The organism is Sporosarcina sp. FA15 (assembly GCF_051550195.1).
Classification (GTDB): domain Bacteria; phylum Bacillota; class Bacilli; order Bacillales_A; family Planococcaceae; genus Sporosarcina; species Sporosarcina psychrophila.
Map to the genome: position 1 here is coordinate 4,320,001 of NZ_CP188818.1, position 230,686 is coordinate 4,550,686.

Below are 230,686 nucleotides of genomic sequence, written 5' to 3' on the forward strand. Positions count from 1 at the left end.
AGGAGAGAATCCTAAGGTGATCGAGAGAACTCTCGTTAAGGAACTCGGCAAAATGACCCCGTAACTTCGGGAGAAGGGGTGCTCTGGTAGGGTGTTAAAGCCCGAGAGAGCCGCAGTGAATAGGCCCAGGCGACTGTTTAGCAAAAACACAGGTCTCTGCAAAACCGCAAGGTGAAGTATAGGGGCTGACGCCTGCCCGGTGCTGGAAGGTTAAGAGGAGAGGTCAGCGCAAGCGAAGCTTCGAATTGAAGCCCCAGTAAACGGCGGCCGTAACTATAACGGTCCTAAGGTAGCGAAATTCCTTGTCGGGTAAGTTCCGACCCGCACGAAAGGCGTAACGATCTGGGCACTGTCTCAACGAGAGACTCGGTGAAATTATAATACCTGTGAAGATGCAGGTTACCCGCGACAGGACGGAAAGACCCCGTGGAGCTTTACTGTAACCTGATATTGAATTCCGGTGCAGCCTGTACAGGATAGGTAGGAGCCTTGGATTCCGGAGCGCTAGCTTCGGATGAGGCGTTGGTGGGATACTACCCTGGCTGTATTGGACTTCTAACCCATGCCCCTTATCGGGGCAGGAGACAGTGTCAGGCGGGCAGTTTGACTGGGGCGGTCGCCTCCTAAAGAGTAACGGAGGCGCCCAAAGGTTCCCTCAGAATGGTTGGACATCATTCGTAGAGTGCAAAGGCATAAGGGAGCTTGACTGCGAGACCTACAAGTCGAGCAGGGTCGAAAGACGGGCTTAGTGATCCGGTGGTTCCGCATGGAAGGGCCATCGCTCAACGGATAAAAGCTACCCCGGGGATAACAGGCTTATCTCCCCCAAGAGTCCACATCGACGGGGAGGTTTGGCACCTCGATGTCGGCTCATCGCATCCTGGGGCTGTAGTCGGTCCCAAGGGTTGGGCTGTTCGCCCATTAAAGCGGTACGCGAGCTGGGTTCAGAACGTCGTGAGACAGTTCGGTCCCTATCCGTCGCGGGCGCAGGAAATTTGAGAGGAGCTGTCCTTAGTACGAGAGGACCGGGATGGACATACCTCTGGTGTACCAGTTGTCTTGCCAAAGGCATCGCTGGGTAGCTATGTATGGACGGGATAAATGCTGAAAGCATCTAAGCATGAAGCCCCCCTCGAGATGAGATTTCCCATTACGCAAGTAAGTAAGATCCCTCAAAGAAGATGAGGTTGATAGGTCTGGGGTGGAAGCACGGCGACGTGTGGAGCTGACGGATACTAATCGATCGAGGACTTAACCAATTTTGAAAAGGGCTTGATTACCCTGATTCTGTGTAGCACAATGTCTGTTTTATTCAGTTTTGAGCGAACAAAATTAATTATTTTGTAAAAACGCTTGCAAGTAACAACAAGACATGATATAATTAATCTTGTCTTGTGGAAAATAGTTCAGTGACGATTGCGAAGAGGTCACACCCGTTCCCATACCGAACACGGAAGTTAAGCTCTTCAGCGCCGATGGTAGTTGGGGGTTTCCCCCTGTGAGAGTAGGACGTCGCTGGTCTGTTAGTCCAAAAGAAGATACTTAATGTATGTTCTTAATATTATTCCGCAGTAGCTCAGTGGTAGAGCAATCGGCTGTTAACCGATCGGTCGTAGGTTCGAGTCCTACCTGCGGAGCCATTTAGGAGAGCTGTCCGAGTGGCCGAAGGAGCATGATTGGAAATCATGTAAGCGGCTAACGCTGTTTCAAGGGTTCAAATCCCTTGCTCTCCGCCAGATTCATATAAATGATAAATTAAGGCCCCTTGGTCAAGCGGTTAAGACACCGCCCTTTCACGGCGGTATCACGGGTTCGAATCCCGTAGGGGTCACCATAACTTTTTAGAAATTCATCATTAAGCACGTAGACTTTAATTCAGTAATTCGAGCATAGCACACTCTCGTTAAAATTGGGAGAAGGAAGGAGCGTACATTAGTACGTGACTGACTGAGCGAATGAAGCTGACAAAGAGATGCGCCGCTTATCGCAATTTTACCCAGGAGGATTAGCTCAGCTGGGAGAGCACCTGCCTTACAAGCAGGGGGTCGGCGGTTCGAGCCCGTCATCCTCCACCATTAAGTTTTTTAAGCAGATTCACCGCTTAAAGAAACTTACATATATTTAATTATATAAATACTATTGTCGCGGGGTGGAGAAGTGGTATCTCGTCGGGCTCATAACCCGAAGGTCGCAGGTTCAAATCCTGCCCCCGCAACCAAATTTTATCATGATACAGCAGATCATATAGCTGACATGTAAATCATTAGCTCTTTATCAAATGAATACATTATATTGTTGTCGCGGGGTGGAGAAGTGGTATCTCGTCGGGCTCATAACCCGAAGGTCGCAGGTTCAAATCCTGCCCCCGCAACCAAATGGTCCCGTGGTGTAGCGGTTAACATGCCTGCCTGTCACGCAGGAGATCGCCGGTTCGATCCCGGTCGGGACCGCCATTTTTATTTTTCTTATAAGGTTTAGAATAAGCTAATATCTTAATGTAAACCAAATATGTGGCTCAGTAGCTCAGTCGGTAGAGCAAAGGACTGAAAATCCTTGTGTCGGCGGTTCGATTCCGTCCTGAGCCACCATTTTAATATTTGTGCCGGAGTAGCTCAACTGGTAGAGCAACTGACTTGTAATCAGTAGGTTGAGGGTTCAAGTCCTTTCTCCGGCACCATTTACACCTATATGGTGGGGTAGCGAAGTGGCTAAACGCGGCGGACTGTAAATCCGCTCCCTACGGGTTCGGCGGTTCGAATCCGCCCCCCACCACCAGTTTTAGGGGCATAGTTTAACGGTAGAATAGAGGTCTCCAAAACCTTTGATGTGGGTTCGATTCCTACTGCCCCTGCCATTTTTTTTAGTATAATCTAATATTATGGCGATTGTGGTGAAGTGGTTAACACATCGGATTGTGGTTCCGACACTCGAGGGTTCGATTCCCTTCAGTCGCCCCATTTATCTATCCAATTAAAACAAACTTATATATCATGGCGATTGTGGTGAAGTGGTTAACACATCGGATTGTGGTTCCGACATTCGAGGGTTCGATTCCCTTCAGTCGCCCCATTTTATATTCAATTAAAACAAACTAGATATCATGGCGATTGTGGTGAAGTGGTTAACACATCGGATTGTGGTTCCGACACTCGAGGGTTCGATTCCCTTCAGTCGCCCCATTTATCTTTTTGGGGTATAGCCAAGCGGTAAGGCAACGGACTTTGACTCCGTCACTCGTTGGTTCGAATCCAGCTACCCCAGTTTCGCGGAAGTAGTTCAGTGGTAGAATACGACCTTGCCAAGGTCGGGGTCGCGGGTTCGAATCCCGTCTTCCGCTCCATCATCTACGGCGGCATAGCCAAGCGGTAAGGCATGGGTCTGCAACACCCTTACCACCGGTTCGATTCCGGTTGCCGCCTCCAATTTTCTTATGTATCGTTGTTCGTAAACTAAATAGTGTTATGCCCGAGTGGTGGAATGGCAGACACGTCGCACTCAAAATGCGATGCCGTAAGGCGTGCCGGTTCAAGTCCGGCCTCGGGTATCAGATGAAAAACACAACTTCGGTTGTGTTTTTTTGTGTTTAATTTCTACTATATAAGTTGACTTAACTGAGTGAACGTGGGCTTTGGCTACCCCTAGCACTTTAAAGAATTCAATGTAATTTAATTCTTTATTTCAATATATATTTAGATAAAAGAATAGAGAGTAGGGGAAACATTATGCCATTAATTGAACACCAGGAGTTCATTCAAGCCTCGGTAGAACGTTGCTTTGATCTTGCCCGAGACGTGGATATTCATACCCGTACAACAGAGGGGACGAAAGAGAAGGCTGTCGGTGGGGTGACAACAGGTTTATTGCTGGCCGGGGATATTGTTACATGGGAGGCCGTTCATTTCGGTATAAGACAAAGACTAACTGCCAAAGTAACGGTGATGGATATACCGTATATGTTTGAAGACATAATGGTGAAAGGAGCATTCCAATCTTTTCACCATATTCATGAGTTTATTGAGAAGGATAATGGCACTCTGATGATTGACAGATTTCAATATAGATCACCCTGTGGAGTGATTGGTGTTATTGCGGATAAGTTGTTTTTGGAAAGCTATATGAGAAACTTTATTGTGAGTCGAGCAAGAGCTCTGAAGCATATTGCAGAAAATGAGTAAGAGGCATTTCATCAGGAAAAGTCGACTTGATAAACTTGGTGGCACAAGTTTTCTAGAGAGTGGAACCTGGACGTTACTAATAGATGGTGAGAAAACACAGCGGTTCAAAAATGGGTAGTAAACAAAATCGCTCCTTACCGCCGAAGCGTAAGGAGCGATTTTCATAGAGGGGATCCGATGACACTAGTTTGGGTTGTCCATTGCAATTGCCTTGGTTGGTCATTGGGGATTGGTCACAAAGTAAATGGTGACAGGTTATTGGTTTGCCTGCAATTTAAATTGGATTGATCCCTACTCTATGCCCTGGAGAGGAGTCTCACCTTTCCAAGGGCATTAAAAGTACTTCGTATCATCAAATTTCAAGACAATCGAATAGTTTTTTGCATTAATAGAATTAGATAACTTATGTGCATCCTTTTCTGCTTGCAATGATTTCACCCGATAATCCTCAGGATCGAATAAAGCAACACGGTATACGACCGTACCTTCAGAGTAGCCGTATTGAATCTCTTCTTTTTCTGCCATAGAGAGTTCTTTGTAAAAGCGGGCTTTTGCACGTAATTGTATGGCAAGTTCAATCGCTTCGACAATCGCAAGTTGTTGCCCTTGGAACTCGATTTCATTATCGATATTGGCACGATACATGAGACGGTCGAGCACTCGACTATCTAAACGGACTTCATCCAATTCTGTTTCTACGATTTTAAGGCTACGTGGTCCTTGATCAGGGGTGTTGCCTTTTTCTACATTCGTAAAGGCTACGCGTCTCATTTCATCTTCAAGCTCATGAATTCGTTTTGTTAAAACACTTTTTAATTTTACAGCTTCAGCGAGTGTTATGTTGCTCACTTGTTCATTCCCCCCATTTAGAAACATTGTCAGTCAACTATAATGGAAGTTTGTCCCTCGTGCAAAACATATGAACGAACATCTCCACCACTAAGACTAGTAAACATGTTCCCACATGCTGTTGTCAGTTCAAACGCTTCAGTAGCATCCATGGACGGGCGTAGGAAGAAGATATGTAACGCGTCTGTCGTATCTTCTGTTACAGCGCTACGTATAGAATCGACATATGGACTACCGAATGGGCTATAATCATCTTTTAACAGTAGAATGTTTTGTAATGAATTAAAACGACCATTCAATCCATCATATCCATCCTCTTCTGTCCCTGAAGTAACGACTATATCGCCGACAATTTTTTCGAGGTCATAGATGCCTACTGGAATTTCGTGCTGCAAGGAAAAGAAGTTATTCAAGTCGACAGCATTGTGGAATGGATCGATGTAGTTTTGCTTCTTAATCCGGCGCATAAGTGCTTCTGTAGAATGACGGTATCGATTAGGGTCTGCGCCAAGTGCTTTCCACACAGTACGCCATTCTTTAATGCCAGGGAATTCGGGGACGGACTTGTTCTCCAGCTCAAAGAAAAGTTGCTCTTGGAATAATTGCAATTTTCCTTTTAGCATTTGAGGCGATTCTGACACTGTAATTTTGGTATAATGATTAATGCCCAATTTTAATCCGGGTACGGCACCTAAAAGCTTCATATCCATTTCAATAATCAATGACTTCACCCTTTATATAGTTTAATTCAATAGTAGCATAGTGGAGGCGATACAGTGTGAATGCTGTTCAGTTGCAACAGTCAGTGAGGGACTATGCGGAGTCAATCGGCATCGACAAAATTGGTTTTACAACAGCTGCACCATTTCGTGAGTTGAAAAACCGCTTGAAGCGGCAGCAAGAACTAGGCTATCAGTCGGGTTTTGAAGAAAAGGATTTAGATAAACGGACAGAACCTGCTCTTTTGCTTGATCAAGCAGAAAGCATTATTGCAATTGCTGTAGCTTATCCATCCAAAATGGCAGATTCTCCGAGAGGAAAAAAAGGTGAGCGACGGGGCATTTTTTGTCGTGCATCGTGGGGGACAGATTATCATACGGTCCTTCGTGAGAAGCTGAGACTGCTTGAGGAATTTATACTAGAACATGCACCTGAGGCAAAGGTTCGCTCGATGGTAGATACGGGTGAGCTTGCAGACCGCGCTGTTGCAGAACGGGCGGGGATTGGATGGTCGGCAAAAAACTGTTCAATAATTACGCCGGAATTCGGTTCGTATGTGTACCTGGGTGAAATGATTACCAATATCCCTTTTGCGCCGGACGTTCCAATGGAAGATGAATGTGGGGATTGCACACTTTGTCTTGACGTATGTCCAACTGGTGCATTGATTCAGGGAGGCCAATTAAATGCGCAGCGTTGTATTGCTTTCCTTACACAGTCGAAAAAGCCAATTCCGGAAGAATTTCGTGCGGAGTTTGGTAATCGAATATACGGGTGTGATACATGTCAAACGGTATGTCCGAAAAATAAAGGAAAGCATAATTTGCATCAGCAAGCATTCCAAGCAGACCCTGAACTGGCGAAGCCGCTTCTTCAACCAGTGCTCAGGCTGTCGAATCGAGAATTTAAAGAGAAATTTGGACATGTATCAGGATCTTGGCGCGGAAAAAATCCGATTCAGCGAAATGCAATTATTGCACTCGCACATTTCAAGGAGGAGTCTGCGGTACCAGAATTGATCAGTATGTTAGAGAACGATCCGAGACCCGTCATTCGTGGTACGATTGCATGGGCACTTGGTCGAATTGGTTTGGATGAAGGATATGTAGCGATTAAGGAAGCATTATCGAAAGAGGAAGATCCGGAAGTGCGTGCTGAATTAGAAAAGGCAGCGGATACTTATATACTGAAGAAATGAATGCCTATATAAACTAAACGAAGGCTCCTTACAAGAGGCAGCAGAAGTAAATTCAATGGGGTTCTATATTTCAACAAATCTATAGTAAGAAAAAGTTTAATTGGAGGAATCACTGAGATGGCCATACACGTAGCGTTATTTGAACCACAAATCCCTGCAAACACAGGGAACATTGCAAGGACATGCGCAGGAACAGGAGCGAAACTTCATCTTGTGAAACCGCTTGGGTTTTCGACGGACGACAAAATGTTGAAACGTGCGGGGCTCGATTACTGGGAGCACGTCGATATTACATATCATGAAGGAATTCGTGAGCTATTCGCGGCGAATCCCGATGCTGTTTTTTACTTTTTGACAAAACACGGTGAAAGGACTCATACTGCATTCGATTATTCTGATGGTGCAACAGATATATTTTTCGTCTTCGGTAAAGAGACGAGCGGACTTCCTGAAGATATTTTAGAGGAGAATAAAGAACGGTGCCTTCGAATCCCGATGAACGACAACATTCGGTCGCTTAATTTATCGAACACGGCGGCGATACTTATATATGAAGCACTTAGGCAACAATCTTATCCAGGATTGGTATAAAAAAAAACGGGGCAGCCTGAAGGCATGTCCCGTTTTACTTATTGTTATTTTTTTAGGCCAGGTATCTTAACCTTGCCCGGTTTATCATCGTATCCGCCTGTGAAAATTGCAGATAGGAATGCAAAGCAAACACCTATAATTAGAATTACTGTCATGATAGGTACCTCCTGTAAATTCATTAGTAGCTTCGTTAAGTATACCCTATTTTAAATGGAATTGAAACGACCGTCAGGAAAAATTGTGACAGAGCCAAGAAAAATGAAACTTTTTGTCGGCTTATCCGTATATAACATAACGACTTAAATAATATGGAGGTAGAATATAGTATGAAAAATTACTCGACAGGAATGAAATGGATCACGGCAATTGCAGAAGGTTTTCTTGCAATTCCAATCATTGGAGGAGTTTTTGTTATAAGCTCCGGATATTCAGTGCTGGGTGTCATGTTCGTTTTACATGCCATTACGTTACTGCTTTCAATTCGGGACATGCAGGGTAAGGCAGCACCCATCCTAGGTCTCGTAACGAGCATAGTGAGTGCTATTCCGTTCATTGGCTGGTTCATGCACCTACTAACTGCAGGAGCGCTCGTAATGTCAGCTATCACTTCTAGACGGTAAATCAATATGTAAGAAATACCCTTCCGAATACTAACGGAAGGGTATTTTTTAATGTGGTAAATAGAGCAGCTGATAGGTGAACAGTACTGCGAAAATATATAACAGGATAGGAACTTGTTTTCCTTTCCCTTTCACAACTTTCAATAGCGGGTATGTGATGAAACCAAGAGCGATTCCTGTCGCAATGCTCGATGTGAGTGGCATTGTTAGAATAACGAGGAATGCTGGGAATGCTTCATCGAATGAATCCCAATCAATATCTTTCACTGCGCCAATCATCAAGCTTCCGACGATAATCAAAGCAGGAGCTGTGATTGCAGATACACCAGACAATGTACTGACGAGTGGACCGAAAAATGCCGCGACAAGGAAGAGGATAGAGACAGTCAGTGATGTCAATCCTGTCCGGCCACCTACTGCAACACCAGATGAAGATTCGATGTACGCCGTTGTTGGGCTCGTACCGAACATCGATCCGAATGTTGTTGCAACAGAATCTGCAAGTAATGCATGACGTGCACGTGGCAGCTTATTGCCTTTCATAAGGCCAGCCTGTTTTGCAACGCCAATCATCGTGCCGGTGGTATCGAACAAGGTAACGATGAGAAAGGCAAAAACCACCCCATACAAACCATGTGAAATGACGTCACCGAATGCAGTAATCGGATTCCAAACAAGAATCCCTTCCGGCAATTGAGGCATTTTCCATAAGGCACCTTCAAATTTGAGCTGACCCGTAAAGACTGCGACAATTCCGGTTAGAACCATTCCAATGAAAATCGAACCATAGATATTCAAAGTCATAAGAATAACCGTCACGAGAAGGCCGAACAAAGCGAGTAGAACGGGCGGAGACGTAAGGTCGCCAAGCTTAACAAGGTTCGCCTCATGTGGAGCGACGAGTCCAGAAAGACGCAAGCCGATAAAGGCGATGAATAACCCTATCCCAGCTGTAATCCCGAGCTTCAGACTCTCAGGAATTGATTCAATTAATTTTTCACGGAAAGAAGTCAAGGACAACAGAACAAATATTAATCCAGCTATGAATACTGCAGAAAAAGCAGTCATGTAGTCGAGTTGACCATCAGATGCGAGAACAACCGATGTAAAATAAGCATTCAATCCCATTCCTGGTGCAATTGCAATTGGATAATTGGCGAAAAGTGCCATCCAAAGTGTACCGATAACCGCAGCGATAATTGTCGCAATGAATACTTGCTCGAATGGTACGCCGGCGTCAGCAAGAATAATCGGATTGACGATGACAATATAGGCCATTGTCAAAAAAGTTGTCATACCGGCCAATACTTCCGTTTTCACAGTGGTATTATGTTTTTTTAAATGAAACAATGTAAATCTCCTTTCAGAATACGAACGAAATGAAGTACATTTACAATAATATTCGTTTTTACGGTAAAATTCAACTCTGAAATGCAATCAGGTAATTCGTAATATTCGAATGCCGCTTGTACAATTAAAGAATAAGTTTCGAAAGGGGAAATTCAAATGACAAAACGATTCAACGGAACACTTGAGCTAGCAAATGGTGTGAAAATGCCACAATTAGGACTTGGAGTCTATAAGATGACGGATCCGGGTCAGACTGTCGAAGCAATTACATACGCACTAGAAACAGGATATCGCGCAATTGACACAGCGGCAATCTATGAGAATGAAAGGGAAACGGGGGAAGCGATCCGTCACTCTGGTGTTCCAAGGGAAGAGCTGTTCATCACATCGAAGGTATGGAATACTGATCAGGGCTATGACGGGACACTCCGCGCATTCGAGACTTCATTGAAGAAATTAGGCTTAGAATATTTGGATCTATATTTGACACATTGGCCCGTGTCAGAAAAATATGTCGACACTTATAAAGCGATTGAACGGTTGTATGACGAAAAACTAATCCGTACTACTGGTGTCTCCAATCATCATGCCCATCATCTTGAAAAAATCCTTGTAAAAGCAAATGTTGCGCCTATGGTGAACCAGATTGAACTCCATCCGTATCTAACACAGGAACCGCTCCGTGCGTTTTGCGAAGAGAATGGAATTGCTGTGACGTCTTGGTCACCGCTTGCACGTGGGAAGCTACTTGCAGAACCAACGCTTCTTACTATCGGCGAACAGTACGGTAAAACACCTGCGCAAGTTATTATCAGATGGCATTTGCAAAATAATCTCATCGTTATTCCAAAGTCGGTGACACCTGAACGTATAAGTGAAAATAATGAAGTTGCCGATTTTGAACTGTCATCTGAAGAAATGGCATCGATTAACGCACTTAATCGCGATGAGCGGACGGGAACCAATCCGGATTCATACTAATTTCATCAGCGTACATGATATGTGTCATAAGTCTTAATGCTATTCATAGTATTGCAACTTTTAGCACAAATACTACATTCAAAATGAGGTATTTTATGGTATGATGAAAAAAAGGGTGTAGGAGGAATTGATTACCATGTTCAGAAGCAAGAAAAAGGGTATCGAGGATGATCGTCTTCAACTAGAAATTGACCGTTTGAAGTTGGCGTATTCGGATAAAGAACAACAGGATCAAGGACGTTTAACTGACTTAAAAAGCGAGCTGAATGCTGCTGTTAATCAGCATGAAAAAGTAAACGCGCAACATAACGTATTAGGTGAAGCAGTTAGTCAGATTGAGACAAGGTTTGAAAACGTAGGTGAACTAAGCGAAAGAACTTCGAAAAAGTCACAGGACTTGTTTGAAAAAGGTCGTTCACTTGAAGAACAATCTCATAGCATGGTTAAAGAAGCATCAGAAGGAACGAAAGAGGTAAAGGCGACAGCCGATGTAATCAAAGATTTGGGAATCCAAATTCAAGCTTCCGAACAGAACATGACGAACTTAAGCGCTAGATCAGTTGAGATACAGTCAATTGTCGGCGTCATTGAAGATATTGCAGCGCAGACAAATTTGCTTGCATTGAATGCGTCAATCGAGGCGGCACGGGCTGGAGAATCCGGAAAAGGGTTCGCGGTCGTTGCCCAAGAAGTAAGGAAACTTGCAGAAAGCACGTCGGATAGTACGGCAAACATCCAAACATTAACTTCTTCACTTCGCAATGAAATCGAGCAAGCGCTTGCCGCTACAAGGAAAAGTGCTGAGCTCGTTGAAAAAGGAGTCGAAGTAAGTTTGGCAACTGCATTAAAAATTGAAAGCATCCTAAGCACGATTGAGGTAAGCCAAGGTGACATTGGTGCTATTCAAGAAATGATTGAAGAACAGAAAAAACTGTCCGAAGAAGTGAAACATGAACTTCACGGTGCGAAAAGTTTATTCTCACAAGCGCATAATCTAATTGTGGAACATATTGAAGATGCAAAAGAAGTTGATGAGCGTCTTGAGAATGGAATCCGTCAACTAGCGTTTTAATTTGATTCAGTAGGAGCGAACTTAGGAGTACCTAGACTAAAAATGCCGCGTTCTGAGGATGTCACAAACTAAGTGCAATTTATTAAAAAAATGCCATGGAGAAATACTCTCCATGGCATTTTTTAGATATTTTTCATTTCAATAAGCGTCTGTTCTTCTGTAAATGGATGGATGAACGATAACGCAGTTGCAGTTAACCGATAATGACCGTCTTCCGTTTCACTGCCGTCATATAGTGTATCGCCTGTAACTGGGTATCCAATATGTGATAAATGTACGCGGATTTGGTGTGTCCGACCGGTTTCAAGATCAGCCTCTACAATGGAAGTCTCTTCTTTACGTTCAATAAGTCGGAAGTTTGTAACAGCGGCTTGTCCAGACATTGAAACAATTCGTTTGGCTGGATGATGGCGGTCTTTTCCAATCGGAAGTCTAATGGAACCTTTAGGTCGTTTCAAGTAACCGTCAACTTCTGCAGTGTATTTCCGTGAGATGTCATTATTCTCAATCATACGGTCGAAGAGTGCCTTCGCAATTGGATGCTTCGCAACGAGAACAACACCGGAAGTTCCTTTATCAAGACGATGGATATGCTCGGCATAATCCCCGCCATTGTTTTTAACATATGCCATGACAGCATTCAACAGTGTACCTTTGTCCCTTGGACCATCGGGATGTGTTGTCATACCAGCAGGTTTAACAGCTGCCAGGATATGCTCGTCTTCAAAAAGTACGGTAAGTTCAACTTGTTCATCAGCAATATACGTGGAAGCTGCATCAGGGAAAGTAAACACCAATTCTGTACCTTTCGCGAGAGGTAAGCGCCAGTCGTCTACGGGTTCGCCGTTCGAATCTAGTACACTCTTGGCCATACGCATAAGGTGGACCGTCTTTTTACCGCCTTGCCATTTATCTTTGAGCAAGTATTCAACCGTCATATTGTCTTCTTGTGTTTTATAATGAAATAAAGCCATTTAAATCATTCCTTCCAGTCGTGGGCCTACAGGATGTAGGTCATGAAGCGTGAGGGATTGTACTTCATCCCTCCTAGTTGCCGCAGGACGCAGCGAACTTAGACTTCGTTCCATATTATTTGCCTTCGAATTCATTGAAAAATGCACGGATATTTTCCTCGGGTTGTGCACCGAGCATACGTCCGACTTCTTTACCATCTTTGTAGTGGACGAGGGCTGGCCAACGTTCAATTTTATAGTCTGTATCCATTCCGGCTTTATCACCAAATTCCATCATGTTATATTGCAGTACGTTGACATCCATCTCTTTTGCAATTGGCATCATGACAGGCGTCATTTCCATGCAAAATTGACATTCAGGGTGGAAATAATAGGCCGTTACTGATTCACCGGCCTCGATTTTTTTGAACAGAGTATCTGGCAAGACGATGTTGCTGTAGTTTTCATTGCCTATCAAATCGATTGTTGGTTTTTCAAGATTATCCGTTCCATATGGATTGTCTTTCATTTTTGCTTGGTCCGCTTTGTTCGATAATACGACAATGAGGATGAAGACCGCGACAATAGCACCGCCAATGATTAATAATTTTTTCAAGTTACTTCGACTCCTTCTGCCATTTCATCATGAAAAGGCTTGTAATAAAGATGATTAAAAATGCCAAAAGCGCCAAGAATGGAATGGTGATGAATCCGAGATAGTTGATGTATTGTCCTGTACAAGACACGTTTCCACAAGTAGGTGCACTATTGCTCAAAAAAGTCAGCTTTTGAATTCCATAATGATAGAGGGAGATACTTCCACCAACAATCGAGAAAACAGCTAGAGTCAAGGCAATTCGTGCGTTTTTTTGGAACAGGGCGACACCTGAAATGAGTACGATTGGATACATCAGAATCCGCTGGTACCAACAGAGCGTACAGGGCTCATATCCGCGTACTTCCGAAAAGTATAACGAACCGAGCGTTGCGACAAATGAAACTGTCCAAATAATAATGAGACTGTTTTCTAGTCGTTTTTGCATACAATCATCTCCTGCTTGGTAAACTACATACACATTTGATTATAGGGTGTCGTATTAAACAAGTAAAACATTATTAACTGTAGGGGCAACTGCGGTATAATGGAGAGATACAGGTTGGGAAGAGGTGTTTCGGATGAGTGAAGAATTTGATTTGTCTGAGTTTGAAATAAGTATGGTTATTCGTCAGATGAAATTTGAGGATATAACGAGGCTTTTAAGTATGCAGGAATTATGTTTCCCTGGTATGGAACCGTGGGAAGAGGGGCATCTAAAGAGTCATTTAGAAAATTTTCCGGAAGGACAGATGGTTGCTGAATTGGATGGGGAAATCATCGGTTCATGCTCCAGTCTAATCATCAATTTCGATGAGTATGACGACCGCCATACATGGGATGATGTCACTGATGAAGGTTACATAACAAACCATAATCCCGACGGTTATAATATGTACGGCATCGAAGTTATGGTGCATCCTGGCTACCGCCGTATGAAGGTCGGACAGCGTTTGTATGAAGCACGTAAAGAACTTGCGAGAGAGCTCAATTTGAAGTCGATTATCCTAGGTGGTCGGATCCCGAACTACCATAAATTTGCCGAAGAAATGTCGCCGCGTGAATATGTAGATTCTGTGTCGCGCCATAAAATCTATGATCCTGTACTGACGTTCCAACTGATGAATGACTTTACGTTGATGAGGGTTAATCCAAACTATCTACCGGACGATAAAGCATCGAAGAAATATGCAACACTTATGGAATGGAATAACGTTGATTATAAACCGCTGACGAAGCGTCATTTCAAGACAAGTTATCCAGTACGTATTTGCGTTGTCCAATACTTGATGCGCAAGATTTCATCATTCGACGACATGGCTCATCAGTGTGAATATTTCGTTGACGTCGCGTCTGATGCCAACTCCGATTTCGTCGTCTTCCCGGAAATATTCACGACTCAGCTTATGTCATTTATGGATGAAATATCGCCGAGCCAAGCAGTACGTAAAATGACTGAATATACGCCGCAATATATTGAGATGTTCATGAATCTTGCAGTCCGTTATAACGTGAATATCATTGGTGGATCTCACTTTGTCGAGGAAGAGGATGAAGAAATCTACAATATTTCGTATTTGTTCCGTCGTGATGGGTCAATCGAAAAACAATATAAGATTCACATTACGCCAAATGAACGAAAATGGTGGGGAATTAGTGCAGGAGATGCGGTTCGCGTCTTCGATACAGACTGTGGGAAAATCGCCATCCAAATTTGTTATGATATCGAATTCCCCGAATTGGCACGTATTGCAACAGATATGGGTGCCAATATTATCTTCACACCATTTTGTACAGAAGATAGACAAGGGTATCTGCGCGTCCGTTATTGTGCCCAAGCCCGAGCGATTGAAAATCAGATTTACACTGTTATTTCTGGCACGGTCGGAAACTTGCCACAGACGGCAAATATGGATATCCAATATGCACAATCAGCTATATTCGCTCCATCCGATTTCGAGTTTGCTCGGGATGGCATCGTAGGAGAAACGAATGCAAATTTAGAAATGGTACTTATTGGAGACGTCGACCTCGAGATATTACGTCGCCAGCGTCAGGATGGTACCGTGAAGCAACTAAAAGATCGTCGTCATGATGTGTACCATATCGAGTATAAGAAGGATTGAAAGCAAAAATGCCACGCATACCGGTAAACTCGGTGTACGTGGCTGTTTTTTGTAAAGCAAAAAGTAGTTTCCGACTTACTAGGAATTCCATGGCGGTGATAAACTCGTTTAAGACGGTGATAAACGGGTCCATGGCGGTGATAAACCTCCCGATGACGGTGATAAAGCAATTCAACGCGGTGATAACAATCAATATACATATCAAAAAAAGGGCTGTTCTTGTTAGTCGATAATTTATCGACTAACAGATCAGCCCTTCTCATATAGTGACTCTTTACTTATTTCTTCTTCGAAGGATGATTGCGCATACTTTTTGTTATCTTTTTCCACTTATTCCGTTCTTCGGATCGAGCGGCGGCATCCATTTTTCGTTCAAGGAATGCCAACTCTTTTTGGAGTTTCAGATAGCTCGCATAGCGGTCTTCAGGTAAAGCACCTGTAGCAAGTGCTTCCTGTACTGCACATCCGGGTTCATTGTTATGCTGACAGTCATTGAACTTGCATGAATTGGTGAATGCTTCCACGTCTTTAAAACCTGAATCCAGGCTCTCGCTGTTGTCCCACAGCTGAAACTCTCTCATCCCTGGCGTATCAATCAATACACCGCCGCCAGGAATCTTAACGAGTTCACGATGGGTCGTCGTATGCCGGCCCTTATCGTCATCATCACGGATATCTTGAACGAACATCGTTTCACCGCCGTAAATGGCGTTTGTAAGAGAGGATTTCCCTACACCTGAAGAACCTAATAAGGCCGCTGTTTTTCCACCATCTAACAGTGCGGTCAATTCGTCAATTCCTTCACCGGTAACATTGCTCACGGCGAAAACATCAGCGCCCATAGCTATATTCCGTGCTTCTTCAATGTAGTGGGAAGGGTCATCACATACGTCTTTCTTTGTTAATACGACGACGGGACTTGCGCCTGAATCATAGGCGGCAACCAGATAACGCTCGAGTCGTCTAGCATTAAAGTCTTTATTCATCGACATGACCAAGAAAACGATATCGATATTTACTGCGATAATTTGTTCGGAAATCATTGTGCCAGCGGATTTTCTGGAGAACAGAGATGTTCTCGGTAATATGTCATGGATAATACCACGTTCTTCACCAGGCATTTTTTCCACTGCGACCCAATCACCAACAGCTGGAAAGTCTCGTCGTTCATCGGCTTCGTACTGCATCGCACCCGAACAGACAGATAGCCATTCACCTTCAGCTGTGACAACACGATACATTCTTTTATGCTCGAGTGTGACACGCCCAGGCGTACATTTTTTCATTTTTAATCCGTCTTTTATATCATCCCAGTTCGTTTCATGGGATAAATTCCAACCGTACTCGTTTAAATTAATCAATTTATATTCCTCCTGTTATGTGCGTACTAGAAAAGCGCAAGGCGCCTGTAGCTAGACAATAAAAAAGCCGTGGGTCCTTTGATCGGACACCACGGCTTTCACGCGCATAACAGAATAAACATGCTTATTATAAAAGCACGGCAGGTGAAAGTATGGGTCCGATCAAATTAGCAATAGGTACAATGATAATAGCCATAAAACTTCACCTGCTTTCTGTAAGTTGAATTAATAATAACAAGACGCAAGAAGAAAGTCAATACAGACTTTTCAGGTCATTTGAAATATAGCTGAGAAGGTGGGGAGTGTAACGTATCGGACAAAAAAAGCGTCCTCCATAGGGAAGACGCTTTTAGTTAGGATTCCATTGACAATTCTGAAGTGCTGTCAGTGGAGTCCTGTTCATATTTGATGACTTCTAGGTAGAGAATATGATGACCATCCACATCTTTCACCATGAATTCAAACCCTTGTTCAATAATTTTTTCACCTTGGATTGCTTCGAAGCGTTGGGTCATAATCCAGCCGCCGATTGTATCGATGTCCTCTTCGTTAATGGAAATACCGAGAATGTCATTTACATTTTCGATGCGCATCTTCGCGTCTAAAATGTAGTGGTTTTCCCCGAGAATTTGAATTTCTGGTACTTCATTCATATCGAATTCGTCTTGAATATCACCGACGATTTCTTCTAAAATATCTTCGATAGTTACAAGGCCTGAAGTTCCACCATATTCATCCATTAGAATCGCCATATGAATGCGTTCTCGTTGGATTTTGAGTAGAAGGTCGGCGATTGGTATCGATTCGATGACATGTATAATCGGTTGCATATAATTAACAATTGGTTGATGGCCAGCTGTGTCTGGTTCCTTAATGAATGCTGTCAATAGGTTTTTCATGTTGACCAGACCAATAATATGGTCTTTATCGCCATCCGTGACAGGGTAGCGTGTATATTGTTCAACACCCATCACATCGAATACTTCACGTAATGTCATATCTTTTTCGATTGATATCATTTCTGTCCGAGGGGCCATGATTTCATTGGCAATCCGGTCATCAAATTCGAAAATCTTATTGACATATTTATATTCGGCTTGGTTAATCTCGCCGCTTTTTAAACTATCTGATAAAATCATTCGAAGTTCTTCTTCTGTATGAGCGACTTCTGATTCAGAAATCGATTTATAGCCAAGCAGTCCAACGAAGAAACGTGCAGAACCATTCATACCTTTAATAACAGGGTACATGAGGCGATAAAATAAAATAAGCGGTTTTGCAAATAACAATGTAATGGCTTCCGCTTTTTGAATCGCGATCGTTTTAGGAGCCAATTCACCTATAACAACATGCAAAAATGTTACCGATGTGAATGCGATAATGAATGAAAGAATACTGGAAGTACTAGCTGTTAAATCGAAATAAGAGAAAATCGGTTTTAACATTAGTTTTACAGTTGGTTCCCCGAGCATCCCGAGTCCGAGAGCAGTTATCGTAATCCCCAATTGGCAAGCGGACAAATATTCGTCCAGATTACTAATTACCTTTCTCGCAATTACGGCACGCTGGTTACCCTCCGCAACCAGTTGGTCAATCCGTGTTGATCTAATCTTCACAATTGCAAATTCACTCGCAACAAAAAATGCGGTGAGAGCGATCAAGACAGCAAATGCTGTCAATCGTATGGCAATATCCAAATAATTACTTTGTTCCGAACCCAAATGAGGGGGAGAACAAAGTGTACACCTCCTATAGTGGTAAAATCCTTAGTTAACTCTATGATAATTTATTTTCAAGAAAAAAACAAATAGATACTCTTGTCTTACGTATATTTGCTGGTAAGGCGGTATAGCAGGACTTCTGAAAAAGGATAAGAAAAAGTTCATAGAAGTTGTTCAAGCCTCAATGAAATTCGGGGTGTGGATTGTAGAACGCCTGGCGCTTTGTGGATGTCTTACGGCTTCGGCGAACCCTTTGCCGCGCCTGCACTAGGTTATTCATTATCGAGAGCAATGTGATTTTGGGATGTATATAGAGAAATTGTAAGGTGATTACTAGTTGCTACTATAAAAATTGAAATAAAGAATACCATTAAACCGCTACGACCGTCGAAGCGGTATTGGTAGGAGTTCTATTTCATTCCAAGTATTGGGCTTTTTCAGTGGCCAACCAAAAGCCCTTGTAAAGCGCTTACGCCGTATTCATTTGTTCAACATATAATAGTAGCTGTTATTCATTACGTATTTCTCTGTTGGTGTCATATTCAATTTAACTCATTCATATATTTATCCAATATTAACGAACAGTAAGATTCTCACTGACTTGAGGATTACATCATAGAAAATGGTTGAAGTAATTCTGTTTTCGAAAAGTATTGACAACTCTGAAATGGAAATGATAACCTACAAGTAGTTAGTTACTCGAAATAGAAAGGGAGGTACGCAAAATGAAAAAAGTATACGTGTTCCAAAACAACAACAATAAAATGAAACCGTACCTATCCGTGTTTTAGTTTTTAACACTAAATAAACCCGGACCGGCGCGCTTTGCCGTTCCTTTTATGAGCACACGCTTATCTTAAGAAGCGTGTGCTCTTTTTTTGTTTTAATCTAAAGAGAAATTGGTGTTTCCACGCATTGCGTGTTGCATAAAGTTGGACCAACTAATAGGAAAAGGAGTGTTGACGATGTTAATCATCAAACAACAAAGGAAACTATTGAAAAAGGAATCTCTCGAAAGCGGATAGCTGTAAGAGAATAGGGAAGAAGGTTGATTGAATTATGTTTTCAGTGCTATTTAAATTAAAATGGTTTTTTAAAGAAAATCGTAAGAGGTACACAGTTGCGCTTATTCTGCTGATGGTGACGAATATTCTTGTTGTTATTCCACCTTGGCTAATCGGGCAGGCAATTGACTCGATCTATACACAGACGTTGACAGCAAGATTACTTGTTATATTTATTGGTTCTATGTTTTTAATTATGCTTTTCAATTATGCAAGTAACTATGTTTGGCAATACCAATTATTTGGCGGGGCTTATGTAATCGAACGGCAATTACGGGGAAAGCTTATGCATCATTTTCTGAAAATGACCCCCACGTTTTATGAGAAAAATAAAACAGGCGATCTGATGGCCCGTTCTACAAATGACTTACGGGCAATATCTGAGACGGCAGGTTTCGGCATTATGACGCTTGTCGATTCGACGCTCTATTTACTGACGCTAGTCTTGACGATGGGCTTTCTCGTGTCGTGGAAATTGACGCTTGTGGCGATTTTACCGCTTCCGATTTTGGCGTTTATCATGCAGGTTTTAGGAAAGAAAATTCACGAAAGATATATGACGGCACAGCAGGCGTTCGGTGATTTGAATGATAACGTCTTGGAAGCGGTCGCGGGTGTAAGGGTTGTTCGTGCATACGTTCAGGAACGTGCATCTGAAAAAGGGTTTGCTGATATGACGGAAGATGTCTATCAGAAAAACATGCACGTCGAGAAGATTGACGCGCTGTTCATGCCAATTTCGAAAGTACTGACAGGGCTGACGTATATGATTGGGCTCGGTTACGGGGCCTACCTTGTATCCATTGGTGATATGACGCTAGGGAATCTCGTTACCTTTAATGTCTATCTTGGGATGATTGTTTGGCCGATGTTTGCAATCGGTGAATTGATTAACGTTTTACAACGCGGAAATGCGTCACTCGACCGGGTGACAGAGACGCTTGATTATGAGGAAGATGTGAAGGATCCTAAACATCCCGTGAATGTTGAACAACCTGATAGTGTAGGTTTCCAGAATGTTACTTTCACATATCCGACGTCGCATTCGGTCAACTTGGATGCTATTAAGCTCCATTTGAAACGCGGCAATACACTTGGGATAGTTGGGAAAACCGGTAGTGGAAAGACGACATTTGTCAAACAGCTACTGCGTGAATATCCATCCGGAGAAGGGGAAATCGTCTTCTCGGGAGTACCAATGCAGTCAATGACAAAAGATCAGGTAAGGGATTGGATTGGTTACGTCCCTCAAGATCACGTGCTGTTTTCACGGTCAGTCAGGGATAATATCTTATTCGGACGACCCGATGCAACAGAAGCGGACATTGCGGAAACGATTCGTCTGTCCTATTTTGAAAAAGATCTTGAAATGCTTCCTGAAGGACTTGAAACACTCGTCGGAGAGAAGGGTGTTGCATTATCCGGAGGACAGAAACAGCGAATATCCATTGCACGAGCACTGGTGAAAAATCCGGAGATTCTTATTTTAGATGACTCGCTTTCTGCGGTCGATGCGAAAACGGAAGCGAAAATCATAGAGAATATTCAAACGGAACGTTCTGGAAAAACGACAATTATTACAACACACCGACTGTCCGCTATTCAGCATGCAGACTGGATTATCGTACTTGACGATGGGCGTGTTATTGAAGAGGGAACACATGAGGGCTTACTTGGAATGAACGGCTGGTACAAAGAACAATTCGACCGCCAACAGATTGGGGAGGTTGAATAATATGGGTACCGGTAGACGCTTACTCCATTACGCACTTGACTATAAAAAATTATTACTGACAGGTATTATTCTTCTCGCGTTCGCAGTCGCTGCGGATCTAATGGGCCCAATGATTGCCAAGAAAATCATTGATGACCACATTGCAGGGGCTACTGACGGGGGCATGGATTTCGCTCCGATTGCCAAGCTGCTTGCCATCTTTTTCGGGCTCGCCGTGGTCACTGCGATACTGAGGTATTTCCAGTATTTATTGATGCAACAGGCGGCAAATCGTATCATACAGAAAATGCGTAATGATCTGTACGAACATATTCAGACATTGCCAATCCGCTATTTTGATAATTTGCCTGCTGGGAAAGTTGTTGCAAGAATTACAAATGACACGGAAGCGATCCGTAACTTATATGTGACGGTCGTTTCACAGTTCGCAATTAGCGGAATGTACATTACAGGAATCTTCATTGCAATGTTCATTTTGGATCCTAAAATGGGTGCTATCACGTTATTTGTCTTACCAATACTTTATATTTGGATGAAGGCATACAGAAAATTCGCTTCGAAGGTTAACCATATCATCCGCGGAAAAGTGAGTGACATGAATGCGATGATTAATGAATCAATCAATGGCATGACAATCATTCAAGCATTTCGTCGTGAAAAGCAGATGGAAGAGGAATTCCGTGACTTGAATGATGAACACTTCCGCTATCAGAACAAACTGCTAAAAGTGGAGGCGGCGACTTCACATAACCTTGTCGACGTAATCCGGTCATTGACCTTTGTGTTCTTTATCTGGTATTTTGGCGGTGCTTCGATCTCCACAGAAAGTTTCATTTCAGTTGGGATGCTCTATGCTTTCGTAGACTATATTACACGGTTGTTCAACCCGGTGACGGGCATTGTAAACCAGTTCGCACGTCTCGAGCATTCACTTGTGGCGGCAGAGCGTGTCTTCAAATTATTGGACCGTGAAGGGGAGCCGGTAAGCGACGACAAAATCGCCCGTTACCAGGGAAATGTCCGCTTTGAGAATGTCTGGTTCGCTTATAAGGATGAAGAATATGTCTTAAAGGATCTTTCATTCGGAGCAAAGCAGGGAGAAACGGTCGCACTTGTCGGCCATACTGGATCGGGAAAAAGTTCAATCATGAATTTACTGTTCCGCTTCTATGACGCTTCGAAAGGGAAGATTACGATTGACGGACTAAACATCAGTGACATGCCACGTCAGACGATTCGTGATCATATGGGTATTGTTCTGCAAGACCCTTACTTGTTTAGTGGGACAGTCGAGTCGAACATTAGCTTAGGTGACTCACGCATTACACGCGAAAAAGTGCAACATTCGCTAGATGCAGTCGGTGGGGAACTGGTATTGAAACATTTGCCAGGCGGAATTGACGAGCCAGTTGTGGAAAAAGGGAGTACGCTCTCTTCTGGACAGCGCCAGCTTATTTCATTCGCACGGGCGCTTGCGTTCGATCCTGCCATTCTTATTCTGGATGAAGCGACGTCCAACATCGACACGGAAACAGAGGAAATCATCCAACATGCGATGGACGTACTGAAAAAAGGGCGTACAACGTTCATCATTGCCCATAGACTCTCTACTATTAAGAACGCGGATCGTATTTTAGTGTTAGATCGCGGGGAGATTGTTGAACAAGGCTCACATGATGAGTTGCTTATGCTTGGTGGGCAATATGCTCAAATGTATAAATTGCAGGCGGGAACTTCTGGTACTCCGAAAGTTGAATGACAAGGATATGACGAAGGGGACTTCCGTGTAAGTGGGAAGTTCCTTTTTTCTTTGGCGTGGACGCTCCAAGTGAAATACTTTTCATTAATGTAAATTAAGCGAAGGCGCCTTACTGGGGTAGCCAAAGCGGGTTGATTGGGATTTTATTTGTGCATTTTTATTGTTGAAAAACTATTCTGAAAGACGTATCTTTAGAGTGACGAAGTATCTCGTATGGAAAGTTGGAGTAGCATGGGGAAATGGTTTGCGGATTGGAAGTTGAAAATATCTTCATTCAATAAAAACGTCAGGCTATTCATGCTAGCGAATGTGCTCATCCAGATCGGCATGGGTGTATTCATGGTCATGTATAATCTCTATATAAAAGAGCTAGGAATGCCTGAAACTATCAATGGAAAAGTTATTTCTATGACGGCGTTGGCATCGGCAATTATGCTCGTTCCGGCCGGATTTCTAAGTGATAAATTCGGTCGGAAATGGATGATTGTTGGCGGTGCAATTTTCGGAGGAATGACATTGTTTTACCGAAGTGTTGCAGTTGCCGAAACACCGATAATTTACGCAGCGTTTCTGACGGGGTTATTCATGGCATTCGTGCAAGTTTCGGGTGTCCCATTTCTCGCCGAAAACTCAAAGCCCGCCGAACGGGTCCATATGTTTAGTATCCACTTCGCCCTCATGACGGTTGCGAATGTTATCGGCAGTTTGCTTGGGGGCGTTATCGCTGACGTACTAGAAGTCCTCTTGGCTCTCGATGCAGCTGATGCGATTCGCTGGGCGCTTCTGACGGGGGCAACCATTTTTATAATTGGTTTACTTCCCTTATTTAAACTTCAAAACAAGCCGCCTGAACCGGTGCAAGTGAAGAAAACGTCCGTTGAAGCTGTGGAAGAAGAGATTGAGAAAGTCGATAGCAGCTTCAGACGGAATATCATTCTGATTTTCCATTTCTCATTTGCGAGTTTGCTGATTGGTTTTGGTTCAGGTCTTGTTGTGCCGTACTTGAATTTATATTTCTCAAACCGATTTGATGCCTCAAATGCATACATTGGTCTTATTTTATCACTTGGATCTGCGATGACGGCGGTAGCTATGCTTATTGGTCCGGCATTAGTGAAAAAGGTTGGGAAAGTGAAAGCACTTATCCTATTCCAAATGCTGTCTATTCCATTTTTACTATTAACAGCCTATACGACATCCCTGTTGTTAGCATCACTCGGATTCCTTATGCGCCAGGCACTCATGAATGCAGGGAATCCGATTCAAAGTGCTATTGCAATGGAAATTGTTGCGGATAAATACAAAGGGCTTGCTAACTCAGTGAACCAAACTGTATTTAATATTGGATGGGCAGCGATGGGGCCTGTAGCAGCGGGGCTTGTTATTGCAAGTGGTTCGTATTGGGGCTATGCCTATGCATTCACAATCACAGCAGGACTCTATGTTGTTTCCTCGACGTACTATTACTTCATTTTTGGCAGAAGAAATTTGTCGCAGGAATAGGGTGTCAGAAAAATCTGGTTAATTAGTGGTATAATAAATAAAAAGGGGTGTTCTTATGGGCATTACCATTATAGCTGTTGTTGCCATTGTATTGGGACTCGGAGGTATGGTGTTGATTGGTTTTGCAATCTACAAGACACTTTTTAATAAGAAGAAGTCAGGAAATATGTTTACGCCTTTTACGCCTTATGACGATATGACGAGGGGAACAAATGACACGAACAGTAATAAGTACTTGGAAGAAGATACAAGGCACGCGGTTGGCATAGAGGAAACGAGAAATGTAGAATAACAAAACTCCCTGCATACAATATGCAGGGAGTTTTGTTATTCACCGCGTCTGGCTTGTGTTTCTTTCCAGGCATTTTGTTCTTCTGGTACTCGACTCTTATCTTCAAAGACATTTTCAGTTTTCTGATCTTGTACTTTTAACTGTTCCTTTTCTTTACGCAACTCTTCAGGGGATTTTTCTTTATTCATACTGCGCCTCCTTAATACGTCATGGAGGACAGTATTCCCGAAGTTTTCACGAATCAATCATAGACGTGAAAAATCATCAATTCATGAATCATTTTTTTCAAATTGTCTTCTTCAGGCGGCGTTTCTCCTGTCCAAACAATGACACCCTCAGGTAAATAGTCACCGGTATACCTCGTATTGCGGAAGAAAAATGAGAATGTCCAACCCGGTAATTGTGTATTGTCAAACATCGGTTTAAAACTGAAATGTTGTAGCATGTAAATAACTCCTCTCATAAGACGCTACCCGACCGCATAATATCAAGAAAAGAAAGCGAAAGGGTGCTGACTTGTTTGTTGATAAATTAAAGCAGGCCATCGAGGATGAGTACAAAGATTATTATTTTTATAAATCAATGCACGACATGACCAATGATCCGCTTTGGCAAGACTTCCTCAGACATATGTATGAAGATGAAAAAAGCCATTATGAAATGTTTCAACAGCTCTATTATATGATGACGGGGACATTTGTACCAAATCCAAAGAGACCGTTGCCTTGTTATAACTTAAAAGAGTGTGTTCAGCGGGCGTTGGTGAGTGAGCTTGAAGCGGTTGAAATGTATAAGGAAATGCTACTAACCGTTCCTTTTCAGCAGGCCTACAATCCATTTTTTATCGCAATGCATGATGAAATGGAACACGCTATTCGCATGTCGACAATGTACAACGCACTAAGATAAGTCTTTGAATTTTTCCGTTCGGTTTAGTTCTGCTATAATTAGGACTTAACGATACGGAAAAAGGTGAAGCATTTGGGTATTTTATGGACATTGTTATTCATGGCTTTTATTGGTGCATTAATCGGGGGACTTACAAATCATCTGGCGATTAAAATGCTGTTCAGGCCACATGAAGCGAAATATATTGGGAAATGGCGTTTGCCATTCACGCCGGGATTGATACCGAAACGGCGCGATGAACTGGCAGTGCAACTCGGTAAGACGGTGACGAATTATTTATTAACACCGGAAACGTTCAGAAAGAAATTATTGACGCCTGACATGGAGAAGAAAGCAGAGGATTTCCTCCAACAAAAACTTGAGCAGCATATCCTTCTCTCTGATAAAACATTGAATGACTGGCTTAATACTGCCGGCGCGATGAATGTTGCAGAGAAAGCAGAGCGGAAAGTGTTGGAAGTACTCGATGCCCAGCTTAACGCCGTTCGTGTAAAAATGACGACGGGATCGGTAGAAGAGGTGCTACCGCAAAAGTGGCGGGTAGAAGCTGCAGGGCGCATTCCAGCCATAACAACCTATATTCTAGGCAGGTCGGAAACCTACTTCGAATCAGATGAAGGAAAAGCAATGTTCCATAAAATGATTGATGATTTCCTAGCATCAAAAGGTACACTTGGAAGTATGGTAAATATGTTTTTTGGAGAATCAGAATCGCTTGTTGTAAAAGTACAGCGTGAAGCACTGAAGTTTGTCGCAGCACAAGGGACGTATGATCTTGTGAACACAATTATACTTAATGAATGGGAAAAGCTTCAAAAACGTCCCGTTGAGGAACTTCTCTCAGGGTTTGATTGGGATGGGTTGTTCAATTCAGTCCGATCTTATGCAGAAAAAGAACTTGTACTGGAAGCTCGCTTGAATAAGACGATACAGGATTATTGGCCTGCAGGGGCGGAATGGACAGCTGTTAATCTGACGCCGGCGCTGACTAGCTTTGCATTCGAACAGGCAGAAAAACAAATGGAGATATCGCTCCACAAACTTAAATTAGATGATATGGTTAGAGAGCAAGTCGATGCGTTTCCAGTTGCAATACTGGAAGATCTAGTGCTCGGAATTTCAAGACGCGAATTCAAGATGATCACCGTACTTGGAGCATTTCTCGGCGGTTTGATTGGAATCGTTCAAGGCCTTATTGTCTTGGCAACAAATTTATCATAGGGGGAACAATACATGACAGTGAATATTTACGATGATTTAAACAAATTGGAAGCAACATTCCGAAAAACTGCAGAGTTTTTAGAAGTACAGCAAGCGGTAGAAGAAGTGAAGGTGGATGACGATGCACTAGCGTTGTTCAAAAACTTCCGTAAAATCCAATTGAGCCTTCAGGAAAAACAGATGCAAGGTGAAGAACCAGTAGCTGAAGAGCTTGAGTATGCTCAAAAGACTGCACAACTTGCGCAGCAAAATCCTAAGATTATGAAAATGCTTGAAGCAGAAATGAAATTGAGTGGCTTGATTGAAGAAGTAAACCGTGTACTGATGAAACCAGTACAACAATTATACGAATCCATCTAAAAACCGGCCTAGGCCGGTTTTTCTTCTTTCACTCCGTAAATTTGCTATAATGATTTTATGTTTATCTAGAGAAAAAACTTCGGTTTTATAAATAGAAAGTTGGGTACTTACAATGCAAAAAATCATCATGAAAGAAAACTACGAACAGGGTTGGATTAGGATGTTTACGCATCTAGCAAACCTTTTCTTTGAACAATCGAAAATAGTCGATGAAGATGAAGAGGGTGCGATACTGGCAAATTTGACGTTGGAGCGGACGCTTGATGGACAACTTGTCGGAAAGGCAATCCTTACATGGGACGGTGTGGAATATTCTGCTGAGTTTTCTGAGATAGAAGAGACGGACGATGATAAAGCGATTACCCGCCAGTTAAAGCGGATTTATTCACACGTTTTCCTTGAAACGCTTGAACAAGCAACAGGGATGCATCAATCGTGGGGAATTCTGACAGGGATTCGCCCGATGAAACTGTACCATAAATATCGCCACGAAGGACACAGTACGGAAGAGGCCCAGCAATTGTTAATGAATCGCCATCGGCTCTCGAGCGAAAAAAGCGAACTTCTAGCAAAAATAGCGAATGTGCAGTTGCGAACGGTGCCTGATTTACACGAATTAAAAAATGAAGTAAGTATTTATATAGGCATTCCATTTTGTCCGACGAAATGTGCGTATTGCACATTCCCAGCCTATGCGATTAATCGAAAAAATGGACGAGTCGAAACATTCTTAGACGGATTGCATGAAGAAATCCGAGAAATGGGAAAATGGCTGACAGAGCGAGACATGGCCATTACGACGATTTACTTCGGTGGAGGAACTCCGACATCTATAGAAGCGGAAGAAATGGATGCGCTATATGAAACGATGTATGCTTCATTCCCTAATATGGATAAAGTCAGAGAAGTAACGGTAGAGGCAGGTCGTCCTGATACGATTACGCCCGCTAAAATCGAAGTTCTGAAAAAATGGGGTATTGACCGGATAAGCGTCAATCCGCAATCCTATACAGATGAGACACTAAAAGCAATCGGTCGTCACCATACTGTTCAAGAAACAGTCGATAAGTTCTGGTTGTCACGCGATATGGGCATGAAGAATATTAATATGGATCTCATCATCGGTTTGCCAAATGAAGGAATGGAAGAATTCAAGCATTCACTTGCAGAGACTGAAAAAATGCAACCTGAATCGCTGACAGTTCATACATTGTCATTCAAACGGGCATCTGAAATGACTCGTAATAAAGACAAATACAAAGTTGCTAATCGTGAAACAGTCGAGCAGATGATGAAACTCGGAGAAGAGTGGAACGCTGCAAATGGCTATGAACCGTACTATTTATACCGTCAAAAGAACATTTTAGGCAACTTGGAAAACGTCGGGTACGCAAAGCCTGGTGAAGAAAGTATCTATAACATCGTTATTATGGAAGAGGTACAGACGATCATTGGAGTAGGTTGTGGGGCTTCAAGTAAGTTCATTGACCCTGAAACGGGGAAAATTACGCAGTTCTATAATCCGAAAGATCCGGCAGCTTATATTCTGACGTATGAGGATTCAATCGTGAAGAAGCTCGCTCATCTTGACGCGATTTTTCCAGAGATGGTTAAGTAGAAAAGCGCAAGTGCCTTGATAGACCCTACTCTAGGTAGAAAAACGTATACTTTCTTAGCTCTTAAATAAAGGGTTTACTGAAAAAACACCGAATCTAAGAAGTGAATGGTAATTCATTTCTTACGAAGGGGTGTTTTTTTATGTATACAACTGTCGAATTAAAAAAAGAGGGACGCCTTGCGCATCTTACGTTGAATAGGCCTGCGTCGATGAACGCGATGGATAGTGTCATGATGAAGGAACTAGCAGATGTTTTCGAGGAATTGAAAAGCGATGTGTCAGTTCAAGTTTTGGTAATCCAAGGGGCCGGTCGTGCATTTTCTGCGGGTGGGGATATTAAAGCGATGTTAAATCCGGATAGCCCAATGGATATTGGTAGCGTAATGGTAGACGTGTCACGTCTTGCGAAGGCACTTTATACATTACCGCAAGTTACGATTGCGGTCGTCCATGGTGCGGCGGCAGGACTTGGATTTAGCCTTGTACTTGGCTGCGATTATATTATTGCGGAAGAGGATAGTAAACTTGCGATGAACTTTATCGGCATTGGTCTAATTCCGGACGGAGCAGGTCATTTCTTCTTGAAAGAACGCGTAGGTGTGCCTCAAGCGAAAAGCCTTATTTGGTCAGGTAAAGTGATGAATGGTCAAGAAGCACTTGAAAAAGGGCTAATCGATGAAGTGACTGCGCAAGGTACTGGTGCTGAACGCGGCGAAGCGTTTGCTCATAAACTGCTTGCGTCGCCGATTGCAGCAATGATTGCATCGAAAAATATTCTGCACGCGCAAAAAACGAAAGAACTTGAAAGCGTATTGGCAATGGAAAGCGAAGCACAAGTGGCAATGCGGAAAACAGCAGATCACCTAGAAGGTATTCAGGCATTTGTAGGGAAACGTAAGCCAGAATTTATAGGAAAATGATTTTTATGTAATATGGACACTGTTTTAGGGGTGAGTTTTTACGCCATCCTGAATCAGTGTCTTTTCTTGTACTAGACATTTTGTGCGATTAACATGTGGCGGTCATAACACGGCTGATGCCGGTCATAATGGAAGTCGTGGCGAGCATAACAGTGCTCATGGCGGTCATAACTGCACCTATGGCGAGCATAACAAGCTCCATGGCGGTCATAAGGAAGAAAGGAAATCAACAATTTGATCCAGCGCTTGCAGTCTGAATCAGCCTGCGTAATTAAAAAAGTACCAAGCATGCATCCGTTGAATAAAAGGATCAGTGCTTGGTACTTTTTATTTTATTTTGAAATGAACTTACTTATATTTATCAAGCATTTCACGCCACGAAAAGTACCCTTTTTCAACAGCGCGAAGTAACAGCTCAGCCGTTGCAATATTCGTAGCGAGTGGGATGCCATAGACATCACAAAGGCGTAATAACGCACTGACGTCGGGTTCATGTGGTTGAGCAGTTAGTGGGTCACGGAAAAACAAGATTAAGTCCAGCTCGCCAGTTGCAATCATTGCACCAATTTGCTGATCACCACCCAAAGGTCCCGAATTAAGTCGGGTTACAGATAAATTGGTTTCGTCCATAATTCTTTTTCCCGTTGTACCGGTAGCAAATAATGTGTATTGCGAAAAGATATATTCGTAGGCAATTGTGAAATTTACCATTTCATTTTTCTTTTCGTCATGGGCAATTAATGCGATTTTCATTTCTCAACACCCTGTCTATTTGTATGATGGAAATGCTTTGTTTCTGTTTAGGATTACATAATAAGTGAAGGGAAGTAAACATCTGAAGTGCAATTTTATTTAGGAATGGAACAATATTAACTTACCTGCCGGAGATGCAAGGCGATGTGTCTTTTCAAGAAGACCCTTATCCTCAAGCATTACTTGGCCTTTTTCTTTTGCTGCTTCGTCCGTTTCAGCTGTGAATGTATCTTCTGTAATTAATTCCCCCGTTGGTTCAAAAGCTGTTAGTTTATATGTTCTCACATAATTCACCCTTTCCACTCTATTTCATTCATTATACTATGAAAAATTCTAAAAGGAAATTTGTAAAGGTTACTTGACATCTTGAGTATGGTAAAGTAACCTTTACGTAAAGCAACCTTTACAATAGTCGGTGTCTAGACTCCGGGTGCCCTGCGCTTTTCGTATGAAAGGGGAGCATTGAAATGAATAACTTGATAAAGGAAATGCGGACTGCGATGGGGCTAACGCAAGATGATCTGTCGGAGAAACTGGAAGTTTCGAGACAGACGATTATTTCTCTCGAAAAAGGTAGATATAACCCATCACTGACATTAGCGTTCAAACTTGCGAAGTTATTCAATTGTCGCATTGAAGATATTTTTACACCAGAGGAGGATTGAAAATGTACGAAGGGTTTAATATATGGGTATTTCTTGCAGGGCTGCCGCTTGCTGTAGTCATTATTTTCATTACTATGTTAATAAATCGGAAAAGGGGAAAGAAAGAACGATGGTTTGACGAACGATATAGAACGATTCATCAACATGCCCGTTCAATTTCGTGGTGTGCGACAACCGTTGCGATACTCATTGCTTGGGCAGTTATCATTATTGTTGAAGGACCGCAACTTGCATTTTTCATTCTAACGGGAATTTGGGTAGTGCACATGGCGTCGTATGCGATTGGTACAGCAATCGCCAGTAGTAAAAACTGAAAAACAAAAAAAGTGAAACTTCAGAGTGCTAGATACGTATAGTTAATATTGGGTAAAACGAAAGGGGTAATCAAATGTCATTGCTACTTGAAAATGTAACGAAACGATTTGGAGATTTCACGGCGGTTGATGATTTGACGCTGTCTGTAGGTAAAGGCACGATGTACGGTTTTCTTGGAGCGAACGGTGCAGGTAAGACGACGACATTTCGGATGATTCTTGGTCTATTAAATGCGAATGAAGGACGGATTACGTGGAATGGGAAACCGATTTCTTACGCAACAAGTCCTGAGATTGGTTATTTACCGGAGGAACGCGGCCTTTATCCGAAAATGAAGGTGGAAGAGCAACTGATTTTTCTAGCACAATTACGTGGTATGACAAAGTCTGATGCCAAGACAGCTATGAATAAATGGCTGGAACGAATGGAAATCACTCACTATGCCAATAAAAAAGTTGAAGAACTATCAAAAGGAAATCAACAAAAAATCCAAGTAATTGCATCTCTCATGCATAATCCTCAACTGTTAATTCTAGATGAGCCATTTTCAGGGTTGGACCCGGTAAACGTTGAGATGTTGAAAGAGGCGATAATTCAATTTCGTAATGATGGTGCAACTATCGTATTCTCGAGCCACCGCATGGATCATGTCGAAGAATTGTGTGAGCAACTTAGTATCATCGATAAAGGTAAGCAAATCGTTAGCGGGACACTCCGCGATGTGAAGCGGTCATATGGCAAGCAGAACGTACGCATAAATTCAGACAATGATTTAGCACATCTGAATGCGATTGCAGGTGTTACATCTGTCCATAAGTCGGTTGAAGGGGCACTTTACCAGGTCGAATCTGAACAAGTTGCCAATGATTTGTTGACGGCAGCATTAAAGTCGGGCCCGATTCGTCATTTTGGGATTGAGGAACCTTCGCTACAAGACATTTTCATCGAAAAGGTGGGGAAACAGCATGCGTGAATTCATGATCATTTTTAAACAGGCATTTACGACGAAAGCGAAAACGAAATCGTTCATTATAACAACATCCATCATGATTGCGGCGGTTTTCCTTTTTGCTAACATGGAAAAAATCATTGATACCGTTAAAGGTGCCACGGGCGGAGATAAAGATTCGGCGGAAGTGCTGCAAGTACTCGATGAAAGCGGTGTTCTTGCGGAGCGGTTGAAAATGCAACTAGAGTCAAATGAATCAGGTATTAAGGTAGAACTGTCCAGTAAATCGGAAAATGCGCTTACAGAACAAGTGAAAGAGGGAGAAATCGATTCGTTCGTGACGCTTGGACTTGATGACACAAATACAATTCAAGCGAACTACATCTCGATGAGTGCCATGGACTTTTCTCTTCCAATGATGCTAGAAGAAGCACTTAAGTCGATTCAAACGGAAATGAAAGCGGAGGAGCTCTCACTGTCTGGTGAGCAAGTACAGACACTATTCGCACCTATCCAATTTGAACAGCAATCTGTATCTCCGTCAGCGAAATCACAAGAAGAATTGAGCCAGGCACGTGGTCTCGTCTATGTACTCATGTTTCTTATTTACTTTGCAGTCATCGTATATTCAAGTATGATCGCGACAGAAGTTGCGGCGGAAAAATCATCGCGTGTGATGGAAATTCTTATCTCAAGCGTATCACCTGTTAAACATATGTTTGCAAAAGTACTTGGCATTGGATCGCTTGGTCTTTTGCAAATGGTATTATTGGGTCTGGCAGGATATATTGCATTGAAAACAACAGGTTCTGAAATGGCAGATGGCTTCTTTTCTGTCTTCGGCTTTTCGAATATGAATGTGGGAACGCTTGTCTATGCGCTAGTTTTCTTCCTGTTGGGCTATTTCCTCTTCGCGACGCTGGCAGCTCTTCTTGGCTCACTTGTCAGCCGCACGGAAGATGTACAGCAGATTATCATGCCAATGACGTTGCTAATCGTGGCAGGGTTCATGATTGCGGCAACTGGGCTAGGAAATCCTGAAATGGCCTATATAAAATATGCTTCGTTTTTCCCGTTCTTTGCGCCACTCGTCATGTTCTTGCGCGTTGGTATGTTGGAGTTACCAGTATGGGAACCGCTATTGTCAATTGCGATTATGCTTGTGACAATTTTCCTTTTGGGCTTCTTCGGAGCACGTGTTTACCGCGGCGGTGTGCTCATGTACGGACCGTCTCGTTCGCTGAAAGATATTAAAAAAGCAATCCAGCTCGGAAAAGAATAAGTGAGATATAGAAAGACTCTGATTAATTCGTAACGGGTTCGGTACATGGGTGAAAACGTTAAAAATCATGGCATATGGGGACGCAATTCGCACATGAATTGGTGTCCCCATTTTTGTTGTTGTATCAACGTTTAAGGAGGATATCGATAGTAAATCGCATTAAAATTGGTTGGTGGAATTGTTTCCTTGGAAACAATTTTGAAATAATTGTAAACGTCGAAGAGAACAAGGTATTTTGTGCTAAAATAGATTATAAGAGGACGGCTTATTAGACAAACGAGCCAAAATAATGATTGTTTTATTAAAATTATTTGAAGGGATTGTGAAAAGTTGAGAAGACTTTTAGTCCCAATCTTAGTGATTGGTAGCATTTCGTCTGGGTGTAGTAATGATGAAGTATCTTTTTCAGAAGTAAGTATAGATAAAGTGAAAAAGGATGTAAAAGATTTTATTTTGCATATAGAAACTTCCGAAAGTAATAAGGGTAATGGCATTTATATGTTCAATGATTCAGAAAAAAATCACTATCTGTATCTTAATCAAGACTTTTTGGAAAGCAAAAATGGTTTTGGGAGTTTGGATATCAAGGTCGATGATAATTCTTGGAACTTATATTTAAGCGAAGGTTCTGAAGTAACGGAGTTAGTAGACGAATATAAATTATACAAAATAAAGTTGAATGAGGAATATGAATACATGAAAGTATTTAAAAATGGTGAGGAAACATATTTTCAGACAATAGGTGCATAAAAGAATTAAAGCAACTCTTGTACTAAACTAGACACGATTCTAGCATAAAGGCACTGCTCGTATTCAATAAATGGGTGCGATTGTGAAACAAGTGATATGAAATTTATATTAGGAAATACGGTAAGTAAAAAACGCACAGGCTTAATAGTCTGAGCGTTTTCTTTTGCTTTTTCTATTGTTAATTCATATTTATAACATATGCTAAATCGGTTGTTATTTGACTTGTTATTGTCGATTTTCTCCCCATCAACCGAACCCGTTAATTAAATCGCAGAGTCTTTTTATTTATGCTAAAATAAGAACAAGTATTCGTTTAGTGAAGGAGGGACTAACTTGTCAACAATCCGATTTATCCACACAGCCGATTTGCATCTCGACAGCCCGTTCAAAGGCATGACTGGCTTACCAACAGATCGCCTGAATAATTTACGTGACAGTACCTTTGCAGCATTTACTAAGTTGATTGAGCACGCAGTCAAAACGAAACCGGATTTCATGTTAATCGCGGGTGATATTTACGATGGGGAAGATCGGAGTTTACGTACGCAGATGAAGTTTCGGGAAGGGATGGTGCAGTTGGATGCGGCCGGCATTCCGGTATTCATTTCACACGGCAATCACGATCATCTTAGTGGAAGGTGGACTCGATTTGACTTGCCGTCGAATGTATATGTTTTCGATGAGCATGTTGAAACAGTGCGTCTGACCGTGGATGGTCAAGAAGTGTTGATTTCTGGGTTTAGTTATAAGGAAAGGCATATCCGTGATAAAGTGATTGACCGTTATCCTGTAGCTGAAGATCAGGATGCGATACATATTGGGATGTTGCACGGTAGCTTAGCGGGTGATGAAACACATGCCGTTTATGCGCCATTCACTAAAAATGAGTTGCTAGCTAAGCGGTATGATTACTGGGCGCTCGGGCATATCCATGTGAGGCAACAGCTGCATGAATCTCCACCAATCGTTTATCCGGGAAATTTACAGGGGCGTCATCGCAATGAGCGTGGTACAAAGGGGTTCTATGAAGTTGAACTCTCGAAAACAACAGCATCTCTTCATTTCATCCCGGCATCAGCAATTGTCTTTGATAGACTCGAATTGCCCTGTGCAGGAATGAGTCATGCGAATGAGTGGCTGACGGCATGTTCGGAAGTGCTAGAGTTATTTAAAGAGCACAATGGTGCGGGAATTGTGGAGCTGTTGCTGACTGATATCGATCGTGAAGCTGCGAATCTATTCAGTCAATCGCCGGAGGGAGAATGGTTGGAGGTCCTGCGTGATTATGTGGATGAAAGCGAACCCTATGTCTGGGTGCAGAAGATTACATTTGCGAGTCAGTTGAATCCATCTATGGCATCAAGTGCACTGATGCAATCAGTTGCTGGGATGATTGATGGTTGGACGACGGAAGACTGGAAGGATGTTTTAAAAGATGTTTACCAGCATGCGCGTGGCGTCAAATATCTGGATGTTTTGACTGCAGATGAAATAGATGAAGTGAAAGCCGGAGCAACAGCATTGTTGGCGGCGGAAATGTCAGGAATGGAATGAGGTGTTTACATGAAAATTGAAAAACTAAACATTTATGGATTTGGAAAACATGAAAATGTCACGGTGGATTTTGGACAAGGGATCTCTGTAGTTTATGGATTGAATGAAGCTGGGAAAACGACTATTCAGCAGTTCATTCTGCATATCTTATTTGGATTTCCACCAAAAAATAATGCGCATTTACGCTACGAACCGAAATCGGGCGGCAAGTACGGTGGGCAAGTTCATCTTATAGATGAAACATATGGGAAATGCATCGTTGAACGGATCCGTGGAAAATCTGCTGGTGATGTTACTGTCTATTTCGAAGATGGAACGAAGGGCGGAGAAGAGCAATTGAACACGCTACTTCGCCAGTATGACCGTGCTTCATTCGAATCCATTTTTTCATTCTCTTTGTTACAGTTGCAGGGATTTGAAAAAATGGATGAAGACGAATTAAGCAGGACACTTCTTGCTTCGGGGACTACTGGTGTTGACTCTTTGTTGCAGCTAGGAAATCGAATGGAAAAAGAACTGGGGGATTTGTTCAAAAAGTCGGGAAGAATTCCGGAGATGAACGTCAAGATCATGGAACTTCGGGAATTGGAAATAGAGTTGAAAGAAGAGCAGGAAAAAGTGGGAGAATATGCACCCTCGATTGAACGAATACGGGAAATCGATGACTTGCTTACAGAGTTGCGAGGACAGGAAACGGAACTTATGCAAGAATCACAGAAGCTCGCTCTCGTGCGACAGCTACTCCCCCTTCATCAAAAGAAACAAGCATTGGATGCAAGACTATCGCAATTAAGTGGAATAACCTTTCCAGCAGATGGTATCAGGCGCTATGAAATGCTTGCGGGGAAGTTAACGGAAGCCGAAGCTACTAAACGACGATTGGAAGAGGAATTAGCAGAGCTAATGACACGAATGCCTGAACAGCACGAATTTGAACGCATTGCTGAACTTGAAATTTTACTGGCGAAAGAAACAGAGTGGCATAGATGGCAAACAGCGGTTACTTTTGAAGAAGAAAACGTGAGTCAGCAAACTAGTTCAAAGAGACGTCTGCTCGATAGACTTGGTGTCAAAGGGCTTGAAGCGGAAAATACTATTTTGGATGCAGATGTTTCAATCCAAAAGGAAGAACAGATGCACAAAATTATTCAAGAACTTACTGAAGGCGATCAGCAAATTGGCTTTGTGAATCGCCAACTCATCCAAGTGGAAAATGAGTTAGCTGATACGGAAACTGAAATTGGTGGAATTGAACGCACTGCACCTGCCGTAGAGGAATTAGAACGTGTACAGCAGTGGCCTAAAATTCGTCAGCAACTTGCTGAAGCGAAAGCCTATATTTCACTAAGCAGAAGACCGGTTGAACAGAAATCACTGATGATACCTGCACTTCTTGTCGTACTTGCTGTCGCGTTCATCGTTTTCGGTTTCATCCAAAAAGAATGGTTCATAATTATAGCTGGTGTTATTGTTATAGGATTAGGTATTCTAATTTATTCGAAAAAACAGCATCAAACGCCGGATTCAGCAAAACTGAAGCAGATGGAAAAAATCATTGCCGCATATGATGGAAATGAGCATCAAATGGAAGAACTGACAGACCGAATTGGCATGTATAAGCGCAAGAAAGAAGATTTACAAGAAGCGTTTATGGTACTTGAAAGGAAATTTCAATCGTTGACATCCGAGCTTGAAAATACCTATAGCAATAGACGGAAAATCGAATTGGAACTGGTCGATTTTTTAGGACTTTATGGTTTCGATGAAATACCTTCAACCGGGATTATCCCGGAATTATTCCGTATGATTCGAGAAGTTCAGGAAGTTACTAGAGAGTTGAATGATGCCTTGTTACGGCGACAAACGATTCAACAACAGATTGCTGTGAGGTTAGCAGAAGCTGAAAAAATAGTGCGGAAATTTGCACCACAAGAAACAGTTTATGAGATGCTGAGAAGGGAATTCATTCACCTAAATGAACAGGCAGAAACAATCAGGTCATTGACAGTTGCTTTGGAACGCAAAGAATCAGCGCTGAAAGAGACATCCAGCCTTGTAAACTCGTTGCTGGAAAAAGTGCAGGCTCTGCTTGCTGAAGCAGCAGTAGAAACGGAAGAGGCCTTTTACGCCGCATACAATAGCCACCAGGAAGCGTTTCGTTTAAAGGGGCAACTTGAGGATGTCAATGCTCAATTAGCATCATATGGCCCTCTTGAATTGCCTGATGGCGTTGTGGATGAAGAGTTGCGAAAAAAAGTGAATGATATTAGCGGAACACTATCGTCGATTAGCGAGAGGCTAAATGTCTTAATCAATGACAAGGCGGCGCTTGTTAACAAAACGGAACGACTACTGACAGATGAAAATTACGGTCGTAAACTGCAACACTTCGAAATGAAAAAATCGGAGCTCGCAGAACTCGTAAAAAAATGGTCTGAGCGCAAAGCGATTACTGAAGCAATCAGACGAACGATGTCGGAGTTGAAAGAAAAGAAATTGCCAGAAGTACTTGAAGCGGCAGAAAAAATGTTCTGTGAACTGACGGGTGGGAATTATGAATCACTGAGTGTAACGGAGACGGGTCATTTCGAAGTAGTAGCGAAAAATGGAATGCGTTATCCCATTGTAGAGCTGAGCCAGGCTACAAAAGAGCAAGCCTATATTTCACTTAGATTGGCGCTTGCGGCATCTATAATGAATACGGCACCTTTTCCATTAATGTTGGACGATCCATTCGTTCACTTTGACGAAGAGCGACTTTCGCGTATGATTGAACTACTAGACAATCTACAAAACAAGCATCAGTTCATTTATTTTACATGCCACGAAGCGATGAAGGATAAATGGCAGGGGGCAACAATACTAAACGTTTCCGATATCGGAAGCGAACAGGGAGCGATGGTCTTATGAAGAAAATTGCAGAATATAATGCAGGTGAGCCGTTTGATCTTTTCTTGCTAATTAAGCAATCAACAAAAGGAGTTACCACACAAGGTAAACCGTTTATGACGCTTATTTTGCAGGATAAAAGTGGGGATATTGAAGCGAAGTTATGGGATACAACAGATGAACACGCGAAAACATATGCCGCAGCATCGATTGTCAAAGTTGGCGGGGAAGTACATGAATACCGTGGGAAAAATCAGTTGCGCATTAAAAGTATACGTCCCGTAAAAGAGGATGAAGGGGTGGCGATTGCCGACCTAGTTCCGTCATCGGCAACAAGTAAAGAAGTGCTATACGAAGAGCTGATGCAGTATTTCTTTGAAATGCAAAATCCACAAATCCAACGAATTACGCGTCATTTATTGAAAAAGCATCAGACAGCTTTCATGACGTACCCTGCTGCGACAAGAAATCACCATGATTATGTATCGGGTCTTATTGATCATGTTGTTTCCATGCTGAAACTTGGAAAATCGTTAGCGGATCTGTATCCATCACTCAATAAGGATTTATTGTACGCGGGAATTATCTTGCATGATGTTGGGAAAGTAATTGAACTTTCAGGTCCAATTGCAACTCAATACACGATTGAGGGGAATCTGCTAGGTCATATTACGATTATGGTCAATGAAATTTCAAAAGCGGCTGACGAACTTGAAATTACAGGTGAAGAAGTTATGCTGTTGCAACATATGGTTTTATCTCACCACGGTAAGGAAGAATGGGGAAGCCCGAAACGTCCAATGCTGAAAGAAGCGGAAATTCTTCATTACATCGATAACATTGATGCGAAGATGAATATGTTGGATCGTGCACTTGGCAAGACGGCTCCTGGTGAGTTCACTGAAAGAATTTTCCCGCTGGATAACAGGTCATTTTATAAACCATCAATTGACTAACCAGTAAATAACGTAATCAACCACAAGGCGCTCCAAGTACAGTTGTTTTAGATCGCTTTGGATTGAACGATTTCTACACCATTACCGTGATATCTTAATCTATAGGGATGCGACTTTGTCGTATCCCTATAGATTTTTTCGGTAATCGAATGGTGGTCATTCATCCGTCGCCCTTCTAAGACACAAGTACACGAAGTGCTAAAGCTTTTTGGGATGAAAGAATAGTTGGTTCTTATCTGGGTAAAGGCCGCCAAAGATACAATTTTGGCGGCTCACTCCTTCTTTATGGTTTTTTCTTTTTTATTGTCTAGAAGGTTATAAAATCTCGTACCCTGGATGAGTTAGAACATTGAGATTTTACGTCTAGACACTAGTACTTTAGATCTTTTAAGGAAGTGTCAATTTCTACAGGATATCACATGTTGCCAAGCCTGATTTTGCTAAGAGTAAGTAAGGAACGCATTGTAGAAAATGCAAGCGTGCCCGAAATTGTATCTTCGGGCACTTATACCTTCTGTGAAAAGTTATCTATTCTTATTTTCCGAACAATTGCAATTTTTACTAGAACGTTGTAGGTACGAGACAGGCAACTAATGGCAACAGAATTATCGAAAAGGGGGTGGCTAGAAGTGACGAAGTCACTTCTAGCCACCCTTGTCCCACGATAAAAATGTAGTGATTAGTTTAGCCGAAAGCGAGCCGGAAACGTACTAGTCCAAATGAAGACTTTTGCACCTACCTTACCAGTATCTTATGCAAGAAAATGGTTAATCAACAGACGTGGAATAACATATATTGAACTAGCAAACACCTCCGAAGGTCAGGCGTCTTTCGGAGGTGTTTGTTTGTACGTTTAAATACCCCAATAAAAAAAGACCCCTGAAAAGGAGTCTTGAATTGTTATTAGTATTACTTAGTTTCTTTTTCTGTTTCTGCTTCTTTTTCTACTTTAGGTTCTTCCAAGAATACATCAAGTGCTGATTTCAAATCTTTATCTTCAACTTTTACATCAGCATCTTTCATTAGCTTAGATACTTTCGGGATAATTGTACTTGGATCTGCTTTCTCAAGTTGTATTTCTTTAGTGAGTTTTTCTTTCTCTTCTTTAGTCATTTCCTTAGCTTCGATGTCACGTTTTTCTGTAACTTTAATAATGTGGAACCCGTGTTCCGATTGGACCGGCTCACTGATTGTGTTCACTTCAAGTGCATATGCAGCATCCCAGAATTCTTTGACCATTTTACCGTAGCCAAACCACCCAAGATCCCCACCGGATTCTTTTGCAGCCGGTTCAGTCGAATTCTTTTTCGCTACTTCAGCAAAATCAGCTCCGCCTTCAAGTTCCTTTTTGACTTTAAGTGCAGTCTCTTCATCCGCAACTAGGACGTGTTTGGCATTCAATTCTGTAGCCATCATTTTAACGCGCTCTTCGATTTCCTTATCTGTTACTTCAACGCCATCAGTAAGAGCCGCTTCTTGTAACATGTTGATACGAAGGATTTTTTTCAAGCTCTTCTCAGTGTGACCTTGTTGAGCGATATAAGCATCGAAACCTTCACCTAATTGTTCTTTCATTTCATTGATTGCTGTATCAACTTGCTTATCAGAGATTTTATATTTTGCATCTAATACTTTTTCAAGGACGAGTAGTTGTAATGTTTGTTCACCTTGAGCATCCTTCATTTCGTTATAAAGTTCACTTTGTGTTACATTTCCGGCTTTTGATTTGACAAGAACTTCATCACCGGCATTCTTGTCGCTGCACGCTGAAAGTGCAAGTACAGATGCGGCCATTGTAAGTGCTAAAATAGTTTTTTTCATTTTGAAATCTCCCCTAACTTTTATGTGCAACAGTAGACACTATACCATAAAAACGTATCTAAAACAAAAAGGTTCCCCTAGAATATACTGCCTACAACGAGCCAATTGTTTTGCATAGGATACATAGAGAGAGGGGGTGCTCCTATGAGCGGATATGACCAAGGTTCCCATGGTACTTCGGGATTTGCGTTGATTGTTGTTTTGTTCATTTTATTAATCATTGTCGGTGCAGCCTTCCTGAATTAATTCCAGAAAAGCTCAAGGCGTTAGGCGCTGAGGGTATCGATAATGGAAAAAGTCCATTTCCCGTAAAAAAGGGAATGGACTTTTTTATACTTGTAACAGAATCTCGACGTAAAATGACACGATTAAAATGGTTACAAGAACGTTAACGGTTGTGTATATTTTCTGTTGCTTCTCTTCAGGGATTTCCTTAGATTCGCATAGTGCATACGTCATTTTATTGATTTGAAACAGATATAATAACGAGAACAGAATTGTAATAATAAGGATCAAATCTATTCCTCCTCTTTAACTTCCCAAGGCAATCATAGCAGAAGTCCTTCTAAAATGAAATTAATTTTCCTCTGCGCTAAATACTGGGTTTTTAAGTTCTTCGTTACTTTTCGTATGATTAATAGCCATCATTTCACCGGTGGAGTCATCATATGATTCTTTGATTTTCTCAAAGCCGCGCTCAAATATTTCCATAAAATCTTCCCCATAAATATTTCGGACAACGGACATTACTTCGAGAAATTCTGGGAACTTTCCGTAAAGGTCTTTAATAGGGAGTGATCCCTCTAAAATATCATGTTTAGAATCATAGTAGTTCATGTTCATCTCGAGTATCAGTTTTTCCCCTTCTTCTGTAACTTCAACATATGTATTTCTTCTGTCATCATCTTTTTTATAAAACCGTAAATAATTACGTTCTTCTAGCTTCTTCGAAAAGTTGAAAGCTGTCGAAACATGCATGACTCCAAATTTAGCGATGTCAGAAATGGTTGCGCCTTGAAGATGGTAAGAAATCCATAAAATATGATGCTCATTAATATTCAAGTCATAAGGTTTTATCCACTGCTGCCAATCTTTTTCTACTGCTTTCCAAAGAGCTTTAGACATCTGTGCAACCCTTTGACTGAAAATCATTGCTTCTTTCGGAGAGTACTTTTGCTCTGACATTGGAAACACCTTCTTTCTATATTTTCCCGCTTCTTTTATTATAGCAGGAAAGCAAAGAAGAGAAAAGTAAAAATTGTGAAAAAGCTTTCGATTCAATAATAATATTTGGGGAAATGGGTATGAAAATAAGGAATGCGGCCGTATCCACTAGTTAAAACCTATATAATGTAGGTCTCTCGTGGAGGGTTGACTGCATTCCTTACTGGTGGATAGTATTTACTTTTAACTTTTTACTTGAATTAGCATTCAACCCCAGCTTTTATAAGTGGGAACAAATTCCCTGCTGGTCCAAGCCTCCGAGGGATATTACAAATTTTGGACGCAATTACGCCTAGGCATAATTGACATTACTTTTGCTGTTTTGCGAAGTTCTGCTCAAGCTCTTCAATAGCGGTTTGGATTGCTGCAATTTCTTTTTCCATGCGTTCCCGATTAGATTCCGTTGATTGTTGCCACTGATCTACTGAACCTTTAATTCCATCAATTGCTGTTGGAACTGTTTCTTTTGCTTCTTTCGTAAGGTGGGAAATGGACTCTTTTAAATCATCGACTTTTACTTTTACATCTTTGAACAAAAATTTCATGTCGCTTGAAGCATCCCTGACGGATGTCCGAAGTTGACTTCCCGATTGGGGAGTCGAATACAATACCGTAACAGCAGCTGCAACTGAACCTGCTGCGAGTCCGATGAAAAATGTAGATGCTTTCATTGTATAATACACTCCTTCCTGTTATGAATAGTATTCCTTACTCTAGTTTTATTAAAACATTTAAAAAGTGCCTGAGCAATAAAAACAAGCGCAAGTGACCTGTTTAGACGCTACTTTATATTTTAAACTACATGTGTTGAGTAACCAGTAAATGACTGCTTACTCCTTTTCTATAGCATTTCCTTTTCGAATTAGGGGCAGTGTCACTTTCAATATAGCGTAGCACTGTTACTTGTATGATCTTTTCTTTAGTAAAAGCGGAGGGGTGCCCGAAATTTCATCTTCGGGTATATTATACAGGCGACAAAAAAAGCTCTCCTCGTGGAGACGGAAAGCTTTCGCTAAAATTTCAATTGGAAAATGCAGTTTTAAACGAGGAGCGTTTGACCAAGCCCTTAACAATCGGGTATATCAAGAAAAATGCAATTCCGTTCATCGCAACAGCTGGAAGTACAACCCCCAAGAACAAACCACCGAACGGTAAATCTACTCCAAGAATGAAAATGGCGATTGAAAGGAAGATGCTTCCTGACAATACAGTTCCAATACCTGCGACAACAGTGGAAGCAATCAAGTTACCTGTAACTTTTTTTAGTGAGATAATAATAGCGTAGATTACGAATGCGGTAATGAACTTATCAATTACATTGGGGATGAATCCGCCAGGGAAATTTGAAAAAATACCTGATATAATACCTGTTGTTCCAGCAAGTAACAAAACATTGCGTACTTCAGGGAACAGGAATATGCTGATAAACATCATTGTCAGCATGAAATCCGGTTTCATTCCTCCAGCAATCGGGGGAATAATCAGGTAAAGTGCAGCACCTACAGCAGTCAATAAAGACATTAACACAAGACTTTTCGTTTTCATTTCTAATCTCTCCTCGGCTCATCTAGTATTTTGTGTTTTTCCTGTCGTATCCTCATGATCGACAGCGAAAAACTTATTATGAATCATACACGGTATTCAGATAATTCACAAGCTTATTTTTGTAATTTCATTCGAATTCCAGCTGCAACTTCCTGAATTCGTTCCATACTTGTTTCAGATTCCTTCGTTTCAAACGTAAGTTGGAAGCCGTCAGTTTCATCATAGCGAGGGATGAGGTGTAGGTGTGAATGAAAAACGGCTTGTCCCGCATATGCGCCATTGTTTTGTAGTAAATTCATTCCAGCTGGTTTGAATTCATCTTTTATGGCATTGGCGATTTTGGGTACGACGGAAAATAGTTGTGCCGCTTCTTCAGCAGTTAAATCATAGATATTTTCACGATGTGTTTTCGGGATGAGAAGGACATGCCCTTTCGTTACAGGTACAATATCCATGAAGGCAAGAACGTGCTCATCTTCATAAACTTTAACGCTAGGGATCGTACCTTCAATGATTTTACAAAAAATACATTCAGTCATTTTCAACACTCCTGTTCATATTTTCATGAATGGGACAAGTGTAGCATAATTTTAGATATAGGTTGAAATATTGAATACGGTAAACTAGCGTAGGAGCCTTACAGGGGGAGACGAAGGCAGTCTAAGTTCGCGACGTCGTGTCGCAACAAGGAGGGATGTAGGTCAATCCCTCCCCACTGCATGACCTGCATCCTACAGGTCCAAGCTTTATTCGATGCAATCATTCAATCTATATCGGTTGTATGAAGGAAAAAGCTTTTTGTAGCGTTTTTTGCTAAAATGAATGAAAGAATGGAGGATGGATATGGAAATTCTTGAATTACAAGACGTAACAGGCGGTTATACACGTAAACCTGTTCTGTATGATTTGTCATTTAACATCGGACAAGGTGAATTAGTAGGTTTGATTGGACTAAATGGGGCGGGAAAAAGTACAACCATTAAACATATCATTGGATTAATGAATCCTCATAAAGGTGAAATTCGTGTCAACGGGGTGACATTCAGTGAGGATCCCGAAAAGTATAGAAAAGCGTTCACTTATATACCGGAAACGCCGATACTCTACGAAGAATTGACGCTTAGGGAACATCTTGAACTAACAGCAATGGCATACGACCTTGATAAAGAAGTGTTTGAAGCACGGTCTGATGAGTTACTCCGGGAATTCCGGATGGAGAAACGTCTAAACTGGTTCCCAGCGCATTTTTCAAAAGGGATGCGTCAAAAAGTAATGATCATGTGTGCTTTCCTCGTTAATCCATCTTTATATATTATTGATGAACCATTTGTGGGTCTCGATCCAATCGGCATCAAATCACTTTTAGAGCAGATGACGCAGAGAACAGAAAATGGGGCTTCCATTCTCATGTCAACGCATGTATTGGCAACTGCGGAAAAATATTGCGACAGGATCATCTTGCTGCACGAAGGACGGGTGCGAGCAGAAGGAACGATGGATGACTTGAGAAATGCATTCGGACGTCCTGGCGCGTCACTGGACGACTTGTATATCGCGATGACAGAGGAAACCGACAATGAACAATTTGCGTGAAATATGGGGATCTCGGTTCGTCCATTATATAACCGAGCTCCAAAAGTATTTGAAGTATGTATTTACAGGCCATTTGGCAATTGTCCTTGTCTTCACAATTGGGGCGGGGGGCTTTACGTATAGCGAATGGTTGAAGGAAGTGCCAGCGGAATTCCCTGCAGCGTTGCTTACGGCTCTCATCCTTGGATTAGCGCTCACCTTTTCGCCGCCAGTGACGCTATTGAAACCTGCTGACACGGTTTATTTCCTACCACTGGAACAAAAGCTTATTACGTATATGAAACGGGCTTTGAGTTGGAGCTTCTATTCCCAATTGCCATTACCATTTATTTTATATATTGTGGCGTTGCCGTTACTTTCAGCTACAGGGACCGGTTCAAAGATGGAATACATCGTTATCGCAGTTTTGATACTAGTTATTAAGCGAGTATTCATTGAGTCGGAATATAATTTCAGACATGTTTTGGATGGAAAAGGGATCTGGCTAGATAGGGCCGTCCGGTTTTTATTGGCGGGAACCATAATTTATGCAGGTCTTGAAGGAAGTCTAATTATACTTCTGATTATTGGTGTACTCATTGTACTGTACAACTTCTATTGGCGAAAAAAGAGAATGCTAAAACCATTCCCTTACGATCATTTCATATCACTCGAACAGAATCGGATGATGCGTTTTTACCGTTTTGCCAATTACTTCACAGACGTCCCGCATTTGAAAGGATCCATTAGTAGAAGAGCATGGCTCGGTTTTGCGATGGGATCCCCGAATTTCGGTAAGTCTGTAGCACAACCGTATTTAATCAGACGTACGTTTATACGCACGGATGATATTTTTTGGCTATGGGTAAGGCTCACTGCTTTATCAGCGCTTGGAGCGATTTTCATCCCGTTTCCGATTGTCGTTTTTATTTTCGCAGGAGCGCTTGCATTTGCCTCTGCTGTACAACTTATCCACGCATTGCGGGCAGGGGACGATTTTCGGATGGATATGCTATTTCCTGAAAAGGAAGACACCCGCCCGGATGCTATTAAAAGAATCGTTCGTACAGTCCAATGGATTCAGGCGGCAGTAGTCACATGCGCTGCACTGTATCTTTATGGGGTTTCTGTAACACCTCTTCTTGTAGGGGCTGTCATTCTCATCATCTCTGAGGCTACTATCAGATTGACTGTAGAGAAAAAAGAATATGACTAAGAAAAGTCGCCCTGTTTGCAATCATTTGCAGACGGGGCGTTTGTTTGTAGAAAAGGAAGTATGAATTTCTCGTCATGGAACAGTGTCTAGACTCGGGGGGGCTTAACGGCGCCTTACGCTTTTCTTTGATAAATTATGACTAAATATAAAAATAGAATATTCCAATAAACCTTGCAACTTATCTCTGAAATTAGATATACTAAATAAAAGGCATCAGGGGTGATAGGGATGGAGAACAATTATTCATATGCCGAGTTTTTAAAAGCTGTAGGGAAAAACAGTACTTCGCTCCAAGCGGAAAAACTGCTGAATGAAATTTATTTAGATCTTTTTTTGAAACATATACACAGAGAGCAGACAAAGAGTAGGTTCATGGGATTGATTGACCTTGCGCTTGACAGTAGGGATGAAAGCGCATTCCTACTGTATTCCAAAAGACTGGGGAAACTTGAAGAGAATGATTGAAAAATGCAAGGACGCTACATGTTGAGTAGACATGCAGCGTTTTTTTTTTGTGTGTTTATAAAAGTGAAAATTAGTGAAAAAACGTACGTTCGCTTTTTACTCGTCAAAAGATGGGTAAAGTGATAAGATAGATGTAACTGATAGAGGAGGTTTTTCCGATGGTCGGAAAATTCAATTTGCAAGCCCCTTATACACCACAAGGCGATCAGCCGTCTGCAATCGCACAACTATTAGAAGGACATAACCGAGGTGAGAAGCACCAAACTTTGCTCGGTGCAACCGGGACTGGAAAAACATTTACCGTGTCGAATGTCTTGACGGAGATTAACAAACCGACTCTCGTTATCGCTCACAACAAAACGTTAGCGGGTCAATTATATAGTGAATTTAAAGAGTTTTTTCCTGACAATGCAGTCGAATACTTTGTCAGTTTCTATGATTATTATCAGCCAGAAGCGTATATCGCGCATACTGACACCTTCATTGAAAAAGACTCAAGCATCAATGATGAAATTGATAAATTACGTCACTCTGCAACATCTTCCTTATTTGAAAGGAATGACGTACTCATTGTTGCATCTGTCTCTTGCATTTATGGTCTAGGTTCCCCAGAAGAATACAGCGCACATGTTGTTTCTCTTCGTCCAGGTATGGAAATCGGACGCAATGAACTGCTTCGCAGATTTGTAGATATTCAATACGAACGCAATGACGTAAGTTTCACTCGAGGTACGTTCCGGGTACGCGGCGATGTTGTTGAACTTTTGCCAGCATCCCAGGATGAACATTGCTTACGTATCGAGTTTTTCGGTGATGAAATCGAACGAATTCGCGAAGTGGATTCACTGACAGGCGAAATCCTCGGTGAACGTGAACACGTTGCCATATTCCCCGCATCTCACTTTGTTACTGGTGAAGAAAAAATGGTGAAAGCAATTGAAAACATTGAAATTGAACTGGAAGAACGTTTGAAAGAGTTTCGTGCCCAGGACAAATTATTGGAAGCGCAACGTCTTGAACAACGGACACGCTATGATCTTGAAATGATGCGAGAAATGGGCTTCTGTTCGGGTATTGAAAACTATTCCCGTCATTTAACACTCCGTCCTGCAGGAGCGATACCGTATACATTGCTTGACTATTTCCCAGATGATTTCCTCATTATTGTAGATGAAAGTCATGTCTCATTGCCACAAATCCGTGGTATGTATAACGGTGACCAGGCACGGAAAAATGTCCTTGTTGACCATGGTTTCCGTTTGCCTTCAGCACTCGACAACAGACCGCTTACATTCCAAGAATTCGAAAACCATGTCCACGAGGCGATTTATGTTTCTGCGACACCAGGCCCTTACGAAATTGAGCATACTCCTGAGATGATTCAACAGATTATCCGCCCGACTGGTCTACTAGATCCGACGATTGAAATCCGTCCGATTGAAGGACAGATTGATGATTTGATAGGTCAAATAAGAGAACGGACGAAAAACAATGAACGTGTTCTAATTACGACGTTAACAAAGAAAATGTCCGAAGATTTGACCGATTACTTGAAGGAAATTGGTATAAAAGTTCAATACCTTCATTCTGACATTAAAACACTTGAACGAATTGAAACGTTAAGAGAACTGCGAATAGGCACATATGATGTCCTTGTGGGTATTAACCTCTTAAGAGAAGGGATAGACATTCCTGAAGTATCGCTTGTTGTAATCTTGGATGCTGATAAAGAAGGGTTTCTACGTTCTGAGCGAGCACTTATTCAGACGATGGGTCGTGCTGCCCGTAATTCCAATGGACATGTCATTTTATATGCAGATAGAATGACGGACTCCATGGCGAAAGCAATTGGGGAAACGGAGCGACGTCGGGACATTCAACGAAAATATAATGAAAAACATGGCATAACACCGACGACAATCAAAAAGGAAATCCGTGATGTGATTCGTGCAACAGCAGTATCAGAAGAAGCTATTTCCTATTTAGAAAAAGTAACACAAGGCAAGAAGTTGACAAAAGACGAAAAAACAAAGCTGCTTGTAACTTTGGAAAAAGAGATGAAAGAGGCAGCGAAAGCACTCGACTTCGAACGTGCTGCTGAACTAAGGGATACAATCATGGAATTGAAGGCTGAAAGGTAGGGTTTTTATGAAGAATAAAGAAATCATCATACAAGGCGCACGAGCGAATAATTTGAAAAATATTAACATAAATATCCCTCGTGACAAATTGGTCGTCATGACAGGTCTTTCGGGGTCAGGGAAGTCCTCCCTCGCTTTCGATACAATTTACGCGGAAGGGCAGCGAAGGTACGTTGAATCATTATCTTCTTATGCGCGACAGTTTTTAGGTCAGATGGACAAGCCGGATGTGGATGTCATTGAAGGGCTATCACCGGCAATTTCAATTGATCAAAAGACGACGAGCCGCAATCCCCGCTCGACCGTAGGAACTGCAACGGAAATATACGACTATCTACGTCTTCTTTATGCACGTGTTGGCAAACCAATCTGCCCGATTCACGGAACGGAAATTTCGTCCCAAACGATTGAGCAAATGGTTGACCGCCTTATGAAATTACCAGAACGTGCGCGTATTCAAGTTCTGGCACCGATTGTTTCAGGTCGTAAAGGAACACATGTGAAATTAATCGAAGATATTAAGAAGCAAGGGTATGTACGAATTCGAGTCAACGGTGAAATTATAGATCTTGACGACAATATTGAATTGAACAAAAACAAGAAGCATACGATTGAGGTTGTCATCGACCGGATTGTTATGAAGGAAGACATTGCGCCACGTCTGAGCGACTCTCTTGAATCGGCTCTACGTCTCGCGGATGGTACTGTTTTGGTTGACGTCATGGACGGGGAAGAAATCCTGTTCAGTGAACACCATGCTTGTCCATTATGCGGTTTTTCAATTGGCGAACTTGAACCAAGAATGTTTTCGTTCAACAGTCCGTTTGGCGCTTGTCAGGAATGTGATGGACTGGGGACAAAGCAAGAAGTCGACCCGGAATTAATCGTGCCAGATCCAACGCTGTCGTTAAAAGATCATGCAATTGCGCCATGGGAGCCGACAAGCTCTCAATACTATCCGGAACTTTTAAAAACTGTCGCGAATCATTTTGGCATATCAATGGATGTACCGGTAAATGAATTGCCAGACGATGAACTTGATAAAATATTAAATGGCTCGAAAGATGAAAAAATTCGATTCCGTTACACAAATGAATTTGGTGGAACGCGGGATAGCAATATTTACTTTGAAGGTGTTTTGGCAAATGTAGAGCGCCGCTTTAAAGAAACTTCTTCAGATTATATCCGTGAACAGATGGAGAAGTATATGTCACAGCGGCCATGTCCTACTTGCGCTGGCTACCGGTTGAAGGAAGAGTCACTTGCGGTAAAAGTGAATGGCGTCCATATCGGAAAAGTGACGGAATTGTCCATTACTGAAGCAGACCAGTTTTTCAAAAACCTTGTTCTATCTGAAAAAGATACACAAATTGCGAAGCTTATATTGCGTGAAATTGAAGAACGTCTCGGATTCCTAATTAATGTTGGACTCGATTATTTGTCGTTATCGAGGGCGGCAGGAACGCTATCCGGCGGAGAAGCTCAGCGAATTCGATTGGCAACGCAAATTGGTTCAAGGCTGACTGGCGTTCTTTATATTTTAGATGAACCATCAATTGGACTTCATCAGCGTGATAACGATCGTTTAATTGGTACGCTGAAAAGTATGCGCGACATCGGCAATACACTGATTGTTGTTGAGCATGATGAAGATACGATGATGGCTGCCGATTATTTAATTGATATCGGACCTGGTGCTGGTGTTGCAGGGGGAGAAATCGTTTCTGCAGGAACACCTGAAAAAGTTATGAATGACCCTAACTCACTGACAGGTCAATATTTGAGTGGTAAGAAATTTATCCCGCTCCCATTGGAAAGACGTAAACTGGACGGACGAAAAATCGTCATTAAAGGTGCATCTGAAAATAACTTGAAAAATGTAAATGTAGATATTCCGCTCGGACAATTCATCGCCGTAACGGGTGTTTCAGGATCAGGGAAAAGTACGCTAATCAATCAAGTTCTTTACAAAGTACTCGCACAGAAATTGAATCGTTCCAAGCAGAAACCGGGACAATATAAAACTGCTATAGGTCTTGAAGAGCTTGAAAAGGTCATTGAAATCGACCAGTCTCCAATTGGACGGACGCCTAGATCCAATCCTGCTACTTATACAGGCATGTTTGATGATGTACGGGATATGTTTGCATCTACGAACGAAGCTAAAGTCCGCGGTTATAAAAAAGGTCGTTTCAGCTTTAACGTTAAGGGTGGTCGTTGTGAAGCCTGCCGTGGCGATGGAATCATTAAAATCGAAATGCACTTCTTACCGGACGTCTATGTACCTTGTGAAGTTTGTCATGGGAAACGATATAATAGAGAGACACTGGAAGTTACCTATAAAGGGAAAAACATTGCGGACGTACTTGCTATGACAGTCGATGATGCACTCGTGTTTTTTGAAAATATACCGAAAATTAGCCGTAAGCTTCAGACGATTGTTGATGTGGGACTAGGTTATATTAATCTAGGCCAGCCGGCAACAACATTATCAGGCGGGGAAGCACAACGGGTGAAACTTGCTTCTGAGCTGCACAAACGCTCCAATGGAAAGTCGTTTTATATTCTTGACGAACCGACGACGGGTCTTCATGTCCACGATATTGCCAAACTACTTATCGTATTGCAGCGCCTTGTCGATACAGGAAATACGGTACTCGTTATCGAACATAACCTGGATGTCATTAAAACCGTCGATTACATTATCGACATAGGGCCTGAGGGTGGTGATAAAGGCGGTAAAATTATTGCGACAGGTACTCCGGAAAAAGTAGCGGAATCGACAGTATCCTATACAGGTTATTATTTAAAACCGGTACTTGAGCGAGAACGAAAACGAATGGACATGATGATTGAAGATGCAGAAAAGGTTTCGAAATGAAACCTTTTCCACATCCATTCGTATATATAGTATGTTGAACAAATGAATACCTATATAAACTGAGCGAAGGCGCCTTATAAGGGGAGCAGTAGCGAATTTAATGGGATTCTTTATTTCAACCTTTAATAGTTAGTCATAAAATAACGGAGAAATCCGGAACACCACAATACTAGGAGGCGTAATGATGCAAAATGAACGGAAACGGATTTTAGCAATGCTGGAAAACGGTACGATCACGACCGAGGAAGCATTGACACTTCTAGAAACATTAGGGAAAACTGGTCAAGTGGAAAAAAGCCCAGAAGCTAAACAGACCACTGTAAAGGCACAAGAATTGGAAAAACAATATAGTGAACCAAAACAGCAAGAAAAAGTAGATCCATTCGAAAAGGCTGAGCCTATTATCGAAGACAAGGATCAAGATCAGCCTTCTATGGATGAATTCCTTGAAGATTTGACTAAAGATTTTACCAACGTCGGGGATAGATTCATGCAATTCATGCAGAGCGCTGTTCAAAAAGTGAAATCGTTCGAATTTGATTCTCCATTTGGTAATACGGTTACGTTTGACCATACAATAACTAAGCCGGCAACCGAAATCGACGAAGTTATCATTGATATCGACAACGGAAAAGTGACAATCCATACTGGTGAAACAGAAGAAATACGGGCAGATTTCACGGTGAAAACCTACAATAGTGAGTCAGAAGAAAAAGCGAAAAAAGATTTTCTTGAAAAGTTATTGTTTGTTAATGACGAAGGGAAAATAAGAATTTCAAGCGATTTGAAAATGGTTCAAGTAAATGTTGAATTATTCATTCCGAAAAAGGATTACGCGAGAATTTCCGCACGTTTGCTGAACGGCTCATTTAAAATGAAAGATGCCACTGCTGAAAAGGTAAAAGTGAAGACTGCAAACGGGAAAATCGAGATTGCTGGCTTGACGTTCAAAAATGGTGAATTTGAAACTGTGAATGGCTCAATCGGTCTAAACGATGTGACTGCTACTACAATTGAAGCAGAAACACTCAACGGCCGTGTGTACATCGATGGCGCTGTGAAAGATGTGGAGGCACAATCTTTAAACGGACATGTCGTGGTTACAACGACAGATCTTGCAGCTGAGAAAATCGAAGCAAAAACAATGAGCGGTACAGTTGAAATTTACATTCCAACAGGAGTCGCTCTGTCAGGTGAAATTGCGTCCAATATGGGCCGATTGGACTTAAAACTTGAAGATGTCGATCGGACTGTCGAGCAGGAACAATTGCTACATCGGACAATTCGTTTTAAAAAGGACGTAGAAGGAAATCCATCTCCGTTACACATTTTTGGTGAAGCGAAAACGGGTTCTGTTCTCGTTTGTTATAACGCGAAAAAAGTATAAAGAAATAAAAAGGACTGTTGCTACACCGAAATCGGTGTAGCAACAGTCCTTTTTAATTGAAATGAAATTGCCGATTATATATTCGGTACTACCTATTTGGAGTTAACTAGGTGGTATACCTCAATAGTATAATGAACAAATCTAGCGAAGGAGCGACAAGCGTGAGGCCATCATCAAGCGATAAAGCGGTATTGGAAGAACATTCTATTTGATAAGTGCTGATTATAGAGCCATTAAATCGGGAAAAGAGCTCTGTCGGTTTTGATAGTTACCACGACAATTGCTTACTCCCTATCAAAAAATATTTATTCTCTTGATAAATCTAAGTTGATAGTGCGTGAGCAATTGCCCTTGCACACTGAAGTCTATATGCTTTCTTCATTAATAACACGGCTTCTTCTCAATTTGTCATGAATCCGCACTCAATAAGTATCGCAGGCGTCGGGGTTTCACGTAGGACAGCGTAGTTCGCTTTCTTCACGCCGCGGTCTGTTCGATTATAAGCTGTTAAAAGCTGAATTCCCGCAATAGTCCATCTGTTTAGTGTGTTCCCGCTGTCTTGGGACCGTGCCCTGCATCAATCATTATTGTCGTCAAAATCTTCCCCTCCTTATCCTCTATATAGGGAAAAAGAGTTTAGAGGTGGACAGTTTCGGCACTAAATCATTTCATTTGAAAAAGAGCATGGTAAAATAGGCTATAGACGTTTGGAATATATAGAAAAGGGGCGAGTTAATGTCTTATGTAACAGTAAAGGACGCACAAGAAAAACTTTTTCTTGAACTATGCGCAGGCGAAGCCGGCATCGAGCGTGAGATACATACGAGTGATATTTCAAGACCAGGCCTTGAAATGGCTGGTTATTTCAATTACTACCTAGCGGATCGTGTTCAACTATTGGGCAAGACAGAGCTATCATTTTTCGCGAACTTAACCGAAGTAGAACGGATAGATCGGATGAAAAGACTCTGTTCAGAAACTACGCCGGCCATCATTGTGGCGCATGAAATGGAAGTGCCGGTTGAATTGATTGAGGCTGCTGAAAATCAAGGCATTCCTGTCTTGAAAACGGATGTTCCAACGACGCGATTTTCGGGTATGCTGACGAATTATCTAAGTGGCAGACTTGCACCAATGACAGCCATTCATGGAGTGCTTGTAGATGTTTATGGAATAGGGATACTGATCACGGGTAAGAGTGGTGTAGGTAAAAGTGAAACAGCGCTTGAACTTGTGAAAAGGGGCCATCGACTTGTGGCTGATGACCTTGTGGAAATTAGACAGGTAGCAAAAAATGTGTTGATTGGAAATGCACCAAAACTACTTGAACATATGCTTGAAATCCGTGGAGTCGGGATTGTAGATATGATGACATTGTTCGGAGCCAGCGCCGTGAAGAGCGATAAACGAATTTTAATTATCGTCGATCTTGAATTTTGGGATCAGGACAAGATTTATGACCGGCTTGGTATTGATGAAGAAAAGATGAAAATTATGGATTCAGAATTGACGAAGCTGACTGTGCCGGTAAGACCTGGGCGTAACTTGTCCGTTATTATTGAAGTTGCGGCAATGGATTATCGAATGAAAAAACTTGGAGTCAATGCAGCAGAGGAGTTTACGAAAAAACTTGCTGATGAAATTAAAGTGAATCGAAAGTAAATGATTGATAGAGAAAGGATAGGTTAATACATGTTTAATGTACTGGCAATAAACCCGATTGCATTTTCGCTAGGTTCGCTTGAAGTCAGGTGGTATGGGATTTTAATTGCGCTGGGGATTGTCCTCGCATTCATTGTTGTTCAAAAGGAAATGGTTAAGCGCGGGATGCATCCGGACTTTTTGACGGATCTGCTCATTTGGGCCGTTCCAATCGCGATTGTTAGTGCGCGAATCTACTATGTTATTTTCTCGTGGGATTATTATAAAGACAATCCGGGACAAATTATTCAAATTTGGCAAGGCGGAATCGCTATCCATGGTGCATTAATTGGTGCCTTCATTACGACATACTTCTTCACGAAAAAGAGAGGTATTTCATTCTGGAAAGTGGTCGATATCGCAGCTGCTGGACTGCTGATTGGTCAAATTATCGGTCGTTGGGGCAATTTCATGAATCAGGAAGCGCACGGAGGTCCTGTTTCAGAAAAGTTCCTTGAAACAACGATTATTCCCGATTGGATTATGAACCAAATGACGATTGAAGGCGTGACATATCATCCGACATTCCTTTATGAATCTATGTGGAATATTGTGGGACTTATCATCATTATCTTGTTGCGCAAGGTGAATTTGAAGCGCGGCGAAATGTTTCTATTTTACCTTGTCTGGTATTCTGCTGGACGCTTCTTCATTGAGGGGATGCGAACAGACAGCTTATATGTCATAGGTGAACTTCGGGCGGCGCAGCTAGTATCGGTTATCACAATCATTGTTGCTATCGCGGTATTCATAGTAAGAAGATACGTTCAAAAAGTAAATGTGAAGTATCAAGATAAATAAGAAGGAGTTTGGGGAATGGGGACGCTTCAAAATGGATTAAAGGCAGGACTTCGGACAACGTGGACGCTGGGGAAAATCATCTTTCCAATCACAGTACTCGTCGTCATTTTACAGCATACACCCGTGTTACCGTGGCTTATTAAACTTGTTGCACCGTTTATGGGGATATTCGGTCTTAGTGGAGAAGCTGCAATCCCGTTAGTGCTTGGTAATGCACTCAATTTATATGCGGGAATTGCAGGGATTTTATCGTTGGAAATGACTGTGAAGGAAGTATTCATCATCGCCATCATGTTGTCATTTTCACATAATCTATTCATTGAAACAGGCGTTGCACTGAAAGTCGGCGTGAAGTTATGGATTGTGCTCGTGGTACGTTTTGGGCTTGCAGCGATGTCAGGTATTATCATTAACTTGATGTGGCAAGGCGGAGGAGAGACAGCACGTTACGGAATGACTCCGAAAGTTACGGATATACCAGATGGTTGGTTAGAAATTGGACTGTTAGGTGTTCAGAAAGCGTCATTTGGAGTTCTTCAGCTTGCCATAATTGTTATTCCACTTATGATTATTGTTCAGTTCTTGAAAGATCGTAATTATTTGCAGAAATTTTCGGAGAAACTGGCACCCTTCACGAAAGTAATTGGCGTACAATCCAATGCGTCGATGACACTTGTTGCCGGTTTGGTTATCGGTCTCGCTTATGGTGCTGGCGTTATGATACAGGCCGTACAAGAGGATGGTGTGAGCAAGAAGGACGCAACACTGGCATTCATCTTTCTAGTTGCCTGTCATGCAGTTATAGAAGATACACTGATTTTTATCCCACTAGGCATTCCGATTCTGCCATTACTGATTATCCGGGTCGTAACAGCTTTCGTGTTGACGATCATTGTCGCATATGTCTGGAAACGGGCTGAACAACAGAAAAAAAAGGAGGTTCCGGTTGCAGATGGCTAAACCAATTACTACACTACTATTTGATTTTGACGGAACATTACTGGATACGAATGAATTGATCATCCAGACATTCCAATATGTCCTTGGTAATCATTACCCGGGGAAATATGAACGAATCGATATACTACCGTTTTTAGGGCCAACATTGTATGAATCATTCGATTCGGTTGAACCTGAAAAGACGGAGCAACTGATTGAAGAATATAGAGCATGGAATAAATCAATGCATGACGAACTTTCAATTGAGTTTGACGGTGTTTCTGAAACGATGAGGTTGTTGAAGGCAGCGGGCATGAAAATGGCGATTGTCTCGACCAAGAGAAAAGATATGATTATGAGAGGGTTAGAACTCCTTGATGTGGAAGGGGTTTTTGACGAAGTCATTGCAATGGATGATGTAACGAAAACGAAGCCTGATCCAGAACCGATTTTACTAGCACTCGAACGATTGGGAGCCAACGCGGATGAAGCCCTTATGATCGGGGATAACTACCATGACATAGTTGGTGGGCAAAATGCAGGGGTCCGTACAGCGGGTGTCGCATGGTCGGCAAAAGGGGAAGCCTTTTTACAAACATTCAACCCAGATTACATGTTGCAGCATATTTCGGAACTACTCCAATTGGTTAAAGGCGAAAAAGATTGAGACGTACTGAAAGGTATCCCGCACGAGAGGGAGCAAATTCACTTTGGCATATTTACAAGACGGTTCCTTTTTTCAAAGTTGCAAAAAACTTTGCTGTTATCCAATTATCGAGGTACACACCTTTCATCCCGATGAAGAACTTTTTGTTCCGCACGTTTTTGAAAATGGAAGTCGGGAATAAGACATCTTTCGCCCTTATGGTGATGCCTGATGTCATGTTCCCTGAGAGGATAAAAGTCGGTGACAATTCAATTATTGGCTTCAATACGACAATCCTTGCACATGAATACTTAATAAATGAGTATCGTATAGGAGATGTCATTATTGGAAAGAACGTATTAATTGGAGCAAATACGACAATTCTTCCCGGAGTGGAAATTGGAGATGGGGCAATTATTTCTGCTGCTTCTCTCGTAAACCGTGATATCCCACCAGGTGTGTTTGCTGGTGGCAATCCGGTTAAGATCATCTTTACACTGGAGCAGATGATTGAGCGACAACAAAAAAATGAAAACGGATAGTGCCGATGTATCTTATGGTATAATGGGGGACAATACGAGAAGGAACGTGCTTTGCGTTCCTTCTTATTTTTTCGGGGGAATATGATTGGATAAACTACGTAACAAGCATGATAAAAAAATTATTTCGTTCATTCCAGACGGTGAATTTTATTATAATAAAGCGATTCAGGCGATGCAACGCGATCGTTTTGAAGATGCACAGCGGTATTTGAAAAGAGCATCAGAGCTAAGTCCTGAAGATTGGAAAATCCTCATGGAATATGGCGTGCTCGTCATGGAAGAGGGACGTTTTGAGGAAGCTCATGAACTGCTAATGACTGCAAACTCATTCGCACCTTCGGAAGAGGAAATTATATTCTATTTGGCAGAAGTGCATGCTCATCTTGGTATGCTGCGGGATGCAAAAATGTATGCGGAAAAATATATATTAATTGATCCTGATGGTCCATTTGCTGATGATTCAATGGAAATTATTGATTTCGCAGAACAGGAAGAGTCATTTAATGATGATGAGATGCCGGACGGTGAAGTATTCTTTTTACAGGAAAAGGCACGCCGACTTATGGAGTCAGGTGAATTCAAGGCGGCCGTGGAATTACTTGAGTCGATTATTGTCGATTATCCGGAGTTTTGGGCCGCTTATAATAATTTAGCTCTGGCTTATTTTTATATCGGGGAAAACGAGCGAGCTAGTAAGTTACTTCATGATGTTTTAAATCGTAATAAAGGAAATATCCATGCACTTTGTAATCTGGCGGTCTTTTATTATTACGAAAAGAAGGAAGAGGAATTGGAGTCTCTACTTGCTTTGCTTGTGAAAATTAAACCGTATCAATTTGAAAATCGCTATAAACTCGGCGCGACGTTTGCGCTTATTGGCAGACATAAAGAAGCTTATAATTGGCTCAGAAGTCTACAAAAGAGAGGGTTTGAAGGGGACACAGGCTACTACTTCTGGCTGTCCCATTCCGCTTATTTCTCTGGACATGAAAAAGTGGCGCGAGAAGCATATGCAAAGCTGATTGAACTGGATCCATCGAAGGCGGGTTACGAGCCGTGGAATGGTGTCCAAGAGATTATCACGTCAGATTCACTTGAGCAGGATAGGGAATTTTTACTAAGTAAAATTGCCAACACCTACAGAAGTGAAAGGATGTTTGGTTTTTATCTTCTTGGAAAGTCAGGTCACAAGCAGGAAATTATCTCACATCCATCTTATATTGAAATGGAAAAACTGAGTGACTACGAGCGGCTTTTTCTGGCAAGTGGTCTCGATTATGAATTCATGCCGGAAACCAACTTTGATAAGTCATTTATGCGAGCGCTTGAAACGACCGACTTACTTTACAACAAATATTGTCCGCTCGATAAACAAGCATCTCATCTGTTTCAAATGTGGTTCACACTTTGCGAAACTGCATTAAGTCGATCTTATTTGTTTAGAAACCCGGCGGCACTTGCAGCCGCAGCAGATTATATGTTCCAGTCATCCCGTTATCCGGATGTAACAAAAACAGCGATTGCAAAGGAATTCGGTATCTCAGTTCCGACACTGACAAAGTATGTCGGAGAATTGATTGAGTATTTACCACAATTTGATGCCTAAGGTCCTACGCTTGTCTTATTATATATGTTGACATAAAGAATCCTCTCAACAACGCTCGGCTACCCCTATGAGGCGCCTTCGCTGGAGATTATATAGAATCATTAGTTCGACATATATTGGTAAGAGAGTATACGTTTTTTGACTTAGAATAGTGTCTAGCTCCAGGCGCCTAGACCCTCGAGTCGCTTCAGTCCTTAAGTTAAAGGCAAAGAGCGCCTTTATCTTAAGGCCCTCCAGCGCTTTTCGGGTCTACCAAGGCGCTTGCGCTTTTCTTGGTGTCTAGCTCCAGGCGCCAACCCCTCGGGTCATAAGCCATTTTGCTGTGGGGGCTGAAGTACGCCTCCTCGCAAAACGTCTTATGCCTGTCGGGGCTGGACGGCGCCTTGCGCTTTTCTTTGTAAGCAGAAAAGTTGAATGGAACTTAGGTATCCTATACGATTTGGTGTGTAAATGTTGTAGAGGAGGAAATTCACATGACAACTGAAAAAATCTATGATGTCATTATTATTGGTGCCGGCCCTGCGGGGATGACGGCTGCTGTCTATACATCTCGTGGGAACCTTTCAACGTTAATGCTTGAACGGGGAATTCCAGGCGGTCAAATGGCTAATACGGAAGAAATTGAAAACTACCCAGGATTCGAACATATACTAGGTCCGGACCTTTCTACAAAAATGTTTGATCACGCGCGTAAGTTTGGTGCTGAATATGCATATGGCGATGTTACAGATGTTATTGATGGAGAAAGTTACAAGACGATAGTCGTCGGGGATAAAGAGTATAAAGCCCGTGCGATTATTATTACGACAGGTGCTGAATACAAAAAAATGGGTATTCCCGGAGAAGCTGAACTTACAGGCCGTGGCGTAAGCTATTGTGCGGTTTGTGATGGAGCATTCTTCCGTAAGAAAGAGCTCGTTGTTGTAGGCGGTGGCGATTCTGCCGTAGAAGAGGGAACTTATTTGACACGGTTTGCAGATAAGGTGACGATTGTTCATCGCCGCGGTGAATTACGTGCACAAAAAATTCTTCAAGACCGTGCATTTGCAAACGACAAGATTGAATTCATCTGGAATTCATCTGTGAAAGAAGTAAATGCTAGAGAAGGAAAAGTTGGTTCCGTTACACTTGTTTCAACTGTTGATGGTTCTGAAAGGGTATTTGAAGCGGATGGCATGTTCGTCTACATCGGAATGGACCCGTTAACTGCTCCATTTGCTAAACTTGGTATTCTTGACGAAAATGGTTACGTTGCAACAAACGAAATCATGGAAACATCTGTACCTGGTATTTATGCTGCAGGGGATGTTCGTGAAAAATTATTGCGTCAAGTTGTAACGGCTACTGGAGACGGTAGTATTGCTGCGCAGGCTGTCCAGAAATACGTTGAGGAATTGATGGAGAAATTAGGCGCAAAAGCTTAATGTAACCTTAATGTAGCTGTAACAGAAATGCAATGTCTAAAGGGTATAGTAAAAGTATCAATTGACCCCCCTTTTGATAAAGTAAATTTTGAAAGGCAATTTATCGGTTTATCCGATGGGTTGCCTTTTTTTTGTCGTTTTACAACGGTTCGATGTATAATGATACTATGCGTTTATAAAAAGTGGGGTTAGACAAATGCAGAGAATCGTAAATTTACTTGTAGTAAAAGATAATCATGTATTACTGTTAAAAAAACCTCGTCGCGGGTGGTATGTAGCCCCTGGTGGAAAGATGGATCCGGGTGAATCGGTTTACGAAACAGCCGTCAGAGAATTCACGGAAGAAACCGGTGCTGTACCGATTAGTCCATTGTTAAAAGGCGTCTACACAATGATGATTACAGATGAAACTGGGGAGACTGTGAAAAACGAATGGATGCTCCACACATTCATTGCTTTTGACTTAGTAGGTAAACCGTTTGAAACGACAATTGAAGGAGTATTGGAATGGCATCCTGTTGAAAGCTTAGAGACACTTCCGATGGCAGAAGGGGATCGAACCAATTTACTGTTTGCAGTATCTCAGAGTGGGATACAGTATGGAACGTTCTTTTATACCGAAGAATTTAAACTCTTGAAAGAGGAAATCCAAAATTCTGTGGAAGGTGATGGACAATGACTGAAATAGGGAAGCCAAGCAGCGATATTGAAATAGTTATTATTACGGGGATGTCGGGTGCAGGTAAGACGGTTGCAGTGCAGAGCTTTGAAGATCTTGGATTTTATTGCATCGATAATTTGCCTCCAGAGCTATTAGTTATGTTTCTGAATTTGATGATGAAATCGGAAAATCAAATGAAACGGATAGCCGCTGTAATGGATACGCGTGGAGGTGACCTATTTGATTCGCTCATTGGTGCTCTGGATGACCTTTTGGAAATGCAGGGTGTATCATCACGAATATTATTCCTTGATGCAGACGATGAGACGCTTGTTCGACGCTATAAGGAATCGAGAAGGTCACATCCATTATCGGCAGGCGGATTGCCTCTAGCAGGTATAAAGAAAGAGCGCCTGCTGTTGTCTGAGATGAAAGGCCGTGCACGCTCGATTTTCAACACATCAAGTTTAAAACCAAGGGCATTGAGAGAAAAAATAATGGCTGAGTTCTCCTCTAAGGATGATCTTGGTTTTACACTAAACTTCCTCTCTTTCGGTTTTAAGCATGGCATGCCAATTGATGCAGATGTCGTGTTTGACGTGCGTTTCCTACCCAATCCTTTCTATATTGAGGATTTGAAACCGAAGACGGGACTCGAGAAAGAAGTCTATGACTATGTACTGAAATGGAAAGATACTCAAATCCTTATTGAAAAACTCACGGACTTATTCAAGTTCTTAATTCCACAATATAAAAATGAAGGAAAATCACAAGTTGTGATTGCATTCGGCTGTACAGGAGGTCAACACCGCTCTGTAACACTCGCTGAATTTTTCGGAAGCCGGTTCAAAGACGAGTACCGGACACTCATCACCCATAGGGATATTGAAAAAAGAAAGGATTGACGCTATGCTGAAATCCGGGAACTTGAAGAAAGTCGTTGTGTTAGGCGGCGGAACTGGTTTATCCACTTTGCTACGCGGATTGAAAAATTACCCTGTCGATTTGACTGCGGTCGTTACAGTAGCTGATGATGGCGGCAGTTCGGGCAGACTTCTTGACGAATATGACATACCACCTCCGGGTGATATTCGTAAAGTGATGGCAGCGCTTTCAGATGTTGAGCCATTAATCGAAGAAATGTTTGAATACCGCTTTGCTACTTCAGAGGATTTGAAAGGTCATTCACTCGGCAATCTTATGCTGGCTGCTATGACGGATATCACAGGTGATTTCGCACGAGCAGTCGAACAAATGAGCAGGGTACTAAACATAAAAGGGAAAGTATTACCAGCCGCTAATCAGCGGATCACATTGCACGCAGAACTCGAAGACGGTACAATCGTGACGGGTGAATCGAAAATACCGGTTTACGAACGTAAAATTCGCAAAGTGTATTTATCACCACAAGAAGTTGAACCGTTACCTGAAACAATAGAGGCAATAAATTCTGCTGACCTGATCATTATTGGCCCAGGCAGCCTATATACAAGCATCTTGCCCGCACTGCTTGTCCAATCAATTCGTAAAGCGGTCTTGTCATGTAAGGCAAAAAAGGTGTATATTAACAACTTGACGACGCAAGCAGGAGAAACACACCGCTATACAGCTTCGGAGCATGTGCAGGCATTGTATGATCATGCGGGTGAACCTTTCATCGACACGGTTTTGTTGAACGGCACAGAATTTTCTACGTTGCAGGGTGGAAAAGAATGGACGGGGCCTCCCTGGCCTGTCGAAAACGATTTGGAAACGCTTCAACAACTTGTACCAAATATCGTAGTAAAAGACATTTGCTTATTATTAAATGGAACAATCATACATGATTCCGAAAAAGTAGCTAAATGGCTTATAGAATATATGGAAAATGGGATCGAAACGGAACAGACGTGATCGTCGCCGAGAAAGGGGAAGAATCATGTCTTTTGCTTCAGAAACAAAAAAGGAAATGACACAGATAGAAGCGGATGACTGTTGTATAAAGGCGGAAGTAGCGGCGTTCATAAGGATGAATGGTGCACTTTCCTTTTCTAATAAACAGTTAAGTTTGGACGTACAAACTGAAAATGCAGCGATTGCCAGACGCCTGTATACGAATTTAAAACGGTTGTATCCTTATAAAGTAGAGTTGCTTGTTCGAAAAAAGATGCGCTTGAAAAAGAATAACGTTTACATTTGCCGAATTCGAGGTGGAGCAAAAGCTCTTTTGGAAGAACTTCTAATCCTGACGGGAACATTTCAATTTAAAAATGAAATCTCAAAGGAATTGGTTAAAAAGAGATGCTGTCAACGCGCTTATCTACGGGGGGCTTTTCTGGCAGGGGGTTCCGTGAATAACCCGGAAACATCTTCCTATCACCTTGAAATATTTTCGATATATAAAGAACATAGTGAAGACTTAGTCGATTTGATGAACAAATACCATTTGAATGCGAAGTCGATTGAACGGAAAAAAGGGTATATTGCTTATTTGAAAGAAGCTGAAAAAATATCGGATTTCCTTAGTATTGTCGGCGCGCACGTGAGCTTAATGAAGTTTGAAGATGTACGAATTATACGCGATATGCGAAATAGTGTGAACAGGCTTGTGAATTGTGAAACCGCGAATATGAATAAAACAATTGGTGCAGCACAGCGCCAAGTTGAAAATATAAAGTTTATTGAAAGTACGATTGGACTTGCTGAATTACCAGATAGATTACAAGAAATCGCAAGGCTTCGGGTCGACAATCAGGATATTACGTTGAAGGAACTTGGAGAACTGGTTTCGGGTGGAATGGTAAGTAAATCAGGTGTGAACCATCGCTTAAGAAAAATCGAAGAAATTGCGGAAAATCTTCGCAATGGGGGAATCGGTAGTCGGTAAATCCGCTGTCGAACCAAGAGAGGAGCTGGCGCTGTCATGGCAGAACGAATAGTTGAAGTGAAGTTGAAATCAGGATTGCAAGCAAGGCAAGCAGCACTTTTTGTCCAAGAGGCAAATAGGTTTTTGTCCGATGTATTTTTGAAAAAAGAAGAACGCCAAGTAAATGCTAAAAGTATAATGGGGATCATGAGCCTAGCCATCGCGCGTGGCACGACTGTTACGTTGATTGCAGAAGGAATTGACGAAGAACAGGCTCTAGAATCACTCGCAGTTCTTGTTGAAAATGGCAATTAAATAAAACGATCACCGTTAGCGCTGTCAAACGACAAGTGGTAACGGTTTTTTTATGGAGACTGGATTGTATTAGTCATGAGGATACGACTTGAAGTCATGGTAGCTTGGTGAATTGTAAGGGGAAGGTCGGGAACTATCATGGCATCCCGGTAAACTGTAAGGGCAAAGTCGGCAACTGTCATGGCATCGCGGTAAACTGTGAGGGCAAGGTCGAACTGTCATGGCATTACTTCAAACTGTAAGGGCAAAGTCGACAACTGTCATGGCAACACGGTAAACTGCGAGGGCAAGATCGAACTGTCATGACAACCCATCAAACTGTGAGGGCAAAGTCGGCAACTGTCATAGCATCCTGACAAACTGCGAGGGCAAGATCGAACTGTCACTGCACCCCATCAAATAGAAATTGACTATTCCATTTAATTATGCTAAATTATTTTCAATCAATATATAATGTACGGCTATGAAGAGAAGAGTAATTTTGATTAATTATTTTCAGAGAGCTCCGGTAGGTGGGAAGGAGTAATAATGATCTTAATGAAAAAAAGTCTTGGAGCTTCGCACGGATCTAAGAGCATTCTTAGTGATACTGCGACGGGATCTCCCGTTAAAGAGATAGGGTATAATCAATTGTTAGAAAATTGACGTACTCGAAGAGGTTGATATGGCGACATATCAATAAACTGAGGTGGTACCGCGGAGCTATAAACTCCCGTCCTCAAGACAAATGTCTTGGGGGTGGGAGTTTTTTTGTTGTTTGGAAATTTAAATCCATAACATAAAAAGCCTTATAAACAAACTAAAAGAATGGAGTGAAAAGAATGAGCAATGAACAAATAGCTTTAAGAATAGAGAAATTAGAGACTTTAAAATCGCAAGGGATTTCAGTATATCCTGAAAGGTTTTCTACAAATAATGAAATTTATGCAGCTGCTCAACTCGAAGACGGAACTTCTGGGGTCCGAGTTGCTGGAAGAATAATGAGCATTAGAAATTTCAGTAAATTAAGTTTCATTACTATTTCAAACATACAAGGAAGCTTACAACTTCTGTTGAAAAAGGATGAGATTGGTGAGGAACCTTATAATCAGTTTCACAATTTATTGGATATGGGAGATTTTATCGGTGTGGAAGGATGTATGTATACGACTAAAACGAATGAGAAAACACTTCGTATCGAAAGTTATGTGTTTCTTGGGAAGGCGTTACGGACTCTTCCAGAAAAATGGCACGGTTTAAGCAATGTTGAACTTCGATATAGACAGCGTTATTTAGATTTAATGGTGACAAAAGACACACAAAGTCGCTTACTAGCTAGAACCAAAATGGTACGTGCCATTCGCAGGTTCTTTGAGGACCAGGAATTTTTAGAAGTAGAAACACCAGTTTTACAGCATACTTCCTCGGGGGCGTTAGCTAAGCCTTTTAGGACCTATCATAACTCTTTAGATACAGAACTAAATTTACGTATTGCACCGGAAACCTATTTAAAAAGGTTAATTGTAGGTGGATTTACCAAAGTTTTTGAATTTGCAAAGTGTTTTAGGAACGAGGGGATTAGTCCTCAACATCTTCAAGAATTTACAATGGTTGAAGGGTATGCGGCATATTGGAATTATGAGGATACAATGAAATTAATGCGTAATATGGTTCTGTTTGTCCTGGATCAAATCTTTAATACGACTACCATTACCATCCGGGGTCAAACAATAAATTTTTCACTTGAATGGGATATTGTCTCTTTCAGGGATTTAATCTTAAAAGACACAGGGATTGATATAGATCTTTATCCTGATGTTGAGGATTTATATCAAGCAACATTGAGGGTTAATATGGACTTGGAACATACTGATATTGAATCTTTAGGGAGAGGTAATTTTATTGATCTTCTTTACAAAAAAATGTGTCGGCCACAACTAGTTAAACCGACATTTCTAATCCGACATCCTATTGACTTGTCCCCACTAGCTAGGGCCAATGATCAAAACCCTGCTCTTACAGAACGGTTCCAATTAGTGGTGAATGGTGCGGAAATTATTAATGCCTATTCAGAGTTGGTTGACCCACTTGAACAAAGAAGAAGACTGGAGGCTCAAGCTCTTCTTAAAAGTAATGGAGATTTGGAGGCTATGGAGATGGATGAAGATTATCTAACAGCTATGGAATATGGAATGCCACCCATTTCTGGTTGGGGATTTGGAATTGAACGATTATTAATGGTACTAACGGATAGTGATACGATTAAAGACTGTGTTTTATTTCCATTAAATAAAAAACTATAGTCGATCCTTAATAATATTGAACAATAAAGTTATTAAGATACAGTTCCTTGTTTCACTAACTGGCACTTTACTTGAAGATCATTGAGCTGATAAAAAGGTATATTTGGAAGGATGCAGAAATAGTTACCGTAAGGGGAGGTAGCTGGGATGAAGAATATTTCTAAGTGCATTTTTATCATCTGTTTAATGTTGATGTTAGTTTCTTGTGAAAACAGTAGTGGTCTTATATTCAAAGGTGAAGGTGTAAATTGGAGTGGCGAACTAATTACTGAATATAGTTTTTGGGGAAAAGAGATTCAGAGTATAAGGATTACCTATAAAGGTGAAAATCCTGAACAGCTAAGCACACCTAATTTTAATGTAGAAAGTACTGATTTCTTGGGTTGGGGTATAGGCGATATAAAATTAGATGGAAAAGGGATTTATTATAGTGGGGATGTTATCGAACTGGAAACTAAAACTCCTTCTTCGTCTAAGATAATATTAACTTTAGAAGGCGAAGAGTTTGAAACTATAACATTAAGTTCAAGTTCATAAAACATAGTTCTATTTTATTGAGTAATGGAGTCAAGCACTTCCGTGAAGTGACGTTATTTTAACCTGGTGTGTACAGCATATACAAGCCGACTAATGAAAGGATTTTTTATATGAGACGATGGGGGAAATATATAACTTTAGCTTTTTTGGTATTTCTTTTCAGTTATCTTAGAAGTGTTTTTGAATTACCTAAAAATATTTATTTTATTTTTGGAGTTCCTCTACTTTTTGGAGGGGTATTATTAACCCTTTATTTGTTTGAAAAAGGTAATAAAAACAAACAATGATTTTTGTTCAACTAACGATCCAGGATAATTGAACAATAAGCTGATAATTATGTTTTACTTGAAATATTAAATATCATTTGTTTAACGGATAGAATCGGAAGGGATACTTAGTATTTATTTAAGAAATGGAGAAATAATGGAGACATTAACTAATAGAATTAAAAAGATAGATAATATGATAAATGATATTATGGGAGAACATACAGTAGGCATGAGTGTGTCAATCGTAAAAGAAGATAGAGTGATCTTTTCCAAAGGATTTGGTTATTCTCAACTTGAACCAGTTAAAAAGCCGATTGATGAGGACACCATCATGAGTATACAGAGTGTAACAAAGAACTTTGTTGCAACCTGTATCTTGCAACTGGCTGAAAAAGGATTAATTAATCTTGATGTACCACTTGTTGTTTACTTACCATATTTTAGAACACAAGACAAACAATTGAGTGACCAAATCACAGTAAAACATATACTAAGTCATACGGCTGGATTTCCGTCCGATTTAGGCATTGCAAATTTAATTGCTCCCAATGTGATGGAAGTTTATTCAGACACCCCAACTGAGTGGAGTGAAGCTTTAGCTCATTACAATTTGTCAGAACAGGAGATAGCAAGCATACAATCTAGAGAGGATATCACTCGGTGGTTTCGTAAAGTAGACCTAGAATATCTTCCAGGAGAGGGTTGGAATTATTGTACCGACGCCTTTGTTATTCTTGGTGATCTAATCGAAAAAGTGACCGGGGAAAATTGGGAGCTTCATCTGAGGAATAATGTACTAACACCGTTGCATATGAAGCGGACTACATGGGATTCCCAAGCCGTTATTGAGGATAGCAACTATGCTAAATATTATTTAGGGTTTGAAAAAAATGAAACTCCCTATCCAATGAACCCGGTTGCGGCACCCATAGGTTTTCTATATTCAACAGCAAATGAATTAGCTTCATATATGTTGTTTCACTTGAACTTTTCATCACCTGCTAATCTAGAGCTGTACAGTAAAAAACAAATGCAAAAACCAGTAAGTCTCGTATCAAAACCTTGGAATAATGAAGATAATACGATTTATTATGGAATAGGCTGGTTTATAGAAAAATACAAGGGACAAACAATTATAGAACATGGGGGAGGTCAATTAGCAGTACGAGCGTTACTTTCGTTAGTACCGGAAGAAAGAATGGGTGTAGCTGTATTGTTAAACTTTGATAGTACTATCCATCGTCTAGTTAGTCGTAGAATTATCGATATCCTGTTAGATATATAGTAAGGATGATTTTACAAGTATCAAAGGTGGATTTGAATATGATTATAATACAAATCAGCTGCCTTTACTTGGCAGCTATTCTTATTGAGTAATGGAGTTTATTACTTCCATGAACGGGTGTTATGTCTACTGAGGTGCATGTAGCATACACCCTTGCTTATTTATTTTATTCAAGATAGGAAAGAACGATTTTTCGCTTCACTCAAAACCGGAGAAAAACCAAAAAAAGAGCATTTGAGTTTTATTAAAGGTCAAGAGTTAAAGTGAAAACTTATAAATGACAATATCTCTATAGAATGTGCAACGTTACATAGAAAATGAAGCGGACCATTTGTTTGTAATTAAAGACAACGAGAAAGTTAATTTAGTTATTCGAAAAATTGTTCATATTGCTGAAAGTTATTAAACTAATGGATTCGTTAGGCGAAGAAGAATACTTCAAAAAAGGACCGTAAATGGTCTTTCTTATTAATGAATCATCAACAATATTATTTAACTTCTATATCACAATTATGCTTCCATGTGAAAAATTATGCGGATGAATACTTTTTTTCTTTTGGCTAGTCGTTCTTCATACTGTTTGCTTCCGTACATTTGTTTACCCCACGCTCGCATTGCATAAGATGAAATTGTCCATTCCGACAAACCTTTCGCCATGTTGAATCGGTGGAATTCGTCAATGGCTGATTGGGTCGATAGAATTGTTTGCGGCTTGGCTTGATTGGTAACCCTTAGAATGTCGTTTAATAGCGCTGAATCAATTTGGTTTCGTTTTTTCATATTCTCATCACCCCGTCAATTCTTTCTGCGGATGACTGTAACCGGTGCGTTTTGAATTCGTGGTAGTATGACGTGGTGATTGGGAATAGAAAATACCCGCCATTGAATGAACAATGACGGGTAAAATTGTTGTAATCATATGCCCTCGGCGAGAATCGAACTCACATCTTAAGCTTCGGAGGCTCACGTGCTATCCGTTGCACCACGAGGGCGTTACAAATCGGCTAACTTTTGCAGCAGACTAGATTTATTATACTGGTGTAGCTCAATGAATGCAATGCTTATTTTGAAAGCGTTATATTTGACCTTCGTTGACCATACTATGTATGATAAAGTTACAGTTGAAACGAAGTTATGTTTCAATAGGTAGACAACACTATCCAGCTTGAAGGAGGAAATAGAATGAATCTAATACCTACAGTAATTGAACAGACTAGCCGCGGTGAGCGTGCTTACGACATCTATTCACGTCTATTGAAAGACCGTATTATCATGCTTGGAAGTGGAATCGATGACAACGTTGCGAACTCTATCGTTGCTCAACTCCTATTTTTAGAAGCAGAAGATCCGGATAAAGATATTTCCATCTACATTAATAGCCCCGGGGGAAGCGTCACTGCTGGTATGGCGATTTTTGACACAATGCAATTCATCAAACCTGACATCCAAACAATTTGTATGGGGATGGCTGCATCTATGGGATCGTTCCTACTAGCGGCGGGTACTAAAGGGAAACGTTATGCGCTTCCTAACGCAGAAGTAATGATTCACCAACCATTAGGTGGAGCACAAGGGCAAGCAACAGAAATTGAAATTGCTGCAAAACATATCCTTTTCACTCGTGAAAAACTAAACTTGATTCTTGCTGAGCGTACTGGCCAATCGGTTGAAGTAATTGCGAGAGATACGGACCGCGACAACTTCATGACAGCTGAACGTGCGAAAGAATACGGTTTAATTGACCATATTATTACACGCAGTGACATGAAAGACGGAGCTAAAACTAAACCTGAATCTAAATAAGTTCTACAAAAGGCGGCTTTCCATTATGGGAAGCCGTTTTTTTGTGGCTAAAAAAACGTTGCCGTAGAATAAATGAAACCTTTTCAATCGTCATACTGTATATACTACTGTAGTAAAAGTTTCGACACGGTGTTCGAGAGGGTAAATGAAAGTAACTAACTCGTGAGGAGTGTTAACATGAAAAAAGTTTTAGGACCAATTGCGGTAATCGTAATCATACTTGCAGTTTTGGCTATGATTCTGGTTCCAAGTTATAACAAATTCGTTAATTTAGAAGAAGATGTGGACCAGGCGTATGCACAAGTTGAAAATCAACTACAACGGAGGCTCGATCTGATACCGAACTTGGTAAGCACGGTTAAAGGTTTCGCGAGCCATGAAAAAGAGATTATCAGTGACATTGCAGATTCCCGTGCAAGACTTGCCGGAGCAAATGGGCCCGTAGAACAAGCGGATGCAAACGCTGACTTATCGGGTGCGCTTAGTCGTCTCCTTGTCGTCGTCGAGAATTATCCTGATTTAAAAGCAAATGAAAATTTCACTAAGTTGATGGATGAACTGGCCGGAACTGAAAACCGTCTGGGCGTTGCGCGTAAGGATTATAACGACGTAGTCGCCAATTACAATAGGCAAGTGAAAAGATTCCCCGGAAAAATCGTTGCATCCATTTTCGGATATGATGAAAAGGAATACTTTAAAGCCGATGCAGCTGCAAATGAAGCGCCGAATGTCGATTTTGGAGATGACAAGGAATGATTAGAAAAGCTGTCCGCATACTGGTGACGGCATGTCTGATTATTTTTACATCGTTAAACTCAGCAGTGTTTTCGGCTGATGCTGCTGTTCCGGTCGTTCAAGATACTGCGAATGTGTTGTCCACTGAACAGAAAGCGGAACTTGAGCAATATGGGATTCAATTAAATAATGCTACGACAGCGGAACTTGCGGTATTGATCCTCCCGAGCATAGGCGATAAGCCAGTTGAGGAATATGCAGTAGAGAAGCTTAGGGAATTTAAATTAGGCAATAAGGAAAAAAATAACGGAGCTTTGCTAGTTGTTACAACAGAGAAAAATTCCGATGGTAAACGACATTTCGAACTATCGGTCGGGTATGGATTAGAGGGTGCCCTTCCGGACGGAAAAGTCGGAAGTATAATGGATGAAGTAGCTGTTCCTTATTTGAATAAGCAACAGCCTGACATGGCGATCATGGAAGCATATAAATCATTCTACAATGAAATCGCAGCTGAATATGGCTGGGATGGCGCGGATGTGCCCGTCACAACTATAGATTCCGACTCAAGTGATGGGGGATTCGGTATTCCATTCCCCGTCATCCTTTTCATCATTATTTACATTGTCTTCCGTGTTATCAGTAATAGAGGAGGCCGAGGAGGCGGAGGCGGTTCGGGCGGACGGCGTAGCGGAGGGCCAATTTTCTTCCCTGGTTCTATTGGGGGCAGAAGTGGTGGCGGTAATTCCGGCGGCGGCTTTGGTGGTTTCGGTGGCGGTGGTTCCGGCGGTGGTGGCGGAGCAGGCCGAAGCTGGTAAAAAAATAACGGGTGACATGCACAGGCAATATCCTGTGCATGCCGCCCATTATTCTTTTATAATGAGGGTATTATAGAGGTAGTGAGGTGCATTAGAGTGCATGTGAAATTTTACACAAAACCAGGTTGTCACCTTTGTGATGAAGCTGAATTAATGATGAAACTTGTCCAAGAGGATTTCCCGCTGACGTGGACGAAAGTAGATATAGAAACTGATGATGAAAGTCATGAGAAATATATGTTTTTGATTCCTGTCATTGAAAAAGATGGCGATGTGATGCTTTACGGGTCAATTGGCTACGCTGATATCATTGATTTATTCTGATAATTAATGCTGTATTGTTTGTAAAGTCGAATGAAAAGAGCTATAATGAAGTTAGAAATATTTTTTTGCTTTATGTGGGACGCTATTCAGTATGTAGGGTCGTTAAATGTCCCTATGGTAAAGAGGAGGGCAGCCATTGGACGTTTTGATGGATGCACAGAGTAAACTCGTACCAGAAATGATGGAGTTAATGCAGCAAAGATATCGGATATTAAAGCTTGTAAAAATGGCTGGTCCAATTGGAAGGCGTCCACTCGGTCAGATGGCTGGTTTATCGGAGCGGGAAACGCGAACCATGATGGATACGCTAAGGGGTCAAAATCTGATTACTATTGCAAAAGACGGAGCTTCAATCACCACTGAAGGATTGACTGTCTTACTTGCTCTTGAGTCTTCAATGGAAGACTGGTCGGGACGTACGTCTATTGCAAAGAGACTAATGGAATTCCTTGGCATTCAATCAGTCAAAGTTGTTGCAGGTAACTGCGATACCGATACCGCTTCGAAAAGCTTACTTGGTATGGAGGCAGCGAAACAATTTTCTTCTAAAATTGACGAGGGCAAAGTAGTCGCCGTCACTGGAGGAAGTACAATTGCATCGATTCCACTTCATATCGAAAAGTTTAGCGGTACCAATAATCTGCTATTCATCGCTGCAAGAGGCGGTGTAGGAGATGATATTGGATTGCAAGCGAATGTCATTGCGGCCTCATTCGCCTCGGCATGTGGAGGTACGTATAGTACATTTTATTATCCAGAGTCGTTAAGCGAAGAAGCCCATGAAGCGTTCCGAAAAGAACCTTCCGTCTTGAAAATGCTTGAACTTTATGACACAACAGATTGTGTTCTGCATGGAGTAGGCGACGCGCAAACAATGGCAATTATGCGTAATTCGCCTACAGAAGAGCGAGATATGATCCAAGACAATGGAGCTAAAGGCGAAGCATTCGGTTATTATTTTGACCAGGATGGTAACGTTGTCCACAGATTACGGACAATCGGTATCCAAACTGGCCATCTCGAGAAGATTCCGCTTATCATTTCAGTCGCAGGCGGCAGCAGTAAAGCTGAAGCTATCTTGGCTTATATGGCAAGTGCGCCTAAACAAACGATTTTAGTAACTGATGAAGGTGCAGCAACTGAAATGCTGAAAATACTCGTCAATAAATAAACGCATAAATGACTAAGACGGGTATTTTCAGGGAATAGGTTTAGATGGGCTTTGTGTAAATGTAGCTATAAGAAATTTTTTAACTATAAACTAAAAAACAACATGGAGGAATATATTATGACTTTGAAACTTGCGATTAACGGATTTGGACGGATTGGACGTAAAGTATTCCGCGAAGCTTTGAAACAAGAGGAAATTGAAATTGTAGCAGTGAACGATTTGACGGATGCAGCAATGCTTGCACATCTTTTGAAGTATGACTCTGTACATGGCGTATTTGACGCGGAAGTCAGTTTTGATAATGACACGCTTATTGTCGATGGCAAAAGAGTGAAAGTATATGCAGAAAAAGATCCAGCAGCGCTACCATGGGGCAAACTTGGGGTTGACGTTGTCGTTGATTCGACAGGCGTATTTACAGACAGAGCTGGACTGAACAAACACCTTGAAGCGGGTGCGAAAAAAGTTATCTTGTCATCACCGGCAAAAGGCGATATCACGACACTTGTAATGGGTGTTAACCACGAGTCATACGATCCGGCAAATGATAACATCGTATCGAATGCATCATGTACGACAAACTGTCTTGCTCCAGTTGTAAAAGTACTTCACAACGAATTCGGTATAAAACGCGGTCTAATGACAACAATTCACTCGTACACAAATGACCAACGCATTTTGGATTTACCGCATTCGGATTACAGACGTGCTCGTGCAGCTGCAGAAAACATGATTCCAACTACGACAGGCGCAGCTTCAGCTGTAACAAAAGTTATTCCTGAATTGAAAGGTAAACTTGACGGTATGGCTGTCCGCGTTCCAACACCAAACGTTTCACTCGTTGACTTTGTCGCTGAACTTGAGAAAGATGTGACAATTGCTGATGTGAACAATGCATTGAAAAACGCGTCTGAAAATGAGCTAAAAGGTTTCTTGGCTTATAATGAACTCCCACTAGTTTCTAAAGATTATAACGGAAATACTTCATCATCTACTGTAGATGGTCTTTCAACGATGGTCCTTGAAGACAACATGGTGAAAGTAATTACTTGGTATGACAATGAATCAGCTTATTCTGCACGTTGTGTGGACTTGGCACTTTATATGTTTGGTAAAGGTCTATAATTCAGTTAAATATAGCCATAAACAATAAAACCCCTTATAATGTAGTTGGGTAAGAGGAGCGGGGGGTTACCCCGTTCCTCATTTTTTTTTAAGATAAAGTATTAGTTTTTTCTACTTGGGTCGTTGTCTAGACTCCAGGCGCCAGCCGCTCGGGTCATAAGCAATCCAGCAATGTGGCAAAGAGCGCCACGTCGCTGGATCGACTTATGCCTGTCGCGTCTAAGCAGGCGCCTTGCACTTTTCTAAATTATAAATGGAGGTGGGCGTTTTCATGGTGTCGAAAAAGACGATGAAAGATATGCAGCTTGAAGGGAAACGCGTTTTTTGCCGGGTAGATTTCAATGTACCTATGGAAGATGGGAATGTAACGGATGATACAAGGATCCGTGCAGCAATTCCGACCATCAATTATATGGTAGCTCAGGGTGCGAAAGTTATTCTCGCGAGTCATTTAGGACGTCCAAAAGGCGAAGTGAATGAAGACATGCGGCTTACTGCTGCAGGCGAAAAACTTGCGGAATTGATTGGCAAGCCGGTAACAAAGCTCGATTCATCCATTGGGAAAGAAGTGGAAGAAACCATTTCGACAATGAAAAACGGCGATATCATTCTGCTTGAAAATGTTAGGTTCCATGCTGGGGAAGAAAAGAATGATGCAGGACTAGCGAAGCAATTTGCGGAACTCGCTGATGTTTTCGTCAATGATGCATTCGGTGCTGCACACCGTGCACATGCTTCTACTGCGGGCATAGCGCAACATATTCCGGCTGTATCTGGCCTCCTTCTTGAAAAAGAATTGGATATTCTCAGTAAGGCATTATCAGAGCCTGACCGTCCGTTCACAGCAATTATTGGCGGAGCCAAAGTGAAAGACAAAATTGGCGTCATCGATCATCTATTAGACAAAGTGGATAATTTGATTATCGGCGGCGGATTATCATATACGTTTGCAAAAGCACAAGGCCATGAAATAGGAGATTCGCTCCTTGAGGAAGATAAAATCGACCTGGCGAACTCATTTATTCAAAAAGCCAAAGAAAAAGGCGTTAATTTATACTTACCAATCGACGTTGTCATAGCAGATGCGTTTTCAAAAGATGCAGAGACAAAAAACGTGAATATCGATTCCATACCAGAAGGATGGATGGGTCTGGATATTGGACCAAAAACAGCTGAACTTTACGCGGACGTTATTAAAGAGTCGAAATTGATCATTTGGAACGGGCCTATGGGTGTGTTTGAAATGGAGCCGTTCGCGGGTGGCACACAACGAGTTGCAAAAGCGATGGCTGAAACAAAAGCATATACAGTTATTGGTGGGGGCGATTCAGCCGCTGCTGTCGAAAAGTTCGGCGTAGGAGATAAAATGGATCACATTTCAACTGGTGGAGGCGCTTCTCTTGAATTCATGGAGGGAAAAGACCTACCGGGCCTCACTGCACTGAACGATAAATGATCGGGGGGAAACATTTTGCGAAAACGAATAATTGCGGGTAACTGGAAAATGTACAAGTCTCTTGAAGAAGCGAAAAGTTTCGCGATAGAAGTGCAAGAAAAAGCAGCAGCTTCAGAAAAATTGGAAGCGGTTATCTGTCCACCCGCTTTATACCTTTCAGAACTTGTACAAATTACAAAAGGTTCAGCGGTAGGTATTGGTGCACAAACGATGCATGACGTAAAAGAAGGTGCTTTCACGGGCGAAATCAGTCCAGCGATGCTGTCAGAAATCGGCGTTGGCTATGTTGTCCTGGGTCATTCTGAGCGTCGTCAATACTTCAACGAAACAGATGAATCCGTCAACAAGAAAGTCCATGCTGCATTTGACTACAAGCTTACGCCAATCGTCTGTGTGGGAGAATCACTTGAAGATCGGGAAAGTGGACAAACAGTTGAATTAGTAGCAGGACAAGTGAAAAAAGCATTCGAAGGCGTCAGCGCTGATTTAGCGGCACAAGCAGTCATAGCTTATGAGCCAATCTGGGCTATCGGTACAGGTAAAACAGCAACTGCACAAGATGCCAATGAAGTATGTGGAGCAATCCGTACGACAATCGGCGAATTATATAATGAAACAGTTGCAGACCAAATTCGTATTCAATATGGCGGTAGCGTTAAACCGGACAATATTGAAGAACTTCTCACAATGGAACATATCGATGGCGCACTTGTCGGCGGCGCAAGTTTGGATCCTGCATCATTCTTGAAATTGCTAGAGGCTGGAGCACATGAGTAAAAGTCCGGTAGCGCTTATCATTTTGGATGGCTTTGGCCTTCGTGATGACAAGCTAGGAAATGCAGTTGCACAGGCGAACAAGCCGAATTACGATCTATTATGGAACAACTTCCCGCATTCAACGCTGACAGCTTGTGGGGAGGCGGTAGGTCTTCCTGAAGGACAGATGGGTAACTCTGAAGTAGGGCATCTGAATATTGGAGCTGGTCGCGTCGTCTATCAAAGTTTGACTCGTATTAATAAGTCAATCAGGGAAGCTGACTTTTTCGATAACGAAACGCTTTTGAGAGCAGTTACACACGCGAAGGAAAACGGCTCTGCACTCCATCTGATGGGGTTACTATCCGACGGTGGTGTACATAGCCATTATGAGCATCTATTCGCGCTTCTTCGCCTAGCGAAGTTGAATGGACTTGATAAAGTATTTGTCCATGCCTTCCTGGATGGCCGTGATGTGAGCCCACAATCTTCTCTTGATTACATTGAAAAGACTGAAACATTCATGCAAGAGTTGGGTGTTGGCAAGTTTGCAAGTATTTCAGGACGGTATTATGCGATGGATCGTGATAAGCGCTGGGAGCGTTTGGAAAAGGTCTACCGTGCAATTGTTGAGGGCGCTGCTTTAACGGCAGCTACGCCGACTGCAGGCGTACTAGCGTCGTATAAGCAAGGCGTTCATGATGAATTCGTTGTACCTTTCCTTATTGAAGAACTTGGTAAACCGGTTGCGACGGTTGAAGATGGGGATGCGGTTGTATTCTTTAATTTCCGTCCGGACCGTGCCATTCAGCTTTCACGCGCCTTAACAGATTCTACTTTTGATGAATTTGAAACAGGAACGAAAAGATATAAAGATTTGAAGTTTGTGACGTTCACACATTATAGTGACGACATTGTTGCAGATGTCGCTTATAGTAGTGACAACTTGGAAAACACTCTTGGAGAAGTTATCGCCCGCAACGGTTTGACACAACTGCGCATTGCGGAAACCGAGAAATTTCCACATGTCACTTTTTTCATGAGTGGCGGACGAGAAGACAAGTTCATAGGTGAAGAACGAATCTTGATAGCTTCACCGAAAGTTGCAACGTATGACTTGCAACCGGAGATGAGTGCTTACCAAGTGACGGAATCGCTTATTGAAGGAATTGAGGCGAATCGTTTTGATGCAATTATTCTCAATTTCGCAAATCCCGACATGGTCGGGCATAGTGGAATGCTGGAACCAACCATCAAAGCGATTGAAACGGTTGATATATGCCTTGGCAAAATTATCGACGCAATCCATGCTAAAGGCGGTACGGCAATCGTAACGGCTGATCATGGAAATGCTGATGAAGTAACTACGCAAGACGGGGCTCCGATGACGGCGCACACAACGAATCCGGTTCCGGTTATCGTTACGAAGGCGGGAATTAGTTTGCGCGAAGGCGGTAAACTCGCAGACTTGGCACCAACAATGCTAAAATTGTTACAAGTAGAACAACCGGTAGAAATGACCGGCACACCATTATTTTAAAAAGGGGAGAATGACATGCCAATCATTACACTTATCCAAGCGAGAGAAGTACTTGATTCACGTGGAAATCCAACAGTAGAGGTTGAAGTATTTACGGAAAGCGGTGCATTTGGTCGGGCAATCGTTCCATCTGGCGCTTCAACAGGCGAATATGAAGCAGTAGAACTACGTGACGGTGATCCGGATCGCTACTTGGGCAAGGGTGTTCTTCAAGCGGTTGACCATGTTAATGAAGTTATTTCGGCGGAATTGGAAGATGCGTTTTCAGTTCTTGATCAAGTGACGATTGACAAAGCGTTGATTGAAATTGATGGTACTGCCAACAAAGGTAAATTGGGCGCAAATGCAATTCTTGGCGTATCGATAGCTGTCGCACATGCTGCTTCTGATTATCTTGATATTCCCCTTTATCAATATCTAGGCGGCATTAACGCAAAACAATTGCCAGTGCCAATGATGAACATTCTAAACGGTGGCGAGCATGCGGACAACAACGTGGATATTCAAGAGTTTATGGTAATGCCAGTCGGCGCTACTTCATTCCACGAAGGTCTTCGTATGGGCGCGGAAATTTTCCATACCCTTAAGACTGTTCTACAGGCAAAAGGCATGAATACATCAGTGGGTGATGAAGGCGGATTTGCTCCGAACTTATCTTCCAATGAAGAAGCTTTGTCTATTATCCTTGAAGCAATCGAAAAAGCAGGCTACAAACCAGGCGAGGAAGTTCTCCTTGCAATGGACGTTGCAGCATCTGAGTTTTTCAATAAAGAAGATGGTACGTACAATCTTGCTGGCGAAGGTATCGTAAAAACATCGGCAGAAATGGTTGATTGGTATGAAGAGCTTTGCAGTAAGTATCCAATCATCTCTATCGAAGATGGTTTGGATGAAAATGACTGGGCGGGTCATAAACTATTGACGGACCGCTTAGGCAAAAAAATTCAACTTGTCGGAGATGACTTGTTCGTGACGAACACAGAAAAACTGGCACGAGGAATTGAAGAAGGTATTGGTAACTCAATCCTTATCAAAGTGAACCAAATCGGTACATTGACGGAAACGTTTGATGCGATTGAAATGGCGAAGCGCGCTGGCTATACGGCAGTTATTTCCCACCGTTCAGGTGAATCAGAAGATACGACAATTGCTGATATCGCAGTTGCAACAAACGCTGGACAAATCAAAACGGGTGCACCATCTCGTACGGACCGCGTTGCGAAATACAACCAATTGCTTCGTATTGAAGATCAGCTAGATGATACTGCTGAATATCTTGGTGTTAAAACGTTTTATAACTTGAAAAAATAATGATTGATAAAAACCCGCTTCGGCGGGTTTTTCTTTGGTTTTTAATAGATTGAGTGGAAACTCACTGAGTGACTATGAGAACTTCTGTCTTAAAATTAGAACAATAGGTTGTAACACCAGTCTGTTTTTGGTAAAATAGAACTGTTGTGAAGTTCGAATCGGGAGGTGGAACAAAATGCATACTTTGCTGATGACACTGCTCGTAATCGTAGCACTATCATTGATCGTAGTCGTATTATTGCAATCTGGGAAAAGCGCAGGTCTATCAGGAGCCATCTCTGGCGGAGCCGAACAACTTTTCGGGAAACAAAAAGCACGGGGACTTGACCTTGTACTTCAACGGGTCACTGTTGTACTTGCCGTTTTGTTTATCGTATTGGCAATCGTCATTATGAAAGTATAATCTTAAATAGACCATTATCGCCTGACCTTCCGACTGGTCGGGCGTTTTTTATTAAAAGTAGGGAAGTATAAGTTTTCTACTGGGGTCGTTGTCTAGACTCCAGGCGCCAACTCCTCGGGACATAAGTCAGTCAGGCTATTCGGCAAAGAACGCCGCTTAGCCCGCCCGTCTTATGCCTATCGGAGCTGAACGGCGCCTTACGCTTTTCTTAGTGTCTAGACTCCAGGCGCCAGCCGCTTGGTCATAAGCAATCCAGCTATGTGGCAAAGAGCGCCACGTCGCTGGATCGACTTATGCCTGTCGCGTCTAGCGGGCGCCTTGCGCTTTTCTTAGTGTCCAGACTCCAGGCGCCTAGCCCCTCGAGTCGCTTCAGTCCTTAAGTTAAAGGCAAAGAGCGCCTTTATCTTAAGGCCCTCCAGCGCTTTTCGGGTCTACCGAGGCGCCTTGCACTTTTCTTAGTGTCTAGCTCCAGGCGCCAACTCCTCGGGACATAAGTCAGTCAGACTATTCGGCAAAGAACGCCGCTTAGCCCGCCCGTCTTATGCCTGTCGGAGCTGAACGGCGCCTTGCACTTTTCTTAGAAAGGATGATCTAAATGAGAATTGCACAACCGAAACCATTCTTTTTCGAAAGAGGGAAGCGTGCAGTTTTACTGCTACATGGATTTACAGGTACCTCAGCGGACGTACGGATGTTGGGACGGTTTCTTGAAAAGGAAGGCTACACCTCGCTTGCACCCCATTACAAAGGCCACGGTGTTCCCCCAGAAGAATTGATCCACACAGGTCCCGAAGAGTGGTGGGAAGATGTTCTTACGGGTTATAATCAATTAAAGGAAGCTGGATACGATGAGATTGCAGTTGCTGGATTGTCATTAGGAGGCGTATTTTCGCTCAAATTAGGGTATAACAAGCCAGTGAAGGGTATTGTTACAATGTGCGCGCCAATGTCGATGAGAACAACTGACATTATGTATGAAGGTGTCCTTAAATATGCACGGGAGTATAAGAAGTTTGAAGGGAAAGCCGAAGAAGACATCGAAAGAGATATAGAGGCATTACGTGCGCAAAATATGCCTTCTCTCGAAGAACTTCGTGCACTTGTCTATGATGTACGAGATCATATCGATCACATCTATGCACCGCTATTTGTTGTGCAGGCCACAAACGATGATGTTATCGATACCGATTCCGCAAACGTTATTTATGACAATACCGAATCAGACATAAAAAATATTAAATGGTATGAACAATCGGGACATGTCATTACACTCGGACCCGAAAAAGTGAAACTTCATGAAGATATTTTGAAATTCTTGGAATCATTGGACTGGAATGAGTGAAAGATAAGACCAATGACCATACTATAGACTTATAAGGAGTGATGCAATTGGATAGCTTAGAACAAGACATACAGCAAAAATTGCTGTCTCTAATGAAAGAAGAATCGTATAAGCCGCTAACCGTACAGGAAATTCAGGAAGTATTGGGATTTGAACAGGCGGCGGAGTTTAAGGAACTAGTGAAAATGCTTGTTGACCTTGAACAAAAAGGGCAAATTATTCGCTCGAAATCGAACCGTTATGGCGTGCCAGAAGGCATGAATCTCCTTCGTGGAAAATTCATCGGGCATGCAAAAGGATTTGGTTTTGTGGCACCGGATGTAGAAGGAATGGATGATGTATTCATACCACCACATGAAGTAAATGGCGCGATGAACGGAGATACTGTCCTCATACGTGTCGTTAATGCCACATCAGGCGGTAGACGTGAAGGGGCAATTACACGTGTCGTGGAACGCAAAACAACAAAGGTAGTGGGCATGTACCAGAACAATAAAGGCTTCGGTTTCGTTGTTCCTGATGATAAAAAATTACCAATGGACGTTTTCATCGGTAAAGGAGATTCACTTGATGCGGTTGACGGTCACAAAGTCGTTGTTGAAATAACAGACTGGCCTGTAGACGGGAAATCAGCAACAGGTATGGTGACACAAATCCTTGGTCACAGAAATGATCCTGGCGTGGACATCTTGTCTATTATTCATAAGCATGGAATTGAAGTTGACTTTCCGCAAGCAGTACTAGACCAGGCAAATAAAATACCTGAAGAAGTTCAAGAAGAAGATTTGTTCAAACGTCGTGATCTCCGTGAAGAACTTTCGATTACAATTGATGGCGCGGATGCCAAAGACCTTGACGATGCCATTTCAGTTGTGAAAAACGACAATGGTAGCTATATATTATCTGTTCATATTTCGGATGTCAGTTATTATGTGACGGAGAATTCTGCAATGGGTGATGACGCTTATGACCGTGGAACAAGCGTGTACTTGACGGATAGAGTTATCCCAATGTTACCGCATAGATTATCGAACGGAATCTGTTCATTGAATCCAGGTGTCGATAGGCTTACGTTATCTTGTACAATGACGATAGATCGCAACGGGAAAGTCGTCGAGCACGAAATATTTGAGAGTGTTATTCGCTCGAAAGAACGTATGACTTATAATGAAGTTTATAAAATCATCGAAGAAAAAGACGAAGAACTTTCAGAGAAATATGCACATGTTGTTCCTATGATTAACCATATGGCAGACCTCGCGGCTATTTTGAAACAGAAGCGAGAAGATCGTGGAGCCATTGATTTCAATTTCAAGGAATCGAAAATCCTTGTTGATGAAAAAGGATGGCCAACGGATGTTGTCATTATGGAGCGTACTGTATCAGAACGCCTGATAGAAGAATTCATGCTTGCTGCGAACGAAACAATCGCGGAACATTTCCACTGGCTTAAAGTACCGTTCATTTACCGAATTCACGAAGATCCGAAAGCTGAGAAATTACAACGTTTCTTCGAATTTCTAACGAACTTTGGTGTTGTTGTAAAAGGAACGGGTAATAAGGTCCATCCAAAAGCGTTGCAGGAAATCGTAGAATCAATTGAGGGACTACCTGAAGAAACAGTTATTTCGACAATGCTCCTGCGTTCAATGCAACAGGCGAAGTATTTAGATCAAAGTCTGGGTCACTTTGGTTTATCCACAGAATTCTATACTCATTTCACGGCACCAATCCGCCGCTTCCCAGATTTGATTGTCCACCGTTTGATCCGGACATATCTAATTGAAAAAGACATGTCGACACAGACACTTGCGCATTGGAGTGCGATATTAGCTGATATTGCAGAGCATACATCTGAACGGGAACGTCGTGCAGTTGAAGCAGAACGTGATACAGAGTCACTGAAAAAAGCTCAATTTATGCTCGACAAAATTGGCGAAGAATTCGAAGGCGTTATTTCATCGGTTACAAACTTTGGTTTGTTTGTCGAACTGGAAAACACAATCGAAGGACTTGTTCACGTTAGTCATATGACAGATGATTATTATCGATTTGACGACAGACAAATGATGATGATTGGTGAACGTTCTGGCAAACAATACAGACTCGGCGACGAAGTAACCGTGAAAGTGATTGCTGTGAAGCCTGAAGAATCGACAATCGATTTTGAAATCGTTGGCATGAAACAAGACTTCCGTCGTACACGTAAAGAAACTCCGAAAGTCATCCATGCAAAGAAAAAGGATGGCGACAATAAATCCGGAGATAAATCAAAAGATAAAAAGAAAACAGGCACATATAGTAAAAAGAAAAAGTTCTATGAAGGCGCAGCGAAAAAAGCGGGTACTAAACCTAAGCCTAAAAAGAAAAAGTAAAGAAGGAGCGGTCTAGGCCGCTCCGCAGTTTTGCTTCCGGCTGTATTGTCACAAACTTTGAAAGGTTGCTTACCTGCGTCCAGCAGGCACAAGCGCTATTCAAAATTTGTATGCAATTACGCCGGGGCGTAATTGATTAAGGGGTGAAAGAAATGGCGAAAGGCCAGGGGAAGGTAGTCGCCGTTAATAAAAAGGCGAATCATGATTTTGCAATCGAAGAAACAATTGAGGCAGGTATTGTTCTACAAGGTACTGAAATCAAAGCAATCCGTACTAGTAAAGTTCAACTGCGAGATGCGTTTATAAGAATCCGCAATAACGAAGCGTGGATTACCAATATGCACATTAGCCCATATGACCACGGGAATCAGTTCAATCATGATCCGGTGCGTTCTAGAAAGTTACTTCTTCATAAAAAACAGATTAGCAAATTGATTGGACAAACGAAAGAACAGGGATCTGCGATTGTACCGATTAAGATGTATTTAAAAGACGGCTTTGCAAAAGTGTTAATTGGTGTTGGGAAAGGTAAGAAAGATTACGACAAACGCCAAGATCTGAAGAAAAAAGATGCGAAACGTGAAATCGATCGTGCACTTAGAGATAGACAGAAATATTGAAGTTTTGATGGAAATGTGGTATACTAATTAATGTTCAAGTAGTTCAGAAGCCTTTAAATAGGTTCTCCTGACATCCCTTTGGGGACGTTACGGATTCGACAGGGGTCGTCTTAGCTTGAGTTGCGCGTCGGAGGGCTCGGCTCCGTCAGAAACGGCACCTTATAATAACAGGCAAAACTAACAACAACCTAGCATTCGCAGCGTAAGCTGTTGAATCTGCCTTACATTTCCATCGCCCATGTGGCATTTGTAGGGCTCAACCTTTAGTGGGATACGACGACTGTTGCCTCTTGAGGCAGTCGGAAGAGACTTCCAAGATAGCGTACATGACGCCCTGATTGCCGGCATAATGCCACGCGAATCCAAATAGACAATCTACACGCGTAGATGCTTAAGTGTTAGAGCCTCTGGACGCGGGTTCGACTCCCGCCGTCTCCATATCTAAAATCCATTGAGTTCTATATGGTGCTAAAACCCTTGTGTATCAAGGGTTTTTTCTTTTACTCATACCGCCAAACCACACCTACTTAGGACGAACCGATGTTAAATCCGTTGTTAGCATCGGGAGTAAAGCATCCCTCAAATACCCATGAAGCTGTCGAATTTATTAATGGCTTCTACTTTCGCTTTTTGGGAAACGTGCGCGTAGATATTCATGGTCGTATGGACATCGCTATGACCTAATCGATCTTGGACATCTTTTAAGCTTGCGCCCGCTTCAAATAATAAAGTGCAATGCGTATGACGCAACCCGTGAGTTGAAATCTTCTTTAGCAGATATTTGTTTTGAACATGCACAATCCATTTCCGTGTTTTCGTAGGCTGAAGAAATCCATTGTGTTCATTGCTGAATACTAGTTGTTTTGGCTGTAATGTATTGAAGCCAATCATTAAATAAACTTGTTTCTGTGTTTTCTTCCAATCTTTTAGTACAGTCATTGTTTTAGCGTCAATTGTAATTGTACGGGCTACGCCTGTTTTCGTAGATTTCACATAAAGTTGATTTTCTCTTCCGCGTGAAATAGCTTTGTTGATCCGGATTTCATTTGTACTGAAGTTGATGTCGTTCCAGGTAAGAGCCAGGGCTTCACCTTTACGCATTCCACTGTAAGAAAGCAAGCGAAAAAAAGTATAAGCTTTATAATTATTTTCTTTTTCCATGCATGATAAAAACTCTATAAGCTGTTCTCTAGAATAGAAATTCTTAAATCCATCTTCGTCTATAGTGGCCTTGTTCTTAGAAGCGGCAGGCATATCCACATATGCAAAAGGATTCGTCTGTATGAAGTTTCGCCTGATTGCAAAATCTAATACCTTCGCAGCGTATGATTTTACCATACGATAATTTTTCAATTTATTTGCCCATTCATACACATGCTTTTGACAAATATCCACATGAATTTTCTCGATTCTATAAGCGCCCATAGCAGGAAGAATGTGGTTTTTGAATATCCCAGTTGTTTTTACAAACGTACTTGCTTCTACTGTATTCTCATAGGAAACGACCCATAAATCGTATATTTCTTGATAAGTCTCCGCACGTTGCTTGCGAAACGTCCCTTTTTCGATTTCTACTCTAATTCTTGCAAGCGCAAGTTCTGCTTGTTTTATTGTTCTGAAGCCGCTTCGTGTGGTTCGTATTTCTTTTCCAGTCAATGGATCAATACCTACATAAATTTTAAAGCGGTAGCATTTCTCACCGTTTTCTAATAAATAACTTTCAATTGAAGTTGTTTTTTTCTTTGCCAATACTTACTCCCCCGTTCCTTATTTGGAGGCAAGGTTGGGGTGAATCGATTTGCCAAAGTATGATCTTGGCAATACACATATACCATACTTTGACTATTAATTACAATTCCTTTCGATGCCTCCTAGAATTTTTAATAGCTGTTTGTTTCTAGGAAGCTATTGATTTCTTTTTTAGACACACGCTTAACCCCATCGATTTCACAGACTTTCAAGCCCATAGTTCTGAACTTCATAAACGTTGTGTAAGAAACTCCAGCATAAAGGGCGCCTTCCTTCAGACTCATCCAATTTTTAGTTAACTGTGAATTCTTATGCTGCTCAATCGCCTCTTTCATACTTGTCAGCATTAATTCCTTAAGCTGTATTTCCAATCCTTGAGGCATGTCTAGTTCAATACGCATTTTCTCGATCTCCATTTTTTTCTCTATAGAATTTTCATCTTTTAGTGGGAGTTGTTGATTTTTAGAGTAGTTGTCTCGTGTTTTTGAGGAAACAAAAACAACCAATGGATATCCCATAAGAAAAATGAAAACACCAATACTAGAATGCGTCAGGAAGTTTCCCCGACGCACCCTGGTATTTTTCTTATGCGCTATCTTTGGTTGCGCGTTTATCTTTTGTGTGGTTGGAATGGCGTGTGATTACTTGGTGCCTTCCTATAGATTATATCCTAAGTCATAGAAGTGGGAATTGTCAAATGAAAATAATAATCATGCATAATTATTATTTCGTGAATGAAAAGAGAAGTGTTGCAAATCGGAATAGTTGTGTTGTATCATGAAAGCACACATAGGCAACTTTGTATGTTGCAACGATAAAAATGATTTATAAAGACACTCACAGATAAGCGCGTTGTTAGCGAAAAATTGAAGACGAATAAACCCTTCCTGAATTAGAGTAAGGGATTCGTCTGCCAATTTTAGCTAGCAGGGGGCTATTTTTTTATTCAAAATAATATACGAGGAGAATGACAATGAAAAATGTTGCAAATGAAAGAGAAGCTACATGGAAAAGTAAGGGCGCTGCATTAAGGAAACTAAGGGAAGATAAAGAAATCTCGAGAGCAGAAATTGCACGCCAAATGAACATTAGCGTTGGAAGATTAGCTAGATTAGAAGGTGGACATGGTGTTAGGGATGCCAATATATTGTCGAAGTTCTATGAGCTAATAATTAAACACCATGAATTGACGGAAAGTGTTGAGCAGAACAGCAACATCGAAAAAAGGGTACATTATCAGCAAAAAACGATAAATACCAGGTTCAACTCGCGAAACATCATCTGATATCAAAAACGAGCAAAACGTGATGGAATCAAGGTTTCTCCTTCTAACTAAAAACCCTATCTACTAGGGTCCTTGTGGCTATTGAACCCTTGCTGAAGAGTACCTTTAATTCCGTGTAGTATGTACAATAACCACGAATAGATAGGTAATGTATTAGAATTATCCATAATCATGCGAAAAATGCAATGGGCTATTGTGTTTATAGTGTCATTTTAGCGTAATAATTCTTTGAAAGATTTTACGATAGGAGGATCATATTATGCAGATGAATCATTACAAACTTAAGGCAGCTCGTTGTCTAAAGGGATACAGCGTAGAGGAGATGGCTAGACGCACAGGAATTGACTTACATGCTTATTGGCGTATCGAGAGTGGTAAAACGCAGTTGAAGGTACAGCACTTTCTAAAGATGGCCACTATATTGGAACAGCCACTCAGTTACTTTGTAGAAGAAAACATTCTATCTACAGACGTGGCAAATCGTGTGACAGAACTACGCGTATTGCTGGGACGATTGGATGAGCAAGGGAAAGAGCTTTATTCAACATTAATACAATCGTTAGATGCTGTTTGTGTAACGTAATGATAAAAATTGTTATAAAACTTTGCGGTAATTGTTAATAAACGACTTTTTTACGGGTAAGTTTAAAAGAAGCGAGAAACAAGACGGCAAAGAATTGGGGTAAGGGAGGAGAAGGAGTTATGATTGATACGTTTGAGATTACATTAATAGCAGGACACACGGTTGTAGATTTAATGGGTGAAGGTTTAGCAAAGGAGATTAGGTTTAAAGACAACTTTTGCAAGCTTACTAATCCACTTAGACAGCCTGGAGTAAGAGCGATCAACATCACAAGGCAGAAGAACAGCAATAAGTACAGTATCAGTGTTGAGATCAATCCTACGGAGCTTATAGAAGAAGCAGCAAGTATTGAGCTATTCCAATGCAGCAAGGAGAACGTGGAAGCTCTAAAGCAGGCATTAAACAAAGTACTTATATCCATTCATGCCAATTTCTCATTAAAACAGCGAAGCTGGCAATTATCACGCGTTGACTATGCGTTGCAGTTCTACACTCCACATGTGGAGTTGTATACAGTGCTTGAAAGTAAGGGTTCGATTCCATATCGCTTTGAAGGTCTTCAGAAGCCAGGAAGTACCTATAATAAGTGTAAGAGTTCCCGATTCAATGCCTATAATAAAGGTGATCAGCTTTCTAAAACAAATTGCCCTGAATCATTAAAAAAGATGGCAAAAAACTTATATCGATGTGAGTACCAATGCTTTAATCCTAAATACTTAAGTAAGAAGTACAATGTTGATCAATTCGGCTTGTTTAGGGAGGATATCGCAATATCTGTTTTAGAGTCACAGCATGGGCGACACATTAAGGGAGGCGACTACTACACATATGATGAAGCCGCGAAGCGGATAAATGAAATGAAAGGCAAACAGCAACAAACGAAAGAACAGATGATTGAAGTCCTTAAATTTATTAAAGCTGTTGGTTCACTTTCTAATTCCTTGCAAGCGATTCAAAATGATACTGAAATTGTGCCAGAACGATTCAGGGGAGCACAAAGCGGATCTAACTACGATAGACTTAAAGATACGTTCAACGAGTTCATTAGAGAGCATCTGTGCAAGGAAGGAATCAATCCAGTGTTACTGCCAAGTGACTCAGACATTAATTTATTGCAGAATACTTCATCTAGGCTATTTACAGCCTAGTTTCATATAGAAAGCCCCAATGGTAGCTAAATGGCTAGCCCGGGGCTCTTTTTTTCATTAAATAGCATATATACTTAGACTAAGTACCCTTGAAAAAATTTTTTATTATTTATTGTTAAAACTTGGATTTACAAATTGTGAAAAAAGCTAATTGATGTCTGTACATTAAATTGGGCGGGGGCATTCAACATCATGCTTTGTGTGATTACTTAATATCTGAAATAAATAGTTTTAAATATTGTGGTAGGTATTCTTGGCATATTGATTTTCTAACAAAGGCATTCCCATCTGATTTAAGATAGGTGCTCACGTCATTTATGTTATTAATAATTAATGGTGGTCCGTGCAATTCTTTACAAAGCTTAAAAGCCTTCTCGGGTATTATGGGACGGAGAGCCCTTTCCTCTTTACCATCTGAAGTAATGCCAACCCACTGAGTATGTCCACCGAAATCATTCTCATTTTTAAAAATCCAAAAGTAATCTTCGTCATAGAAAATTGGATTATGAATGTTGAAAGGGTCATGCAAATCATTTTTATGACTACTAATTCCTAGTAAGTAGTCAGTTGAAACATCAAAAAATTGAGCTGTATTTATTAATATATGTGAATCCATTTTATTTTGATTGTTTTCATAACGATAAATAGACTGCTTAGTACACTGCAATTCTTCAGATAATTCATCTTGTGTTAGATTCAATGCATTTCTAAGGGTTTTAATTCTCTCGCCTGGTGATGGCATACTCATTCACTCCTTTAAATTTGATAAAACAATTAGAATTCTTAACGTTTTGCTTTGTATATTGGCAAGTACTGTTACATCCTTTACATTATAGAAAATAATGAGTGAACAAGAAAGTAACAATACTGTTTATTGACATTTTAAATGAAGAAAAAAGTTCTACGCTGCCCAATTAGACAGAAATAAAGTATGGCGGGGGCTCCTTTTTCTACGTAAAAGACATAAATGCGGAACGTTGATTTGTGATCATATAAGCGATATATCCACAATCCTATTGTCTGACTAGACTACTTGAGCAATCGCGGTTCATCTAGTTTATAAATGTCAACCTAAGTATGTACTCTTTCGCTTGTTTAAAGATGTACAGAAATCACTCCACTTTTTTTTTAGTTGTTCTATTATTCTGTAGGAGCGCCCCACGATACTAACGACTGTTGTGTGCTGAAGGGCACTGTATATATTAATGTCTCTTAATAATGCAACATCAATTAATTTATAGCTATGAAGTGGTGACGGTTCTAGTGCATTAATAATTAATTGGTAGTTAAAAGTGTCGTAGGTGAAACCTTTCATTTGCTGTAATCTCTTTTCGTTGTACAACAATGCAATATCAGTGTCATGCCAAGTTTAGCTTTTATTTGGTATCTGTTTTAGAAGTTGGTTTAGTAGAGTTACTTTTTTTAATATCTATTTTACCGAAGAATTCAGACATCGGGATAGATAAAGTTGCTAGAAGGTGTTCTAGTGTATCCAATTTAATTAAACTGTTTCCATTTTCTATATTAGAATATGCGTTCAAAGAGATTCCAGCTTGACTTGCAAAATCTACTCTGGAAAAACCTTCCTCATTTCTTAGCTCGAACAAGCAAAGTCCTATTATCTGTTTTATTTCCATATGAATCATCCTTCCTCTAACGAATACCAAGTACACTTGGTATTCAATCTCTGCTTTGTGTGGTAAATTATAGTTACCAACATTATACAAGGAGGAGAATATAATGACAACTGAATTAATTATTGATCTAGACGTTAGTGGTTTTAGAAAAATGCCAAGTCCGTATTTACAGAAAGATGAAAATGGTGATGTAGAGACAATTATTTTGTATATGGATGTAACTAAAGTGCCTGATAACATTCCGTTAGATCCGAATCCGCGATATCAAAATATGAGAACGAAGGTTGCTAAGCGTATTGAAGAAGGCTTATTAGATTCTAATAATGCTTTTCATATTTTAAATCGCGGATTATTAATATCTGCCAAATCTTTTAAATTTGATGCTAAGAATAGCATTGTTTCAATTGATTTGGGTGATCGTTCTATTGAAGATGAAGTTGCGGTGTATGGAATTGTAGACGGAGGTCATACGTATAGAACTGTGTTAAAAAACAAAGAGAAAATGCTAGATGCATTTAACGAGAAGGGTTCTAGTCAATACGTAAAGATTGAAATTTTAACGGGAATTGAAGATATTTTTCAAGATGTGGCAGATTCCCGTAATACTTCTGTACCGGTAAGTGAGAAAGCGATCACAGAATTAAAGGATCGTTTCGAGAGTATTGTGAAGAGTGTGATTGAAAATGAACCGTATTCCAACAAAATAGCGTATAAAGAAAATTCCACAGAGCCTATTGATGTGTTGGATATTATATCAATAATGTTTATGTATAACGTTTATAGGTTCCCTGATAAAGAAGTACAACCTGTTCAGGCTTATAGTTCAAAAGCAATGACCTTAAAAGATTATAACCTGATGTACGATAAGTATGAGAATGATTTACCAAGTAATCCTTACATTAAAATGAAACCTATTTTGATAGATATTATTAAGCTGGCTGATTTAATTGAACTAGAAATGGCTAAGAAGTACCGAGAGAAAGTTCATAATGGGGCTTTTGGTAAGATTCGTGGAGTAGAAAATGCTAAAGATAAAACTGTGTTTCGTACCAAGTTTTACAATGTGGAAACGAATTACAGGATATCGAAAGGCTTAATATACCCAATCATTGGTGCTTTTAGATCGCTTGTTGATGAAAGGGATGGGGAGTATTATTGGCGCTCAAATCCATTTGAGGTTTGGAATAAGGTGGGTGCCGGCCTGGTTGAAGATACAATTGATCGTAGTCGTTCTTTTAATAATAATCCTCAATCAGCAGGGAAAGATTCTGGTTTATGGAAACAAAATTATCAAACAGTATTCACTCAATTTTTAGAAGACTTATTCAACTCCTAGAAATAGGGAGTGCAACTCGGTAAAAATGATCTTTTGAATTAATTAAGATGAAAATATCATTTCGTTACTTTGGACCAATTAGAATAATCCTATTGGAAGTAATGTTTTTTATATTAAAAAGGGGGATATAAGAATGGTCGGATATCTTATAGAGAAAGTCTCATCAAAAGAATTGTTTTTTAAAATAATGAAAGCGGATTTAGAAGCTGAAGTGACGGAAATTATTAATGAGTACGATATGCATAATACTTTGGATTGGCAAGCATTTGGCGGGAATTGGAGTAACTATAGCGTTATTGGTAACCAATCAAGTACATCTGAGGGAGCGTTAGCAGAGAAGTTAACTAATGCTGTAGATGCATTAGTAGTTAGGAAGTGTATGGAATTAGGCATTGACCCTAAGGGGCCAGATGCTCCAAAGAATTTTAAGGAAGCGTTACAAAAGTTTTGGGGGATTGTAGATGGTGATCCCAGAAAGTTATCTAAGGATTCAGAACGTGATATTCTAGATAGTTTAGTAGTAATGGCAACTACTAAAGATTTAAAAACATGGAAGACATTGGCTGCTAAGGAGAAGGAACTAAGCTTAGCTGTTTATGATAATGGTGAAGGACAAAGTCCGAATAGATTACCGGAAACAATATTATCCTTATTGAAGGGGAATAAGCATGATATTCCTTTTACACAAGGAAATCATAATCAAGGTGGATCAAGCACACTAATGCATGGTGGAAAGTATTCATATACATTAATTATTAGTAAGCGAAATATTAACATCGTAGGAGAATTTGATGCGAGGGATGATGATTCGCTTAATGAGTGGGGTTGGACATTAGTAAGACAAGAATTAAGAGTTGGTGAGTCATCTCCTGTATTTACCTATTATGCACCAAATGGAAAAATACCTCGTTTTGAGGCAGATGAATTACCATTATTACCGAGGATAATTAAAGGGCAAGAAGCCAAAGATTACTTAAATTACGATAAGTCATGTACTGCAGGGGTTCCGTTTGAAAAAGACGTAAATAGCGGAACACTTATTAAAATGTTCAATTACAATATTAAAAATAAAGGCCCACTTGTATCGCATTTTAAATACGAAATGGGTAAACGCTTGTATGATACAGGGTTACCGTTTAATTTAATTGATTGTAGAAAAAACAAATTCAATAATGATACGATCTTTAGAGGGATGAAAAAAATTCTTGAGGATGACGAGGGTGCTAAAGGAGAACGCAAGTTAGTCGCTGATGGTTTCCCAATTAGTGCAGATTTCTCCGTTCCGTTCATAGATCCTTTTAATAATAACCTAAACTTAAGTCAACGTGTAAATGTTGTAGTGTATGCATTTAATGAACGAGATAGTAGCAAAAAAGATGAAAATTCGATCTTGGGAGACAAACCTGTCTTATTTACATTAGGACAGCAAATACAGGGCGGTCTTGATGGACGTTTTTTATCAAGTTTAGGATTATCAAGTGTTAGGAATTCTCTAATGATCGTTCTAGACTTTCCAGATATTCATCCCTCATTTAAGAAAGACTTATTTATGACAGACCGTGAACGCTTACTTGATAAGGAACCTTTAAAGCTTATAAAAAATTATTTGAAAGCATATTTAGAAGGTTCTGATGAACTTCATGAATTTAAAAATAAGCGTATTGAAGATGGTTTGAAAAATACCCTATCTAATGATTCAGAAGATTTGAAAGAATTGATGAATAAGTGGGTGAGTAAAAATCCGTCTTTATTAAAAGGTTTAATGACTGGACAATTAGTGGTTGGTGGAGGAACTGAAAAATCACCCAGGTCGAGAGGTCCAAAAACAAAAACTCCGAAGGTTCCAATAATATTGAAAGAAGAACCTACCCATTTTACTTTGAAGATGAAAAAAAATGAAGGTTTATATCAAAAGAAGGTGACGCAGAATACGAATTTTACAATTAACTTTACAACTGATGCACCAGAGAATTATTTTGATCGTACTGAAAATCCAGTAGACTTGAAAATTAGTTTTGAGGGGAAAGAGATTGATTCCAACTTTGTGAAAAGTATGAAGCCTGGAGTTTTTTCAATTACTTTTACAAAAGACTTTTCGCGGAAATTGAAAGAATGTCAAGTCAAAGTTTTTATATCATGTGATACTACAGGCTTTGACTTTAATAATGAATTTACTTTGATTATTACTAAGAAAGAAGATGGACCGCATCCAGGAAATAATAAAATGGGACTTCCAGATTATCGGGAGATTAGTTTAAGCACTGGATATGATGGTGTCACAGAAGAAACGGCAGCAATGCTAGATGGTGAATTGGTATTGATTAATGTTGACAACAAATATCTCAAAGCTCATTTACAGGGATTAAAGGATAGCGAAAGTGATGGCATGTTTGCGAAAGCATTGTATGTATACTCAATGTTATTTAGTACAATATCTGCAAAAGCATCGTTTAATAGCAAGGATACTATTATTGATGCTGATAATGCTGAAGACGATGTATATGAAGTCATAATACGAGACACAATGGCCGTGGCTCGTACATTGTTTGTTACAGAAAATTTAATCGTTAATTTAAAAAAAGGTCTTTAATAGTAAAGAGTACCTAAAGAAGCAAACACTATATTTCGCTGCACTGGCACTTAAATTTAAAGTTCAATAAATTAAAGTTGGTCGATAATGACGTTCTAAAGCTCTTAGTAGAGTTAATCAAACTTTGCTGGAGCGAGAATGTTTTCATTGTCTTTACTCATGGCCTCAGAACAATGGAAGACCAAGCAGAGATTTACGGAAAAGGGCGTGCAAGTTATATCTACGACGGAAAGCAGTACGGCAATCCAAAAGCAAATGTCGTTTCTAAAGCGATGCCAGGTTCGAGCCTTCACAACTATGCATTAGCACTAGACTTCGTTACGTGCGATGGTCTAGGAAAGAATGTAGACTGGGTGGTCGGTCCAAAGTGGCGACATGCAGCAGCAAACGCAAAAGAGTTAGGCTTCACTTGGGGTGGCGAATGGAAGCCATTCATAGACTATCCGCACTTCCAATACGACGGAGGTTTGAGTGTAAGCAAAATAAAGCAAGGGAAATTCCCAATATTCAAATCAATACCTGTTAGAGCATCCCCTTCTCAGAAGCCCCCAGTTTCAAACCAACAGGCTAGTAATCAGATTGGTGTCGTAAAGATTCTTGTAGACGTTCTCAAAGTGCGTGAAGAGGCAATTTTCACAGCTAAGGTTGTAAAGGCTGTTAGAAAAGGGCAGACATACAAAACATACGAGAAGAAGAGCGGTATGTATAATGTAGGCGGTAAGCAATGGGTTTCAGTAGGCGCAGCATACACAAAATTCACTACTACTTAAGTTGAACTTACTTATAGATTATGAATACTTTAATATAAAAACACATTGTTATTACACAAAGAGACCACCTAATCATATGAATTAGTGGTCTCTTTGTACTCTATATATCAGTATTGTCAGTAAGCATAACGGCAAACTCTGACAAGGTATAAACCTTCTGATTCTTCCAATCACAAATTAATATTGAGAGATTCATACCAACATTTCTTCCAGGTTCGATTTTACCTAAATTTATATTAAAAGTGTACGCTTCTCCATAAAAGCTAACAATCGCAATCAAATTGCATTCTGTTTGCATAATTACAATATAATGCGCTCGATCTGGTAAAAATGGTATCAGTTGTTTTTCCTGCTCTTTATCTTTAGGAATCATATCAACAAATGATTCGCCTTCATTTGTTCCTGTCCATATCCAATTGCGAATTGGATCAAAGTTGGCTTCTAATGCAAACTCAATACCTTTTTCATAAGCTAAGTAGTTTAACGCCATTTTTGCTATAACTCGACCGTCTGTGTCTAAATTCATACGGTAGCTTTGATGCACTGTTACTTGATTAGAATTTTTCTTAGAGTTTTTCACATCAAAGTCTTTTGAAATTTGGACCCTTTCGATGTACTCTTCTGCAATTGTAACTGCTTTTTCATCTCTTACAGCCAAAAACCATTTATTATCAGATTCGCCGAAAAGTGCTAAATTGTCTGGTAGTGTTTCTGAAGTTATGAGAATGTATTCATTGGATTTTTTTGCTTTCTCAATAAATTTATTTAACAGTTGCTCCTGGGTTAAATCTTTTTTAATTAATTTCGGGTCTAGTGAAATATTAATATCCTCTTTACCGAAGGAAAAAATAAAGTGGTTAATAACATATGGTTCTCCTAATTTAATATATCCAAGTGAATACTTTTCTTTGTCCGCTGTTTCTTCATTAGATATCACACAAATATTTGATTTAGATGCCTTGTTATCATGTAGCTTACCTCTTTTTCCGGGACCTTCAAACTGACGGATTATTGAAATAAGTGAATCTCTCGAAAAATGCTTTTCGAATTTAGAGAAATAATTGTTTGCTTCATGAGATACATAAGTCTTAGGCAGCTTTTTTTACCACCAATTGCTGCTAAGAAAATATGATCTCCAGATGTCATAGCGGAATCATCATGTGGCTGCTTCGTGTATAAGCATATTTTATCAGAAGTCATATTTTTTCTCTCCTTTATAAATAGTACTAGATATATTGTACTACATTATAGAGAGCGTTACTGTGTAAAAAACATTGAAGTTGTATTATACTCTTTACGAATTGAATTATTGTCTTAGAATAAGTCATGATAATGATCAGGTTTCATGGTAAAATCCCTTGCCTCCAAAGTAGTAATTTAAGTCAACCGATGTTAAACCCGATGTTAAGGAAATCTATTAATGTCTCTAAATGCATATAAACACTGACGTGAAGCGAACTGTGGAATAAACGGGTTCGACTCCCGCCGTCTCCATAGAGATATGGCTGATAATGTAGTCGTATTAACGGTTTTAGAGAGTAGGGATATTGAACGGGAGGTAAACTCCTGTGCAATATCCCTATTTTTATTGCTTAGGAAAAGAAACACATTTTGTGGCACGTTAATTTGTTAATAATAAACTGGTTGACAAAGTTGAATGGGGCAACTCTGACATAATGGGTATGAAGGCTTCGGGGCATTAATTAATGTGTTTTATGTAACGAGTTATGAAGCTTAGCTTGTTGAAAAATGGAGGGCGTGAAATGTATTTAAAGAAAAGAAGGTTCGCGCTATTGATGGTTATTACTACTGCGTTGTTTTTAACAGCTTGTGGAGGCGGAGACGTGAAGCACTGAAAATACAACGAAAACAGACACTACAAAAGTAAATGAAGCTGGAGAAAATGAATTTATACTGTTAAGTAAGGGTTTTGAAAAGTATCCAGTTTGGTTCATAGCGAATCAAGATCTAACAAGAGATAGTCGTATTGATGAAGTGTTTGTTTTTAAAGATGGGGATGTAACAACATACTCTGGCTACACAACGCTAACAATTGAAGAAATGAACGAACTAAAAGATGAAGAAATCATTCAACATGCAAGTGAGGGTGCTACTTCAATAGTGAATCGTAACTATTCTCTGAATATCATTCTAGACGGTTATGGTCATGACACTAAAGAAGTAGAACTTCTTGTAAAGGATGATTCTATAGTGCAGAAGTTTTGAAATAACCCTACGGTGAATTTTAAGTAGACCTGCCATCAGAGCATTTGTGGTAGTTTTTTTATGGTTGTAATTTAACGTCTGTTTGATATGGTGGTGGAAGGATGGTTATGGAGGAAATTATGACAAACATCAAAGAATTAGCTGGGCTTCTAGTTTTAGGCTTATTTTTCAGCCTTTTCACTTGGGTAATGATCGATTCTTATCTGGATGAGTACGATTTAGCTTCAATTCGATCAGCAGAAGCGACAGTCATTGAAAAAATAGCAAGCAAAGGGTTATTCACCCCTCCTACCTATTTTGTTTGGGTCGAATTTGCTGGCGGAGAAGAGATTAAATATCGCAACCGTGTTTCCAAAAGTCAGATAGAGAACATTGAAATTGGCGATACGATTAATGGTTATTTGACAGGTGCTACAACCTTTTCGACACTGCGCGATATACTCATTGATGGCCTCTATTACTTGATTGCTATTTTTGTTTTTGCGTTTATAGCTTTCTGTTTACTCGTGGCCTTTTTCTTATCCATTCCTGCATTGGAGCGCTTAGAAGAGAAGATATCTTCTGAGCGATTTAAAAAAAGGAAAAGAATGAGGAAAAAGAAACGAAAGAAAAAAGTAGATTCGAGACAAAGGGCTTGGAGAAATGCAGGTATTGTCATTGCAATTTTTCTTTTCATTGCCCAAAGTTTTGTAGTGAACCTGATTCGAACAGTGCAGCCATTCGGAAAGACAAAAACGGAAGCTACAGTCGTTGACCGATTCGAGTATACGACTTATCGGAAATACGAAGACTCAATTCGGGATTTAACCATCTCTTATAAAGATCATACGGGCAGAACTTTTGAAATGGCCAAAGACGTAACGCGACACACCTATCGGCAATATGGCATAGGAGACAAACTACCAATTAGCTATCGAAATGCCGATCCGTATGATGTGTTTGTTCGAGGGAATTCTATATGGGATTACCTTCTGTTATTTACATACTGGGAATTGTCTGTTTATATTGGTTTGATTGCTGTGAGTGCATTCTCTATTTGGGCTTTTCTTGATGATCATAAAGGGAAAAAAAGGTTTTGGCAAAAGTTTAATAGGAAGATCGATAAAAAGTAAGATAGGCAAATGGATAGGATGCGGATATGCTGGTTTAGCCATTCATTTCTTTTTTGAATATTGCATATCTGTGCAAGAAACTTTTATGAGAGTTTTTTAAAAATACGATTTGATTTTAGCGTAGTGGATAGTCAACATTTGCAAGTATATTTACTTAAATATGTAAGTCTTTAGAGGCAGGTTCGACTCCCGCTGTCTACATATTTGATGTCACAGCAACGTTTAAGCGATGTGTGGCATTATTATGGCAACAACATATATAACAAAGACGATTTCATCTTTTGATGTGGTCGTTTTTTGTTTTGGAAATTTTGCGGTACCTGGCACTCGTTTTGTTTCCCGTTTTGAAATGCGACAAATTCTTATATACCATTCACTCGATACGCCATTTTACTAATGCTTGTTAAGCCTGCTGCCGTGTCTTCAACGGATGTATGGAAATCTTCATCAATCCATTTCGTTAAGTACCCGATTGTTCCGAATGCTGTAAAGGTTGAAAGTGCTTCATTTTTAAAGCTTACTTGGAGCGTCTCGTATAAATGTTTATACAAGCGAGTTATAAATAATCTATCAAGGATTCTTCCCTTATAAAAATCTGGATTCTGATGAATATGCTCACAAATTCAGTGAGTGCTGCCTGTGCACTGTTAAATTCAGACACGATTCAGAATTAATTCGAATTGTGTGATACACAGGCAGACAAAACTTTACATCAATGGACAAGCCAAAATGTTAACTGATAATAGAGATAAATATTGACGAAATACTCTGTTTCCGTCTACGCTTTTCATATGGAAGCTCCTTTCTGTAGAGTAGATAACTGATTAGTCGTCAGTTTCATTTTACAGAAGGAGCCCTTTTTTCGTATTAATTTAACTTTATTTCTGATTCCAATCCTTTTTTACGTTATTTTACTGCTTTGCAACGCTAGTGGGCAACTGGTACTCTTGTAGAAGGGGAGTCAATCCGCAACTCTTTTCCCACCAAACAATAAAAGAACATTTCATTTAAAAATGAGAGGATGAGTAAAAATGGATAATTCACAAGAGAGAATCTGTAAGTTTCTAACTCAAAACAAGTTAAAATTCATCAGTGAAGATCAAGTAGCTAAAAAGTTCGGATACAAGAACATACTGACTTTTTACATTGGGAAAGAAGGATGGTCAGCCTATGGTATTGATGGAAGAGACTTTAAAGGTCGAAACCATCAAACATCTAAAGTTGGATTTCTTATTACTGAGTATAAAGAATATGAGGATGGTGTATATTAAAAAGCTGAATTTTTGGGAAGGGAAAGAGTTATCTAATAGAAAATAAAAGCAACATTTTATAGCGCTAATAGCACTTTGTGACACCCGTTTAACCCCTATAATGGGCTTTAGCAAGTTCATATATTGGGGTAGGCGGTACGGGGCTATTCCCCTTGCAATTATTCCTGAACCATTGGCATATTGAGTAAGTGCTGCCTGTGTACGTTGCAATAATATAGTTAGTGGTAGAAGTGGAAGGAATTTAGAATGGAGTTGATTTTAAATGGGGTACCCTGGAATGCCACCCGGGTTTTGGATAGAACTTATTAAAATACTATCAGTTGTTATTTTACTGGTTGGCGTTATTCCAGCTGTTTTTCGTTATAGAATGGGTGCAAGTAAAAAGAAATGGTTTTCATATAATCATATAAATGAATTTCATAAAAAAGTCGATTGGACACTCCGTATAGTCTTTGCGATTTCTCTTATAATTAGTGGAATCCTTTTTATTAGTCAGCCCTTTATAACATATATAGTACTTGGGTTTTTCACACTAACTCAAATCGGTGTTCAAGCATATATAGAATGGAGATTTTCGGATAACAAAAAAGACTTTCAGGTATCATTAATCCAGCTTACCTTAACTTTTATTACCTTATTTGGATTCATCTTCTGGTTAGAATATTTTTCATAGGAACAATTAGTTTAAGTAGATTTAATAAAGCAAATGAGCGCGATTGTTGGCTAAATACTTTTTTGAAAGGGGAGCTTTGGCTACTCTTTTTTTGTGTTGTTTGCGGTTTTCCCTTAGTTAGTGCTGCCTGTGCATCACACGATTCAGAATTAATTCGAATTGTGTGATGCACAGGCAGACCAAACTTGGAGTTTAATTTATTCTATGTTTTTTCTTATTCTTTACTAATCGTTCTAGAAATGATATTCTAAAAGAAGTTAAATTAGTTGCAGTTAAATGTCCTATAATTAGAATGTTCATTCTTGTTAAGGTGCTCGTATTTAGGGAGGAATTATGGCTAGAAGTAAAGAGTTTGATGTAAATCAAGTATTAAGAAAAGCCATGGAGCTTTTTTGGCAACAAGGGTATGAAAAAACATCTATGCAAGAGCTAGTAGACTATATGGGCATTCATCGCAGAAGCATCTACGATACGTTTGGCGACAAACGTACATTGTTTTTGAGTGCCTTATCTCACTATGAAGAGTTAATTACTAGTGAAACGAAGAAGAGAGTAGGTTCAAAATTACTGGTAAAACAAGGGATACGAGAAGTGTTTAACATGATAATTTATCCAAATCTTAATTTGCCAAAAGGATGTTTGTCTGTAAATGCAGCTGTTGAATTATCTTTGCTTGACGAGGAAATTGCAACAAAGATTGCAGAAATGTTTACAAAGACAGAAGCTCTCTTTTATGAGCTGCTGAAACATGGGCAGAAAAACGGAGAAATATCTAAGAATCATAATCCTGAAGTATTGTCTCTTTTTCTTCATAATTCACTTGTAGGGTTACGCGTATTAGTGAAGATTGAGGCTGATAAAAAGAAATTAGAAAGCATTGTTGACATGACACTTTCAGTGTTAGACTAACTTTCTTTTTTTTTACCTTTCTAGAACGAACATTCTAGAAATGCAGATGAAATTGCAATTAATTTATAATTTATCAAATCAATCCGAACTCACCGTTCGAAAGGGGAAAAATGATGTCAAAATTTACAATTCCAACTGAATCAAGTTATATCGAAGCTGGAGGGATCCGATTTGCCTATAGAAAGTTCGGCCAAGAAACAGGAATTCCGCTAGTTTTCTTCATTCACTTCCGCGGAACAATGGAAAATTGGGATCCTAATATGATTGGTGTTTTAGCTGAAAGTCGACCTATTATTCTTTTTGATAATGCTGGTGTCGGTGAATCCAGTGGTGAAACTCCGACTACTGTAGCTGAGATGGCAAAGGATGCAGCGACTTTCATTAAAGCACTTGGCTTAGAGAGAGTCGATATCCTTGGTTTTTCAATTGGCGGATTTGTTGCACAGGAGTTAGTATTGCAGCAGCCAAATATGGTACGACGCATCGTCTTGGCGGGAACTGGTCCACAATCTGGTGTCAATGATCCTAGAAAAGACGTGTATGAAGCGATGACTCAAGTTGGTGGAGATGAAAATGATGCTCTGGAGAATTTCTTGCTCCTATTTTACGGTCCGACCGATACGAGTCGGACGGCTGGAATATCTTCATTAAAACGAATCTTGAGCCAGAAAAAAGTGGAAAGTTCACCTCAAGTGCTCGATGCGCAATTACAGGCAATCTCCCAATGGACTGAGCGGGATCCTGAACAGAAATACGACTGGTTGCAGAAGATTACGCAAGCGGTACTCGTGACTAATGGGGTTAAAGACGTCATGGTTCCGACCGAAAACAGTTATATTCTTACGGAAAACTTACCTAATGCCCAACTCATTATTTATCCAGACTCCGGACATGGACATCTATTCCAGTACCCAGAACAGTTTGCTGGACATGTAAAGCTATTTCTTGATTCTAAGTAATTAAGGGGGTAGAAGACAATTAGTCATAGATAATCAATTATTACTAACCACTTTATGCTTAGAGTGTATGACAACAAAAAAGGAGAATGAAAATGAAAAAATTATTTGAAGAGGTTCGTATTGGAGAAGTTATATTGAAAAATCGTCTAGGTATGTCACCAATGACGAGAAATAGAGCTTTAACTGATGGTACCCCAGGAGAGTTAGCGGCTGAATATTATGGCCAACGTGCTTCTTTTGGTTTAATCATAAGTGAAGGTACACAACCTTCAAATGATGGTCAAGGGTACTTAAATACACCTGGGATTTATACACCATCTCACATAGAAGGTTGGAAGAAAATAACGAGTCGTGTACACAATGAAGGTGGCCGCATATTCATTCAGCTCATGCATGTAGGGCGTGTTTCACATCCTGACAATACACCACATCATCGACAAGCAGTTGCACCTTCTGCTATTGCACCTGGCACAGAAATGTTTACAGCTGAGGGGATGAAAGATATCCCGACACCTAGGGAATTAGGTCAAAATGAGCTAAAAGAAGTCATTCAAGAATTTCGTACAGCCGCAGCCGCAGCAATTGAAGCTGGAGCTGATGGAGTCGAAATTCACGGGGCAAATGGGTATCTAATTCAACAGTTCCTTAGTGAGAACTCAAATCATCGTCAAGATGCCTATGGTGGTTCAATTGAAAACCGGGCTCGATTTGCAATTGAAGTGACTAAAGCAGTCATTGATGAAATTGGTGCAGAAAAAACGGGGATTCGGTTCTCTCCTCAAGGGACATTGAACGGAATTGAGGAAGGTGATACAAATATTGAGATGTATCGATATTTAATAGGGGAATTAAATAAGCTTGATTTGGCTTATCTTCATATTATGCACTTTGGCAATGAACCCTTATTACAAGAAATACGTCAATTGTGGACACAACCACTAGTGGTAAATAGAGCGGGACGTCCACTTGAACAACTTACTGTGGACTTGGATAATGGTCTAGCAGATGTCGCAACAGTAGGGATTTGGGCACTAGCTAATCCGGACTTCATTGAGCGTATAAAGAAAAACGCTCCCCTAAATGAACCGGATGTAACTAAGCTCTATGCTGGTGGTGCACAGGGTTATACAGATTATCCTAAAATGGAAGAATAAAAATCTCAATAGAAGTAAGAATAAGTGAAATGATGAATGGCGTACAACTAAAAATTGTACGCCATTAGATTTTTAAGTGGAAAGGAAGCTAGAAAAGTATGAAAGCTGCTCAAATGCAGAAATACTCAAAAGGAATTCAAGTGGAAATAAATAATGTGGAAATACCGGAAATCGATAATAACGAGGTGCTTGTTAAAGTAAAAGCAGCAGGTGTAAATCCATTAGATATTCTGATTTTGAATGGCAGTGTCCGAATGATTGCTGATTATGAGTTTCCACTAACATTAGGCAATGAACTATCTGGTGTTATAGAGGCGGTTGGTAAAGATGTTGTTGATTTTCAGGTTGGCGACAAAATTTATTCGAGATTGCCGGTGAATAAAATAGGAGCTTTTGCTGAATATGTGGCGGTCAAAGATGATGCTATAGCTAAAATGCCTGAAAATCTATCCTTTATAGAAGCGGCTGCGGTCCCCCTTACTGCTTTAACAGCTTATCAAGCATTGAAGGATGTACTCCATGTTCAGCCTAATACAAAGCTATTTATTCCTGGAGGAACCGGTGGCTTTGGTGCTATGGCAATTCCCATTGCTAAATCAATGGGGTTATATGTGATTACAAGTGGCAGTGAAAGAGGTCGATCACGTACACTGTCGATTGGGGCAGGTCAATTTATAAATTATAAGGAAGAAAACTATGCTGAGGTTCTATCCAATATAGATTATGTGATAGACACCTTAGGTGCAAATGAAATAAAAACGGAACTTAGTATTTTAAAACCTAAAGGGAAATTAGTATCATTGAAGGCTGCACCCAATTATCGCTTTGCCGTTGAAAATAACCTTCCAATGTGGAAAAGAATGTTATTTGGTTTAGTGGGTGCTCGTTTAGACCGTTTAGCAGCAAAAGATAAAAAAGAATATCACTTTTTATTTGTGCAAGCCAATGGAAGACAGTTACAAGAGATTACTAGTCTTATTGAAAATGAGGATATTACGGCTTCAATTGATTCAACTTATAAATTTGACGACATTAATCAGGCATTACATAAAGTTTCTACTGGCCACTCGCAAGGGAAAGTTATTGTAACTTTCTAAGGGAAGGGGCGAATTTGATATCTATCAGCTCATCATTTACCCAGACGATGGACATCTTCACCTGCGTCGTTGAAAAATACGCTTAAAAATTTAAAATTTATTATTTAGGAGACGTGGAAAATGAATCACTTAGAAAACTTAAAGAAAATGATGACGGGTGAAATACCTGAACCCCCAGTTGCACAAGTACTTGGTTTTAAGGTGGTAGATGTTGAAGAAGGTAGAGTTGTTATAGAAATAGAAGCTTCTGAAAGATTGCATAATCCGATGGGCACGCTGCATGGTGGGATACTTTGTGATATAGCTGATGCTGCGATGGGATATGCTTTTGCTAGTACGCTTGCTGAAGATGAACTTTTTACAACAATGGAAATTAAATTAAATTTCCTTAAACCTATTTATGAATCGAAACTTCGAGCTGAGGGGAAATTAATTAAAAAAGGCGCCACAGTTGGACTATTGGAATGTCATGTATATGATGAAAAAGGAAGTCTTGTTGCTCATTCAACTAGTACGTGTATGATTTTAAAAGGAAATTCTAAACAAAAAAGAGTGAAGAAATGAAGTTTTGAATGAATAGAGAATTTAACTCTTTTTTCACGAATCGTTTATGTATACAAATAAAACGAAGATTAAATTCACGAAGGGATCTGGTGAAGAAAATGAATAATTTTCTAGCAATGGTAGTAGATAAAGTAAATGATCAAACAAAGTTAGAATTCAAACAATTAAGTATGGATGATCTTCCAGAAGGGGAAGTAACCTGGATTTCAGGATTTGATCAGTAATTTACCCATAAAAAGTTAAATTAGATGTGGTAGTAAAGGAAGCCATTACTGTATACATCACAATAAATACGTAAAACTTCGTATAGTTATCCGACTAATATCCGATGACCGTTTCTGTAAAACGAAAAAGTTAAAAGGCGTTTGGGAATAAGCGCATTCCCAAATGCCTTTTACATTTATTTGTTCTATAAGATTGTGTTTCTTATTGCAGGAAATCCTCAGTCGAAGTTACAGCGCAATACATACCGTTAAGTGCGCCGACAAATGCATAATGAACCTGTTCTGCTGGAACGGCCATACCTTCATAAGATAAGTCCCTTGTCGCACATGCATCTTCAATAAGAGTTGTTTCATAGCCTAAATCCACTGCAGCTCTAACTGTTGCATCAATACACATATGAGTCATCATACCGACAACCACTACCTTTGTTATTCCTTTTTCTTTTAATTTGTTTTCCAAATCAGTCTTTAAAAAACTATTAGGGAAATGTTTGATAATAATGCTTTCGTTTTCCAAAGGTTGAACAGTTTCATGTATTTCAGCACCTTCCGTATCTGGAAGGAAGAATCCTAATGCTGGATCAGCTGCGATATGCTGAACATGGAAAATGTTTTCATTGTTGTTCTGTCTAAACGATTCAAGAACTTTCGCAGCATTAGCGGCCGCTTTATCTGGATTAACTAATTCCATCTTTCCATTTGGGAAATAGTCATTTTGAATATCTACAATAATTAGAGCTGTGCTCATTATTCTCCACCTCATTTACAGTATTTTGATACACTATAATCATAACTCGTATATTGATTTGTATCGATAAGTTGATGAAACACTTTTGTCTCAAAAAATTTCACGGTGAAAGGAATGTATTATGGAACTTGATAACATTGATTTTCAGATCCTTCAGTTATTATCCAATAATTCACGTATTCAATGGAAAGACTTAGGTGAACAAATTCATATGACGGGACAAGCAGTGGGGAATCGTATTAAAAAACTTGAGGAAAGTGGTGTAATTAAAGCTTACACTCTACTAGTTGATGAAATGAAATTAGGATTTTCTTATACTGGGTTTGTAATTATTTATATGAAATCAGCAAACCATGATTCATTTATACGTTTTATTAATAATCAAAATGTGGTAGTTGAAGCTCACCGAGTATCGGGAGAAGGCTGTTACCATTTAAAAGTAAAGGTAGATTTACATGAAACGTTAAATGCATTTTTAGATAAAATTTTAGAATTTGGGAACTATAAACTATATCTTTCAATTAATGAAATCAAGCATACGCATCCAATCAATGCTAAATAAGTTGGTTATTTATCTCGGATAGGGCCGTAGTAAACTTTCACAATTTCTAGTGGTGAGCTTCGTTTTATTTTATCTAAGGACTCATGCAGTTGAAAAAAGCAACTGAGAGTAACGGATTACTCAAGGTTGCTTACAACTTACTTGTTATTAGATTCGAAGCGTTTATAAGGGAGTATAGCGACAATGCCCAAAATAGGTCCAATCGCTAAGAGTGTAACTACCCATTCCCAGCTAAAGATTTTTTGGGAAATAGGCATTAGTTTAATTGAGTTGAGGCTTCTTTAATTTTGTACTTGAAATAACAAACGCGATGACAAGCACAACTGCGGCAAATGCATACGGCATATCGATGTTGATATCAAATAAAATACCGCCAATAATCGGTCCTATTATGATGCCTAAGCTAGTGTAAGCAGAGTTCATTCCCGCAATATACCCCTGGTTTTCCCCAGCGATTTTTGATAAAAAGGATGTCACAGCAGGGCGTAAAATGTCACCAGAGAAAAACACAATGCTCGTAATGACAATCATCGTCCAGTAACCGTCTATTAAAATCGTAATAAAGATAAAAATAGCGGAAGATAGTAAGGTTAAATTAATCAGCATTCGTTCACCAATTACATTGACCATCTTATCAAAGAATAAAATTTGAGCGACAACTCCAGCGATTGAGCCGACTGTAATAATGATCGAAATATCACGGACCGTAAAGCCAAGCTTTTCGTCGACGAATAAGCTAAACATCATTTCATAAACGGCAAGTCCAAACGCTAGTACGAACACGACCAGTAGTGGTGTGAAGTACTGTGGCTGAAAAGATTTTTTAAACTCCTGAATAAACGCTGGTCGTACAGCGGATGCCCGATTTTTTTGTAGCTGCTCTGTTGAAATCGAATCGTCTAATACAAGGGAAATAACAATGGCAGTAATCAATGAAATGGCAGCAGCAAAGAAGAACGGTGCGCGTATCCCAAACTCTGCAATAAATCCGCCAATTCCTGGTCCAATTATAAATCCTAAACTAATCGCAGCCGATTGATAACCTAACGCTTTTGCACGATTTGCTAGCGTCGTTTTATCGGCAATATACGTAACAACGGCGGGCATAATAAAGGCGGCACCTACACCGCCAAGTAGACGGCTCACAAATAATAGCCACGTTTCATTTGAAAAGCCAAACAGTGCCTCTGAAAATGAAAATAACAAAAGACCGATGACCATCATTTTTTTACGGCCGATTGAATCGACCCATGCACCTGTAAAAGGGGAAGCCAGAAACTGCGCAAGGGCCATCGCGGCGAACAAGTAACCGACAACGGAACCACTTAATCTTAGGTCCTTCGCAATCGATGGCATAACTGGTGCGGCAAGTCCCATCCCCACAAAAGCAATAAATAAACTAGATAATGCAAGTGCAATAGACACTTTCTCTTTTCGATTCATAATTGATTACCTCTATTTAATGGTCAAACAATTCACGGTCCTATTTGTTGGAGGATGAAATGGATGCATTCACTTTCTTCATTGTTTGTAATACATTTTGCAATTGTTCTAAATCGATGTCAGCGAAGTGCTCTGTCATAAATTCTTTATCTGCTTCTTCGCTTAATGCCTGATAAGCGAGACCTTCTTTTGCTAATACGATGAAAAACTCGCGATGATTATTTGGATTGGCCTCACGTTTGATAAAATTTCGTGCCTCGAGCTTCGATAATACTTGGCTCACAGCACTTTTAGAAATCGCGAATTTCTTGGCGATTTCATTTGCTGTGATACGTGGATTGTCCTTCACAAAAAATAAAATCGTATCTTGCTGTGTTGTTAAATTGTAAGCATTGAACTTTTGCGCGTTTTTATTGTATAAAAGATAATTTAAGTAATATTCACTCAAAACGACAGTAAGGTCTTTTAACATTATTTGATAATTTGCAAGCATAATATCCTCCTTTTACTTCGGTTAAGTAAACTGAACTTAACTGACGAAATGTATCATATATGTTAAAGAACTTTTTGTCAATAATTTTTTCATTCCACATAAAACGTATAGAAGGTTCATTTGGTTATATGAAAAATATAAGAATAGCTTGTAATAAACCAAAAACGAAAGATAAATGCCAAGCACTACTTACGGGAATGGAATTCACCAAAAGTCAGTGGAAATAATCCAAATAAAAATGGTTCCAATCATCAAATACTGATGATTGGAACCATTTTTTCTTTGACTCTTCAGGATTAACCTTGCAATATACCAGGGATTTCACGCTCTTATATTTCCTTATTATGATCTCCCCATTGGCACATCGTCTGGATAATAGGCCAAAGCGTTTGCCCCTTTTCAGTCAGGCTATACTCAACCTTTGGAGGAATTTGTGGATATTCCTCACGATGGACTATACCATCAGCTACCATATCCTTAAGTGTAGAACTGAGCGTTTTATAAGTTATTTTCCCCATCATACGCTGAAGTTCATTATAACGAACTGGACCATTTTTTGATAAATTGTAAATAATTAGCAGCTTCCATTTTCCGTTAATAATAGAAAGTGTGTAGCCGAAAGAGGTTTCTTCGTTGTCAGCAACAATCATTTTAGAATTATTCATATCTACACTATCCTCCTGGATAGTATGCGTCATAAAAGTGCATACTTGTTTGTTGGTTCATATCAACTATATAATATATTTAGATTCAAGTAAAGGAATGCTTTACAGGCAAAACATGTATTGAACCTCTCGCACTTTAAATTTGTTTTTGAGGGAAAGCTATATATGCGTGAATGTCTACAAAGAAAAATTAATAGGAGGACAAAAAATATGTTAGCACAACAATACCAAAACAACATAGACACATTACTAAACAAAATCCAAGAAGCTGAGGCAATTGTGGTAGGTGGCGCTGCTGGAATGTCTGAGGCTATCGGACACAGTTTTTATCATACTGATGAAAATTTTCTGAAGCATTTTGGGGAATTTGCAGATAAGTATGGTATTAAAAACCTTTTTGAGGGCTTTTATTACCGTTTTTCTACAAGTGAGGAACGCTGGGCTTTTCTTGCTACTGAAATCAAGTTTTTACATGATGCCGAAGCTGGTCGACCTTACCTTGATTTAGTGCAACTCCTTCAAGGAAAAAACTATTTCGTTGTTACAACGAATCAAGACGCACAGTTTTCCAAGACTTTCCCCGATGAGAAAGTTTCCCCAATTCAAGGGGATATGCGTTATTTTCAATGTGGCTCCCGTTGTCATGATCAGGTTTATTTTAATAAAGAGCAGGTTGAGAACATGTATGCAAACATAGATGGAACCAGAATCCCAACAGAGTTAATTCCAGTATGTCCAAAATGCGGACAGGAAATGGAACCATGGGTGCGCTCTTATGTATTTCTTGAAGGAAGCTCTTACCAAAGTGAATTAAGAAAATACAATGAGTTTCTTATAAAAAACAAAGATAAAAAGATTCTCTTTCTGGAATTAGGCGTTGGAACAATGACACCAATGTTTATTAAAGAGCCGTTTTGGAACATGACTTACAGTTTTCCGGATGCCTACTATATTACAATAAATCCTAAAGATGCGGTCGTTCCTCAAGAGTTAAGTGAAAAAGGACTTGCCATTAAAGAAGATATTGCACGTGTCTTACAAGATGCTTTGAGCGGGAAGGAAAAAAGAGATTCGGCTATTTGATAAGTAGGGAGCAATTCGACTACGCATTACACGAATTCATTAAGTAAAATAGATTCATCAAAATTTTATATAAATGGAGGATCATATGAAAGAGAACTATCAAGACGTTTTAAGCAAAATCAAGAATGCGGACAGTGTTCTAATTGGCGCAAGTAACGGCCTCGCCATTTCTGGAGGTACTAATATTTTTGCTGAGGATTCGTCCTTCATAGAACATTTTGGCGATTTTCGTAAGAAATATGGTTTTCGTAGCATCCTACAGGGAGCTTTTTATCCATATCCTTCCGAGGAAGAGAAGTGGGCATTTTTCAGCCGTATGTACGCCTACTTTTTAAACAACAAGGAAGCTAGTCCTGTTATGAAGGACCTTTATGAACTGGTAAAGGATAAAAATTATCTTGTGGTTACCTCTAATACAGATTCTCATTTTACACTGACAGGTTTTCAAAAGGAACGCATTTTCGAACTAGAGGGCAATAGTCGGTATTTGCAATGTTCCCATGGTTGCCATAATCAAATTTACCAAGGCGACGAAGTATTGAGTGAAATGGCCCGAAACCAAGAAAATGGAAAAGTTCCTTCAAACCTTATTCCTAAATGTCCAGAATGTGATGGCCCAATGCAAGTCCATGTCGAAGTCGATCAGAATTTTCTAAGAGGTGAGGCATGGCAAGCAAGCTTTCAGGCTTATCAGGATTTTATCGATAATGCTCATGGCAAAAAAATAGTCTTACTGGAATTAGGTGTAGGTGCAAGAAATCAATTGATTAAAGCTCCATTTATGAATTTAGCTAACTCAGAGATAGACGCTACCTATATTACCTTTAATAAGGGGAGTGAGCTTTATATTCCAGATGTCATTGCTGATAAATCCATTGGTATCGACGGCGATATCGCGGATGTGTTAGAGCAATTAGTACAGCTTAAATAAGCTGATTTGCCTTAGTAGAAAACTAGGGGGAATGACTAATTTTTCTGTCAACTATTCTGGATAAACCTGTCTGCCAGCTCATCAAAGAGCCTTATGAACGATGGTATACATTCATGGAGCAAGAAGTTTAGGCGTAGAGAAGGTCCATACTGTTGGGGTAACGACGGATATTTGTGACTTTTTAACAGTTGCAGGAGCAGACGCAGAAGGATTCAAAACAGTCATTCATAAAAGAGGGGTAGCAACATTTACTGATCTGGGAGAAATAATGGTAAACCATATAAAATGTTGCTTCCATACTCAAATTATTGAATAACTACAAATTCAATTAGGACGGTGAAAAAACATGTTGGACTTGTTACCACGAATTAATGAATTAGCGAAAAAGCAGCGTGAAGAAGGGTTAACAAATGCAGAAAAAGCCGAGCAGCAAGTGCTTCGTGAAGATTATTTAGGTGCTATACGCGGGCAAGTTCTCCATACTTTCTCAGGAATGAAGATAGTGGATTCGCTTTTAAATGATGTAACGCCTGAAAAAATTCGTAAATTAAAAACAAAAGATTAAAAGTGTATGGAAAGGAATGGGTAACTTTCTGGATAATGAAGTGTTAGATGAATTTTTGCAGGACTTAATTGAGCACGCGAATTATAAATTGTCGATTGTCATTAAGCTGTACCTGTTAAGTGCAATTTTTTCCCTAGTTCTTTCATGGTAATACGGCTATTTTTGGATAGCTCATTTTAAATTTGAAAGTCTGTTGTATCCATTAACTTTCAATCCTTTCATTAATAAAGTTAAACACTAAATATACTTTATTTATGTTGTGTATTTATTTTTTACACAGATGCAAAATTGACGTAACCAATTAAAAGGAGAGATTCTACTATGAATATTCATCAGATTCGCAATGCAACATTAGTCATAGAATACGGAGGGAAAAAATTTTTAATTGATCCATTTCTTGCAGATAAGGGCACATACCCAGCTTTTCCAGGTTCAGCAAGAGAGGAATACAATCCTTTGTTTGATTTACCTGTTTCAATTGACTACCTCATTGATGTAGATGCTGTCATTGTTACTCATCTACATTTAGACCACTGGGATGACGTAGCAAAAGAGGTTTTACCAAAAGATATTAAACTATTTACGCAAAATAAGGAAGATGCGGAAGAAATTAAGAGCGCTGGATTTGTAAATGTGGAAGTTTTAAAAGATAGCACCACCTTTTTTGAAGGGATACAGCTGATAAAAACAAAAGGAGAACACGGTCGAGGTAAAACTCGGGAACTTATGGGCAACGTAATTGGTCTAGTTTTCAAAAATGAAAAAGAAAAAACCTTATATCTAGCAGGGGATACAGTGTGGTGTACACCTGTTCAAGAAGCAATTGAAACGCACAATCCTGAAGTCGTTATTTTAAATGCTGGAGATAACAAGTTCTTCGAATTAGGCTCACTTATTATGGGGAAAGAGGATGTCTACGAAGTACACAAAGCTATACCAAGCGCTAAAATCATAGCTAGCCATATGGAAGCTGTCAACCACTGGGGATTATCCAGGAAAGAGCTGAGGAAATATGCGGTTGAAAAAGGTTTTTCTTCCCAATTACTTATACCAGAAGATGGCGAATGCAACGACTTCTTAATAAAGAAGTAATTATTAAACACGGGAAGGGGTTTTTATATTGAGCCAAGCAAATTCAAAGTTATGGACTAAAGATTTTATTATTCTTTCTTTAGTCAATTTCTTTTTGGTCCTAATATACATGTTGTTAAATGTAATAATTGCGCTTTATGCTGTAAACGAATTTAATGCATCTACTGGACAAGCCGGCGTAGTAGTCGGCATCTTTATCATTGGAGCATTAATAGGTCGACTGGTTACTGCAAAAATTATTAACAGAGTTGAATACAAACGAATATTAATTATTGGGCTTATCTTTTTTACAATAACAATACTGCTTTACTTTATAGATTATGGTCTCCCCTTATTAATTGTTAGCCGGTTTTTAAATGGACTAGCTATGGGAATAGCAACTACAGTAATTGGTACAATAGTTGTTCTTGCCATACCGCAGTCAAGAAGAGGGGAAGGTATTAGTTACTTTGCTGTTAGTACAGCATTAGCTACAGGACTGGGACCTTTTTTAGGTCTATATATGACTCAACATACTGAATTTAATATCATTTTTCTTTTCTCCCTTTTACTTGGAGTCGCTAGTATGATAATCGGCTTCTTAGTTAACGTACCCATGGCTCCGAAAACAACAGAGGAAAAACGCGGAGGATTTAAGATTTCGAATTACATTGAACCAAAAGTTGTACCAATAGGTATTATTGTTCTTTTAATGACTTTCAGCTTTTCAAGTGTACTTTCTTATATAAACCTTTATGCTATTGAATTGGATTTGGTTAGTGCTGCTAGCTTTTTCTTCAGCATTTACACCGTCAGTGTATTGGTATCTAGACCATTTACTGGAAAAATGGTGGATCGTAGAGGAGCAAATTATATTATGTATCCGGCTTTTTTACTTTTTGGAGCCGGATTGCTTCTTCTTAGTACAGTGGATAATTCGTTAACCCTATTATTAGCGGGAGGGTTAATTGGTCTGGGTTTTGGAAATATTTCTTCTATCAGTCAGACTGTAGCCACCTTGAAAGTAACACCTGAACGCATAGGATATGCTACCGCTACTTTCTTCATCTTTTTTGATATAGGGAATGGAATAGGTCCGTTTATTTTAGGAGTTATAATTCCTTTCACAGGGTATTCAACTATGTATGCGATTCTAGGAATTATGGTCTTTGCTGTATCCTTTCTTTATTATTTTTTACACGGGAAGATGGAAAGAGAAAATCGAATGCTCTCATTAAAAGACAAAGATCATTAATGAATTCAGTTTTTATAGGAAAAGGAGTCATACTTGGCTCCATGCTAAAGGGAGAAGAAAAACTGTCCATAAAATGAATGGCGGCGGATTAATTGGGACCATCCTGGTTGATGAAATACCAAGGGTGAAGTGAGTGGGTATGTTTCAAATCCCCATGCATATGCAGGGCTGTTGGCCAGGTTTCCATTGTAACGGGGGAAAATAGTGAGGGTTTTGCCTCTTATCTACTGCATTCAGAACAAATCGCCCCTCTGTTACTGTAGGTGTACTAGTAAATCCGGACTTGACGATTCAAGTTGTTGGTGGTTTTATTATTCGGCCGATGCCGAACACAAAAGACGAGACAATTTGTTTCATTACAATTGGGCAGAGGCATGGATTGGGGATTGGTGGAAATGGTGAACCTTGGTTTGTAATTGGTAAGGATCTTGAAAAGAATGTACTATATGTTGGACAAGGCTTCCACCATGAAATGTTATATTCAGACAGCATCATTACTGATAATGTTAGCTGGATTTCAAAGGGATCTATACCTGATACATTTGAATGTACTGCCAAATTCCGCTATCGTCAGCCGGATAATAAAGTAACGGTAGAACGGTTGGATGAATCCAAAGTTAAAGTCACTTTCCACGAACCGATTCGTGCCATAACGCCTGGACAAGCAGTTGTCTTCTATCAAGGAGAAGAATGCCTCGGTGGAGGAACCATTAACCAAGTATATCGTGACGACAAACAACTAACATATGTTGGCTAAAAAGGGCACTGAAAAAGTTCTTTTTTATAGTAAGAACTAGTTGATTGTAGTGAAGAGCGGCGACTCCAGCGGGAACAGCGCGAGCTGAAGACCCCGCAGGAACGCAGTGACGAGGAGGCTGAAGCCGTGCCCGCGGAAAGCGTCCGCTCGGAACGGAAATCAACGAGATTGAAGGAAATCGGTCTTTTTCAGTGCCTTCGGCTAAAATGGAGGGATCGTTGATGGCGGACATTTCTATTTTACTTGCATTCGGTGCAGGTGCACTAACTTTCATATCGCCTTGTGTATTTCCACTTTATCCTGCATTTTTATCGTACATTACAGGAATGAGTGTAGCTGAAATACAACTGGGTGAATTAAAAGGACAGCACAAAGCAATTTTGCATACAATTTTCTTCTTATGTGGATTTTCAATCATTTATTTAGTATTTGGTTTTGGAACAGTAGGAAGTGCAACTCTCTTAGAGACGTGGTATTTTCAATATGGAGATGTAATTCGACAAATTGGTGCTATTTTAATGGTGCTCTTTGGATTGATTACGATTGGGTTACTCCAACCAAAATTTTTGATGAAGGAACATAAACTGCATATTCAAAACAAACCAGCTGGTTATTTAGGTTCAGTCGTAATTGGATTTGCTTTTGCAGTAGGATGGACACCTTGTATGGGTCCAATTTTAGCAGCTACATTAGCACTTGTAGGTGCAAATCCATCACAGGGTCTATGGTATATGGCAGCTTATGTGTTAGGTTTTAGTATTCCTTTTCTTTTAATGGCATTCTTCATTACTAAATTTACTTGGGTAAAAAAATACAGTGGCCCTGTAATGAAAATTGGCGGAGGAATTATGATAGGTATGGGAATTATTCTGTTTTTTGATAAACTTACACTTATCAATTCATTAGTAGAACCGATATTCGGAGATTTTCAAGGATTTTAACCTATCGAGAAATAAAAGTGTGTTAATTGAATGGAAGCGTCAAATAAAGTCCAACTGTTAACCCGGGGCATGGGCTAAATCGTGCGGGAATGAGCTATTGAAACATGAAATGATTAAATTCACAACAGGGTTTGTAAAATCACTGGCATAAAATTAGCATACTATATGATATAAAACGAATATTTTTTGCAATCTTGAAGTCGTGCTCCATCGTGAGTACGGCTTCTTTTCCTGTGGACGGATAGAGGTTAGAATACGTGTAGAGATCGTTGCTACGTCGATATGCTACCATAGATATGATGATCCCTTTTAATTGACGCTGTGCAATAAACAATAATGAACAACTCACCAAATTGTATAAAAGTATAGGAAGATTAGATATTGATGTAAAATCCTAATCCACTCCTTATAAATATGTAATTGTAGTGAATTGCCGTAATAGTATCGTGTACAGTGGTCGACCCCCTTAAAATTAAATCGCTACAATACAGTATTCTTTTGCCTTTTCTTCTCGCGTTAGACGGTTCCAATGACTTCCGTTCTTCCCCTGAATATGATTACATGATAGTGTAACCATTGTTTTCAGCTCCTCCTATTTGGTGGGGATCGTATATCGGGAGTTCTGTGATTGGCACTTCTCCGATACCCTGAAAACAATGGTTTTTTCATTCGCCAACTAGCTAGTAACATAATAGGTACGCGAAATTCAAACATGTAGCTGTTTTGTTATCAATCTTCGTTTAGTCCAAATCAATGTAAATATCAAAATTAGCTCAAATGCGTTCGTCACTGCTCCACTATCTATATTTATAGGTATAGCACTTCCAATAGTCATAACAACGGCACCTATAAAGAAAACTGGCCATTTCGTTTTTTTCCATAAGATCGCACTTGCCACAATGAGCATTAGTGTAACTAATAACACCATAATAGGAGGGCCTGTCGCTTCTTCTACATTTGAATAGCTGATGGCTCCGTATTCTTTCACTACTTCAAGTTCCAACCCCATCACTTCTATCGAAAATTCTAATACGATTAAGCCAACTGTATAAAGAATACCTAAGATGACTAGCCACTTTTTCTTTGCCCATTCAATTCCACTTTCCCGTAACGTACCAATCGAATACATAACGAGTAAGGGTGTTAGTAAAGCATGTAAGCAAAAACGAGAGAAGTTTAAGCTTTCTAGTAACTCTCCTTCACCAATCCACTTACCTGTTGGCAGTAGCAAGTTATCATAAATAAGCGGCAATATTACTATATAAATAACACTAGTCCATCTTGCTAAATCTTGTTTTCTAATGCCGTATAATCCCCTAATCAATAATATCGCATATAAAGCAGCATAAAGAAAATATAAAAACGTGTCCATTTAATCCACCTCCTTTCTAATCCATTCCCAAAGTCCAATAGTTATAACCAGCAAATTTAATAAGGGTACCCTACCCACAAGCGTTTCGTAAGCTATGGGCCGTGCCGAAAAAGAAGAAAGCGATATGATGGCCGTATTACTTGCACATACACCCTTACGTCGAGAAGGCGAAGCTGAAGAAATCGTTAAAGTTGTAGGTTTCTTAACAAGTGATGCGGCATCTTACGTAACAGGTATCGATAAATCAAAAAGCAGGCATGCCAGCGCATGTCTGCTTTTTACGATGTAAGAGATCCGTCCGGATGAACTTCCATGGCGGCCGGTATATACTACTGAAATCAATAAAGCAGCTCTGGCTCAGACTAAGAGAGGGGATGCAGATTTTGGGGTACACGTTACTCATTCAATCAAAGATAAAAAAGCCTAATCCCTCCGTATCTTAGACGAGGAATTAGGCTTATCATTTTCAACAATAGCACCCGATGATTGAATAAGTATGTTCATCACCTATTTTCTTTTTTGTCCCTATTGGTGAAAAATGTAGACATCAAAACTATAAAAACAGGCAATATACTCCATAAAAAGAATCCCCAATTATGTGTAATTAAAGATAATACTAAGAAAAAAGCAAGTGCTACAATTGAAATGTAAACCGTACGTTCTTGATATTTATTCAACATACACACCCCTTTTTGAGTATTGGAAATATTTTTCGTGAAATATAACATACATTCTCCATTAAATGGTCCTATTACTGCACAAATTTATTTCGTTATCGTGCACGTTTTTGAGAAACTCCTGCGTTATTCAACAAAATGACTCTATTACTAATTCGGTGCAGTACCTCATTCTAGAAAAGAGCCTATTTATCGAACAAGTTGAAACTTACTTTTTAGGCATAGCGTATGTCGCAGAAATACCATTGATTTCCTCGATTTTCTTAAATATTTCATTAAGAACTTCTAATGCTCTTTCATTTGATTCATACTTCCCTAAATCTTTACTCCATTCGTCTAAAGACGAACCGCTAACAAAACCTTTTATTTTTTTCCCGTTTACAGTAACTTCTTTTACATTTATCAAACTGTGCTTATCTTGTGTAGAAATCCATAACATAGAAAAACTCATCCCCTTCGTTCGAATTTATCCGAATTATACCACAATTTAGCCCGATTATTGAAGACAGTTCTTCTTGAAATTCAATCAAACGAGTACAATAAGTATGTAAGCGCCTATTTGACGCTTACGGGACAAGTCACTCATTCAATCATGAAAGTTCACACAAACTTGTTTGTTCCATTAATGATCGCGTGAATCCGCTTTGAATAGATATGAACAATAACTCCATCTTTTTTAAACGCTTAATGAGGCAATGCCTATGAAAATATTGAATGTAGATTTATTTCAGGATGGGCTACAGCGCAACATTACTATGTTGGACAGGCTAAGCAGTGAAATGGAAGCGATCCACCATGCAGTGGAGGGTCTAGTTCAGATGGAGGAACAATTTAAAGGAGCCGGGGGTAATGCCATCCGTTCCTTTTACCAGGAATGTCATTTACCATTTTTTCATTTTTTTCAGTTGTTTTCCGAACAGTTCAAACAAGTGCTTCAGCAGATGGAGGCAGCACTTCATTCACTCGAACCTGATTCATCTGGGTACATAGTAGAACAATTCCTTGAGGGAGAGCTAGAACAGGGCCTTACGCTTATTGGTCATCTCACGGATAGTTTGACGGATGAGGCAAACAGTATCATGGATCAGGTGAGTGATATTGTCGGACTGCCCCACTTAGATGATAGCGGAGTGCAGGAGGGAGTCATTCGTTCTAAGAGAAAACGTGATGATACCAACTCACAACTGTATGAATTTGATGCAACTCAGACTACTGCACTACATCCCATTGAACAAGATTTGCAGACGATGAACACGTGGCTTACGGATATGGAGGGACTGTTCCAAGCAGGAGTAAAGGACATCAGCTTCGTCCCGAGCCAATGGAATGTTCTGACATTTAGAAGTGAAATTAGAACAGAACTGTTCCCAAAAGTGTACTTAAATCCAAATGACTTATGGGTAAAGGAACATCAACAGCTGATTGGTACGATGATTACTCCAGCGACTTTTCAAACCCTTGAAGGGAAAAAAGTGAACACTGTCGAAGAGAATCTGGATGAAAATATAAAATACCATATGTATGAAAATGGTTTACTCATTAAAGAGTATGTTGTTGGCCAAACAGTTTACTATGAAGTTGTTTCCCAAGTTGACTATAAGGAAGAAGAGACCGTTAAAGTCGATAAACCGAAAGAAAACAAATTACTTGATTCTTTTCAGTTTGGGTTAGATTTAGCAGGGCTTATACCTGTTGTTGGTGAAGTAGCAGATGGCGTAAATGGTGTTATCTATACGGCAAGAGGGGATGCATTAAATGCGGCCCTTTCTTTTGGAGCGATGATTCCAGTTGCTGGCTGGGCAAGTACGGGTGGGAAATTAGCCTTAAAAGGAAACGATTTAAATCAAGTAAGAAAAGTGGTAAGTACAGAGAAGGTGGCGTCCATCTATTCCCCAATCTACCAAGATGTCGTCAACAGTCCATTAGGAAAAACTCAAAATCAACTAGATATCTTAACTAATACTCATTACCAATTGGGTAAGCCAAATGCCCTTGCATTCAATATGCCATTTCCAAAAACAGATATTCCTACGAGTATCAAAGGTGGAGATGTCGATGTTAAGGTTGAAGTGAAGAATGTGGATGTTGGGGCTAAGGGTACGGATAAAAACATTACGCAAGGTGCAAGATATGGGGAAAGGAAAATTTCCGATGAGACATATGCTAAATTAAGAAGAGCATCGCCATCTTCTAAAATACAAAAAGAAGTTAATAAAAATATTGATGATATTATTGGAACTGAGGATTTTGCTTTACCCGGAAAAATAATTGAAAAAAAACTGCATGCAGATCATATTGTTTCTCTAGAGAAAATAGCTCGTTTGGAAGGTTTTGAGACATTGACTTACCAACAACAGAAGGAAATTGCCAATTTTGTAGAGAATTTTAAAGGTCTTAGTGAAGCAGCTAATACATCTAAAGGTTCAAAATCATTTGCAGATTGGAACATCTACAAAAAAGAAAACATTTTGGTGAATCCTGTATTTAGGGAAAAAATGATATTAAAAGAAAAAGAACTAGAAATTGAGATACAAAAGATGACAGATGAATTTAATAGGATAAATAAAAAGGAGTGAATTCGGGTGGATAAGTTATCTTCATTAAAACAATACAGAAAAAGTATAGAGTTTGTATCTAACAAAAACTTACTCAATATAGAAAAGGAAAATATGCCTGAAAAATGGATAGAGATATTTAAAGAAACAGATAAAGCTAGAAAGAAAGATAAATTAATAGCTTTATGGAATGATGTGTGTGAAAAAGAATTGAGCAATACTATATCATACTTGATAGAGAATTTATTAGAATTTGAACTAATTGTAGATAATGGACAATATGCAGTACTATACAGCGTAAAGAGTGAAAATGACGAAATTCTTTATTACGAAGGTGGTATACCGACCAGTTCTATTTATATTTCAGAAATGCAACAAGATTGGTCAAATGTTCCAGAATCTATTAAGAGGTTCTATGAAAAGTTACACAATGGGTTTTATTATCTGCCAAGTAGAGCTATGGGACTAGTACCAGTGGAAAGCAGTACTCATTTTGAGGATTATGAATGGGGAATACTTGAAGAATTAGATGAACCATTAGGAATTAATATGGCTACAACATATGGTTTTTTTGAAAACGGCATGGGAGGATATGTTGCTATAGATTTAAACAACTGTATCGATGATGTAGCGACATTATGGTTTACCAATGATAAGCCTGAATATAATGTGGATTTCTGGGATATTGTAGATGAATGGATTGTAATAGGGCTTCAAGATAATTAAAAAAACATGCAAATAATTAGAAATAGCAATATTCTATTAGTCTACCACTCACAAAGTAATCTTACTGAGGTTAGTCAAAATCTATAACTCATGTAGATTGTACCAAAGAATACTTGGGTTATGAAAAATAAATATGATAACTGGCGATATGACATTTGAAACATACGAAATATTGTTGCAGGGAACTAGCCAAAAACTTACGTAATTAAACAAGCTCGTGGGTTTACAGATAGAATTAGTAATGAATTACTTTATATAGCTAACCATAAAGCACCTGATTGCCTTTTAGGCAACAGGTGTTGTTTTTTGTGAGCAATTTAAGGATAAAACAATGAATGAGACCAGCTTGAAATTCAGAACCCATGAAGGGTACTGTTAATGGTAACTGAACAAAAAGTTGAGGGACCAATAATTGAGATGCCTAGTAGATACCATGATCTAGGAAACAAAAGACAGCATCCATTTGGAAATAAGGGAGGAGTTGGCGGCGGAGAAGCTAGGCAGGAATTCAATAAATGGCGTAAAGAATATTGGAAAGTAAGATATGCCAATGAAATGATTAAAAGGGGGATAATTGAATGAAAATAGAATTGTTAAATGCGATTGATGAAGAGTTTGAAATGTGCCCTGAAGCCTTTGGTGGGCCCGTTAATATAGAGGAAGTAATACAAGCTGAAGATGAACTCAAAGTAAAATCACCAGAGGATTTTAAAATGTTTCTTTTGAGATATGGTTCGGAAGCAGTTGGTGAAGCAATTGTTTTAGGATTGAGAGAGGCGGAATTTTTTGCTACACCATCATTTGTAGAGAAATCTCTACAGTTTAGAAATATTCTTCCCGAAGGGCATGAGAGTTTTATTGTTATTGGAATAGACGGTGTAGGAAATTCGGTAGGTTTTAATTCTTCTAATACAGAAATTATTACATTTGACTTTGATTTTGGTGGAAAAGAAATAATAGCAAGAAGTTTTGAAGAATATTTAGAAAAAGCGATTCGAGAAGATTTGAATATACATTTTTAATCAAGAGTTTATAAAAATGTTCTATTGGAAAGTATTATGAAAAAATAAATTGTGCGGATGAAAGCAATAAATTAAGTGAGATGACATTTTTAACATACGAATTATTATTACTGGTAACAAGACAAAAATTTACGAAATTAAATAGGCTTGTTGGTTTAATAATGAATTACTTTATATAGCCAACTTTAAAACACTTGATTGCCTTTTAGGCAACATGTGTTTTTGTTTTTTTGTGAGAAGTTTAAACTTTGGACGGCATGGATGATGCTTTACTGAAATTCATAGCACATGAAGGTTGTACCATTATGAAGTAGTGTTGTAATACTTAGGCATTTCGAAAAGTACGATAATTAGACGAGATGACATTTTACATATCCAATATCGATGTAGATTTAATAGTGCGACAACTGAATTTTCATGCCAGGACTCGAATTAGATTTCCCAATCGTTTCTTTGGGTGAAGATTTAGCAAGGAAGGACGAAGAATGGTCGTCTGAAAATTAGTGAAATCCAAAAGCGAAGGATGTGCATCTCCTTCAAATCAATAGTTACCGCGTACTTTTGACGAGGGGAGGGACGGTATGATAATTTATATACCGCAAGATCCGCAATAGGATGAGACATATACGCTTTTTGAAATGATTGGCTTAGAAGTGATGTGAACTACTTTGTAGCAGTTGGGTGTTAGAAATGCCAAGGTAACTATGTAAGGGAAAACTTGATTGTTCGAACTTTCATGTTTGTTTGACGCACAGGCACCTCGATTTAAAGCTCGTAGTCTATAATCATCTTTTGCAACATGATCCAATAAGATTTTTTCAATAAATCTTTTAAACCATAGTTCAGATTCAGATGATAGTTCTTCTGAGTAACAGATTTTTACTACTCGATATTGTTCGTTCATTTAGTTCCCTCCAGTCTTATTTTTGTATTCATCTTTGACTGGAAGGGAACAAGTGCAAGAGGGAGTCATTCGTTTTAAGAGGAAACGTGATGATACCATCTCTCAACTTTATGAATTTGATGAAACTCAGACTACCGCACTACATCCCATTGAACAAGATTTGCAGACGATGAACACGTGGCTTACGGATATGGAAGGACTGTTCCAAGCAGGAGTAAAGGACATAAACTTCGTCCCGAGCCAATGGAATCTTCTGACGTTTAGAAGTGAAATTAGAACGGAACTGTTCCCAAAAGTGTACTTAAATCCAAATGACTTATGGGTAAAGGAACATCAACAGCTTATTGGTACGATGATTACTACAGCGACTTTTCAAACCCTTGAAGGGGAAAAAGTGAACACTGTCGAAGAGAATCTGGATGAAAATATAAAATACCATATGTATGAAAATGGTTTACTCATTAAAGAGTATGTTGTAGGCCAAACAGTTTTCTATGAAGTTGTTTCCAAAGTTGACTATAAGGAAGAAGAGACCGTTAAAGTCGACAAACCCAAAGAAAACAAATTACTTGATTCTTTCCAGTTTGGATTAGATTTAGCAGGGCTTATACCTGTTGTTGGTGAAGTCGCAGATGGCGTAAATGGTGTTATCTATACGGCAAGAGGGGATGCATTAAATGCGGCCCTTTCTTTTGGAGCGATGATTCTAGTTGCTGGCTGGGCAAGTACGGGTGGGAAATTAGCCTTAAAAGGAAACGATTTAAATCAAGTAAGAAAAGTGGTAAGTACAGAGAAGATGGCGTCCATCTATTCGCCAATTTACCAAGATGTCGTCAACAGTCCATTAGGAAAAACTCAAAATCAACTAGATCTCTTAACTAATACTCATTACCAATTGGGTACGCCAAATGCCCTTGCATTCAATATGCAATTCCCAAAAACAGATATTCCTACGAGTATCAAAGTTGGAGATGTTAAGGTTGAAGTGAAGAATGTGGATGTTGGGGCTAAGGGTACGGGAAAAGGTATAGTCAACGAAGTTAAAGAAATTGACTTCGGAAAGCACATAATAAAAGGTGAAAATGGTAAGAAACAACTACTCCCAAATACTAAGTATGTAACCAATAATAACTACAAATATACTACTGATGAACTTGGAAGTATAGTAAATGTAAATGCTCCTGAACTTGTATTGAAAAAGGCTGATAGAAATAAATATGCCCAGGCAAATGTAGGGGGAAAAGACAGATTACCAGATGATGATGGCGGACATTTAATAGGAGCACAATTTAATGGTCCTCCTGATATTGATAATCTTGTACCACAAAATAGTCAAATTAATAGGAGGGGTGGAGTTTGGTACGAAATGGAGACTGAGTGGGCCAATGCATTGAAAGAGATACCACCGAAGAAAGTTTCTATTAGCATTGATCCAATCTATTCTAATAATTCAATGCGACCTGATTCCTTTATGGTCGAATATGAAATTGAAGGACAATTCCCAGTGATTCGTGAGATTGCAAATAAATCAGGAGGCTGATATTGATGAGTTTTGAAATAGAATTAAACAAGTTATATAATAAAATTGCACAACAGGTTAATGATATGATTCCAACTGAATGGGATAATTTCTATTTTAATGGTGAAGTTAAGGAGAGAGAAGGAGGAGTTTTCTTCTTTTTTACACCCCAAGGTGAGGAGCAACACGTTTATTCACATTATATTCCAAAATTATATAGTATAGATAAGAGGGCTTATAATAAAGAACTACATAAATTATTGCAACTAACTGTTGAACTTCAAAAAGTTTTTATTGATAACGACCAAGAACCTTGGTTTTCAGTGACATTATTAATAAATGATACAGGAAAATTAAATGTACATTTTGATTATACAAATTGGCATGAAAGTGAATTTGGCCCAACAGCTAGAATTAAGTATTTTGAATATAAATATGTAAGCCAAAACAAAGAACAGCCAGATTTAGATTTAATAGAGAGAATGAAGGAATTTGAAAAAAAGTAAACAATAAAGCACTTGATTGCCTTTTAATAGGCGACAAGTGCTTCTTTATATTTTTATACTTATTGTAATTAAGTGGGCGTTAATCCGAGACCTAGTACTTTTCACAGCTCTATAATAAATTCGTCTTCTACTGAAAGTGACTTCTTACTCCAAGGAAAACAAAGTACTAGATACTTTTCAGTTTGTCTTAGATATTGCCGGGCTTGTGTGAAGTAGCAGATGGCGTAAATGGAGTTATCTATGCTGCGAGAGGGGATACATTAAATGCAACCCATTCTTTGGGAGCGATGATTCCCTTCGCTGACTGGGCAAGTGCGGGTGTGAAATTAACCGGAAAAGCACAAGATCTAAATCAAGTAAGTAAAGTGGTAAGTACAGAGAAGATGGAGTCCATCTATTCTCCAATTTACAAAGATGTCGTCAACAGTCCGCTGGGCAAAACTCAAAATCAACTAGATCTCTTAACTAATACTCATTACCAATTGGGTACGCCAAATGCCTTTACATTCAATACGCCATTCGCAAAAACGGATATTCCTACGAGTATCAAAAATGGAGCTACCGATGTTAAGGTTGAAGTAAAGAATGTGGATATCGTGACTAAGGGTACGGGTAAAGAAACTTATCAATATCTAAAGGACTATAAGAATAATAAATATTTTACTCGAAGTGTAGAGTATAATGCAGGTAAAGATGGCACAGGGTTTACTTATAAGGTATATCAAAGAGGAGATATTAATTGGGATATGGTCCGAACACAAGGTGCTAAAAAAGGTCGCGGATTAACAAATGCTGAAGCATCTGCGAAATACGGACTTGCTCCTATTCTTGATGATGCAAGTAGTGTTGCAACGTTACATCATTCACAACAAAAAGGTATTGGGCCATTATATGAAGCTTCAACTAGGTACCATAATATCAGTAATGCTAAAAGAGCTCCACTACATCCTTATAAAGGAAAGTTAAACCCATTTTATCCAATGGATGAGACAACTAGAGGAGCATTTCAAAAAGTAGATTCTATTAATTATTTGAAAATACGAGGAGAAGAGACACTAGGAGGAAAATAATATGAGTTTGCCTGAGAGACTAGATGAAGTTCTAGGAGAAGAAATATATAAACGTGAAGATAGCAATCTAGTACAAGATGCTTTAATAAGGCTAGGTGTAAACGTATCAGATACTTTCCAAGAATTTTATATCCAGTATGCAGGATCTTTTTGGGAAGAGCATGTACCCTTTGAATTATTAGATATAGCAGATGAAGAAAATAATATTGAATCATACACACTCATTTCTAGAAAAGAACATGGTTTTCCGAAGCAGTATCTGGTTTTAAGTGAAATGTCAGCAAATGCTGTATTAGTGCTGGATACTGTAACAGATAAAATTTATATAGTTAATTTTGAGGGCGGAGATGAACTGCTTTTAAAAGGAGAGCTAAAGGAAACTTGGTCATCGTTTTTTGATTTCTTGAAGGCATATTTTAATTGTTAATTGTGGATCAATAAAAGATACTGAAATTGTAGGTTTTTAAAACGGAGAGGTGATAATTGCCTATAGTGCAACTGGATTTAGTTATTCAATTGGAACAAAGATGGGTCTAGGAACCTCAGTATCAGGTTTATTGTTTTCGGCAGTAGGTTGTTTTAACAACGATAGCAAGTGTTTTAGAAAGGGAAAAGTGTTGGTGAAGAGTTGACGAACATAAAAATTAGAAGTGCGACAAACGTTTTTTGCATTTTAAATGCCATCTCCTTTACCGTAGGTTACTATACTTAAAAATACATATTGTGAGGTGGGAAAATATAGCTTTAGCTATTATTATTACACTATCGTTAGTACTTGGAGCGGCGGTAAATTTCAGATACCTGCGCACGAAGCTATTCCGATAATTCACTACAATTATATATTTAGTAACTGGAGATTAGATAAGTGCATGATAATCTAATCTCCATTGTTTTTTTATGCAAGTATGTGAATTGTTTGTTATTTATTAGTTGCACAGTGTACCTAACATTATATCTGGAAAAGAGATATGCTTGTTACAAGCTAAAATGAAAGAGGTATTATCATGCAATATATAGTTTTCGATTTAGAGGCAACGATGTCACATACAACAGATATGCCACAGTATATAATTGAAATTGGCGCTGCCAAAGTCTCGGATGTCGAAGGTGAATTAAAAATCATTGATAGGTTTCAGTCTTACGTAAAACCCCCACAAATGGATTTACTTGATAAGAGAACATTGAAATTTGTAGGGCTAACTACTGATCAGTTCATTGATTCACCGAACATGGTAGAGGTAATGCAAAGATTTCGTAAGTGGATAGGCGAGGAAGATTACTATCTATGTAGTTGGAGCAATAGCGACCTTCGACTCCTTGTCAATCACTATGCGAAGGAAAGATATGATTTATCGTGGGTAAAAAACTTTAATGATATACAAAGACCTATATGTGTGGATGTTTTTCAAGAAAACAGACAAATTTCACTGAAAGAAGCATTAACGATGAGTGGAATTGAACAAGATGGAGAACTTCACTCTGCTGGTGATGATGCGGTTAACACAGCAAAACTTCTTGTGAAAAATATAAAAGATATCGTAGCCACTACATCTGAAGATCCGTTTGCTCAAATAATTTGCGCTCTGTATAAGAATTGTTTCATATGTGGTAAAACTACAAGGCATAATGACCTTCACTTGAATGAAAAAGGCAAGAAGACTAATAGATGTAATACTTGTTGGGAAAGAATAAACGAAGAAAATCTAGCGAAAGAGTTAGAGGGAAAAGCCAATATCAAAGTACAATAAATCGGGTGCCTGTGCGCCACACAGATACAAGCAATTCACACCTCTGAATTAATATAAAAAAAAGCAGACGTTCTACAATTTTCCTGATTTTTACTATATTATAATACAATTATAGTGAATTAACTAATTAGTTCTGCGCACAGTTACCTGAGAAATTCAAGATCTCCGTATATTGTCGGATTATACGAATAGTTTAAAGGGCTGAGATCTATAAAATTCAGCTCATTTTTTATGAGGCGCTTAATTACAAGAAAAGTTTGCAACTTTAGAAATGAGTGAATCGTCTAGATAACGGATCAAACAACGAAAGCAGGTGCACTTCATGGGTTATCAATGGTTGGGATGGGCACAACTCATTCAAGCCTTATCGCAATCCAGCTTAGCCTTTTTAAGTAATATTTACGATATCGAACGCTACGAAGAATTACGCATGATTTGTGCAGAAATCAAGGAAGAGCGTACGGGATTAGACATGCAGGAAATCAAGGATTTATTCATGAATGACACAGGCTATCAAACGCCTAAAGTGGATGTTCGTGGGGATAGTTTTCAAGTGATGAAAGTGTTATGAGTAGCCTTCCTAACGATTTTTATAAAGATGTTGATGGTCATATGAGTGAGTTGGAAGAGTATGATGTTGTTTACCTTCTGAAAACAGAGTTTAAATAAGGGTTTTAGACAATTATGGATATAGTGATGGAATGCTATCCTTTAAAATACATTTTTGCGAGGTGAAAGATATGGCTCTAGCTATTATTATTACACTATCGTTAGTACTTGGAGCAGCGGTAGTATTGATTTGTGGGAAAGGGAATTTCAAGGGGATGATTGCTCTGTTACTTATGTTATGGGCAGGCGATTTCTTGTTTCTGTATGCAAAATTTGTAGTGGGTGACCCCTTTTTAACGTCAATTATTTATTTACCTGCGATGATTTTGGTGGGAATTCCCGTAATTGGGTTGATTATTATTGTTGTGAAAAGTAATGGAGGAAAAGATAGTGAGAAAATAGTTCGTGCGATTGTATTTTCCATAACGATGACAATTATCATTGTTTTTGTACCGTCATTAAAATCAGAGGGTAAATTCAAATTATATCAAAACGATTTTTATGCCGTTTCAGATGCGGTTTTTCAAGCGTACGACGATGGTAAAGTATCAGTTGGAGATCATTTTTCTTCATGGTCATCTAACACAAGCGATTTAGAAAACACGGATTCTGTTTTTTCTAGCAATGAAATTGTGAAGAAAATGGAAAAATTAAAACAGTCCGCTGGCGTATATGGTTATGATTTTGTAGATAAAGATGTCATCTATTTCAGTTTCGGTGCTGTTTTCCAATTAATTAGCGGAATTGCGATCAGTAGGAACGGTAAAGATCTTTCCACAGATGAAACACTGGAATCGCAACCCTATGATGGTGTTCCTACGTATAGGTATATAATGGATGGTGTCTATCATTTTACCGATGGGTTATAAGTAGTTATTTCTTTGGTAAATACTTATTCGTTCTAATAAAAGTACGAGGGGGTTTTTGTATGGAATTTTTTTGGATTGTACTAGGGGCATTATTGGGAACAAGTGGTTACGTGTGTCAGTTGACGTATATGAAAAATTTACACGAAGGAAAGGATATAAAAAATCCAAGGTTATTAGGCATTCTATCTATATTTTTTGCCCTTGTAATCGTCATGATGTTTATTGTATTTGGGTTGATGTGATTTAGTGATAAGATAGTTATTAAACTGGTGATTATTGTAAGACCCAAACAAAATATATTCTATTTATATTTTTAAAAATTTCAGGTACCTGTGTGCGAAACTATTGTAGTAATTAATTTAAATTACATATTTATGAACTGAAGATTAGATAGGTACATGATAACCTAATCTCTATTGATTTTTTAAGAAATTGTGTGAGTTGTTACTTGTTTTTTATTGCGCAGGTACCATACACTCAGGCAGTTTTTATCCTATTAAACTATCGGACAGATTAGTTCAATAAGAAGTAGACTATTGGAGAATTTCACTAATAAATTGATTGTGGGGATCTACTTGATTATTAGAAAACTTTTTTCGGGATTAATTGCTGGTATTTTGCTCATGTTAATTTATTTTCTATTAGAACAGTCTGGATTTGTCCTCTTAATAGGTGTTTATCTCTTACCCATTCTTTTGATTTATGGAGTGCTATCATCTATTCTTTCTGATTTCGTTACAAAAAGACTAAGAGGATTGCTCAGAGGAAGTTTGGCGCTATTCATTCATTTATTCTTTGCTGCTTCGTTTGTTTTAATGCCAATCTTAGAAATGGAAAGGAGATTTAATCGCTTAGTTTTAATTACCGCTCTTTTATCATCAAGTCTATTTTGGTGTATAGATGAGTTCCTTAGGTCTAAAAGAGCTAAAGATATATGCGAAAAGATAGATGAATTAGAAATTTATTGAATATCCATTTTAACATTCAACAAACGCGGCAGTTTAGCTTAAAAAGGTATCTATTGAAGTTGATAGATTATCAGTGGAGGTATAAAAAATGGAAGAAAGAAATTTTGATACTTTAAAGTTATTTCAAATGTTTTTTGCAATTCTTTTTATGTTACTTATTATTTATGGTAAGGTTACGGGAAAATATAACTTATTACCGTTGACGTTAATACTTATGAGTGTAATGTTCCTTATAATAGGAATACGAGAATACAAAAAAACACAGAGTTTAATGTGGGGGATCTTCTATTTATGCACTTCGTTATTCATTTTATTCGTTGGAGTTAAGGCATTATGATTAATTTAATAGAAGTAAAGTTCAACTAACTGGTATTTTGGTGTAACAACAGTAATGCTTTTCTTATTGTGCTAGCGGAGCTTTAGTTCAATAAGAAAAATTGGAACATTTATTCGTTTAAACGTATTAAAGTAAAAGGGCAGGCTAGTTTAAGTGTTCCCCCTATAAGCTGTTAGAAGAATCCAAAGGAACTTTTATTTAGATATTAATCAATCACTATATTCCCATCTTTATCTAGTAAAGGAGTCATTCCACTCAATCCCAAACCACTTGTCATGAGATAATTTACACCTGTTTCAGTATCCACTACAATTTTAATAAGGCCTCCGCTTAGATGTTCTTTTAATTTTACTTTAAATCTTTTTTTCATTTTTACATACCCCTTCCAATATTTATCATTTTACATGAAGTTATTAATAGGTACCATTTTGTACCCAGCAGATGTAGGTATCATTTAAAAAATTATATATAATGTCCATCTTGGGCTCACCTAAAAAGGAAACCTTCAATTTTAAGGTTTCCTTACTCATTATTTAACTTATTAAACTTCTTTTTGTAAGTGGATTAAATGTGGATCGATACAGTAAAAATGCTATTATGTTAGTAGTAGATTCACATTATAAATACATAAAGAAGGAAGTTGTGAAACGTATGGCAATTGCATCGCATTCTGTAATCATTCCAGCACCTGTAGAGAACGTATGGGAATACGTTAGTCAAATCGAAAACTGGGCAGTAATGGTTCCTGCCTATAAGGAGCATGAACAAATTGATGAACAAAAGTCGGTTTGGACATTCGAAGGGAATATTAAAGGATTTAAAAAAGCTGTAAAAATGGAGTTAAACATAACTGAATTTCATGAGCCAACGATGATTCGGTTCGAGTTAAAAGGGTTAACGGACAACTTTACAGGCAGTGGCCAGTTTACTGCTGATGAAACGGCTGGGCAAACAACGATGACAGGGACAGTTGAAGTAAATGCAGGCGGCTTAACAGGCGCTGTGTTGACACCTGTTATTAAAATGGTGTTGCCGAAAGTGACAACACGCTTAACGGAGAAAATTGCACTCCAAGTTAAACAGGAAAAGTTGTCGGTTCGGTAAAGAAGGTTTTACTTATTGAGGTGACAGGCAATCATGCAATCGTGAAAGTTTGAACAAACATGTTTGTTAGAGTGCCCGTACTTTTATATAAAAGAGGTATTGTAGGAGAAGTTGAAGTGTGTGGTGCGCAGGAACTACCACAATTCGAAGGGCGTGAATTGTGTGGAAACCAGGCATCAAACTACCGTAATCAAGCACATTATTCCAGCCACTCATTTTCACTTTAATCCAGTGAAATAGCTGAAGTAATGTGCCTATTCTTTTGCGACCTGTTAAATCAAGTACGGCGATTCCACTAATAGTGCTACGATCTTTCTCCATAAGCCAAACAATTGCGTCGGCAGTATTATGGCTGAAGCTCCACCAGATCCTTCACAATTCCGGCATTTTTTTTACAACTTTGGGGTAACTGAGATTTTATTTGGCGGTCCTATTGGTATTGGCACGATATTGATAGCACTGTTTTTGTGGCAAATGATTCATTACACCTTACCGAAATGCAGAAGATTTTTGCTGAAAATCATTGATGAACAAGAAATAAAAGTTTTGCTTTAGTATTTCTACTAAGCACGGGCTACTCTGCCGTGCTTTTTTTGTTGCCTTTCAAAGGTTTATTGTGTGTAAAGAACGGGTGGACTAGCTATTTTAGTAAAACTGAATATCGATAGACATTTTGAAACGCTGAGTGTCACTCTTTTTCTGTTGATTAAGTAGAAAAACCCATACTTTAAATGAGATGGTTGATTTTCGGGAGGGATTTTAACGCTAGTGATCATACATAAAAAAACAGTATCTATTATACGGATACTGTTTCTTTATGAAATAACGGACACTTTAACCTGTCCTTAGAATCGTTTATTTTACTAAAAATGATGAAAAAATAGTTTACTTTTAGTAAAACACAGAATATAATGAAAGTGTTCAAAAAAAAGGGGGGTATATTATGAAGTTTATAAAGTTTAAATCTGTTTTCTTTTTACTTATTGCAGTTATGTTGCTTTTAGTGGGGTGTAGTTCATCAGCTGGCGAAAAAAGCGGTACCACGAAAGATGGTAAAGTTAAACTCCGTTTCGCCACTTGGGACGTTGGCGATGACGTTACCCTGCAGCAAGATATGATTGACAAATTCAATGAGTCACAAGACGATATCAAAGTTGTTTTAGAGTCTTATGGAAGTGAATATGATACAAAAATCACAGCTGGTATGGGGGCAAATGATGCTCCAGACATTATGTATATGTGGAACTACCCGCAATATAAGGATGCGTTAGAACCACTCGACTCCTATCTTGAAAAAGAAGGTGCTGAGTACAAAGACAATTTCTATGAAACACTGTGGAACTATAATTCAGCAAATGGAGAAATTCTGGGATTACCAGTTGGTTATACGACACATGTTGTTTACTACAACAAAGCATTATTTGATGAAGCGGGTGTCGAATATCCAAAATCGGGTTGGTCTTGGGAGGATCTTCAAGACACAGCTAAGAAAGTAGCAAACAAGGATTCAAAAGTAAGCGGTTTCGCGTTCTCAGGAAAACCGGATCCATACGATTTCGAAATGTTCCTATGGAGCAATGGGACATCTTATGTGGATAAAGAAGGGAATTTGAAAGGTAACTTAAACTCAGAGAAATCAGTAGAAGTATTTGAGATGTTCCAGAACATGGCGAAAGATGGCTATGCTATTACGACAGAAGGCTCTGGAACAACAGAAATGAAATCTGGTAAAGTTGCAATGTTCGTCTACGGGGCATGGGGATTAACGCCGTTAAAAGAAGCGGGCATTGACTACGGTGTCGTAGAATTACCAGCATTTAAAAGTGGGAAAAGCGTCAGTATCTTAAGTTCTTCTGGTATCTCAATCTCTAAAAACTCAAAACATAAAGATGAAGCATTCGAATTTATCAAATTCTGGACAAATGAAGATGCGAATAAGGAAAGAATTGGTTTTGAACTACCTGTTTTGAAATCAGTCGTAGAAAGTGAACAACTTGAACAAGATGAAGTGAAAAGTGTGTTCTATTCTATGCTTGAACAGAGTGATGGCTATACGCCAGCATCTTTCATCGTTGAAGACTGGAGTAAAGTATCCGAGAATTTGCAATATACGTTTGAATCGATGTTAAATCCAAGTACATTAATGAACCCGAAAGAGGCATTAAATAGTGCTGTAGAGTAAAAATATTAATCTTTAATGCGGTAAAGCACTTTTTAAGTGCTTTACCCTATTTTCTAATCTGATGATGGGGGCATTTTATGCGAAATATAACAACGAAGAAAACGAAAAGCTATCAGTTAGTAAATAGAAAAGTGCCCTATTTATTTATTTCACCGTGGATCATTGGTTTTTTGGTATTCACCCTGGGACCACTGATTCTCTCATTAATTATGAGCTTTTATAATTGGCCAATTACAAGTGAACCAACATTTGTGGGGATCGATAACTACAAAACAATGTTCACTGCAGATCCGCAGTTTTATAAATCTATAATTATTACCCTTAAATTTGCTGCAATATTTGTACCCTTAAACTTAGCTATTGCATTAATTTTAGCACTTCTCATTACTCAACCATTAAAAGGAATGAAATTTTTCCGTACGATTTTCTACTTACCTGCGGTTGTTTCAGGTGTTGCCATTTCGATTATTTGGGGTTGGATTTTCAACTCAGAGTACGGAATTTTAAATTACTTACTATCGTTTCTTGGCATTGAAGGTCCAAGATGGCTTGTAGATCCGAAGTGGGCACTTCTCACAATTGTCATTGCGAGTGCTTGGGGCGTCGGAATTATGATGCTAATCTTTTATACCAATATAAAAGGGATCCCAGCTGAATTATATGAGGCGGCAGCGATTGACGGTGCTGGTCCGTTCCGTCAGTTTTTCAGTATTACGATTCCTAGTATTACGCCGACCATTCTGTTTAACGTCATTACATCAGTCATCGGAGCACTGCAGCAGCTGACCTTGGTCTTACTGTTAACTGGTGGTGGCCCCTTAAAGTCCACCTATTTCTATGGTTTGTACGTGTATAACAACGCTTTCAAACACCATCAACTGGGATATGCAAGTGCAAACGCATGGTTCATGTTCATCGTGATATTAGTCTTAACAATGTTAATCTTTAAGACATCATCTGCATGGGTGTTCTACGAAAATGAAGTGAAAAAAGAAGGGAAGAAAGGGAGGAGAAAAAAATGAAAATATCAAAAGGATATAAAATCATCATGTACAGCCTTCTAGGACTATTTTCACTTTACTTCGTATTACCATTTGTGTGGGTAATCCTTTCTGCATTAAAAACAGAAACCGAAGTGTTTAGCTATCCTCCAAAGATTTTTCCAGAAGTACTTCAGTGGAAAAACTTTGTTGATGCTTGGACTAGTCAACCATTCGGCGTCTATTTAAAGAACTCCGTCATCGTTACAGTGATGACAACGATAGGTCAGCTACTATCCTGTTCATTAATTGCCTATGGATTTGCTAGATTTGATTTTAAATTTAAAAACACTCTTTTCGTCTTGATGCTTGCGACAATGATGATTCCTTGGGACGTCACAATGATTCCGTTATATATGGAATTCAAAATGTTTGGTTGGATTAACACATTAAAGCCATTGATTGTCCCATCATTTTTTGGATCGGCATACTATATCTTTTTGTTAAGACAATTCCTTATGAGTATACCGAAGGATCTTGAAAATGCAGCAAGAATCGATGGTGCAAATGAATTCCAAATCTTCTATAAAATATTCATACCTGTTATGAAAGCTCCTCTGATCTTAATCGCGGTGCTCAATATGTTATCAGTATGGAATGACTACCTGGGTCCATTAATCTATCTTCAAGATCAATCGAAATATACATTAGCACTAGGATTAGCAGCATTTAAAGGAGTTCATGATCTTCAAATTCTACCAATTATGTCGATTACTTTAGTCATGATCGTTCCACCAGTTGTGATATTCCTATTTGCGCAGAAGTACATTGTTGAAGGAATCAGTGGTTCTGTTAAGTAAGAAATACTGAAATACCAATATAGTATTATATGGGGGAAGATAATATGCGTCGCGAAATGAAGAGATGGGAAGATATCAGGATAATGGGTATCAATAGACTTCCCGCTCATGCTGATTTTTATAGATATGAATCGAAAGAAAATGCACAAACATTTACGAAGGAAAATAGTATAGGCTATACATTACTAGATGGCGTATGGAAGTTCTTATTTTTAAATGCACCTGAGCTTTCACCGAAAGGCTTTGAAAAAGAGGACTTTAGCATCGATAGTTTAGACGATATGGAAGTTCCTTCAAGTTGGCAAATCAAGGGCTATGGCAACATGCATTACACAGATGTTTTATATCCGTTTGCTATCAATCCACCGTTTGTACCACAGGAAAATCCAACGGGCATCTATTTTAGAGATCTTGTTGTTTCTGACTTAGCAGATGATGAAGCACTTATTTTAAAATTCAATGGCGTGGATTCTGCATTTGATTTATATGTCAATGGACAGCATGCTGGTTTTAGTAAAGTTTCAAGATTACCGTCTGAATTCGATATCACAGAATTCGTGAAAGTTGGCAGTAATCGTCTCACTGTTAGAGTCTACCAATTTTCTGATGGAACTTATATAGAAGACCAGGATATGTGGTGGCTGTCTGGTATTTTTAGAAGTGTTGAACTGTTTAAAATCAACAAAGAGACACTTTGGGATGTCCATGTTGAAACACTTCCCGATGAAAACTATGAGAATTTCACATTAAAAATAGGCGGAGCATTTTTAACAGACCAGGTAAAAGATGTAGTAGCTACGCTTTACCATCATGACAAACAAGTTGACCAGTTTGACATGGAAGTCGTTGACGGGAAATTCGAAGTAAGTAAAGTTCAGGAAAAACCGCTTCTATGGAATGCAGAGGAACCAAACCTCTATACACTTCACCTCGAGTATAACTTGTTAGGTGAAAAGGAGGTTGTGCCACTGCGCATAGGGTTCCGTGCCATTGAGGTGAATGACAATGAAATCCGTGTCAACGGAAAACGCGTTTTCTTTAATGGTGTGAATCGCCACGACGCACATGCGAAGACTGGTAGAACAGTCAACTACGAGGATATGATTCAGGATATTAAAATGATGAAACAGTTCAATATCAATGCTGTTCGTACAGCGCATTATCCAAATAATGATGTATTCTATGACTTGTGTGATGAATATGGTCTTTACGTCATTGACGAAGCAGATCTTGAATGTCATGGTTTTGAAAATACCGGAAATTACAATTGGATTTCTGACAACGAACTATGGGAAAAGCAATATGTAGATCGAGCAGTACGTATGGTACAAAGAGACCGTAACCATCCAAGTATCATCATGTGGTCACTCGGAAATGAATCAGGTGCTGGAAGAAACTTTACGGCTATGTACAATGCCATCAAGACGATTGATTCTACTAGATTAGTTCATTATGAGGGAGACAGAAATGCTGCATACAGTGATGTGTACACAACGATGTACACTCGCTTAAACAAACTCGAAGAAATCGGTAAGGATTCAGAAGGCAAGAAGCCTCATATTTTATGTGAATATGGACATGCAATGGGGACTGGCCCTGGAGGCTTAACGGAATATCAACAACTGATGAGAAAATATCCTAGATTGCAAGGTGGCTTCATCTGGGAATGGTGTGACCATGGAATTGAAACGACAAACGACAAAGGTGAAATCGTTTATTTATATGGCGGAGATTACGGCGACTTCCCGACAAACACCAACTTCTGTATTGATGGGCTTGTGTTCCCGGATAGAACGCCGTCACCAGGACTTTGGGAATATAAAAAAGTAATTGAACCAATTGTCACGGAGGAAGTAAACCTAGCTGAAGGTGAAATTCGTATTAACAATCTATACGATTTTAGAAACTTAAGCGGAGTAACCCTGCGTATTGAAGTAAAATCAATTGGTACACTGATTGAATCACATGACATGCAGTTACCAAGTATCGGAGCACATGAATCGTTGGCTATTACGCTTCCAGTAGATATAGTAAAAGCTGCCCAGCATGACGATGTTCGGATCTACTTAAGCTATCTGGAGACTGAAGATACTCTCTATGCGGGTAAAAATCATGAGATTACAAAAGAAAGCTTCTTATTAGCATCTACAAAAATTGAAAAAGAAGTGCGGTCTATCACTTCATCAGGATCTGACTTTGTCATTAAGGATGAAGGTGCTCTGCTGAAGGTTGAAAACGACCAGTTCGAGGCTGTTTTCTCAACTGTGTATGGCACACTAGAATCGTTCAAATCTGAAGGGGAAGAAATTATTAACAAAGGACCTGAAGTAACCCTTTGGAGAGCGATTATCGACAATGATATGTACAAAAAGGATGACTGGGTCAATAAGTACTTCCTTAAAAATACCAAAGAACAATTAGCAGAAGTGACGTACGAAGTGACAGCAGATTTCACGGATGTCAAAATCACGAAGTACTTATCTACTGTCAATCAAGCATGGGGCTTCCATCTGACATATCACTATCGTCTGACGAAAGATGGTGCCTTGAATATTGATTTGCAAGGTGAAAAAGTATTACGAGGTCATGAAATTCCAGAAATGCTGCCACGCATCGGCGTAACGATGCATTTGAACGAGGATTACAACAAAGTTAGCTGGTATGGTCGCGGTGATTCTGAATCGTACCAGGATACAAAACGCAGCCAACCAATTGGTTTATATAATAAAACCATTCAAGACATGCATACCGATTATGTATACCCGCAGGAAAATGGTTCACGGTGTGATAGCTCTTTCTTAGCTGTAGCAAACGATAAGCAAGCATACTTGATTAATTTTAAAGAAACGTATGATTTTACAATACATGATTACGAAACAAGTGCGCTTGAAGAGGCCAAACACCGCGGTAATATTAAGAAGTCACCATTTACAGTGCTGACTATTGATTACAAGCAAAGTGGTGTGGGAAGTAATAGTTGCGGTGAGGAGCAGTTACCTCCATACAGAACAGTGATTCAGGACTTCAATCTTCAATTTGAACTTAGAAAAATAGACAAGAGCAGCCTAGTGGAAGAGAGTAAATTTTTCGCGGTTCAGTAAGAAGTATGCAGGGGAAACCCTGCTTCTTATTTCGATCAATTACGCCTCGGCGAAACTGCGTCCAGATTTTTTCGAGCTAGAGGACTACAGGAAGTAGGTCATGCAGTCGTTGCGACAGGACGTCGCGAACTTAGACTGCCTTCTTAAGCTCCTCTGAAAATCTGTGACATCCGGCATCCATCCCGCCACTTATAGAAGTGGCGGACTTCTGCTGATTCAAGTTAAACAAAAGGAGCGAAATTCCATGAAATTAAATATAAAAGAAATCCCTTTTTCTCGATTTGGTTCATATTTTTGTGTATCAAAGGAATTGGATACAAACGAAGTTTATATACGTGATGTTCATGGCGGAGATGATGCGCCATCAAAATTATTTAAATTGGATTTGTTACAGGATGGAGTTGAACAAGAATTTGACATCGCCGCTACAGAAACGTCCTTGCGCTTTTTTCTAGTAAAAGATACAGAGAAATATGCAGAAATCAATATTCCGGAAGAAGATGAACTTCATATTGAGGCAAATGGGGTTGAAGTTCGTTTACAAGCTAGTAAAGTGAAGTACGATACCCTTCACGAATATAAGGATGGCATGTATGAATATCATATCTATCCGAAGGAATTAAAGCTGATGATTAGCAAGCTTTCAGGCGAGATGTCTGTTGACGCACCGTGGAATGTGATTGGCAATGATTATATTGACATTCGTATAAGTAATGGCCACTTCGTCATCGAAAGCTATCGCACTGTGTTTAAACCGAAAGAGTATGCAAGCTTTCAAGCAGGAAAAGAAAAGGTTGAGCATCTCTATCAGGAGTGGGTAGAAAATAATACCGAGAAAAATGAAGTATACCAAGCTTCAATTGATCGTGCGGCGTATATTACTTGGTCAAGCATCGTTCACCCGGATGGACTATTAAAAAATTATGCCATGTATATGTCAAAACTTTGGATGTATAACATCTGGTCTTGGGACAATTGCTTTAACGCATTACATATAGGTGCGAAGTATCCGGAGTTATCCTATTCTCAGCTGAAGATCTTTATGGACGCGCAGGACGAATCAGGCGTATATCCAGACTTTGTGAATGATAAGTTTGTGTCTTATAACTGTATTAAACCACCGGTCTTCGCATACGCTTATGAAAAATTAATGGAAGTAAATGACTACTTTAAGGAAGAAAGTCGTCTAAGAGAAGTGTATGAATCTACTAAAAAAGTAATGCTTTACTTCGATTTATACCGAACGTACGAAGGGAGACTTCCACATTATAAGCATGGTAATGACTCGGGTTGGGATAATTCCTCCTTGTTCCATAGTGGAATGCCGGTAGAGGCACCAGATCTCACTAGTTTTTTAATTAGAACGTATGATATTTTAACGAAATTTGCTGGTCTTCTTGGCGAAGAGGAAGAAGCAAAGCAATTTACTGGAAAAGCAGACACACTTTTCTCCTTATTAATGGAGCGCCTTCATGATGAAGATGGCTTCTTTGGTCGTGTTGGTAAGGATGCTAAGAAAATTGACACACGCTCCAGTCTAATTTTACGTTTACCGGTTTTAATCGGATATCGCTTAGAAAAACAAATCATGGACCAACTTGTAGATGACCTTGTGGAAAACTTTGAAACGAAATATGGATTTGCAACGGAAATGCCATCAAGTCCATTATATAAGGAAGATGGTTATTGGCTTGGACCGATTTGGGCCCCTGTTACTTATCTTTTTATTGATTCATTAAAGAGTTTTGGCTACGGTGAGGTTGGAGAAAGAATTAAAGAAAAATATCTAAATCTCACGCTTGTTGGCGGTATGGCAGAAAACTTTGATCCGCATAGCGGAAAAGGGCTCGTCGATACTTCCTTTACGTGGACATCAAGTGTGTTCCTATCGTTAATCGAAAGTAAGTAGGTGGAGGATACAATGCGGAAATATATTGGAGAACTAGGGCTCGCGGTTGTCGCCGTTATTTGGGGAAGTGGGTTTGTTGCAAGTGCAGTGTCACTCGAGCACTTTACACCATATCAAATACTTGCAATCCGTTTCCTTATTGGTATTATTTTGTTAAGTCTTGTCTTTTTTAAGAAACTAAAGAATATTAAAAAGAGTACAATTATAAAAGGTTCCATCATTGGAATCTTTTTATACTTGGCATTTGCTCTACAAACGGTTGGATTGGTATATACGACGCCTTCGAAAAATGCTTTTTTAACCGCTGTCAATGTAGTCATTGTACCATTTATTGCGTTTTTCATTTTTAAACGAAAAATGGACAAGTTTGAGTTGTTTGGTGCATTACTTGCGATCATTGGCATCGGTGTGTTATCACTACAGCTTTCGGGTGGCATTAATTTTGGGGATGTACTTACATTATTATGTGCAGTAGCGTTTGCGTTCCATATTTTTTACACAGCGCAGTTTGTAAAGAACGAAGACCCCGTACTATTAACAGTGGTTCAAATGGCAGCTGCAACAGTGTTAGGATTTATTGTAGTCCTTTTCAAAGGAGAAACGAATTTTGTAGCAAATTTTGAAGGAGTATCGGCTGTTTTATATTTGGGTGTATTCTCCACCACGATTGCTTTTTTACTGCAAACAGTCGCTCAAAAGTTCACAAGCGAAACAAAGGCGGCAATCATTTTATCGACAGAGGCATTCTGGGGGATGGTTTTCTCCGTCATTATTTTAAGCGAGGTTTTAACCGCCAAAATGGCTATCGGAGCGATACTAATCCTTGTAGCTATTATTATTTCGGAAACAAAGCTGAAATTCCTCAAAAAAAATTACCGTAAAGAAGCAGTGTAGCAAAAGTGTTTACGAAGAACGGCTTTTGCGAACCAAAGCAAAGTGTTGAAAGCAAGTCGGCATAAGTTGGAATTAATTTATATATAGAAGTAAAAAACAAAGTAGGTATAAAAAATGGCGACGATTAAAGATATAGCATACTTAGCGCAGGTTTCTATGGCAACGGTTTCTCGAGTGTTAAATTATGATGAAACACTTAATGTGACCCCAGAGACAAGAAGACGAGTTTTCGAAGCAGCAGAGGAATTAAACTATGTTAACACCTCAAAACAGAAAAAGGCGAAAAAGAAAGGGAACATTGGGCTCTACTATTCGTATTCGCTTGAAGAGGAATTGGTTGATACGTATTATCTTTCGATTCGGGTAGCACTAGAAAAAAAGCTTAAGAGTATGGGAATGGACTATTTTAAAATCACCAAAGATGACACTAAAAGAAGTCTTCCGAAATTAGACGGAATAATCTGTCTGGGGACTTTTAAAAAAGTAGATATTGAATTGATAAAAAGCTTTGATAAACCGTCTGTGTTTGTAGATGCAAACCCCGATGAAGATTGTTTTGACGCAGTAGTGATTAATTTTAATTCGGCAACGAAAAATGCGCTCAACTATTTAGTAGATTTAGGTCATAAAAATATTGGTTTTATCGGTGGCATAGAGACTGATATGTTTGGTAATCGATTCAAGGACTTACGGCAGGACGTCTTTGAAGCCTATTTAAAGGAAAAAGGAATTTACAAAGAGGAATTCGTTAAAATTGGAGGCTACAATCCAAAAGATGGCTACCAGATTTTAAAGGAAATGCTTAGTCAAAATGAAAAACCAACAGCTTTATTTGTTGCAAATGATTCAATTGCAATCGGGTGCTACAAAGCGGCCTATGAACTGGGTGTTAAAATCCCAGAGGATCTCAGTATCGTTGGTTTCAATGATGTTTCATCTGCGCAATACATGGTTCCACCGCTTACCACAGTTAAGCTGTACACAGAAATTATGGGAGAATCCGCAGTCGACTTGCTGCTAGAGCGGATCGCAACGAAACGGGAAATATGTAAGAAAATAACGATTCACACGAAGCTGATTGAAAGAGACAGTGCAACGAAAGTGAAGAAATAATCCAGAGAATCACGAGACATAAGTTTCGTGATTTTTTATTGTATTTTTTAAAAAATTTAGTAATGGTGTCATCAAACAATTAATGAAATGGACAAAGGTGGATTTGTACATTCACTTACTCTTTTTTTAGTAGTAGAACAGCGCATGACAAAACAATAGAATCTGGAAGACCGTGGAAATGTGAGAAAGACTATGAGGAGTGAAGATTCATGGCATTTTTTATATTGATGTTGAAGGAGTTTGAGGACGAAGATAGGGTAGTATATCTATATGGAACAAATGAGAATTCGATGGGACAAATTGAATATGATAATAAAAATAGGGTTATAAATCAGTTTTGTCCAATAAATTCATAGGAGTTTGCTGATGATTTCTTCTTTAAGCGGTCAGGAAGACGTATTTCAAGAATGATTATTAAAGAGAATGAGAACCTTGTTGATTGAATCACTATAGAATCTTGAGAATTGCTTATGATTTTGTGATTTTTTTTTCGAATTTATTTTGCAAGAAATATAGTATAGCATTTGAACCTTGATTGGCTATATGCCTTTCAAGGTTTTTTAATAATCATTTGATTTATATTTACACACGAAAACTCAAGAATAATCTAACGAATAGTCAACAGGTCAAGAAACTGAAAAAGACAATGAAGAAAACAGTGCTGGAAGCCAAAGGGATCAATGGAAAGGAAACTGCCTCTGACAAGGCAAATCAATGGGCTGCCTTGTCGTCAAAAAATACACTTAAGACGGATTTGGCGCAACATATAGTAGCTATGGCAGGCCTTCCTGTGATGACGGGTGGTGAATGGTCATCCCTACAACGATGCTTGGCACGCTGTTAGCTGGTGAAGATCGGATTGAGTTTAGCTATATATTTGTGGATGGACCGAATCTGCTTTATGAACTAGGTGTTTTATCATTTTCTTACACGTAAATTTATGGAAGACTGATTGCCACCGTGAATGGAGACCTTAATACCAATGAAGAACAAGTAAACGGGTTCATACCGAGAGCAAGGAGCAAAGTGCAGAAGAAGTCGCTCAACTAATTTTGAAAATACCCTAAGCTCGGACATTCTCGATAAAGACATCTACATCGAGACGACAGAAGGTGCGAATATCCTTCTTAATGCGTCAGATAGATATCACGATTCATTAGCAACGTGTTAAACTATAGGCAGATGAATTTCGAGGTATAGTCCAAAAAATATTCTTAGAATACACTATAAATGGATTGATATTCATCAAAGCTGATGCCATCCTGTTATGGTGTCTATGCTTGTACATATATGTGAATTAACGCGTATATTTGTAAAACAGGAAACCTGCAAGGATTTACAGAGAAAATAATAGGATGGTGCTTCCATGATTGGTATGGGCTATCGGACGATAAAGACTGCTGTAGGAGCAGGGCTGGCCATTTGGATTGCGAGTTTATTGGATTTGGAATTTGCAACATTTGCAGGAATTATTGTTATTATGTGTATCGAGAAAACGAAGAAAAAGACATTAATTACAATGAAGGATAAATTCTTGGCCTCTCTTTTATCTTTGATTCTTGGTGCTTTGTTTTTTGAAGTATTAGGTTATAATCCCATTGTTTTTTCCTTATTTATTTTATTATTTGTTCCAATCCTTGTAAGAGCTCACATCCAGGCTGGTTTTGTCACAAGTATGGTTGTCGTATTACATGTTTATACGGTAAAGGATGCTACCTGGGCTCTGTTTCTGAATGAGCTCTATATTATTTTCATCGGTATGGGAATTGCTCTTCTCGTCAATAGTTTCATGCCAAATTTCAAGCGAGATATTGAAAACTTTAAGAAGGAGATTGAACAAAAGTTTGAAATTATTCTCTTTGAATTCTCTGCCCATTTAAGGGATAGTATGCGGAAGTGGGATGGGAAAGAGATTCTTGAGGTAGAAGATTTGATTAATCAATCTAAAAGCATTGCCATTCAAGATGTAGAAAATCGTCTGCTGCGAAAACAAAATATAGATTATTATTATCTGGAAATGCGAGAGGATCAACTGGAACTTCTAAAACATATGATGAAAATCGTTGCTATTTTCTCTTCATTCAGCCTAGACGTTAAACAGAAAGAAATGTTTGCAGAGTTCTTGGAGAACTTAAGTCGAAACGTTCATTCGGGAGATACAACGGACATTTCATTAAATGAGTTAGAGGAATTAAATGCCTTAATTCGCGAGATGGAGTTGCCGAAGACAAGAGAAGAATTTGAAATACGGGCGAATCTATTTTATTTGATTTTTGAAATGAAAAACTACTTAAACATAAAGAAAAAACTTTTTGCAAAAAGAATTCGATAGTGGAAAGTGCCTGTGAGATGATATTCATCACGATTTCATAAAATAAACGGCGGATATCGATTATATAACGCTCTGTCGATATCCTCTGGATTTTTAATTGCAAGTAAGTGTTGTTGCCATACATTCATGAGGTATTGGTTCGCCCCGCGCCGTCTGCATAGTTTGTTTCATTGATTTTCAATTAACGTCAAAACCCTTGATTCAGCAAGGCTTTTGACGTTTTTTATATCATACAATTTCATTGAGTATTTTAAAAATAGTAGCACAAACCATGTCCGTGGTTTGTGCTACTAGTGTAAATTTGTTTAGCTTTTATTTTAAGTGCTGACTAATAGACACCACTTTGTTTTAATTCCAAATCATATATTGCGGGTCTGCATTTGTTTCATTCGTTTCTGAAAATATAAACGTCCATGGCATAGAAGTATTGCCGGCAATTTCACAAGGTAAGCTAAACGTAGCATTGGTCCGTTGTATGCCTTGTTCATAATAGGAAATGACTGTATTGTGTAAGCGGAGATTTATGTCCTCAAAATTGTGAATGAGTACGGCAATCAGCTGTTCACCTTTATGATTGCGAGCGTTCCATAAAAATAACAAATGGACACCGCCTTGTAGTTGTTTTGTTTGTTGTTGGAAATGATGAGTAATTTTTTCGCGATCAGCAGGGGCAATTGTTTTGTCCCATGCAGGTTCAAAATAGAGCTTTTGCATCGTCATCGCCTCCAGTTACTCTTCCAATGTATTTAGTTAGTATTATTTGGGACGCGGAACCTATCTCCGTGTCTCGTGCTTGACTTAGTCTAATTCTAAAACTGGCTGTACTAAACGACGGACTTCATCCGTTGAATTTGTATTCATTAATTGGTTTCTTAATTCAGCTGCGCCTTCAAATCCTCGAATATAGATTTTGAAAAAGCGATGAAGTTGCTTAAATGAACGAGGTTCGATTTCGTTTGAATATTTATCGTGAAGATCCAAATGTAAAAGTAATAAAGTGAGAAATTCTTTCACACTATGTTCTTTAGGTTCTTTTTCGAAAGCAAATGGATTGGTGAAAATGCCGCGGCCAATCATGACACCATCAACGCCGTATTGTTCCACTAATTTTAATCCTGTTGCGCGATCAGGAATATCTCCGTTAATGGTTAACAACGTATTTGGAGCAATTTCATCGCGTAGTTTTTTGATTTCAGGGATTAGTTCCCAGTGTGCATCTACTTTACTCATCTCTTTTTTTGTACGAAGGTGAATGGAAAGATTCGCAATATCTTGTTTCAATACATGTCCTAACCAATCGAGCCACTCGTCAACATTTGTGTAACCCAACCTTGTTTTAACACTAACTGGTAATCCACCTGCTTTTGCTGCTTGAATAATTTCTGCTGCAACTTCAGGATGTCGTATTAATCCAGCACCCTTACCATTGGCTGCGACGTTTTGTACGGGGCATCCCATGTTTAAATCGATACCTTTAAACCCTAGTTTTTTCATATCAATACTCATCTGTTCAAAAAATGCTGGTTTATTGCCCCAAATATGAGCGACAATCGGTTGCTCATCTGCTGTAAACGTTAACCTACCACGTACACTGTCTCTTCCTTCAGGGTGACAATAACTTTCTGTATTTGTGAATTCCGTGAAAAATACGTCGGGTTTTGCTGCTTCACTAATGACGTGGCGAAACACCACGTCTGTGACATCTTCCATTGGTGCTAATATAAAAAACGGCTTCGGTAAATCAAGCCAAAAATTATCTTCGTTATTCATTCTATATCCTCCTGTTGCAACAAATAAAAACCATATTTATCGATTGCATAATCCTTTGCCCATTATACATATTATCATTTCTTGTAGTTGGATGCACTGATACACTTCCCAAATATGAACCCAAAAGAGAAGTCGTTTTTCGCACGGTATTGTATATGGGAGATATTTCAAATGGTGTCATAGTGTACCGGGCATGCTAATTGAAAAAAACTGCGATGCAGAGGGGGATTTTATCACAGAAACAACCAAAAAATAACTATGATATAATTATTTGTAAAAGAAAGTGTCGATTCACTAAGGGTGCAATTAAAAATATAGGAGGACAGTATGATCAAGCAGGCTTTAGTTTATAGTGTGTCGTTTTTTATATTCCCAACAGTTTTACAATTTTTATTCAAACCAGAGATAAACTGGGTAGACAATATTGGACTTTCTATTTTTGCATTCTTTGGTTATATTTTCTTCGCATGGATGAACAAATCAGCAAAGAAAGATAATAAATAGAATATCTCGCTATCTCGCTATCTTGCAATTGGGCGCGATAACTGGATAATAACTGGGACATCTAGAATTGGCCCAGATTATAAATGGAAATCAGGAGATCAGAAAGGGTACTGATATGAGACTAATTCAGTTTGTATATATAGTGTTACTATGGGGGCTACCCATTCTGTTTGCGTGGCGTTCTTTCAACAAAATGGAAGAAGAGAAACGGCGCGTGGTTATAAAAGAAATTAAAGAACCTTTATTTTTTTTTGGAGCTGCACCTATAACTATTGGTTTGCTTGTGTTTTTTACTGGTTCTGTTTCGGCACCGGGAATAAAAGTCTTACAACATTCGGGAATGGGTTTAGTGTTCCTTGGTTGGTGTGTAGCGTGGGTGGAGGAATTGGTAAACAGAAATAAAAGTACGTTGAAAAGTATTGCTATGATTGCCATGGGGATATTCGGAATGGTCGCTTATATTTATCTGTATTAAACAAACGGCACGATTGTTGGGGAAAGCTTTCTCACATTTATATAGAAAGATAATTGGAGTTTATGAAGAGATGTATGTATGGTATTGGACCAAAATTTTGGTTAGGGATACTGTTTATATTGGCTATAGTGAAAGGTACCAGGTTCTCGTTCAATTCTGAATTGCTTAAGAACCTGGCACTCGACACTGTGAAGGAACCAAAATGCATAACACTTTATTAAAAGGGTAATTATTTTGATAAGGTAGTATGTATTATATTGAAATCATTTAACTAAATGGTTGAATGTGAAAGTGGGAACTGATATATTAAACTACATGGTTAACCATAATGAAAATCAATTAAATGAAATATTTCATGCTTTAGCTGATCCAACAAGAAGAGAAATCATTCATATGATGGCTCAAAAAGAAAGAACAGTTTCAGAGTTAGCAGAGCCTTTTGATATGTCTTTAGCAGCTATTTCTAAACATATAAAGGTTCTTGAACGAGCAAATTTAGTAGAAAGGAACATAACCGGACGAACGCATATATGTAGCATAAATGCAGAGTCACTGTCTCGAGCTTCTGAATGGCTCCGTTTTTATGAAAAATTTTGGAGTAATCGTTTTGATATTCTGGAAAGTGAGTTATTGAAAGCCAAGAATAGAGAACACTAAATCATGGGAAGGGGAATTTTATGAACAACATCTCAACAAGAACATTAATAATGAAAAGAGAATTCAATGTAAAACGTGAAAGGGTTTTCGACGCATGGCTGAACCCAGAAATGATGAGAAAATGGTTTTTTACATTGGAAGGCACGAATAAGGTGACACGAAATAATCCTCAAGTAGGCGGTACTTGGGAAATTGTTGACCATCGGGAAGGACAAGATTACCGTGCGATTGGGGAATATCTCGAAATTGATCCTCCGAAAAAAATTGCGTTTACTTTTAAGATGCCACAATTTAGCGAATTAGAAGATACGATTACAGTTGAACTACAAGAACTCCAGCAAGGCTGTGAGATGACGTTCACACAAGTGATCCATGTTTCTCAAGAAGAGAATTGGACAGAGTCAGATGTAGAAAAAGCTCTTGGCGAAACGCATGATGGCTCTGAACATGGCTGGAATTATATGTTTATGGGACTTAAAGAATTAGTTGAGACAGGGAAAGTCAGCTATACAGGTTAAAAACCGTTTGAGTAATTAGTTGAAATAGGGAGACAACATTACAATTTATGTGAAGAAGGGGAAGTTAAATATGAAAAACGTAACACCATTTTTAATGTTTCAAGGCGGTATTGCAGAAGAAGCTATGAAATACTACATATCACTCATCGAGGATTCAGAAATTAAAAGCATTGCTCGATACGGGGCTGAAGGACCTGGTAAAGAAGGTACAGTTATACATGCTGTATTCTCGTTAAAGGGGCAGGAGTTCATGTGTATCGACAGTCATGTTGACCATGAGTTTTCGTTTACCCCGTCTTTTTCTATCTATCTTACTTGTGAGACCGAAGAAGAAATTGACAGCCTTTACGATAAAATGATGCAAAATGGCACAGCACTCATGCCTATCAATAACTATGGGTTCAGCAAAAAATTCGGATGGCTGAATGACCAATTTGGCATATCCTGGCAGTTGAACTTGCCAGAGTAATCTGTTTGCCAATGGAGTGTGAGATATTTTACAAACGGGCGCTTATCTCGAATAAAGATCAGCGCTCTTTTTCATTTATAGAAATCATTTAGGGAGGATGTATCATGGCGAAACATCAGATTTATACAATGAGTGTCGCAAGAGTCTATCCCTGTTATGTTACGAAGGCGGAGAAAAAAGGACGTACGAAAACAGAAGTCGACGAAATCATCCGTTGGTTGACAGGGTATAGCCAGGAAGAGTTTGAAGCGCAGCTAAAAAATCAGCCAGACATTGAGACCTTCTTTGCAGAAGCTCCCCAACTGAATCCTTCGCGGGCTTTGATCGAAGGTGTGGTCTGCGGTGTCCGAGTGGAGTACATCGAAGAACCAACTATGCGGGAAATTCGCTATTTGGATAAGCTGATTGATGAGTTAGCAAATGGCAAAACGATGGAGAAAATTTTGCGGACATAATAATTGAATATGAAGAAACACTTGTAGCATTGGAATAAAATTTAATTAATAGTATCCCGAAAAAACTCATTCTGGGGAAAATAAAAAGAATCCATTTTGAAAAAAATGATCAAAATGGATTTTTTCCTTATGAAATAGATTATTAATTTCTATTCAAATGATAGATTAGTTGAACAACGCCGGAGGAGAAAGTTCTTGTATTAATCAATTTTAAATTCAACCTCTGTTTTATATCAATAAACAACGGTCTTCCTTCTCCCAAAACAACAGGATGTACAGATAATCTAAATTCATCAACAAGTCCTAAATCGATAAAAGTTGTAATAAGACTTGCTCCACCGTATAACCAGATATCTTCACCGGGTTTATTCTTTAATTTGTTTATTTCCCTTGGTATATTTTCATTTATGAATATTGCTTTATTATCAATCCCTGTTTGTGTTCTGGAAAACACATATTTCTCTTTACTGTGAACCAATTCCCACATTTCTTTTTCAGTATTAGTATCTTCATTTTTTGGAGTATATTGTCCCCATAAGTCGTAACTTTTTCTTCCATATAAAATAGTATCAATTTGATTTAGGAAATCATTAAACCCCATATCAGGATCCATGACACACCAATCAACTTCCCCATTTTTCCCTTCAATAAAACCATCTAAAGTAACTGCTAAATCTAAAATTATTTTTCTTGTTCTTACGTTATTGGACATAATTTTTCCTCCCTTAATTGCTCAACTTTCTGCCCGGTTGCTGAATTTCGTTATGTTATTTTCAACATATATATTCCTACTAAGCCAACAGATGCTTATATACAGTATACAAAGAAGTAGTGCTTAACGCTTGCAAAGTTAAGCACTACTTCTTTTTTATGTTTAAAAACAGCTTATATTCAGTGATGATCTACAGTATTTATAGTTTTTATAGAAAAGGTTTTCTAAAATAAATTATTATCAGTTCTTGAGGTGATGTTGATGAAAGTTCAAGAAGTTTTAATTGATAATATAAAAAGAAATGTGCTAATTGATGAAAAAATAGACTGGTATTTCCTGGAGTTATATACCTTAAGAACCTTGATGAGTAAGCGTCAAATATGCGCTTACTCTATTTTGGCGATACTTAATTACACCAGTGATATGTTAGATGAATAGAGTGAACGAATACATAGTACCACAATCTAGTCTGAAAGGCAGTCGTTTTAGACGGCAGCCTCCTATACAATGAAAACTACTTACAGGACTGAAAGGATATGAGCAAATGAAGAAAAAACTACTTATTCTATTCTGTGCACTATTGTTGGTATATAGCCTGCCTTTATCCGGCACGTTCGCTGCAAGCACAGAGCGATTTTCAGATGTACCGTCATCAAAGCATTTTGCAGAAGCTGTTTATGATCTGGCAGAACGCAATATTATCGGAGGCTATCCGGACGGCACATATAGACCCGGCAATTCTATCACGAGAGGACAGGCGGCCGCAATCATCGCAAAAATGATTAAATTGGACACTTCGAATGCAAAGAATCCGGGGTTTAAAGACGTCTCGAAAGCGAACGGCTACTACAAAGCCATCGCAGCTATGGCAGAAAAAAGCATCATCAGCGGCTATGGAGATGGACGTTTCGGTCCGAACGATCCTATTACGCGGGCACAGATGGCTTCGATACTTGTCAAAGCGTTCGATCTGCCACGCTATGACTTCACGTCGTATAAAAGTCCATTCGAGGATGTTAAACGAGGGGCAGGTCATGATCCGAACATTCTTATCATCTATAGACTCGGCATCACGACAGGAATGTCTACTGACAGATTCAGCCCGAACGAGTCCATCACAAGAGGACAAGCGGCTAAAATGCTGAAGGCTACAGAGGAAGCAAAGTCGCCGATTGTTACGTTGCGGGCTAGCGACTACCAATGGGAAGAATTTAAAATGTACGATTCCAATCATGAGGATTACGGTTTGTTCAATGCGGTTGTAGGACGCGATACAGCAAATAGCTATACTGCGGATAAAATCCATTTAGTCCCGCTCCAAGAAGGGACGGGAACATTTAGTGTCGCTTTAGTGTATACGGGAAATCCGGATAAGAAATACTACCAAAAGTATTATGTGCACATCAAAGAAGTGGATGGCGAGCTGAAGTTGACACTGGAAGAGACAGACGATTTTCTAACTACACCAGCAATAATCAGTGTTAAAAAACAAGTCCAGAACGTTTCGCTCTCCACAATGGACGGAAAGAAGCTGTCTGACAATGTGGATTTCAGAAAATGTCTTTCGACCAATCGCTCTGTTTGCCGCGATACCGATCAGACCGATACTGAGGGTAAGTATAATAATATCCGCATTCCGATCGATAAGCCAGGTCAATATATTGCCACTGTCCATTTCGCTGGCGGAGAAGAAGTAAGGTACGGGATCGAAGCGGTAAGTTCTGCTCCGAACTTTTACTATAACCTCCAAGTATTGGAGGAGAAGCCGACTGCGTCAGTAGATTTGGGAGCGACATACAACATAGGAAAGCATATACTACCGAAAGATGCTGAGCAAATTGCCACGGTCACAAGAGACGCGGGAACCAACTTGTTCCATGCAGTAGCAAAGAAAACAGGCTCCTTCGATATTAAGCTACCAGACCACAAAAAGACTGATCTTATAAATATCGGTGTACGTGTTCAGGAATTGGGTCCCATTATTCATGTCGAGATATATGAATCGATCGACACGTATATGTGATTGAATGAGGACTACTAAAAAAGCAGACATGCTCAGCATGTCTGCTTTTCGTAATGCATGTTACCGGTCCGGCTGAAAGTTCACTGCTACCATCAGTACATACTGCACTGAAATTAACAAAACAGTTCTACCACAAACTAAGGGAGGACATACAGATGAACATGAATGAAATAAAGGGACTTTAGAAAACGGACTTACTATTGACAAATATTCCACTACTAGGCTTATTTTACGGTTTAATTCCTCTAGAATCTTTTCCTATGGCTCTAATAAATAGTGTTGGATAAGTTGATGAAATTCTCATGCAGTATTCTTAGATTGCTTTTCGACGCGCATGATTTCAACCAATCCTACCGTAATTAAAGCAATGAAAAGCTGGTTCTAGATCCCTTTAGGTGAGAGGCTGAACAGATGATCTAGCTCGATATACCAACGACTTTTATACATGTCCAATATCTATTTCTCAGTCAATTCCAATCGACTGGTTAGCAGGCTATATATGGAACCTTCCTTGTCCGTAAACTTAAACAGTCGCAGTATTTCCGGGCGAGTTAGTATGGAGACAAGGTCAAAGCGCGTGACAGAATCCAGCTCCATTTCGATTAAGGTAGCCAGTTTAGCGCGGATTCTTTGTTCAATTTCCTCACAACTTCTCCAACGGAATATAGTTGCAAGAATCAAGGATTTGACTAATGTGTATTCAGATAACTTGTCATAGACATAATTGACTAATGGACACGCCAATACGCCTCGGGGCAATAGAGATTAGTATTGACGAAAGACTATGTCTTGGTCTACACATTACACATTACATATGAAATACTCCTTCATTTATAGTGTAGGGAACTGATATTGTTGTCAGTATCTATTCTACAGAAGGAGCATTTTACTGTATACTCATATAGATTGCTATACTTATAAAGGTTGTAATTACTTTTATTTACTGTCGAGCAATGCTATCGGGGACTTGAAATTACCATGTCAATGAAAAACAATCGAAAATAGGTAGGAAAATTAGAATTACCTTCATAGTCCTCATCATTATCGTTTATTATTAATATCTCCAGATTACCAATGGATTCGATTTGGTTTTTTGAAACGTGGTTTTTGCTGTTAATACTTAGTATTTGGACAGAATTAGCTAGAACAGTTATGGAGTGGAAATATGCAGAAAATCGAAATTCCTACAAATTAACAGTTTTTCATTTTATATTGGACTAATTTTTCGGAAGAGTATAAACAAAGGAGTATATCCTAACTTAACTAACAGGGAGAAATCCTTGGATAAAGGTTAGTGCCAACATTGAACAATCGGGCGCGATTATTGAAAACGTAGTTTGAAAAACACTAGGCAACCGAACAACCAGAATCGAACGGGTGCCTGGCACTTCAAGGAGGCTTCAAATTGAGAAGAAAAAGAACGTTAGGGTTAATTGTAATCATATGCTTAGTTTTGATGACGTTGATTTTTCCGTATTCTTTTTTTAGTATATATAAGCCAATTGCCTTTAAACCGGATCCTATCTTTTTTAAGGACTATCGAAATGAACTGAAAGAGTTAAGGAATGTCAATGAACAAAACGAAAGTACGGGTCGTGTAAAATTCTATACTGATTTTATCCTAGACACCTATGAAATGGATTTGATGACGGCTGATAGAGTTAAAGTAAGCAAAAGAGATTTGAATGAGATGTTGGATAGTATTAGGAGTTTGAGAAATTTAATTTTAATCATAGTTTTCAATGAAGAGCTCTCGTCGGAATCTGAAAATTATCTTGACCTAAGCTTGCAACGGTGCCTGCTAATTGAGGAAAATATCGTAAGGATTAAAAGCTTTCCTTATTATACGAGATTCCAATTAATCACTCTTATTAAAAATCTTCAAAATGATGTTCAAATGAGTTTCGACATGTATACGCATTTCTATGAAGAGTATTATGGATTAAAAAGTGATTGAGAAATTGGTGAACGCCAGGCATGATTGATACAGCTATGCAAGAATATAAAATAATGTTTTCAAAAGAGGGGATTGGGGATATGAAGGTAATGATTTATAGTTCTTTTGTAATTATAGGTCTTATAGTTGCAACTATTTTAGGAATCTTTGGTCAAGTTATAGCTTATGATTTTAATGAACGTTTCCCAACAATTGAGTTAACGACAGCTATAACTATCGTAACTTTCATTAGTATTGGATTATATATAATTATCCCTATTTCATTATTTATTTTCAATAAAACCGAAAAAGTAGTCCTTATTGTGAGTGTTATTGCGTGTGTCTTAATAGGGCTTCCGATTTCTATATGGTCATTTTTTGTTTGGGGGATGTGGATGGGTTAATATATTAAAACCTTTTATATGAACGGGCGCGAACACCAAATAAATTTGTACTGTAATAGGACCATTTCACTTCAGAATGAACCAAATGAATTATATGTAATAAAGAGCTCAAAGAAGCTGTCGTTATTTCGTGAAAAATATGTTACCCCATGGGAAGATGATACTTGAAGGGAAGATTCAAAATGGAGTTTAAACTCGGCAATGGTGCAGCGGTCGTTCTACCCCCTTTCCCCATTACAGTTATAGCAATTTTAATTATTTATCTTTTAGTAAGGTGGAGTAAGCAATTAGAAACACGCCGTTTCACAGTGTTCTTTTACTTTCTGGTTAGCACCTACATTGCTCCAATTTACTCTCACAGTACAGAAGGAAAAACCTTTGCACTATGGCTCCCACTGGGATTCATAGCAGTTTTATTTTACTTATTTCTTAATGAAAAAAACCATCCTTCAAAAATAAAAGCAAGTGTTTTAGGATTTTGCGTAGCATTATATCAATTAATTCTTCAGTATGTTGGGTGATTTTGATATTCCACTAACGGGCGCGATAATTGAATACAGCTGTCCTACAATCGGACAAATAGCGGAATAAGTATTGTTCCTGCTTGCATTAAAAGGGCGAATTGTATCATGAAAATAAATTAAAAGAGTAATTTATGTATGTGTAAAGGAGGGGTTCTAAATGACACCTATTTGGATTATTTTAATTTGCATTCTCGTTTCAAACTATGTGATCAATAATATTTTAACGAGAAAAATGAATATTAAGAAACGTGACCCACAAAATAAATATGTAAATAAATTGCACAAATATGGTGAGGGAATACTCCACTGGGCAACTATAATAGTTATTGCTATATCAATAACTAACTTTCAACATCTTAGGATATTTATTTTTATAGTTCCATGTATTTTTTTTGCTTTCAGTACTTTAATGGAGTGGAATTATGTAAAACAAAATAAAACATATCTATTAAGTGCTGTGTCTTGCGGTTTATTTATTATTGGTTCAATAGTGTATGGATTAATATAATATTAAATTGTAATAACTTATATACTGTTCTGTAAATGGGCGCTTTAGTTTAATAAGTAGATATTCTATGGCTGAAGGCTTCCATTTTTTTGGGGAAGAAGGGAAATGGTATACCTTTTTTAGAGAGAGAGGTTATATCTACCTTGAAAAAAACTTTACTGATTATGAGCTTGGTAAAAAATACATAGTACTTACATTGCTACAATTAGCTGGTACTGGACTATATTAACAGTTGTTTTTAACAATTGAGCGCGATTGCTTAATAAGCGATTGCGTCCAAATCGTACAAACGAGCCAGAGTGCAAAAGATCGTAATTAAATGATAGAGGCTGGATTAACGGGAAAGTAGGTGCGATTTATGAAGGCATTTAAAAAAACGATTGAATTCCTAAATAGAATGAAAGTCATCGACATATGGGGGGACAGAAACGAGGGCTTATCCAATGATGATAAAGAATATATAGACAGAAAAAAATCTCAAAATCCTTATGGACTTATAGGAATGATATTGGGTGGAATTGCGTTCACATTTGGACCTCAGTATGGTTTTATTCCTGTTATTACCCTTATCTTTTGCATAGTTACCTTTTTTACTTTTGATAAAGAAAAAGAAGATAATCCTTGGCCTTTTTACGTAGGTATAATGCTTTCATTGATCGGCTTAATTATGGTTATTACTGGGGAAGTACACGATCTGATATTTTAATATCTATTTTTGAAAGGCTTCTTCCTTATAGGGCATGTCTATCTGATTTCGGTATAGTTATTGGCTAACTATGGATTAACAGTTTATTAAATGAACGGGCGTGATTATTGAATAGAACATCTTCGGCGATGGGGCTGCCCTAAAGCGAACCGTATAAAGCAAATGGGCCATATTGTCGAAGAACAGGTAGATTGTAAAGTGAAGGGATGTACTTAAACAAACAAAGAAGGATTGTTAAAAAAGAAAAGGTTCCTGAATTAGTTAATTTCGGGCAGATAAGGAGGTAAGTAATGATATCAGAATTAAAAAAGTCGGAATTTTATAAATGTAGATGTATGTTATATGAGCAAGGTCAATTAGAAGCTAAAGCAGTCGTCGAAGGGATAAATCCAGGTCGTATTTTTGTAGATGATATTGAATCTCCTGCTTCGGGACTTATTTGGTTAGGTAATAATGACGGTTTTTTCTTTATTGGAGATGAAAGAAACGAAGGGTTCAATACCGAATTAAATCATTTTATTGATACAGTAATCATTCTAGAAGCAAGGAAGGTGGGATTAACTTGGTTTGAGGGTATTGGTAATCATAATAAGTGGGATGAGACTATTATAAAGGTGTTTGAAAACCGCAATTTAGGAAGTTGGAATCAGAGGGTTTATACGTTACAAAAAAAAGATTATAAAGGCAACTTCGAACTTACTATTGAAGAAGGATATAAAATTATAAAAATTAGTAAAACACTTTTTAAAAACAGTGATAAATCAATTGAAAATATTAAGTTTTTACATTCCAAAATAGTAGAGTTTTGGTCTTCACCCGAAAGGTTCTTTAATGAAGGCTTTGGATACGGTATAGTTTGTAAAAATAAAATTGTTAGCGTCTGTTTTTCGGGTTTTGTAGTTGATAATGTACATGGTGTTGATATTGAAACCTTGGAAGAGCATCAAGGTAAAAAGTTAGCACAAAAAGTAGCCATTACTTTTGTAAAAGATTGTTTGGAAAATAATCTTGTTCCTTATTGGGATTGTATGGAATCTAACAAACCTTCAATTGCGGTCGCAGAGAATATAGGATTCAGAAATGTATTTAACTATATAGGTTATGAATTTAAGTTTGAGTAATTTTTACTTCAATTGAATAGAGCCATTTACTGGAGGAAGAATTATTGAACTGATGGAGATGAAAAGTTAACTAACACAAAAGAGGGGGCAACGTTTTGGGACAAAACACATCACATATTTACACACCATCTAAGCACTTTGTTTCAGCTGCAACGATTGTACTCAACGATCAAAAGGAAATTCTGCTAATTAAAGGGCCTATGAGAGGTTGGGAAATGCCAGGTGGAATAGTCGAGGAAGGTGAGTCTCTGAAAGATGCTGCAATTAGGGAAACTAAAGAGGAGTCAGGTATTGATATTGCAGTTCTTAAATTCTGCGGAATATTTCAAAACGTGGATAAGTCAATTTGTAATACACTCTTTTTAGCTAAGCCGATTGGTGGTAAATTAACAACTTCGCCAGAAAGTTTAGAAGTGGGATTCTTCCCTATTGAGCAAGCTCTAGAAATGGTAACTGTAGGGAACTTCAGGCAAAGAATAGAACACTGTCTTGATAACAGTATTCAACCATTTTGTGTAGAGTTTTAGGTCCTATGGTAATTAGGAATAACGGTATTGCTCATTAAATTTACGCTGTTAGTTGAACAAGACGAGTACGATAATCTTCCACAATCGGGTACGAAGGTTGAGTAAAAGTAAATTGAGTGGGGTGATTACTATAGCAAATATAATTCGTAAAACCGGATTAAAAAGATCAATTATTTTTTTTATATTCGCTGTAGCAATAACAATTATTGCAACGGTAATAACCTACATAATCAACCCGGATATAAAAGAAATAACCGAAGGAATAGGAAATAAATTACCGGATCAAGTGAAAGAATCTGAAGGTATAAAAAAGGTGTGGTCATTTGTTGTTAATAATGGATTTATGGTGCCTTTACAAATGTTTATCTTGGCTTTAATTCCAATACAATTTCTATATCTCTTGAATATAATTTCAACTGTTGCTCTGCCTGGTATTCTTTTTGGGATTGCTTTACAGGTCAATTCAATAAAAGGTCTTGGTATAATCATTGCCACTATCCCTCATTATATTTTTGAAGTATTCGCTTTTTGTTTAATTGCAGCAGTTCTCTTTGAGTTAAATCAAGTTGTTAGAGTTAAAATAAGAAATGTATTTAACGCAGACGAAGTAGGAACATCTCTTATTAAAAAAGTTCTAGAGACTATAAAGATTTACGCCATTTTAATTTTACCGTTAATTATTATGGCTGCATTTTCGGAAACTTACATAGCAGATATTATATTTAGCCTGTTTGAATAGCAAAATTCAAAAATCGGACGCGATTCTGGGTGCAAAACGTTCCTGGTTCAAATGAAATGTGGTCACACAATTTCGGTAAAGGTTAGACAGTTATAGTGTTCTAAAACTAAAGGGGTATGTCGAGGAGTCGAATGAAGAGGTAACGCTCTGAAAGGTTCCCCTTGCGTCGAGTAGCACGCTGATTGGTAAGATATTGCGTGGTATAAGCTTGGCTATTAGCGGCGAAAACTGGTGATAAATTCAAAGGCTTACCGATCATTCTAATTAACTCTGTTCAATCAGCTACAAAATACTCTTTATTAAACTATGGCACCTTTTGCAAAAGAAATTCAAAAATAATCAATATCCATCACATTTATTAAAAGCATATTTTGTTCAATCGTATATTTGAATGAGGTTAAAATGGAAGGGAATAAATTAGATGAAACGTATAAAAAAATTAATGAAATATATTGCAATCATTATCGTAACAGTACTCGTAATAGCACTTTTCTTTCCTACATGGACACCCAATATAAAAGGTGATAACAGTATAAGTACATTAGAACAAGTAGAGATAAATGGAAGTGGTCACGAAATTATGATACGTGGCAACGATAAGGATAATCCTGTCATCATTGTCGTACATGGAGGACCTGGGGCTCCGGAAATACCATATGCCAATAAATACGCAGACTTATTGGAAGCCAATTTCACAATTGTTAATTACGATCAAAGGGCAAGTGGAAAATCATATCACTTTTTTGAGGACTATTCTACTCTTTCAACAGACTTATTGGTAGATGATTTATTAGCTTTGACCGAATATATATCAGAACGGCTTGAAAAAGAAAAGGTTATACTGATGGGGCATTCTTCTGGTACATACATTGGACTACAAGCTGCTTATAAATCCCCCGAAAAATATGAAGCATATATCGGGATTGGGCAAATGGGTGAAACAAAGGAAAGTGAGATTGAAAGTTTAAAGTACTCTATTAGCCAGGCCCAAAAGGCTGGTAATGTGGATGATGTTTTAGATTTACAAGGACTAACCGAGCAAATTAAAAGTGGCGATACGGTTACACCAAGAAACTATGTTATGAAATACGGCGGGGCTGTTAGACTCATTGATAACCCCGATGGTGATAATATAGGTGTTTTATTGAGCAGCGAGTATAACTTATTAGACGTTATTCGTTACAACTATGGTATGGGGTATTCCCAAGAAAAGTTGTTAAGTGATCTATTAGAAAATCCATTACCTACCATTGTAACAAAACTTGAAATTCCTTTGTATTTCGTCATGGGTAAATACGATTATATGACTTCCTCTAATGCAGCAAAGAAGTATTTTGATATGATTGAAGCCGAACATAAGGAATTTATTTCTTTCGAGAAATCAGCACATTATCCACAATTTGAAGAGAAAGAAAAATTTAATGAATGGATGTTAGATACATTCATCAATAAAAATAAGTAATGCGCCGTTTTTCTTACTTTGAAAGGAAGATTGTTGTCAAAACTTGTACTTAAGCTATAAAAAACCGAATACTGTTATGTGATTTTTCATTAAAGCGTGCGAATATTGAATAGATTTTCTTAAGGCAATGGGACTGCTCTAAAGGATACCAGACATGGAGAGACTATATGGAATCCACAAAAAAGGATGCAAGGTTGGAGCGACTCTGAGTTAACAAAGAGTGGAGGTAAAAGTGCGGTAGCGTTAGAGGAAAGAGTTAAGGAGATTGATTTTATTGCAATCTATTTTAGTCCGAGTAAAAGAACAGCCTTATCAACTTACATGATAAGGCAATGGTTCACTGTTTTTTAGATTTTTCACGTTCATTTTTTTGTTTTAGCTTTAACCAAAAATCGGGTGGTTGATAACTAATTAAAGAATAATCGAGTTCGGCTCCATTAGTTGCTAACTGAACTAACAAATATTTCTCCTTATTACTCGGGTATATATCTGCTGTTTTAATGTTTATAACCTCAACTCCTGTTCGTTTAGGTGTCCCAACAACAACAACTTGATTTCCTTTTGTATAAACATCTGTGATATTTGTTTGGAACACAACTATATACAGATCAAGGTCTGATTCATTTGTAGCAGTATTAAAAGCAATACCTACATCCTGTTGGAAATTTAATTCAGCTGAAATACCAATGGCATAAAAAGGGAATATCCGGTGGAGAGAATAGTGTATTCGAGAAGGAATATAGCTCCATCTTCCACCCCAATATGTGCTATGCCAGTTTTCTTCATATATTGGTCTAATATAGTTCGGTGCGCTTTTAATTACTTTAAAAGGGATTTTTGTTCCTTCTTTTAACACTTGTGAAATAGGGATGACATCAGTAGGGAAATGCACCTCTGTTCCTTTTTCGAATGGAAAAGGTGAATCAAGAATTGTGGTAGGCTCGGGTGGTTCGAGACTATCTAAACGTTGTTCCAATTCGTGAATTCGTTCCTGTTCATTTTTATCACTATTCGGTTGCGAGAAAGATAACTCCATCGATTTTGTATTTATGGACTTACTGTAAACAAATAAGCTTAAAATAATTGAAAAACAAACAATATAACCAATCCTTGTTTTTAACATATTCTAATCACCTCACCATATTATCTGCTTTTACGAGGGAGTTATGCGTAAGATTAGTTATTAAAAAAACGGGGGCTTTACTTCATTTAGGGGCTAAACACCCTTTTCAATTCAACTACAGGGGCAGTATTGTAGAAAAAGGAACTATAATTTAAATCTCGTATATCTAATGTAATCGGTTAGCTAAAATTTGATGACAGACAGGAGTTAGAGACGATGATTAAAGGTTTCGGAGGAATATTTTGGAGAACTAATAATCTTGAAATTGTGAAAAAATGGTACAGTGAAGTGTTGAAAATTGAAATAGACAATTGGAATGGGGCTGTGATAAAACCTCAATTAGGAAATGAGACTATCTTTTCATTCTTTACGGAGAATGACAGTTATTTTCCAACAGAACAACAAGTGATGTTAAATTTCCAAGTACATGATTTAAACGAGACTATAAAGCATCTTGAACATATTGGTGTACCTCTTGCAAAGAAAAAAGAGATTAGTGAATTTGGAAAGTTCATTTGGATTAAAGATCCTGAAGGTCGATTGATCGAGCTTTGGGAGAAGTAGCAGGTTGTAATCATTAACTAGTAAGCTAACGGGTGCGCTTCTACAACAAGTAGAGGCGCATTTTTACTAACTGGGCAGTTGAGTTAAACAAGAAATTTGATTATGTGGTATTATTAGGTAATTATAAAAGCTGAAGTAGGGGAATTTATTTGGAATTTATTTCAGAAAAGTTATTGTTTATATTTTTGTTTATTTTTGTAATTCACTCAATAGAAACCCTCGCTTATGCTGTTAGGTTATCAGGTGCAAGGGTAAGATTGATTGCTTCTGCTCTATCTCTATTTAATTTAATGGTTATTATTTCAAGACTAGCTAATATGATGCAGCAACCTTTTACAGGAAGCCTTATAGATACTGCACCTACTGAAAATACTTTAGAATTTGTAGAGAGCCAATATAGAATACTTATAAGCGCTTCAACATTTGGGACATTAGTTGGTATCCTTTTATTACCCACTTTTATTGCCATATTTTCAAGAGCTATAATCCATTTATCAGAAGAAAGAGGTTCAATTCCAAGTTTAGTTAAAAAGGGAATATCCTTTGAATATATAAAGCGTGGGATAAAACATTTTAGTTTACCTAAGCTAAGTTATTTGAAAGATATTAGGATAAAAGAAATTCCTCTAAAATTATTTTTTGTAAATATGATAATCACTGCAATATATACCATTGGGGTACTATCTGCTTTGTACGCATCATTATTGGCACCAGATAGAGCTTCAACAGCCATTATGGCATCTGGACTCATAAATGGTGTTGCGACTATTCTTCTTGTAATATTTATTGACCCCAAAATTTCTGTTCTTGCTGACGATGTAGTTAATCAAAGGGGAAGCTACTTTACACTAAAGAGCATTTCTTTAATGATGATTGCTTCAAGATTATTTGGAACTCTACTTGCACAGGTATTATTTATACCCGGTGCTAAATATGTAGCATGGTTTACAAAATTTATGATTTAATAATTATCGAGGTTGTTCAACTAACGGGGGGGTTACTGTAACAAGATTCAATAAGAAAAGTCGATTCCTCAATATATAGGAATTCGACTTTTTTGTTGTAATTCAATTATTGTACAAACTTTACAAAATGCTGACTAACATCCTTTCTGTCTATTCAGTTGGCGTTGTAGGACGTACGGCAGCCCTTTCGTCATTCAACTGAAGAAAAGTATGTACTCCAGCCGTTGCAACGGTGTACCCCCTATTAAAAAATAGCCCTGTTCAACTTATGAGAGAGTAACTGTTTAGTTTGAATTGGTGAAACTTTCCAGTCGCGATGAACGTATTAGTAGTAGAAAGATTCATTATTCAAGTAACGGACAGTTCAGTTAAAGACAAAAGGGGTGAGGTATATGAGTGACCGATTTGAACTAAGTTTTAAAAACAAGGTAGTTAGAATGTGGTTGATTATTATGGTGCCAGCTGTAATAGCAGAAATATTAATTATGCAATTTACTGCAATTCCAGTATTACCTTCAATATCTTGGACAATATTTTTTATTTGGCTTTATTTTTATAAGAGGAAACAGAAGAAAGAGCATTCCATTTCCTCGTGATTTTATTTTAAAAGGATTGGTTAGTTCCTATTCTTATTAACCTAACGGTGGCTTTAGTTCAACAACAGGAGCTCCTTAGCGAGCTCTTTTTTCTTCTTAACTAACGGGACAGTTTAGTTGAACAAGCAGGTTATATTTAGATTGGTGTCGAAGTACTTTATTTAGGATGAAGAAATAATAGTATGCATACGGAGTAGGTGATAATAAATGACTTTCTTATATTTTATAGTTGGCTACTGTGCTTTATATTTAGTGATTTGGTTACATGAAGTTGGACATGGGGTCGTATATGCAAAATATAAATGCAAAGACAATCCTTTTAAAGTTCATGTGCCATTCTATTTATTCTTCTCTACTCCCCAGCCTGTTGATGAAAAAAAGGCACAAACTCTAACTAGTAAACAGTATTTTAATGTTGGTATAGCGGGAATAATAGTGAATCTTCTTATTGGTATCCCTATATCCTTCCTTTTCCTAAACATTGAGTTTAATAACTCTATTTTAATTTTCTTTTTTTATTCTTTTGCCTTATTTCATTTAGTGGAGGCTGCAAGTTACTTGACAATTAGCAATATTTTTCTTGCAAGTGATATGATAACTGTACAAAACTACAAACCAAAATTAAGAATACCCTTATTTTTAATAGGAATATTCTTAGTTGTCCTAATCACTTTCATGCTAATCAAAAGTCCTGATAGTTGGAAACTGGGATACATTATTTCAATTATAATCATGATTTCATGCATGGGATTAGGAAGAATGGTCTTTAGCCGAAGAACACGGACTGCGTAGGTAACTCGTGTTCTTATTGCACTAACGGAATGCTTTAGTTGAAGAGTTGACTACCTTTACAAGACACTTTTTTCTTGTTGCGTATTGGAGTTAACTACTTCTGTGATTCGGTGTTATGTTTACCTGGTGTGCATAGCGTATGCAAGGTCATTCAGCGAGCGATTCGATGGTTCGCGTATGAAGATAATTATATTCTTGTTCAACAAACGGGACATTTTGTGGAATAGTGGTTTGAATTCGATACGTTTGTTGAAAACAACCCTTATAAAACTTTTGTATACATAAAAAAACGCAGTAGGAATTCATTCATGAATTGCACTGCGTTTTAATTTAATTATTTTAAAATAAGTTATTTAACAATCTAAAAGAGAACGAATTAGATTCAAATCAGAACATCTAGTCTTAATAATTTTCAATCATCACCAGGTTTCATCAAGGTGATCAGCATAGTACGAAATCCCTCTTTTGAAGTATTGAAGATTTTCATCAGACGTTGTTTCCATCAAATTAGTCAGAACAATTTCCATTGCCTGTTTATAGTTTTTTGAATTGTACAGAGCCATTGAGTAAAAAATTTGAAGGCCGCGGTGTTCAGGAAACTCTGTCACACCTCGACGTAAAGTTTCAACTGCTTCTTGATAGTAACCCAAAGCACGGTAGGTACTGCCAAGACCGAGTAAACATCTTTGAAGATCTGGTCCTGCGAGACCTTGCTCGAGAGCCTTTACATAATAGGGGATAGCTTCCTTGCCTAATCCAGAATTATCATGAGCAATTCCCGCCTGATAGTTGACTTCAGCATGATCTGGATAGGTAGCAACCATTTCTAAAAGGAGAGTACGTGCTTCCTTCAGAATGTCTTGGTCTTGCTTAGCACGCCCATCTTCACGCAATTCAATAGCTTTGTCTAAAAGTAAACGCAAATTTGTTTTATCCGTATTATTTACTATTTTATCATTCATTTTTTTAACTCCCTCAAATGTAGTACTGCAAATGGCAAAGTGACGATGTAATCACAATACTCGCGGGGAATTTATTAATTTTGAAAGTGGTTTTGTAAAAACAGTATCATTGTCCTTTAATCCTCCTTAGAAATCAAGAATGAACATTAGGTTCTTTTTTATAGTAATGTTTATGCTGATATATGTCAATTAACTGTTAGAATAATCAGCCATCTTGAAGGCGACAATAAAAACCGTTAAGTAATAGGATTTTAAGAAATAGTAGATCCTGGCCATTATCCTTTGAATGATTTAGATCAGTTGATTTTTATTAAAGGGCTTCCCTCGAATAGTATATTGTTTCGCAAACGGGTGCGATTTGTGGCGTAAGCGTCGCTGTTCTTATTAAACTAACAAGTGCTTTAGTGAAAATTCGGCTGTTTTTCATGGCAGCTTTTCTTACGATTAGTCAAGTATCTTAGATAACTTTTCTCATTTCCTCTGAAGAAATTTTTTCATGAACATTCATGCATTATGAGGATTTTGATTGTTGATCCACACCAAATAAGCCTAATGACTTTTCGTTTTTTCACAAGGCTTGAATATGTTAAAATGATGCTACGGCTATACTAGGGGGCTAACCTGTAGTCGTAGTTTTGATTATGTGTTACAAGAAAGAAAATCGTCTTTAACAACTTGTTCACGCATGCGATGGAGGCAACCTTATGACATTTATTGTAGGGTTGCGCTTTTAATTTATCGTAATACTCCACGATATGATTTCCACCGAATCGTCGCTGTTTAATCATGTTCTGAACGTTTAGATACATGATTTTACGCAAGTGCTTATTCCCACGTTTATTGATTTTATCTCTCGCTAAAAATTTCCCTGATTGGTATCGTCTAATATCGATACCTGCATATGCGTTTAGCTGTCTGTTGTTGTCAAACCTACGAATGTCGCCAATTTCCGCTATGATTCGGACGGCCGTGTTCGCTCCAATAGCAGGGAGACTACGTAAAATTTCATATTCTTTAAGTTCCTCGGCAAGGGACTCCATTTTGTCGATGCATTGATTCTTCTGAAGAAGGAGCTCTTGATATCGTTTTGCATATACACGTACTTGATCACACAGTACATCAGTTGAAGAGGCGGCTGGGTAAGATTGTTTTGCTGCCTTGAGTAGTTCAACTGCCTTTTCCTCCGCTTTTTTAACGGACAATCGTTTATTTGTATTGGCAAGTATCCGATTTTTAATGACCGTCTTTGATTGATTTATGACAAGATCTGGATGCGGATATAATTGTACTACGTTCAGGAATAGCTCGGATTTGGTTGTGAATACCTTCTCGAGCTCAGGAAAGGTTTCCTGAATGACCTTATGCATTCGGCTCCGGGCGACGCTCAATTCATCGTCCAATTCACTGTAATGCCTAGACATTCGTTTCAGTTGTCTGTAAACATCATCCGACACTGTTTCAATCCGTCTTTCGGTCGTAAAGTGTGTGAGTGCCAATTGATGTGCATCACTTCGATCCGTTTTGTGCATACGCAAAGAATCGCATTGGAGTTTTGCTTCCAAGGGATTTAAAAGACAATACCTGTATTTGTTCTCTATCATAAAACGTTCCAGAGGCCTTGAGTAGACACCTGACGCTTCAAATACGATGTGAGGATGCTCTCCATATCCGTCAATTAAGTCATCGATCAAAACTTTGAGTTCGATGAACTCGGGACGATTGTGCTCGATTTCTTTCTCCAACTCACACTTCTTCAGCGCGTTATAAACGACCATATAGCTCTTTCCCATACTGACATCAAATGCGATGACGTGTTTCATATTCACCCTCCTTGTGTGTTTTAAAGACCTCACCTTCACCTTATCGATTCCCATTTCTTATACACGATCTCGATGGATCCAACATACTTAAACCTGATTCAAATAAGGGGAGTGAAGTAGGTCGGTTTTTTATACGGATTCAAGACCCCAAAGCTGCCACGACCTATTCTTCACCTCTACTATATAAAAAAATAGTAGTGCTAACCAATGCCTTGGTCTGCACTACTGATCTTAGTATGTTTCTTATTGAGATAGTGGAATAAAATACTGTCGTGAACTGGCGTTATGTCAACTTGGTGTGTATGGCGTATACAAGCCCTTTCATCGACCTCCTTCGCCAGCCATAGTATCCAATACTCGTTCTGTCCACATTTTCATCCCCTGTGGTGTAGCGCTGATTTTGCGCTACATATATGACTAACGGGGCTGTTTGGGTTTAATTTACAAAGGAAGGTAAGGTGGGGAAAATGGAGTGGAAGAGTTTTAAACCTGTACAAGGGTATTGTTTGGCTGGAATTTGGTCAAATCAACTGGTTGTTAATCAAAGAGGAAATGAATGGGATTATAGTTTTGGAGATCTAATATTAAATATAAAAAAAGATTTTAAAACGGATGAATCCTGGTACTGGAGATTATTTGGGTCCGAAAATGAAGAGGGGGATGACTTACTAATTATAGAAGAACAGGAAACACCTGAACCCCTCGAATACTTTTACGAAGCTGAATTATCGAAACAACCTATGATAATAGGTTCTAAAATATCTTTAGATCATTCCCTCATTAAGAAGGTAAGTGGTTATGGATTCAAAGATGGCGATTATGAAATCTTAACGACTCTTATTTTTGAACTTGAGAAATTATACGTTACATTTAAAATATCAGGTCCTATCGTAACTGCAAATATAAGTGAAACGGAAATTGAAAAATTGGGAGATTTATTTTTTCTTCTTGAACTTCCATGAAAGTGGAAATACTCTAATTATTAACAATAGCGCATAACAAAAAAGGTCGAAAAAAGATTGGTTCAAACTCTAATGATAATAGTCAAAACAAAGAGAGATACAAGGTCATGATAGAATATATAACCTTTTAGAGGAAGGTCAAGAATATTTCGTTTTATACAAGATACAAAAAAGAATATCAATCTGATTATACATATACTTTTGGACAATTAGGTTTGCCTGAGGGTGCTCAGTTAGTTGGAAATGGCATAATTGATTAAAATATAGCTGTTTAAAATTCCTTGTTCAACCTGCAAAAAGTCTCCCTTTTATGTAAAAAGGGAGACTTTTTTTAACTATTGGAGGTGTCATAAATAGACCGGGAAATGGGACAGGATTGGAGCTATTGATGATTCTCTTGATTTGTTTAAGGTACGTGGATCTGATAAAACCCAAAATTGTTTTAGTATGAGTTACTTTTTTATTTTGAGTCTTATTCCTGGATGACTTACATACAATCACGATACCTCCTTCGCGTTCAAAGGACTGTAAGGTGATGTGAATGTCTAAGGAAAGCGTACTGTCGCACCTTTTTCTTTAGCTTGGTAATTCTCTATCACTCGACGTTTGTTAACTCTTGAACGATCAAATTCAAAGAGTTTTCCTTAATCAGCGGATAATCACTGATGGTCCAATGGGGCACATTGTAGACCTGTCCTGATTTCACAGCGGTGAGGTTTTTCCAGACAGAAGTAGCGGCATACGTCTCTAGATCCGTTTGCGCTTCCAGATCTTCTTCAGAGTTGCCTACTTCTAGGAAAAGATGATCTGGATTAAAAGAAGGCAGTGATTCCAGCGAAATTTGTTCTGCCTTATCAATACTTTCGATTCCGGGAGCAGGGGTGAGTTCCAACCCCGAGAACAGAATTTCCGCAAAGCCATGATTCGGTCCATATAATCGGATGACTTTCGGTTGAATGCGTAAATACATGAACGTTTCACCAGGTTTCACATGTGTAGCGATGAGTTTTCGGGCTTCGTCCAATTTTTGTTCATATTGCTCGATCCATTGCTGCGCTTCCTCTTCCTTTTGCAAGACTACACCCATTTTAATTAGTCCTGTTCGCCAATCATCAGAATTTTCGAGGATCACTGTCGGAGCGATTTTACTCAGATCATCGTTAATCTTGGAATCCCGGGATATGATTAGATCCGGTGCCATTTCCACTAGAGCTTCTAAATTAGCAGAGTCACCAAGCGGAATGACGCCGGACAATGCATCGCTGTCCAAATAAGGAAGCTCTAGAGACCCTATGTATGTAGTGGAAGCATACGGCTTTATGCCAAGTGCCAGCATTTGATCGGCCAGTCTGTAATCGAGTACAACAATTTTCTCCGGCTTTCCTACAATAGTGGTTTGACCGGCGGCATGTTCAATGATCCGCTGCTGTGGCGCGGATGCCGCTTCTTGAATAGTGTCTACTGAGTTTTCTGCTTTGGGAGAGGTACAGCCCGAGAGTAAAAAGAACAGAAGCAGCAAGGATAGGATGATTGGCAATCGTGAACTTGATGAACGATCTAGGTTGTTTTCGTACATGTTAATATAAGTAACCTCCATTATGATTAATTAAGTTTGTCTACTTGATAATGATAATCACTATCAATTATTTAGTCAAGAAGAGATTATCCTGAGTAAGATAAATACAGGCCATTTTTAAGCTCTATAAACGGGCGTTATGTCTACTAGGGGTGCATGTAGCACCCTACTTGAATTAAAGAAGTGGATATATTAAAGTGTGTTTAAAAAACTTACCGATCTAACACAATCTAACTATGTAGATTCACAAAAACAGCTTCATCCCTTGTGTATCAAGGGATGAAGCTGTTTTTTTAGCCGTTTACTAAAAAGCAGTTACGTTAATGAAAGAATTTGTTGTAGAAATCAAGACTTAATATAGCAAGCAAGAAAAAAAGGTCGGTGTTTACACACAGAAACTGTTCGTAAAATTGTACTTTTACGAACAGTTTCATATTGCATGTTTAAAAGGATGCTATTAATATAGATTGCTATTTACTTTTTCAATGTCCTTTTGTACTGAAAGGGCTATTATTTCTTGATAATCCCAAATTGATCGACAATGTAAGGTTCTGCATTATTTTTGCTTTGATCGATCTCGTAAGTTATTGCAGTCAATTTGTCTTTATTAATAGTGATACCGACGAAGTTTTGAATTTGGCCGCGTACTGGACGGCGGTTATCGTTCGGATCTGGACCATAGATAGCTGCATGATTCTCATCTGCCACTTCAAAGAGATTATAGTAAGCTGATCCAAGTTCGGGCGCTTGATTTTTGTAATACACTTTTGGTCCAGCTGTAGCAGGTATCAAAAAAATCGTACCATCTGGATTTACGGTATATTCTACGGTTTGTCCTTTTTTAGTCCAAATAATTTTTTCGGTTTCTGAAGCCGTACCATCACTCTTGATAGGCTTAGTACGTGCATAGATATGGTCATGTCCTTGAAGAACAAAGTCGATGTCTAGTTCCGCCATGAGTGGTGCCACCTGATTTCTCACACCGTTTGGATCTAGGATATCATCATCTGTTGCATGGTTAGATGTCGTGTAAGGACCCTTGTGAATATTGACAATAACCCACTTAGCTCCATCAGCTTTGGCTGCCTTCACATCATCCTTCAACCATTCAATTTGCTCTTCTGAAAAATTGGCGTATTTTTCGGAGTCTTCGTTGCTATTAAGTACGACAAAGTGAGCGTTACTATAATCGTAAGAATAATAAGCACCTGTCTCAGTTGCAGAATTTTCAGGTGTATCAAAGTTAAAATGATCGATAAAAGCAAAATTTTCATCCTCGTGATTCCCTGCGGATGGTGCAAACGTCGTGTTTAGCAAACTTTCCTGTGAATGTCCTAGAAGCCAATCCCATTGTTCCTCTTTGACTCCATCGTCAACTAAGTCGCCATTGTGAACAATGAACTCAGCATTAGGGACAGTATCTAGAGCCTTAGAGATAGTCTGGGATGAAAGAATTGCTTCATCTTCTGTTTTAGCCTGGGTATCAGCCAAATCAATAAATGTAAAAGTTCCATCTTTTGGAGATGTCTTAAATGAACCCATTTCACTCCAGTTATTGAGTTCTTCATCTCCAACACGGAAGTAGTATTCAGCATCTGCTTTAAGCCCAGTTGCTTCAGCTTTGTGTACATACTCTTTCTTGGAATTAGTAGAGAGGGAAGCAGTACCTGAAAATTTCAAGGCTTTATTAAAATCAGGTTTCTTCGCTCCTTTCCTTTTCACTACCTGCAAATCACTATTCTTGTAATCTAGTGATGTATACCAAGTGAGTCCCTTAGAATTGGTCGTATCCCCTTTAAATGTGACAGTTACCTTGCTGACTTCAGTATGATTTGGACTATCTGTTGCAAAAGAGAGCGTACTGCCAACTCCGCCCACTATGGATAAAGCTAGGGCAACTGAGATGATTTTTTTTTTGATTTTCAAGAAGATCATCCTCCAATTATATTGTAATAGTCCATCCTCATGGACAGTAATTTCACTATAACATTTTAATCTCTAAGCTTTGTTAACTTTATATATTGATAGTGTAAAGAATTGTTAATGCTATTTTATTTATTATTTTAGAATAATAGTGGGATAACTGAATAAAACTGCGTACTCCAGACTCGGGCCAGATAGTCGAAGAAAAAAGGGAATTAGAAGGCTTCTATTGAAAGTTAAAGGGTTAGATAGTCCTTTTAAAATACTGAGAAGGAGTGAAGATTCTGAAAAAATGGCAATAATGATCAAAAATAGAAGTTGGTCTTTTTGTATTTGTAAAAAGGAAACAATCCAGATGCCGCAGTTAATCATAATAGTGAGAAGTAGCAGAACAGACTACCGAAGCACGTCAATTTGACTAAATTGACCGATTAAATTCTTTGTTGTATGTTGTTAATCCCTTTCCTGCATAATTTAGTTAGAATTAGGGAAAGTAATTATAGACAGTGCTTAAAGTGAACATAGCTCTGTTTTTTTAAAAAAACGTGTTATTCTAGTCGTAAATATGAACGTCTGTGTGACTATTTTTTTTATACGAAAGCCCTGAAAAATATAGAAAGGTGATGAGTAGGATGGGTGTACATCAATATTTTAAAAGTTTATCTGATTTAGAACAAATTATTCGTTGTCCAGGAAAGTTCAAATATCAGGAGCATTCCGTCGCCAGTCATTCATTTAAGGTGACAAAAATTGCGCAATTTCTTGGAACAGTCGAAGAGGAATCTGGGCAGAAAGTGGATTGGAGAATCTTGTATGAAAAGGCATTGAACCATGATTACGCGGAACTTTTTACAGGAGATATTAAGACGCCTGTAAAATATGCATCGAAAGAGTTGAAGCAACTCTTCAGTGAAGTAGAGGAAGAAATGACAAGAAAGTTTGTAGAAAAGGAACTTCCAATTGAGTTTCAAGCCATTTATTTGGAACGACTTAAAGAAGGTAAAGATGAGACATTGGAGGGGCGCATTTTATCTGTGGCTGATAAAGTTGATTTGCTTTATGAAGCATTTGGTGAGATTCAAAAGGATAATCCAGAACCATTGTTTTTAGAGATATACGAAGAAGCATTAAGGACAATACTGCTGTTTCAAGATATGAACTGTGTAGAATACTTCCTAGAACATATTCTTACGGATATGCTTAGTGAACGATTTACTGAACATGGGGAGTTAACGGGCATTGCAATGCGGATAATTGAAGAACACGGAGGTTGATAAAATACATAAAAATGTCCAGTTCTAAAGCAAACTAACGTACAAGGCTAAACTTCCACAAACGGGCCATTTTCTTGAATAACACTGACAACGGTTTTCTGTCTGGCTTAATTGCGGGAGGCATCCCCAAGCGATGTTGAGAGGATTCTTTATGTCAACATATATAGAAAGAGAAATAATGAATTTGGAAAAGGGGATTGAAAATGGATGTAAGATTTCCAATTGGAGAATTACAAGTTCCTGAAAAAGGTACAGTAGAAAATAGTCAAGAATGGCTAAAGGAAATTGAAACTTACACGATTCGATTAAGAGAAACTGTTGATCCATTATGTGATGATGAGTTAAGCAGAACATATCGGGATGGTAGCTGGACAGTTCGTCAACTTGTTCATCACATTGCAGACTCTCAGTTGAACATGTATCAACGTTTGAAGCTGGCTTTAACAGATGAGAATCCAACAGTACCAGATTTTGATCAAGAAAAGTGGGCCATTCAACCGGATACAAAGCTTCCAATAGAAAGTTCGATTAAAATGTTAGAAGGTATAAATGAGCGCATCGTAGCTTTAGGATATAGTTTAACTGAAGAGCAATTAAATCGAGCTTTTACACACCAGAAGAACGGTGAAATAACAGTTGCAACAAAAGTTGCAAAATTAGCTTGGCACGAAGAGCACCACTTAGCCCATATAAAAATTGCATTATCAAAATAATACAAGATGTATGGAATTGGCTTATCAAACTCCGATAAGCCATTTTTATGTAACGATGTTAATTAGCCTGTGAATTGACATGCCAATTAAGCATGAAATAACTACAAATATTGATATAATAATAAAAAGAAGGGACTAAAACCATCACGGTTTTGAGTCCCTTTTCTATTGTTTCTAAATGGTTTGGACCTCTGAAGAGAACCCTTTAATTTATTATATAGATCTTTTTTATATTTCCTTTTCCTTCTGGCTCCATACCCTCGGGAGCTTTCATCCCTTCTGGTGGCTCCATCATCCCTTCAGGTCGTTCCATACCTTCGGGAGCTTCCATACCTTCGGGAGCTTCCATCCCTTCCGGTGGAACCATATCCCCGTGCGCTCCCTTACCACCTGGACCTCCCATACCGCCAGGACCAGAAGTTTTTGCAGTGGTGATTCCAGATTCATCAAGCCATGTTACGGTGTCTGAAATTGTGAACTCCACAACTTTCGTGCCGCCTTGATAGTCACCATCTTCAAAAAGACCATCACTTTCATTACCAGACGTTGTCCCTTCTGAGTAAAGGGTATAGGAAGCATCTTTCGTTAGTTTTGGCAAACTAATGACGACCGATTGATAGTCTTTTGCGGGCGCAAATGTCACAATCTCATTTCCTTCGCTATCTTCTAGATGCAGTTTGGTTCCTGCAGATTGTGTCTCCGGATAAGTCATCAAGATCGTATGCTGTGATGAGTCTTCTGAAGTGGCCATCGCCATACCAGAACTTCCAGTAGCGATGAGAACTCCGCCACTTATTTCAAAGTCTTCGTCATAATCCAAAGCACCATTGCCATTATTCGTAGGTCCATTAACGATCACGGTACCGCCTGTCATGGATATGGAACCATTTGAATCGAGTCCATCACTGGCTGCATCGACATAAACATAGCCACCATTTATTGAAAGCAGAGGATCTTTCGCTTGTTCAGTAGTCGTGTCAGAATTATCGTCGGCTTCGCTAATGTTAATGCCATCATCAGTTGCTTTAACATGAATTTTCCCGTCCAAGATTGTGATTGAATTACTTTCTATCCCTTCATTACTCTTCGTGATGTCGATGTTCCCGCCTTTGATCAGAATGGACGTATCTGCATGAATGCCGTCATCGCCGGTAGCCATTTTCAAATCGCCACCAGTTATGGTGATCGAGTTGTCGCTGTGTATCGCATCATCTAATGAATCCAGTTGAAAGCTTCCCCCGCCAATTGCCACTTCTTCATTTGCCTTAAGCCCTTTGCCACTAGATGTCTCAGAGCTAGCGTCAGTTGTGCTTGTTTCCGTTTCTCCAGGGGTAGGCCGACCCATTTCAGCATTTGCTATTTTTTCAGGACTGCCGCCACCAGATGAAATGTTGAACTCTCCGTCTGCGATTAGAAGTGAAGTCTCAGCCTGAATGCCATCATCAGCTGCCTTGATATCGAAACTGCCTCCTTCAATGGCGATGACCCCTTTTGAAGCATCTTTGTCATTCGTGGACTTCATGCCGTCGCCACTCGCTTCGATACGGATATTGCCATCTTTAACAGCGAGGAGGTCTTTTCCCTTTAATCCATCATCAGCTGAATTAATTTGGATTGTTCCTCCTGTAATTTTCAATTCGTCTTTACTGGTGATTCCGTCGTTGTAATTGCCTTGCACGATTAGTTTCCCACTGCCGTTAATGGTGAGATCGTCTTTGCTGAATAACGCTGCATTTGGCTCATCTTCCTCTGAATTCTCATAAACATACTTAGATCCGTCGGATAAAACGTTTTCAGTCCCTTCTTCTAATGAAACAATCGTTTTTTCTGCTTGTTTCACGTAGATTGCTGAAGTAGAGGAAGAATGGATTTCCGCACCATTCAAAACGAGCCGAACGATGCCATCGTCTTCTGTGTCCACAATGAGTTGCCCATCATCCAGTTTTCCTTGGATTTCATACACGCCTGAAGTTGTTATCGTGACGATGCTTTTGTCGATGACTACTCCGCCATCCCCTTCAAAGCTGGCACCACTTCCATTCAACTGAATAGACGTTGCGTTTTCCCAATCCTCGTAAAAATCTTCATCGGAATAGCTTACATACTCGCTAATAACACTAGCTATTTCTTGATCCCCAATCGTACTTAAGCTTTCACCTTTTGCAGTAGACGCATTATTGGTACTTACCTTTTCTGAATCATTGCTGCAAGCAAACAAAGATGCGGTGAACATAAGAGAGGCGGCTACCTTCATAAATTTAGAATTTTGTTTTTTCAACATAAGCTCCTTCTTGCAAATGAAATTTCATCCGTTTTTCAGATGATGTTTTGCTAAGAACCCTATTATTTAGGATGAACCTTAAACAAAGCTTAAAAAAGGAAATGCGAAATTAAAGTTTGCTTTTATTTCAGTTGGACCTATAATCTATCGTAACGATATCAATCACGCCTCGGCGTGATTGCGTCCAGATTTTGAAGGCATATCTAGCATTCATCTCACCACTTATAGAAGTGGGGGACTTCTGTTGAATTAAGTTAAAACGTTGATAAATGATACAAGGGGGGCACTATATGAAATTACTAATCATTGAAGATGACAAGTATCTCTCTGAATCAATATGTGAAACAACAAAGGAAATGTTCGATACCGAGCAGGCTTTCGATGGAGAGGAAGGACTGTTTCTTGCACAGCAAAATATTTTTGATGTAATTATTTTAGATATTATGCTTCCGTATATGAACGGTTATGAGGTATTAGAAAATTTGAGAAAGCAAAATATCACGACTCCTGTCATTATGCTGACAGCCAAAGATGGAATTGATGACAAGATTAAGGGTTTTAAAATGGGAGCAGACGACTATTTAGTGAAACCTTTCCATCGAGAAGAACTATTAGTTCGGCTAGAGGCAATGATAAGGAGATCAGGAGGTTTATTAAAGGAAAATATTCTAACTTTTAAGGAACTACATTTGAATATCAAAAATAAAACTGTGGAAATTAATGGGGAAACACTTAAATTGAATGGAAAACAATTTGATTTACTGGAGTATTTGATGAACAATAAAAACGCTATTTTGACTAAGGAACAGGTTTTTGATCGAATTTGGGGATTTGAGTCTGATACTTCTACAACAGTTGTAGAGGTGTACGCCAGTAATTTACGAAAAAGTCTCAAGAAGTTTGGTTATGATCAATACATCAAAACCTTCCGTGGGCTAGGTTATATGCTGGAAGACCATGGTGAAGGGAATGTTTAATAAACTAATTTTCAAGAAACAGCAGCTAAAATTTATGATTTTCAACTTGATTGCTTTTACTGTGATTTTCACGATCTTTAGTATTATCATTTTCGGCCAAGTTCAAAATACATTATTTTCGAAGACAGACGAGGAACTGTTATCATTTCAAGAAATGATGACAGATAACAATCCAAAGGGGTTACGGCCGCCTCTTAAAGATGGAGACTTAGATCAGCCTGTGCCGGATGAAGAAAGACGGAAAAATGCACCAAATCCCAGGGTGATTGTCATGCATTGGGATAACGCAGGAAATATACGTAATGAAAATGAAATCGGAACCTTATTTTATGAAAACTATCTAACCGATTATAAGCTGGATAAAACAACTATGGACAAAATTACAATGACGAAAATCAGTGAACTGTATCACTTTAGATATATTCTTTTTGAATACCATAATGATGAGGATGAAATTGCCTATACACAACTGATGATCAACGTGGATGCTGAACAAACCATCATTTCCAACTTTGAGAAACTGTTCATTATCTGGTCGGTCATCTTCATCGTCCTCTCTATTTCTGCAAGTTTCATCTTATCTAAAAAGATGATGAAACCAATTATTCATTCTTGGAATAAGCAGGCGGAGTTTGTTGAAAATGCTTCACATGAACTCAGGACGCCTTTGACGATTATTCAAAATAAGCTGGAGCTTCTCCTAACAGCACCGCAAGAAAGAATTTCAGATAGGTTTGAAAATATAGCCCTAAGCTTGTCTGAAACAAGGCGTTTGTCCAAACTCACTTCGGATTTATTGACCTTGGCAAGAGCAGATTCGGCAGAAACACAGATTATGAAGCAATCCATTCATATCGATACATTCATCCGAAGCGTATGTACGCCTTATAAGGAAATTGCTGAGTCGCAGGATAAGCATTTTTCGCTAAATTGTCAAAGCCCTTTTACTATAGAAGCAGATGAAACTCGGCTGCATCAACTGATAGTAATTTTAGTGGACAACGCTTTAAAATATACGAGCGAAAACGATAGTATTCGTGTGAAAACATATGGCGAGGATCAGAAAGTTGTAATTGAAGTGAGCGATACGGGGATCGGGATCAAAGAAGAAAATATCCAATATATTTTCGATCGCTTTTACCGAGAAGACAAAGCCCGAACTAGGGAAACTGGAGGCATGGGCTTAGGATTGTCCATCGCCCAGTGGATCGTATCGATGCACAATGGAACGATTCATGTGATAAGTAACCAGAATAAAGGAACCACTTTTATAGTCAAACTTCCAAAGTAAGAGATCACATCATCGTGATCTCTTTTTTTGTGTTGTTAAATTGTTTTAAGGTTTGTTTAAGGTTCTTCTTTTAGTATTTAGTTCATAGAGCGACAGCAAAAAGGAGTAGATAGATATGGCGATCGAAATCTTCAGTCGGCAAGAGCAAAAGTATTTAATCACTCGCCGCCAATACGAAGAACTTGTGGAACGGATTGGACCGGAGATGCGAAATGATAAGAATGGCGTCGATGGAAAATATTCAGTCACTAGCCTGTACTTTGACAATGCAGAGAAAGGCATTTATTTTGAGACCAAAAACAAACTAAAATACCGCCAGAAATTACGTTTACGCGTATACGACGATGCAAATCTTAAAAGCGTGGCATTTTTTGAAGTGAAGCAGAAACATAAGAAAGTCGTCAATAAAAGACGGATGCTTTTGCCGCTAGGGGAGGCGTATCGCTATTTAGAGGAAGACGGTCAAGCGGGCTTGGATCACTACAAAACGTCCAATTCGCAAGTCATGAAGGAAATTGATTACTTCCGTAAGTTCTATCAGTTACGTCCCGAAATGGTCGTATCGTATAGCCGTCACGCATTGCACGGTATTCATGATTCAGAACTGCGAATTACCTTCGATTTCGACTTACGTTGCCGTAAAGAAGATCTGCATATCGAGAATGGTTCGTACGGAACGCATTTCATCGATCCAGATCTCGTCGTGTTAGAAGTGAAAGTCGATCACAGTGTGCCGCTTTGGCTAACACGTATTTTACAGGAGCTTCAGTGTGAGCAGCGCAGTGCATCAAAGTTTTGTACCAGTATGGAACTGCTGAGTGGAGATGTATTACCCCAGGCAGGATACTTTGAACCGAAAGAATTGGAAAAACAACTAACAGGAGGAATAGAAAATGGCTCAGATCACGAACTTGTTTTCATCTAATGGATTGGAAGGAGCCACTCCGACCATGTGGATGAGTATTACCGCGATGGCACTTGCTGCGGTCCTCAGTTTAATCATTACGAAAGTGTATCAAATTACATTTACAGGAGAGCGCTATTCACAAGCGTTCGTCCATACAATCATTATGATGAGTGTTGTCGTGTCAGTTGTTATGAACGTAGTAAGCGGAAATGCCGGTGTGGCGTTTGGTTTATTCGCCGTATTCTCCCTCATCCGCTTCCGAAGTGCCGTGACGAACGCCAAGGATATCGCCTACATCTTTTTCGGATTATGTGTCGGGATGACAGCAGGACTGTTTCAATTCCCTCTGGCCATTGCATTGACGTTATTCTCCAGTCTGATTTTCTATATACTATACAAAGTGGACTATGGAAAAGGGAAAGATATGCAAATCCTTAAAGTAACTGTCCCTGAAAATCTAAATCACGAAAATTTATTCGACGATATCTTGAATGAAAAAACCGAATACTTCCAACTTCGACAAGTTGAAACAACGAACTTGGGGACGATGATTCTCTATACATTTGCCATCCGAAGCAAGACCGATACAAAAGATCAGGACTTGCTAAATGAAATCCGTGTACGCAACGCGAATTTGAAAGTATCCCTATCTTATCTTGAGATGCGAGACTGAACTGTAAGACCGAATTATGAAAAAAGCCGTCTACTACGATTTTTAAAAATCGAGGAGACGGCTTTTTTTTCTTGCTGTACTTTAATGTTTATAGTTTGGCCACAGCAGGTAATGATCAAAACTTCACTATATGAATGTGTAATTGCATTTAACAAACAGAATACTCTCCGTTTGTAGGACACTTTGAAGCTTTGGTAGGACACTCGGCCGAGTTCGTTGGATAGCTCAGGGCTTTGGTTGAAGACTTCGAAGAGTTTGTTGGAAACCTCGTTGTTAGTAGGACACTTGGAAGCTTTGGTTGGACACTTTGCCGAGTTCGTTGGACAGCTCTGGGCTTTAGTTGTAGACTTCGAAGAGTTTGTTGGAAACCTCGTTATTAGTAGGACACTTTGAAGCTTTGGTTGGACACTTTGCCGAGTTCGTTGGATAGCTCTGGGCTTTGGTTGTAGATTTCGAAGAGTTTGTTGGAAACCTCGTTGTTAGTAGGACACTTTGAAGCATTGGTTGGACACTCGGCTGAGTTCGTTGGACAGCTCTGGGCTTTGGTTGTAGACTTCGAAGAGTTTGTTGGAAACCTCGTTGTTAGTAGGACACTTTGAAGCATTGGTTGGACACTCGTCCAAGTTCGTTGGACAGCTCTAGGCTTTGGTTGTAGACTTCGAAGAGTTTGTTGGAAACCTCGTTGTTGGTAGTACACTTTGAAGCTTTGGTAGGACACTTGGCCGAGTTTGTTGGAAACCAACAAACTCAATGGTCTCGGTTCACGAGATAATTCAATAAATGCTTCAAAAAAGTCGTATTACGTGGTATTTCTTGTAACGTTTCCATTGCAAAACAATAATGTTCCCACATCGCTTTTCTGGCACCGATAGCACCTAGGATTGATACAAATGTCGTATTGTTGTTTTCAGCATCTTTTCCAATGGGTTTCCCGAGTACGTTCTGATCTCCTTCCACATCAAGCAGATCATCCTTAATCTGAAATGCAATGCCGGCATGACGGGAGAATCTTTTCAAAGCTTCCATTTCCAACTCCGTTGCATGGGCCAGAATTGCAGGCATTATAAGAGAAGCTTCAAATGCGATTCCGGTCTTATAAAAGCACATCGTATTCAATTGTTCCAGCGTCAATTGTTTCCCTCTGGAATCCAAGTCCATCGCCTGTCCTCTACACATATCCCCTACAATTTGGGACGAATATCGAATCAAGCGTAGCACCGTTTTTGGATCGTACTGGTCAAGAGATGTTTGTTCTTCAACCGCTTTTTGGGTCAGGAAAAGTCCAGTTAATTCAGCTGTGGCAACATCATACACCTGATGTAAGGTTGGACGCCCTCTACGCTTGGGCGCATTATCTTGGGATGGCATATCATCAAAAATGAGGGATGCCGTATGCATATATTCCAATGATCTCAGAAGCGGGACGATTGATGACTTATCCAATCCATATTCGTTCACACCCATGACCCAAGTCATGATTGGCCTTAGTCGCTTTCCATCACTTTTCAGACTGTAATTTGCCGCATCGATTATCGGTTCAATCATCGAAGAGGTATTTCCTATTTCGGAAATAGATAATACGTCGTTGATCTGGTCACGTACAGTTTCGATTGTATCTAAAAAGACTTCCTGCTCTTTCCGTTCACTTTTCAGATTCGTAATCATATGATCTCGAAGCAGTTTATCAAAGAAATCCACATCATCCGCTTTTCGAACCATACGTTGGATGACTTTGTTGAATGTAGGATTTCCCGAAGCAAATAACTTCATAACTTCGTTGTATTTATTAGTGCCCATTCGTTTTTTAAATCGTTTCAGCCCGTTTATGGCACGATCGAGTATCACCTCACGCGTCTTGCTATCAGAGCGATAGACATTATGGATCAAATTATAGATGACTGTCCAGTACAATTCAAAGGGATTTATGAGGTCCGAGCGCTTATCGTGATATTTCAAATAATAGGTATAGGGTGTTACTCTTTCTTCATTTAAGTCATCAAACATATCCGCAAAATCATCCGCTAGCTGGTTGTAAATGCCATATAAAAATGTTCGGTTATGGAAGCCCTCATCCTCAGGAGCACTTATGACTGAACGGGTAATCAAACGTGAAGAAGAGGATTTTAAAATGACAGGTATATAAAGTTCTTCATTGGTGTAATTCGCATTGGATAGATCCTTTACACGATCCACTTCCTGGGAATTGAAAAACACATAAGACTGCTCGAAAAAACTTTTTCTTGTCTCTGGTCGTTGAAGGCTCTTAATATACTCAAAGGCATCTCGGAGTTCCGAATGGACAAATCTGATGAATTCCGCGTTTTTTCCAGTCCACTGATCCAATTCAGGAACAGATCCTGTGATAAGTGTGGACCGTATTAAATCGGAATATCGTTTTTTCTCTTGATTTGATAAAACACCGGCATCCAGAAGGTCGTCAATGAATGGATACGTCAGACCATAGGAATACCCCAGCCTAATCGCTTCTTCGAGCTTCCGGGTACGTTCTTCAGGCGTAATCTCAGCGTCCATCTCTTCAACCACATGCAGGATGACCCCGGCTATGATTTTGATAAGTTTCCGCTTGGCTTCCTCAGCATCCATCCCCTCTGGAATATGGGATGATACAGTCTTTAATTTATCCATCACCCAGATCATGGTGGATTCAACGCCTTCCTTCTGGGCAAGCCGATACATCCCAGCCATAGTAAACATCTCCAATTTACTTCCAGGGTTTTTCGGATTGGAATCAATTAGGTGACTTTTTAAACTATCAACTGTACGTTGAACCCTGGTCTGTGTGTCAGGTGAGTCCAAGGCTTTACCCAAATCTCGCATGTAAATATAGGAAATGCTCCGATCCAAATAATTATCTAGTTTACCTGTGTAATCCAGCCATTGGATATAAGTGTGATACCCCTCTGAACCAGTTTTTCCCTTTCCACGCGAAAAAATAGATAATAACGGGAAAGGATGAATATGGTTCTGTTTCCAAGACTGTATATCTTTTATCAAAACAGGGGCAACCATGTTTTGCACGAGCTGTTCAGAAAGTGATTTAAAATAATGAGCAGCCTCCTGCTCAGCCAACCGATAGCATGCATCGGCATTTTTTAGTAACTTCTCATTCATACTAATCAATACCTCTACTTTAAGTTTTCATATATATGTATGCAATATTGATCAAATCAATGTTAATAATCTAAACACTATCCCAAACTTTTCACAAAAACTAAATTTATTTTATTCAAAATAACATTTTCATCATAAGAAAGCTATACACAGCCTCTAACAACCCTACGATTTACCATTGCTCCTTACTCAATTTCTCTATCCAACACTAACACTTTTTTATTGAATATTTCAGCTGGGGGCTTTTCATGATGATATATTACTGAATTTTTGTTGAACAACTCCCGGCTTTTGATGGAACCCTGGTCATGGTAAGCGTAAAATAATAAAAATCTTAGGAGGCAAATTGATATGGCTTACAAAAAGTTTGTAGGCACATTCCAAAATGAAACTGAGGTTTTGAATAAGATCGACGAGTTAAAAACACAGGGGTATTCTGATAATGATATTTACATTGTGAGAAATGATGCGGATGTGATCGGTTTTTTATACCGTTACAATTACTATAATAAAGAAACAGATATGCCGGGCCTATTAGAAATAAATATCGTAAAACATCGCAACTGTACAAGACCTGTTTCAGTTGGCCCATCGGACTTTTTGGGCAATTGCCGAGGGGGAAGTGAAAGTGGAGGAAGATTCCGAATTACTGGATGCTATCGACTATGACGACGAGGCAATTTCGAAAATGGTTGCACGAAATCAGTTAAGTATTGGCAAGATTAAGCTGTACGTCATTGAAACTAGAGAGCCAGAACTATTCGCATTTTATTACAGTGAGAATGTTTTGGAAGCGCACGCACTCCATCAGGACATGTTCCGAGAGACGCCAAAACGAATGACCAATGCCTCCCATTTAATGCCGAAGCTTTTTCATTTCGATGAACTGGATGCTGCGAATATATTATACTTCCACCGTAACAAAGTTGTCGCATATCCGAATTATTTAGGACATGCTAGGGCGGGGGAGCGGGTGTTGGCACGGATGCGGGCTTGAGTAGAGTAGCAAGACTATATGTTTTCCCCATATATTTATGGAGAAAGTGAAACGTATTGTCATCCGATACGTAGTAGAGAGAACGGGTTTTACTGAAAAGGGGTTTCTAGTACAGGGGGGATTACATGAGACAGTTGTATATTAAGCAAAAGGTATTTAGTTTGAGCGGCAAGTTTTCGGTGAAGGATCAAGAAGAGAATGAAGTGTATTTCGTAGAAGGAAGCTTTATGCAAATACCGAAGACGTTTTCGATTATGGATGTGGCTTGTCAAGAAGTGGCGATGATCACGAAAAAAACGTTTAGTTTTCTACCGACTTTTTTTGTCGAAGTACATGGCCAAGAAATGGTAACGATAAAGAAGGAATTTTCTTTTTTAAAAGCACGGTATTCAATTGACGTGGCAGGGATAGAAGTACAGGGGAATTGGTGGGATATGGATTTCGAAGTATACCGAAATGGGGAACTGATTGGTGCTGTCAGCAAAAAGTGGTTCACATGGGGCGATAGCTACCAGTTAATAATTGTAGAGGATGAGATGGAACCACTTCTCGTGTCGCTTGTTGTGGCGATTGACTGCGCAAAAGCAGCCCAGTCTGCTGCGGCGGCTGGGGGTGGGGCGTGACCAGACCAGTAAAGTGTCAATATCAGCTATTTTTTAATAATTAATAGATCATTCTTTGGTGTCAGCATACCGTTCTTTTCGTAATAATTACCTACTTTTCTTGAAAGTACTACCGTTTTTATAGCATGGTTTCCCTTAGCAAATACGAGTAGAAAAATATCTTCTCTAAAATCAATTCCATTAATACTACCCTTAAATTCAATATTCAATGATTCTTCTATGACATCTACTGTTGTATATGGTCCATAGACTGATGCCTTCTCCCAGTCAAAATCGGTTAAAGTAGACAGTGAGATTTCTGTTGTACCACTTTCCGCCTGCTCTAAAATCTTTCTAGCGAGCATGGGATCTTCACTAGCCCTATTAACAAAAAACAAACTAAGTATTAAAGAGGTTAATGCAGCTCCACCAATTAATAAAATCCATTTTCTTAACATAAATTACACCCCTATTAAACTGTGACTTTCTTATTTACAAAAACTACGGCAAGGTAAATAAAAAGAAGATATTCAACGAGATAGATTGACCGTAACAGCAGACGACCGGATAAGCTCAATCGCTTCACCTTTGAGCTACTATCGATCCCCTTTGCTAATACTGCCTAATAGCAACGAAAAGCCTTTATAAAACGTAACATCCCATAAATATTCAAGTCATATTGTTATTTAAATATAAATTTTCTCTTACCATTGTCATTCTGCAATTCAAATAATGTTGGTTTACTAACGAAGCGCTCTAGAAGCTCATAGGCCCTATAATCCGTTATTTCATCAGGAATTGTAATTCCGCTAAATGATGTAGAAGAAATTAATGCATGAAAATCATATCTGAACTCGTAATCACCTGTATAAGCCAGCGCCAACTTACCTTTCCAATCAATTTGATAAGACTGGCCTTCTTCCTTAGTAAACTTAATAATGTGATAGGCTGTCGCATCGTGACCGAGCAAATAAACATCAAATGCAGTCAAATCTAGATTCAAGTTTTCCTGTTCATCCTTGGATAGAAAGTCAATTTCATATGCCTTCCCATCTAGTGTCTCTAGGTCAAATGGTGCCTCATCACTTCCTACATGAAAACCTTTATAATCCCATTCTTGAGATGACATAGTACAACTATGATAGTTGTTCCATACAATCTTAGCGTGCCAATCGTCTACTTCTTCATCGTCATTCTCATCTAAATCTAAATCTTCCTCATAATAATCTGCAGTTTCCAAATGTAAATCGAAATACAATCCTGTTCTTTCTTTCAATACTTCCTCTTCTTCATATTTGAAATGTGCACTCCACTTAAAGTTGATTATTCGATGACCATTAGGCCAAGGATTGTCTACAAAATAAATTCGATCCATAATTATAGTCCTCCCTTTTCATCGTAATTAGTCTATCCTACCTTGTCTCTTTCTTATTAAACTACCTCGCCATGTAAGTTGAATAATTAACTTTACCACATAAATCCAATTATCTTATTGAACTATTTTGCTCTTTTAGTTGAATAAGAAAAGGGTGCTTAACCCCTAATTGAAGTAAAGCACCCGTTTGTTTAAGAACGAAACCTCCTATTTATATAGAAATTTCGGAAGTAATCCAACCTTTTATAAAATCTTCTAACGAAGAAGCAATCCAAGTTCGGCTATCATCCTCATGATTCCATACATATATGTCCTCTTTTTGAATACTCCCATTTAATATGGCAAAACCGAACAAATCCCCATTTCCTCCATCAGAAAAAAACATTAAATTATCAAATGGCATATAAATATCTTTATAATCATCAAAATTTCTAAAAAACAAGTTGTCTTCTACTATTTTTCCAGTTGACCAAATCAAAGGACAATCAAATTTGTCAAATACTCCATTTGTTTCATTTAATAGGTCTAATAATTTTTTTGGTAATTCAATATTTAATTCTTTTTTAATAAGAGTTATTTCAGAATTGGTTGCTGGGGCTTTGAAATGATATTCTTTCGATATTTTCTCAATGTAATTCTTCCACATAATTTAATCCCTGCCCCCTTTAAAGTTTTCTAACATTCAATAATTCACCACTGTTCATATGTTATCCTTGTTGAACTATCGTGCCGCGTTAGTTGAACAACGGGCATATCAGTTCATGATACAGTATAACTTATTTACAAATATTGGTGTAGGGAAGTGAGTAAGCCTAGCCAGTTTGTTTACCTGTTATTTCAACGAGACGAGCAGGTTTAAGTGTCTTAGAATCATTTATGATGAACTACACGTAGAACCTGTACAGATTGCTCTTATCGAATGAGATGTCATAGAGTAGCGTTAAATAGGTTAAGTGGGTGAGATTTCAAAGATTCGATACTCGAAATATTATTTGATCTGGTTATTAATCGTATTTTTGAGAGTTATAATGGCTCTCTTTTTTACTGTCCTAGGCGGGCCCAATTCCCACCATATCCATAAAAACATTCGTGAAATTGAATGTAATTTATGGGATTTAAAGCAATAATTACTGAAGGAAATTCAGTGATTGTTGTTTTTTTGTTTTCATTATGTACCTACACTGTCCATATGATCCAAAATCTTTGACTAGCGCCCAAACGATTTTAATAGTAAACCACAAAAAGTATTCTAATATAATGCACAATTCTAAAAAGGATGTGTTAAAATAAAGTTTCAGTCTACTTCAAGGTGAAATAAGTACATTTTGCCTCAACGTGGAGAAGTGATTGTGCATTTTTTATAATACGAGTTTAAAGAAAAATCTGGAGGATAGTATAATGAAAAATTTATTTGTTAAATGGAATCAAATAAGTCTAGTAAAAAGGATAGTTATTGGTATTATTGCCGGTCTTATTTTAGCTTTAATCGTTCCTACTGCAGCAAGTTGGGTATCCATTTTCGGTTCTTTATTTGTCGGTGCATTAAAGGCAGTGGCACCAGTCTTAGTATTATTCTTAGTGATGCACGCAATTTCCGTGCATAAAAGCGGTACGAAAACGAATATGAAAGCGATTCTTGGGCTTTATGCGATTGGTACACTCCTAGCAGGGGCTGTCGCTGTCGCTGTGAGTTTTATGTTCCCGGTTACACTAACATTGACAACAGGAGCAGAAGGGCTTTCTCCACCAGAAGGTATTGTTGAAGTTCTTGAAACATTACTCTTTAACATAGTTGCGAATCCAGTTAATGCATTACTCAATGCTAACTATTTAGGTATTTTAATGTGGGCAGTTGTTCTTGGACTTGCATTGAAAAATGCCAATCAAAATACAAAAGACGTGTTAGGTAGTTTTTCAGATGCAATTACTAAAGTCGTGCAATGGGTGATCAATTTAGCACCGCTTGGTATTATGGGGCTTGTTTTTGATGCTATTGTAACAACTGGCTTTTCTGCTTTACTTGTATACGGTAAATTAGTTTTAATTTTAGTTGGATGTATGTTGTTTATCGCACTTGTAGTGAATCCGTTAATCGTATATGTCTATATACGCAGAAATCCTTATCCAATTGTTTTCAAGGTTTTAAAAGACAGTGGTATCACGGCATTCTTTACACGCAGTTCAGCTGCAAATATTCCTGTAAATATGAAGTTATGTGAAGAACTTGGCTTAGATGAGGATACTTATGCAGTATCAATTCCTCTAGGTGCTACTATTAATATGGCAGGTGCAGCCGTTACAATTGCTGTACTAACTCTCGCAACAGTCCATACGCTTGGGATTGAAGTTGATTTTGTGACTGCACTTCTTCTTACTGTTGTTGCGGCTGTGTCTGCAGCAGGTGCATCAGGTGTTGCAGGCGGATCACTTTTGCTTATCCCGCTAGCGTGTAGTTTATTTGGAGTTCCAAATGATATTGCTATGCAAGTGGTTGGCGTAGGCTTTATCATCGGTGTTGTTCAAGATTCTTGTGAAACTGCACTGAATTCATCTTCTGACGTACTGTTCACAGCTACAGCTGAATATGCTAAGGAACGTAAAGAGGGTAAAGTAGTTACTGTGAAGTCTTAAGAATTACGATGAAAAATTAAAAGCCACGATTACCGAAGATGATTCGGCGATCGTGGCTTTTGGTTGTGCAGAAATCATTTTTTTACTCATTCAGGTCAATTTGAAACTACAATAAGCAGCCTAAAGGAAAAAAACAGCTATAATGAGTATAGAGCTAGTTGAATTGCGATTTAGGGAGTGTTCCATACATGCAAAGTTTCGTTGTGATGCAAGGTCAGACATATCAAGAAGAAAAAGAATTAGGAATCATTTGGTCACTGCAACAAGACAGTAGTGGGAAAGAACGTCATTCACGGCTACGAATGATAGAGGTAAATGAAGGGGATCGCATATTTCATTATGTAAAAGGAAATATTGTGGCGATTAGTGTTGCTAAAACAGGATGCTTGATAGCGAGTAATCCGTCAACTATGCAAAATCAAGAACGTTTGATTGATGATGGGTATTTAGTGGAATTGGACTATCATGAACTTGAAGTACCTGTGAATGTACTCTCGAAATTTGATGACATTTTGCCGCTTCTGCCAATTAAGTATTCACCATTTCAAACAGATGCAAATGGTAATCAAGGGTATTTATATCCTTGCAATGAGGAATTAGCAATAAAGTTAATAGAATTAATTGGCGACCTTAATATTTATCAAGTAGATGAAGAGCAGCTCGAATTAGCAATTGGTACGGTGCTTCAAACAGAGCGTAACACATTCATTCCCATGATTGCTGAAACAGAATCGGAATTGAAAACAAAGATTCGTTTAGGGCAACAAAAGTTTAGGGAAGGTTTACTACCACTCTGGGATCACAAATGTGTTCTTTGTGAGATTGAGTTACCTGCACTGCTTCGCGCAAGCTACTCTAAGCCATGGAAAGACGGTACGAGTTTTGAAAGAGTGGATCCTTATAATGGTGTCCTTCTATGTTGTAATCATGATGCGCTCTATGAGAATGGATTTATCGCATTCGATGGACAAGGTAGATTGCATATTTCATCACAGATTTCGGAAGAGGATTATGAAAAGTACAGTATGCATTCAAAAATGAAAATCGCCCGAACTGAGGAGAACAAGCCTTATTTCAAGTGGCATAAAAAAAATCTATTTAAAAAATAAGATAGTGTAGAAGCTATGGCTGTCACTTTTGGCGTCATTTTGCACATCCAACTTTACAACCAATTATTAAAGAACGATTCGAATCTGGCTAGTAAAAATGCGCCTGCACATTGTTCGACAATCGTGTCCCTTAACGGCAGACTGTTTACTTTTCTATATCCGATAAGAACAAAAAAATTAACTTTCATTCTTATTTATTTGCGTTCTTTACGATTTTTAAAGTCCTTCGATATCCGAGAAATAATAAAAGAACAAGTGTATATAAGTACACCACAAATCGAATAGATAGCTGTTAATTTGGTCGTTATTGGAAAAAACACTATGAGCATTATAATGCCATTCTACGTTAGCGTATCCTAACCAAATGCAGCTCTTTGTTCTTCTGGAACTAACGCGGCAGGTGAGTTCAATAAGGAATCGTTATAGCGAAATTTTTTATATAAATTTTATTGAAAAGTAAATAACTGGCTAATTGTCAATTCTAGAAAACAACTGATAGAATAAATTAATTTGTGTATGTGGCGATGATTCGCCCGACATCTCAAGTTTTAGAGGGGAGACGTTTCGATGGAATTTAAAGGACCTAGCGTCTACGATCAAACCGATTTTTTGAAAAATTACATGATTAGAAGAAGTAGAAACGATAGTCCAAATAATGCAATTGAAGGACCAATTATCTATGAGTTAATTGGGATTTTTCAAGATAGTAGCGTCTTAGATTTAGGGTGTGGTGATGCATCGTTTGGAAAAGAACTCTTACATTTAGGAGCAAAAAACTACACAGGAGTAGAAGGTTCGAAACAAATGGTGGAAGTGGCACGCTCTAACATACTTCAACAAAACGGGACAATACACTTTGAAACAATGGAATCTTATGATTATCCAAAAGAAGCATTTGATCTTGTGACATCTCGATTTGCAATCCATTATGTTTCAGACATTAATCGCCTGTTTCGAGATGTTCATAAAACACTTAAAGAAAACGGGAGATTTGCTTTTAGTATCCAGCATCCACTTACAACTTCGTCTTTTGCTAGTAAGCAATCTGGAGATAAACGCGGTAATTGGATTGTCGATGACTACTTCCATGAGGGGGAAAGAAAAGAGCCTTGGATTGACCAAATAGTGGTTAAGTATCATCGAACAATCGAAAATTATTTTATAGCACTTAAACAAGCTGGATTTTCAGTTCTAGATTTACGCGAGGGTACACCAAAGCGTGAACATTTTAGTAGTGAAGATGAATTTTTTAGAAGACAACGAATTCCTATTGTACTGGCTTTTTCTTGTGTGAAGTAAAATAGATATCCTAATACTGAATGTTGAACTAACAGGTGCTTTACTTCATTAATGAGTAAAGCTTTTTTTTATTCAACTAACTGGGCAGGTTAGTTGAACAAGAATAAAAAGAAAACCTACTTATAGTTTTTTAAAAGATTATTCATTTAATACGAAGTTTGATTATATAAATAAAGATTTATTATTTTTTAAAAATGATTAAAGTTATCTCCCCTCTAAAGGATGGCTTAGAGGGGAGATAAACTTTAATTGAATATTTATGTTAACATAATTATGAAGATTGAGAATAAATATTCGATCATATTAATAAGGTCCGTGATTGTATAGTAATTATTTAAAATTACTCACTGAATATTATATCTTTAGGAGGTCAATATGAAATGGAAAGGAATACTTATAGAACAAGTCAATTATTTGAAATTCTGGGTGTATCAAGAGATGCACTTAGGTATTACGAGAAACAAGGAATTGTAAAACCAAACCATGATGAATCAAATAATTATCGACAGTATAATGATTATGATATATATACATTATTGGTAGCGGATTTTTATATAAAGAGAAACTTATCGATGAAAGAAGTTAGAAAACTACAAGAAGGAAGAGCAATAGAAGAACTGGAAACTTTATTAGAAGTAAAAGCCGAACAATTAGAAGAAACCATACGAAATAAAAAATTCATGCTTCAAAAAATAAAAGAAACAAAAGTATTCTGTGAGGAATTAAAAGAACACTTAAACCAATACTCCATAAGGAAATTCCCAACCTATGAAGTAATTGATGAGTTTTCTGACTTTTATTCCTTTCTGGAGTATCCTGCTTTATTGCAAAATATGGATATGATGAAGGATGATATTCTTAGCAAAATCATGAGGAAATTTACTTTTGATGAAAACGGGTTTCTAGATTCCAAGATGTATATTGTTGAAAAGCATGAAACGATACATAAGGAAAATATCGGATGTTATTTACAATATTCTAAATGCATCTATACAATTGTTGAGGATGGCAGGTATCAAAATGGAAATAGTGATATTAAATATAAAGTTTTTGAATCTACTGTGGAATGGGGAAACGAACAAGGACTTAAACCAAAAGGGGTTGCTTTTGTTAATACTCGTCTTATTACATATCTTGATAACAAAGAACGAGCCTTCTTAGAAATATATGTTCCTGTTGAAGAAGAGTAAAATACTTTTTATTGATATTGACCTGGGGGTAACACCATAGTTTATCTTTATAACCAATGGAACAAGTGCAAACTGTTCTATTGGTTATTTATATAAATAGGAGGGTGTTTGGTTTGAGTGGAATGGTAAAAAAATATATTATATGGACCTATGTCATGTTCTTTGTATTTCTTCTTGTCATAGGGCTGACGATGTTTTTTTTAAAGTCTCAGCTCGTAGTAGATATATTAATCGTGCTATCATCATGGACGTCTACATTTGTCTTCGTAACAATGTTCCGTAAAATCTATCCCCAATGGAACCTATGGAACTTTATAAAAAGCCAATTTAGGGAAAGAATCAGAATATCGACTGTATTGTGTATCGTTCTTATTCAATTTTTGCTTTTAATTGGTAGTTTATTAATGACAAACAAAATATGGAATGTGCCCGTATATGAACAATTTACTGCTTCATGGACTTCACTTCTTATCTTATTTGGCTACAATTTAATTCTTGGACCACTCGGGGAAGAATTAGGGTGGAGGGGATTTGTATTAAATGATTTGCAAAAAAGATTCAGTCCATTAAAATCAGCCATTATCGTTGGATTGGCTTGGGGCTTCTGGCATACACCGTTATGGCTTATGTCAGGATACTCAGGATTACAATTGGTGCAATATATCATTTATTTCTTGTGTGGCATTGTTGCTGTATCAATCATCATAACTGCATTTTATAACTTGAATCATAATCTCATTATTCCTATTATGATTCACCAACTTTTCAATTATTTTTTGGTCATTCAAGTTGGAAACGTACTTAATATTCTTACAGTTACCTCTGTAATATATTTAATAGTGGCTATAGTTTTAGTTTTAGTTAATTATAAAAAGTGCTTATTGAGGTAATTAAATGGAGCATCTGGTTTGTGCAAAGTTTGTATCGAAAAAATAGTACACTAAAAGTAAAGTAAGTTTTTTTATGTAGACCTCCTTCAACTAACAGGGGCTTTAGTTGAAGAAGGGACTGCCTCTACATAGTAGTTTTTTTCTAAAGTATTTAATATTACTTCACTAAAATATTTCCAACATATTTAGCCGTTCCAAAATCAGCAGTAAGATTTACCTCAATTAAATGGTCACCTTTTTCATTTGGGTAATTAAAAGTTTGACCATTAAACATTAATAGTTCTTCTTCACCAGCCTTAACTGCTACTTGTAGTTCTTTTGCTAATTCTAAACTGTCTGCTGTTTTTATCGTACTTCTTTTACCTAGCTTATATCGATTTGTAAATAGTCTCTTTTATTAAGAAAGGGGGACTTTTTAAATTATTGGAGGTGTCATAAATAGACCGATAAAAGGTCAGGAACGGTTTTGGGGGGAGATAGATTTCAACCTATAGAGATATTAATGTTTATTAAATTGACAAATTGGTTTTTGTCGATGTATAATGTGAACATGGATAAGATAAATATTTTTAAATCACTTTCAAATGATGCTCGGCTGCAAATCCTAGAATGGCTTAAAGATCCTTCGGATCATTTTGAACCACAGGATGGGATTGATTTAGTTGAAGTTGGTGTTTGCGTTAGTCAAATAACAAATAAGTTAAACATGACTCAATCTACTGCTTCCCAATACTTGTCAACCTTACAAAAAGCGGGTTTAATTGAGGCCACAAGGTTAGGTAAATGGACTTATTACAAAAGGGATGAGGAAGCCATAAGAAACCTTGGTATATTCATTCAAACAGAACTATAACAATAACCAAATTCCGTTATGAATTTGGTTATTGTTATCACTTACACATCGACAATTCGGGATATGTATTTCTGTGTTGCGAGTCGTTTAGACTAATAAGTGGTTATAAATAATATTCTTATTGCAAATATATATTTAAGGAAAGAGGAAAAGATGAATATGAAAGCATGGAAAAAGCAAGGCGTAGGATTGGAAAACTTAAAATTAGTAGATGTGGATATTCCGAAACCAGGTCCTAAACAACTGTTGGTACGTGTGAAGGCTGTATCCCTCAATTTCCGGGATAAATCAATTATGGATGGTGATTATTTACCAGACTTAATGAGTAAACCTTTCACACCCGTATCGGATGCAGCTGGAGTTGTAATCGGTGTGGGTTCAGAGGTAACAAAATTTAATGAAGGTGACCGGGTGGTTTCCCATCTTTACACAAAATGGACTGATGGAGCACCAACCGAGGACTATGGCCCAACTGCAGTGGGTGGACCTAATGATGGTGGTCTTGCGGAATATATGCTCCTAGACGAAGACGCAGCGGTAATGACACCTTCTAATATGACAGATGAAGAAGCGTCTACACTTCCGATTGCAGCCTTAACAGTTTGGTTTTCTTTAGTTGAATATGGAAAAATAAAAGCCGGCGATACAGTACTTATTCTTGGTACGGGGGGAGTATCAATCTATGCGATTCAAATCGCTTCTGCACTAGGGGCAAGAGTTATTGTCACAACTAGCAGTGACGAAAAGGGCGAACGAGTAAGGGCTCTAGGAGCAAAAGAAGTTATAAACTATGTGAAAACACCGGATTGGGAAAAAGAAGTATTAAAGCTCACGGATGGTAAGGGAGCTCAGCATATTTTAGAAGTTGTTGGTGGAGATAGTATTAACCGTTCCATTGATGCTCTTGCACAACAAGGAAATATCTATGTCATTGGGTTCCTGAAGAGTATGATGGCAGAAGTAAATTTGTTTTCATTGTTGTCCAAACAAGCGCGTATACAAGGTATCTTTGTGGGGCATCGGAAAGCTTTCGATGAAATGAACAAAGCATTTAATGAACTGAACATTAAACCCGTGATTGACACAGTTTATCCCTTTTCTGATGCAATCCAAGCCTATGAGCATCTGGGTCGTGGAGCATTCGGTAAAATCGTAATCAAAGTATCTGAATGAGGAAGCATATATTCAAACTTTATATTGGTTTATAGCCCGACTATTTATCTTAATTTATTTCAATCAAAAAGTAACAACGCTAAATAAATATAAAAGTCCTTGGAGCATAGTATCCTCGGGCTTTTGTTATTTATCTGAAAAAAATAGTTATGACGAATTATATGGAGGTTTTTATATGGGAATGAATTATTGCTCGAACTGTGGAGAAGTGTTAGAAATACGTGTCATTAATGATGAAGAGTATAAAGCATGTTCAAGCTGTTCATTTATTCATTGGGGAAATTACAGTGTAAGTGTTGGAGCTTTAGTCATAAAAGAGGAAAAAATGTTACTCGTTCGCCGTAAAGATAATCCTGGGAAAGGGAAATGGACAAACCCCGGTGGTTATATTGGTCAAACAGAACTTATTGAACAAAGTGTCATACGTGAAGTATTAGAAGAAACAGGTGTAACTACAAAAGTGAAATCGATCGTAATGTTGGGGGATTATCCAGGTCGAGTACATAATATTTATATTGGATTTTTGATGGAATATTTAGAAGGGCAGCCACAACCAGATGAAGTTGAAGTAGATGGTGCAGGCTTTTTCTCATTGGAGGAAATGGAATCAATGAATGTTGCTGATATGACTCGTGGACTGGTACGAATCGCTTTTGATCATCAAACGATTGGATTAAAATTGAACCCCTTACCAAAAACAGAATTTAATGGCTACACGTTTTTTAATGTATAACACTAATTATAGGAAGGATTCGGATTCCGAACGATTTATTGAAATAAAACATCGGTATAAGTGTATTCAAAAAAACTTGCGAATCTAACACAATAGAACTATGTTAGATTCATAAAGACAGCCTCAGCTCTTGCTACATAGGGGATGAAGCTGTTTTTTAGTCATCCATTTTTTTCGGTGCTCATTTGAATCTAACTTAACGCATTTTAGAATTAACTTAAGTTAGATTGGGGGGGCGTTAAAATGCGTGAGGTGAGGCATTAAAATGAAGGTTGCTCATTTTATAGCTATGTTGTGCCACAATTGCGCCTGATAGCTTAACAAGTTATACATTTCCAATAATTTTTCATCTCTGGAAGATCATACATTCGTTTGTTCTAATTTGTTGTAAATGTTTCTTGCCTTATGAGGTATCCTCCCTGTTCCAGTTTCCGTCTTACTTCCTGATGCAATATCTTTTTAAATTATTTCTCCTTCTTCCTGTTCAATTTTATGAGATTTACTTCGAGAACATTATTAAGTTCATCAGGACCATACGCTGTTACAATTACTCTTTCCTCTACTAGTTCAGCGCGGTGATCTGTCAAGTAGTCTCTTAATAGTTTCGTAGCTGGTTCCGCATCCATATATTCTTTTTCTATTTCCGTTATTTCATTGCAAGCTGTAAGCCATAGTAAAAGCAGGTTTACAAACTACGATTTAGAATAGATTGAGTTCATCTATCTTACCCCTCCTGAATACCGAATACTAAATCAAATAGCCCGATTATTGAATTGTCAAAGTTCGTCTTGTCTACGTAATTAAATCGAATTTTTTACAAAATTTGTTCAATATTGGCAAGGCTGGTACATTAACTATAATAGGATTTATTTTCCGGAAATACCGCCCGTATTGGGTGCGACAGTCTGTGATGCCACAGTGGTCGTTGGAGTATAACTAACGGATAGGGTTCTATGGCACCATAGTTCATCGACCTTCTTCGCAAGCCGTAGTATCCAATAACAGTTCTGCACATATTTTCAACTTCTGTGGTGTAGCGCTGATTTTGCGCTACATGTATGGCGGTTAGTTGAAGAAAAGTGTCAAATGACCGGGGGTTCTCAAGGATGAACAAATTAGGAAAAGTGCTTCAATGGTTAGGTTTTATTCTTATTGCTTTAGGACCGTTTTTTGACTTAGAAGATACGTATGCAAACTACCTTCCTATACTTATGATAAGTGGTTCAACTCTTGCTCTGTTAGGGAGTCTGCTGAGTAAGCCAAAGAAGTTAGAGATTTTGGCAATTTGTTTAGGCATTTTGTCTTTAATAGCTTATTTTTATTTAGATCAACGGTTGATATACAAAATTTTAATCATAACAATTCTTGTGTTAGTTGTAGTACATGGCATTTTGGATAAGAAAAATCATCATTTAAAATGAATAACCTGGGAACTCAGTATTATAAAAGTCTGAATTACCGGTCTTATCGAAGTGGCGGGGAAGACTAAAGGGGTAGTTCAGTTGAAGAAGGCTTATTGAAATGATCAAATTTTTTATGAAAAAGGTGAACCGGAATTTCCTATCTCTATATAGAAGGGATTTCGGTTTTACCTGTAGATCAGGTACCTGTTAAGTAATAATAATGTTATTCCATTGAAGGGCCATTATATGTAGTAGGATTTTTGATCGTATAATGCTCTTTTAGTTTAAAAAATAATTGTAGAATTAGAGAGGATGGTATTATTGGAAGTCCGACAAATGGCTACTGCATTCTTAATTCATCAAGGAAGTGTACTAATGATGAAAAAGAAAAAAAGTAAAATCTTTAATTTTGAATTTTGGGGTGGAATTGGAGGTCATATGGAATCCGATGAACTTAATTCTCCAATGACGGCAAGTTACAGGGAAATTGAAGAAGAGACAGGATTTAAAAAGGATGACATCAAAAATTTCAGGCTTGAATACATACTGCTTGAGAAGAATAGCGGGGAAATACGTCAGCAATATGTCTACTTTGGAGAAACAAAGCATATGAACTTTATTCCTTCAGACGAAGGGGAATTATTTTGGGTTCCTAAGAATGAATTATCAGGTTTATACACCTCAAAAGTTATCAGTTCAACTATTGAACACTATTTGAATAACATAACTAATACCGATGATATATTTGTTGGAACGATGATGACTAGCAATGAATTTAATCCCAAAATTCAATGGTCAACTATCAAAGAGACCGTTGATTTTTAATTTTTTTATCCTAACTAGTTATACAGAAACTTGTTTTTTTTAACTACTGAAGTCTTATTTTCAATAGTTCAACATAAAGGATCTCCCGTAAAAGGGAGTTTTTTTAATGGAAGAAAGAAGGGCCTGGATTTTCATTATCAGGCCATTTTATTGAAAATCAAAAGAAATTAATAGGATGATAATTATGAAAGAGGTTCATTCGGAAAGCATTCACTTACAAGAGAGCTGTCATCTTATTAAGCAAACGGGTGCGTTAGCGGAGCGAGTCTATAACTGCTCATGCGGTTCTGTGCTTAATAGAGACTATAACTCTACCTAATAAATTTTTGATTTAGTTAGTTAGTCAGATTAACTAGTTCAATAATTTTTAAAGACATATGCTATCCAGACAGGTTGATTATTATTTTTCAACTTGATCATTATTTAGAAAGGAGGTACAAAAATGAGTAATTGGAAATGTGAATATTGTCATTACAAAAGTGAAAATCTTGAAAAATTTTGCAGACGATGCGATGCTCGGTATCCATGGATAGTTAACACTGACGCTGACGCAACTGCTGATGCTGACGCAACTGCTGATGCCGACGCAACTGGTGACTCCGACGCAACCGCTGATGCCGACGCAACAGCTGATGCCGATGCAACTGGTGACGCCGATGCAACTGGTGATGCCGATGCAACCGCTGATGCCGACGCAACAGCTGATGCCGACGCAACAGCTGATGCCGACGCAACAGCTGATGCTGACGCAACTGCTGATGCCGATGCAACTGGTGACGCCGATGCAACCGCCGATGCCGATGCAACTGGTGATGCCGATGCAACAGCTGATGCCGACGCAACAGCTGATGCTGACGCAACCGCTGATGCCGATGCAACTGGTGACGCCGATGCAACTGGTGATGCCGATGCAACCGCCGATGCCGATGCAACTGGTGATGCCGATGCAACCGCTGATGCCGACGCAACAGCTGATGCCGACGCAACCGCTGATGCCGATGCAACAGCTGATGCCGACGCAACCGCCGATGCCGATGCAACTGGTGACGCCGACGCAACCGCTGATGCCGACGCAACTGGTGATGCTGACGCAACCGCTGATGCCGACGCAACTGGTGACGCCGATGCAACCGCCGATGCCGATGCAACTGGTGACGCCGACGCAACTGGTGACGCCGACGCAACTGGTGACGCCGATGCAACCGCCGATGCCGATGCAACTGGTGATGCCGATGCAACTGGTGACGCCGATGCAACTGGAGACGCCGACGCAACCGCTGATGCCGACGCAACTGGTGATGCTGACGCAACCGCTGATGCCGACGCAACTGGAGACGCCGATGCAACCGCCGATGCCGATGCAACTGGTGATGCCGATGCAACTGGTGATGCCGATGCAACTGGTGATGCCGATGCAACTGGTGATGCCGATGCAACTGGTGATGCCGATGCAACTGGTGACGCCGATGCAACCGCCGATGCCGACGCAACAGCTGATGCTGACGCAACAGCTGATGCCGATGCAACTGGAGACGCCGATGCAACTGGTGATGCCGATGCAACAGCTGATGCCGATGCAACTGGTGACGCCGACGCAACTGGTGATGCCGATGCAACTGGAGACGCCGATGCAACTGGAGACGCCGACGCAACTGGAGACGCCGACGCAACTGGTGATGCCGACGCAACTGGTGATGCCGATGCAACTGGAGACGCCGATGCAACTGGAGACGCTGATGCAACTGGAGACGCCGACGCAACCGCCGATTCCGATGCAACTGGAGACGCCGATGCAACTGGAGACGCCGATGCAACTGGAGACGCCGATGCAACTGGAGACGCCGATGCAACTGGAGACGCCGATGCAACTGGAGACGCCGATGCAACTGGAGACGCCGATGCAACTGGAGACGCTGATGCAACTGGTGATGCTGACGCAACTGGAGACGCCGATGCAACTGGAGACGCTGATGCAACTGGTGATGCCGATGCAACTGGTGATGCTGATGCAACTGGTGATGCTGATGCAACTGGTGATGCCGATGCAACTGCAACTGGAGACGCCGATGCAACTGGTGATGCCGATGCAACTGGAGACGCCGATGCAACTGGTGATGCCGATGCAACCGCCGATTCCGATGCAACTGGAGACGCCGACGCAACTGGTGACGCCGATGCAACTGGAGACGCTGATGCAACTGGTGATGCCGATGCAACTGGAGACGCCGATGCAACCGCATCTGGTGATGCAACTGCGACTGGAGACGCCGATGCGACTGGTGATGCCGATGCAACTGGAGACGCTGATGCAACTGGTGATGCTGACTCAACTGCTACCGCAAACGCTGGAAACAATACCTTTACAAATGGAAACAATACCGTTATCAACGTAACCGATAATAGTGCTGGATTTATGGCTATGACTCTATCTAATCTTATTATGATGGAAAGCTTAATGGGTAACCAGAATTCAGACAATATAGAACCTCTAGTTTCTAAATTCACTAATATAATGAATGAGTTATTACAAAGTGAATATAGTAATCGCAAAGCTATCCTTGACGCTATTAATTCTCTCAAAAAAGAATAGAAAAGAATCGGAGGAGGCTACATGACAAAAACAAATGTCTCACGCTGTATGATTTCTACGGAGGAAGATAGCGATAACCTATATGTAAAAGTTAAAAATAAGAACCAAGAACTTAGTCGTCAATTCACCATAAATGCATACAGTAAAAATTCACCGACAAAGGAATTATTACCTGTTTATGTCGATAATCAACCTGCACATATAGATACCCTAGATCCTGATGCAGAAAAAGTCTATAGAATAGACGTGTCAAATGTAAAGGGGCAGGTTATTTTCGAGATTATCCAAAAAATGGGCAGCTCAAGTATTAAGGTTTCCAAAAACAGCAAAAACCCCTTTTCGGTAGAATTACACATTAAATAAAAATAGCTTGGATTTTCGTGGCAACTAAATCCACCTAAATAAAATGATAGACATAATTTTGATCTGAGAATATTTTTCTTGAAATATAATTTCTTCAACTAACAAGTTACTTTAGTTAAACAATCGGCTGCCTTTACAGGGCAGCTTTTCTTACGATTAGTCAAGTATCTTAGATAACTTTTCTCATTTCCTCTGAAGAAATTTTTTCATGAACATTCATGCATTATGAGGATTTTGATTGTTGATCCACACCAAATAAGCCTAATGACTTTTCGTTTTTTCACAAGGCTTGAATATGTTAAAATGATGCTACGGCTATACTAGGGGGCTAACCTGTAGTCGTAGTTTTGATTATGTGTTACAAGAAAGAAAATCGTCTTTAACAACTTGTTCACGCATGCGATGGAGGCAACCTTATGACATTTATTGTAGGGTTGCGCTTTTAATTTATCGTAATACTCCACGATATGATTTCCACCGAATCGTCGCTGTTTAATCATGTTCTGAACGTTTAGATACATGATTTTACGCAAGTGCTTATTCCCACGTTTATTGATTTTATCTCTCGCTAAAAATTTCCCTGATTGGTATCGTCTAATATCGATACCTGCATATGCGTTTAGCTGTCTGTTGTTGTCAAACCTACGAATGTCGCCAATTTCCGCTATGATTCGGACGGCCGTGTTCGCTCCAATAGCAGGGAGACTACGTAAAATTTCATATTCTTTAAGTTCCTCGGCAAGGGACTCCATTTTGTCGATGCATTGATTCTTCTGAAGAAGGAGCTCTTGATATCGTTTTGCATATACACGTACTTGATCACACAGTACATCAGTTGAAGAGGCGGCTGGGTAAGATTGTTTTGCTGCCTTGAGTAGTTCAACTGCCTTTTCCTCCGCTTTTTTAACGGACAATCGTTTATTTGTATTGGCAAGTATCCGATTTTTAATGACCGTCTTTGATTGATTTATGACAAGATCTGGATGCGGATATAATTGTACTACGTTCAGGAATAGCTCGGATTTGGTTGTGAATACCTTCTCGAGCTCAGGAAAGGTTTCCTGAATGACCTTATGCATTCGGCTCCGGGCGACGCTCAATTCATCGTCCAATTCACTGTAATGCCTAGACATTCGTTTCAGTTGTCTGTAAACATCATCCGACACTGTTTCAATCCGTCTTTCGGTCGTAAAGTGTGTGAGTGCCAATTGATGTGCATCACTTCGATCCGTTTTGTGCATACGCAAAGAATCGCATTGGAGTTTTGCTTCCAAGGGATTTAAAAGACAATACCTGTATTTGTTCTCTATCATAAAACGTTCCAGAGGCCTTGAGTAGACACCTGACGCTTCAAATACGATGTGAGGATGCTCTCCATATCCGTCAATTAAGTCATCGATCAAAACTTTGAGTTCGATGAACTCGGGACGATTGTGCTCGATTTCTTTCTCCAACTCACACTTCTTCAGCGCGTTATAAACGACCATATAGCTCTTTCCCATACTGACATCAAATGCGATGACGTGTTTCATATTCACCCTCCTTGTGTGTTTTAAAGACCTCACCTTCACCTTATCGATTCCCATTTCTTATACACGATCTCGATGGATCCAACATACTTAAACCTGATTCAAATAAGGGGAGTGAAGTAGGTCGGTTTTTTATACGGATTCAAGACCCCAAAGCTGCCACGACCTATTCTTCACCTCTACTATATAAAAAAATAGTAGTGCTAACCAATGCCTTGGTCTGCACTACTGATCTTAGTATGTTTTCTTAATGAAATTAAATATTTCCTAAAACGGGCATTGCGTCTACTAGATCTGCTTGAAAAAGTTATGAATCAAACACAATATAAATATGTTAGATTTGCGAAAAGTCGCTCTTTCATTTACATAGGAAGACTTTTATCTATTGCATGTGTCATAACTTATTGAGTAATGAAGTTAAATATTTCCATGAACGGATTTTAAGTTGATCTGGATTGGAGATGTATAAGGTTTGATCTCATGGAGACAATCCTTTACCTTCTACTTCAACTAACGCAGCAAGTTAACTGAAAGGGTTAACCATATTAAGATAATTAAGGGGTGCGAAGGAAATGACAAAAGAAAATATTAATGTTGATTTCACTATGAACACATTTGATACAAGTAAAATGGACATGTGGACTAAAGAACAGTGGAAGGAATGGGTTGGGGATCCAGAGGATAATATAGGAATTCAACTATTGTTGATTAATGATACTAAGTTTTATTTGAAAGTAATGGGGATTTATTATAACGAAGAAACAGGAGACATGTTTTTTGGTTTTGATACACAAAATAAACTTGATCGAGACATAAATATTCAATTCGGCAAATGGGAAATAGATGAAAATATTAATGATTTATCCCATGAAAAGCCCCAGTATATGGAGAAATACTCTGAAATAAGAGGTTTTCAAAGGTTTGTGAAGCGTACATATTTGGAAAGTTGGGATACGATAACAATAGAAATAAGTATTCTCGACGCAGAAACAAACTTAAGTATTAGAGAATTTAAATTTAAAATAGAAAAGCATTTAATCCAGGTTTTTTAGTAAAGTATCGTAGGATTGCCATGGGTAATTCTAATTGATTTTTCATACAACGCGGCAGTATATAGGAGGAAGTGAATGACAATATCTATTCACGATGGTGTGTTAATTGGGTACTCAGTAAATTTTCTTGAAAATGAATTGCTATTAGATATCGAAACGGTGGCAGATGAAATTGTAACAGTTACATTCGAGGATTACTTAGCACATTATTTCGATCATGTAATGGCGGGAAGTATTTTATTTGATATTGAAGAAGTAGATTTGAATACATTTTTCGTAGGGAACAGAGAACAATTTGAGTTCCATAAATTATATGCTTGGCCGATTTGCTACGATGATACGAATGAACTCGAAAAATACTTACAAAAGAATAATTATAAATGCTATGTGATTAGTGCGTCACTAGGATTAAGTGGTTATGTATTTGCAAAAACGCTTAAAAGTAAAAGGAAATGATAAGTTGGAGGAGAAAAAAGTTTGTGAAGTATTCTACTAAACTCCCATGAAAATAAAAAAACAGCCCCATTCTTCAGAGAATATAGGCAAGGCTGGTGCAATAAGCAAGGGAGGATTAATCGCCCGTAAGCGCTACTCGTATTGGGTGCGACAGTCTGTGATGCATCATGGTCGTTGGAGTTAGCCTAACAGGTAGGGTTGTTTAATAAGAATGAAAAGTTAAGGTGCATTGTAAAGTGAAGTGAGGCTGATGAATAAAAATGAAAGAATGTTGTTTTAAAATTAATTTATCTTTAGAAGAAGCTAAAAAAAATATTGTAGTTGGATGAATGAAGAGATTGAATTTGAGTTGGATGAGTACGGGGATTGTGTTGATAAATCAGTACACATTTCTGAAACTGAAGATGGATAGACATATTTTGTGGACTTCGAAGGAGGAGCATTCTTTGGTTTATCGAATCAGGCATGGACGAAACTGGCAAATGGTAGATCTGTTATCTATGCTTACTATGATGAAGATTTAAATACAGAGCTTATAGTAATAAAAAATGGTACGTTAATAAGAGAGTTTTCACTTTATGAAGATGAACCAGATGCTAATGTGAATTTGGGAGCATTTGAATATGAAGAACATTCACCAATAGTAGATTGGAAAGATGTAGTTACTTTTCTTGAAAAAGAATTCACACTTAATTAATAGGTGCTTATTGTAACTAACGGGTAGGTTCGTTCAACATGGTTTAATCTATTTTTTGTTGAATTTGACAAAAGAAAGGAGGGCACAAAGTTGGATATTAGATATCAAAAATTAATCTCATGGGTTGAAGATATAAAGGAGCTAAATCACTGCTCCGCATCGGCATTGCTTATACTTAAGGATGATGAAATGGTACTAGAGTATTACAGTGGAAGCCACTCTAATAGAGAAGGTTCATTGCCTATAACGCAATTTTCACAGTTTAATGTTGCATCGGCGAGAAAAAGTTATTTAGGGCTAGCTGTTGCATATGCAATCCATGAAGGTAAAATTAAAAGTCTTGATGATTATGCAGTAAATTACTTTGAAGAATTTGATAAAGAATTACTTGGTAGAACAACCATTAGAAATTTAATTACGCATTCTCATGGTTTAAATGAGGACGAGTATGGAATGGTTTATAGAGAGTTTGACCCAGGTCAAGGGTGGGCGTATAGAGGGATTAATGTATTAATGATGACACAATTAATTAAACAACTATACAACCAAAGTGTTTCTGAATTGTTACACGAAAGAATCTTTTTACCTTTAGGTTATAAGGAAACAGCTTGGCAAACAAAAGAAAATGAAAATTTAGTTAAAGTTATTGTTAATCCTAACGAAGAGGCAACATCTAAACTGGGCAATTCAAATGATGGAACTGAGTCTAACCTTTATGTCTCTGCTCGAGAATTTGCACATTGGGGCAATCTTCATTTAAGAAAAGGAAATATAAATGGAGAACAAGTTGTTCCAAAAGAAGTAATTGAAATTGCAACACAAGTTCAAAGCCCTACATATAAAAATGAAGAAACTCCATTGAATGGTGCGTTTTGGTTTGTTCAAGGAACTCCGTCATTAAAAAGCGAGATTGGAGACCGAGTGCCTAAAGGTGCTTTTCAAATAATAGGGGTAACAGGTCCAACTTTATTAGTAATACCTGAATATAATGTTGTTGTTGCAAAGATGTATAACAAAAGATATAACTATGAAGGAATTGACGGGAAAAATTATCTCTATTATTTAAGAGAATTTAGTAATTTAGTAGCTGATATATTTTCTGAATAATTTCTCATTTAACTAACAGGTGCTTAAGTGAAGAGTCGGCTATCTTTCATCCATATTGCCTAAAATTATAACAACAGATGAAATAGAGTACTTAGTAAATAACCCGTAAAAATATAGGTGATAAAAGATCTTGGAGGTACCAGCTTTAGATTATGCAGGATGAATTCACTAATGCTTGTAGTTGCAATGAGGCCAATGGAGATCCCCATTAGAACACCTTGCTCTTTGGTAGACAGATTTACGTAATGCCCGATCCAGATGAATAGGCTAAAGCATAGCGATAAGCTGAGGAAACCTAAAAATAACTTCCATGGCTTTTTCCTTTGCGAAAGAAAAGCAGTTGTAAGTGCAAAACCTTCTGGAAGATGATGCAGAATTACAGAAGCCGTAATTGTGATGCCGACTATTGAACTCTCCATTAAGCTGCCAATGGTCATACTTAGCGGGATTGTATGGATGAGTATGGCAAGCATGAGCAAGTAAACGGAAGGACTTTGACCTGCAGATGGGTGGAATAAATTGCGAAGCACTAGAAAAAATAGGTATCCAATGAATACCCCCAGTATGATACCGAAAGACTTATACATCTTCAATGCGCTTGGAATGATATCAAGTGCCAGTAATCCTACTAAAAATCCACCGCATAGGAGTGATAATCCTGCGGTTGAATTGTGGAATAGTTTAGATACTAGCCAAGCAATTCCACCTCCGAAGCTTACACTTAAAAAAAGAAAACTGCCAAGTAATATTGCACTCACTTTCATCACCTACCCATTATAATTCGTAAAACCTCTCTACGAAATATATGCAGATTGCTCGCATCTATGAAGTACAACTTTCAAAGCAATAATGTGGGAGAGGCGTTTAAATAAGTTGGAGAACATAAAAAGAAAAGCCAAGGTTGAGCACACGGCTCAGTCTTGGCTTTTCAAATTACTATTTCCTCTTCTTCGAATAAGGTCTCACCATCAGTCCCATCTCCGTTCGTTCTTTATCAAGAGCCTTATAAAACGAAATCATCATTAAAATGATGACGAAGGAGAAGGGGAATGCAGCAATAACCAATGCATTCTGCAGTGCGGTTAGCCCGTTGGCAGAGAGCAGAATGATGGAAACTGCTGCTTGTGCAACACCCCATGTCAGTTTCACAATATTTGGCGGATTAAGCGATCCGTAAGTTGACTGCATTCCGAGCACGAATGTGGCAGAATCTGCGGATGTGATGAAAAAGATGGCAATGAGGATAATTGCTAAAATCGATAGAAACATTGACATTGGCATCCCATTGAAAATGGCGAAAAGTGTCTCTTCTGTTTTCAATCCAGATAAGTCAGTTCCTTTCATTTGTACATCCATTGCCGTGGCACCGAAAACGGAAAACCAGAAAAAGCTAAGCAATGTGGGGAGCATCAAGACACCAACTAAGAATTCCCGGATGGTTCTTCCACGTGATACGCGGGCAATGAAGATACCAACAAATGGGGACCATGAAATCCACCACGCCCAATAAAAAATAGTCCAACCATTAATCCACGTACGATTGGCATCATCAAGCGGTGCTGCCCGGAAACTCATACGGGGTAAGTTTTGCAAGTAAAGACCGATTGTATCGGTAAATGTATTGAAGATTAACATAGTAGGTCCAAGTATGATAACAAGTATCAGTAAGATGACCGCAAGTACCATATTGATATTAGATAAATATTTAATTCCTTTACCTATACCTGACCAAGCAGAAGCAACAAATAAAATTGTTACGATAATGATGATGATAATTTGAACGGTAAAATTGATGGGGATATCGAATACATAAGATAATCCGCCGTTGATTTGAATAGCTCCAAACCCTAGAGTCGTTGCAACCCCTACTACCGTCGCGAAGATAGCGAGTAGATTGACCAATGTGCCTAAAGGACCGTTCATCCGATCTCCAAAAAGGGGCTTCAAAGTTGAGGAAATCAATCCAGGTTCCCCTTTACGGAATTGGAAATACGCAAGTGACATGGCAACTACAGCGTAAATCGCCCATGCATGAATACCCCAATGGAAAAATGTGAAGCGCATCGATTCACGAAAAGCAGCGTCGGTTCCTGGCAGTTCAGTTGCGGGGTCTATAGCAAAATGGGATAAAGGTTCGGCTGCTCCCCAAAAGACAAGTCCAATCCCCATTCCTGCTGAAAACAGCATTGCGAACCAGCTCATTCGAGAATACTCAGGCTTCTCATCAGGTTTTCCGAGCGTAATCTGACCAATTGGACTGACGATAAAGAACAGACAGAACAGTACAATTCCAGTGACAACGAGTAAATAATACCAGCCGAATGATGAAGTTATGAAGTTTTTCATATTCTCTGTTACGTTTTCGAAGCTTTCAGGTGCAAATGCTCCGAATAAAACTATCAAACCTATTAGACCGACCGAAATCCAAAAAACACCTGATACCTTTTTCATCAAATCACCTATTTTTCTTATAAGATAATGGTACACATCATTTAGACTAATCTTGTCCATTATTCTTCATTACCATGCACGCACCTCTAATTACATTCCCTCTCTCTGTCATTGTTAAACAGATAAGCTCAATAAAAAACGATTCCATCGGTGATGGAATCGTTTTTTTCATTAAGTGAGCATAGATAATAGAAAGTAGCTAATTAAAAACAGGAGAACTTGTCGATTCGATTAAGGTCGATCCCCATGTATTCCCATCTTCTTTGCCTATTACGCCATCTGTAACCGGCGACAGAAGTACGTCCGACAAAGACTGGGAAAAACCAAAAACCTTGTCTTCTGGATAGCCAGACATAGGTATAGCGGTAGAGACAACCACGGATTGCACCTGGATCTACTGCAAACAACTGGGTACTTGGATAAGCTGGTATGGTATTTGGTGGCGGAGATGATGGGGCTTGTTGTCCGCCCGGTTGTCCTTGGCCCGGTGGTCGTCCTGGAGGACCAAATCCCGGCATTCCTGGTCCCGGTGGCCATCCTGGAGGACCAAATCCAGGACTACCTTGGCCCGGCGGTCGTCCTGGAGGACCAAATCCGGGCATTCCTGGCCCAGGTGGTCGTCCCGGCGGACCAAATCCGGGCATTCCTTGGCCCGGCGGCCGTCCTGGCGGAGCAAACCCCTGCATGTCGTGTCCTGAGTGGAAAGCAACCATTTCCTGTTCAGGCATCCCGTAACCTGACATCTCTTGCTCTGGAGAAAAAGCTTGCATGTCGTAGCCCTGTGCCTCTTGCCCTGGAGAAAAAGCTTGCATGTCGTAGCCCTGTGCCTCTTGCCCTGGAGAAAAAGCTTGCATGTCGTAGCCCTGTGCCTCTTGCCCTGGAGAAAAAGCTTGCATGTCATAACCTTGCATCTCTTGCTCAGGAGAGAAAGCTTGCATGTCGTAGCCCTGTACCTCTTGCCCTGGAGAGAAAGCTTGCATGTCATAACCTTGCATCTCTTGCCCTGGAGAGAAAGCTTGCATATCGTGTCCAGACATCCCTTGCCCAGATGAAAAACCTTGCATCCCCTGTCCGGACATTCCCATACCTGGTGACCAGCTATCATTCGCATACCCAGACGTATCTTGCGCCCGGTTTGCTTCATATCCTTCAGGTAATTTAGGGTACCATTGCTGTTCCCCTTGACCACCTGGTTGCATGTTGACCATTCGTTCACTCCTTCCAAGCGATTCTCTTTATCCTATGCGACGATGGGTGAAAGGGAATGGACTTTTTTTTTCGGAAGGTTTTTTTCGTGTAGCTAGCCTACTATATAAATGAAGTGAGGATAGACTTTGACTAGCATAGATGATTGCAAATCTTAATATATGTTAATATATGGTTGTGGAAAGTGATTCATGGTATTGTGAGGTAGTTGTAAGAGAGAGAGGCAGTTTTCGTATAGATTGTTACTTTAATAATCAGAGTGTTAAAAGGTTGATACAATGCGGTTAAAGGGGTGTGTTTAATGTGGGGAGAAAGACGAAAAACGTGTTAAGAAGGGGATCTATCACATCCAACACTTCCACAATCGCTTAAAGGCTTGGATGGTACGTTTTCAAGGTGTTGCCACTAAGTATCCGGATAACTACCTTTACTGGTTCCATGGGCTTGAATTTGGCGGAAATTTGTCGTTTGAAAACAGGGCAGAGCATATGCTTATTTCAGCGTGTCGTGTCAAAAATCTAATAATATAACCGTCAATATGCTAAGGCCATAGCGTGAAAAAGCGGAAAACTATCAATTTGATGGTGTGTGTCGCTCCACAAAGTATCAACTATAACTGATGCCTATATAGCAGTAGATTAGTGTAGCGATAAAGGCGAAGGTCCAAACTCCCCCTAACACTTTTTGATTATGAGTGTTTTTACCGTTGTGTAAGTTCTCCATAAAGGTGATAAGATTCAAAAACCATATGACGCCTAATAAAGGCACAACAATAAAGGACATAAATAGCATAAATATTACCTCTCCTTTCCTGATTTTTGAGTATTCTTACATTGTAGTTTAACACATTTTTTTATTCTAATAACAACAAATTTTATGGAAACAGCCTAGGGTAGCTTTTTTTAGTGAGGGCGAAATACCATAAGGAAGGTACTATTAATAGCCATTTTTGCTTTGCTACTTACAGGGTGTAATAAAGGGCTAACGGTCTCCGAATTAAAAAAAGTGAATAGCAGAATGTAATAAATTATTAGAGACGATGCAATAGCCTTCAGTTATTTTACGTTTGATCTGAAACACGGTGCGCTGAATATAGATTTTAGCCAAGGATACACCACTGATTATTCCAACTAGAATGTAAAGCATCAGATCCTTTACAAAATTAAAGGGAAGGCCGATTATGACACTATATAATTTACTAACGATGGCGAATCCCTTTTCTTTCATTCGATACTAGTAAACTGATTGAATTGAAATATGTAATTGATGCCTTTCTAATAAGCTTTTTCAATACCTCGAAAGAGACTGCCATATTAGGTGGTCTTTATTTTTATTTCCCGAAAACTTTTTCGAGTTTCGCGGGTCTAATGTATAAGTGGAAATGGGAATGGAGGTGCGGTTTTGACTGATATGGAATTGGCAGAGAAAGCAATTGCAGGAAACGATGATGCTTTCCTGTCACTTATGTTAATACATAAGGATGCGCTCTATCGAACGGCGCTTGCTTATTTGAAAAACGAGGGAGATGCGCTCGAATCCGTTCAGGAAGTGACTTTCCGTGCATACGAGAAAATTCATTCATTGAAAAAGCCTGAATATGCGAAGACGTGGCTTGTGCGAATCATGATGAATTATTGTCGTGACGTTTTGCAAAAACAAAAGCGACTTATAGTGGACGAAGAAACAGTATTGCAGCATGGTTTTAGTGAGGACTACACCTATCTTGAAGTCGAAGAGGCGATGGCGAAACTAACTGAAGAACAACGTGAACTTATTCATATGAAGTATTTACAAGACGTTAAAATTAAAGAAATCGCTGAGATGTCATCTACACCTGAAGGTACTGTTAAAACTAGACTATATAAAGCGCTCAAGTCACTACGCTCGTTTTTCGATGACAAAGAAGAGAAGGGGGAGATTCGCCGTGTTTGATGAAGAGGAGAAGAAATTGGCGAAGTGGAAAGAAACAATTAAAAAGACAGTTGTATCACAGGATGAACTTGAATTGGCTATCAAGCAAGGGTTTCAGCGAGCGAAGAATGTACCTAAAGTAAAAAAACGTCCTTATGTTAAACGCGGCGTTTGGTCTGTCATTGTAGCAGCAATTCTACTCATCACATTAGTCGCATCGATTCGCGTCATACCCGCCTTTGCGAATGCGGTTGCTTCGATACCGGGAATGGAGAAAGTTGTTGCACTTATCCAGGATAATAAAGGTTTGCAAGCAGCGATTGACAATGAATATTATCAACTGTTGAATCATTCAATTGAAAAGGATGGAGTGACGTTAACACTTGATGGTGCGATTGCGGATGAACAAGAAATGATTATTTTCTATACTGTGAAAGGATTTAATGAAGGTGAGCAGTTTTCTGGAGGGCTTCCACAAATAACAGGTAATGAAGGAGAGGATATTGTAATAAGGGCCTCTGCCGATTCTCTTAATGATGTAGATGGGAAAGGACTTGAACAAGCATCGACGGTAAATGTACAGTTTCAGGAAGGAATTAACAAGAGCGATTTTATTTTCAAAGTGAAATTAGAGTCTGATTCACGATCCATTGAGTATGAAATCCCTTTTTCAATAGCTAAAGAAAAAATGCCTACAATTCGTTATCCGATTAATGAAACCGTTTCGATAGAAGGACAAAAGATAACGATTAAACAAATTGAAATTTCGCCTATAAAAGTGGGTGTTCATGTATTTGTAGATCCTTTAAATACTAAAGAAATTTTCGGTTTTGAAGATTTACGATTAATTGATGATAAGGGAGAGATATGGTCGTCTATTACCAATGGGTTGGTTGCAAGTGGCACTAGTGACTACGGTAAAGTCTATTACCTTCAAAGTAACTACTTTGAACAACCTCAGGGATTGACCCTAACGTTTAATAAATTGCAGGCAATGGATAAAAATGAAGCATACGTAGTAATTGATACGGATAAAGGAATTATCTTGGAACAACCAAAGGATCAAAGATTTACGGTGAAAAAAACGACACATAGCCTAATCGAGCTGTACCTTAATGGTGAAAAAGAATTCCACCATGATCCATTCAACTCATTTTTTGATGCCGAAGGAAAAGAGATTCAATCGATGGGAGGAGGATTTTCGCGCAACTCTGACGAACGAATTGAGATAAGTGTGAGACTTCTGGATGAACCCTATGTAAACCCGATTAAATTGCCTTTGTATGGATACCCGCAATGGATTGAAGGTAAGGCAGAAATCAAAATTAAATAATAAAAGAGTTCCATGGCATTCAATTCATAAAGCCATGGAACTCTTTTTGTAATATAGAATTGCTACTTCATCGCATGTCTACACATTTTTCTTGGTAATCGTATGGTGCTTATTCATCGGTCGCGCTCCAAATGTATAAATACACAAAGTGCTAAAGCTTTCAGGGACGAAAGAATAGCGGATCATCTTATCTGGATAATAGCCGCCAAAGATACAATTTTGGCGGCTGAAGCCTTCTACGTAGTCTTGTCTTTTTAATTGAAGGAAGAGTCACTTTTTTTTAGTCCATCGCATGATAAGATGAATAATTTTTACTGAAAGTAAGCAAGGACACATTGTACAAAGCACTAGAGTGCCCGAAATTGTATCTTCGGGCACTTACAACCTTTTTCAAGAGTCATCTATTCTTTTTTTCTAAAGTAGCTGTATTTTTCACTTGAATGTTGTAGGAACGCGACAGGCAACTATTCGTAACAGGATAAATGAAAAGAGTGTGTCTAGGAATGACGAAGTCATTTCTAGACACACTCTTCCATCGGTAAAGATGTCATGAATAGTTCGCCGAAAGCGGACCGGAAATGATTCAGTGAAAATGGAGTTTTTCAAATCTTTCTTACCTGCTTTTGATGCAAGAAAATGGTTAATCAATAGATTAGTAACTTCACTGCTTTATCTCACTACAATAGCACCCTATTAGCACGGACTAAATTTTCTGAATACCGAACAATAAAGCGCTTTCATCGTGTACGATACTAGTAGAATAGTAAGGAGGGGTTCATAGTGGGGAAAGCATCTGAAAAGGTTATTCGTTACCGTGGGACTGAGTTGAACACGAAGGGGTGGCAGCAGGAGGCGGCGCTTCGTATGCTGATGAATAACTTAGACGCGGAAGTGGCTGAGCATCCGGATGACCTTGTTGTTTACGGTGGCATTGGAAAGGCGGCACGAAATTGGGAGTCGTTTGACGCAATTGTCCGCTCGTTGAAAGAACTTGAAAATGATGAAACATTACTTGTGCAATCGGGGAAACCAGTTGCGATATTCAAGTCACATACAGACGCACCAAAAGTATTGATTGCGAACTCGAATCTAGTCCCGGCCTATGCCAACTGGGAACATTTCCATGAGCTCGATAAAAAAGGACTTATGATGTACGGACAAATGACGGCGGGAAGCTGGATTTATATCGGTTCACAAGGAATCGTGCAAGGGACATACGAAACGTTTGCGGAACTGGCGAAACAGCATTTTGGAGAGTCGCTGAAAGGCACGATTACACTAACTGCTGGACTCGGGGGGATGGGGGCTGCACAGCCGCTAGCGGTAACGATGGCCGGGGGAGTCTGTATCGGTATCGAAGTAGATGAAACGCGAATTGATCGCCGAATTGAAACACGCTATACCGATGTGAAAACAGATTCACTTGAAGAGGCGATCCGTCTTGCTGAAGAAGCAAAAAAAGAGGGCAGTGCACTGTCAATCGGTCTGTTAGGTAATGCATCGGAAGTGCTTCCTGCGATGCTTGCGATTGGATTTATCCCAGATGTGTTAACTGATCAGACATCTGCACATGATCCGTTAAACGGTTATATCCCATCTGGTATGTCACTAGAGGAAGCCGCGAAACTGCGAGCGGAAAATCCGGAGGCGTATATCAAACGGTCGAAAGCATCGATGGCAAAACATGTTGAAGCAATGCTAGACATGATGGATAAAGGTGCAATTACGTTCGATTACGGTAACAACATTCGTCAGGTGGCGAAAGATGAAGGCGTAACTCGTGCATTCGATTTCCCAGGATTTGTTCCCGCCTATATCCGTCCACAGTTTTGTGAAGGAAAAGGGCCATTCCGCTGGGTTGCTCTATCAGGAGATCCTGAAGATATTTATAAAACAGATGAAGTTATTTTACGTGAATTTGGTGATAACAAACATTTGTGCAACTGGATTCGAATGGCACAAGATAAAATTCAGTTTCAAGGACTGCCGTCACGGATTTGCTGGCTAGGGTACGGAGAACGTGCCCGCTTTGGAAAAATCATTAATGATATGGTCGCTTCGGGCGAATTAAAAGCACCGATTGTCATTGGGCGAGATCATCTCGACTCGGGATCAGTTGCATCGCCAAACCGTGAGACGGAAGCGATGAAAGACGGTTCGGATGCAGTAGCTGACTGGCCGCTGTTGAATGCAATGATTAACGCAGTCGGCGGAGCTACTTGGGTTTCCATTCATCATGGAGGCGGCGTTGGGATGGGTTATTCGGTTCATGCAGGTATGGTTATTGTCGCGGATGGAACCAAAGAAGCAGAAGCTCGAATCGAACGTGTATTAACGACAGATCCAGGAATGGGTATAGTCCGTCATGTTGATGCGGGCTATGAACTTGCCGAAAAAACGGCGTGGGAAAAAGGGGTCAACATTCCGATGATGGCAAAAGAGGCGATTGAAGAATGACAAAAATTATATGGATTAAACATGCAGCGCAACTTGCGACGTTAGCCCAAGCTGGTACAGCCCCGCGAATAAAAGAAGCGATGAATGATTTATCAATTATAGAAGACGGCAGTATCTGGATAGAAGATGGGATCATAAGAGCAGTCGGCACGACTCAACAATTAGAAGAGCAGTTCAAAGACCGCGCCCATGAAGCGGAAATCACAGACGCAACTGGTCATCTCGTTACTCCAGGCCTCGTCGATCCGCATACACATGTCGCCTATGGTGGCAGTCGCGAACGTGAATTTGAAATGCGACTTGAAGGCGCGACCTATATGGAAATTATGAATGCAGGTGGCGGTATTCATGCGACAACAAAAATGACTCGTGAAGCAACTGAAGATGAACTTGTTGAGCAGACGAAGAAACGCCTTGATTCGTTTCTGAAACACGGCGTCACAACTGTCGAGGGGAAAAGTGGGTACGGCTTAGATTTGGCAACGGAACTAAAACAGCTCCGTGTCATGAAACGCTTGCAGCAAGAACATGCGATTGACCTTGTGCCAACGTTCATGGGTGCACATGCAGTGCCGACAGAATTCAAAGGACGGGAAGACGAGTATATAGATCTTGTCGTCAATGAAATGCTTCCTGCTGTTGTCAATGAAAAGCTAGCAGTCTTCAATGATGTATTTTGTGAAGTCGGTGTTTTCACACCTGAACAATCACAACGGATTTTAGAAGCAGGGAAAAAGTATGGTCTGATACCAAAAATCCATGCGGATGAAATTGAACCCTATGGCGGCGCGGAACTGGCGGCGAAAGTTGGAGCGATTTCAGCAGAGCATTTATTGAAAGCGTCTGATGAAGGAATTAAAGCGATGGCAGATTCCGGAACAATCGCTTGTTTATTGCCAGCAACCGCGTTATATCTTAGGGAGCAAGCAGCACAAGGGCGCAAGATGATTGACGCTGGCGTACCGGTCGCGATATCGACAGATTGTAATCCCGGATCTTCACCGACGACATCGATGCCACTTGTTATGAACTTAGCGTGTATATCGATGCGACTAACACCGGCAGAAGCGCTTACTGCCGCGACCTATAACGCGGCTTGTGCAATCCAAATGGCAGATAAAACAGGATCATTGGAAATAGGTAAACAAGGGGATGTCGTTCTATGGGACATTTCAAACTACCAAGAACTTCAATACTTGTTCGGGGTGAACCATGTTAAGTCCGTCTGGAAAAAAGGTATAAAAGTCGTTGGATGATTAATATTAATTAAAGGATGGTTGTCATGATTGAATTAACAGGATCGTCACTAAATCTGGCTCAAATGAACGACATCATATATAAAGAAATCGGGGTTTCATTGAACGATGAAGCCTTGGAACGTGTTAATAAAAGCCGGGCTGCGGTTGAGAAAATTGTTAGTGAAGACCGGACCGTATACGGGATTAATACGGGGTTTGGTAAGTTCAGCGACGTTAAAATCGATGAAAAGGATACGAAAGCATTGCAATTACACTTGATCCGATCGCATTCATGCGGCGTTGGAGAAGCGTTTCCTGAAAACGTTTCGCGTGCGATGGTGGTACTACGTCTGAATGCGCTTTTAAAAGGTTTCTCCGGAATCCGTGCAGAAGTGCTAGAACGGTTTGCTTATATGGTGAATAATCGCATTCACCCGGTCATTCCACAGCAAGGTTCACTTGGTGCATCAGGTGATCTGGCGCCATTGTCTCATCTCGCGCTTGTTTTACTTGGCGAAGGATTTGTCTGGCAAGACGGCTTGCACGTTCCAACTGCAACTATTTGGAATGAGCATGGCATGTCGCCAATTGTGCTCGAAGCGAAAGAGGGGCTAGCGCTCATTAACGGGACGCAAGCAATGACTGCGCAAGGCGTTGTCAATTATTTGGAGGCAGAATCACTTGCGTATGCTAGCGAGTGGGTTGCTGCAATGACAATGGAAGCGCTCTATGGAATTACGGACGCATTTCATCCGGCGATTCACGAAGCGCGCGGTTATCCGGAACAAGTGGATGTGGCGGCGAGGATGCTGGATTGGTTGAAAGGGAGTCGTCTGACAACCATTCAAGGCGAAAAACGTGTCCAAGACGCTTATTCAATTCGTTGTATTCCACAAGTGCACGGCGCGAGCTGGCAAGTACTTGGTTATGTAAAAGAGAAGCTAGAGATTGAGATGAATGCCGCGACGGATAATCCACTTATTTTCGATGATGGCGATACGGTTGTATCTGGCGGTAACTTCCATGGTCAACCGATTGCGTTTGCGATGGACTTCTTGAAGCTGGGCGTAGCAGAACTTGCAAGTATTTCCGAACGTCGTATTGAACGGCTCGTTAATCCACAATTGAATGAAGGATTGCCGCCGTTCCTGAGTCCAGAACCTGGGTTACAATCGGGTGCAATGATTTTACAATATTCAGCAGCCAGCCTTGTTTCTGAGAATAAAACACTTGCACACCCAGCGTCCGTTGACTCGATTCCATCGTCTGGCAACCAGGAAGATCATGTATCAATGGGAACAATCGGTGCCAGGCATGCACATGCCATCATAAAAAATGCGAGAAATGTACTCGCAATTGAAGCGCTTTGCGCACTGACAGGCTGTTCCATTAGAGGGGCAGAACAAATGGCACCAAAAACCCGTGTCAAGTTCGATCAATTGCTGGAAATCGTGCGACCAATTGAAGAAGATCGTATTTTTACGCCGGATATTGAAAAGCTTGCTCAATTTCTAGTCTGATAACTAGCAAAAAACCGAAGCGGATTTTAGGAGGCTTCGGTTTTTTGTATTGTCTCTCTTTGAGAACTTTGAACTTTTTACTCGTTATCATCATGTTCATTGGTCAGGCAATTCCGCTTCTTCCACCAGCTAAAGCGGTTGCGGAGCGTTCGAGTTGAACGATATGCGCATCAGAATTGGCTTTGCCCGTCATAATATCAGCGAGAATTTTTGAACCAAGCATACTGTAAACAGTTCCATTACCTCCATAGCCAAGTAGATAATAATGATTTCTTTTTGATGGATGCTCTCCGATGAATGGTAAGTTGTCCAGAGATTCTCCAAATGTTGCACAATAAGCGTAGTCAATTTCAATCGGAAGTTCGGGGAAAAGTTCTTGCAGCTGTTTTTTTAAGATTGCACCGTGCTTCATAATCGATTCATTTGAAAGAGGGGCTTGGGGTTTGTCCTCGTCGAGCCCGCCTACAATGATTCGGTTGTCCTCCGTTGTCCGCATATAGAGATACGGGCGCTTTGATTCCCAAATGAGCGCATTTTCATGCCAAATCGGAGAATCGTCAATTGGCTCAGTGACAATGACGTACGAACGGTTAATGTCGGCACCAATTCGTTTTCCTACAGGAAGGGTCTCGTATCCAGTTGTAAAAAGAACATTATCCGCATAAAAATCCCCTGCAGATGTGGAAATGTGCAACAGTCCATTTTCGTCGTTTATGTCCGTCACTTCTGTAAATTCGAAGAGATGGACGCCCATTGATTCGACCAATTGTAATAGTCCGTTGACGAATTTGTAAGGGTTCACTTCAGCATCACCGTATGTCACGATTGCTCCCGGTTTCGAAAACGGCAGATGCTTGCAGATTTCTACCTCGTCCCAAAAATCGCAAGGAAATCCATAATGCGTTAATGTATCATATTCTTTCCTAATGCGTTTTAAATCATTGTCGTCACTTGCATAATAAATGCTTGGCCGACTGATGAAATCAGGGTTAAGCGGCAGTCGTTCAGCTGTCTTTTTTAGGTTTTCCATTGCTTCCAAGCATAACTGATAAAAATGTACAGCATCCTTTTCTCCAATTTGTTCGATTAATTCATGGAGCATGATGTCATTTGAATATTGAAGCAATCCCGTATTTGCCATTGTGCTGCCAGTAGCCATCTGCCGCTTGTCTAGCACTGCGATTGAAAGACCTTTGTCAGCCAATGCAAGTGACGAAAGAGCTCCCGACATCCCTCCACCTACAATAATGACATCATAATGTGACGCGATTTCTACTTTTTTTCGTTCGGGGGGAATTGGCATCGTTCCTGGCCAATACAATGAACCTTCGTGAATATGCATACTTACAACCTCCTCTATGAAATCTATTATTCTTTACCCCCAAACTACTGATTGAAAGCATGTTATCATTGATGAAGTTCTACTAATAAAGTTTGGCAGATGGAGGAAGAAGATTAAATGACTATAGAAGAAAAACCACATATTTTAATAATCGACGGAATGGCACTCTTATTCCGCTCCTTTTTTGCAACTTCGGCGATGGGGCATTATTTCCCGAATGACGCTGGAATTCCGACGAATGCAGTGCAGGGGTTTGCCCGTCATACTATGACAGCGACCTCGATATTCAAACCTACACATATGGCGGTTTGTTGGGATATGGGCGCGCAAACGTTCCGCAATGACTTATTTGAAGGATATAAAGCAAACCGGCCTGCACCGGCGCCGGAGCTCGTACCGCAGTTTGATATGGCAAGAAGTGTTTCTGAATTAATTGGTTGGAAAAACTACGGAGTGCCAGGCATGGAAGCAGACGATCTGATTGGTTCATTCGTTCAGGCTTGGGAGGGGAAAGCGGAGATTACAATCGTGACTGGCGATAAAGATATGTTGCAGTTGCTTAGACCGGGTGTCCGTATTGCATTTACGAAAAAAGGTTTTAATGTTTACGATATTTACACAGAGGAACGTTTCATTGAAGAGTATGGAATTACCCCTATCCAGTTTATTGACACAAAAGCATTCACTGGGGATACAAGTGACGGCTATCCTGGAGTGAGAGGCATCGGACCAAAAACTGCACTTAAACTCATTAAAGAATATGGATCGGTGGAAGGCGTGATTCAATCATTGCATGAGTTGACGCCGGCAATACGCAAGAAAATCGAGGAAGAGATGGACATGCTCTTATTATCCAAAAAACTTGCAGAAATCCATTGTGAATTAAAAATGGATGATCCAATCGAAACCCTGAAAATACCTGTTTATGATGGAGTTGTAAGGGAACTGATAGATAGAGAAGGTTATTCCATGATTGTTAGACAAGCGGATTCGCTATTTCTATAAATATACGAGGGGGATGCGTGTGAAAAAAGTTTACAATATATGCGCATAAAAATCGCGGCGGAAGCCAAGAAAATAGTTCAAGCTTGGGCTACTTGTCCGAGGGCATTTCTACAAAGAAAGGCGAAGTGTCGACCCACTGAAGGAATTTCACCATGGTGCAAAAGCGAACGCGATTTGTTTGAACATTGCAGAAACGGTTAAAAGCAAGGGCATCGAATTCTATGAGGATGTTAAGAAAATTTTAACGGTTCTAAGTATTCAACAAATGATGAGGTTTTAGTTCAGTACTTGTCCTCAACGAAAAACATTAAAGCCACTTGTAGCACTAAATAAAATAGCCGTCTATACGATTAAAAAAATCGTATAGACGGCTATTTGTCATGCGTACCGTGATATGCTTTGTTTTGTTTTTACTTGGGACGTGGCAATCTGTTGGTAGGGTCTTTGGCGAGCAGTTGATCAAGCGCTTTGGAACCCGTTAGATTGATTACAGGCAACTGTTCAAATACGTAGGTTACGTAAATCAACGGATTTAAGTGATTTTCTTTGGCAGCTTCCACGATACTATAGACGATTGCTTTTGCGTCTTTCTTCGATTGAGAGAAAAGCAATTTTTTCGACCAATCACGAAGGGCTTAATTGCTCGTTCACTTCGATTATTATGCGGCCATCCTGTTAAAAGCACACTAATCCGTGCCAAAAGAGAAGTAACTAAAGGATTACTTTAGTTTAAGAAATGGAGCTAAATACTTCCGTGAATTGGTGTTATGTCTACACATTGAATACGGAATACATATGAATAATCATTCGAATTAAGAAAGCACAAAATTAGGAAATTAGTAGCATAAACCAGCGAGATAAATGAAAAAACTCCCCACAACTAGTAGTAGGGAGTTTACAATTTCATTCAAATTTACTTTAGAGGGATTCCCACAAGGGCTATAGTCTCTAAATCATTTATTGAATCAATTGAGATTTCCCCATTATATCTATTCACAACTTCCTTCACTATAAATAAACCTTGCCCTCTTATCTTTCCTTGTTCTGCATTTTTTGTTGAATATCCTTGTTTAAAAATATGTTCATTGTCACTAATTTTAGGTCCAGTATTCGTTATCTTAAATAGATACTGCGTAACATCCGTTTGACAGCTAATTGTTATTTTACGTTCAGCTACAGGTAATGCAACTGTTGCATCAATTGCATTATCAATTAAATTCGACAGTATTATGATTAAATCTGTTGTTTTTATTTTATCGAATGCATCATGAGAAACCGTAAAATTCATATCAATATGATAATTTTGTGCAGCCAGTTTCTTTGTTTGCAGTAAGATTGATAGACCAGGATGATCTATATTTAATTTTAGACTTTCTAGCGCCAGAACTTCTTTTGACAAAGATGATATGTATTGCTGAGCTTGCTTAGATTCCCCTAGTTGAAGTAGTCCGTGTAAAACCTGAATATGATTGGTGAAATCATGTCTTAAAGAAGATATGGAAGTGATTAACGTTTTAAGTTCAGCTTGGTATGTATCTTCTGTATAGCCGACTTCCTTTGCCACTTCTTGTTGATACCATCTTTGCAAAAATAAAAAAGATCCGATTACGACCAAAATAAAGGCACCATTAAAGACGAAGAGAAGGATATTATTTTTCAGTACTGTCCCTTTAATATAATCAAGTGTATCAACACTAATATCGATACCTAAGTATCCCATGACAATTCCTGCTTCATCCTTTATAGGCACTCCAACAGAAAGAAAAGTGCCATAAACGGCATCCTCAATTACATCTGTAATATAGGTATTTCCTTCAAAGGCTATTTTGACCTGCTTTTCGGGCACTGTACCAACCGATCCGATGCTATAGCTCTCTTCTAATTCCTTGGGTAATCCGCCTATCATTGAGTTCGATACTATTGGATTATCGATTTTCAGTGTATACACAAATAATGCACCCAGTTTTTCTCTTGCATCAACTAGGTAGTTTGTTAATTCCCAATAATAGTCGTTTTTCGCAGGATTATTCAAAAATTTCTGATACGTTTCTTTGTCTATCGCAGACGCAATGGATTCTGCTGCTGCAAGACTTTGATTGGCGATTGACTCTTCAACTGTCTTTTTTATCTTCACATAAGAGGTGAAGACATTTAAACTTGTAAACAACAATAACAAGATAGCAGATAATACTAAAATAAGTTTAATTTTACTATTTTTCATAAAAATTAGTACTTCCTCATCTGTTTTAATTGAAAAGCATAGATTATCCGAATCTAATATAAAATATTCTTTTGCCAATGAAATTAAAAATTCGCTTTTCACAAATAGCATTACTATCATATTTTCTTGAAGACATTACTTGTTTAACCTACTGTAATAGAATCACGAAATCTAATAAGGTCAGTCGCTTCTCATTAGGTTCGATGTTTGTTGAAGGTACTATGATATCGCGATTTAGTTCTTCACTTTCATAAGTGTAGTCATTTGTGGCAGTAATAATGACTTTATATAAACCACTCGTGACATTTGAAACAATGATGTAAAAGTCGTTTTGATTTTCATTATTTGTTGGACTCACTTCAAAAGCTGCTGATAAATGTTCAATGATAGTTTTTTAGGTGAATTGACTTGTCCCTCGACTAATGCGGAATAATTCACTATTAAAATAGAAACAATTAATAGAATTGTTACTATAATTACCACCTTTTTTCATCATAACCATCATCACTATAAGATTATTATAGCAATTTTTGGGGTATTTACCTAATCATACTATACAAATTGATGTTTTTCTTATTGAGTAACAAAGCTAAATACTGCCGAGAACGGGTGTTATGTCTAATAGAGGGGATGCAGCATTCGAACTGGAATTAGAGCACTTTCAAATCTAACACAATACTCCATATTTATATTTACAATTTCTTTAGATGCGTTAAACCTATTAACTATTTAAGGTCGTCAATGAATCAATATATTTCTAAATTTAACAATTAAATACATGGTAAATAGTGCATTATGTGAAATAATGTCAGGATAGTGTTGTAGTAACTCATGATCAGTGGTTAACTAATTTAAAAAAGGTGGGAACTATATATGTTAAACAAATGAATACGACGTATACGCTTTACAAGGGCTTTTGGGAGGCCAATGAAAAAGACCTAGTAATTAGAATGAATTAGGATTCCCACTAATGCCGCTTCGCCGCTTTGTGGATGCCTCCCGCAACCATAAAACGCTCGTACAGCTAGGATCAAAAGTTTGGCCACGCTGAAGCAGACTTTAGCGTATATAGAAAAATGAAAAAATCCTTACCCGAGTCGGAAACTGATTTGGGTAGGGATTTTTGGATTTACTATTCAGTAGGCTCAATCTTTATAAAAGATAAAATTGACCTATTCATCTTATATGAAATATGCCGGACCTGGCTATCCCGGTTTCTTCCCCCGTTGTCATGAATAAAGAGAAAAATATCGTCAGCTGTCTCTTCATAGCCTATGACAGGTACCCAATGATAGTCGAATCCATACTTGCCGCGCCAACGAAATGTAAACCATTTATCAAATTTTGCAGCGACGGGCCGGCCGTTGTCGAGTTGTCTTTTCACTTCATCAATAGTGCACCCCGCAACTGTCCATTCTACTCCAAGCACTTTGCGCATATTTCGGATGAAGCGGTATTTGAATAGACCAATTTTTGTGCTACCTAGGAGACGATATAATTCATTTGTTGTGTAAGGGCACCCCTGTGGAAAAAGATGTTGAGTCATTACAAATGCTGTTACCGGTCCGCATGCTGATGATCGAATCGATTGTTCAACATCCTCATCAAATTGGGATTTTCCTTTGACGTTCAATATAGTTTTCATTCATCTACCTCCAGAAAAAAAGAGCTCTACCTAGCGTGAAATCACTGAAAAAGTTCTAATACTTAGAACTAATTAGAATTCCTGCCAATACCGCTTCGCCGCTTTGTGGATGCCTCCCGCGATAAGCCAGAAAGAAGACCGCTGGGAGGGATTGAACTGCATCCCTCCTTAGTCTTATCGCTCCGGCTACCACGAAGACGCGCCTTCGCTGGATGTTCTATGCGAGAAAGGGCATTCATTATCTGTCATAAAATCTGCAACCTGGAGTGCATCTATCTTGACTATAAGTAGTATCAACTAGAAATCACATTAAAGTCTCGGTATATACATCTCAAAATTATATTTTTCTCGATAATGGACAACCTAGCGCAGGCGCGGCAAAGGGGTCGCCGAAGCCGTAAGACTGGATGCGAAGCGCTAATCCAGGCTTAGGGCGAGAGGCATCCCCAAAGCGCCAAGCGATCTACAATCCAAAAACCGAATAACATCTCTCTCATTAATTGAGCGCCACGGCAGATTCAATAGGATTCTGTAATTCAACATATATAGTTAGTAGATTATCACCGTAGCTCTCACGGTGATAACACGAAAGTTTGTACGTTGAAATATTTATTGCAATACAGTATAGTCTTCCTGGTAGCAAGTGAAGGTATTCAAATTTGGTAGAAAAAAACTCACTTCATTAAAACAATTGAAGTGAGTTTCCTGTTTCTTTAAGTAATACTGCTAATGAAGTTCTGAAGTTTACGTAGGTTTCAATTTCCAAGTGGATGCCGGCAGATACGATTTCTCTGACAATCCTCGGATTAAAACCGACAAAAATTGGACGTACCCCCATCAGTTTTAATGTGTTATTCAGTTGATTGATTTCAAGAGTAAGTATATTAAAATCATATTCCTCAACGTCTTTGAGACCTACCCCGGTGAAATCGAATACTGCACACACCGTACTTCTATGAATTCCAACATAATCGAGAACGCGGGTGCGGATCAAATTAAAGCGATCCTGACCGGTGTGACCCGAAATCGGGACGAGAATCGTATTTTCGACGATTGAAGGAATGATTGGTGCTGATGTTTCAAGTATAATCTTTTCATAGGAAGCAATTTTAGCTTTAAGCAGTTGGATTTCATTCTCGTAGTCCACTAATACACACCCCGTTATCATTTTTTCTAGTATACTTCATCTAGATAAAAGGTGCACCGAAAATGAAAAAACGGATAGACATAAGTCCATCCGTTTAGGTAAAGCTTCTATACAGTTACGCTTTTACGCCTTCAAGGAAATCCGTCACTTGTGATGGCGATTTTGCATTTGCACTATGCAGATGCGCTTGCTTTTCACCGTTTTGGAAAATCAGTAAACTAGGAATTCCCATGACGTCATACTTATCAGCGATTTCCGGCAGTACGTCACGGTCGACATCATACCATGTGTATTCATCATATTTCTCGACGATTGGATCAATAAACATATCCATACGTCTGCAGTCAGGGCACCATCCTGCCTGGAATTTTACAAGTGCTTTAGAATCGCCGGCAATAATTTCATTAAATTGTTCAACTGTTGTAATTGGTTTCATAATATATATTGACCTCCTTTATATGGACAGTGTACAACGTAATCACTTTAGTCGGGTAATGATATGTTTCAGATAGGAAGTTGAAAAAATTTAGATTTAAATATTGCGAAAACTAGCAATATGTTCTACACTGAGAGATATAGAAACGGTTTCTATTTTTTTTGCCCATTAAATGAATGAGTGTTCATTCAAACGAAAAAAGGGAGGCTTCGCAAGTGACTTATCAAATTAAAAAAGCGGCAGTTTTAGGTTCAGGCGTTATGGGTTCGGGTATTGCAGCTCATCTCGCTAATATAGGAATTCCAGTTTTACTTTTGGATATCGTTCCTGGAAAGTTAACTGAAGAGGAAGCTACAAAAGGGCTTACGCTTGAAGATGGCATCGTACGAAATAAAATTGCGGCAGGTGCTTTGCAGAAATTAGTGAAACAAAAACCTGCACCCCTAACGAAGAAAAGTAATCTGTCCCTTATAGAAGCAGGGAATTTCGAAGATGATCTGGATAAATTAAAAGATGTTGACTGGATTATTGAAGTGATTGTTGAAAATCTTGATGTTAAAAAAGGTTTGTATGAAAAAATAGATGCAGTTCATAAACCGGGTACAATCATCACTTCAAATACATCGGGTATTAGTATTGAAGCGATGGCGGCAGGACGTTCGGAAGATTTCCAAAAACATTTCATGGGCACACATTTTTTCAATCCACCGCGTTACTTGAAATTACTTGAGATTATTCCAGCGAGCACAACGGCTCCGGAAGTTATAGAGTTTATGACCCGTTTTGGTGAAGATACGCTTGGTAAGGGAGTTGTCATTGCAAAAGATACGCCGAACTTCATCGCGAACCGAATCGGTACATATGGCCTTCTTATCACATTACGCGAGATGGAGAAACGCGGCTATTCGATTGGAGAAGTTGACTCGGTGACGGGTACCTTGATTGGCCGTCCGACATCGGCAACATTCCGTACGCTTGACGTTGTTGGACTAGATACGTTCATGCATGTGGCGAAAAACGTTTACGACAAGACGGAAGGCGAAGAGCAAAAAGTGTTTGAATTGCCGCCATTCATGAAGAAAATGATTGATAATGGCTGGATTGGTGCCAAGGCAAAACAAGGATTTTATCTCAAAAAAGGTAAAGAGATTCTTGAACTAGATACAGAGACATTTGAATACAGTCCAGCTAAAAAGTTGAAAACACCTTCTATTGAAATGGCTAAACAACAAAAAGGACTTGCTAATAGAGTGAAAACGCTCGTCTATGCGGATGATCGCACTGGTGAAATCTTGTGGAGTATCCTGTCACCAACATTGCTTTATTCTGCAGAACTAAACGGTGAAATTGCAGATGATATCGTTGCAATCGACAATACCATGAAATGGGGCTTCGGATGGCAGCAAGGACCATTTGAAATCTGGGATGCAATCGGCGTAGCAAAATCTGTTGAGAAGATGAAAGATGAAGGCGGGAAAGTTCCAGCATTCGTTCAAAGTTTGCTCGACAAAGGCTATGAAACTTTCTATAAAGAAGAAGACAATGAACTTTACTTCTTCGATGGAGAAGATTACAAGCTTGTTCCTGTTAATGAAAAAGTAATTGACTTGAAGCGCTATAAGCAAAAACATGGCGTTATCAAAAAGAATTCAGGTGCTAGTTTAATCGACCTTGGCGATGGAGTGGCACTTCTTGAATTCCATTCACAATCGAATTCAATTGGTCCTGACATCATTCAAATGATCAACTTCGCCGTTGATGAAGTTGAGAAAAATTTCAAAGGGCTTGTCATTGGAAATCAAGGCAAAAATTTCTGTGTAGGTGCAAACCTTGGAATGATTCTAATGGAAGCGCAGGATGACAATATCTTTGAACTTGATTTCACTGTTCGCTCATTCCAAAACGCCATGATGAAAATCAAGTATTCCTCAAAACCTGTTGTTGCAGCGCCATTTGCAATGACGCTTGGGGGAGGGACTGAGGTTTGTCTACCGGCAGCTCATATTCAAGCTTCAATGGAAACGTATATGGGACTTGTTGAAGTCGGCGTTGGTTTGATACCGGGTGGTGGCGGAAACGTAGGACTTTATACGAAACATTTAAAAGGATTGCCAAAGGGCGTTCACATTGACTATCAATTTGTTGCCAATAAAGTTTTCGAATCAATCGCGACTGCAAAAGTGTCTACTTCAGGAGACGAAGCATGTGAAAATAACTTCCTCGATTTCGCAGATGGTATTAGTGTCAATGCAGATCACTTAATCTATGATGCGAAACAGGCAGCTATTGCATTGTTTGACATGGGTTATAAAGCACCTAAACGTGAGAAATTCCCTGTTACAGGTGATTCGGGTTATGCAACGATGCTTCTCGGGGCAGAGGGCATGTTCCTATCTGGCTTTATCAGCGAGCATGATCTGAAAATCGCGAAGAAGCTGGCGTTTGTTTTATCCGGCGGAAAAGTACCATACGGAACACTTGTTGACGAACAATATATGTTGGACCTTGAACGTGAAGCTTTCCTTAGCCTTGTGGCGGAACCAAAATCACAACAGCGTATGCAACACATGCTCGTAAAAGGTAAACCGTTACGTAACTGATTTAAAGTGCATAGCAAAGAGGAGGAAATTCAATGCGTGAAGCAGTACTAGTAGCCGGTGCACGGACACCGGTGGGAAAAGCGGGTAGAGGTTCTCTTGTAACCGTACGCCCGGATGACTTAGGGGCACTTGTAATTAAAGAAACGTTGAAACGTGCTGGGGGCTATGATGGCCCAATTGATGACTTAATTATTGGTTGTGCGATGCCTGAAGCTGAACAAGGGATGAACGTTGCGCGAAATATTGGTGCACTTGCAGGTCTTCCTGATACGACGCCTGCAATTACGGTAAACCGATTCTGTTCATCAGGTCTTCAATCAATTGCTTATGCAGCTGAACGCATCATGCTCGGTCACTCGCAAGCAATTATTGCAGGCGGCGTCGAGTCAATGAGTATGGTACCGATGATGG

Annotated in this window: 225 protein-coding genes, 19 tRNA genes, 2 rRNA genes, 1 other RNA gene, 5 pseudogenes and 1 other annotated feature (2 of these 253 running past the window's edge); of the genes and pseudogenes, 189 read left to right on the forward strand and 63 right to left on the reverse strand. The window is 39.1% G+C overall.

Annotated features, from left to right (window positions below; genetic code table 11):
• From ACP8HG_RS20525 to ACP8HG_RS20625, 21 genes are all read left to right on the forward strand, one after another.
• Positions 1-1,259 (forward strand): 23S ribosomal RNA (locus ACP8HG_RS20525) (it extends 1,673 nt beyond the left edge of the window).
• Between the two features lie 146 nt (positions 1,260-1,405).
• Positions 1,406-1,521, forward strand: a 5S ribosomal RNA gene (gene rrf / locus ACP8HG_RS20530).
• Between the two features lie 44 nt (positions 1,522-1,565).
• Positions 1,566-1,640 (forward strand) — tRNA-Asn (locus ACP8HG_RS20535).
• A 4-nt stretch (positions 1,641-1,644) separates the two neighbouring features.
• A tRNA-Ser gene (locus ACP8HG_RS20540) sits at positions 1,645-1,736 on the forward strand.
• 23 nt (positions 1,737-1,759) lie between these two features.
• Positions 1,760-1,834: transfer RNA gene (locus ACP8HG_RS20545), tRNA-Glu, on the forward strand.
• A gap of 165 nt (positions 1,835-1,999) precedes the next feature.
• Positions 2,000-2,075, forward strand: a tRNA-Val gene (locus ACP8HG_RS20550).
• A gap of 68 nt (positions 2,076-2,143) precedes the next feature.
• Positions 2,144-2,218: transfer RNA gene (locus ACP8HG_RS20555), tRNA-Met, on the forward strand.
• 81 nt (positions 2,219-2,299) lie between these two features.
• Positions 2,300-2,374 (forward strand) — tRNA-Met (locus ACP8HG_RS20560).
• Positions 2,375-2,377: 3 nt separating this feature from the next.
• A tRNA-Asp gene (locus ACP8HG_RS20565) sits at positions 2,378-2,453 on the forward strand.
• 59 nt (positions 2,454-2,512) lie between these two features.
• A tRNA-Phe gene (locus ACP8HG_RS20570) sits at positions 2,513-2,588 on the forward strand.
• A gap of 13 nt (positions 2,589-2,601) precedes the next feature.
• Positions 2,602-2,677: transfer RNA gene (locus ACP8HG_RS20575), tRNA-Thr, on the forward strand.
• A 13-nt stretch (positions 2,678-2,690) separates the two neighbouring features.
• Positions 2,691-2,775: transfer RNA gene (locus tag ACP8HG_RS20580), tRNA-Tyr, on the forward strand.
• Between the two features lie 5 nt (positions 2,776-2,780).
• Positions 2,781-2,854: transfer RNA gene (locus ACP8HG_RS20585), tRNA-Trp, on the forward strand.
• 27 nt (positions 2,855-2,881) lie between these two features.
• A tRNA-His gene (locus ACP8HG_RS20590) sits at positions 2,882-2,957 on the forward strand.
• A gap of 36 nt (positions 2,958-2,993) precedes the next feature.
• Positions 2,994-3,069 (forward strand) — tRNA-His (locus tag ACP8HG_RS20595).
• Between the two features lie 34 nt (positions 3,070-3,103).
• Positions 3,104-3,179, forward strand: a tRNA-His gene (locus tag ACP8HG_RS20600).
• A gap of 10 nt (positions 3,180-3,189) precedes the next feature.
• Positions 3,190-3,261, forward strand: a tRNA-Gln gene (locus tag ACP8HG_RS20605).
• 4 nt (positions 3,262-3,265) lie between these two features.
• Positions 3,266-3,340 (forward strand) — tRNA-Gly (locus ACP8HG_RS20610).
• An 8-nt stretch (positions 3,341-3,348) separates the two neighbouring features.
• Positions 3,349-3,422: transfer RNA gene (locus tag ACP8HG_RS20615), tRNA-Cys, on the forward strand.
• 41 nt (positions 3,423-3,463) lie between these two features.
• Positions 3,464-3,544, forward strand: a tRNA-Leu gene (locus tag ACP8HG_RS20620).
• A gap of 178 nt (positions 3,545-3,722) precedes the next feature.
• On the forward strand, positions 3,723-4,175 hold the full coding sequence (locus tag ACP8HG_RS20625) for an SRPBCC family protein (RefSeq protein ID WP_187046656.1): 453 nt from the start codon (positions 3,723-3,725) through the stop codon (positions 4,173-4,175).
• 333 nt (positions 4,176-4,508) lie between these two features.
• On the opposite strand, the gene ACP8HG_RS20630 is transcribed toward ACP8HG_RS20625, so the two are convergent.
• Positions 4,509-5,024 carry a hypothetical protein gene (locus ACP8HG_RS20630; RefSeq protein WP_156475953.1) on the reverse strand — a complete coding sequence of 172 codons (516 nt, stop codon included), beginning with the start codon at positions 5,022-5,024 and terminating at the stop codon, positions 4,509-4,511.
• A gap of 29 nt (positions 5,025-5,053) precedes the next feature.
• The gene (locus ACP8HG_RS20635) at positions 5,054-5,746 is read right to left on the reverse strand and encodes a B3/B4 domain-containing protein (protein WP_067205854.1); all 693 of its coding nucleotides are present in this window, start codon (positions 5,744-5,746) and stop codon (positions 5,054-5,056) included.
• 56 nt (positions 5,747-5,802) lie between these two features.
• Between ACP8HG_RS20635 and queG the strand changes: the two genes are divergently transcribed.
• The 3 genes from queG to ACP8HG_RS20650 all read left to right on the forward strand — a co-directional run bounded on the left by queG (position 5,803) and on the right by ACP8HG_RS20650 (position 8,153).
• Positions 5,803-6,942 carry a tRNA epoxyqueuosine(34) reductase QueG gene (queG, locus tag ACP8HG_RS20640; RefSeq protein WP_354314636.1) on the forward strand — a complete coding sequence of 380 codons (1,140 nt, stop codon included), beginning with the start codon at positions 5,803-5,805 and terminating at the stop codon, positions 6,940-6,942.
• Between the two features lie 117 nt (positions 6,943-7,059).
• Complete coding sequence (gene trmL, locus ACP8HG_RS20645) at positions 7,060-7,533, forward strand: tRNA (uridine(34)/cytosine(34)/5-carboxymethylaminomethyluridine(34)-2'-O)-methyltransferase TrmL (RefSeq protein ID WP_354314637.1); 474 nt, start codon at positions 7,060-7,062, stop codon at positions 7,531-7,533.
• Positions 7,534-7,880: 347 nt separating this feature from the next.
• Positions 7,881-8,153, forward strand: coding sequence for a hypothetical protein (locus ACP8HG_RS20650; RefSeq protein WP_438297814.1), 273 nt, complete (start codon positions 7,881-7,883; stop codon positions 8,151-8,153).
• Positions 8,154-8,201: 48 nt separating this feature from the next.
• Here ACP8HG_RS20650 and ACP8HG_RS20655 read toward each other — a convergent pair whose 3' ends face one another.
• Positions 8,202-9,503 (reverse strand): NCS2 family permease, encoded by a 1,302-nt coding sequence (locus ACP8HG_RS20655; protein ID WP_067205864.1) that lies wholly within the window; start codon positions 9,501-9,503, stop codon positions 8,202-8,204.
• Positions 9,504-9,659: 156 nt separating this feature from the next.
• Between ACP8HG_RS20655 and ACP8HG_RS20660 the strand changes: the two genes are divergently transcribed.
• Together ACP8HG_RS20660 and ACP8HG_RS20665 are read left to right on the forward strand one after the other, a co-directional pair.
• Positions 9,660-10,484, forward strand: coding sequence for an aldo/keto reductase (locus ACP8HG_RS20660; RefSeq protein WP_438297816.1), 825 nt, complete (start codon positions 9,660-9,662; stop codon positions 10,482-10,484).
• A gap of 136 nt (positions 10,485-10,620) precedes the next feature.
• On the forward strand, positions 10,621-11,556 hold the full coding sequence (locus tag ACP8HG_RS20665) for a methyl-accepting chemotaxis protein (protein ID WP_438297818.1): 936 nt from the start codon (positions 10,621-10,623) through the stop codon (positions 11,554-11,556).
• Between the two features lie 122 nt (positions 11,557-11,678).
• On the opposite strand, the gene ACP8HG_RS20670 is transcribed toward ACP8HG_RS20665, so the two are convergent.
• The 3 genes from ACP8HG_RS20670 to ACP8HG_RS20680 form a co-directional block, all read right to left on the reverse strand.
• Positions 11,679-12,530, reverse strand: coding sequence for an RluA family pseudouridine synthase (locus ACP8HG_RS20670; protein ID WP_438297820.1), 852 nt, complete (start codon positions 12,528-12,530; stop codon positions 11,679-11,681).
• 115 nt (positions 12,531-12,645) lie between these two features.
• On the reverse strand, positions 12,646-13,125 hold the full coding sequence (locus ACP8HG_RS20675; RefSeq protein WP_438297822.1) for a thioredoxin family protein: 480 nt from the start codon (positions 13,123-13,125) through the stop codon (positions 12,646-12,648).
• A gap of 1 nt (position 13,126) precedes the next feature.
• On the reverse strand, positions 13,127-13,552 hold the full coding sequence (locus ACP8HG_RS20680; RefSeq protein ID WP_067205876.1) for a disulfide oxidoreductase: 426 nt from the start codon (positions 13,550-13,552) through the stop codon (positions 13,127-13,129).
• A gap of 133 nt (positions 13,553-13,685) precedes the next feature.
• On the opposite strand from ACP8HG_RS20680, the gene ACP8HG_RS20685 reads away from it, so the two are divergent.
• Entirely contained in the window at positions 13,686-15,230 is a 1,545-nt protein-coding gene (locus ACP8HG_RS20685; protein WP_067205879.1) for a bifunctional GNAT family N-acetyltransferase/carbon-nitrogen hydrolase family protein, read from the forward strand.
• Between the two features lie 278 nt (positions 15,231-15,508).
• Here ACP8HG_RS20685 and rsgA read toward each other — a convergent pair whose 3' ends face one another.
• Both rsgA and ACP8HG_RS20695 read right to left on the reverse strand, forming a co-directional pair.
• Positions 15,509-16,588 (reverse strand): ribosome small subunit-dependent GTPase A, encoded by a 1,080-nt coding sequence (gene rsgA / locus ACP8HG_RS20690; RefSeq protein ID WP_370569991.1) that lies wholly within the window; start codon positions 16,586-16,588, stop codon positions 15,509-15,511.
• 356 nt (positions 16,589-16,944) lie between these two features.
• Positions 16,945-18,288 carry a hemolysin family protein gene (locus ACP8HG_RS20695; RefSeq protein WP_187046662.1) on the reverse strand — a complete coding sequence of 448 codons (1,344 nt, stop codon included), beginning with the start codon at positions 18,286-18,288 and terminating at the stop codon, positions 16,945-16,947.
• 1,083 nt (positions 18,289-19,371) lie between these two features.
• On the opposite strand from ACP8HG_RS20695, the gene ACP8HG_RS20700 reads away from it, so the two are divergent.
• The 4 genes from ACP8HG_RS20700 to ACP8HG_RS20715 all read left to right on the forward strand — a co-directional run bounded on the left by ACP8HG_RS20700 (position 19,372) and on the right by ACP8HG_RS20715 (position 24,665).
• Positions 19,372-21,111, forward strand: coding sequence for an ABC transporter ATP-binding protein (locus tag ACP8HG_RS20700; RefSeq protein ID WP_438297825.1), 1,740 nt, complete (start codon positions 19,372-19,374; stop codon positions 21,109-21,111).
• A 1-nt stretch (position 21,112) separates the two neighbouring features.
• Positions 21,113-22,870, forward strand: a complete 1,758-nt coding sequence (locus ACP8HG_RS20705) for an ABC transporter ATP-binding protein (protein ID WP_438297827.1) — start codon at positions 21,113-21,115, stop codon at positions 22,868-22,870.
• Positions 22,871-23,101: 231 nt separating this feature from the next.
• On the forward strand, positions 23,102-24,373 hold the full coding sequence (locus ACP8HG_RS20710) for an MFS transporter (protein ID WP_438297829.1): 1,272 nt from the start codon (positions 23,102-23,104) through the stop codon (positions 24,371-24,373).
• A gap of 55 nt (positions 24,374-24,428) precedes the next feature.
• A complete protein-coding gene (locus tag ACP8HG_RS20715) occupies positions 24,429-24,665 on the forward strand; it encodes a hypothetical protein (protein ID WP_187046664.1) in 237 nt (78 codons plus the stop codon).
• 35 nt (positions 24,666-24,700) lie between these two features.
• On the opposite strand, the gene ACP8HG_RS20720 is transcribed toward ACP8HG_RS20715, so the two are convergent.
• Positions 24,701-24,853 carry a hypothetical protein gene (locus ACP8HG_RS20720; RefSeq protein ID WP_156475954.1) on the reverse strand — a complete coding sequence of 51 codons (153 nt, stop codon included), beginning with the start codon at positions 24,851-24,853 and terminating at the stop codon, positions 24,701-24,703.
• 53 nt (positions 24,854-24,906) lie between these two features.
• Entirely contained in the window at positions 24,907-25,110 is a 204-nt protein-coding gene (locus ACP8HG_RS20725; RefSeq protein WP_067205894.1) for a YheE family protein, read from the reverse strand.
• 71 nt (positions 25,111-25,181) lie between these two features.
• Here ACP8HG_RS20725 and ACP8HG_RS20730 point away from each other — a divergent pair, with 71 nt between their 5' ends.
• The 5 genes from ACP8HG_RS20730 (at position 25,182) to ACP8HG_RS20750 (ending at position 29,693) form a co-directional block, all read left to right on the forward strand.
• The gene (locus ACP8HG_RS20730) at positions 25,182-25,574 is read left to right on the forward strand and encodes a ferritin-like domain-containing protein (RefSeq protein WP_067205897.1); all 393 of its coding nucleotides are present in this window, start codon (positions 25,182-25,184) and stop codon (positions 25,572-25,574) included.
• A gap of 63 nt (positions 25,575-25,637) precedes the next feature.
• On the forward strand, positions 25,638-26,795 hold the full coding sequence (locus ACP8HG_RS20735) for a DUF445 domain-containing protein (protein WP_335339515.1): 1,158 nt from the start codon (positions 25,638-25,640) through the stop codon (positions 26,793-26,795).
• A gap of 12 nt (positions 26,796-26,807) precedes the next feature.
• Entirely contained in the window at positions 26,808-27,155 is a 348-nt protein-coding gene (locus tag ACP8HG_RS20740) for a YlbF family regulator (RefSeq protein WP_067205901.1), read from the forward strand.
• Between the two features lie 112 nt (positions 27,156-27,267).
• Positions 27,268-28,773 (forward strand): coproporphyrinogen III oxidase, encoded by a 1,506-nt coding sequence (locus tag ACP8HG_RS20745; protein ID WP_067205904.1) that lies wholly within the window; start codon positions 27,268-27,270, stop codon positions 28,771-28,773.
• A gap of 140 nt (positions 28,774-28,913) precedes the next feature.
• On the forward strand, positions 28,914-29,693 hold the full coding sequence (locus tag ACP8HG_RS20750; RefSeq protein ID WP_187046665.1) for an enoyl-CoA hydratase: 780 nt from the start codon (positions 28,914-28,916) through the stop codon (positions 29,691-29,693).
• 348 nt (positions 29,694-30,041) lie between these two features.
• On the opposite strand, the gene mgsA is transcribed toward ACP8HG_RS20750, so the two are convergent.
• Together mgsA and ACP8HG_RS20760 are read right to left on the reverse strand one after the other, a co-directional pair.
• Positions 30,042-30,446: a methylglyoxal synthase gene (gene mgsA / locus ACP8HG_RS20755; RefSeq protein ID WP_067205909.1), complete on the reverse strand. Its 405-nt coding sequence runs from the start codon at positions 30,444-30,446 to the stop codon at positions 30,042-30,044.
• A 99-nt stretch (positions 30,447-30,545) separates the two neighbouring features.
• On the reverse strand, positions 30,546-30,731 hold the full coding sequence (locus ACP8HG_RS20760) for a YhzD family protein (RefSeq protein ID WP_067205911.1): 186 nt from the start codon (positions 30,729-30,731) through the stop codon (positions 30,546-30,548).
• Positions 30,732-30,913: 182 nt separating this feature from the next.
• Here ACP8HG_RS20760 and ACP8HG_RS20765 point away from each other — a divergent pair, with 182 nt between their 5' ends.
• From ACP8HG_RS20765 to yhaM, 8 genes are all read left to right on the forward strand, one after another.
• Positions 30,914-31,111, forward strand: coding sequence for a helix-turn-helix transcriptional regulator (locus ACP8HG_RS20765; RefSeq protein WP_067205914.1), 198 nt, complete (start codon positions 30,914-30,916; stop codon positions 31,109-31,111).
• 2 nt (positions 31,112-31,113) lie between these two features.
• Positions 31,114-31,425, forward strand: a complete 312-nt coding sequence (locus ACP8HG_RS20770; RefSeq protein ID WP_067205915.1) for a hypothetical protein — start codon at positions 31,114-31,116, stop codon at positions 31,423-31,425.
• Positions 31,426-31,499: 74 nt separating this feature from the next.
• The gene (locus tag ACP8HG_RS20775) at positions 31,500-32,399 is read left to right on the forward strand and encodes an ABC transporter ATP-binding protein (RefSeq protein WP_340741502.1); all 900 of its coding nucleotides are present in this window, start codon (positions 31,500-31,502) and stop codon (positions 32,397-32,399) included.
• The gene (locus ACP8HG_RS20780) at positions 32,392-33,657 is read left to right on the forward strand and encodes an ABC transporter permease (RefSeq protein ID WP_067205921.1); all 1,266 of its coding nucleotides are present in this window, start codon (positions 32,392-32,394) and stop codon (positions 33,655-33,657) included. Before ACP8HG_RS20775 ends, ACP8HG_RS20780 begins: the two co-directional genes overlap by 8 nt.
• Before the next feature lie 357 nt (positions 33,658-34,014).
• Entirely contained in the window at positions 34,015-34,407 is a 393-nt protein-coding gene (locus ACP8HG_RS20785; RefSeq protein ID WP_438297836.1) for a hypothetical protein, read from the forward strand.
• 333 nt (positions 34,408-34,740) lie between these two features.
• Positions 34,741-35,961 carry a metallophosphoesterase family protein gene (locus ACP8HG_RS20790; protein ID WP_438297838.1) on the forward strand — a complete coding sequence of 407 codons (1,221 nt, stop codon included), beginning with the start codon at positions 34,741-34,743 and terminating at the stop codon, positions 35,959-35,961.
• Positions 35,962-35,970: 9 nt separating this feature from the next.
• Complete coding sequence (locus tag ACP8HG_RS20795) at positions 35,971-38,871, forward strand: AAA family ATPase (protein WP_438297840.1); 2,901 nt, start codon at positions 35,971-35,973, stop codon at positions 38,869-38,871.
• Positions 38,868-39,806 (forward strand): 3'-5' exoribonuclease YhaM, encoded by a 939-nt coding sequence (yhaM, locus tag ACP8HG_RS20800; protein WP_067205928.1) that lies wholly within the window; start codon positions 38,868-38,870, stop codon positions 39,804-39,806. The genes ACP8HG_RS20795 and yhaM overlap by 4 nt, the downstream gene beginning before the upstream one ends.
• 909 nt (positions 39,807-40,715) lie before the next feature.
• On the opposite strand, the gene ACP8HG_RS20805 is transcribed toward yhaM, so the two are convergent.
• The gene (locus tag ACP8HG_RS20805) at positions 40,716-41,627 is read right to left on the reverse strand and encodes a peptidylprolyl isomerase (protein ID WP_067205930.1); all 912 of its coding nucleotides are present in this window, start codon (positions 41,625-41,627) and stop codon (positions 40,716-40,718) included.
• Positions 41,628-41,771: 144 nt separating this feature from the next.
• On the opposite strand from ACP8HG_RS20805, the gene ACP8HG_RS20810 reads away from it, so the two are divergent.
• The gene (locus tag ACP8HG_RS20810) at positions 41,772-41,873 is read left to right on the forward strand and encodes a YjcZ family sporulation protein (protein ID WP_082786481.1); all 102 of its coding nucleotides are present in this window, start codon (positions 41,772-41,774) and stop codon (positions 41,871-41,873) included.
• A gap of 84 nt (positions 41,874-41,957) precedes the next feature.
• Here the strand turns inward: ACP8HG_RS20810 and ACP8HG_RS20815 are convergent, their stop codons facing one another.
• The 5 genes from ACP8HG_RS20815 to ACP8HG_RS20835 form a co-directional block, all read right to left on the reverse strand.
• Complete coding sequence (locus ACP8HG_RS20815) at positions 41,958-42,143, reverse strand: hypothetical protein (protein WP_067205932.1); 186 nt, start codon at positions 42,141-42,143, stop codon at positions 41,958-41,960.
• 60 nt (positions 42,144-42,203) lie between these two features.
• Entirely contained in the window at positions 42,204-42,812 is a 609-nt protein-coding gene (locus ACP8HG_RS20820; protein ID WP_067205934.1) for an HTH-type transcriptional regulator Hpr, read from the reverse strand.
• A 347-nt stretch (positions 42,813-43,159) separates the two neighbouring features.
• Positions 43,160-43,522, reverse strand: coding sequence for a YtxH domain-containing protein (locus ACP8HG_RS20825; RefSeq protein WP_067205937.1), 363 nt, complete (start codon positions 43,520-43,522; stop codon positions 43,160-43,162).
• A 349-nt stretch (positions 43,523-43,871) separates the two neighbouring features.
• Positions 43,872-44,396: a tryptophan transporter gene (locus tag ACP8HG_RS20830; RefSeq protein WP_067205940.1), complete on the reverse strand. Its 525-nt coding sequence runs from the start codon at positions 44,394-44,396 to the stop codon at positions 43,872-43,874.
• Positions 44,397-44,509: 113 nt separating this feature from the next.
• Complete coding sequence (locus ACP8HG_RS20835) at positions 44,510-44,935, reverse strand: HIT family protein (protein ID WP_067205943.1); 426 nt, start codon at positions 44,933-44,935, stop codon at positions 44,510-44,512.
• Positions 44,936-45,239: 304 nt separating this feature from the next.
• Here ACP8HG_RS20835 and ACP8HG_RS20840 point away from each other — a divergent pair, with 304 nt between their 5' ends.
• From ACP8HG_RS20840 to ACP8HG_RS20865, 6 genes are all read left to right on the forward strand, one after another.
• Positions 45,240-45,989: an ABC transporter ATP-binding protein gene (locus ACP8HG_RS20840; protein WP_067205945.1), complete on the forward strand. Its 750-nt coding sequence runs from the start codon at positions 45,240-45,242 to the stop codon at positions 45,987-45,989.
• Complete coding sequence (locus ACP8HG_RS20845) at positions 45,973-47,184, forward strand: ABC transporter permease (protein ID WP_438297845.1); 1,212 nt, start codon at positions 45,973-45,975, stop codon at positions 47,182-47,184. Before ACP8HG_RS20840 ends, ACP8HG_RS20845 begins: the two co-directional genes overlap by 17 nt.
• Before the next feature lie 228 nt (positions 47,185-47,412).
• On the forward strand, positions 47,413-47,649 hold the full coding sequence (locus tag ACP8HG_RS20850; RefSeq protein WP_067205951.1) for an IDEAL domain-containing protein: 237 nt from the start codon (positions 47,413-47,415) through the stop codon (positions 47,647-47,649).
• Between the two features lie 158 nt (positions 47,650-47,807).
• The gene (gene uvrB / locus ACP8HG_RS20855) at positions 47,808-49,790 is read left to right on the forward strand and encodes an excinuclease ABC subunit UvrB (RefSeq protein ID WP_067205953.1); all 1,983 of its coding nucleotides are present in this window, start codon (positions 47,808-47,810) and stop codon (positions 49,788-49,790) included.
• A gap of 7 nt (positions 49,791-49,797) precedes the next feature.
• Positions 49,798-52,671 carry an excinuclease ABC subunit UvrA gene (gene uvrA / locus ACP8HG_RS20860; RefSeq protein WP_438297848.1) on the forward strand — a complete coding sequence of 958 codons (2,874 nt, stop codon included), beginning with the start codon at positions 49,798-49,800 and terminating at the stop codon, positions 52,669-52,671.
• A 184-nt stretch (positions 52,672-52,855) separates the two neighbouring features.
• Positions 52,856-54,058, forward strand: a complete 1,203-nt coding sequence (locus ACP8HG_RS20865) for a DUF4097 family beta strand repeat-containing protein (RefSeq protein WP_338653541.1) — start codon at positions 52,856-52,858, stop codon at positions 54,056-54,058.
• 400 nt (positions 54,059-54,458) lie between these two features.
• On the opposite strand, the gene ACP8HG_RS20870 is transcribed toward ACP8HG_RS20865, so the two are convergent.
• Positions 54,459-54,587: an N-acetylmuramoyl-L-alanine amidase family protein gene (locus ACP8HG_RS20870; RefSeq protein WP_340742576.1), complete on the reverse strand. Its 129-nt coding sequence runs from the start codon at positions 54,585-54,587 to the stop codon at positions 54,459-54,461.
• Between the two features lie 206 nt (positions 54,588-54,793).
• Between ACP8HG_RS20870 and hprK the strand changes: the two genes are divergently transcribed.
• From hprK to ACP8HG_RS20945, 15 genes are all read left to right on the forward strand, one after another.
• Positions 54,794-55,720 (forward strand): HPr(Ser) kinase/phosphatase, encoded by a 927-nt coding sequence (gene hprK, locus ACP8HG_RS20875; protein WP_338653539.1) that lies wholly within the window; start codon positions 54,794-54,796, stop codon positions 55,718-55,720.
• Between the two features lie 30 nt (positions 55,721-55,750).
• Positions 55,751-56,560, forward strand: coding sequence for a prolipoprotein diacylglyceryl transferase (gene lgt / locus ACP8HG_RS20880; RefSeq protein ID WP_067205964.1), 810 nt, complete (start codon positions 55,751-55,753; stop codon positions 56,558-56,560).
• Between the two features lie 15 nt (positions 56,561-56,575).
• Entirely contained in the window at positions 56,576-57,520 is a 945-nt protein-coding gene (locus ACP8HG_RS20885; protein ID WP_067205966.1) for a nucleoside recognition domain-containing protein, read from the forward strand.
• Positions 57,513-58,166, forward strand: a complete 654-nt coding sequence (gene ppaX / locus ACP8HG_RS20890) for a pyrophosphatase PpaX (protein WP_187046675.1) — start codon at positions 57,513-57,515, stop codon at positions 58,164-58,166. Before ACP8HG_RS20885 ends, ppaX begins: the two co-directional genes overlap by 8 nt.
• Entirely contained in the window at positions 58,163-58,687 is a 525-nt protein-coding gene (locus ACP8HG_RS20895; protein WP_438297852.1) for an acyltransferase, read from the forward strand. The genes ppaX and ACP8HG_RS20895 overlap by 4 nt, the downstream gene beginning before the upstream one ends.
• 85 nt (positions 58,688-58,772) lie before the next feature.
• Positions 58,773-60,293, forward strand: coding sequence for a tetratricopeptide repeat protein (locus ACP8HG_RS20900; protein WP_067205973.1), 1,521 nt, complete (start codon positions 58,773-58,775; stop codon positions 60,291-60,293).
• A gap of 473 nt (positions 60,294-60,766) precedes the next feature.
• Positions 60,767-61,717, forward strand: a complete 951-nt coding sequence (gene trxB / locus ACP8HG_RS20905) for a thioredoxin-disulfide reductase (protein ID WP_067205976.1) — start codon at positions 60,767-60,769, stop codon at positions 61,715-61,717.
• A gap of 196 nt (positions 61,718-61,913) precedes the next feature.
• Positions 61,914-62,396 (forward strand): NUDIX hydrolase, encoded by a 483-nt coding sequence (locus ACP8HG_RS20910; RefSeq protein WP_067205979.1) that lies wholly within the window; start codon positions 61,914-61,916, stop codon positions 62,394-62,396.
• A complete protein-coding gene (gene rapZ, locus ACP8HG_RS20915) occupies positions 62,393-63,283 on the forward strand; it encodes an RNase adapter RapZ (RefSeq protein ID WP_187046676.1) in 891 nt (296 codons plus the stop codon). The genes ACP8HG_RS20910 and rapZ overlap by 4 nt, the downstream gene beginning before the upstream one ends.
• A 4-nt stretch (positions 63,284-63,287) precedes the next feature.
• The gene (locus ACP8HG_RS20920; RefSeq protein WP_187046677.1) at positions 63,288-64,271 is read left to right on the forward strand and encodes a gluconeogenesis factor YvcK family protein; all 984 of its coding nucleotides are present in this window, start codon (positions 63,288-63,290) and stop codon (positions 64,269-64,271) included.
• A 25-nt stretch (positions 64,272-64,296) separates the two neighbouring features.
• Complete coding sequence (whiA, locus tag ACP8HG_RS20925) at positions 64,297-65,244, forward strand: DNA-binding protein WhiA (protein WP_149582292.1); 948 nt, start codon at positions 64,297-64,299, stop codon at positions 65,242-65,244.
• A 36-nt stretch (positions 65,245-65,280) separates the two neighbouring features.
• Positions 65,281-65,538 (forward strand): HPr family phosphocarrier protein, encoded by a 258-nt coding sequence (locus tag ACP8HG_RS20930; protein WP_067205987.1) that lies wholly within the window; start codon positions 65,281-65,283, stop codon positions 65,536-65,538.
• Positions 65,539-65,992: 454 nt separating this feature from the next.
• Positions 65,993-66,261: a binding site (T-box leader), on the forward strand.
• A 98-nt stretch (positions 66,262-66,359) separates the two neighbouring features.
• Positions 66,360-67,820 (forward strand): lysine--tRNA ligase, encoded by a 1,461-nt coding sequence (gene lysS, locus ACP8HG_RS20935; protein WP_438297856.1) that lies wholly within the window; start codon positions 66,360-66,362, stop codon positions 67,818-67,820.
• 147 nt (positions 67,821-67,967) lie between these two features.
• Entirely contained in the window at positions 67,968-68,357 is a 390-nt protein-coding gene (locus ACP8HG_RS20940; RefSeq protein WP_067205993.1) for a hypothetical protein, read from the forward strand.
• 423 nt (positions 68,358-68,780) lie between these two features.
• Positions 68,781-69,911 carry a serine hydrolase domain-containing protein gene (locus ACP8HG_RS20945; protein WP_067205995.1) on the forward strand — a complete coding sequence of 377 codons (1,131 nt, stop codon included), beginning with the start codon at positions 68,781-68,783 and terminating at the stop codon, positions 69,909-69,911.
• Between the two features lie 510 nt (positions 69,912-70,421).
• Here ACP8HG_RS20945 and ACP8HG_RS20950 read toward each other — a convergent pair.
• From ACP8HG_RS20950 to ACP8HG_RS20960, 3 genes are all read right to left on the reverse strand, one after another.
• Entirely contained in the window at positions 70,422-70,691 is a 270-nt protein-coding gene (locus ACP8HG_RS20950; RefSeq protein WP_438297859.1) for a hypothetical protein, read from the reverse strand.
• A gap of 7 nt (positions 70,692-70,698) precedes the next feature.
• Positions 70,699-70,830, reverse strand: a complete 132-nt coding sequence (locus ACP8HG_RS20955) for a hypothetical protein (RefSeq protein ID WP_438297861.1) — start codon at positions 70,828-70,830, stop codon at positions 70,699-70,701.
• A gap of 1 nt (position 70,831) precedes the next feature.
• A tRNA-Arg gene (locus ACP8HG_RS20960) sits at positions 70,832-70,903 on the reverse strand.
• Positions 70,904-71,093: 190 nt separating this feature from the next.
• Between ACP8HG_RS20960 and clpP the strand changes: the two genes are divergently transcribed.
• The 15 genes from clpP to ssrA all read left to right on the forward strand — a co-directional run bounded on the left by clpP (position 71,094) and on the right by ssrA (position 86,131).
• A complete protein-coding gene (gene clpP, locus ACP8HG_RS20965; protein ID WP_067206000.1) occupies positions 71,094-71,714 on the forward strand; it encodes an ATP-dependent Clp endopeptidase proteolytic subunit ClpP in 621 nt (206 codons plus the stop codon).
• Positions 71,715-71,891: 177 nt separating this feature from the next.
• The gene (locus ACP8HG_RS20970) at positions 71,892-72,470 is read left to right on the forward strand and encodes a LemA family protein (protein ID WP_340741512.1); all 579 of its coding nucleotides are present in this window, start codon (positions 71,892-71,894) and stop codon (positions 72,468-72,470) included.
• Positions 72,467-73,267, forward strand: a complete 801-nt coding sequence (locus tag ACP8HG_RS20975; RefSeq protein ID WP_438297864.1) for a TPM domain-containing protein — start codon at positions 72,467-72,469, stop codon at positions 73,265-73,267. Before ACP8HG_RS20970 ends, ACP8HG_RS20975 begins: the two co-directional genes overlap by 4 nt.
• 102 nt (positions 73,268-73,369) lie before the next feature.
• Complete coding sequence (locus tag ACP8HG_RS20980) at positions 73,370-73,591, forward strand: glutaredoxin family protein (protein WP_438297866.1); 222 nt, start codon at positions 73,370-73,372, stop codon at positions 73,589-73,591.
• A 136-nt stretch (positions 73,592-73,727) separates the two neighbouring features.
• Positions 73,728-74,762, forward strand: coding sequence for a sugar-binding transcriptional regulator (locus tag ACP8HG_RS20985; RefSeq protein ID WP_082786484.1), 1,035 nt, complete (start codon positions 73,728-73,730; stop codon positions 74,760-74,762).
• Positions 74,763-74,879: 117 nt separating this feature from the next.
• A complete protein-coding gene (gene gap, locus ACP8HG_RS20990; RefSeq protein ID WP_438297868.1) occupies positions 74,880-75,887 on the forward strand; it encodes a type I glyceraldehyde-3-phosphate dehydrogenase in 1,008 nt (335 codons plus the stop codon).
• A 274-nt stretch (positions 75,888-76,161) separates the two neighbouring features.
• Positions 76,162-77,343, forward strand: coding sequence for a phosphoglycerate kinase (locus ACP8HG_RS20995; RefSeq protein ID WP_197485404.1), 1,182 nt, complete (start codon positions 76,162-76,164; stop codon positions 77,341-77,343).
• A gap of 15 nt (positions 77,344-77,358) precedes the next feature.
• Positions 77,359-78,120 carry a triose-phosphate isomerase gene (gene tpiA / locus ACP8HG_RS21000; protein ID WP_067206017.1) on the forward strand — a complete coding sequence of 254 codons (762 nt, stop codon included), beginning with the start codon at positions 77,359-77,361 and terminating at the stop codon, positions 78,118-78,120.
• Positions 78,113-79,639, forward strand: coding sequence for a 2,3-bisphosphoglycerate-independent phosphoglycerate mutase (gpmI, locus tag ACP8HG_RS21005; protein ID WP_067206019.1), 1,527 nt, complete (start codon positions 78,113-78,115; stop codon positions 79,637-79,639). The genes tpiA and gpmI overlap by 8 nt, the downstream gene beginning before the upstream one ends.
• Before the next feature lie 15 nt (positions 79,640-79,654).
• The gene (eno, locus tag ACP8HG_RS21010) at positions 79,655-80,950 is read left to right on the forward strand and encodes a phosphopyruvate hydratase (RefSeq protein WP_067206021.1); all 1,296 of its coding nucleotides are present in this window, start codon (positions 79,655-79,657) and stop codon (positions 80,948-80,950) included.
• Between the two features lie 175 nt (positions 80,951-81,125).
• Positions 81,126-81,353 (forward strand): preprotein translocase subunit SecG, encoded by a 228-nt coding sequence (gene secG / locus ACP8HG_RS21015; protein WP_067206024.1) that lies wholly within the window; start codon positions 81,126-81,128, stop codon positions 81,351-81,353.
• A 595-nt stretch (positions 81,354-81,948) separates the two neighbouring features.
• The gene (locus ACP8HG_RS21020; RefSeq protein ID WP_067206026.1) at positions 81,949-82,695 is read left to right on the forward strand and encodes an alpha/beta hydrolase; all 747 of its coding nucleotides are present in this window, start codon (positions 81,949-81,951) and stop codon (positions 82,693-82,695) included.
• Positions 82,696-82,742: 47 nt separating this feature from the next.
• On the forward strand, positions 82,743-85,070 hold the full coding sequence (rnr, locus tag ACP8HG_RS21025) for a ribonuclease R (protein WP_257722499.1): 2,328 nt from the start codon (positions 82,743-82,745) through the stop codon (positions 85,068-85,070).
• A gap of 152 nt (positions 85,071-85,222) precedes the next feature.
• On the forward strand, positions 85,223-85,690 hold the full coding sequence (gene smpB / locus ACP8HG_RS21030) for an SsrA-binding protein SmpB (protein WP_067206031.1): 468 nt from the start codon (positions 85,223-85,225) through the stop codon (positions 85,688-85,690).
• 80 nt (positions 85,691-85,770) lie between these two features.
• Positions 85,771-86,131: a transfer-messenger RNA gene (gene ssrA, locus ACP8HG_RS21035) on the forward strand.
• A 138-nt stretch (positions 86,132-86,269) separates the two neighbouring features.
• Here ssrA and ACP8HG_RS21040 read toward each other — a convergent pair.
• Positions 86,270-87,439: a tyrosine-type recombinase/integrase gene (locus ACP8HG_RS21040; protein ID WP_438297873.1), complete on the reverse strand. Its 1,170-nt coding sequence runs from the start codon at positions 87,437-87,439 to the stop codon at positions 86,270-86,272.
• A 131-nt stretch (positions 87,440-87,570) separates the two neighbouring features.
• Complete coding sequence (locus tag ACP8HG_RS21045) at positions 87,571-87,957, reverse strand: hypothetical protein (RefSeq protein ID WP_438297875.1); 387 nt, start codon at positions 87,955-87,957, stop codon at positions 87,571-87,573.
• 455 nt (positions 87,958-88,412) lie between these two features.
• Between ACP8HG_RS21045 and ACP8HG_RS21050 the strand changes: the two genes are divergently transcribed.
• The 3 genes from ACP8HG_RS21050 to ACP8HG_RS21060 all read left to right on the forward strand — a co-directional run bounded on the left by ACP8HG_RS21050 (position 88,413) and on the right by ACP8HG_RS21060 (position 90,455).
• Positions 88,413-88,724 carry a helix-turn-helix domain-containing protein gene (locus ACP8HG_RS21050; RefSeq protein WP_438297877.1) on the forward strand — a complete coding sequence of 104 codons (312 nt, stop codon included), beginning with the start codon at positions 88,413-88,415 and terminating at the stop codon, positions 88,722-88,724.
• Positions 88,725-88,983: 259 nt separating this feature from the next.
• On the forward strand, positions 88,984-89,307 hold the full coding sequence (locus ACP8HG_RS21055) for a helix-turn-helix domain-containing protein (protein ID WP_438297879.1): 324 nt from the start codon (positions 88,984-88,986) through the stop codon (positions 89,305-89,307).
• A gap of 119 nt (positions 89,308-89,426) precedes the next feature.
• Positions 89,427-90,455, forward strand: coding sequence for a hypothetical protein (locus ACP8HG_RS21060; RefSeq protein ID WP_438297881.1), 1,029 nt, complete (start codon positions 89,427-89,429; stop codon positions 90,453-90,455).
• A gap of 205 nt (positions 90,456-90,660) precedes the next feature.
• Here ACP8HG_RS21060 and ACP8HG_RS21065 read toward each other — a convergent pair whose 3' ends face one another.
• Both ACP8HG_RS21065 and ACP8HG_RS21070 read right to left on the reverse strand, forming a co-directional pair.
• Positions 90,661-91,197 (reverse strand): helix-turn-helix domain-containing protein, encoded by a 537-nt coding sequence (locus ACP8HG_RS21065; protein WP_438297883.1) that lies wholly within the window; start codon positions 91,195-91,197, stop codon positions 90,661-90,663.
• Positions 91,198-91,831: 634 nt separating this feature from the next.
• Positions 91,832-92,092 carry a helix-turn-helix domain-containing protein gene (locus ACP8HG_RS21070; RefSeq protein ID WP_438297885.1) on the reverse strand — a complete coding sequence of 87 codons (261 nt, stop codon included), beginning with the start codon at positions 92,090-92,092 and terminating at the stop codon, positions 91,832-91,834.
• Between the two features lie 103 nt (positions 92,093-92,195).
• Here ACP8HG_RS21070 and ACP8HG_RS21075 point away from each other — a divergent pair, with 103 nt between their 5' ends.
• The 3 genes from ACP8HG_RS21075 (at position 92,196) to ACP8HG_RS21085 (ending at position 96,788) form a co-directional block, all read left to right on the forward strand.
• Entirely contained in the window at positions 92,196-93,428 is a 1,233-nt protein-coding gene (locus ACP8HG_RS21075) for an AIPR family protein (RefSeq protein WP_438297887.1), read from the forward strand.
• Between the two features lie 133 nt (positions 93,429-93,561).
• A complete protein-coding gene (locus tag ACP8HG_RS21080) occupies positions 93,562-96,018 on the forward strand; it encodes a hypothetical protein (RefSeq protein ID WP_438297889.1) in 2,457 nt (818 codons plus the stop codon).
• A gap of 77 nt (positions 96,019-96,095) precedes the next feature.
• Entirely contained in the window at positions 96,096-96,788 is a 693-nt protein-coding gene (locus tag ACP8HG_RS21085; RefSeq protein ID WP_438297891.1) for a M15 family metallopeptidase, read from the forward strand.
• Positions 96,789-96,888: 100 nt separating this feature from the next.
• Here the strand turns inward: ACP8HG_RS21085 and ACP8HG_RS21090 are convergent, their stop codons facing one another.
• Positions 96,889-97,725, reverse strand: coding sequence for a hypothetical protein (locus ACP8HG_RS21090; protein WP_438297893.1), 837 nt, complete (start codon positions 97,723-97,725; stop codon positions 96,889-96,891).
• Between the two features lie 1,058 nt (positions 97,726-98,783).
• On the opposite strand from ACP8HG_RS21090, the gene ACP8HG_RS21095 reads away from it, so the two are divergent.
• Both ACP8HG_RS21095 and ACP8HG_RS21100 read left to right on the forward strand, forming a co-directional pair.
• Positions 98,784-99,014, forward strand: coding sequence for a hypothetical protein (locus tag ACP8HG_RS21095; protein ID WP_438297895.1), 231 nt, complete (start codon positions 98,784-98,786; stop codon positions 99,012-99,014).
• A 119-nt stretch (positions 99,015-99,133) separates the two neighbouring features.
• Entirely contained in the window at positions 99,134-100,126 is a 993-nt protein-coding gene (locus ACP8HG_RS21100; RefSeq protein ID WP_438297897.1) for a hypothetical protein, read from the forward strand.
• 362 nt (positions 100,127-100,488) lie between these two features.
• Here ACP8HG_RS21100 and ACP8HG_RS21105 read toward each other — a convergent pair whose 3' ends face one another.
• Positions 100,489-100,677 (reverse strand): hypothetical protein, encoded by a 189-nt coding sequence (locus ACP8HG_RS21105; RefSeq protein ID WP_438297899.1) that lies wholly within the window; start codon positions 100,675-100,677, stop codon positions 100,489-100,491.
• A 480-nt stretch (positions 100,678-101,157) separates the two neighbouring features.
• Here ACP8HG_RS21105 and ACP8HG_RS21110 point away from each other — a divergent pair, with 480 nt between their 5' ends.
• From ACP8HG_RS21110 to ACP8HG_RS21145, 8 genes are all read left to right on the forward strand, one after another.
• A complete protein-coding gene (locus ACP8HG_RS21110) occupies positions 101,158-101,397 on the forward strand; it encodes a hypothetical protein (RefSeq protein WP_438297901.1) in 240 nt (79 codons plus the stop codon).
• Between the two features lie 262 nt (positions 101,398-101,659).
• On the forward strand, positions 101,660-102,070 hold the full coding sequence (locus ACP8HG_RS21115; protein WP_438297903.1) for a DUF4181 domain-containing protein: 411 nt from the start codon (positions 101,660-101,662) through the stop codon (positions 102,068-102,070).
• Positions 102,071-102,403: 333 nt separating this feature from the next.
• Positions 102,404-102,979, forward strand: coding sequence for a TetR/AcrR family transcriptional regulator (locus tag ACP8HG_RS21120; protein WP_438297905.1), 576 nt, complete (start codon positions 102,404-102,406; stop codon positions 102,977-102,979).
• A gap of 113 nt (positions 102,980-103,092) precedes the next feature.
• A complete protein-coding gene (locus ACP8HG_RS21125) occupies positions 103,093-103,938 on the forward strand; it encodes an alpha/beta fold hydrolase (RefSeq protein WP_438297907.1) in 846 nt (281 codons plus the stop codon).
• Between the two features lie 92 nt (positions 103,939-104,030).
• Positions 104,031-105,092, forward strand: coding sequence for an alkene reductase (locus tag ACP8HG_RS21130; protein ID WP_438297909.1), 1,062 nt, complete (start codon positions 104,031-104,033; stop codon positions 105,090-105,092).
• Positions 105,093-105,190: 98 nt separating this feature from the next.
• On the forward strand, positions 105,191-106,189 hold the full coding sequence (locus ACP8HG_RS21135; protein WP_438297911.1) for an NADP-dependent oxidoreductase: 999 nt from the start codon (positions 105,191-105,193) through the stop codon (positions 106,187-106,189).
• Between the two features lie 120 nt (positions 106,190-106,309).
• Complete coding sequence (locus ACP8HG_RS21140) at positions 106,310-106,753, forward strand: PaaI family thioesterase (RefSeq protein ID WP_342537619.1); 444 nt, start codon at positions 106,310-106,312, stop codon at positions 106,751-106,753.
• An 89-nt stretch (positions 106,754-106,842) separates the two neighbouring features.
• Positions 106,843-106,977, forward strand: a complete 135-nt coding sequence (locus ACP8HG_RS21145) for a hypothetical protein (protein ID WP_438297914.1) — start codon at positions 106,843-106,845, stop codon at positions 106,975-106,977.
• Between the two features lie 202 nt (positions 106,978-107,179).
• Here the strand turns inward: ACP8HG_RS21145 and ACP8HG_RS21150 are convergent, their stop codons facing one another.
• Positions 107,180-107,725 (reverse strand): cysteine hydrolase family protein, encoded by a 546-nt coding sequence (locus ACP8HG_RS21150; protein ID WP_438297916.1) that lies wholly within the window; start codon positions 107,723-107,725, stop codon positions 107,180-107,182.
• Between the two features lie 121 nt (positions 107,726-107,846).
• Here ACP8HG_RS21150 and ACP8HG_RS21155 point away from each other — a divergent pair, with 121 nt between their 5' ends.
• A complete protein-coding gene (locus ACP8HG_RS21155) occupies positions 107,847-108,287 on the forward strand; it encodes an Lrp/AsnC family transcriptional regulator (RefSeq protein WP_187046702.1) in 441 nt (146 codons plus the stop codon).
• Positions 108,288-108,548: 261 nt separating this feature from the next.
• Here ACP8HG_RS21155 and ACP8HG_RS21160 read toward each other — a convergent pair whose 3' ends face one another.
• From ACP8HG_RS21160 to ACP8HG_RS21170, 3 genes are all read right to left on the reverse strand, one after another.
• Positions 108,549-109,730, reverse strand: a complete 1,182-nt coding sequence (locus tag ACP8HG_RS21160) for an MFS transporter (protein ID WP_438297918.1) — start codon at positions 109,728-109,730, stop codon at positions 108,549-108,551.
• A 40-nt stretch (positions 109,731-109,770) separates the two neighbouring features.
• Entirely contained in the window at positions 109,771-110,223 is a 453-nt protein-coding gene (locus tag ACP8HG_RS21165; RefSeq protein WP_438297920.1) for a MarR family winged helix-turn-helix transcriptional regulator, read from the reverse strand.
• Positions 110,224-110,552: 329 nt separating this feature from the next.
• On the reverse strand, positions 110,553-110,888 hold the full coding sequence (locus tag ACP8HG_RS21170; RefSeq protein ID WP_255428583.1) for a winged helix-turn-helix transcriptional regulator: 336 nt from the start codon (positions 110,886-110,888) through the stop codon (positions 110,553-110,555).
• A gap of 210 nt (positions 110,889-111,098) precedes the next feature.
• Here ACP8HG_RS21170 and ACP8HG_RS21175 point away from each other — a divergent pair, with 210 nt between their 5' ends.
• The 4 genes from ACP8HG_RS21175 (at position 111,099) to ACP8HG_RS21190 (ending at position 113,467) form a co-directional block, all read left to right on the forward strand.
• Positions 111,099-111,971 (forward strand): hypothetical protein, encoded by an 873-nt coding sequence (locus ACP8HG_RS21175; RefSeq protein WP_438297923.1) that lies wholly within the window; start codon positions 111,099-111,101, stop codon positions 111,969-111,971.
• Positions 111,972-112,056: 85 nt separating this feature from the next.
• Positions 112,057-112,902, forward strand: a complete 846-nt coding sequence (locus ACP8HG_RS21180; protein ID WP_438297925.1) for a hypothetical protein — start codon at positions 112,057-112,059, stop codon at positions 112,900-112,902.
• A 100-nt stretch (positions 112,903-113,002) separates the two neighbouring features.
• Positions 113,003-113,218 (forward strand): hypothetical protein, encoded by a 216-nt coding sequence (locus ACP8HG_RS21185; RefSeq protein ID WP_342537626.1) that lies wholly within the window; start codon positions 113,003-113,005, stop codon positions 113,216-113,218.
• 30 nt (positions 113,219-113,248) lie between these two features.
• Positions 113,249-113,467, forward strand: coding sequence for a DUF896 domain-containing protein (locus ACP8HG_RS21190; RefSeq protein ID WP_342537627.1), 219 nt, complete (start codon positions 113,249-113,251; stop codon positions 113,465-113,467).
• A 104-nt stretch (positions 113,468-113,571) separates the two neighbouring features.
• On the opposite strand, the pseudogene ACP8HG_RS21195 reads toward ACP8HG_RS21190, so the two are convergent.
• A pseudogene (locus ACP8HG_RS21195) lies at positions 113,572-113,670 on the reverse strand (winged helix-turn-helix transcriptional regulator); the annotation flags it as partial.
• Positions 113,671-113,788: 118 nt separating this feature from the next.
• Between ACP8HG_RS21195 and ACP8HG_RS21200 the strand changes: the two are divergent.
• From ACP8HG_RS21200 to ACP8HG_RS21215, 4 genes and pseudogenes are all read left to right on the forward strand, one after another.
• Positions 113,789-114,559 (forward strand): MBL fold metallo-hydrolase, encoded by a 771-nt coding sequence (locus ACP8HG_RS21200; protein WP_438297927.1) that lies wholly within the window; start codon positions 113,789-113,791, stop codon positions 114,557-114,559.
• 28 nt (positions 114,560-114,587) lie between these two features.
• Positions 114,588-115,793 (forward strand): MFS transporter, encoded by a 1,206-nt coding sequence (locus ACP8HG_RS21205; protein ID WP_438297929.1) that lies wholly within the window; start codon positions 114,588-114,590, stop codon positions 115,791-115,793.
• Positions 115,794-116,127: 334 nt separating this feature from the next.
• Positions 116,128-116,550, forward strand: a pseudogene (locus ACP8HG_RS21210) (aminomethyltransferase beta-barrel domain-containing protein); the annotation flags it as partial.
• Positions 116,551-116,771: 221 nt separating this feature from the next.
• Complete coding sequence (locus ACP8HG_RS21215; RefSeq protein WP_438297931.1) at positions 116,772-117,491, forward strand: cytochrome c biogenesis CcdA family protein; 720 nt, start codon at positions 116,772-116,774, stop codon at positions 117,489-117,491.
• A gap of 706 nt (positions 117,492-118,197) precedes the next feature.
• Here the strand turns inward: ACP8HG_RS21215 and ACP8HG_RS21220 are convergent.
• Positions 118,198-118,863: a hypothetical protein gene (locus tag ACP8HG_RS21220; RefSeq protein WP_438297933.1), complete on the reverse strand. Its 666-nt coding sequence runs from the start codon at positions 118,861-118,863 to the stop codon at positions 118,198-118,200.
• Between the two features lie 94 nt (positions 118,864-118,957).
• Between ACP8HG_RS21220 and ACP8HG_RS21225 the strand changes: the two genes are divergently transcribed.
• The gene (locus ACP8HG_RS21225; RefSeq protein ID WP_438297935.1) at positions 118,958-119,152 is read left to right on the forward strand and encodes an SDR family oxidoreductase; all 195 of its coding nucleotides are present in this window, start codon (positions 118,958-118,960) and stop codon (positions 119,150-119,152) included.
• A 214-nt stretch (positions 119,153-119,366) separates the two neighbouring features.
• On the opposite strand, the gene ACP8HG_RS21230 is transcribed toward ACP8HG_RS21225, so the two are convergent.
• Together ACP8HG_RS21230 and ACP8HG_RS21235 are read right to left on the reverse strand one after the other, a co-directional pair.
• A complete protein-coding gene (locus ACP8HG_RS21230) occupies positions 119,367-119,540 on the reverse strand; it encodes a hypothetical protein (RefSeq protein ID WP_438297937.1) in 174 nt (57 codons plus the stop codon).
• A gap of 208 nt (positions 119,541-119,748) precedes the next feature.
• Positions 119,749-119,979, reverse strand: coding sequence for a hypothetical protein (locus ACP8HG_RS21235; RefSeq protein ID WP_187046715.1), 231 nt, complete (start codon positions 119,977-119,979; stop codon positions 119,749-119,751).
• 262 nt (positions 119,980-120,241) lie between these two features.
• On the opposite strand from ACP8HG_RS21235, the gene ACP8HG_RS21240 reads away from it, so the two are divergent.
• The 14 genes from ACP8HG_RS21240 to ACP8HG_RS21305 all read left to right on the forward strand — a co-directional run bounded on the left by ACP8HG_RS21240 (position 120,242) and on the right by ACP8HG_RS21305 (position 132,373).
• The gene (locus tag ACP8HG_RS21240; protein ID WP_438297939.1) at positions 120,242-122,116 is read left to right on the forward strand and encodes a ribonuclease YeeF family protein; all 1,875 of its coding nucleotides are present in this window, start codon (positions 120,242-120,244) and stop codon (positions 122,114-122,116) included.
• A gap of 6 nt (positions 122,117-122,122) precedes the next feature.
• Positions 122,123-122,821: an SMI1/KNR4 family protein gene (locus ACP8HG_RS21245; protein ID WP_438297941.1), complete on the forward strand. Its 699-nt coding sequence runs from the start codon at positions 122,123-122,125 to the stop codon at positions 122,819-122,821.
• Between the two features lie 378 nt (positions 122,822-123,199).
• Complete coding sequence (locus tag ACP8HG_RS21250; protein WP_067206126.1) at positions 123,200-123,403, forward strand: HNH/ENDO VII family nuclease; 204 nt, start codon at positions 123,200-123,202, stop codon at positions 123,401-123,403.
• The gene (locus ACP8HG_RS21255; RefSeq protein ID WP_067206129.1) at positions 123,400-123,843 is read left to right on the forward strand and encodes an SMI1/KNR4 family protein; all 444 of its coding nucleotides are present in this window, start codon (positions 123,400-123,402) and stop codon (positions 123,841-123,843) included. The genes ACP8HG_RS21250 and ACP8HG_RS21255 overlap by 4 nt, the downstream gene beginning before the upstream one ends.
• Positions 123,844-124,799: 956 nt before the next feature.
• Positions 124,800-126,287 (forward strand): DNA/RNA non-specific endonuclease, encoded by a 1,488-nt coding sequence (locus ACP8HG_RS21260; protein WP_438297944.1) that lies wholly within the window; start codon positions 124,800-124,802, stop codon positions 126,285-126,287.
• A gap of 5 nt (positions 126,288-126,292) precedes the next feature.
• Positions 126,293-126,772 carry an immunity protein YezG family protein gene (locus tag ACP8HG_RS21265; protein ID WP_067206134.1) on the forward strand — a complete coding sequence of 160 codons (480 nt, stop codon included), beginning with the start codon at positions 126,293-126,295 and terminating at the stop codon, positions 126,770-126,772.
• Positions 126,773-127,050: 278 nt separating this feature from the next.
• On the forward strand, positions 127,051-127,842 hold the full coding sequence (locus tag ACP8HG_RS21270) for a hypothetical protein (RefSeq protein WP_438297946.1): 792 nt from the start codon (positions 127,051-127,053) through the stop codon (positions 127,840-127,842).
• 1 nt (position 127,843) lies between these two features.
• Complete coding sequence (locus tag ACP8HG_RS21275; protein WP_187046720.1) at positions 127,844-128,269, forward strand: SMI1/KNR4 family protein; 426 nt, start codon at positions 127,844-127,846, stop codon at positions 128,267-128,269.
• A 577-nt stretch (positions 128,270-128,846) separates the two neighbouring features.
• Positions 128,847-129,590: a 3'-5' exonuclease gene (locus ACP8HG_RS21280; RefSeq protein ID WP_338653475.1), complete on the forward strand. Its 744-nt coding sequence runs from the start codon at positions 128,847-128,849 to the stop codon at positions 129,588-129,590.
• Positions 129,591-129,912: 322 nt separating this feature from the next.
• Positions 129,913-130,161 (forward strand): NUDIX hydrolase N-terminal domain-containing protein, encoded by a 249-nt coding sequence (locus ACP8HG_RS21285; RefSeq protein WP_067206142.1) that lies wholly within the window; start codon positions 129,913-129,915, stop codon positions 130,159-130,161.
• A 169-nt stretch (positions 130,162-130,330) separates the two neighbouring features.
• Positions 130,331-131,068 carry a hypothetical protein gene (locus tag ACP8HG_RS21290; protein WP_342537639.1) on the forward strand — a complete coding sequence of 246 codons (738 nt, stop codon included), beginning with the start codon at positions 130,331-130,333 and terminating at the stop codon, positions 131,066-131,068.
• Between the two features lie 59 nt (positions 131,069-131,127).
• Positions 131,128-131,310, forward strand: coding sequence for a hypothetical protein (locus ACP8HG_RS21295; protein WP_067206147.1), 183 nt, complete (start codon positions 131,128-131,130; stop codon positions 131,308-131,310).
• A gap of 294 nt (positions 131,311-131,604) precedes the next feature.
• Positions 131,605-132,036, forward strand: coding sequence for a hypothetical protein (locus tag ACP8HG_RS21300; protein ID WP_187046723.1), 432 nt, complete (start codon positions 131,605-131,607; stop codon positions 132,034-132,036).
• A gap of 214 nt (positions 132,037-132,250) precedes the next feature.
• Complete coding sequence (locus tag ACP8HG_RS21305; RefSeq protein WP_438298682.1) at positions 132,251-132,373, forward strand: DUF3953 domain-containing protein; 123 nt, start codon at positions 132,251-132,253, stop codon at positions 132,371-132,373.
• Positions 132,374-132,578: 205 nt separating this feature from the next.
• Here ACP8HG_RS21305 and ACP8HG_RS21310 read toward each other — a convergent pair whose 3' ends face one another.
• Positions 132,579-132,743 carry a DUF6440 family protein gene (locus ACP8HG_RS21310; protein WP_342537640.1) on the reverse strand — a complete coding sequence of 55 codons (165 nt, stop codon included), beginning with the start codon at positions 132,741-132,743 and terminating at the stop codon, positions 132,579-132,581.
• A gap of 227 nt (positions 132,744-132,970) precedes the next feature.
• On the opposite strand from ACP8HG_RS21310, the gene ACP8HG_RS21315 reads away from it, so the two are divergent.
• A complete protein-coding gene (locus ACP8HG_RS21315) occupies positions 132,971-133,477 on the forward strand; it encodes a CoxG family protein (protein ID WP_438297950.1) in 507 nt (168 codons plus the stop codon).
• Between the two features lie 66 nt (positions 133,478-133,543).
• On the opposite strand, the gene ACP8HG_RS21320 is transcribed toward ACP8HG_RS21315, so the two are convergent.
• Positions 133,544-133,798, reverse strand: coding sequence for a hypothetical protein (locus ACP8HG_RS21320; RefSeq protein WP_187046726.1), 255 nt, complete (start codon positions 133,796-133,798; stop codon positions 133,544-133,546).
• Positions 133,799-133,825: 27 nt separating this feature from the next.
• Between ACP8HG_RS21320 and ACP8HG_RS21325 the strand changes: the two genes are divergently transcribed.
• The 10 genes from ACP8HG_RS21325 to ACP8HG_RS21370 all read left to right on the forward strand — a co-directional run bounded on the left by ACP8HG_RS21325 (position 133,826) and on the right by ACP8HG_RS21370 (position 146,848).
• Entirely contained in the window at positions 133,826-134,032 is a 207-nt protein-coding gene (locus ACP8HG_RS21325; RefSeq protein ID WP_338653465.1) for a hypothetical protein, read from the forward strand.
• Between the two features lie 388 nt (positions 134,033-134,420).
• A complete protein-coding gene (locus tag ACP8HG_RS21330) occupies positions 134,421-135,659 on the forward strand; it encodes an ABC transporter substrate-binding protein (RefSeq protein ID WP_187046727.1) in 1,239 nt (412 codons plus the stop codon).
• A 77-nt stretch (positions 135,660-135,736) separates the two neighbouring features.
• Positions 135,737-136,681 carry a carbohydrate ABC transporter permease gene (locus ACP8HG_RS21335; RefSeq protein WP_342537642.1) on the forward strand — a complete coding sequence of 315 codons (945 nt, stop codon included), beginning with the start codon at positions 135,737-135,739 and terminating at the stop codon, positions 136,679-136,681.
• On the forward strand, positions 136,678-137,499 hold the full coding sequence (locus tag ACP8HG_RS21340) for a carbohydrate ABC transporter permease (protein WP_187046729.1): 822 nt from the start codon (positions 136,678-136,680) through the stop codon (positions 137,497-137,499). The genes ACP8HG_RS21335 and ACP8HG_RS21340 overlap by 4 nt, the downstream gene beginning before the upstream one ends.
• A gap of 44 nt (positions 137,500-137,543) precedes the next feature.
• The gene (locus ACP8HG_RS21345) at positions 137,544-140,600 is read left to right on the forward strand and encodes a glycoside hydrolase family 2 TIM barrel-domain containing protein (protein ID WP_438297954.1); all 3,057 of its coding nucleotides are present in this window, start codon (positions 137,544-137,546) and stop codon (positions 140,598-140,600) included.
• Between the two features lie 244 nt (positions 140,601-140,844).
• Positions 140,845-142,509 (forward strand): amylo-alpha-1,6-glucosidase, encoded by a 1,665-nt coding sequence (locus ACP8HG_RS21350; RefSeq protein ID WP_342537644.1) that lies wholly within the window; start codon positions 140,845-140,847, stop codon positions 142,507-142,509.
• A gap of 12 nt (positions 142,510-142,521) precedes the next feature.
• Complete coding sequence (locus ACP8HG_RS21355) at positions 142,522-143,403, forward strand: DMT family transporter (RefSeq protein WP_187046732.1); 882 nt, start codon at positions 142,522-142,524, stop codon at positions 143,401-143,403.
• Between the two features lie 114 nt (positions 143,404-143,517).
• Positions 143,518-144,516 (forward strand): LacI family DNA-binding transcriptional regulator, encoded by a 999-nt coding sequence (locus ACP8HG_RS21360; protein WP_187046733.1) that lies wholly within the window; start codon positions 143,518-143,520, stop codon positions 144,514-144,516.
• Between the two features lie 807 nt (positions 144,517-145,323).
• On the forward strand, positions 145,324-145,452 hold the full coding sequence (locus tag ACP8HG_RS21365) for a hypothetical protein (RefSeq protein WP_342537645.1): 129 nt from the start codon (positions 145,324-145,326) through the stop codon (positions 145,450-145,452).
• Between the two features lie 430 nt (positions 145,453-145,882).
• On the forward strand, positions 145,883-146,848 hold the full coding sequence (locus ACP8HG_RS21370) for an aromatic acid exporter family protein (RefSeq protein ID WP_187046734.1): 966 nt from the start codon (positions 145,883-145,885) through the stop codon (positions 146,846-146,848).
• A gap of 348 nt (positions 146,849-147,196) precedes the next feature.
• On the opposite strand, the gene ACP8HG_RS21375 is transcribed toward ACP8HG_RS21370, so the two are convergent.
• Positions 147,197-147,562: an SLAP domain-containing protein gene (locus ACP8HG_RS21375; RefSeq protein ID WP_187046735.1), complete on the reverse strand. Its 366-nt coding sequence runs from the start codon at positions 147,560-147,562 to the stop codon at positions 147,197-147,199.
• Between the two features lie 84 nt (positions 147,563-147,646).
• The gene (locus ACP8HG_RS21380) at positions 147,647-148,618 is read right to left on the reverse strand and encodes a tRNA dihydrouridine synthase (protein ID WP_067206162.1); all 972 of its coding nucleotides are present in this window, start codon (positions 148,616-148,618) and stop codon (positions 147,647-147,649) included.
• Positions 148,619-149,315: 697 nt separating this feature from the next.
• On the opposite strand from ACP8HG_RS21380, the gene ACP8HG_RS21385 reads away from it, so the two are divergent.
• The 5 genes from ACP8HG_RS21385 to ACP8HG_RS21405 all read left to right on the forward strand — a co-directional run bounded on the left by ACP8HG_RS21385 (position 149,316) and on the right by ACP8HG_RS21405 (position 151,696).
• Positions 149,316-149,597, forward strand: a complete 282-nt coding sequence (locus tag ACP8HG_RS21385; RefSeq protein WP_342537647.1) for a hypothetical protein — start codon at positions 149,316-149,318, stop codon at positions 149,595-149,597.
• 315 nt (positions 149,598-149,912) lie between these two features.
• On the forward strand, positions 149,913-150,254 hold the full coding sequence (locus tag ACP8HG_RS21390) for an ArsR/SmtB family transcription factor (protein ID WP_067213840.1): 342 nt from the start codon (positions 149,913-149,915) through the stop codon (positions 150,252-150,254).
• Positions 150,255-150,274: 20 nt separating this feature from the next.
• Positions 150,275-150,772, forward strand: a complete 498-nt coding sequence (locus ACP8HG_RS21395) for an SRPBCC family protein (RefSeq protein ID WP_067206166.1) — start codon at positions 150,275-150,277, stop codon at positions 150,770-150,772.
• A 70-nt stretch (positions 150,773-150,842) separates the two neighbouring features.
• Positions 150,843-151,241: a VOC family protein gene (locus ACP8HG_RS21400; protein WP_067206169.1), complete on the forward strand. Its 399-nt coding sequence runs from the start codon at positions 150,843-150,845 to the stop codon at positions 151,239-151,241.
• Positions 151,242-151,345: 104 nt separating this feature from the next.
• Positions 151,346-151,696, forward strand: coding sequence for a DUF2200 domain-containing protein (locus ACP8HG_RS21405; RefSeq protein ID WP_067206172.1), 351 nt, complete (start codon positions 151,346-151,348; stop codon positions 151,694-151,696).
• A 142-nt stretch (positions 151,697-151,838) separates the two neighbouring features.
• Here ACP8HG_RS21405 and ACP8HG_RS21410 read toward each other — a convergent pair whose 3' ends face one another.
• Positions 151,839-152,408: a dihydrofolate reductase family protein gene (locus ACP8HG_RS21410; RefSeq protein ID WP_187046738.1), complete on the reverse strand. Its 570-nt coding sequence runs from the start codon at positions 152,406-152,408 to the stop codon at positions 151,839-151,841.
• A gap of 261 nt (positions 152,409-152,669) precedes the next feature.
• Here ACP8HG_RS21410 and ACP8HG_RS21415 point away from each other — a divergent pair, with 261 nt between their 5' ends.
• From ACP8HG_RS21415 to ACP8HG_RS21475, 13 genes and pseudogenes are all read left to right on the forward strand, one after another.
• Entirely contained in the window at positions 152,670-152,846 is a 177-nt protein-coding gene (locus tag ACP8HG_RS21415; protein WP_338653442.1) for a hypothetical protein, read from the forward strand.
• Positions 152,847-152,952: 106 nt separating this feature from the next.
• Positions 152,953-154,431 carry an S-layer homology domain-containing protein gene (locus tag ACP8HG_RS21420; RefSeq protein WP_342537648.1) on the forward strand — a complete coding sequence of 493 codons (1,479 nt, stop codon included), beginning with the start codon at positions 152,953-152,955 and terminating at the stop codon, positions 154,429-154,431.
• A 1,053-nt stretch (positions 154,432-155,484) separates the two neighbouring features.
• Positions 155,485-155,652 (forward strand): DUF4181 domain-containing protein, encoded by a 168-nt coding sequence (locus ACP8HG_RS21425; RefSeq protein ID WP_418064799.1) that lies wholly within the window; start codon positions 155,485-155,487, stop codon positions 155,650-155,652.
• A 184-nt stretch (positions 155,653-155,836) separates the two neighbouring features.
• Entirely contained in the window at positions 155,837-156,388 is a 552-nt protein-coding gene (locus ACP8HG_RS21430) for a hypothetical protein (protein ID WP_438297961.1), read from the forward strand.
• A gap of 20 nt (positions 156,389-156,408) precedes the next feature.
• Complete coding sequence (locus ACP8HG_RS21435) at positions 156,409-156,771, forward strand: hypothetical protein (RefSeq protein WP_342537650.1); 363 nt, start codon at positions 156,409-156,411, stop codon at positions 156,769-156,771.
• A gap of 182 nt (positions 156,772-156,953) precedes the next feature.
• Complete coding sequence (locus ACP8HG_RS21440) at positions 156,954-157,292, forward strand: hypothetical protein (RefSeq protein ID WP_338653434.1); 339 nt, start codon at positions 156,954-156,956, stop codon at positions 157,290-157,292.
• A 160-nt stretch (positions 157,293-157,452) separates the two neighbouring features.
• Positions 157,453-157,803 carry a DUF4181 domain-containing protein gene (locus ACP8HG_RS21445; RefSeq protein ID WP_338653432.1) on the forward strand — a complete coding sequence of 117 codons (351 nt, stop codon included), beginning with the start codon at positions 157,453-157,455 and terminating at the stop codon, positions 157,801-157,803.
• A gap of 358 nt (positions 157,804-158,161) precedes the next feature.
• The gene (locus tag ACP8HG_RS21450; protein WP_338653430.1) at positions 158,162-158,509 is read left to right on the forward strand and encodes a cell division protein FtsK; all 348 of its coding nucleotides are present in this window, start codon (positions 158,162-158,164) and stop codon (positions 158,507-158,509) included.
• Between the two features lie 290 nt (positions 158,510-158,799).
• Positions 158,800-159,630 (forward strand): GNAT family N-acetyltransferase, encoded by an 831-nt coding sequence (locus ACP8HG_RS21455; RefSeq protein ID WP_338653428.1) that lies wholly within the window; start codon positions 158,800-158,802, stop codon positions 159,628-159,630.
• A gap of 95 nt (positions 159,631-159,725) precedes the next feature.
• A complete protein-coding gene (locus ACP8HG_RS21460; protein WP_338653426.1) occupies positions 159,726-160,157 on the forward strand; it encodes an NUDIX hydrolase in 432 nt (143 codons plus the stop codon).
• Between the two features lie 97 nt (positions 160,158-160,254).
• Positions 160,255-160,896: a stage II sporulation protein M gene (locus ACP8HG_RS21465; RefSeq protein WP_342537651.1), complete on the forward strand. Its 642-nt coding sequence runs from the start codon at positions 160,255-160,257 to the stop codon at positions 160,894-160,896.
• Positions 160,897-161,317: 421 nt separating this feature from the next.
• On the forward strand, positions 161,318-162,358 hold the full coding sequence (locus ACP8HG_RS21470) for an alpha/beta fold hydrolase (protein ID WP_342537652.1): 1,041 nt from the start codon (positions 161,318-161,320) through the stop codon (positions 162,356-162,358).
• A 159-nt stretch (positions 162,359-162,517) separates the two neighbouring features.
• Positions 162,518-162,709: pseudogene (locus ACP8HG_RS21475) on the forward strand (histidine phosphatase family protein); the annotation flags it as partial.
• Here ACP8HG_RS21475 and ACP8HG_RS21480 read toward each other — a convergent pair.
• Positions 162,696-163,334 carry a hypothetical protein gene (locus tag ACP8HG_RS21480; RefSeq protein ID WP_067213841.1) on the reverse strand — a complete coding sequence of 213 codons (639 nt, stop codon included), beginning with the start codon at positions 163,332-163,334 and terminating at the stop codon, positions 162,696-162,698. The pseudogene ACP8HG_RS21475 and the gene ACP8HG_RS21480 sit on opposite strands and share 14 nt — an antisense overlap.
• Positions 163,335-163,697: 363 nt before the next feature.
• Between ACP8HG_RS21480 and ACP8HG_RS21485 the strand changes: the two genes are divergently transcribed.
• The 4 genes from ACP8HG_RS21485 (at position 163,698) to ACP8HG_RS21500 (ending at position 166,398) form a co-directional block, all read left to right on the forward strand.
• Positions 163,698-164,045 (forward strand): VOC family protein, encoded by a 348-nt coding sequence (locus ACP8HG_RS21485; RefSeq protein WP_067206194.1) that lies wholly within the window; start codon positions 163,698-163,700, stop codon positions 164,043-164,045.
• A 149-nt stretch (positions 164,046-164,194) separates the two neighbouring features.
• On the forward strand, positions 164,195-165,010 hold the full coding sequence (locus tag ACP8HG_RS21490) for a lipid II flippase Amj family protein (RefSeq protein WP_067206197.1): 816 nt from the start codon (positions 164,195-164,197) through the stop codon (positions 165,008-165,010).
• 392 nt (positions 165,011-165,402) lie between these two features.
• Positions 165,403-165,606, forward strand: coding sequence for a hypothetical protein (locus ACP8HG_RS21495; RefSeq protein WP_067206203.1), 204 nt, complete (start codon positions 165,403-165,405; stop codon positions 165,604-165,606).
• 207 nt (positions 165,607-165,813) lie between these two features.
• The gene (locus tag ACP8HG_RS21500) at positions 165,814-166,398 is read left to right on the forward strand and encodes a hypothetical protein (protein WP_340741557.1); all 585 of its coding nucleotides are present in this window, start codon (positions 165,814-165,816) and stop codon (positions 166,396-166,398) included.
• Between the two features lie 419 nt (positions 166,399-166,817).
• On the opposite strand, the gene ACP8HG_RS21505 is transcribed toward ACP8HG_RS21500, so the two are convergent.
• Together ACP8HG_RS21505 and ACP8HG_RS21510 are read right to left on the reverse strand one after the other, a co-directional pair.
• A complete protein-coding gene (locus ACP8HG_RS21505) occupies positions 166,818-167,360 on the reverse strand; it encodes a tetratricopeptide repeat protein (protein WP_340741558.1) in 543 nt (180 codons plus the stop codon).
• A gap of 608 nt (positions 167,361-167,968) precedes the next feature.
• Positions 167,969-169,180: an IS110 family transposase gene (locus ACP8HG_RS21510; RefSeq protein ID WP_438297965.1), complete on the reverse strand. Its 1,212-nt coding sequence runs from the start codon at positions 169,178-169,180 to the stop codon at positions 167,969-167,971.
• A 467-nt stretch (positions 169,181-169,647) separates the two neighbouring features.
• Between ACP8HG_RS21510 and ACP8HG_RS21515 the strand changes: the two genes are divergently transcribed.
• Positions 169,648-170,142, forward strand: coding sequence for a hypothetical protein (locus tag ACP8HG_RS21515; RefSeq protein WP_187046750.1), 495 nt, complete (start codon positions 169,648-169,650; stop codon positions 170,140-170,142).
• Between the two features lie 595 nt (positions 170,143-170,737).
• On the opposite strand, the gene ACP8HG_RS21520 is transcribed toward ACP8HG_RS21515, so the two are convergent.
• Both ACP8HG_RS21520 and ACP8HG_RS21525 read right to left on the reverse strand, forming a co-directional pair.
• The gene (locus ACP8HG_RS21520) at positions 170,738-171,718 is read right to left on the reverse strand and encodes an iron-siderophore ABC transporter substrate-binding protein (protein WP_187046751.1); all 981 of its coding nucleotides are present in this window, start codon (positions 171,716-171,718) and stop codon (positions 170,738-170,740) included.
• 510 nt (positions 171,719-172,228) lie between these two features.
• The gene (locus tag ACP8HG_RS21525) at positions 172,229-173,653 is read right to left on the reverse strand and encodes a metallophosphoesterase (protein WP_438297968.1); all 1,425 of its coding nucleotides are present in this window, start codon (positions 173,651-173,653) and stop codon (positions 172,229-172,231) included.
• 620 nt (positions 173,654-174,273) lie between these two features.
• Between ACP8HG_RS21525 and ACP8HG_RS21530 the strand changes: the two genes are divergently transcribed.
• A complete protein-coding gene (locus ACP8HG_RS21530; RefSeq protein ID WP_067206211.1) occupies positions 174,274-174,915 on the forward strand; it encodes a YfbR-like 5'-deoxynucleotidase in 642 nt (213 codons plus the stop codon).
• A gap of 203 nt (positions 174,916-175,118) precedes the next feature.
• Positions 175,119-175,628 carry a YfiT family bacillithiol transferase gene (locus ACP8HG_RS21535; protein ID WP_354314704.1) on the forward strand — a complete coding sequence of 170 codons (510 nt, stop codon included), beginning with the start codon at positions 175,119-175,121 and terminating at the stop codon, positions 175,626-175,628.
• Positions 175,629-175,833: 205 nt separating this feature from the next.
• Here the strand turns inward: ACP8HG_RS21535 and ACP8HG_RS21540 are convergent, their stop codons facing one another.
• Entirely contained in the window at positions 175,834-177,909 is a 2,076-nt protein-coding gene (locus tag ACP8HG_RS21540) for a carbohydrate-binding domain-containing protein (RefSeq protein WP_438297970.1), read from the reverse strand.
• A 290-nt stretch (positions 177,910-178,199) separates the two neighbouring features.
• On the opposite strand from ACP8HG_RS21540, the gene ACP8HG_RS21545 reads away from it, so the two are divergent.
• The 4 genes from ACP8HG_RS21545 to ACP8HG_RS21560 all read left to right on the forward strand — a co-directional run bounded on the left by ACP8HG_RS21545 (position 178,200) and on the right by ACP8HG_RS21560 (position 181,757).
• Entirely contained in the window at positions 178,200-178,886 is a 687-nt protein-coding gene (locus ACP8HG_RS21545; protein ID WP_438297972.1) for a response regulator transcription factor, read from the forward strand.
• The gene (locus ACP8HG_RS21550; protein WP_340741561.1) at positions 178,879-180,177 is read left to right on the forward strand and encodes a sensor histidine kinase; all 1,299 of its coding nucleotides are present in this window, start codon (positions 178,879-178,881) and stop codon (positions 180,175-180,177) included. The genes ACP8HG_RS21545 and ACP8HG_RS21550 overlap by 8 nt, the downstream gene beginning before the upstream one ends.
• A gap of 115 nt (positions 180,178-180,292) precedes the next feature.
• Complete coding sequence (locus tag ACP8HG_RS21555; protein ID WP_342537656.1) at positions 180,293-181,102, forward strand: polyphosphate polymerase domain-containing protein; 810 nt, start codon at positions 180,293-180,295, stop codon at positions 181,100-181,102.
• A complete protein-coding gene (locus tag ACP8HG_RS21560) occupies positions 181,071-181,757 on the forward strand; it encodes a DUF4956 domain-containing protein (RefSeq protein WP_340741562.1) in 687 nt (228 codons plus the stop codon). The genes ACP8HG_RS21555 and ACP8HG_RS21560 overlap by 32 nt, the downstream gene beginning before the upstream one ends.
• 747 nt (positions 181,758-182,504) lie before the next feature.
• Here the strand turns inward: ACP8HG_RS21560 and ACP8HG_RS21565 are convergent.
• Positions 182,505-184,889, reverse strand: a complete 2,385-nt coding sequence (locus tag ACP8HG_RS21565) for a polyprenyl synthetase family protein (RefSeq protein WP_438297974.1) — start codon at positions 184,887-184,889, stop codon at positions 182,505-182,507.
• A 351-nt stretch (positions 184,890-185,240) separates the two neighbouring features.
• Here ACP8HG_RS21565 and ACP8HG_RS21570 point away from each other — a divergent pair, with 351 nt between their 5' ends.
• The 3 genes from ACP8HG_RS21570 to ACP8HG_RS21580 all read left to right on the forward strand — a co-directional run bounded on the left by ACP8HG_RS21570 (position 185,241) and on the right by ACP8HG_RS21580 (position 186,509).
• Positions 185,241-185,558, forward strand: a complete 318-nt coding sequence (locus tag ACP8HG_RS21570) for a general stress protein (RefSeq protein ID WP_438297975.1) — start codon at positions 185,241-185,243, stop codon at positions 185,556-185,558.
• Positions 185,518-185,886, forward strand: coding sequence for a hypothetical protein (locus ACP8HG_RS21575; protein WP_342537658.1), 369 nt, complete (start codon positions 185,518-185,520; stop codon positions 185,884-185,886). Before ACP8HG_RS21570 ends, ACP8HG_RS21575 begins: the two co-directional genes overlap by 41 nt.
• Before the next feature lie 125 nt (positions 185,887-186,011).
• Positions 186,012-186,509, forward strand: a complete 498-nt coding sequence (locus ACP8HG_RS21580; protein WP_340741565.1) for an LURP-one-related/scramblase family protein — start codon at positions 186,012-186,014, stop codon at positions 186,507-186,509.
• A 26-nt stretch (positions 186,510-186,535) separates the two neighbouring features.
• Here the strand turns inward: ACP8HG_RS21580 and ACP8HG_RS21585 are convergent, their stop codons facing one another.
• The 3 genes from ACP8HG_RS21585 to ACP8HG_RS21595 all read right to left on the reverse strand — a co-directional run bounded on the left by ACP8HG_RS21585 (position 186,536) and on the right by ACP8HG_RS21595 (position 188,509).
• Positions 186,536-186,946, reverse strand: coding sequence for a hypothetical protein (locus tag ACP8HG_RS21585; protein ID WP_438297976.1), 411 nt, complete (start codon positions 186,944-186,946; stop codon positions 186,536-186,538).
• Between the two features lie 224 nt (positions 186,947-187,170).
• Positions 187,171-187,863: a hypothetical protein gene (locus tag ACP8HG_RS21590; RefSeq protein WP_438297977.1), complete on the reverse strand. Its 693-nt coding sequence runs from the start codon at positions 187,861-187,863 to the stop codon at positions 187,171-187,173.
• Positions 187,864-188,074: 211 nt separating this feature from the next.
• Positions 188,075-188,509, reverse strand: a complete 435-nt coding sequence (locus ACP8HG_RS21595; RefSeq protein ID WP_438297978.1) for an SMI1/KNR4 family protein — start codon at positions 188,507-188,509, stop codon at positions 188,075-188,077.
• Positions 188,510-189,261: 752 nt separating this feature from the next.
• Between ACP8HG_RS21595 and sstT the strand changes: the two genes are divergently transcribed.
• Entirely contained in the window at positions 189,262-190,494 is a 1,233-nt protein-coding gene (gene sstT, locus ACP8HG_RS21600) for a serine/threonine transporter SstT (protein WP_187046764.1), read from the forward strand.
• Positions 190,495-190,682: 188 nt separating this feature from the next.
• Complete coding sequence (locus ACP8HG_RS21605; protein ID WP_187046765.1) at positions 190,683-191,603, forward strand: HNH endonuclease; 921 nt, start codon at positions 190,683-190,685, stop codon at positions 191,601-191,603.
• Positions 191,604-191,656: 53 nt separating this feature from the next.
• Here ACP8HG_RS21605 and ACP8HG_RS21610 read toward each other — a convergent pair whose 3' ends face one another.
• Positions 191,657-191,791 carry a hypothetical protein gene (locus tag ACP8HG_RS21610; RefSeq protein ID WP_338653397.1) on the reverse strand — a complete coding sequence of 45 codons (135 nt, stop codon included), beginning with the start codon at positions 191,789-191,791 and terminating at the stop codon, positions 191,657-191,659.
• A 379-nt stretch (positions 191,792-192,170) separates the two neighbouring features.
• Between ACP8HG_RS21610 and ACP8HG_RS21615 the strand changes: the two genes are divergently transcribed.
• From ACP8HG_RS21615 to ACP8HG_RS21640, 6 genes are all read left to right on the forward strand, one after another.
• Positions 192,171-192,902 carry a class I SAM-dependent methyltransferase gene (locus ACP8HG_RS21615; RefSeq protein ID WP_438297979.1) on the forward strand — a complete coding sequence of 244 codons (732 nt, stop codon included), beginning with the start codon at positions 192,171-192,173 and terminating at the stop codon, positions 192,900-192,902.
• A gap of 380 nt (positions 192,903-193,282) precedes the next feature.
• On the forward strand, positions 193,283-194,092 hold the full coding sequence (locus tag ACP8HG_RS21620; protein ID WP_187046767.1) for a MerR family transcriptional regulator: 810 nt from the start codon (positions 193,283-193,285) through the stop codon (positions 194,090-194,092).
• A gap of 122 nt (positions 194,093-194,214) precedes the next feature.
• Positions 194,215-194,982: a CPBP family intramembrane glutamic endopeptidase gene (locus ACP8HG_RS21625; RefSeq protein WP_438298683.1), complete on the forward strand. Its 768-nt coding sequence runs from the start codon at positions 194,215-194,217 to the stop codon at positions 194,980-194,982.
• 550 nt (positions 194,983-195,532) lie between these two features.
• Complete coding sequence (locus ACP8HG_RS21630; protein WP_067213845.1) at positions 195,533-195,835, forward strand: ArsR/SmtB family transcription factor; 303 nt, start codon at positions 195,533-195,535, stop codon at positions 195,833-195,835.
• Positions 195,836-195,994: 159 nt separating this feature from the next.
• Positions 195,995-197,008 carry a zinc-dependent alcohol dehydrogenase family protein gene (locus ACP8HG_RS21635; RefSeq protein ID WP_187046769.1) on the forward strand — a complete coding sequence of 338 codons (1,014 nt, stop codon included), beginning with the start codon at positions 195,995-195,997 and terminating at the stop codon, positions 197,006-197,008.
• Between the two features lie 175 nt (positions 197,009-197,183).
• Positions 197,184-197,741 (forward strand): NUDIX hydrolase, encoded by a 558-nt coding sequence (locus ACP8HG_RS21640; RefSeq protein ID WP_067206256.1) that lies wholly within the window; start codon positions 197,184-197,186, stop codon positions 197,739-197,741.
• A 464-nt stretch (positions 197,742-198,205) separates the two neighbouring features.
• Here ACP8HG_RS21640 and ACP8HG_RS21645 read toward each other — a convergent pair whose 3' ends face one another.
• Positions 198,206-198,367, reverse strand: a complete 162-nt coding sequence (locus ACP8HG_RS21645) for a hypothetical protein (RefSeq protein WP_438297980.1) — start codon at positions 198,365-198,367, stop codon at positions 198,206-198,208.
• Positions 198,368-198,847: 480 nt separating this feature from the next.
• Here ACP8HG_RS21645 and ACP8HG_RS21650 point away from each other — a divergent pair, with 480 nt between their 5' ends.
• From ACP8HG_RS21650 to ACP8HG_RS21665, 4 genes are all read left to right on the forward strand, one after another.
• Positions 198,848-199,162: a hypothetical protein gene (locus tag ACP8HG_RS21650; protein WP_067206261.1), complete on the forward strand. Its 315-nt coding sequence runs from the start codon at positions 198,848-198,850 to the stop codon at positions 199,160-199,162.
• Positions 199,163-199,480: 318 nt separating this feature from the next.
• Entirely contained in the window at positions 199,481-199,969 is a 489-nt protein-coding gene (locus tag ACP8HG_RS21655) for an NUDIX domain-containing protein (RefSeq protein WP_187047791.1), read from the forward strand.
• A 560-nt stretch (positions 199,970-200,529) separates the two neighbouring features.
• Entirely contained in the window at positions 200,530-202,362 is a 1,833-nt protein-coding gene (locus ACP8HG_RS21660; protein ID WP_438297981.1) for a hypothetical protein, read from the forward strand.
• A 218-nt stretch (positions 202,363-202,580) separates the two neighbouring features.
• Positions 202,581-202,922: a hypothetical protein gene (locus ACP8HG_RS21665; protein WP_067206265.1), complete on the forward strand. Its 342-nt coding sequence runs from the start codon at positions 202,581-202,583 to the stop codon at positions 202,920-202,922.
• Between the two features lie 320 nt (positions 202,923-203,242).
• Here the strand turns inward: ACP8HG_RS21665 and ACP8HG_RS21670 are convergent, their stop codons facing one another.
• A complete protein-coding gene (locus ACP8HG_RS21670) occupies positions 203,243-204,454 on the reverse strand; it encodes an IS110 family transposase (RefSeq protein ID WP_438297965.1) in 1,212 nt (403 codons plus the stop codon).
• 569 nt (positions 204,455-205,023) lie between these two features.
• Between ACP8HG_RS21670 and ACP8HG_RS21675 the strand changes: the two genes are divergently transcribed.
• From ACP8HG_RS21675 to ACP8HG_RS21690, 4 genes are all read left to right on the forward strand, one after another.
• Positions 205,024-205,503, forward strand: a complete 480-nt coding sequence (locus ACP8HG_RS21675; protein ID WP_438297983.1) for a hypothetical protein — start codon at positions 205,024-205,026, stop codon at positions 205,501-205,503.
• A gap of 75 nt (positions 205,504-205,578) precedes the next feature.
• Positions 205,579-205,959, forward strand: a complete 381-nt coding sequence (locus ACP8HG_RS21680; protein ID WP_399631042.1) for a hypothetical protein — start codon at positions 205,579-205,581, stop codon at positions 205,957-205,959.
• A 421-nt stretch (positions 205,960-206,380) separates the two neighbouring features.
• The gene (locus tag ACP8HG_RS21685) at positions 206,381-206,656 is read left to right on the forward strand and encodes a hypothetical protein (protein WP_438297984.1); all 276 of its coding nucleotides are present in this window, start codon (positions 206,381-206,383) and stop codon (positions 206,654-206,656) included.
• A gap of 96 nt (positions 206,657-206,752) precedes the next feature.
• Positions 206,753-207,763 carry a serine hydrolase domain-containing protein gene (locus ACP8HG_RS21690; protein WP_438298684.1) on the forward strand — a complete coding sequence of 337 codons (1,011 nt, stop codon included), beginning with the start codon at positions 206,753-206,755 and terminating at the stop codon, positions 207,761-207,763.
• A gap of 65 nt (positions 207,764-207,828) precedes the next feature.
• Here the strand turns inward: ACP8HG_RS21690 and ACP8HG_RS21695 are convergent, their stop codons facing one another.
• The 3 genes from ACP8HG_RS21695 to ACP8HG_RS21705 all read right to left on the reverse strand — a co-directional run bounded on the left by ACP8HG_RS21695 (position 207,829) and on the right by ACP8HG_RS21705 (position 211,422).
• Positions 207,829-208,527, reverse strand: a complete 699-nt coding sequence (locus ACP8HG_RS21695; RefSeq protein ID WP_187046773.1) for a ZIP family metal transporter — start codon at positions 208,525-208,527, stop codon at positions 207,829-207,831.
• A 172-nt stretch (positions 208,528-208,699) separates the two neighbouring features.
• Positions 208,700-210,214 (reverse strand): glycine betaine uptake BCCT transporter, encoded by a 1,515-nt coding sequence (locus ACP8HG_RS21700; RefSeq protein WP_067213849.1) that lies wholly within the window; start codon positions 210,212-210,214, stop codon positions 208,700-208,702.
• A 203-nt stretch (positions 210,215-210,417) separates the two neighbouring features.
• On the reverse strand, positions 210,418-211,422 hold the full coding sequence (locus ACP8HG_RS21705; protein WP_438297985.1) for a hypothetical protein: 1,005 nt from the start codon (positions 211,420-211,422) through the stop codon (positions 210,418-210,420).
• Positions 211,423-211,737: 315 nt separating this feature from the next.
• On the opposite strand from ACP8HG_RS21705, the pseudogene ACP8HG_RS21710 reads away from it, so the two are divergent.
• From ACP8HG_RS21710 to hutH, 6 genes and pseudogenes are all read left to right on the forward strand, one after another.
• A pseudogene (locus tag ACP8HG_RS21710) lies at positions 211,738-211,973 on the forward strand (IS1595 family transposase); the annotation flags it as partial.
• 857 nt (positions 211,974-212,830) lie between these two features.
• A complete protein-coding gene (locus ACP8HG_RS21715; RefSeq protein ID WP_438298685.1) occupies positions 212,831-213,352 on the forward strand; it encodes a sigma-70 family RNA polymerase sigma factor in 522 nt (173 codons plus the stop codon).
• Positions 213,345-214,664, forward strand: coding sequence for a DUF4179 domain-containing protein (locus tag ACP8HG_RS21720; RefSeq protein ID WP_438297986.1), 1,320 nt, complete (start codon positions 213,345-213,347; stop codon positions 214,662-214,664). The genes ACP8HG_RS21715 and ACP8HG_RS21720 overlap by 8 nt, the downstream gene beginning before the upstream one ends.
• Positions 214,665-215,444: 780 nt before the next feature.
• A complete protein-coding gene (hutU, locus tag ACP8HG_RS21725) occupies positions 215,445-217,121 on the forward strand; it encodes a urocanate hydratase (RefSeq protein ID WP_421102334.1) in 1,677 nt (558 codons plus the stop codon).
• Positions 217,118-218,377 (forward strand): imidazolonepropionase, encoded by a 1,260-nt coding sequence (gene hutI, locus ACP8HG_RS21730; RefSeq protein WP_438297987.1) that lies wholly within the window; start codon positions 217,118-217,120, stop codon positions 218,375-218,377. The genes hutU and hutI overlap by 4 nt, the downstream gene beginning before the upstream one ends.
• Positions 218,378-218,403: 26 nt before the next feature.
• Positions 218,404-219,879: a histidine ammonia-lyase gene (gene hutH / locus ACP8HG_RS21735; RefSeq protein ID WP_438297988.1), complete on the forward strand. Its 1,476-nt coding sequence runs from the start codon at positions 218,404-218,406 to the stop codon at positions 219,877-219,879.
• A 103-nt stretch (positions 219,880-219,982) separates the two neighbouring features.
• Here the strand turns inward: hutH and ACP8HG_RS21740 are convergent, their stop codons facing one another.
• Positions 219,983-221,221, reverse strand: coding sequence for an NAD(P)/FAD-dependent oxidoreductase (locus ACP8HG_RS21740; protein WP_438297989.1), 1,239 nt, complete (start codon positions 221,219-221,221; stop codon positions 219,983-219,985).
• Between the two features lie 117 nt (positions 221,222-221,338).
• Between ACP8HG_RS21740 and ACP8HG_RS21745 the strand changes: the two genes are divergently transcribed.
• A complete protein-coding gene (locus ACP8HG_RS21745; protein WP_340765949.1) occupies positions 221,339-222,226 on the forward strand; it encodes a 5'-3' exonuclease in 888 nt (295 codons plus the stop codon).
• A gap of 325 nt (positions 222,227-222,551) precedes the next feature.
• Here ACP8HG_RS21745 and ACP8HG_RS21750 read toward each other — a convergent pair.
• The 5 genes and pseudogenes from ACP8HG_RS21750 to ACP8HG_RS21770 form a co-directional block, all read right to left on the reverse strand.
• A pseudogene (locus ACP8HG_RS21750) lies at positions 222,552-222,887 on the reverse strand (transposase domain-containing protein); the annotation flags it as partial.
• A 252-nt stretch (positions 222,888-223,139) separates the two neighbouring features.
• Complete coding sequence (locus ACP8HG_RS21755) at positions 223,140-224,549, reverse strand: sensor histidine kinase (protein ID WP_438297990.1); 1,410 nt, start codon at positions 224,547-224,549, stop codon at positions 223,140-223,142.
• A gap of 1,030 nt (positions 224,550-225,579) precedes the next feature.
• The gene (locus ACP8HG_RS21760) at positions 225,580-226,092 is read right to left on the reverse strand and encodes a C39 family peptidase (protein WP_067206291.1); all 513 of its coding nucleotides are present in this window, start codon (positions 226,090-226,092) and stop codon (positions 225,580-225,582) included.
• 682 nt (positions 226,093-226,774) lie between these two features.
• Positions 226,775-227,239 (reverse strand): STAS domain-containing protein, encoded by a 465-nt coding sequence (locus ACP8HG_RS21765; protein ID WP_187046782.1) that lies wholly within the window; start codon positions 227,237-227,239, stop codon positions 226,775-226,777.
• Between the two features lie 115 nt (positions 227,240-227,354).
• A complete protein-coding gene (locus ACP8HG_RS21770; protein ID WP_067206296.1) occupies positions 227,355-227,675 on the reverse strand; it encodes a thioredoxin family protein in 321 nt (106 codons plus the stop codon).
• A gap of 215 nt (positions 227,676-227,890) precedes the next feature.
• Here ACP8HG_RS21770 and ACP8HG_RS21775 point away from each other — a divergent pair, with 215 nt between their 5' ends.
• Together ACP8HG_RS21775 and ACP8HG_RS21780 are read left to right on the forward strand one after the other, a co-directional pair.
• Positions 227,891-230,275: a 3-hydroxyacyl-CoA dehydrogenase/enoyl-CoA hydratase family protein gene (locus tag ACP8HG_RS21775; RefSeq protein ID WP_438297991.1), complete on the forward strand. Its 2,385-nt coding sequence runs from the start codon at positions 227,891-227,893 to the stop codon at positions 230,273-230,275.
• 32 nt (positions 230,276-230,307) lie between these two features.
• Positions 230,308-230,686, forward strand: partial view of an acetyl-CoA C-acetyltransferase gene (locus tag ACP8HG_RS21780; protein ID WP_338653382.1) — the start only. It continues 797 nt past the right edge of the window; the window shows 379 of its 1,176 coding nt (coding positions 1-379); the start codon lies at positions 230,308-230,310; the stop codon falls past the right edge of the window.

Coding starts and splice junctions, on each gene's coding strand:
- ACP8HG_RS20650 (WP_438297814.1), top strand. CDS start 7,881: ATGAAATGGATCACGGCAATTGCAGAAGGTTTTCTTGCAATTCCAATC.
- ACP8HG_RS21525 (WP_438297968.1), bottom strand. CDS start 173,653: ATGATCTTCTTGAAAATCAAAAAAAAAATCATCTCAGTTGCCCTAGCT.
- ACP8HG_RS21550 (WP_340741561.1), top strand. CDS start 178,879: ATGTTTAATAAACTAATTTTCAAGAAACAGCAGCTAAAATTTATGATT.
- ACP8HG_RS21645 (WP_438297980.1), bottom strand. CDS start 198,367: ATGGATGCGGAACCAGCTACGAAACTATTAAGAGACTACTTGACAGAT.
- ACP8HG_RS21555 (WP_342537656.1), top strand. CDS start 180,293: ATGGCGATCGAAATCTTCAGTCGGCAAGAGCAAAAGTATTTAATCACT.
- ACP8HG_RS21615 (WP_438297979.1), top strand. CDS start 192,171: ATGGAATTTAAAGGACCTAGCGTCTACGATCAAACCGATTTTTTGAAA.
- ACP8HG_RS21220 (WP_438297933.1), bottom strand. CDS start 118,863: ATGGACACGTTTTTATATTTTCTTTATGCTGCTTTATATGCGATATTA.
- ACP8HG_RS20765 (WP_067205914.1), top strand. CDS start 30,914: ATGAATAACTTGATAAAGGAAATGCGGACTGCGATGGGGCTAACGCAA.
- gap (WP_438297868.1), top strand. CDS start 74,880: ATGACTTTGAAACTTGCGATTAACGGATTTGGACGGATTGGACGTAAA.
- ACP8HG_RS21420 (WP_342537648.1), top strand. CDS start 152,953: ATGAAGAAAAAACTACTTATTCTATTCTGTGCACTATTGTTGGTATAT.
- ACP8HG_RS21185 (WP_342537626.1), top strand. CDS start 113,003: ATGGTATACATTCATGGAGCAAGAAGTTTAGGCGTAGAGAAGGTCCAT.
- ACP8HG_RS21115 (WP_438297903.1), top strand. CDS start 101,660: ATGGGGTACCCTGGAATGCCACCCGGGTTTTGGATAGAACTTATTAAA.
- ACP8HG_RS21410 (WP_187046738.1), bottom strand. CDS start 152,408: ATGTCCAATAACGTAAGAACAAGAAAAATAATTTTAGATTTAGCAGTT.
- ACP8HG_RS20975 (WP_438297864.1), top strand. CDS start 72,467: ATGATTAGAAAAGCTGTCCGCATACTGGTGACGGCATGTCTGATTATT.
- ACP8HG_RS20825 (WP_067205937.1), bottom strand. CDS start 43,522: ATGAAAGCATCTACATTTTTCATCGGACTCGCAGCAGGTTCAGTTGCA.
- ACP8HG_RS21620 (WP_187046767.1), top strand. CDS start 193,283: ATGGAAAGGAATACTTATAGAACAAGTCAATTATTTGAAATTCTGGGT.
- ACP8HG_RS21285 (WP_067206142.1), top strand. CDS start 129,913: ATGGGTTATCAATGGTTGGGATGGGCACAACTCATTCAAGCCTTATCG.
- ACP8HG_RS21510 (WP_438297965.1), bottom strand. CDS start 169,180: ATGAAACACGTCATCGCATTTGATGTCAGTATGGGAAAGAGCTATATG.
- ACP8HG_RS21375 (WP_187046735.1), bottom strand. CDS start 147,562: ATGCAAAAGCTCTATTTTGAACCTGCATGGGACAAAACAATTGCCCCT.
- ACP8HG_RS21235 (WP_187046715.1), bottom strand. CDS start 119,979: ATGTTATGGATTTCTACACAAGATAAGCACAGTTTGATAAATGTAAAA.
- ACP8HG_RS20795 (WP_438297840.1), top strand. CDS start 35,971: ATGAAAATTGAAAAACTAAACATTTATGGATTTGGAAAACATGAAAAT.
- hprK (WP_338653539.1), top strand. CDS start 54,794: ATGTCTTATGTAACAGTAAAGGACGCACAAGAAAAACTTTTTCTTGAA.
- ACP8HG_RS21075 (WP_438297887.1), top strand. CDS start 92,196: ATGACAACTGAATTAATTATTGATCTAGACGTTAGTGGTTTTAGAAAA.
- ACP8HG_RS21700 (WP_067213849.1), bottom strand. CDS start 210,214: ATGAAAAAGGTATCAGGTGTTTTTTGGATTTCGGTCGGTCTAATAGGT.
- ACP8HG_RS20945 (WP_067205995.1), top strand. CDS start 68,781: ATGGAGACATTAACTAATAGAATTAAAAAGATAGATAATATGATAAAT.
- ACP8HG_RS21565 (WP_438297974.1), bottom strand. CDS start 184,889: ATGAATGAGAAGTTACTAAAAAATGCCGATGCATGCTATCGGTTGGCT.
- ACP8HG_RS21580 (WP_340741565.1), top strand. CDS start 186,012: ATGAGACAGTTGTATATTAAGCAAAAGGTATTTAGTTTGAGCGGCAAG.
- ACP8HG_RS21320 (WP_187046726.1), bottom strand. CDS start 133,798: ATGGAGAAAGATCGTAGCACTATTAGTGGAATCGCCGTACTTGATTTA.
- ACP8HG_RS21520 (WP_187046751.1), bottom strand. CDS start 171,718: ATGTACGAAAACAACCTAGATCGTTCATCAAGTTCACGATTGCCAATC.
- ACP8HG_RS21315 (WP_438297950.1), top strand. CDS start 132,971: ATGTTAGTAGTAGATTCACATTATAAATACATAAAGAAGGAAGTTGTG.
- clpP (WP_067206000.1), top strand. CDS start 71,094: ATGAATCTAATACCTACAGTAATTGAACAGACTAGCCGCGGTGAGCGT.
- ACP8HG_RS20950 (WP_438297859.1), bottom strand. CDS start 70,691: ATGAAAAAACGAAACCAAATTGATTCAGCGCTATTAAACGACATTCTA.
- whiA (WP_149582292.1), top strand. CDS start 64,297: ATGTCTTTTGCTTCAGAAACAAAAAAGGAAATGACACAGATAGAAGCG.
- ACP8HG_RS20820 (WP_067205934.1), bottom strand. CDS start 42,812: ATGTCAGAGCAAAAGTACTCTCCGAAAGAAGCAATGATTTTCAGTCAA.
- ACP8HG_RS21045 (WP_438297875.1), bottom strand. CDS start 87,957: ATGGGATATCCATTGGTTGTTTTTGTTTCCTCAAAAACACGAGACAAC.
- ACP8HG_RS21325 (WP_338653465.1), top strand. CDS start 133,826: ATGGCTGAAGCTCCACCAGATCCTTCACAATTCCGGCATTTTTTTTAC.
- ACP8HG_RS20685 (WP_067205879.1), top strand. CDS start 13,686: ATGAGTGAAGAATTTGATTTGTCTGAGTTTGAAATAAGTATGGTTATT.
- ACP8HG_RS21190 (WP_342537627.1), top strand. CDS start 113,249: ATGTTGGACTTGTTACCACGAATTAATGAATTAGCGAAAAAGCAGCGT.
- ACP8HG_RS21200 (WP_438297927.1), top strand. CDS start 113,789: ATGAATATTCATCAGATTCGCAATGCAACATTAGTCATAGAATACGGA.
- sstT (WP_187046764.1), top strand. CDS start 189,262: ATGAAAAATTTATTTGTTAAATGGAATCAAATAAGTCTAGTAAAAAGG.
- ACP8HG_RS21395 (WP_067206166.1), top strand. CDS start 150,275: ATGAACAACATCTCAACAAGAACATTAATAATGAAAAGAGAATTCAAT.
- ACP8HG_RS21655 (WP_187047791.1), top strand. CDS start 199,481: ATGGCTACTGCATTCTTAATTCATCAAGGAAGTGTACTAATGATGAAA.
- ACP8HG_RS21445 (WP_338653432.1), top strand. CDS start 157,453: ATGACACCTATTTGGATTATTTTAATTTGCATTCTCGTTTCAAACTAT.
- ACP8HG_RS21135 (WP_438297911.1), top strand. CDS start 105,191: ATGAAAGCTGCTCAAATGCAGAAATACTCAAAAGGAATTCAAGTGGAA.
- ACP8HG_RS21330 (WP_187046727.1), top strand. CDS start 134,421: ATGAAGTTTATAAAGTTTAAATCTGTTTTCTTTTTACTTATTGCAGTT.
- ACP8HG_RS20955 (WP_438297861.1), bottom strand. CDS start 70,830: ATGATTACAACAATTTTACCCGTCATTGTTCATTCAATGGCGGGTATT.
- ACP8HG_RS21130 (WP_438297909.1), top strand. CDS start 104,031: ATGAAAAAATTATTTGAAGAGGTTCGTATTGGAGAAGTTATATTGAAA.
- ACP8HG_RS21635 (WP_187046769.1), top strand. CDS start 195,995: ATGAAAGCATGGAAAAAGCAAGGCGTAGGATTGGAAAACTTAAAATTA.
- ACP8HG_RS21160 (WP_438297918.1), bottom strand. CDS start 109,730: ATGAATCGAAAAGAGAAAGTGTCTATTGCACTTGCATTATCTAGTTTA.
- ACP8HG_RS21080 (WP_438297889.1), top strand. CDS start 93,562: ATGGTCGGATATCTTATAGAGAAAGTCTCATCAAAAGAATTGTTTTTT.
- eno (WP_067206021.1), top strand. CDS start 79,655: ATGCCAATCATTACACTTATCCAAGCGAGAGAAGTACTTGATTCACGT.
- ACP8HG_RS21385 (WP_342537647.1), top strand. CDS start 149,316: ATGGAAGAAGAGAAACGGCGCGTGGTTATAAAAGAAATTAAAGAACCT.
- ACP8HG_RS21560 (WP_340741562.1), top strand. CDS start 181,071: ATGGCTCAGATCACGAACTTGTTTTCATCTAATGGATTGGAAGGAGCC.
- ACP8HG_RS21515 (WP_187046750.1), top strand. CDS start 169,648: ATGGAGTGGAAGAGTTTTAAACCTGTACAAGGGTATTGTTTGGCTGGA.
- ACP8HG_RS21250 (WP_067206126.1), top strand. CDS start 123,200: ATGGTAACTGAACAAAAAGTTGAGGGACCAATAATTGAGATGCCTAGT.
- ACP8HG_RS21050 (WP_438297877.1), top strand. CDS start 88,413: ATGAAAAATGTTGCAAATGAAAGAGAAGCTACATGGAAAAGTAAGGGC.
- ACP8HG_RS21590 (WP_438297977.1), bottom strand. CDS start 187,863: ATGGATCGAATTTATTTTGTAGACAATCCTTGGCCTAATGGTCATCGA.
- ACP8HG_RS21440 (WP_338653434.1), top strand. CDS start 156,954: ATGGAGTTTAAACTCGGCAATGGTGCAGCGGTCGTTCTACCCCCTTTC.
- ACP8HG_RS21610 (WP_338653397.1), bottom strand. CDS start 191,791: ATGAAAGTTAATTTTTTTGTTCTTATCGGATATAGAAAAGTAAACAGT.
- ACP8HG_RS21680 (WP_399631042.1), top strand. CDS start 205,579: ATGACAATATCTATTCACGATGGTGTGTTAATTGGGTACTCAGTAAAT.
- ACP8HG_RS21530 (WP_067206211.1), top strand. CDS start 174,274: ATGGGTGTACATCAATATTTTAAAAGTTTATCTGATTTAGAACAAATT.
- ACP8HG_RS21240 (WP_438297939.1), top strand. CDS start 120,242: ATGAAAATATTGAATGTAGATTTATTTCAGGATGGGCTACAGCGCAAC.
- ACP8HG_RS21405 (WP_067206172.1), top strand. CDS start 151,346: ATGGCGAAACATCAGATTTATACAATGAGTGTCGCAAGAGTCTATCCC.
- ACP8HG_RS21100 (WP_438297897.1), top strand. CDS start 99,134: ATGACAAACATCAAAGAATTAGCTGGGCTTCTAGTTTTAGGCTTATTT.
- ACP8HG_RS21570 (WP_438297975.1), top strand. CDS start 185,241: ATGGCTTACAAAAAGTTTGTAGGCACATTCCAAAATGAAACTGAGGTT.
- ACP8HG_RS21065 (WP_438297883.1), bottom strand. CDS start 91,197: ATGCCATCACCAGGCGAGAGAATTAAAACCCTTAGAAATGCATTGAAT.
- ACP8HG_RS21345 (WP_438297954.1), top strand. CDS start 137,544: ATGCGTCGCGAAATGAAGAGATGGGAAGATATCAGGATAATGGGTATC.
- ACP8HG_RS20700 (WP_438297825.1), top strand. CDS start 19,372: ATGTTTTCAGTGCTATTTAAATTAAAATGGTTTTTTAAAGAAAATCGT.
- ACP8HG_RS21470 (WP_342537652.1), top strand. CDS start 161,318: ATGAAACGTATAAAAAAATTAATGAAATATATTGCAATCATTATCGTA.
- ACP8HG_RS21415 (WP_338653442.1), top strand. CDS start 152,670: ATGAAAGTTCAAGAAGTTTTAATTGATAATATAAAAAGAAATGTGCTA.
- ACP8HG_RS21170 (WP_255428583.1), bottom strand. CDS start 110,888: ATGAATAATTCTAAAATGATTGTTGCTGACAACGAAGAAACCTCTTTC.
- ACP8HG_RS21360 (WP_187046733.1), top strand. CDS start 143,518: ATGGCGACGATTAAAGATATAGCATACTTAGCGCAGGTTTCTATGGCA.
- ACP8HG_RS20750 (WP_187046665.1), top strand. CDS start 28,914: ATGTATACAACTGTCGAATTAAAAAAAGAGGGACGCCTTGCGCATCTT.
- ACP8HG_RS21165 (WP_438297920.1), bottom strand. CDS start 110,223: ATGCTTGCAAATTATCAAATAATGTTAAAAGACCTTACTGTCGTTTTG.
- ACP8HG_RS21705 (WP_438297985.1), bottom strand. CDS start 211,422: ATGGTCAACATGCAACCAGGTGGTCAAGGGGAACAGCAATGGTACCCT.
- ACP8HG_RS21695 (WP_187046773.1), bottom strand. CDS start 208,527: ATGAAAGTGAGTGCAATATTACTTGGCAGTTTTCTTTTTTTAAGTGTA.
- ACP8HG_RS20840 (WP_067205945.1), top strand. CDS start 45,240: ATGGAAATTCTTGAATTACAAGACGTAACAGGCGGTTATACACGTAAA.
- ACP8HG_RS21630 (WP_067213845.1), top strand. CDS start 195,533: ATGGATAAGATAAATATTTTTAAATCACTTTCAAATGATGCTCGGCTG.
- trxB (WP_067205976.1), top strand. CDS start 60,767: ATGACAACTGAAAAAATCTATGATGTCATTATTATTGGTGCCGGCCCT.
- ACP8HG_RS21455 (WP_338653428.1), top strand. CDS start 158,800: ATGATATCAGAATTAAAAAAGTCGGAATTTTATAAATGTAGATGTATG.
- ACP8HG_RS21505 (WP_340741558.1), bottom strand. CDS start 167,360: ATGAATGATAAAATAGTAAATAATACGGATAAAACAAATTTGCGTTTA.
- ACP8HG_RS21640 (WP_067206256.1), top strand. CDS start 197,184: ATGGGAATGAATTATTGCTCGAACTGTGGAGAAGTGTTAGAAATACGT.
- rapZ (WP_187046676.1), top strand. CDS start 62,393: ATGACTGAAATAGGGAAGCCAAGCAGCGATATTGAAATAGTTATTATT.
- uvrA (WP_438297848.1), top strand. CDS start 49,798: ATGAAGAATAAAGAAATCATCATACAAGGCGCACGAGCGAATAATTTG.
- uvrB (WP_067205953.1), top strand. CDS start 47,808: ATGGTCGGAAAATTCAATTTGCAAGCCCCTTATACACCACAAGGCGAT.
- ACP8HG_RS20930 (WP_067205987.1), top strand. CDS start 65,281: ATGGCAGAACGAATAGTTGAAGTGAAGTTGAAATCAGGATTGCAAGCA.
- ACP8HG_RS20810 (WP_082786481.1), top strand. CDS start 41,772: ATGAGCGGATATGACCAAGGTTCCCATGGTACTTCGGGATTTGCGTTG.
- ACP8HG_RS21175 (WP_438297923.1), top strand. CDS start 111,099: ATGTTAGCACAACAATACCAAAACAACATAGACACATTACTAAACAAA.
- ACP8HG_RS21625 (WP_438298683.1), top strand. CDS start 194,215: ATGGTAAAAAAATATATTATATGGACCTATGTCATGTTCTTTGTATTT.
- ACP8HG_RS21745 (WP_340765949.1), top strand. CDS start 221,339: ATGACTATAGAAGAAAAACCACATATTTTAATAATCGACGGAATGGCA.
- ACP8HG_RS21660 (WP_438297981.1), top strand. CDS start 200,530: ATGCTGACGCAACTGCTGATGCCGACGCAACTGGTGACTCCGACGCAA.
- ACP8HG_RS21605 (WP_187046765.1), top strand. CDS start 190,683: ATGCAAAGTTTCGTTGTGATGCAAGGTCAGACATATCAAGAAGAAAAA.
- ACP8HG_RS21340 (WP_187046729.1), top strand. CDS start 136,678: ATGAAAATATCAAAAGGATATAAAATCATCATGTACAGCCTTCTAGGA.
- ACP8HG_RS20830 (WP_067205940.1), bottom strand. CDS start 44,396: ATGAAAACGAAAAGTCTTGTGTTAATGTCTTTATTGACTGCTGTAGGT.
- ACP8HG_RS21495 (WP_067206203.1), top strand. CDS start 165,403: ATGAGTGACCGATTTGAACTAAGTTTTAAAAACAAGGTAGTTAGAATG.
- ACP8HG_RS21355 (WP_187046732.1), top strand. CDS start 142,522: ATGCGGAAATATATTGGAGAACTAGGGCTCGCGGTTGTCGCCGTTATT.
- ACP8HG_RS21295 (WP_067206147.1), top strand. CDS start 131,128: ATGGAATTTTTTTGGATTGTACTAGGGGCATTATTGGGAACAAGTGGT.
- ACP8HG_RS20940 (WP_067205993.1), top strand. CDS start 67,968: ATGAAGAATATTTCTAAGTGCATTTTTATCATCTGTTTAATGTTGATG.
- ACP8HG_RS21215 (WP_438297931.1), top strand. CDS start 116,772: ATGGCGGACATTTCTATTTTACTTGCATTCGGTGCAGGTGCACTAACT.
- ACP8HG_RS21280 (WP_338653475.1), top strand. CDS start 128,847: ATGCAATATATAGTTTTCGATTTAGAGGCAACGATGTCACATACAACA.
- ACP8HG_RS21275 (WP_187046720.1), top strand. CDS start 127,844: ATGAGTTTGCCTGAGAGACTAGATGAAGTTCTAGGAGAAGAAATATAT.
- ACP8HG_RS21675 (WP_438297983.1), top strand. CDS start 205,024: ATGACAAAAGAAAATATTAATGTTGATTTCACTATGAACACATTTGAT.
- ACP8HG_RS21585 (WP_438297976.1), bottom strand. CDS start 186,946: ATGTTAAGAAAATGGATTTTATTAATTGGTGGAGCTGCATTAACCTCT.
- ACP8HG_RS20740 (WP_067205901.1), top strand. CDS start 26,808: ATGACAGTGAATATTTACGATGATTTAAACAAATTGGAAGCAACATTC.
- ACP8HG_RS21140 (WP_342537619.1), top strand. CDS start 106,310: ATGAATCACTTAGAAAACTTAAAGAAAATGATGACGGGTGAAATACCT.
- ACP8HG_RS21150 (WP_438297916.1), bottom strand. CDS start 107,725: ATGAGCACAGCTCTAATTATTGTAGATATTCAAAATGACTATTTCCCA.
- ACP8HG_RS21485 (WP_067206194.1), top strand. CDS start 163,698: ATGATTAAAGGTTTCGGAGGAATATTTTGGAGAACTAATAATCTTGAA.
- ACP8HG_RS21540 (WP_438297970.1), bottom strand. CDS start 177,909: ATGTTGAAAAAACAAAATTCTAAATTTATGAAGGTAGCCGCCTCTCTT.
- ACP8HG_RS21225 (WP_438297935.1), top strand. CDS start 118,958: ATGGGCCGTGCCGAAAAAGAAGAAAGCGATATGATGGCCGTATTACTT.
- hutI (WP_438297987.1), top strand. CDS start 217,118: ATGACAAAAATTATATGGATTAAACATGCAGCGCAACTTGCGACGTTA.
- ACP8HG_RS21350 (WP_342537644.1), top strand. CDS start 140,845: ATGAAATTAAATATAAAAGAAATCCCTTTTTCTCGATTTGGTTCATAT.
- ACP8HG_RS20780 (WP_067205921.1), top strand. CDS start 32,392: ATGCGTGAATTCATGATCATTTTTAAACAGGCATTTACGACGAAAGCG.
- ACP8HG_RS21020 (WP_067206026.1), top strand. CDS start 81,949: ATGAGAATTGCACAACCGAAACCATTCTTTTTCGAAAGAGGGAAGCGT.
- ACP8HG_RS21380 (WP_067206162.1), bottom strand. CDS start 148,618: ATGAATAACGAAGATAATTTTTGGCTTGATTTACCGAAGCCGTTTTTT.
- ACP8HG_RS21500 (WP_340741557.1), top strand. CDS start 165,814: ATGACTTTCTTATATTTTATAGTTGGCTACTGTGCTTTATATTTAGTG.
- ACP8HG_RS21400 (WP_067206169.1), top strand. CDS start 150,843: ATGAAAAACGTAACACCATTTTTAATGTTTCAAGGCGGTATTGCAGAA.
- ACP8HG_RS20725 (WP_067205894.1), bottom strand. CDS start 25,110: ATGCTACAACATTTCAGTTTTAAACCGATGTTTGACAATACACAATTA.
- ACP8HG_RS20670 (WP_438297820.1), bottom strand. CDS start 12,530: ATGGCTTTATTTCATTATAAAACACAAGAAGACAATATGACGGTTGAA.
- ACP8HG_RS21740 (WP_438297989.1), bottom strand. CDS start 221,221: ATGCATATTCACGAAGGTTCATTGTATTGGCCAGGAACGATGCCAATT.
- ACP8HG_RS20865 (WP_338653541.1), top strand. CDS start 52,856: ATGCAAAATGAACGGAAACGGATTTTAGCAATGCTGGAAAACGGTACG.
- ppaX (WP_187046675.1), top strand. CDS start 57,513: ATGGCTAAACCAATTACTACACTACTATTTGATTTTGACGGAACATTA.
- ACP8HG_RS21370 (WP_187046734.1), top strand. CDS start 145,883: ATGATTGGTATGGGCTATCGGACGATAAAGACTGCTGTAGGAGCAGGG.
- ACP8HG_RS20850 (WP_067205951.1), top strand. CDS start 47,413: ATGGAGAACAATTATTCATATGCCGAGTTTTTAAAAGCTGTAGGGAAA.
- ACP8HG_RS21070 (WP_438297885.1), bottom strand. CDS start 92,092: ATGGAAATAAAACAGATAATAGGACTTTGCTTGTTCGAGCTAAGAAAT.
- ACP8HG_RS20805 (WP_067205930.1), bottom strand. CDS start 41,627: ATGAAAAAAACTATTTTAGCACTTACAATGGCCGCATCTGTACTTGCA.
- ACP8HG_RS21305 (WP_438298682.1), top strand. CDS start 132,251: ATGAGTGTAATGTTCCTTATAATAGGAATACGAGAATACAAAAAAACA.
- ACP8HG_RS21545 (WP_438297972.1), top strand. CDS start 178,200: ATGAAATTACTAATCATTGAAGATGACAAGTATCTCTCTGAATCAATA.
- ACP8HG_RS20705 (WP_438297827.1), top strand. CDS start 21,113: ATGGGTACCGGTAGACGCTTACTCCATTACGCACTTGACTATAAAAAA.
- ACP8HG_RS21055 (WP_438297879.1), top strand. CDS start 88,984: ATGCAGATGAATCATTACAAACTTAAGGCAGCTCGTTGTCTAAAGGGA.
- ACP8HG_RS21450 (WP_338653430.1), top strand. CDS start 158,162: ATGAAGGCATTTAAAAAAACGATTGAATTCCTAAATAGAATGAAAGTC.
- ACP8HG_RS20710 (WP_438297829.1), top strand. CDS start 23,102: ATGGGGAAATGGTTTGCGGATTGGAAGTTGAAAATATCTTCATTCAAT.
- ACP8HG_RS21265 (WP_067206134.1), top strand. CDS start 126,293: ATGAGTTTTGAAATAGAATTAAACAAGTTATATAATAAAATTGCACAA.
- ACP8HG_RS21310 (WP_342537640.1), bottom strand. CDS start 132,743: ATGAAAAAAAGATTTAAAGTAAAATTAAAAGAACATCTAAGCGGAGGC.
- ACP8HG_RS21760 (WP_067206291.1), bottom strand. CDS start 226,092: ATGAAAACTATATTGAACGTCAAAGGAAAATCCCAATTTGATGAGGAT.
- lgt (WP_067205964.1), top strand. CDS start 55,751: ATGTTTAATGTACTGGCAATAAACCCGATTGCATTTTCGCTAGGTTCG.
- ACP8HG_RS20835 (WP_067205943.1), bottom strand. CDS start 44,935: ATGACTGAATGTATTTTTTGTAAAATCATTGAAGGTACGATCCCTAGC.
- ACP8HG_RS20715 (WP_187046664.1), top strand. CDS start 24,429: ATGGGCATTACCATTATAGCTGTTGTTGCCATTGTATTGGGACTCGGA.
- ACP8HG_RS20665 (WP_438297818.1), top strand. CDS start 10,621: ATGTTCAGAAGCAAGAAAAAGGGTATCGAGGATGATCGTCTTCAACTA.
- ACP8HG_RS20845 (WP_438297845.1), top strand. CDS start 45,973: ATGAACAATTTGCGTGAAATATGGGGATCTCGGTTCGTCCATTATATA.
- ACP8HG_RS21390 (WP_067213840.1), top strand. CDS start 149,913: ATGGTTAACCATAATGAAAATCAATTAAATGAAATATTTCATGCTTTA.
- ACP8HG_RS20680 (WP_067205876.1), bottom strand. CDS start 13,552: ATGCAAAAACGACTAGAAAACAGTCTCATTATTATTTGGACAGTTTCA.
- ACP8HG_RS21670 (WP_438297965.1), bottom strand. CDS start 204,454: ATGAAACACGTCATCGCATTTGATGTCAGTATGGGAAAGAGCTATATG.
- ACP8HG_RS21665 (WP_067206265.1), top strand. CDS start 202,581: ATGACAAAAACAAATGTCTCACGCTGTATGATTTCTACGGAGGAAGAT.
- ACP8HG_RS20970 (WP_340741512.1), top strand. CDS start 71,892: ATGAAAAAAGTTTTAGGACCAATTGCGGTAATCGTAATCATACTTGCA.
- ACP8HG_RS21120 (WP_438297905.1), top strand. CDS start 102,404: ATGGCTAGAAGTAAAGAGTTTGATGTAAATCAAGTATTAAGAAAAGCC.
- ACP8HG_RS21290 (WP_342537639.1), top strand. CDS start 130,331: ATGGCTCTAGCTATTATTATTACACTATCGTTAGTACTTGGAGCAGCG.
- trmL (WP_354314637.1), top strand. CDS start 7,060: ATGGCCATACACGTAGCGTTATTTGAACCACAAATCCCTGCAAACACA.
- ACP8HG_RS21125 (WP_438297907.1), top strand. CDS start 103,093: ATGTCAAAATTTACAATTCCAACTGAATCAAGTTATATCGAAGCTGGA.
- ACP8HG_RS21535 (WP_354314704.1), top strand. CDS start 175,119: ATGGATGTAAGATTTCCAATTGGAGAATTACAAGTTCCTGAAAAAGGT.
- ACP8HG_RS21180 (WP_438297925.1), top strand. CDS start 112,057: ATGAAAGAGAACTATCAAGACGTTTTAAGCAAAATCAAGAATGCGGAC.
- yhaM (WP_067205928.1), top strand. CDS start 38,868: ATGAAGAAAATTGCAGAATATAATGCAGGTGAGCCGTTTGATCTTTTC.
- gpmI (WP_067206019.1), top strand. CDS start 78,113: ATGAGTAAAAGTCCGGTAGCGCTTATCATTTTGGATGGCTTTGGCCTT.
- ACP8HG_RS21650 (WP_067206261.1), top strand. CDS start 198,848: ATGAACAAATTAGGAAAAGTGCTTCAATGGTTAGGTTTTATTCTTATT.
- ACP8HG_RS20770 (WP_067205915.1), top strand. CDS start 31,114: ATGTACGAAGGGTTTAATATATGGGTATTTCTTGCAGGGCTGCCGCTT.
- smpB (WP_067206031.1), top strand. CDS start 85,223: ATGGCGAAAGGCCAGGGGAAGGTAGTCGCCGTTAATAAAAAGGCGAAT.
- lysS (WP_438297856.1), top strand. CDS start 66,360: ATGAGCAATGAACAAATAGCTTTAAGAATAGAGAAATTAGAGACTTTA.
- ACP8HG_RS21060 (WP_438297881.1), top strand. CDS start 89,427: ATGATTGATACGTTTGAGATTACATTAATAGCAGGACACACGGTTGTA.
- ACP8HG_RS20745 (WP_067205904.1), top strand. CDS start 27,268: ATGCAAAAAATCATCATGAAAGAAAACTACGAACAGGGTTGGATTAGG.
- ACP8HG_RS20775 (WP_340741502.1), top strand. CDS start 31,500: ATGTCATTGCTACTTGAAAATGTAACGAAACGATTTGGAGATTTCACG.
- ACP8HG_RS20660 (WP_438297816.1), top strand. CDS start 9,660: ATGACAAAACGATTCAACGGAACACTTGAGCTAGCAAATGGTGTGAAA.
- hutH (WP_438297988.1), top strand. CDS start 218,404: ATGATTGAATTAACAGGATCGTCACTAAATCTGGCTCAAATGAACGAC.
- ACP8HG_RS21110 (WP_438297901.1), top strand. CDS start 101,158: ATGGATAATTCACAAGAGAGAATCTGTAAGTTTCTAACTCAAAACAAG.
- ACP8HG_RS21770 (WP_067206296.1), bottom strand. CDS start 227,675: ATGAAACCAATTACAACAGTTGAACAATTTAATGAAATTATTGCCGGC.
- ACP8HG_RS21715 (WP_438298685.1), top strand. CDS start 212,831: ATGGAATTGGCAGAGAAAGCAATTGCAGGAAACGATGATGCTTTCCTG.
- ACP8HG_RS20720 (WP_156475954.1), bottom strand. CDS start 24,853: ATGAATAAAGAAAAATCCCCTGAAGAGTTGCGTAAAGAAAAGGAACAG.
- secG (WP_067206024.1), top strand. CDS start 81,126: ATGCATACTTTGCTGATGACACTGCTCGTAATCGTAGCACTATCATTG.
- ACP8HG_RS21365 (WP_342537645.1), top strand. CDS start 145,324: ATGGTCATCCCTACAACGATGCTTGGCACGCTGTTAGCTGGTGAAGAT.
- ACP8HG_RS21255 (WP_067206129.1), top strand. CDS start 123,400: ATGAAAATAGAATTGTTAAATGCGATTGATGAAGAGTTTGAAATGTGC.
- ACP8HG_RS21335 (WP_342537642.1), top strand. CDS start 135,737: ATGCGAAATATAACAACGAAGAAAACGAAAAGCTATCAGTTAGTAAAT.
- ACP8HG_RS20920 (WP_187046677.1), top strand. CDS start 63,288: ATGCTGAAATCCGGGAACTTGAAGAAAGTCGTTGTGTTAGGCGGCGGA.
- ACP8HG_RS20625 (WP_187046656.1), top strand. CDS start 3,723: ATGCCATTAATTGAACACCAGGAGTTCATTCAAGCCTCGGTAGAACGT.
- mgsA (WP_067205909.1), bottom strand. CDS start 30,446: ATGAAAATCGCATTAATTGCCCATGACGAAAAGAAAAATGAAATGGTA.
- ACP8HG_RS21155 (WP_187046702.1), top strand. CDS start 107,847: ATGGAACTTGATAACATTGATTTTCAGATCCTTCAGTTATTATCCAAT.
- ACP8HG_RS20910 (WP_067205979.1), top strand. CDS start 61,914: ATGCAGAGAATCGTAAATTTACTTGTAGTAAAAGATAATCATGTATTA.
- ACP8HG_RS21435 (WP_342537650.1), top strand. CDS start 156,409: ATGATTGATACAGCTATGCAAGAATATAAAATAATGTTTTCAAAAGAG.
- ACP8HG_RS21595 (WP_438297978.1), bottom strand. CDS start 188,509: ATGTGGAAGAATTACATTGAGAAAATATCGAAAGAATATCATTTCAAA.
- ACP8HG_RS20885 (WP_067205966.1), top strand. CDS start 56,576: ATGGGGACGCTTCAAAATGGATTAAAGGCAGGACTTCGGACAACGTGG.